Source organism: Oceanobacillus sp. FSL W8-0428, assembly GCF_038004405.1.
GTDB lineage: Bacteria > Bacillota > Bacilli > Bacillales > Amphibacillaceae > Oceanobacillus > Oceanobacillus sojae.
In genome coordinates, this window is sequence record NZ_JBBORB010000001.1 from 3,862,359 (window position 1) to 4,093,044 (window position 230,686).

At 36.4% G+C, this 230,686-nt stretch carries 235 protein-coding genes, 1 other RNA gene, 9 pseudogenes, 3 riboswitches and 1 other annotated feature (1 of these 249 running past the window's edge); of the genes and pseudogenes, 73 read left to right on the forward strand and 172 right to left on the reverse strand.

The features are described from left to right. Positions 1–549 carry the 3' portion of a DnaD domain-containing protein gene (locus tag MKY30_RS18410; RefSeq protein ID WP_147207758.1) on the forward strand. The gene continues 138 nt to the left of window position 1, outside the view, so 549 of the gene's 687 nt are visible here — the last part of the coding sequence; the start codon falls outside the window, past its left edge; it ends in the stop codon at positions 547–549. Between the two features lie 4 nt (positions 550–553). Continuing rightward, positions 554–1,204, forward strand: coding sequence for an endonuclease III (gene nth / locus MKY30_RS18415; protein WP_147207757.1), 651 nt, complete (start codon positions 554–556; stop codon positions 1,202–1,204). Positions 1,205–1,276: 72 nt separating this feature from the next. On the opposite strand, the gene MKY30_RS18420 is transcribed toward nth, so the two are convergent. Together MKY30_RS18420 and recU are read right to left on the reverse strand one after the other, a co-directional pair. Then, complete coding sequence (locus MKY30_RS18420; RefSeq protein ID WP_341085029.1) at positions 1,277–4,180, reverse strand: transglycosylase domain-containing protein; 2,904 nt, start codon at positions 4,178–4,180, stop codon at positions 1,277–1,279. A gap of 17 nt (positions 4,181–4,197) precedes the next feature. Continuing rightward, on the reverse strand, positions 4,198–4,776 hold the full coding sequence (gene recU / locus MKY30_RS18425) for a Holliday junction resolvase RecU (RefSeq protein WP_147207755.1): 579 nt from the start codon (positions 4,774–4,776) through the stop codon (positions 4,198–4,200). An 818-nt stretch (positions 4,777–5,594) separates the two neighbouring features. Between recU and MKY30_RS18430 the strand changes: the two genes are divergently transcribed. The 6 genes from MKY30_RS18430 to MKY30_RS18455 all read left to right on the forward strand — a co-directional run bounded on the left by MKY30_RS18430 (position 5,595) and on the right by MKY30_RS18455 (position 8,920). Further along, positions 5,595–5,810 carry a hypothetical protein gene (locus tag MKY30_RS18430; RefSeq protein WP_077603002.1) on the forward strand — a complete coding sequence of 72 codons (216 nt, stop codon included), beginning with the start codon at positions 5,595–5,597 and terminating at the stop codon, positions 5,808–5,810. 129 nt (positions 5,811–5,939) lie between these two features. Continuing rightward, positions 5,940–6,296, forward strand: a complete 357-nt coding sequence (locus MKY30_RS18435) for a YppE family protein (protein WP_147207754.1) — start codon at positions 5,940–5,942, stop codon at positions 6,294–6,296. Positions 6,297–6,335: 39 nt separating this feature from the next. Next, on the forward strand, positions 6,336–6,728 hold the full coding sequence (locus MKY30_RS18440; protein ID WP_147207753.1) for a cytidine deaminase: 393 nt from the start codon (positions 6,336–6,338) through the stop codon (positions 6,726–6,728). Positions 6,729–6,900: 172 nt separating this feature from the next. Next, on the forward strand, positions 6,901–7,212 hold the full coding sequence (gene gpsB / locus MKY30_RS18445; RefSeq protein ID WP_077602999.1) for a cell division regulator GpsB: 312 nt from the start codon (positions 6,901–6,903) through the stop codon (positions 7,210–7,212). Between the two features lie 57 nt (positions 7,213–7,269). Continuing rightward, an RNA gene (gene rnpB, locus MKY30_RS18450) (RNase P RNA component class B) lies at positions 7,270–7,654 on the forward strand. Between the two features lie 135 nt (positions 7,655–7,789). Continuing rightward, positions 7,790–8,920 (forward strand): THUMP domain-containing class I SAM-dependent RNA methyltransferase, encoded by a 1,131-nt coding sequence (locus MKY30_RS18455; protein ID WP_341085033.1) that lies wholly within the window; start codon positions 7,790–7,792, stop codon positions 8,918–8,920. Between the two features lie 342 nt (positions 8,921–9,262). Here MKY30_RS18455 and MKY30_RS18460 read toward each other — a convergent pair whose 3' ends face one another. From MKY30_RS18460 to MKY30_RS18475, 4 genes are all read right to left on the reverse strand, one after another. Continuing rightward, on the reverse strand, positions 9,263–10,936 hold the full coding sequence (locus MKY30_RS18460; protein ID WP_371863276.1) for a b(o/a)3-type cytochrome-c oxidase subunit 1: 1,674 nt from the start codon (positions 10,934–10,936) through the stop codon (positions 9,263–9,265). After that, the gene (locus tag MKY30_RS18465; protein WP_147207750.1) at positions 10,917–11,450 is read right to left on the reverse strand and encodes a cytochrome c oxidase subunit II; all 534 of its coding nucleotides are present in this window, start codon (positions 11,448–11,450) and stop codon (positions 10,917–10,919) included. Before MKY30_RS18465 ends, MKY30_RS18460 begins: the two co-directional genes overlap by 20 nt. An 18-nt stretch (positions 11,451–11,468) precedes the next feature. Beyond that, complete coding sequence (locus MKY30_RS18470) at positions 11,469–11,579, reverse strand: cytochrome c oxidase subunit 2A (RefSeq protein WP_147207749.1); 111 nt, start codon at positions 11,577–11,579, stop codon at positions 11,469–11,471. A gap of 317 nt (positions 11,580–11,896) precedes the next feature. After that, positions 11,897–12,097 (reverse strand): cold-shock protein, encoded by a 201-nt coding sequence (locus MKY30_RS18475; protein WP_077602992.1) that lies wholly within the window; start codon positions 12,095–12,097, stop codon positions 11,897–11,899. Positions 12,098–12,741: 644 nt separating this feature from the next. Here MKY30_RS18475 and MKY30_RS18480 point away from each other — a divergent pair. From MKY30_RS18480 to cls, 12 genes are all read left to right on the forward strand, one after another. Further along, complete coding sequence (locus tag MKY30_RS18480) at positions 12,742–13,695, forward strand: thymidylate synthase (RefSeq protein ID WP_147207748.1); 954 nt, start codon at positions 12,742–12,744, stop codon at positions 13,693–13,695. Positions 13,696–13,732: 37 nt separating this feature from the next. Further along, positions 13,733–14,224: a dihydrofolate reductase gene (locus MKY30_RS18485; RefSeq protein ID WP_147207747.1), complete on the forward strand. Its 492-nt coding sequence runs from the start codon at positions 13,733–13,735 to the stop codon at positions 14,222–14,224. A 76-nt stretch (positions 14,225–14,300) separates the two neighbouring features. Next, complete coding sequence (locus tag MKY30_RS18490; RefSeq protein ID WP_147207746.1) at positions 14,301–14,501, forward strand: twin-arginine translocase TatA/TatE family subunit; 201 nt, start codon at positions 14,301–14,303, stop codon at positions 14,499–14,501. 35 nt (positions 14,502–14,536) lie between these two features. Then, positions 14,537–14,707, forward strand: a complete 171-nt coding sequence (locus tag MKY30_RS18495) for a twin-arginine translocase TatA/TatE family subunit (RefSeq protein WP_147208056.1) — start codon at positions 14,537–14,539, stop codon at positions 14,705–14,707. A 71-nt stretch (positions 14,708–14,778) separates the two neighbouring features. Further along, entirely contained in the window at positions 14,779–15,534 is a 756-nt protein-coding gene (tatC, locus tag MKY30_RS18500; RefSeq protein ID WP_147207745.1) for a twin-arginine translocase subunit TatC, read from the forward strand. Positions 15,535–15,546: 12 nt separating this feature from the next. Continuing rightward, positions 15,547–15,771 (forward strand): YozE family protein, encoded by a 225-nt coding sequence (locus MKY30_RS18505; protein ID WP_147207744.1) that lies wholly within the window; start codon positions 15,547–15,549, stop codon positions 15,769–15,771. A gap of 288 nt (positions 15,772–16,059) precedes the next feature. Next, entirely contained in the window at positions 16,060–16,551 is a 492-nt protein-coding gene (locus MKY30_RS18510; RefSeq protein WP_246144993.1) for a YqfQ family protein, read from the forward strand. A 120-nt stretch (positions 16,552–16,671) separates the two neighbouring features. Next, positions 16,672–17,631, forward strand: coding sequence for a peptide-methionine (R)-S-oxide reductase MsrB (msrB, locus tag MKY30_RS18515; RefSeq protein ID WP_147207743.1), 960 nt, complete (start codon positions 16,672–16,674; stop codon positions 17,629–17,631). A gap of 42 nt (positions 17,632–17,673) precedes the next feature. After that, positions 17,674–17,877: a DUF6501 family protein gene (locus tag MKY30_RS18520; protein ID WP_147207742.1), complete on the forward strand. Its 204-nt coding sequence runs from the start codon at positions 17,674–17,676 to the stop codon at positions 17,875–17,877. 191 nt (positions 17,878–18,068) lie between these two features. Further along, complete coding sequence (locus tag MKY30_RS18525; RefSeq protein WP_147207741.1) at positions 18,069–18,308, forward strand: 4Fe-4S dicluster domain-containing protein; 240 nt, start codon at positions 18,069–18,071, stop codon at positions 18,306–18,308. 141 nt (positions 18,309–18,449) lie between these two features. Continuing rightward, positions 18,450–19,967 carry an FAD-dependent oxidoreductase gene (locus tag MKY30_RS18530; protein ID WP_147207740.1) on the forward strand — a complete coding sequence of 506 codons (1,518 nt, stop codon included), beginning with the start codon at positions 18,450–18,452 and terminating at the stop codon, positions 19,965–19,967. Between the two features lie 158 nt (positions 19,968–20,125). Continuing rightward, complete coding sequence (gene cls, locus MKY30_RS18535; protein ID WP_341085039.1) at positions 20,126–21,589, forward strand: cardiolipin synthase; 1,464 nt, start codon at positions 20,126–20,128, stop codon at positions 21,587–21,589. A 48-nt stretch (positions 21,590–21,637) separates the two neighbouring features. Here cls and MKY30_RS18540 read toward each other — a convergent pair whose 3' ends face one another. From MKY30_RS18540 to MKY30_RS24200, 6 genes are all read right to left on the reverse strand, one after another. Then, positions 21,638–21,913 (reverse strand): acylphosphatase, encoded by a 276-nt coding sequence (locus MKY30_RS18540; RefSeq protein WP_147207739.1) that lies wholly within the window; start codon positions 21,911–21,913, stop codon positions 21,638–21,640. 874 nt (positions 21,914–22,787) lie between these two features. Continuing rightward, the gene (gene xerS, locus MKY30_RS18545; protein WP_156985343.1) at positions 22,788–23,873 is read right to left on the reverse strand and encodes a tyrosine recombinase XerS; all 1,086 of its coding nucleotides are present in this window, start codon (positions 23,871–23,873) and stop codon (positions 22,788–22,790) included. Positions 23,874–24,106: 233 nt separating this feature from the next. After that, entirely contained in the window at positions 24,107–24,865 is a 759-nt protein-coding gene (locus MKY30_RS18550; protein ID WP_341085041.1) for a methyltransferase domain-containing protein, read from the reverse strand. 272 nt (positions 24,866–25,137) lie between these two features. After that, positions 25,138–25,530 (reverse strand): hypothetical protein, encoded by a 393-nt coding sequence (locus MKY30_RS18555; protein WP_147207737.1) that lies wholly within the window; start codon positions 25,528–25,530, stop codon positions 25,138–25,140. Positions 25,531–25,710: 180 nt separating this feature from the next. After that, positions 25,711–26,529, reverse strand: a complete 819-nt coding sequence (locus MKY30_RS18560; RefSeq protein ID WP_341085045.1) for a hypothetical protein — start codon at positions 26,527–26,529, stop codon at positions 25,711–25,713. A 45-nt stretch (positions 26,530–26,574) separates the two neighbouring features. Further along, positions 26,575–26,766 (reverse strand): PH domain-containing protein, encoded by a 192-nt coding sequence (locus tag MKY30_RS24200; RefSeq protein ID WP_147207735.1) that lies wholly within the window; start codon positions 26,764–26,766, stop codon positions 26,575–26,577. 54 nt (positions 26,767–26,820) lie between these two features. Here MKY30_RS24200 and MKY30_RS18565 point away from each other — a divergent pair, with 54 nt between their 5' ends. Then, complete coding sequence (locus tag MKY30_RS18565) at positions 26,821–27,099, forward strand: hypothetical protein (protein ID WP_186813507.1); 279 nt, start codon at positions 26,821–26,823, stop codon at positions 27,097–27,099. Between the two features lie 97 nt (positions 27,100–27,196). Here MKY30_RS18565 and MKY30_RS18570 read toward each other — a convergent pair whose 3' ends face one another. Beyond that, a complete protein-coding gene (locus MKY30_RS18570) occupies positions 27,197–28,015 on the reverse strand; it encodes a pyruvate, water dikinase regulatory protein (RefSeq protein ID WP_147207733.1) in 819 nt (272 codons plus the stop codon). An 18-nt stretch (positions 28,016–28,033) separates the two neighbouring features. Beyond that, on the reverse strand, positions 28,034–28,663 hold the full coding sequence (locus MKY30_RS18575) for a CBS domain-containing protein (RefSeq protein WP_147207732.1): 630 nt from the start codon (positions 28,661–28,663) through the stop codon (positions 28,034–28,036). Between the two features lie 184 nt (positions 28,664–28,847). Between MKY30_RS18575 and ppdK the strand changes: the two genes are divergently transcribed. Continuing rightward, complete coding sequence (ppdK, locus tag MKY30_RS18580; protein WP_147207731.1) at positions 28,848–31,454, forward strand: pyruvate, phosphate dikinase; 2,607 nt, start codon at positions 28,848–28,850, stop codon at positions 31,452–31,454. Between the two features lie 128 nt (positions 31,455–31,582). On the opposite strand, the gene MKY30_RS18585 is transcribed toward ppdK, so the two are convergent. The 14 genes and pseudogenes from MKY30_RS18585 to MKY30_RS18650 all read right to left on the reverse strand — a co-directional run bounded on the left by MKY30_RS18585 (position 31,583) and on the right by MKY30_RS18650 (position 43,259). Then, entirely contained in the window at positions 31,583–31,744 is a 162-nt protein-coding gene (locus MKY30_RS18585; RefSeq protein ID WP_175297063.1) for a hypothetical protein, read from the reverse strand. 166 nt (positions 31,745–31,910) lie between these two features. Next, the gene (locus tag MKY30_RS18590) at positions 31,911–32,405 is read right to left on the reverse strand and encodes a hypothetical protein (protein ID WP_147207730.1); all 495 of its coding nucleotides are present in this window, start codon (positions 32,403–32,405) and stop codon (positions 31,911–31,913) included. Positions 32,406–32,460: 55 nt separating this feature from the next. Beyond that, complete coding sequence (locus tag MKY30_RS18595; protein ID WP_156985336.1) at positions 32,461–33,180, reverse strand: histidine kinase dimerization/phospho-acceptor domain-containing protein; 720 nt, start codon at positions 33,178–33,180, stop codon at positions 32,461–32,463. Between the two features lie 512 nt (positions 33,181–33,692). Further along, entirely contained in the window at positions 33,693–35,708 is a 2,016-nt protein-coding gene (locus MKY30_RS18600; RefSeq protein WP_341085051.1) for an ABC transporter permease, read from the reverse strand. Further along, positions 35,701–36,468 (reverse strand): ABC transporter ATP-binding protein, encoded by a 768-nt coding sequence (locus MKY30_RS18605; protein WP_341085052.1) that lies wholly within the window; start codon positions 36,466–36,468, stop codon positions 35,701–35,703. Before MKY30_RS18605 ends, MKY30_RS18600 begins: the two co-directional genes overlap by 8 nt. Positions 36,469–36,591: 123 nt before the next feature. Next, on the reverse strand, positions 36,592–37,581 hold the full coding sequence (locus tag MKY30_RS18610; RefSeq protein ID WP_341085054.1) for a sensor histidine kinase: 990 nt from the start codon (positions 37,579–37,581) through the stop codon (positions 36,592–36,594). A gap of 1 nt (position 37,582) precedes the next feature. Continuing rightward, the gene (locus MKY30_RS18615; protein WP_341085056.1) at positions 37,583–38,254 is read right to left on the reverse strand and encodes a response regulator transcription factor; all 672 of its coding nucleotides are present in this window, start codon (positions 38,252–38,254) and stop codon (positions 37,583–37,585) included. Positions 38,255–38,492: 238 nt separating this feature from the next. Further along, entirely contained in the window at positions 38,493–38,987 is a 495-nt protein-coding gene (locus MKY30_RS18620) for a GNAT family N-acetyltransferase (protein WP_341085057.1), read from the reverse strand. 397 nt (positions 38,988–39,384) lie between these two features. Further along, the gene (locus MKY30_RS18625) at positions 39,385–39,684 is read right to left on the reverse strand and encodes an SDR family NAD(P)-dependent oxidoreductase (protein WP_341085058.1); all 300 of its coding nucleotides are present in this window, start codon (positions 39,682–39,684) and stop codon (positions 39,385–39,387) included. A 371-nt stretch (positions 39,685–40,055) separates the two neighbouring features. After that, positions 40,056–40,922, reverse strand: coding sequence for an intracellular short-chain-length polyhydroxyalkanoate depolymerase (gene phaZ, locus MKY30_RS18630; protein ID WP_341085060.1), 867 nt, complete (start codon positions 40,920–40,922; stop codon positions 40,056–40,058). A gap of 717 nt (positions 40,923–41,639) precedes the next feature. Next, complete coding sequence (locus tag MKY30_RS18635; RefSeq protein WP_341085062.1) at positions 41,640–41,903, reverse strand: hypothetical protein; 264 nt, start codon at positions 41,901–41,903, stop codon at positions 41,640–41,642. 50 nt (positions 41,904–41,953) lie between these two features. Continuing rightward, positions 41,954–42,211 (reverse strand): hypothetical protein, encoded by a 258-nt coding sequence (locus MKY30_RS18640; protein ID WP_341085065.1) that lies wholly within the window; start codon positions 42,209–42,211, stop codon positions 41,954–41,956. A gap of 419 nt (positions 42,212–42,630) precedes the next feature. After that, positions 42,631–43,012, reverse strand: a pseudogene (locus MKY30_RS18645) (MFS transporter); the annotation flags it as partial. A 13-nt stretch (positions 43,013–43,025) separates the two neighbouring features. Next, positions 43,026–43,259, reverse strand: coding sequence for a hypothetical protein (locus MKY30_RS18650; RefSeq protein WP_339282191.1), 234 nt, complete (start codon positions 43,257–43,259; stop codon positions 43,026–43,028). Between MKY30_RS18650 and MKY30_RS18655 the strand changes: the two genes are divergently transcribed. Further along, positions 43,258–43,668, forward strand: coding sequence for a LysR substrate-binding domain-containing protein (locus MKY30_RS18655; RefSeq protein ID WP_341085066.1), 411 nt, complete (start codon positions 43,258–43,260; stop codon positions 43,666–43,668). The genes MKY30_RS18650 and MKY30_RS18655 overlap by 2 nt on opposite strands. Next, positions 43,658–44,014, forward strand: coding sequence for a winged helix-turn-helix transcriptional regulator (locus tag MKY30_RS18660; protein WP_339282193.1), 357 nt, complete (start codon positions 43,658–43,660; stop codon positions 44,012–44,014). Before MKY30_RS18655 ends, MKY30_RS18660 begins: the two co-directional genes overlap by 11 nt. 84 nt (positions 44,015–44,098) lie before the next feature. Here the strand turns inward: MKY30_RS18660 and MKY30_RS18665 are convergent, their stop codons facing one another. Beyond that, positions 44,099–44,515 carry an Lrp/AsnC family transcriptional regulator gene (locus MKY30_RS18665; protein ID WP_147207710.1) on the reverse strand — a complete coding sequence of 139 codons (417 nt, stop codon included), beginning with the start codon at positions 44,513–44,515 and terminating at the stop codon, positions 44,099–44,101. 110 nt (positions 44,516–44,625) lie between these two features. On the opposite strand from MKY30_RS18665, the gene MKY30_RS18670 reads away from it, so the two are divergent. Beyond that, positions 44,626–45,678, forward strand: a complete 1,053-nt coding sequence (locus MKY30_RS18670) for an alkene reductase (protein ID WP_147207709.1) — start codon at positions 44,626–44,628, stop codon at positions 45,676–45,678. A 132-nt stretch (positions 45,679–45,810) separates the two neighbouring features. Here MKY30_RS18670 and MKY30_RS18675 read toward each other — a convergent pair whose 3' ends face one another. The 5 genes and pseudogenes from MKY30_RS18675 to MKY30_RS18695 all read right to left on the reverse strand — a co-directional run bounded on the left by MKY30_RS18675 (position 45,811) and on the right by MKY30_RS18695 (position 48,732). Further along, positions 45,811–46,206, reverse strand: a complete 396-nt coding sequence (locus tag MKY30_RS18675) for a RidA family protein (RefSeq protein ID WP_341085067.1) — start codon at positions 46,204–46,206, stop codon at positions 45,811–45,813. Positions 46,207–46,423: 217 nt separating this feature from the next. Further along, positions 46,424–47,236 (reverse strand): alpha/beta fold hydrolase, encoded by an 813-nt coding sequence (locus MKY30_RS18680; protein ID WP_147207707.1) that lies wholly within the window; start codon positions 47,234–47,236, stop codon positions 46,424–46,426. Between the two features lie 105 nt (positions 47,237–47,341). Next, complete coding sequence (locus MKY30_RS18685) at positions 47,342–47,968, reverse strand: nitroreductase family protein (RefSeq protein ID WP_147207706.1); 627 nt, start codon at positions 47,966–47,968, stop codon at positions 47,342–47,344. Positions 47,969–48,027: 59 nt separating this feature from the next. Next, a pseudogene (locus MKY30_RS18690) lies at positions 48,028–48,579 on the reverse strand (SDR family NAD(P)-dependent oxidoreductase); the annotation flags it as partial. An 18-nt stretch (positions 48,580–48,597) separates the two neighbouring features. Next, the gene (locus MKY30_RS18695) at positions 48,598–48,732 is read right to left on the reverse strand and encodes a hypothetical protein (RefSeq protein ID WP_341085069.1); all 135 of its coding nucleotides are present in this window, start codon (positions 48,730–48,732) and stop codon (positions 48,598–48,600) included. Positions 48,733–48,991: 259 nt separating this feature from the next. Here MKY30_RS18695 and MKY30_RS18700 point away from each other — a divergent pair, with 259 nt between their 5' ends. Continuing rightward, entirely contained in the window at positions 48,992–49,357 is a 366-nt protein-coding gene (locus MKY30_RS18700) for a winged helix-turn-helix transcriptional regulator (protein WP_147207705.1), read from the forward strand. A 32-nt stretch (positions 49,358–49,389) separates the two neighbouring features. Here MKY30_RS18700 and MKY30_RS18705 read toward each other — a convergent pair whose 3' ends face one another. Then, entirely contained in the window at positions 49,390–49,950 is a 561-nt protein-coding gene (locus tag MKY30_RS18705; protein ID WP_147207704.1) for an NAD(P)H-dependent oxidoreductase, read from the reverse strand. A 371-nt stretch (positions 49,951–50,321) separates the two neighbouring features. Between MKY30_RS18705 and MKY30_RS18710 the strand changes: the two genes are divergently transcribed. Together MKY30_RS18710 and MKY30_RS18715 are read left to right on the forward strand one after the other, a co-directional pair. Further along, positions 50,322–50,699 carry a hypothetical protein gene (locus MKY30_RS18710; RefSeq protein WP_156985325.1) on the forward strand — a complete coding sequence of 126 codons (378 nt, stop codon included), beginning with the start codon at positions 50,322–50,324 and terminating at the stop codon, positions 50,697–50,699. A 19-nt stretch (positions 50,700–50,718) separates the two neighbouring features. Then, positions 50,719–51,303 carry a PadR family transcriptional regulator gene (locus MKY30_RS18715; RefSeq protein WP_339282197.1) on the forward strand — a complete coding sequence of 195 codons (585 nt, stop codon included), beginning with the start codon at positions 50,719–50,721 and terminating at the stop codon, positions 51,301–51,303. A 449-nt stretch (positions 51,304–51,752) separates the two neighbouring features. On the opposite strand, the gene MKY30_RS18720 is transcribed toward MKY30_RS18715, so the two are convergent. Next, positions 51,753–51,914: a hypothetical protein gene (locus tag MKY30_RS18720; RefSeq protein WP_341085071.1), complete on the reverse strand. Its 162-nt coding sequence runs from the start codon at positions 51,912–51,914 to the stop codon at positions 51,753–51,755. 187 nt (positions 51,915–52,101) lie between these two features. On the opposite strand from MKY30_RS18720, the pseudogene MKY30_RS18725 reads away from it, so the two are divergent. Further along, positions 52,102–52,412, forward strand: a pseudogene (locus MKY30_RS18725) (winged helix-turn-helix transcriptional regulator). Positions 52,413–52,447: 35 nt separating this feature from the next. Next, positions 52,448–53,116, forward strand: a pseudogene (locus tag MKY30_RS18730) (DNA alkylation repair protein). 414 nt (positions 53,117–53,530) lie between these two features. Here the strand turns inward: MKY30_RS18730 and MKY30_RS18735 are convergent. After that, entirely contained in the window at positions 53,531–53,746 is a 216-nt protein-coding gene (locus MKY30_RS18735; protein WP_339282198.1) for a hypothetical protein, read from the reverse strand. A 789-nt stretch (positions 53,747–54,535) separates the two neighbouring features. Beyond that, entirely contained in the window at positions 54,536–55,087 is a 552-nt protein-coding gene (locus MKY30_RS18740) for a cupin domain-containing protein (protein WP_341085072.1), read from the reverse strand. 198 nt (positions 55,088–55,285) lie between these two features. Here MKY30_RS18740 and MKY30_RS18745 point away from each other — a divergent pair, with 198 nt between their 5' ends. Genes MKY30_RS18745 through MKY30_RS18755 form a run of 3 tightly spaced genes read left to right on the forward strand, consistent with a single transcriptional unit; the run spans position 55,286 to position 56,977 of the window. After that, positions 55,286–55,765, forward strand: a complete 480-nt coding sequence (locus MKY30_RS18745) for a MarR family transcriptional regulator (protein ID WP_339282200.1) — start codon at positions 55,286–55,288, stop codon at positions 55,763–55,765. Positions 55,766–55,775: 10 nt separating this feature from the next. Continuing rightward, complete coding sequence (locus MKY30_RS18750) at positions 55,776–56,600, forward strand: alpha/beta hydrolase (RefSeq protein ID WP_339282201.1); 825 nt, start codon at positions 55,776–55,778, stop codon at positions 56,598–56,600. A gap of 17 nt (positions 56,601–56,617) precedes the next feature. Beyond that, positions 56,618–56,977 carry a DUF6220 domain-containing protein gene (locus MKY30_RS18755; RefSeq protein ID WP_339282202.1) on the forward strand — a complete coding sequence of 120 codons (360 nt, stop codon included), beginning with the start codon at positions 56,618–56,620 and terminating at the stop codon, positions 56,975–56,977. 249 nt (positions 56,978–57,226) lie between these two features. Here the strand turns inward: MKY30_RS18755 and MKY30_RS18760 are convergent, their stop codons facing one another. Beyond that, positions 57,227–57,781 (reverse strand): cysteine hydrolase family protein, encoded by a 555-nt coding sequence (locus MKY30_RS18760; protein WP_341085073.1) that lies wholly within the window; start codon positions 57,779–57,781, stop codon positions 57,227–57,229. Positions 57,782–57,981: 200 nt separating this feature from the next. On the opposite strand from MKY30_RS18760, the gene MKY30_RS18765 reads away from it, so the two are divergent. Then, positions 57,982–58,419: an Lrp/AsnC family transcriptional regulator gene (locus tag MKY30_RS18765; RefSeq protein ID WP_341085074.1), complete on the forward strand. Its 438-nt coding sequence runs from the start codon at positions 57,982–57,984 to the stop codon at positions 58,417–58,419. Positions 58,420–58,504: 85 nt separating this feature from the next. On the opposite strand, the gene MKY30_RS18770 is transcribed toward MKY30_RS18765, so the two are convergent. The 11 genes and pseudogenes from MKY30_RS18770 to MKY30_RS18820 form a co-directional block, all read right to left on the reverse strand. Next, positions 58,505–59,704, reverse strand: coding sequence for an alpha/beta hydrolase (locus MKY30_RS18770; RefSeq protein ID WP_341085075.1), 1,200 nt, complete (start codon positions 59,702–59,704; stop codon positions 58,505–58,507). Between the two features lie 265 nt (positions 59,705–59,969). Continuing rightward, the gene (locus MKY30_RS18775; RefSeq protein WP_186813503.1) at positions 59,970–60,413 is read right to left on the reverse strand and encodes a GNAT family N-acetyltransferase; all 444 of its coding nucleotides are present in this window, start codon (positions 60,411–60,413) and stop codon (positions 59,970–59,972) included. 29 nt (positions 60,414–60,442) lie between these two features. Next, entirely contained in the window at positions 60,443–60,838 is a 396-nt protein-coding gene (locus tag MKY30_RS18780) for a MerR family transcriptional regulator (protein WP_341085076.1), read from the reverse strand. Positions 60,839–60,950: 112 nt separating this feature from the next. Beyond that, positions 60,951–61,697, reverse strand: coding sequence for an SDR family oxidoreductase (locus tag MKY30_RS18785; RefSeq protein WP_341085077.1), 747 nt, complete (start codon positions 61,695–61,697; stop codon positions 60,951–60,953). Between the two features lie 470 nt (positions 61,698–62,167). Continuing rightward, positions 62,168–62,530, reverse strand: a pseudogene (locus tag MKY30_RS18790) (PTS system mannose/fructose/sorbose family transporter subunit IID); the annotation flags it as partial. Further along, a pseudogene (locus MKY30_RS18795) lies at positions 62,524–62,850 on the reverse strand (PTS sugar transporter subunit IIA); the annotation flags it as partial. The pseudogenes MKY30_RS18795 and MKY30_RS18790, both read right to left, overlap by 7 nt. A gap of 393 nt (positions 62,851–63,243) precedes the next feature. Then, complete coding sequence (locus tag MKY30_RS18800; protein ID WP_147212125.1) at positions 63,244–64,599, reverse strand: hypothetical protein; 1,356 nt, start codon at positions 64,597–64,599, stop codon at positions 63,244–63,246. 94 nt (positions 64,600–64,693) lie between these two features. After that, entirely contained in the window at positions 64,694–65,404 is a 711-nt protein-coding gene (locus MKY30_RS18805; protein WP_147212124.1) for a GntR family transcriptional regulator, read from the reverse strand. 73 nt (positions 65,405–65,477) lie between these two features. Further along, complete coding sequence (locus MKY30_RS18810) at positions 65,478–66,218, reverse strand: SIS domain-containing protein (RefSeq protein WP_147212123.1); 741 nt, start codon at positions 66,216–66,218, stop codon at positions 65,478–65,480. Between the two features lie 35 nt (positions 66,219–66,253). Continuing rightward, positions 66,254–67,552, reverse strand: a complete 1,299-nt coding sequence (locus MKY30_RS18815) for a neutral/alkaline non-lysosomal ceramidase N-terminal domain-containing protein (RefSeq protein WP_147212122.1) — start codon at positions 67,550–67,552, stop codon at positions 66,254–66,256. A gap of 382 nt (positions 67,553–67,934) precedes the next feature. Beyond that, a complete protein-coding gene (locus MKY30_RS18820; protein ID WP_341085078.1) occupies positions 67,935–69,095 on the reverse strand; it encodes an MFS transporter in 1,161 nt (386 codons plus the stop codon). A gap of 100 nt (positions 69,096–69,195) precedes the next feature. On the opposite strand from MKY30_RS18820, the gene MKY30_RS18825 reads away from it, so the two are divergent. Then, a complete protein-coding gene (locus MKY30_RS18825) occupies positions 69,196–70,065 on the forward strand; it encodes a LysR family transcriptional regulator (RefSeq protein WP_341085079.1) in 870 nt (289 codons plus the stop codon). 121 nt (positions 70,066–70,186) lie between these two features. On the opposite strand, the gene MKY30_RS18830 is transcribed toward MKY30_RS18825, so the two are convergent. The 5 genes and pseudogenes from MKY30_RS18830 to MKY30_RS18850 form a co-directional block, all read right to left on the reverse strand. After that, on the reverse strand, positions 70,187–71,620 hold the full coding sequence (locus MKY30_RS18830) for an MDR family MFS transporter (protein ID WP_341085080.1): 1,434 nt from the start codon (positions 71,618–71,620) through the stop codon (positions 70,187–70,189). Between the two features lie 205 nt (positions 71,621–71,825). Further along, on the reverse strand, positions 71,826–71,963 hold the full coding sequence (locus MKY30_RS18835; protein ID WP_281289861.1) for an RAxF-45 family protein: 138 nt from the start codon (positions 71,961–71,963) through the stop codon (positions 71,826–71,828). Positions 71,964–72,215: 252 nt separating this feature from the next. After that, a pseudogene (locus tag MKY30_RS18840) lies at positions 72,216–72,589 on the reverse strand (histidine phosphatase family protein); the annotation flags it as partial. Between the two features lie 519 nt (positions 72,590–73,108). After that, the gene (locus tag MKY30_RS18845; RefSeq protein WP_156985313.1) at positions 73,109–73,666 is read right to left on the reverse strand and encodes an NAD(P)H-dependent oxidoreductase; all 558 of its coding nucleotides are present in this window, start codon (positions 73,664–73,666) and stop codon (positions 73,109–73,111) included. A 116-nt stretch (positions 73,667–73,782) separates the two neighbouring features. After that, the gene (locus tag MKY30_RS18850) at positions 73,783–74,304 is read right to left on the reverse strand and encodes a VOC family protein (protein ID WP_147212118.1); all 522 of its coding nucleotides are present in this window, start codon (positions 74,302–74,304) and stop codon (positions 73,783–73,785) included. Positions 74,305–74,559: 255 nt separating this feature from the next. Here MKY30_RS18850 and MKY30_RS18855 point away from each other — a divergent pair, with 255 nt between their 5' ends. Together MKY30_RS18855 and MKY30_RS18860 are read left to right on the forward strand one after the other, a co-directional pair. Continuing rightward, positions 74,560–74,724 (forward strand): hypothetical protein, encoded by a 165-nt coding sequence (locus MKY30_RS18855; protein ID WP_186813712.1) that lies wholly within the window; start codon positions 74,560–74,562, stop codon positions 74,722–74,724. 726 nt (positions 74,725–75,450) lie between these two features. After that, a complete protein-coding gene (locus tag MKY30_RS18860; RefSeq protein WP_341085081.1) occupies positions 75,451–76,059 on the forward strand; it encodes a class I SAM-dependent methyltransferase in 609 nt (202 codons plus the stop codon). A 151-nt stretch (positions 76,060–76,210) separates the two neighbouring features. Here MKY30_RS18860 and MKY30_RS18865 read toward each other — a convergent pair whose 3' ends face one another. The 6 genes from MKY30_RS18865 to MKY30_RS18890 all read right to left on the reverse strand — a co-directional run bounded on the left by MKY30_RS18865 (position 76,211) and on the right by MKY30_RS18890 (position 81,671). Further along, on the reverse strand, positions 76,211–76,705 hold the full coding sequence (locus tag MKY30_RS18865) for a LysM peptidoglycan-binding domain-containing protein (RefSeq protein WP_147212115.1): 495 nt from the start codon (positions 76,703–76,705) through the stop codon (positions 76,211–76,213). 767 nt (positions 76,706–77,472) lie between these two features. After that, complete coding sequence (locus MKY30_RS18870) at positions 77,473–77,793, reverse strand: antibiotic biosynthesis monooxygenase (RefSeq protein ID WP_341085082.1); 321 nt, start codon at positions 77,791–77,793, stop codon at positions 77,473–77,475. A 184-nt stretch (positions 77,794–77,977) separates the two neighbouring features. Continuing rightward, entirely contained in the window at positions 77,978–78,985 is a 1,008-nt protein-coding gene (locus MKY30_RS18875; protein WP_341085083.1) for an ABC transporter substrate-binding protein, read from the reverse strand. Between the two features lies 1 nt (position 78,986). Next, on the reverse strand, positions 78,987–79,727 hold the full coding sequence (locus tag MKY30_RS18880; RefSeq protein WP_341085084.1) for an ABC transporter permease: 741 nt from the start codon (positions 79,725–79,727) through the stop codon (positions 78,987–78,989). A gap of 3 nt (positions 79,728–79,730) precedes the next feature. Then, positions 79,731–80,504 carry an ABC transporter ATP-binding protein gene (locus tag MKY30_RS18885; protein ID WP_341085085.1) on the reverse strand — a complete coding sequence of 258 codons (774 nt, stop codon included), beginning with the start codon at positions 80,502–80,504 and terminating at the stop codon, positions 79,731–79,733. 141 nt (positions 80,505–80,645) lie between these two features. Further along, a riboswitch (TPP riboswitch) is annotated at positions 80,646–80,755 on the reverse strand. Between the two features lie 104 nt (positions 80,756–80,859). Then, a riboswitch (TPP riboswitch) is annotated at positions 80,860–80,959 on the reverse strand. Positions 80,960–81,272: 313 nt separating this feature from the next. Next, positions 81,273–81,671 carry a glyoxalase gene (locus tag MKY30_RS18890; RefSeq protein ID WP_156985306.1) on the reverse strand — a complete coding sequence of 133 codons (399 nt, stop codon included), beginning with the start codon at positions 81,669–81,671 and terminating at the stop codon, positions 81,273–81,275. Between the two features lie 287 nt (positions 81,672–81,958). Between MKY30_RS18890 and MKY30_RS18895 the strand changes: the two genes are divergently transcribed. The 3 genes from MKY30_RS18895 (at position 81,959) to MKY30_RS24205 (ending at position 83,871) form a co-directional block, all read left to right on the forward strand. After that, a complete protein-coding gene (locus MKY30_RS18895) occupies positions 81,959–82,567 on the forward strand; it encodes a TetR family transcriptional regulator (RefSeq protein ID WP_198048562.1) in 609 nt (202 codons plus the stop codon). 4 nt (positions 82,568–82,571) lie between these two features. Then, entirely contained in the window at positions 82,572–83,366 is a 795-nt protein-coding gene (locus MKY30_RS18900) for an SDR family NAD(P)-dependent oxidoreductase (RefSeq protein ID WP_341085086.1), read from the forward strand. A gap of 337 nt (positions 83,367–83,703) precedes the next feature. Continuing rightward, positions 83,704–83,871 carry a winged helix-turn-helix transcriptional regulator gene (locus MKY30_RS24205; protein WP_445667735.1) on the forward strand — a complete coding sequence of 56 codons (168 nt, stop codon included), beginning with the start codon at positions 83,704–83,706 and terminating at the stop codon, positions 83,869–83,871. On the opposite strand, the gene MKY30_RS24210 is transcribed toward MKY30_RS24205, so the two are convergent. The 15 genes and pseudogenes from MKY30_RS24210 to MKY30_RS18970 form a co-directional block, all read right to left on the reverse strand. Then, the gene (locus tag MKY30_RS24210) at positions 83,868–83,996 is read right to left on the reverse strand and encodes a hypothetical protein (protein ID WP_198048561.1); all 129 of its coding nucleotides are present in this window, start codon (positions 83,994–83,996) and stop codon (positions 83,868–83,870) included. The two genes, MKY30_RS24205 and MKY30_RS24210, sit on opposite strands and share 4 nt — an antisense overlap. 19 nt (positions 83,997–84,015) lie before the next feature. After that, a pseudogene (locus tag MKY30_RS18905) lies at positions 84,016–84,531 on the reverse strand (transposase). 27 nt (positions 84,532–84,558) lie between these two features. Then, positions 84,559–85,692 (reverse strand): zinc-dependent alcohol dehydrogenase, encoded by a 1,134-nt coding sequence (locus MKY30_RS18910; protein WP_341085087.1) that lies wholly within the window; start codon positions 85,690–85,692, stop codon positions 84,559–84,561. A gap of 290 nt (positions 85,693–85,982) precedes the next feature. Beyond that, positions 85,983–87,221, reverse strand: coding sequence for a hemolysin family protein (locus MKY30_RS18915; RefSeq protein WP_341085088.1), 1,239 nt, complete (start codon positions 87,219–87,221; stop codon positions 85,983–85,985). 503 nt (positions 87,222–87,724) lie between these two features. Then, on the reverse strand, positions 87,725–89,494 hold the full coding sequence (locus MKY30_RS18920; protein WP_147212089.1) for an adenine deaminase: 1,770 nt from the start codon (positions 89,492–89,494) through the stop codon (positions 87,725–87,727). Between the two features lie 64 nt (positions 89,495–89,558). After that, positions 89,559–91,100: an AbgT family transporter gene (locus MKY30_RS18925; protein WP_147212088.1), complete on the reverse strand. Its 1,542-nt coding sequence runs from the start codon at positions 91,098–91,100 to the stop codon at positions 89,559–89,561. A gap of 22 nt (positions 91,101–91,122) precedes the next feature. Beyond that, on the reverse strand, positions 91,123–92,559 hold the full coding sequence (locus tag MKY30_RS18930) for an amidohydrolase (protein ID WP_147212087.1): 1,437 nt from the start codon (positions 92,557–92,559) through the stop codon (positions 91,123–91,125). 683 nt (positions 92,560–93,242) lie between these two features. Next, positions 93,243–93,878 (reverse strand): NAD(P)-dependent oxidoreductase, encoded by a 636-nt coding sequence (locus MKY30_RS18935; RefSeq protein ID WP_341085090.1) that lies wholly within the window; start codon positions 93,876–93,878, stop codon positions 93,243–93,245. A gap of 194 nt (positions 93,879–94,072) precedes the next feature. After that, the gene (locus tag MKY30_RS18940; protein WP_147212085.1) at positions 94,073–94,660 is read right to left on the reverse strand and encodes a TetR/AcrR family transcriptional regulator; all 588 of its coding nucleotides are present in this window, start codon (positions 94,658–94,660) and stop codon (positions 94,073–94,075) included. A 244-nt stretch (positions 94,661–94,904) separates the two neighbouring features. Then, positions 94,905–95,846 (reverse strand): phosphotransferase enzyme family protein, encoded by a 942-nt coding sequence (locus MKY30_RS18945; protein ID WP_445667724.1) that lies wholly within the window; start codon positions 95,844–95,846, stop codon positions 94,905–94,907. A gap of 37 nt (positions 95,847–95,883) precedes the next feature. Continuing rightward, positions 95,884–96,363, reverse strand: coding sequence for a hotdog domain-containing protein (locus MKY30_RS18950; protein ID WP_156985296.1), 480 nt, complete (start codon positions 96,361–96,363; stop codon positions 95,884–95,886). A 261-nt stretch (positions 96,364–96,624) separates the two neighbouring features. Beyond that, positions 96,625–98,172 carry a multicopper oxidase family protein gene (locus MKY30_RS18955; RefSeq protein WP_341085091.1) on the reverse strand — a complete coding sequence of 516 codons (1,548 nt, stop codon included), beginning with the start codon at positions 98,170–98,172 and terminating at the stop codon, positions 96,625–96,627. 192 nt (positions 98,173–98,364) lie between these two features. Then, complete coding sequence (locus tag MKY30_RS18960) at positions 98,365–98,769, reverse strand: hypothetical protein (RefSeq protein WP_147212082.1); 405 nt, start codon at positions 98,767–98,769, stop codon at positions 98,365–98,367. 1 nt (position 98,770) lies between these two features. Next, positions 98,771–100,075 (reverse strand): Y-family DNA polymerase, encoded by a 1,305-nt coding sequence (locus tag MKY30_RS18965; RefSeq protein WP_339282224.1) that lies wholly within the window; start codon positions 100,073–100,075, stop codon positions 98,771–98,773. A gap of 223 nt (positions 100,076–100,298) precedes the next feature. Then, positions 100,299–101,267: a quinone oxidoreductase family protein gene (locus MKY30_RS18970; protein WP_341085092.1), complete on the reverse strand. Its 969-nt coding sequence runs from the start codon at positions 101,265–101,267 to the stop codon at positions 100,299–100,301. 118 nt (positions 101,268–101,385) lie between these two features. On the opposite strand from MKY30_RS18970, the gene MKY30_RS18975 reads away from it, so the two are divergent. Continuing rightward, positions 101,386–101,985, forward strand: a complete 600-nt coding sequence (locus tag MKY30_RS18975; protein ID WP_341085093.1) for a TetR/AcrR family transcriptional regulator C-terminal domain-containing protein — start codon at positions 101,386–101,388, stop codon at positions 101,983–101,985. A 169-nt stretch (positions 101,986–102,154) separates the two neighbouring features. Here MKY30_RS18975 and MKY30_RS18980 read toward each other — a convergent pair whose 3' ends face one another. Both MKY30_RS18980 and MKY30_RS18985 read right to left on the reverse strand, forming a co-directional pair. Beyond that, a complete protein-coding gene (locus tag MKY30_RS18980) occupies positions 102,155–102,871 on the reverse strand; it encodes a dihydropteridine reductase (RefSeq protein WP_341085095.1) in 717 nt (238 codons plus the stop codon). A 368-nt stretch (positions 102,872–103,239) separates the two neighbouring features. After that, positions 103,240–103,986 carry a metallophosphoesterase family protein gene (locus MKY30_RS18985; protein WP_147212078.1) on the reverse strand — a complete coding sequence of 249 codons (747 nt, stop codon included), beginning with the start codon at positions 103,984–103,986 and terminating at the stop codon, positions 103,240–103,242. Between the two features lie 434 nt (positions 103,987–104,420). Here MKY30_RS18985 and MKY30_RS18990 point away from each other — a divergent pair, with 434 nt between their 5' ends. The 3 genes from MKY30_RS18990 (at position 104,421) to MKY30_RS19000 (ending at position 108,317) form a co-directional block, all read left to right on the forward strand. Beyond that, on the forward strand, positions 104,421–106,424 hold the full coding sequence (locus MKY30_RS18990) for a S9 family peptidase (RefSeq protein WP_147212077.1): 2,004 nt from the start codon (positions 104,421–104,423) through the stop codon (positions 106,422–106,424). A gap of 244 nt (positions 106,425–106,668) precedes the next feature. After that, on the forward strand, positions 106,669–107,445 hold the full coding sequence (locus MKY30_RS18995) for a hypothetical protein (protein ID WP_156985291.1): 777 nt from the start codon (positions 106,669–106,671) through the stop codon (positions 107,443–107,445). Continuing rightward, a complete protein-coding gene (locus MKY30_RS19000; protein ID WP_156985290.1) occupies positions 107,442–108,317 on the forward strand; it encodes a DUF3307 domain-containing protein in 876 nt (291 codons plus the stop codon). The genes MKY30_RS18995 and MKY30_RS19000 overlap by 4 nt, the downstream gene beginning before the upstream one ends. A 126-nt stretch (positions 108,318–108,443) precedes the next feature. On the opposite strand, the gene MKY30_RS19005 is transcribed toward MKY30_RS19000, so the two are convergent. The 4 genes from MKY30_RS19005 to MKY30_RS19020 form a co-directional block, all read right to left on the reverse strand. Continuing rightward, on the reverse strand, positions 108,444–109,310 hold the full coding sequence (locus MKY30_RS19005) for a GNAT family N-acetyltransferase (protein ID WP_341085098.1): 867 nt from the start codon (positions 109,308–109,310) through the stop codon (positions 108,444–108,446). Positions 109,311–109,466: 156 nt separating this feature from the next. Further along, positions 109,467–109,904: a carboxymuconolactone decarboxylase family protein gene (locus MKY30_RS19010; protein WP_156985288.1), complete on the reverse strand. Its 438-nt coding sequence runs from the start codon at positions 109,902–109,904 to the stop codon at positions 109,467–109,469. A 49-nt stretch (positions 109,905–109,953) separates the two neighbouring features. Beyond that, positions 109,954–110,637, reverse strand: coding sequence for an aspartate/glutamate racemase family protein (locus MKY30_RS19015; protein WP_341085100.1), 684 nt, complete (start codon positions 110,635–110,637; stop codon positions 109,954–109,956). Continuing rightward, the gene (locus tag MKY30_RS19020; RefSeq protein ID WP_341085101.1) at positions 110,634–111,149 is read right to left on the reverse strand and encodes a peptide deformylase; all 516 of its coding nucleotides are present in this window, start codon (positions 111,147–111,149) and stop codon (positions 110,634–110,636) included. The genes MKY30_RS19015 and MKY30_RS19020 overlap by 4 nt, the downstream gene beginning before the upstream one ends. A gap of 101 nt (positions 111,150–111,250) precedes the next feature. Here MKY30_RS19020 and MKY30_RS19025 point away from each other — a divergent pair, with 101 nt between their 5' ends. Further along, a complete protein-coding gene (locus MKY30_RS19025; protein WP_341085102.1) occupies positions 111,251–112,126 on the forward strand; it encodes a LysR family transcriptional regulator in 876 nt (291 codons plus the stop codon). A gap of 133 nt (positions 112,127–112,259) precedes the next feature. Here MKY30_RS19025 and MKY30_RS19030 read toward each other — a convergent pair whose 3' ends face one another. The 9 genes from MKY30_RS19030 to MKY30_RS19070 all read right to left on the reverse strand — a co-directional run bounded on the left by MKY30_RS19030 (position 112,260) and on the right by MKY30_RS19070 (position 121,987). Continuing rightward, positions 112,260–113,081 carry a PHP domain-containing protein gene (locus MKY30_RS19030; protein ID WP_147212069.1) on the reverse strand — a complete coding sequence of 274 codons (822 nt, stop codon included), beginning with the start codon at positions 113,079–113,081 and terminating at the stop codon, positions 112,260–112,262. A gap of 15 nt (positions 113,082–113,096) precedes the next feature. Then, on the reverse strand, positions 113,097–114,950 hold the full coding sequence (locus tag MKY30_RS19035; RefSeq protein ID WP_341085103.1) for a PTS beta-glucoside transporter subunit IIBCA: 1,854 nt from the start codon (positions 114,948–114,950) through the stop codon (positions 113,097–113,099). Between the two features lie 111 nt (positions 114,951–115,061). Beyond that, on the reverse strand, positions 115,062–115,898 hold the full coding sequence (licT, locus tag MKY30_RS19040) for a BglG family transcription antiterminator LicT (protein WP_077602913.1): 837 nt from the start codon (positions 115,896–115,898) through the stop codon (positions 115,062–115,064). Positions 115,899–116,345: 447 nt separating this feature from the next. After that, positions 116,346–118,409: a catalase gene (locus tag MKY30_RS19045; protein ID WP_147212067.1), complete on the reverse strand. Its 2,064-nt coding sequence runs from the start codon at positions 118,407–118,409 to the stop codon at positions 116,346–116,348. A gap of 198 nt (positions 118,410–118,607) precedes the next feature. Beyond that, positions 118,608–119,012 carry a GNAT family N-acetyltransferase gene (locus MKY30_RS19050; protein ID WP_147212127.1) on the reverse strand — a complete coding sequence of 135 codons (405 nt, stop codon included), beginning with the start codon at positions 119,010–119,012 and terminating at the stop codon, positions 118,608–118,610. Positions 119,013–119,060: 48 nt separating this feature from the next. Further along, on the reverse strand, positions 119,061–119,540 hold the full coding sequence (locus MKY30_RS19055) for a metal-dependent hydrolase (RefSeq protein WP_147212066.1): 480 nt from the start codon (positions 119,538–119,540) through the stop codon (positions 119,061–119,063). A 141-nt stretch (positions 119,541–119,681) separates the two neighbouring features. Then, positions 119,682–120,044 carry an MmcQ/YjbR family DNA-binding protein gene (locus MKY30_RS19060; RefSeq protein ID WP_147212065.1) on the reverse strand — a complete coding sequence of 121 codons (363 nt, stop codon included), beginning with the start codon at positions 120,042–120,044 and terminating at the stop codon, positions 119,682–119,684. Positions 120,045–120,124: 80 nt separating this feature from the next. After that, positions 120,125–121,354 (reverse strand): MFS transporter, encoded by a 1,230-nt coding sequence (locus MKY30_RS19065; RefSeq protein ID WP_341085104.1) that lies wholly within the window; start codon positions 121,352–121,354, stop codon positions 120,125–120,127. Between the two features lie 60 nt (positions 121,355–121,414). Continuing rightward, positions 121,415–121,987 carry a DUF2087 domain-containing protein gene (locus MKY30_RS19070; protein ID WP_341085105.1) on the reverse strand — a complete coding sequence of 191 codons (573 nt, stop codon included), beginning with the start codon at positions 121,985–121,987 and terminating at the stop codon, positions 121,415–121,417. Between the two features lie 190 nt (positions 121,988–122,177). Between MKY30_RS19070 and MKY30_RS19075 the strand changes: the two genes are divergently transcribed. Continuing rightward, a complete protein-coding gene (locus tag MKY30_RS19075) occupies positions 122,178–122,342 on the forward strand; it encodes a hypothetical protein (RefSeq protein ID WP_341085106.1) in 165 nt (54 codons plus the stop codon). A gap of 71 nt (positions 122,343–122,413) precedes the next feature. Further along, complete coding sequence (locus tag MKY30_RS19080; protein WP_147212062.1) at positions 122,414–123,079, forward strand: HAD family hydrolase; 666 nt, start codon at positions 122,414–122,416, stop codon at positions 123,077–123,079. 119 nt (positions 123,080–123,198) lie between these two features. Here the strand turns inward: MKY30_RS19080 and MKY30_RS19085 are convergent, their stop codons facing one another. Together MKY30_RS19085 and MKY30_RS19090 are read right to left on the reverse strand one after the other, a co-directional pair. Continuing rightward, positions 123,199–123,807, reverse strand: coding sequence for a nitroreductase family protein (locus MKY30_RS19085; RefSeq protein ID WP_156985281.1), 609 nt, complete (start codon positions 123,805–123,807; stop codon positions 123,199–123,201). A 103-nt stretch (positions 123,808–123,910) separates the two neighbouring features. Next, complete coding sequence (locus MKY30_RS19090) at positions 123,911–125,236, reverse strand: aminotransferase-like domain-containing protein (RefSeq protein ID WP_147212060.1); 1,326 nt, start codon at positions 125,234–125,236, stop codon at positions 123,911–123,913. Positions 125,237–125,384: 148 nt separating this feature from the next. Between MKY30_RS19090 and MKY30_RS19095 the strand changes: the two genes are divergently transcribed. Next, positions 125,385–126,290, forward strand: a complete 906-nt coding sequence (locus tag MKY30_RS19095) for a DMT family transporter (RefSeq protein ID WP_341085107.1) — start codon at positions 125,385–125,387, stop codon at positions 126,288–126,290. Positions 126,291–126,456: 166 nt separating this feature from the next. After that, positions 126,457–127,335, forward strand: a complete 879-nt coding sequence (locus MKY30_RS19100; protein WP_147212058.1) for an NAD(P)-dependent oxidoreductase — start codon at positions 126,457–126,459, stop codon at positions 127,333–127,335. A gap of 155 nt (positions 127,336–127,490) precedes the next feature. On the opposite strand, the gene MKY30_RS19105 is transcribed toward MKY30_RS19100, so the two are convergent. Next, the gene (locus tag MKY30_RS19105) at positions 127,491–128,336 is read right to left on the reverse strand and encodes a LysR family transcriptional regulator (RefSeq protein ID WP_341085108.1); all 846 of its coding nucleotides are present in this window, start codon (positions 128,334–128,336) and stop codon (positions 127,491–127,493) included. A gap of 175 nt (positions 128,337–128,511) precedes the next feature. Between MKY30_RS19105 and MKY30_RS19110 the strand changes: the two genes are divergently transcribed. Further along, the gene (locus MKY30_RS19110; protein WP_147212056.1) at positions 128,512–129,492 is read left to right on the forward strand and encodes a zinc-binding dehydrogenase; all 981 of its coding nucleotides are present in this window, start codon (positions 128,512–128,514) and stop codon (positions 129,490–129,492) included. A gap of 122 nt (positions 129,493–129,614) precedes the next feature. Continuing rightward, the gene (locus MKY30_RS19115) at positions 129,615–130,853 is read left to right on the forward strand and encodes an aminopeptidase (protein WP_147212055.1); all 1,239 of its coding nucleotides are present in this window, start codon (positions 129,615–129,617) and stop codon (positions 130,851–130,853) included. A gap of 113 nt (positions 130,854–130,966) precedes the next feature. Here MKY30_RS19115 and MKY30_RS19120 read toward each other — a convergent pair whose 3' ends face one another. The 6 genes from MKY30_RS19120 to MKY30_RS19145 all read right to left on the reverse strand — a co-directional run bounded on the left by MKY30_RS19120 (position 130,967) and on the right by MKY30_RS19145 (position 140,911). Beyond that, a complete protein-coding gene (locus MKY30_RS19120) occupies positions 130,967–131,497 on the reverse strand; it encodes a GrpB family protein (RefSeq protein WP_147212054.1) in 531 nt (176 codons plus the stop codon). A 728-nt stretch (positions 131,498–132,225) separates the two neighbouring features. Next, a complete protein-coding gene (locus MKY30_RS19125) occupies positions 132,226–133,440 on the reverse strand; it encodes an MFS transporter (protein WP_147212126.1) in 1,215 nt (404 codons plus the stop codon). Positions 133,441–133,521: 81 nt separating this feature from the next. Then, positions 133,522–133,794: a binding site (T-box leader), on the reverse strand. A gap of 732 nt (positions 133,795–134,526) precedes the next feature. Beyond that, positions 134,527–136,221 carry a hypothetical protein gene (locus tag MKY30_RS19130; RefSeq protein ID WP_341085109.1) on the reverse strand — a complete coding sequence of 565 codons (1,695 nt, stop codon included), beginning with the start codon at positions 136,219–136,221 and terminating at the stop codon, positions 134,527–134,529. Between the two features lie 334 nt (positions 136,222–136,555). Beyond that, complete coding sequence (locus tag MKY30_RS19135; RefSeq protein WP_341085110.1) at positions 136,556–137,233, reverse strand: response regulator transcription factor; 678 nt, start codon at positions 137,231–137,233, stop codon at positions 136,556–136,558. A 92-nt stretch (positions 137,234–137,325) separates the two neighbouring features. After that, a complete protein-coding gene (locus tag MKY30_RS19140; protein ID WP_341085111.1) occupies positions 137,326–138,816 on the reverse strand; it encodes a glycosyltransferase in 1,491 nt (496 codons plus the stop codon). A gap of 103 nt (positions 138,817–138,919) precedes the next feature. Beyond that, a complete protein-coding gene (locus tag MKY30_RS19145; protein WP_341085112.1) occupies positions 138,920–140,911 on the reverse strand; it encodes an adhesive domain-containing protein in 1,992 nt (663 codons plus the stop codon). A gap of 933 nt (positions 140,912–141,844) precedes the next feature. Between MKY30_RS19145 and MKY30_RS19150 the strand changes: the two genes are divergently transcribed. Both MKY30_RS19150 and MKY30_RS19155 read left to right on the forward strand, forming a co-directional pair. After that, positions 141,845–142,477 (forward strand): TetR/AcrR family transcriptional regulator, encoded by a 633-nt coding sequence (locus MKY30_RS19150; RefSeq protein ID WP_341085113.1) that lies wholly within the window; start codon positions 141,845–141,847, stop codon positions 142,475–142,477. Next, entirely contained in the window at positions 142,470–142,712 is a 243-nt protein-coding gene (locus MKY30_RS19155; protein ID WP_198048716.1) for a hypothetical protein, read from the forward strand. Before MKY30_RS19150 ends, MKY30_RS19155 begins: the two co-directional genes overlap by 8 nt. Here the strand turns inward: MKY30_RS19155 and MKY30_RS19160 are convergent. Genes MKY30_RS19160 through MKY30_RS19175 form a run of 4 tightly spaced genes read right to left on the reverse strand, consistent with a single transcriptional unit; the run spans position 142,709 to position 146,372 of the window. Continuing rightward, positions 142,709–143,776 (reverse strand): ATP-binding protein, encoded by a 1,068-nt coding sequence (locus MKY30_RS19160; protein ID WP_156987468.1) that lies wholly within the window; start codon positions 143,774–143,776, stop codon positions 142,709–142,711. The genes MKY30_RS19155 and MKY30_RS19160 overlap by 4 nt on opposite strands. Continuing rightward, positions 143,773–144,489, reverse strand: a complete 717-nt coding sequence (locus tag MKY30_RS19165; RefSeq protein WP_341085115.1) for a response regulator transcription factor — start codon at positions 144,487–144,489, stop codon at positions 143,773–143,775. The genes MKY30_RS19160 and MKY30_RS19165 overlap by 4 nt, the downstream gene beginning before the upstream one ends. Before the next feature lie 27 nt (positions 144,490–144,516). After that, complete coding sequence (locus MKY30_RS19170) at positions 144,517–145,449, reverse strand: ABC transporter permease (RefSeq protein ID WP_341085116.1); 933 nt, start codon at positions 145,447–145,449, stop codon at positions 144,517–144,519. After that, entirely contained in the window at positions 145,446–146,372 is a 927-nt protein-coding gene (locus MKY30_RS19175) for an ABC transporter ATP-binding protein (RefSeq protein WP_341085117.1), read from the reverse strand. Before MKY30_RS19175 ends, MKY30_RS19170 begins: the two co-directional genes overlap by 4 nt. Positions 146,373–146,593: 221 nt before the next feature. On the opposite strand from MKY30_RS19175, the gene MKY30_RS19180 reads away from it, so the two are divergent. After that, a complete protein-coding gene (locus MKY30_RS19180; RefSeq protein ID WP_147210529.1) occupies positions 146,594–146,992 on the forward strand; it encodes a MerR family transcriptional regulator in 399 nt (132 codons plus the stop codon). Continuing rightward, positions 146,976–148,151, forward strand: a complete 1,176-nt coding sequence (locus MKY30_RS19185; RefSeq protein WP_341085118.1) for an MFS transporter — start codon at positions 146,976–146,978, stop codon at positions 148,149–148,151. The genes MKY30_RS19180 and MKY30_RS19185 overlap by 17 nt, the downstream gene beginning before the upstream one ends. 155 nt (positions 148,152–148,306) lie before the next feature. On the opposite strand, the gene MKY30_RS19190 is transcribed toward MKY30_RS19185, so the two are convergent. Beyond that, entirely contained in the window at positions 148,307–148,543 is a 237-nt protein-coding gene (locus MKY30_RS19190; protein WP_341085119.1) for a hypothetical protein, read from the reverse strand. Between the two features lie 186 nt (positions 148,544–148,729). Between MKY30_RS19190 and MKY30_RS19195 the strand changes: the two genes are divergently transcribed. Further along, complete coding sequence (locus tag MKY30_RS19195; protein WP_341085120.1) at positions 148,730–150,079, forward strand: MFS transporter; 1,350 nt, start codon at positions 148,730–148,732, stop codon at positions 150,077–150,079. A gap of 27 nt (positions 150,080–150,106) precedes the next feature. Here the strand turns inward: MKY30_RS19195 and MKY30_RS19200 are convergent, their stop codons facing one another. Next, the gene (locus MKY30_RS19200) at positions 150,107–150,766 is read right to left on the reverse strand and encodes an NAD(P)-dependent oxidoreductase (RefSeq protein WP_341085121.1); all 660 of its coding nucleotides are present in this window, start codon (positions 150,764–150,766) and stop codon (positions 150,107–150,109) included. Positions 150,767–150,856: 90 nt separating this feature from the next. Then, positions 150,857–152,038, reverse strand: a complete 1,182-nt coding sequence (locus tag MKY30_RS19205) for an MFS transporter (RefSeq protein ID WP_147210524.1) — start codon at positions 152,036–152,038, stop codon at positions 150,857–150,859. Between the two features lie 282 nt (positions 152,039–152,320). Here MKY30_RS19205 and MKY30_RS19210 point away from each other — a divergent pair, with 282 nt between their 5' ends. Next, positions 152,321–152,662 (forward strand): MerR family transcriptional regulator, encoded by a 342-nt coding sequence (locus tag MKY30_RS19210; RefSeq protein ID WP_147210523.1) that lies wholly within the window; start codon positions 152,321–152,323, stop codon positions 152,660–152,662. Between the two features lie 153 nt (positions 152,663–152,815). On the opposite strand, the gene erm is transcribed toward MKY30_RS19210, so the two are convergent. The 12 genes from erm to MKY30_RS19265 all read right to left on the reverse strand — a co-directional run bounded on the left by erm (position 152,816) and on the right by MKY30_RS19265 (position 162,086). After that, entirely contained in the window at positions 152,816–153,643 is an 828-nt protein-coding gene (erm, locus tag MKY30_RS19215; protein WP_341085122.1) for a 23S ribosomal RNA methyltransferase Erm, read from the reverse strand. Between the two features lie 355 nt (positions 153,644–153,998). Next, on the reverse strand, positions 153,999–154,043 hold the full coding sequence (locus tag MKY30_RS24215; protein WP_147210558.1) for an erythromycin resistance leader peptide: 45 nt from the start codon (positions 154,041–154,043) through the stop codon (positions 153,999–154,001). Positions 154,044–154,178: 135 nt separating this feature from the next. Next, on the reverse strand, positions 154,179–154,547 hold the full coding sequence (locus tag MKY30_RS19220; protein WP_341085123.1) for a hypothetical protein: 369 nt from the start codon (positions 154,545–154,547) through the stop codon (positions 154,179–154,181). Positions 154,548–154,617: 70 nt separating this feature from the next. Continuing rightward, positions 154,618–155,139, reverse strand: a complete 522-nt coding sequence (locus MKY30_RS19225) for a hypothetical protein (RefSeq protein ID WP_147210520.1) — start codon at positions 155,137–155,139, stop codon at positions 154,618–154,620. Positions 155,140–155,212: 73 nt separating this feature from the next. After that, a complete protein-coding gene (locus tag MKY30_RS19230) occupies positions 155,213–155,896 on the reverse strand; it encodes an ABC transporter permease (RefSeq protein ID WP_341085124.1) in 684 nt (227 codons plus the stop codon). A 214-nt stretch (positions 155,897–156,110) separates the two neighbouring features. After that, complete coding sequence (locus tag MKY30_RS19235; protein WP_341085125.1) at positions 156,111–156,674, reverse strand: ABC transporter permease; 564 nt, start codon at positions 156,672–156,674, stop codon at positions 156,111–156,113. Then, positions 156,667–157,587: an ABC transporter ATP-binding protein gene (locus MKY30_RS19240; protein WP_339282248.1), complete on the reverse strand. Its 921-nt coding sequence runs from the start codon at positions 157,585–157,587 to the stop codon at positions 156,667–156,669. The genes MKY30_RS19235 and MKY30_RS19240 overlap by 8 nt, the downstream gene beginning before the upstream one ends. 132 nt (positions 157,588–157,719) lie before the next feature. Continuing rightward, on the reverse strand, positions 157,720–158,652 hold the full coding sequence (locus tag MKY30_RS19245) for a sensor histidine kinase (RefSeq protein ID WP_339282249.1): 933 nt from the start codon (positions 158,650–158,652) through the stop codon (positions 157,720–157,722). A gap of 38 nt (positions 158,653–158,690) precedes the next feature. Continuing rightward, the gene (locus tag MKY30_RS19250) at positions 158,691–159,380 is read right to left on the reverse strand and encodes a response regulator transcription factor (protein WP_341085126.1); all 690 of its coding nucleotides are present in this window, start codon (positions 159,378–159,380) and stop codon (positions 158,691–158,693) included. Between the two features lie 304 nt (positions 159,381–159,684). Further along, positions 159,685–160,032, reverse strand: a complete 348-nt coding sequence (locus tag MKY30_RS19255; protein ID WP_156987488.1) for a metalloregulator ArsR/SmtB family transcription factor — start codon at positions 160,030–160,032, stop codon at positions 159,685–159,687. Between the two features lies 1 nt (position 160,033). Further along, entirely contained in the window at positions 160,034–160,465 is a 432-nt protein-coding gene (locus tag MKY30_RS19260) for an SRPBCC domain-containing protein (protein WP_186813641.1), read from the reverse strand. 394 nt (positions 160,466–160,859) lie between these two features. Beyond that, the gene (locus tag MKY30_RS19265) at positions 160,860–162,086 is read right to left on the reverse strand and encodes a CynX/NimT family MFS transporter (RefSeq protein ID WP_147210513.1); all 1,227 of its coding nucleotides are present in this window, start codon (positions 162,084–162,086) and stop codon (positions 160,860–160,862) included. A 371-nt stretch (positions 162,087–162,457) separates the two neighbouring features. Between MKY30_RS19265 and MKY30_RS19270 the strand changes: the two genes are divergently transcribed. Next, positions 162,458–163,744 (forward strand): N-acetylmuramoyl-L-alanine amidase, encoded by a 1,287-nt coding sequence (locus MKY30_RS19270; RefSeq protein WP_339282251.1) that lies wholly within the window; start codon positions 162,458–162,460, stop codon positions 163,742–163,744. A gap of 59 nt (positions 163,745–163,803) precedes the next feature. On the opposite strand, the gene MKY30_RS19275 is transcribed toward MKY30_RS19270, so the two are convergent. Next, the gene (locus MKY30_RS19275; RefSeq protein ID WP_339282252.1) at positions 163,804–164,643 is read right to left on the reverse strand and encodes a TatD family hydrolase; all 840 of its coding nucleotides are present in this window, start codon (positions 164,641–164,643) and stop codon (positions 163,804–163,806) included. Continuing rightward, positions 164,606–165,550, reverse strand: a complete 945-nt coding sequence (locus MKY30_RS19280) for a threo-3-hydroxy-L-aspartate ammonia-lyase (protein WP_156987494.1) — start codon at positions 165,548–165,550, stop codon at positions 164,606–164,608. The genes MKY30_RS19275 and MKY30_RS19280 overlap by 38 nt, the downstream gene beginning before the upstream one ends. A 310-nt stretch (positions 165,551–165,860) precedes the next feature. Here MKY30_RS19280 and MKY30_RS19285 point away from each other — a divergent pair, with 310 nt between their 5' ends. After that, positions 165,861–166,322 (forward strand): hypothetical protein, encoded by a 462-nt coding sequence (locus MKY30_RS19285; protein ID WP_246145130.1) that lies wholly within the window; start codon positions 165,861–165,863, stop codon positions 166,320–166,322. Positions 166,323–166,417: 95 nt separating this feature from the next. Here MKY30_RS19285 and MKY30_RS19290 read toward each other — a convergent pair whose 3' ends face one another. The 9 genes from MKY30_RS19290 to MKY30_RS19330 all read right to left on the reverse strand — a co-directional run bounded on the left by MKY30_RS19290 (position 166,418) and on the right by MKY30_RS19330 (position 174,047). Next, on the reverse strand, positions 166,418–167,158 hold the full coding sequence (locus MKY30_RS19290) for an alpha/beta hydrolase (RefSeq protein ID WP_147210509.1): 741 nt from the start codon (positions 167,156–167,158) through the stop codon (positions 166,418–166,420). Between the two features lie 84 nt (positions 167,159–167,242). Further along, on the reverse strand, positions 167,243–168,154 hold the full coding sequence (locus MKY30_RS19295; RefSeq protein ID WP_246145135.1) for a DNA-3-methyladenine glycosylase 2: 912 nt from the start codon (positions 168,152–168,154) through the stop codon (positions 167,243–167,245). A 239-nt stretch (positions 168,155–168,393) separates the two neighbouring features. Then, positions 168,394–169,368, reverse strand: a complete 975-nt coding sequence (locus MKY30_RS19300; RefSeq protein ID WP_147210508.1) for a D-cysteine desulfhydrase family protein — start codon at positions 169,366–169,368, stop codon at positions 168,394–168,396. Between the two features lie 203 nt (positions 169,369–169,571). Then, complete coding sequence (locus MKY30_RS19305) at positions 169,572–169,760, reverse strand: BshB3 potential contributor to bacillithiol synthesis (protein ID WP_147210507.1); 189 nt, start codon at positions 169,758–169,760, stop codon at positions 169,572–169,574. Positions 169,761–169,844: 84 nt separating this feature from the next. Next, positions 169,845–170,267 (reverse strand): YfmQ family protein, encoded by a 423-nt coding sequence (locus tag MKY30_RS19310; RefSeq protein WP_147210506.1) that lies wholly within the window; start codon positions 170,265–170,267, stop codon positions 169,845–169,847. A gap of 152 nt (positions 170,268–170,419) precedes the next feature. After that, positions 170,420–171,877, reverse strand: coding sequence for a MocR-like pyridoxine biosynthesis transcription factor PdxR (gene pdxR / locus MKY30_RS19315; protein WP_147210505.1), 1,458 nt, complete (start codon positions 171,875–171,877; stop codon positions 170,420–170,422). A gap of 55 nt (positions 171,878–171,932) precedes the next feature. Beyond that, positions 171,933–172,745: an alpha/beta hydrolase family protein gene (locus MKY30_RS19320; protein ID WP_147210504.1), complete on the reverse strand. Its 813-nt coding sequence runs from the start codon at positions 172,743–172,745 to the stop codon at positions 171,933–171,935. A 115-nt stretch (positions 172,746–172,860) separates the two neighbouring features. Next, on the reverse strand, positions 172,861–173,586 hold the full coding sequence (locus MKY30_RS19325; RefSeq protein WP_339282256.1) for a hypothetical protein: 726 nt from the start codon (positions 173,584–173,586) through the stop codon (positions 172,861–172,863). Between the two features lie 32 nt (positions 173,587–173,618). After that, a complete protein-coding gene (locus MKY30_RS19330) occupies positions 173,619–174,047 on the reverse strand; it encodes a GNAT family N-acetyltransferase (protein ID WP_339286310.1) in 429 nt (142 codons plus the stop codon). 227 nt (positions 174,048–174,274) lie between these two features. Between MKY30_RS19330 and MKY30_RS19335 the strand changes: the two genes are divergently transcribed. Continuing rightward, positions 174,275–174,763, forward strand: coding sequence for an 8-oxo-dGTP diphosphatase (locus tag MKY30_RS19335; RefSeq protein ID WP_339282257.1), 489 nt, complete (start codon positions 174,275–174,277; stop codon positions 174,761–174,763). A gap of 43 nt (positions 174,764–174,806) precedes the next feature. Here the strand turns inward: MKY30_RS19335 and MKY30_RS19340 are convergent, their stop codons facing one another. From MKY30_RS19340 to MKY30_RS19405, 14 genes are all read right to left on the reverse strand, one after another. Then, entirely contained in the window at positions 174,807–175,469 is a 663-nt protein-coding gene (locus tag MKY30_RS19340; protein ID WP_339282258.1) for a tetratricopeptide repeat protein, read from the reverse strand. Positions 175,470–175,481: 12 nt separating this feature from the next. Next, complete coding sequence (locus tag MKY30_RS19345; RefSeq protein WP_339282259.1) at positions 175,482–175,790, reverse strand: tetratricopeptide repeat protein; 309 nt, start codon at positions 175,788–175,790, stop codon at positions 175,482–175,484. A 323-nt stretch (positions 175,791–176,113) separates the two neighbouring features. Continuing rightward, positions 176,114–176,671 carry an isochorismatase family protein gene (locus MKY30_RS19350; RefSeq protein ID WP_339282260.1) on the reverse strand — a complete coding sequence of 186 codons (558 nt, stop codon included), beginning with the start codon at positions 176,669–176,671 and terminating at the stop codon, positions 176,114–176,116. Positions 176,672–176,945: 274 nt separating this feature from the next. Further along, entirely contained in the window at positions 176,946–177,440 is a 495-nt protein-coding gene (locus MKY30_RS19355) for a GNAT family N-acetyltransferase (RefSeq protein WP_147210555.1), read from the reverse strand. A gap of 83 nt (positions 177,441–177,523) precedes the next feature. Then, on the reverse strand, positions 177,524–177,838 hold the full coding sequence (locus tag MKY30_RS19360) for a VOC family protein (RefSeq protein ID WP_341085128.1): 315 nt from the start codon (positions 177,836–177,838) through the stop codon (positions 177,524–177,526). A gap of 16 nt (positions 177,839–177,854) precedes the next feature. Further along, the gene (locus MKY30_RS19365; RefSeq protein ID WP_341085129.1) at positions 177,855–178,991 is read right to left on the reverse strand and encodes an ArsR/SmtB family transcription factor; all 1,137 of its coding nucleotides are present in this window, start codon (positions 178,989–178,991) and stop codon (positions 177,855–177,857) included. A gap of 207 nt (positions 178,992–179,198) precedes the next feature. After that, entirely contained in the window at positions 179,199–180,023 is an 825-nt protein-coding gene (locus tag MKY30_RS19370) for an alpha/beta fold hydrolase (RefSeq protein WP_147210502.1), read from the reverse strand. 17 nt (positions 180,024–180,040) lie between these two features. Next, complete coding sequence (locus MKY30_RS19375; RefSeq protein WP_339282263.1) at positions 180,041–180,934, reverse strand: ABC transporter permease; 894 nt, start codon at positions 180,932–180,934, stop codon at positions 180,041–180,043. Positions 180,935–180,953: 19 nt separating this feature from the next. Continuing rightward, positions 180,954–181,901 carry an ABC transporter permease gene (locus MKY30_RS19380; RefSeq protein ID WP_147210500.1) on the reverse strand — a complete coding sequence of 316 codons (948 nt, stop codon included), beginning with the start codon at positions 181,899–181,901 and terminating at the stop codon, positions 180,954–180,956. Positions 181,902–181,975: 74 nt separating this feature from the next. Next, the gene (locus MKY30_RS19385; protein ID WP_246145128.1) at positions 181,976–183,595 is read right to left on the reverse strand and encodes an ABC transporter substrate-binding protein; all 1,620 of its coding nucleotides are present in this window, start codon (positions 183,593–183,595) and stop codon (positions 181,976–181,978) included. 27 nt (positions 183,596–183,622) lie between these two features. Further along, on the reverse strand, positions 183,623–184,843 hold the full coding sequence (locus MKY30_RS19390) for a dipeptidase (protein ID WP_147210499.1): 1,221 nt from the start codon (positions 184,841–184,843) through the stop codon (positions 183,623–183,625). A 195-nt stretch (positions 184,844–185,038) separates the two neighbouring features. Next, positions 185,039–186,055 carry an oligopeptide/dipeptide ABC transporter ATP-binding protein gene (locus MKY30_RS19395; RefSeq protein WP_156987507.1) on the reverse strand — a complete coding sequence of 339 codons (1,017 nt, stop codon included), beginning with the start codon at positions 186,053–186,055 and terminating at the stop codon, positions 185,039–185,041. Beyond that, positions 186,052–187,068 (reverse strand): ABC transporter ATP-binding protein, encoded by a 1,017-nt coding sequence (locus MKY30_RS19400; RefSeq protein ID WP_147210497.1) that lies wholly within the window; start codon positions 187,066–187,068, stop codon positions 186,052–186,054. The genes MKY30_RS19395 and MKY30_RS19400 overlap by 4 nt, the downstream gene beginning before the upstream one ends. Before the next feature lie 16 nt (positions 187,069–187,084). Then, the gene (locus MKY30_RS19405) at positions 187,085–187,855 is read right to left on the reverse strand and encodes an IclR family transcriptional regulator (RefSeq protein WP_147210496.1); all 771 of its coding nucleotides are present in this window, start codon (positions 187,853–187,855) and stop codon (positions 187,085–187,087) included. A gap of 510 nt (positions 187,856–188,365) precedes the next feature. Here MKY30_RS19405 and MKY30_RS19410 point away from each other — a divergent pair. The 3 genes from MKY30_RS19410 to MKY30_RS19420 all read left to right on the forward strand — a co-directional run bounded on the left by MKY30_RS19410 (position 188,366) and on the right by MKY30_RS19420 (position 191,785). Beyond that, positions 188,366–189,820, forward strand: coding sequence for a DASS family sodium-coupled anion symporter (locus MKY30_RS19410; protein ID WP_341085130.1), 1,455 nt, complete (start codon positions 188,366–188,368; stop codon positions 189,818–189,820). A 134-nt stretch (positions 189,821–189,954) separates the two neighbouring features. Next, positions 189,955–190,812: a manganese catalase family protein gene (locus MKY30_RS19415; RefSeq protein WP_147210494.1), complete on the forward strand. Its 858-nt coding sequence runs from the start codon at positions 189,955–189,957 to the stop codon at positions 190,810–190,812. Positions 190,813–191,044: 232 nt separating this feature from the next. Then, positions 191,045–191,785 (forward strand): sulfite exporter TauE/SafE family protein, encoded by a 741-nt coding sequence (locus MKY30_RS19420; RefSeq protein WP_341085662.1) that lies wholly within the window; start codon positions 191,045–191,047, stop codon positions 191,783–191,785. Positions 191,786–191,879: 94 nt separating this feature from the next. Here the strand turns inward: MKY30_RS19420 and MKY30_RS19425 are convergent, their stop codons facing one another. The 8 genes from MKY30_RS19425 to MKY30_RS19460 form a co-directional block, all read right to left on the reverse strand. After that, positions 191,880–192,704, reverse strand: a complete 825-nt coding sequence (locus MKY30_RS19425; RefSeq protein WP_341085132.1) for a DUF1835 domain-containing protein — start codon at positions 192,702–192,704, stop codon at positions 191,880–191,882. A gap of 951 nt (positions 192,705–193,655) precedes the next feature. Then, positions 193,656–194,384, reverse strand: a complete 729-nt coding sequence (queE, locus tag MKY30_RS19430) for a 7-carboxy-7-deazaguanine synthase QueE (RefSeq protein ID WP_341085133.1) — start codon at positions 194,382–194,384, stop codon at positions 193,656–193,658. Next, positions 194,377–194,844: a 6-carboxytetrahydropterin synthase QueD gene (gene queD / locus MKY30_RS19435; protein ID WP_156987516.1), complete on the reverse strand. Its 468-nt coding sequence runs from the start codon at positions 194,842–194,844 to the stop codon at positions 194,377–194,379. Before queD ends, queE begins: the two co-directional genes overlap by 8 nt. Continuing rightward, complete coding sequence (gene queC / locus MKY30_RS19440; protein WP_147210490.1) at positions 194,844–195,518, reverse strand: 7-cyano-7-deazaguanine synthase QueC; 675 nt, start codon at positions 195,516–195,518, stop codon at positions 194,844–194,846. The genes queD and queC overlap by 1 nt, the downstream gene beginning before the upstream one ends. A gap of 82 nt (positions 195,519–195,600) precedes the next feature. After that, positions 195,601–195,646: riboswitch (PreQ1 riboswitch) on the reverse strand. A gap of 260 nt (positions 195,647–195,906) precedes the next feature. After that, positions 195,907–196,380, reverse strand: a complete 474-nt coding sequence (locus MKY30_RS19445; protein ID WP_339282268.1) for a thioesterase family protein — start codon at positions 196,378–196,380, stop codon at positions 195,907–195,909. Continuing rightward, entirely contained in the window at positions 196,367–197,335 is a 969-nt protein-coding gene (locus tag MKY30_RS19450) for a 3-hydroxyacyl-CoA dehydrogenase NAD-binding domain-containing protein (protein WP_339282269.1), read from the reverse strand. The genes MKY30_RS19445 and MKY30_RS19450 overlap by 14 nt, the downstream gene beginning before the upstream one ends. A 10-nt stretch (positions 197,336–197,345) precedes the next feature. Further along, positions 197,346–198,230: a BKACE family enzyme gene (locus tag MKY30_RS19455; protein WP_147210487.1), complete on the reverse strand. Its 885-nt coding sequence runs from the start codon at positions 198,228–198,230 to the stop codon at positions 197,346–197,348. After that, positions 198,227–198,811, reverse strand: coding sequence for a GbsR/MarR family transcriptional regulator (locus MKY30_RS19460; protein ID WP_341085134.1), 585 nt, complete (start codon positions 198,809–198,811; stop codon positions 198,227–198,229). The genes MKY30_RS19455 and MKY30_RS19460 overlap by 4 nt, the downstream gene beginning before the upstream one ends. 260 nt (positions 198,812–199,071) lie before the next feature. Here MKY30_RS19460 and MKY30_RS19465 point away from each other — a divergent pair, with 260 nt between their 5' ends. The 5 genes from MKY30_RS19465 (at position 199,072) to MKY30_RS19485 (ending at position 204,343) form a co-directional block, all read left to right on the forward strand. Next, on the forward strand, positions 199,072–200,220 hold the full coding sequence (locus MKY30_RS19465) for a betaine/proline/choline family ABC transporter ATP-binding protein (RefSeq protein ID WP_341085135.1): 1,149 nt from the start codon (positions 199,072–199,074) through the stop codon (positions 200,218–200,220). Positions 200,221–200,238: 18 nt separating this feature from the next. Then, entirely contained in the window at positions 200,239–200,880 is a 642-nt protein-coding gene (locus MKY30_RS19470) for an ABC transporter permease (protein ID WP_156987526.1), read from the forward strand. 238 nt (positions 200,881–201,118) lie between these two features. Beyond that, positions 201,119–202,027: an osmoprotectant ABC transporter substrate-binding protein gene (locus tag MKY30_RS19475; protein WP_341085136.1), complete on the forward strand. Its 909-nt coding sequence runs from the start codon at positions 201,119–201,121 to the stop codon at positions 202,025–202,027. Further along, positions 202,027–202,671, forward strand: a complete 645-nt coding sequence (locus MKY30_RS19480) for an ABC transporter permease (protein WP_077601435.1) — start codon at positions 202,027–202,029, stop codon at positions 202,669–202,671. Before MKY30_RS19475 ends, MKY30_RS19480 begins: the two co-directional genes overlap by 1 nt. A 286-nt stretch (positions 202,672–202,957) precedes the next feature. Then, a complete protein-coding gene (locus MKY30_RS19485; RefSeq protein ID WP_341085137.1) occupies positions 202,958–204,343 on the forward strand; it encodes an FAD-binding oxidoreductase in 1,386 nt (461 codons plus the stop codon). 416 nt (positions 204,344–204,759) lie between these two features. On the opposite strand, the pseudogene MKY30_RS19490 reads toward MKY30_RS19485, so the two are convergent. The 4 genes and pseudogenes from MKY30_RS19490 to MKY30_RS19505 form a co-directional block, all read right to left on the reverse strand. Continuing rightward, a pseudogene (locus MKY30_RS19490) lies at positions 204,760–204,990 on the reverse strand (DUF6930 domain-containing protein); the annotation flags it as partial. Positions 204,991–205,035: 45 nt separating this feature from the next. Continuing rightward, positions 205,036–205,380: a DUF7309 domain-containing protein gene (locus tag MKY30_RS19495; RefSeq protein WP_445667725.1), complete on the reverse strand. Its 345-nt coding sequence runs from the start codon at positions 205,378–205,380 to the stop codon at positions 205,036–205,038. Positions 205,381–205,564: 184 nt separating this feature from the next. Beyond that, on the reverse strand, positions 205,565–207,439 hold the full coding sequence (locus MKY30_RS19500) for a serine hydrolase domain-containing protein (protein ID WP_341085139.1): 1,875 nt from the start codon (positions 207,437–207,439) through the stop codon (positions 205,565–205,567). A gap of 322 nt (positions 207,440–207,761) precedes the next feature. Further along, a complete protein-coding gene (locus tag MKY30_RS19505; protein ID WP_341085140.1) occupies positions 207,762–208,151 on the reverse strand; it encodes a c-type cytochrome in 390 nt (129 codons plus the stop codon). Between the two features lie 877 nt (positions 208,152–209,028). Here MKY30_RS19505 and MKY30_RS19510 point away from each other — a divergent pair. Continuing rightward, positions 209,029–209,928 carry an alpha/beta hydrolase fold domain-containing protein gene (locus MKY30_RS19510; protein ID WP_156987536.1) on the forward strand — a complete coding sequence of 300 codons (900 nt, stop codon included), beginning with the start codon at positions 209,029–209,031 and terminating at the stop codon, positions 209,926–209,928. A 102-nt stretch (positions 209,929–210,030) separates the two neighbouring features. Here the strand turns inward: MKY30_RS19510 and MKY30_RS19515 are convergent, their stop codons facing one another. The 8 genes from MKY30_RS19515 to MKY30_RS19555 form a co-directional block, all read right to left on the reverse strand. Next, the gene (locus MKY30_RS19515; protein ID WP_156987538.1) at positions 210,031–210,675 is read right to left on the reverse strand and encodes a hypothetical protein; all 645 of its coding nucleotides are present in this window, start codon (positions 210,673–210,675) and stop codon (positions 210,031–210,033) included. 225 nt (positions 210,676–210,900) lie between these two features. Beyond that, positions 210,901–211,557 (reverse strand): hypothetical protein, encoded by a 657-nt coding sequence (locus MKY30_RS19525; protein WP_156987540.1) that lies wholly within the window; start codon positions 211,555–211,557, stop codon positions 210,901–210,903. 13 nt (positions 211,558–211,570) lie between these two features. Continuing rightward, positions 211,571–211,987: a permease prefix domain 1-containing protein gene (locus MKY30_RS19530; RefSeq protein ID WP_147210477.1), complete on the reverse strand. Its 417-nt coding sequence runs from the start codon at positions 211,985–211,987 to the stop codon at positions 211,571–211,573. Continuing rightward, positions 211,984–212,313: a PadR family transcriptional regulator gene (locus MKY30_RS19535; RefSeq protein WP_147210476.1), complete on the reverse strand. Its 330-nt coding sequence runs from the start codon at positions 212,311–212,313 to the stop codon at positions 211,984–211,986. Before MKY30_RS19535 ends, MKY30_RS19530 begins: the two co-directional genes overlap by 4 nt. Before the next feature lie 413 nt (positions 212,314–212,726). Then, complete coding sequence (locus tag MKY30_RS19540) at positions 212,727–213,482, reverse strand: hypothetical protein (RefSeq protein ID WP_341085141.1); 756 nt, start codon at positions 213,480–213,482, stop codon at positions 212,727–212,729. Then, positions 213,479–214,129 (reverse strand): hypothetical protein, encoded by a 651-nt coding sequence (locus MKY30_RS19545; RefSeq protein WP_341085142.1) that lies wholly within the window; start codon positions 214,127–214,129, stop codon positions 213,479–213,481. The genes MKY30_RS19540 and MKY30_RS19545 overlap by 4 nt, the downstream gene beginning before the upstream one ends. A 159-nt stretch (positions 214,130–214,288) precedes the next feature. Next, positions 214,289–215,035 (reverse strand): ABC transporter ATP-binding protein, encoded by a 747-nt coding sequence (locus tag MKY30_RS19550; RefSeq protein WP_341085143.1) that lies wholly within the window; start codon positions 215,033–215,035, stop codon positions 214,289–214,291. A 986-nt stretch (positions 215,036–216,021) separates the two neighbouring features. Beyond that, positions 216,022–216,891, reverse strand: coding sequence for a DMT family transporter (locus MKY30_RS19555; protein ID WP_341085144.1), 870 nt, complete (start codon positions 216,889–216,891; stop codon positions 216,022–216,024). A 127-nt stretch (positions 216,892–217,018) separates the two neighbouring features. On the opposite strand from MKY30_RS19555, the gene MKY30_RS19560 reads away from it, so the two are divergent. Next, positions 217,019–218,389, forward strand: coding sequence for an aminotransferase-like domain-containing protein (locus MKY30_RS19560; protein ID WP_341085145.1), 1,371 nt, complete (start codon positions 217,019–217,021; stop codon positions 218,387–218,389). Between the two features lie 154 nt (positions 218,390–218,543). Here the strand turns inward: MKY30_RS19560 and MKY30_RS19565 are convergent, their stop codons facing one another. The 5 genes from MKY30_RS19565 to MKY30_RS19585 all read right to left on the reverse strand — a co-directional run bounded on the left by MKY30_RS19565 (position 218,544) and on the right by MKY30_RS19585 (position 223,854). Beyond that, positions 218,544–219,593 (reverse strand): sensor histidine kinase, encoded by a 1,050-nt coding sequence (locus MKY30_RS19565; protein ID WP_341085146.1) that lies wholly within the window; start codon positions 219,591–219,593, stop codon positions 218,544–218,546. Next, the gene (locus MKY30_RS19570) at positions 219,590–220,315 is read right to left on the reverse strand and encodes a response regulator transcription factor (protein ID WP_341085147.1); all 726 of its coding nucleotides are present in this window, start codon (positions 220,313–220,315) and stop codon (positions 219,590–219,592) included. The genes MKY30_RS19565 and MKY30_RS19570 overlap by 4 nt, the downstream gene beginning before the upstream one ends. Before the next feature lie 355 nt (positions 220,316–220,670). Continuing rightward, positions 220,671–221,477, reverse strand: a complete 807-nt coding sequence (locus MKY30_RS19575) for an HAD family hydrolase (protein WP_341085148.1) — start codon at positions 221,475–221,477, stop codon at positions 220,671–220,673. A 69-nt stretch (positions 221,478–221,546) separates the two neighbouring features. Then, positions 221,547–222,761, reverse strand: a complete 1,215-nt coding sequence (locus MKY30_RS19580) for an MFS transporter (RefSeq protein WP_341085149.1) — start codon at positions 222,759–222,761, stop codon at positions 221,547–221,549. Between the two features lie 91 nt (positions 222,762–222,852). Next, positions 222,853–223,854 carry an ROK family protein gene (locus MKY30_RS19585; RefSeq protein ID WP_341085150.1) on the reverse strand — a complete coding sequence of 334 codons (1,002 nt, stop codon included), beginning with the start codon at positions 223,852–223,854 and terminating at the stop codon, positions 222,853–222,855. Between the two features lie 243 nt (positions 223,855–224,097). On the opposite strand from MKY30_RS19585, the gene MKY30_RS19590 reads away from it, so the two are divergent. Together MKY30_RS19590 and MKY30_RS19595 are read left to right on the forward strand one after the other, a co-directional pair. Further along, positions 224,098–224,565, forward strand: coding sequence for a DUF6323 family protein (locus MKY30_RS19590; RefSeq protein ID WP_341085151.1), 468 nt, complete (start codon positions 224,098–224,100; stop codon positions 224,563–224,565). A gap of 3 nt (positions 224,566–224,568) precedes the next feature. Beyond that, positions 224,569–226,005, forward strand: coding sequence for a DUF6179 domain-containing protein (locus MKY30_RS19595; RefSeq protein ID WP_341085152.1), 1,437 nt, complete (start codon positions 224,569–224,571; stop codon positions 226,003–226,005). A gap of 398 nt (positions 226,006–226,403) precedes the next feature. Here the strand turns inward: MKY30_RS19595 and MKY30_RS19600 are convergent, their stop codons facing one another. The 3 genes from MKY30_RS19600 to MKY30_RS19610 form a co-directional block, all read right to left on the reverse strand. Beyond that, on the reverse strand, positions 226,404–227,642 hold the full coding sequence (locus MKY30_RS19600) for an MFS transporter (RefSeq protein ID WP_341085153.1): 1,239 nt from the start codon (positions 227,640–227,642) through the stop codon (positions 226,404–226,406). A 236-nt stretch (positions 227,643–227,878) separates the two neighbouring features. Then, positions 227,879–228,421, reverse strand: coding sequence for a PadR family transcriptional regulator (locus MKY30_RS19605; RefSeq protein WP_341085154.1), 543 nt, complete (start codon positions 228,419–228,421; stop codon positions 227,879–227,881). Positions 228,422–228,687: 266 nt separating this feature from the next. Further along, a complete protein-coding gene (locus MKY30_RS19610) occupies positions 228,688–229,749 on the reverse strand; it encodes an Rpn family recombination-promoting nuclease/putative transposase (RefSeq protein ID WP_341085155.1) in 1,062 nt (353 codons plus the stop codon). A 297-nt stretch (positions 229,750–230,046) separates the two neighbouring features. On the opposite strand from MKY30_RS19610, the gene MKY30_RS19615 reads away from it, so the two are divergent. Continuing rightward, a complete protein-coding gene (locus tag MKY30_RS19615) occupies positions 230,047–230,580 on the forward strand; it encodes an AAA family ATPase (RefSeq protein ID WP_341085156.1) in 534 nt (177 codons plus the stop codon). The last annotated feature ends 106 nt before the right edge of the window (positions 230,581–230,686 follow it).

The window sequence follows — 230,686 nt, forward strand, 5'->3', positions numbered from 1 at the left end:
GGAAATCATTTTCCTACTCCTTTTGAGTTGGCACAGTCAGGAAGCTTTTCCGAAGAACAAGCAGCCAGCATGCTGCGAAAATTAGTGCAAAAAGGGTTCCTGTCTATTGAAAAGAATGATTCTGAAAAAACGCCTATCAGTGAATCATATTCTTTGGAACCTCTGCTTGAAAAACTATATGATGAAGATGTATCTGTGATAACACGTGACGAAGAAAATATAGGAAATATCTTTATCTTATTCGAACAGGAATTCGGCAGACCCTTATCACCATTTGAAATAGAAACTATTAACAGCTGGTTAGACCAGGATAGCTTAGAACCTTCATTGATAAAAGCGGGACTACGGGAATCAGTACTTATGGGCAAATTGAACTTTAAATACATCGACCGTATTTTAAGAGAATGGAAGAAAAAAGGGATTCATACGGTACAGGATGCCAGAAAAGCAAGCCAGCAATTTCATCAGGGCAGAGCAAATGATAATAATACAAACACACGCCCTAAAAGAGACACATCCTTTTATTACAATTGGCTAGAAGGAGATTAAAATTATGCTGAACAATACACAAATCAGACATTGTTTAGATGTCATGGCGGAAATGTTTCCAGATGCAGAGGGAGAGCTTGTCCATTCAAATCCATTTGAATTAGTAATTGCTGTTCTGCTGTCTGCACAATGTACAGATAAACTGGTTAATAAAGTAACAGCAGACTTATTTAAAAAGTACAAGACTCCAGAGGATTATCTTGCTGTTCCTTTAGAAGAGGTGGAAAATGATATTCGTTCTATCGGATTGTACAGATCAAAAGCAAAAAATATTCAAAAGCTTTGCCGTACATTAATCGATGAATACAACGGAGAGGTTCCGCAAACAAAAGAAGAATTAGTTAAACTGGCTGGAGTTGGCAGGAAAACAGCAAATGTTGTGGCTTCTGTTGCATTTAATGAACCTGCAATTGCCGTTGATACTCACGTTGAACGTGTATCCAAGCGGCTAGGAATATGCAGATGGAAGGATAGTGTCATAGAAGTAGAAAATACGCTGATGCGAAAAGTACCGAGAGATGAATGGAGTGTAACGCATCATCGGATGATTTTCTTTGGACGCTATCATTGTAAAGCAAGAAATCCTAATTGCCCAGAATGTCCATTATTGGATATCTGCCGAGAAGGTAAAAAGAGGATGAAGAAAATAGGGTAATATGTTTTTTTCGCAAAATTATCTTTACAAAAAAACAATCCCGCTCATAAAAGAGTCGGGATTGTTTTTTTGTTACTCATTATTTGATTCGTCTTCACCCTGGTCAGAGGAGTCGTCAGGAGTTTCCTCTTCAGAATTTGAACTATCTTCTTCTTCTTGTTCTGTTTCATTTTGTTCTTGAGATTCACTCTCATTATTCTCGGATTCATTATTGTTATTTTCTTCCGTTGAATCATTATTTTGATCGGTGTCCTCAGTTGAGTCCGAATCCGATTCAGAATCTGATTCATCCCCATTTGTTTCTTCATCAGCAGGAGGCTCTTCCTCTTCAGGTTCTTCTTCCTCTGCTTCAGAGACGGTCACACTTGTAGATGCTGAAGAACCCCGAATTTCATTATCTTCCTCACTGATTGGTGTAACAGTAATATTGTAATCTCCCGGTGTAACGCCGCTTACACTGATACCTTCAGAACCGACGTTTTCCGTTTCGCCATTCACGCTTACTTCAAAGCTGGCTGAAGGGCCGTCATAACTCCAGGAAACATTAATCGTTTCATCACCATCAAACTCAGCAGATAAGCCGGAAACGCCTGGTATCTCTTCGGTCTCTTCTTCTTCTTCGTCTTCACCAGGAACCTTGACCGTTGTTGTAGCAGGGTCACTGGTTAATGAGCCTCTCTCAGCAATAACCTGAATGGTATATTCAGCACCTTCTTCAACGTCTGAAATCTCCATGGATGTGTCACTTGTAGAAGAGAGGGACTGCATACTGCCTCCATCAATGCTGGCACTTACATCAAAGCTGACATCTTCATCTGAATCAGTATCATAATCCCAGGATACTTCAATGGAATTATTATCTTCATTATAGCTTGCAGACAGACCGCTTACTGCATCTAATTCTTCATAGCGCTCAGAAACCTTCGTTGGCTCTGTACCTTTAACAAACAGCTCCGTAATTTTATTTTCGCTTGGAGTACTGTCACTTGCCAAAGCAGCCGGATTTGTTCCTTTTTCTACAGTAACATCTACAACAGAATCAGGGCGGGTAAAGTCAGCCGTTTCGATTCCTTCAGATAAATGTCCCATTGTGTTGCGGAACATTTGCTGAGAAAGACTAGTATCCTGCAATGGAACACGCCTTGTTTTATCTTTTCCGGTTTCAGGATCTTCATAAACTTCATAGCCACCAGTCCAGGCTGCTATCGTGTAATTTGTCGTATAGCCGACAAACCAGGAATCCGGGTTTCCTTCCTGTTTATCCATTGTGGTAGTTCCTGTTTTCCCTGCAACATCTAAACCTGGGACAGCTGCGTTGGTACCCGTACCAGAGCTTACAACTGATTTCAGCATGTCAGTTACCATATAAGCAGTATAATCTTCCATGACTTTTTCTGAATCAGGCGTTAAATCAACTACCCGGCCATCTGGAAATTCTACTTTTGTTACTGCATAAGGCTCTGCATATTCGCCATTATTACCGAATGCTCTGTATGCACCAGCCATTTGCAGTGGACTAACCTGTGCACTTGTTCCACCGATTGCATCACGGACATCCAAAGTACCTTCATCAAATTGAATTCCCAGCCGCTCGGCAAATTCCTTCGAGTTTTCCCTGCCGACTTCTTCCATTAATTTGACCGCTGGAACATTCAGGGATTGCTGTAATGCATATCGGGCTGTCACCCAGCCGTTATAGCTTCTGCCGGCATTTCTGATCGGATTGGAGCCTTCGATTTCATAAGGACCATCATCATCGAGCTGGTGGTAGGTGGACATCTGATTATACTCAATAGCCGGACCATAAGACATAAATGGTTTCACCGTAGAACCAGCTTGTGGATTTCCATTTATCGCATAATTAAAACCGACTTCATTATTCAGGTTGCCGCCAATTGCCTTAATTGCTCCTGTCTGTGTATCCAGAACAACCATTGCTGCCTGTGTATTATCTGGATAACTGATTGGTGATTCTTCCTCTGAAAGCATGCTTTCAACATATGGCTGTGCATCCGGATCCAGTGTTGTATATACCTTTAACCCGTCTGAGTCAAGATTAACATCATCTAATTTTTCTTCAATCTCACTGCGAACCTGGTTAACAAAAGCATCATATGGTGTTGGGTCAGGACGGCTTTCATTTAATAGGGAAGCAACGTCAACACTTCTTGCTTCATCAGCCTCCGCTTCGGTAATTTTTCCATGACGTACCATCAGATTTAATACCGTGTTCATCCGTTCTTCCGTTAGTTCCGGATTTTCAAATGGATTATAGGCTGTTGGACGCTGCGGTAACCCAGCTAAGATAGCAGCCTCCGGCAAGGTAAGATCATTTAAATCTTCTTTTCCAAAATATGTTTTCGCTGCTTGAGCAACACCATAAGAATTCGCACCGTAGAAAATACTGTTTAAGTACATTTCCATGATTTCTTCTTTACTGTATTCTCTTTCCAGCTTCATAGCCATCCACATTTCCTGGACTTTAATGCTTATCTTTTTCTCGTTGCTTAAAAATGCACGCTCGACAACCTGCTGCGTGATTGTACTTGCACCTTGGGAGCCAAAACCTCCAGTAAAGTTGCCCTGTATTGCGCCGCCGATACGCTTGAGGTCTATTCCGTTATGATCAAAAAATCGGACGTCCTCTGTAGCTGTAACAGCATCGATAAGTAAATCCGGAAGCTCCTCAAACTTTACTTGTGTCCTTTTTTCATCTGAACTAAAATCGCCAAACTGATCGCCGTTTTCATCATAAAGTGCAGATGAAAAAGGTATGTTCAGCTTGTCTTCTTCAATGTCAGGTGCTGTAGCAATCCAATACGCACCGACAGCAGCACCGCCTAAAAATAAAATCAGAAATAATAAAAGGGCTACCTTTATAATTTTTTTCCAAATAGGCTGTTTCTTTTTCTTCTTTGTTTTTTTACCTTGCTGCTTTCTTCTGGCAGCTCTTGACTGGCTATTTTGATCGGCCATTTTTTATACCTCCATATCTATAGGTAGAGCTTATCAACTACTGATAAAAAATCAACCTTTTTCTGATAGTGAAAAGGGATTTCATATCCCAACTGTTTGATATGTTCATAAGAAATTGATTTCTTACCACCATTAAATTGCTCCTGCCAGCAAACAAATAAATCCTTTGCATCGAATAGATAAGTTTCTTCGTAAGCTCTAAAACGTAAAATAATAAAACTGATTCCTCCATGCTTTATTATTTGCTGCATATGATGAACCTGATGTTCATGAATGTTTGCAAGGGGGAAGGAAGTCTTGTTTTTTGTTTCCTTTGCCTCAAAATCAATATACTTTCCTTTATAGACCCCATTGTAATCAGTGGTTGATGCCTGCTTAAAATATGCTTCTGTGATTACTGCGGCACTCCGCTTTGGGTAATGAACATTTACAATCTGCACAGGTGTCGGTTTTTTATGAATGATTGCCTGACCCTGTATGCGATAATAATCTGTGGTCTCATTTATTTCTTCCTCAAGTGTCATTCCTCTCCTGCTAAAACTAGTTTGCTTTGGTTTTATGGTTAGTGATTTCCGCTGACCATTTGGGTAATTCATGTTTTCTTGCCTCCTAACACGTATATCCTAAATGAAAAACAGCAATATGAAAACATTACTGTTTGAATCAGGATAAATATAAAACCAGTACATCCTATATTATAGTACAAATTCAAGAAGGAAACTAATCAGAGCGTATGAAAATCTTTAAAGTTATGTACAAAATATGGAGAAATAAAACCACCCTCCTTTACTTTAACCATCCATAAAGTTACGGCTGCAAACAGATATTCTTTAGGGTCAATAATAAGAAATGTGGAAATCACATGCTGCCTGGTGTATGAACCTGGTTACACCAAAGAATGAAGTTTGCCTTGAATTTTGTATTTTTGATGATGTTAAGAAACCTAATTATCCCCAGAGCAGCACAGGTCCGGGGAATATAATTAGGTTATCTGATTAAACCATACTTCTAAAAGTTACGTGGAAGGGCGGTTAGGGCCAGCCACTTTTTTATCTCTTGTTTTTTCATTGTTATTTCTTTTGTTTGAAGCATTTGTTTTTTGCTGTGCTTTTGATGGTCTCATGGAAATAACCTCCTTTTCGAATTTTAAACCTCTGAGAAGAATGAAAACCTCAGACGAAATGAAGTTTCACTATATAGCTTGTCTAATTTTGTGTAAATCATTACAGATTTGCACTAGTTTTGTTTTGATTATTCTAGTTTTGTCGAATGGGAAGGAGGTTATCATTTTCTCGTGGAATACATAGCACATCAGGTTTTAAATAGTACGATTTTATTTCAGTTCCAGTCTCATTTCAACGGGCCTGACTGAATGAAGTTTCACTCTATCTAAAAAACAGGAGGAGAATAAAAAATGCTTCTTTCAAAATCAATCATTCCTGAGGAAAACGGTGGATACAGCAAAGCGGATATGGAGAAACAAATAGAACAGATTCAGGAACAGCTCGCTCTCATTCATCTCAAATTAAAAGCGAACGTAGACAGTGAGGTATGGGTGCAATTTCAAACAAAAACGAATAGTTTAAAACAGACAGAGCTGGAATTCCAGAGATTAAAGCAGCTTTTATAGTATGTTGTTCATGACTTTTCTATCTATTATATGATAAAATTCACCTGAAGAGGATGTTCAAAGAGCTTATATAAAAACATGCTATATTCTTAGGTGAACATGCAGTTTGAAATTGAAGGATGACGAATAATGAATCTAAGTGAACAAACAGAGAAATTAAATCAATATTTAGAGGCACTGCGGAAAAGATTCGAAAAAGGTGAAGCTCCAAGTGATCGGAAAGACCGCGAATTTTTTAATATGGTAAAAGAAGAGACAACACCTATTTATAATTTATTGGAAAGCTGGGAAACAGATGCTCTGGCTGTAGTAAAGGAAAGAAAAGCATCTGTTCACCCAAATCAGATTCAATCAACACGGGAAAATATGGAATTACTGTTGATGCATAGTTATTATTTGGATGCCAGAAGAAAGAGATATATGGAATTGTATACATCTATCCGATACGTTTTTGATTTATTATTGGATACACTTGAAGAGGGTTAATAAACAAATAGACAGCTTTGTTTGTAGGGGGATTTTCATATGAAAGAAAAATTACTGGAAGAAGCAATTCAAATCAGATCAAGAGCTTATGTACCATATTCACAATTTCCGGTAGGTGCTGCATTATTAACAAGCTCCGGTAAAATTTATACTGGCTGCAATATAGAAAATGCTGCTTACCCATCTACCTGCTGCGCAGAACGTGTAGCAATTTTTAAAGCAATTTCAGACGGGGAAACAGAATTTGAAGAAATGGCTGTTGCAGCAGATACAAAACGTCCTGTACCGCCTTGTGGAACTTGCAGACAGGTAATGAGTGAATTTTTTGCACCTGACATGAGCATTCACTTAACGAACTTAAACAAAGATGTTCAAACACTTACGACGGATCAATTATTACCTTTTTCATTTCAGAAGGAAGATATGGACTAAAAAAAGGGGATTTAAACTCTAATTGTTTAAGAGATTTTTAAATTTTAGAAGGAGACTGATATTCAGTTTCCTTTTTTATGTTATAATAACTTTAATATTTATTAAATAATGGTAAAATGAAAGCATATGATAAAAAAAGATACGTATAGTATATTGCAGAGGTGATTTTGAAATGAGTATTGACCGTATTCAACTAAATGGAAAGAAAATTTTAGAAAAAGATTTTAAAACAGGAATTAGAGGATATTCTCAAGAAGAAGTAGATGAATTTTTAGATATCATTATTCAGGATTATGATAATTTCAAACAGGAAATTGACCGTTTAAATGAAGAAATTGAGAAATTGAAAAATAACCGTCCGACAGAAACACCGAGAGCGCGTTCAACACAGCCGAACTCACAGGTGAATTATGATGTTTTAAAACGCTTATCTAACCTGGAAAAAGCAGTATTTGGAAAAAGATATGCGGATTCTGAAGAATAAGCAAAAGGATAATTGATTTATCTCTAAAATTCTGCTAAAATATTTTAGGTTACTTAAATGCCTATGTAATCGCTATGTCCATTTTGGATGTAGAGGAAAGTCCATGCTCACACAGGCTGTGATGTCTGTAGTGTTCGTGCTTGATGAAGTCATAAGTCAAGGTAGTTTGTATAAACTAACGGCAGACAAGCTGTACTAAGTCACTTATAGTGATATGTCAGCTGGTCTTGAAGGTGCCACAGTGACGTAGCTGGTTTGGAAACATACCAGGTGGAACGAGGTAAACCCCGCGAGTGAGCAACCCAAATAATGGTAGGGGCATCCTTTAGTAGGGAATAGAACTGAACAAGGGACAGCAATAGCTGTAGATAGATGATTACAACCGGCGTACGAGGTTTGACCACCGCTCGCAGTACAATGGAACAGAACATGGCTTATCGGGCATTTAAAGGTCGTACCAACGAACAGATTCTATTTCCAATTAAATGAAATAGAATCTTTTTCTTTTTAAAGGGTGTTCAAAAAGTCCTTTTATGGAAAAGACTATACTAAAATGATAACCGAGAGGATATTAAAAATGAAACAAGTAACTTTAATTGCTACAGCAGCGATGGGACTTGAATCAATTGTTGCAAAAGAAGTAAGAGACCTGGGGTATGAGGCTACTGTTGAAAACGGAAAAGTTATTTTTGATGCACCAATTTCTGCAATTCCCAGATGTAACCTGTGGTTAAGAACAGCTGACCGCGTGAAAATTCTTGTCGGCAAGTTTCAGGCCAAAACATTTGATGAATTGTTTGAGCAGACAAAAGCACTTCCCTGGGAAAGCTATATCGATGAAACAGGACAAATCCCTGTTTCCGGAAAATCAATTAAATCCACTTTATACAGTGTTCCGGATTGTCAGGCAATTGTAAAAAAAGCGATTGTAGAACGAATGAAATTAAAATATGGTCTCATCAACAAGCTGGAAGAATCAGGAGCGCTCTATAAGACAGAGATTGCGCTGTTAAAGGACGAAGCAACATTGACTATCGATACATCAGGCGCAGGCTTACATAAACGCGGCTATCGTGTCGGGCAGGGGGAGGCCCCTCTAAAGGAAACCCTTGCTGCATCATTAGTTCTATTAACAAACTGGAAGCCTGATCAGCCTTTAATTGACCCATTCTGTGGTTCGGGAACCATCTTAATAGAAGCGGCCTTAATTGGCCAAAATATTGCGCCAGGATTTAATCGGGAATTTGCTTCTGAAGAATGGAGTTTAGTAAAACAGAGACATTGGGATGCTGCTTTTGGAGAAGCTGAAGAGCTCGCTAATTATGATCAGCCATTATCTATCACCGGTTCAGACATCAGTCATCAAATGATTGAAACTGCACAAGCAAATGCCCTGGAAGCAGGACTTGGAGATTTAATCCAGTGGAAGCAGATGCAGGCCAGTGATTTGACCATTAAACAAAAAGATGGCTATCTGATCAGTAATCCGCCGTATGGACAACGGTTAAGTGATAAAGAAGAGGTAGAAAAGATGTATCAGGATCTGGGTGGTATTATGCAAAATCATCCATCCTGGAGCACATACATCATTACAGCCTATGAACAATTTGAAAAAGCATTTGGAAAAGCCGCTACCAAGAAACGCAAGCTGTTTAATGGTTTTATTCAGACGAATTATTACCAATACTTTGGTAAAAAAGAAGATTAAAAACTACATTTTAAATTAAATAAAATCATCCGCTTTGATTAATCTTTTTCAAAACGGATGATTTTTTTGAGGATCTTATAAAATTTGAAATTAAATTTACTCTGCTAAATGAAAAGAGAATCTACATTATTCTTTTTTTCCTTGCTCAGACACATATTTTCGTGCTAACCATTTAAAGAATTCTTTTTCAGCCTGTGTCAATTCCCGATTCAGTTTGTATTTAAAATCACTTGCGAGGTTTTCGTATATATTTTTATTCATGATTATATTGAATTACTTTCCTCCTATTTATGCTCAACAATCCGGTCCAATTGCAGAACGTATGCTTTTAGTTATCATCCCTTATAAAATATTATCAAATGGAGGAGATCCCGGCGGTGCATTTTGAATAATATCTATCATTGGTATCGTATAAGCGAATAAAATTAAAGCAATTGTAATACCAATCCACAGCTTCCAATTTTCCATCCATGATGGGGTAGGCTGTGCATCTTCTTCTTCCTCAGCAATAGGGAATTCTTCTTCTCCTTTAGGAGCAAAAGCTAATAATTCCATAAAGATATATATCATCAGGACAATGCCGATAAACAAAAGGGTTCCTCCAACTGCCTGAGCAGTCTGATAGCCGACCCATTCAGCAGCTTGTTCTGTACCACCGTATTCGGAGAAAGAGGATCTTCGTGGTCCGCCTAAGAGTCCTTGAATATGCATCGCTCCGGACATAATCAGCATACCTACAGCCCATATAATAGTCTGATAAATACCCAGCTTGTGAATCTTCGGAGTAAGCTTTCTGCCAGTTAAATGAGGAATGAGCCAATAGGCAATTCCAAAGAAAGTAAGCAGAACAGTTGTTGCAATGGTTAAATGAAAATGTCCAGTTACCCAAATCGTATTATGGACAAGCGTGTTTAATTGGTGAGATGCGTTAATAATACCGCCTGCTCCACCAGGAATAAACGCAACCATACCGGCAAAAGGAGCTACAAAACGGACATCCTTCCAAGGCAATTTTTTAAACCAGTCGAACAACCCTGTTGCGCCTTGTTTTCTGCCGGTAGTCTCAAACATGGCAAACATCGAAAATGCTGTCATTAAACTTGGTACAATAACCATAAAGGTAAGAACTACCTGAATAAACTTCCACGTTGGATCAATACCCGGCTCTGTAAGCTGATGATGGAATCCAACTGGAATAGAGAAGAACAAGAATAAGATAAAGGAAAGTCTTGCTAAAGAATCACTAAATATTTTTCCGCCAATGATTTTAGGGATAATTGCATACCATGCCATGTAGGCAGGTAATAACCAGAAATATACGAGCGGATGGCCAAAATACCAGAATAGCGTACGGCTTAATAAAACATTAATTGTTTCTGTATAACCTAATGACCATGGAATAAACTGTACAAGAACAGTTACAGCAACTCCGAGAGAACAGATAACCCACATAATCATATTAATTGTAACCATAAAAGCGAGAAGCGGTGTTTTCTGGTTTGGATGTGCTTTTTTCCAAACATAAACCTGATGCCAATTAACAAGAGCAGCAATCCATGTTCCAACTACAACAAGTGCAAGACCGATATAAAAGATAGGATGCGCTTTTAGTGGTGCATAGAACGTATATAGAACGTTTGCTTCCCCAAGTAAAATGGCTGTTCCAGTTAAAGCTGTTCCAATCGTCATCGTCCAAAAAGATAACCAGCCAAGTTTCCGTTGCTTATCAGACATACCGACTGTTTTACCTAATAAAGAATATTGAAATCCAATAATGAAAAAGGTTGTCAGTACTAATGCCAGGATAACGCCGTGTAAAGTAAGTATTTGATAATAGCCGATTCCAAGCGGAAGTTCAAAATCTCCTGAACGTACCAATACCTGTAATAACCCCATTAATCCACCGATAAATAATGAAATAAATGCAACATACATAAAGGAAAGATATAATTTCGCTTCTGGTTTTGCGATACTTAAGGGTGTCAAATTAATTTCTTCATTCTGCTGCTGTTTCATTGCCAGACTCATCGTCAACCACCTCCACTGTTGCATGCATCATGTGATGTCCTACACCACAGTATTCATTACATAATAATGTGAATTCCCCAGCTTTATTAAGCTGAACTTCCATACTGCTGATATATCCAGGCTCTACCATCATATTGACATTAGTGCCCGCTACATTAAATCCATGAATAACATCTGTTGAGACTACCTGAAATAAGACAGTAGACCCTTTAGGAATTTCTATATGAGAAACTGCATTGCCTTCCTCATCACTTCCTAAATCATAGTTGAATGCACTGGCAACAACATTGACAATATATTTATCATCATCTACCTGTGTAATCCCCAGGTTTTCTCTTTGAAATGCTTCATTAGCTTCCACATTTTCAGGGTCAATCGTTACTCCATGGCTTTGAGGATGTGTTCCTAAATAAAATGCTCCAAATCCAAGTATTGCTAGAAACAATACAAGGGATGCCCCGCCGAAGATAAGCCAAATCTTCTCGTATTTGTGTAAATGCATGCTCTTTCTCCTCCTTCTTTATCGCGACAAAAATAATAAAAATACTGCAAACCAGCTGATAAGAATAATAGCTCCTATAGTGATTACTGAAAAAAGTGTACCTTTTAAATTAGGATCAGATTTTTTCATGTGATTCACCCCTTCTGTAACTTCTTTCCTATATGACTATCATATCGAAAAGAAGGCCTGTATACAGTGTCATTACTGACTTTTCACATTTTGTTCAAATATTCACAAGTAGACTGGCTTAATCATTTTACAAACTTTTTGGTTTGAAAAGTTTATGACATTTTAATGAATAAAGTAATAAAATCATTGACAAAATATCATGTTTTAAAATCTGGATTTATGCCTTTATAAAGGAGAGGAAGAGGATAATATGCAAGAGGGATAGTAAAAAAGCAGAACCCCATTTTAGGATTCTGCTTTTAATCTATGATGATATTTTATCTTTTTACAACATTTGCAGCTTGTGGACCACGTTCACCTTCAACGACGTCAAAGGAAACTTCCTGTCCTTCTTCTAAAGTTTTAAAACCTTCTTCTTGAATAGCAGAATAATGTACGAAAATATCATTCCCTTCCTCTAGTTGAATAAACCCGTAACCTTTTTCTGCATTAAACCATTTTACTACTCCGTTTTCCATGTTAAATTTCCTCCTAAATACTTCCACGTAAAACGCGTGTGATTACAAAGCAGAAGAACGAAATATGAAAAAAGGCAGCTTCCGATAGAAGAACGGGATCATAATCATCCACTTCTGTCTATCGAAGCTACCTTTACATTCTAATGATTCCGTACCATCTTCTTTGCTTGTACCCATATTAGCTTAATTTTTTTACACAGTCAAGAAATCCTGACTATTTTTATAAAATAATCAAAAGGTTTTGAATTTATACCTGTTTCTTCTTCATTGAATTTATTTATTTTAAAGTTGAGAAATATACAGGGAACAAATTTCTGTTATAATAATGATTGTTTAAAGGTTGAATTATATGTTCCACTCAAGACGAATAAAGAGAGGTTTATGCAACCGCTACAGAAAAACACTACGCTTTCCGTGGGCTTGAGCTCAGCCTCCTCGAAAAAAAGAAGTTCGCTTTTTTTCTGCGGGGTCTTCCCACTGCGCTTTCCCACAGGAGTCTTCGTGTTTTTCTTTCGCTAGTTATAACGTTAACCTTTCTTGGTTTACTTTTATTATTAAAAAGAGACATGTAATTTAATAATTCAAATTATATCAGCAAAAGAAGTTCCTACATATAGGAGTCAAAATATAGAGGAGGATTATGGATGCAAGGAGAACAAGGTTATATAGAGCTGTGCCGAAAGATATTAGATGAAGGACTTAATCGTGATGACCGGACAAATACGGGGACATATTCGATTTTCGGACATCAGATTCGCTTTGATTTACAAAAAGGATTTCCATTATTAACTACGAAAAAGGTTCCATTCCGCTTAATTGCTACAGAGTTATTATGGTTTATTAAAGGAGACACAAACATCCGCTATTTACTAGAGCATAATAATAATATCTGGAACGAATGGGCATTTGAAAAATGGATTAAAAGCTCGGAGTATACAGGGCCGGATATGACAGATTTCGGTATACGCAGTCAGAAGGATGCAGCTTTTAAAGAGCTGTATGATCAGCAAATGGAGCTGTTTAAAGAGAAGATATTAAATGATGATGCATTTGCCAAAAAATACGGAGATTTAGGATCTGTATATGGAAAGCAGTGGAGAAAATGGGAAACTTCAAAAGGCGAGTCGATTGATCAATTGAAAGAAACTATTGAAGCTATTAAAAATAATCCTAATTCCAGACGTCATATTGTATCTGCATGGAACCCCGGGGATGTTCCATCTATGGCTTTGCCGCCATGCCATACACTATTTCAGTTTTATGTAGCAGACGGAAAATTATCCTGTCAGCTGTATCAGCGCAGTGCTGATGTATTTATAGGTGTGCCCTTTAACATTGCAAGCTACGCACTGTTAACACATTTAATTGCCCACGAATGTGGTTTGGAAGTAGGAGAGTTTGTTCACACCTTTGGAGATGCGCATATCTATTCCAATCATGTAGATCAAGTAAATCTGCAATTAGAAAGAGATATCCGGGAGCTGCCAGTATTAAAAATAAACGCAGAGGGAAAATCTGTTTTTGATATCGAAATTTCCGATTTGAAAATCGAAAATTACAATCCACACCCTACTATTAAAGCACCGATTGCTGTTTAAATGCTGCAACTACAAAGCTTGGAAAGGAGGCCAAAGCATGATTTCATTAATATTTGCCGCAAGCAGAAATAATGTTATCGGTTATCAAAACAAGATGCCCTGGCATTTACCGCAGGATTTGAAGTTTTTTAAAGAAAAGACTACTGGAAATACGATTGTAATGGGAAGAAAAACATTAGAATCTATGAATGGACCGTTGCCAAATCGACGTAATGTCGTACTGACCAGGAATAAAGATCTGGAAATTGAAAATGTAGAAATAATTCATGATTTATCTATAGTGGAGTATTGGAATAATGAACATCCCGAAATCGAATATTTCATCATTGGCGGCGGAGCAATTTATAAACAAGCAGTACCAATTGCTGACCGGATGTATATTACAAAAATTGATGAGGAATTCCCTGGTGACACATTTGCTCCAGCATTTGCTGAAGCAGAGTGGGAGCTTACGAAAAAGGAAAAAGGGATAAAGAACGATAAAAACCCTTATGACTATTATTTTCTGCAATATGACCGTAAAAATTAACTTGTCTAATGTTTTCTAAACATGCTATGATATGGGAAGAAAGAAAATGTTCTATACGTAAAGAAGGTGTCAATAGATGTTAGCAAACATAGGCATTCCGGGACTCGTATTAATCGTGATATTAGCTCTTATTATCTTTGGTCCGAATAAGCTTCCGCAAATAGGGAAAGCTGCAGGGCAGTCATTGAAGGAATTTAAAAATTCTACTCGGTCTTTAACACAGGATGTTAAAGATGAATCAGATGAGGTTAAATCCATTATCAAAGAAGAAAAATGAGTTAAATTCATGTACGGAGTTGATGGAAAATGAATATATTTTCAAATATTGGATTTCCCGGATTAATTTTGATAGTCATTGCCGCCTTGATTGTCTTTGGTCCAAACAAGCTTCCCGAAATCGGAAAAGCACTTGGAGAAACATTAAGAGAATTTAAAAATGCAAGCCAGGACATCATGAATGACAAACCTAAAAAGAAACAGTAATTAATTGCAGAGGTGTAGGGAGTATTCCTTGCATCTCTTTTGTGTCATCAGCTTAAGGGGTGGGTTGAACTATGTCAGAATCAGAAGAACATATAAATGGAGAAAAAGAAATGAACTTTGGGGGGCATTTAACAGAGCTTCGGAATCGTTTAATCGTCACTGCGATTGTATTTGTATTGTTTTTTATAGTCGGCTTTCTAAATGTGAAAAGCATCTATACTTTTTTTGTGAATGATATTGATATGCAGCTGACCGTAATCAGCCCGGCTGAAATTGTCTGGATTTATTTTTCAATGGCTGGATTAATTGCATTGGCCGCAACGATACCGATTATCGCCTACCAGCTCTGGGCATTCGTCAGCCCGGCTTTAACACCAAAAGAAAAACGTGTATCATTAGCTTATATACCGGGTTCGTTGATTTTGTTTGTGTTGGGACTTGTTTTTGGATACATTGTATTTATTAAGCTAATTTTCCCTTTTCTGTTATCATTAAATGATGGTATGTTTAATGTCATGTTTACGGTGGAGCGTTATTTTGGATTTTTATTAAAGATAACAACGCCATTTGCCTTTTTGTTTGAGCTTCCAATCCTTACAATGTTTTTGACGAGCCTGGGTATCCTGACGCCAGCATTTATGGTTAAAAACCGAAAGTATGCGTATTTTGTTTTAATTGTTATTGGAGTACTTATTACACCGCCTGATTTTGTTTTGCAAATTGTTGTGGCAATCCCACTGATTATTATTTATGAAATCAGTATTCAGCTGTGTAAAGTTGTTTACAAAAAGAAACAGGCTCAGCATGAAGCATTTATGAATGAGTAGGGGAGGGGAACAATGCATCAATCTTTTTATCAATTCTTATTAACACATCGCGGAAAGTTACAGAAGGATGATTACTCTAAGTTAGCTGATTGGGCTTTTTATGATCATCATTTCCCGCAGTACGCAAACAGTTATGATGAAATCAGCGATTATCTGGAATGGAATAGTCCTTTCCCGGAAGCACTAAAAGCCTTTGATGAGCTTTGGACAGAATACGAATGGAAATATAGCAGCTGAAACTGGCTGCTTTTTTCATAGTTAAATAATAGGCTGTTATCCATTTTATTTATGAATATATTGAGATAAGGAATTAATCAAACGTTTGATTAATTCCTTATCTGACAAATATAGAAACTTTTCGACAACCTTTATAAATATCATTGTTTATTTGTTGATTCCTGCGGTTTCCCGGGAAATGATTGTGTGAATACGGGGAAATGTCTACACAGTTGAATAGCGTCCGCATACTCTATAAGAGGATGTTCAAAAAGTGAAATAATATAGATAAATAAGGGGTAGATAGCGATGGTTTTCCCATCTAGAAATCAAATGTCTCGTTCGCCGCGCCCCCCTTTTCGTAACAATCATAATAATTTGAGGGGGATTCCAAGAGAAATAAGAAATTCAAGTGGAGCAGCAGGTGCAAAAGGCGGATCAAGAGGTTTATCAAGTTTATTGTCCGGAGGTGCCAGTCAGGGATTAGCACAATCAGGAGGAATTTCTACACTTTCAAAAACACTTGGAGGGGTACAGCAGGTTCTGGGTGTTGTACAATCAACAGCTCCATTAATTCAGGAGTACGGACCAATGATTAAGAATATCCCTTCTATGTATCGGATGGTAAAAGCTTTTAAAACATTCAATCAGGAGGATAATGAAGCAGCTCCAGAGAATACAACTCCAGTTGAAAGTTCAAAATCAAATATTAAAATAAATCATCAGCAGGCGGAGCCAAAAGATGAAGTATCTGAGGAAATAAAAGCAAGAGGTGTTTCCACGCCAAAGCTGTACGTATAAAATCAAGAAGAGGGCTGTCTCTATTATTAATTATAAAAGCCTTCTGCTTGATTTTTTTTTATAAAAAAGGAAGAATAGGGAGAGAATAAATAACAGAAATAGTGATGGGAGGATATAAGTATGTCACAACAGAAAGAACTTGCCACTTTCGCAGGGGGATGTTTTTGGTGTATGGTAGAACCATTTGATGAACGTCCAGGTGTTATCAGCATCCGTTCCGGCTATACTGGTGGTCATGTTGAAAACCCGACATATAAACAGGTTTGTTCAGATACGACAGGTCATGTTGAAGCTGTTCAAATAGAATTTGATCCGAATATTATGCCATACAAAGAGCTAGTGGAGACCTTTTGGCAGCAAATTGACCCGACAGATGCAGGCGGTCAATTTAACGACCGTGGTGAATCCTATCAGACAGCTATTTTCTATCATGATGAAGAGCAAAAAGAAATAGCAGAGCATTCAAAGGAATTATTGCAGCAAAGTGGAAAATTTAAAAAGGATATTGTAACACCGATACTTCCCGCAAAACCTTTTTATCCAGCAGAAGAAGAGCATCAGGACTATTATAAGAAACGTTCTTTTCATTACAAAATGTATAAAAAAGGCTCTGGTCGAGAAGCATTTATTAAAGAAAATTGGCAAAGCAAACCTTCTGAAAAAGAATTAAAAGAGAAGCTGACACCGCTGCAATACCATGTCACACAAGAAAATGGAACAGAGCGGCCATTTGATAATGAGTATTGGAATAATAAAGAAGAAGGTATTTATGTGGATATCATTTCTGGTAAAGTACTTTTTTCGTCAAAGGATCAATACGATGCCGGCTGTGGATGGCCAAGCTTTACTAAACCGGTTGACCCGAAGCAAGTCACTGATGTTACAGATACATCCCATGGAATGATTCGGACAGAGGTCCGCAGCAAACAATCTGATTCTCATCTTGGTCATGTTTTTGAAGACGGGCCGAAAGAAGCAGGAGGATTACGGTATTGTATGAATTCAGCAGCGATGCGTTTTATTCCAAAGGATAAGATGAAAGAAGAAGGATACGGTAACTATTTATATTTATTCAAGTAGTTAATAATATTATTATGTAAACAAGAAGAGGAGAACAAAAGAATGATTCATAAGAATTGGGAAAACAGAGAGACAGAAAAACAAATTAAATGTGTACATGCTGATGCAAAAAAATTTATTGTTGACCGTAAATTGACTCCGGGGAAGGTTTATGATGTAAAAAATGAAACAGAAGAGTTTTATTTTATCATTGATAACAGTGACCGCATTGGCGGCTTCAGAAAAGATTATTTTGAAGAATGTTAATCAGATAAATTGACAGGAGATAAGTGCTGCTTTAAAAGGATGCCTTATCTCCTTCTTACATATTTCTTCTTTTTTGATAAAATTGAGCTGTATAATGGTGTATGAAAACGAAATCAAGTTTTCATTTATTTTAAAATGCGTTATAATTACTTAATACATGAAAAACATTGATAAAGAGGAGGAGAATCTCGTTGGCTTTTATTATTACTTCACCATGTAAAACAGAAAAAGCAGGAGAATGCGTAGAGGTATGCCCTGTTGATTGTATAGAAGAGGGAGAAGATATGTTCTATATCGATCCTGATATTTGCATCGATTGCGGTGCTTGTGAGGCAGTTTGTCCAGTAGAGGCAATATATATGGAAGACGAAGTGCCGGATAAGGAAAATGAATATATTTCATTGAATCGGCTGTTTTTTGAAAACCGTTAATTATACTATACAAAGACTGCTTACTGAATATAGAAGCAGTCTTTTTCTATGCTCTCATTTTAATTGCTTTCAATTCTTTTGAGTAACTGTAACTGAAAAGGAGATACTAAAGGAAACAAGCAAATGTGAGGTGCAATAAATATGAGTTCAAAATCAATTTGGCAGGTGGATACCGCCTTTAAAGAATTTCCTAAGCTTCAGGAAACGAAGCAAACTGAAGTCTGCATTGTTGGAGCTGGGTTAACAGGAATTACCGCTGCCTATTTACTTTCTAAAAAAGGAATGAAGGTTATTTTATTAGAGGCTGATCAAGTACTTAGCGGTGTTACTGGGCACACCACTGCAAAAGTAACCGCCCAGCATGGGATGATTTATGCAGAGCTAATCGAAACAATTGGTAAGGAAAAAGCAAAACAATATTATCAGGCCATGCAGGAGGCCATGCATTTTATTAAAAATGAAATCACAGAGAACCGGATCGATTGTAATTATGAAGAACAGGATGCTTTTCTATATACAAATGACGATGCTTATTTATCACAATTAGAAAAAGAAGCAGAAGCATATAAAGCTCTGGATATTCCAGGAGAACTCATTACAGAGATGCCTCTGCAAATTCCATCTAAACAAGCATTAAAAATGAAGGGACAGGCTCAATTTCACCCTTTAAAATATTTACAGTTTATGCTGGAGGAAGCTGTAAAAAATGGAACTGAGGTTTATGAGCAGACTGTTGCTATGACGCTGGAATATAATAGACGAAGTACTGTCATTACAAAGGATGAACATCGTGTTACCTGTGATTATCTGATTGCAGCTACTCAATTTCCTTATATTGATCATCAGGGTCTCTATTTTGCCAAAATGTACGCAGAGCAATCTTATATTGTATCAGGCAAATGGACAGGAGACTATCCGGGTGGAATGTATATCAACGTGGAAAATCCAACCCGTTCCATCCGGACTGCCAAGTTAAATAATAAAGACACCTATCTCCTTGTCGGCGGTGAAAATCATCGTTCAGGAGTAAGCTTGGACGAAAAATTATGTTATGAGAATTTAAAGGAATTTGCTAAAGAGCAGTTTGATATTGACGATATTTCTTATCAATGGTCTGCGCAGGATTTTACCACCTTGGATAAAATGCCGTATATTGGGCCAATAACCAAAGGGGACCCTTCGATATTTGTTGCGACAGGTTATAGAAAATGGGGAATGACAAATGGAACAATAGCCGCAAAAATCATCGCAGATACCATCACTGAAAATAACGAAAATCCATATAAAGAATTATTTTCTCCGGCACGCTTCTCCTCCAAACCGATGTTAAAGAACTTATTCAGTTTTAACATGGAGGTTGCGACAGAACTTATAAAAGGAAAATTGGATTTTCCTGCCTCCAGGGATATAGATGAATTAGAAGTGGGAGAGGCGGCAATTACAACTGTTAAAGGCGGACGGGTTGGTGTTTATAAAGATAAGGAAGATAAACTGCATGTTCTTGATACAACGTGCACTCATCTTGGCTGTGAAGTAAACTGGAACAGTGCGGACAGAACATGGGACTGCCCTTGTCACGGGTCCCGTTACCATTATGACGGAGAAGTCATGGCAGGACCGGCGAAGGAACCCTTGAGAAAAGTATCCCTTGATGATTGATAAATAAAAGGAGCACTGGTGCTTTTGGGCTAAAGTGTTCCTTTTATTTATTTTATCGGCAGCAATAATTGACTTAACTTTTTATTACATATAGTGTACTATGTATAAATCAAATAAATTATAAAATTTATCGATTTAGAAAAAGAAGGTGTTTTATATTGGAGACAGAGATAGCAAATATTATCACAACAATTGCTTCCATTACAATTTTTATTAATTTACTATTGGCACTTGGCGTATTGTTTTTTGAAAAACGTGATCCAGGATATACTTGGGCATGGCTATTGGTTTTATTTTTCCTGCCTATTGTCGGATTCTTAATTTATATCTTTTTAGGACGAAGTTTAAAACAGAATAATTTCTATGGGTTAACAAAGGAAGAACAAAAACTGCTTAAAGAAGAAGTTGATACACAATTAAAGATAATAGATGAAGAGAAACGAACTGATATACCATGGTTAACACAATATGAGGAGCTCATCACAATGAATTTGCGTTCCTCCCATGCCAGATTATCCGAGGGTAATGAAATGGTCATATTTAGTGATGGCCATAAGAAATTTGATGCACTGTTAGAAGATATTGCCGCTGCAAAACAAGAGATTAATATACAATATTACATTATTCAGCCTGACAATCTTGGAAGAAGACTTAGAGATGCCCTGATAACAAAAGCAAAAGAGGGCGTAAAGGTCCGTGTCTTATATGATGAAGTCGGATCAAAAAAATTGCCATCCAGATTCTTTAATGATTTAAAAGAGGCAGGCGGGCAGGTACGAGTTTTCTTTCCATCTTTTTTAAAGCTGATTAACTTCCGGATTAATAACCGGAATCACAGAAAGCTGGTCATTATTGATGGCGCACTTGCTTATATTGGCGGCTTCAATGTAGGTGATGAATATCTTGGAGAGGATAAAAAATTCGGCTATTGGCGCGATACACATTTTAAAATATACGGAAATGCAGTTAATGATATTCAAGTCAGATTTATTATGGACTGGCATCAGGCTGGAAAAGACAAACAACATGATGATTATAAAGAGTTTTGCTTTCATATGAAAAAACACCATGGAACAAGTCCTGTACAAGTTGTCTCCAGCGGCCCAAACTCAGAAACAGAGCATTTAAAGAATATGTATATTAAAATGATACTCTCCGCCAAGGAAAGCGTCTGTATCCAAACACCATACTTTATACCAGATACGAGCTTTATGGATGCTTGTAAAATGGCACTTTTATCCGGAGTAGATATACGAATTATGATTCCGTGCAAGCCGGATCATCCATTCGTATATTGGGCAACTTGGGCATACGCAGGGGATTTACTGGACTATGGCGCAAAAATATTACTCTATGATAACGGCTTTCTGCATGCCAAAACAATTGTAGTAGATAAAAAAATTGCATGTGTTGGAACTATGAACATTGATTCCCGAAGCTTTCGATTAAATTTTGAAGTAAGTGCAGCAACGTATGATGAAAATGTTTCCGAGGAATTATATCGTATATTTGAAGAGGATTGCAAGCTGTGCTCTGAATTAACACCTGAGCGCTACAGCAAACGCTCTTTATGGATAAAATTTAAAGAGGGTATTTCCCGTTTATTATCACCAATCCTGTAAAAATAGACCTGATACAGTTTATGCTATACTGTATCAGGTCTATTTATTTTAATATTTTACATCAAAAGAGGAATACTCAGGATCTCCGGAAAGCTTATTGACATCCATCTCACTTACTTTTGCAAAGCGGGTGGGCCCTTTTTTTATTTCTTCAAGAAAACGGTTAATATTGTTATCTTCTCCATATGCCTCTAAAGAAACAGCGCCGTCATCTTCATTTTTTACCCATCCGGTAATGTTATGACTCATCGCAGCATGCTGTGTGAAGTAGCGGAAGCCGACACCTTGTACACGTCCCTGGACTCTGACAGATACATATTTCATAGATAATCACCTCTTAATAGATATGATAGCATAATTTATTTATCAAATTACAATAAAGTGATGTAATATTCCGGATGAATATTCCGGATGAATATTCCGAAAACTATAAAATGTTAAATAAAGGAAGCTTTATTTAATGAGATTAATAATAAGGAATATTAAAATAGGGGAGATAGATGATTTTTCATCTGTTTTGATAGAAGCAGTAGAATGGTTGAAGTAAACTGGTAAAGAAATGTGGTATATTAAAGACCTGTTATATTTAAATAAGGTTGCTGTCCGAAGGAAATTTGCTAAATCAGGAGTTATTGCTGATATGATAAATTTGGCCAAGCAGCAAGTTAGATTGCAAATGAAGAAATACTTCAGACGGGCACTGTGCAGCTGTTAGAACAAATTTATGTCATTTTTACGAGAATCAGAGGTTTAAACGAATCGGCAAACATTGGCGGATTTATGGTATTGATAACAGGTGAGCTAAATTAAACATAAAAGGAATTAGAGATTCTAATAACGTAAAAACTTTAGTGTTATCTCAATATCCAGAGTATACTTTAATGTGAGACAGTTTATTTTGCAATTTCCCATAATAAATATTATGTAAAGTAGGAAAATTTTAAAAGAAAAGAGGTTGCTCATTACAACCTTTCAATCAACAAAGTATATGCTTTGCTCTATTACATCACTTTTTGCTAATAAATTTTTCAATTCAATTTCGATTAAATTCATCCGTAATTCCTGGATTTCTAGGCATTATTTTATCTCCTTTCATTTGTATTCCTTGTCTTCAATAATACAAACATTTGTTCGTGTGATCAAGTAGAAATCCAGGTGGATTTAAAACTTTAAAGCGAATTATACAGCACTAGGATACTCATTCATCAGTTTTTGGCATATCCATCTTGTCTACAGCATTTTTTAAATCATCATTATTAATATGTGTGTAAATCATCGTCGTTTGTATCGATGAGTGTCCGAGCTGGCGTCTTAATTTCGGTACATCGTTAATCTCACTATGATATCTGGTTGCAAAGGAGTGTCTTAATTTATGAACGGATAATGACGGTTTTCCGAAAGCTTTTGCATATTTTTCGATTAATTTTTCAATAGAACGTGCGGTTAGTCGTCTCGGCGTTCCTTTCGGCCCCATTGCAGCAGCAATGAATAAAGCTTTATTTGCTTTCTCGACATGATAGCGTTCCGACCTGATTTGCAAATACTCGTCCAAATCATCCATCGCTTGCTTACTGAAATAAACATATTGTTCTTTGTTTCCTTTGCGAATAACACGTGCAGTATATTTGCTGTGATCAATATCATCTAAATCCAGATTCACAACCTCTGAAAGCCGTAATCCGGAACCTAAAATAAGCGAGACAATTGCTGTGTCACGTTCACGGTTTAGAAGGTGGAAGTTTACGAGTTTTTTATTATCTTTATAAAGCTCGCCATAGTCATAGGCAATAAATTGGCGAAATCGTTCATATTCATCACCCATTAAGATTTTTCCTTCCATTTTGTTTGCAGTTGTTTCCATACTTTCTTTTATATCGTTGAATTCAAGCTTTGCCATGACATTACGCCTTAAATACGGTTGTAAATCACGTGTTTCGGCAATATTCTGCAGGTAATTGAAAAGCGATTTTAAAGCTGATAATTTACGGTTAATCGTAAGTTCTTTATTATGTAACTCGTATTTAAGAAAGGCCAAAAATCGCTCAGCTTCCTGAACAGTTAGTGATTCAAGTAACTCAAGCGGTAAATCTTTCAGTTCGCCAGAATAATAATTTTCAGTAACGAGCCAATTGAAAAAGATTTTATAATCATGCGCATAATTCAGCAACGAAGCTGCCGATAATTTTCTTTCTTTGTAATTAATAAATTCCTCAACATACCAAGGAAGTTCTTTAAGTAAAGTTTGGAGTTTGTTATATAGTTGCTGCTTTGAATGATTTGTCATTAGATCACCTCATAGATTAATTTTACAAGACTTTAATTAAAATTACAATTTATTACGTCAAATTTATATTTTACGTAATAATATATTTAGATATTATTTCTTTCATATCACTTCTATCTTCTTTTGCTAAATGACTATAAAGTCTAAACCGCCTGCCCCCTTTTATTGTTTTCAAAATGAGATAAACCCGTCTTGAATATTTTTTCAAAACGGGTTTCTTATTTTATAAAAATTTATTTATTATAAGCAACTATTATAAATCGATGCTCATAGTTTAAAATATAACCATTCAACGTTAATTCTTTATAGGCATCCAACAGCTGTTCAAAGTTATCCTTTACATTAAATGCCGAAAATTCCCACTCAATAACTTTTGCATAGTAAATTAAGCCTTTCATATTAAAAAACTTTTGGTAAGGAAAATATTCATCAGCAAACACTATCTCAAAATCACTGTCATTTAGTTCATGCTGGATATTTCTCAAATTTAAGTTTCTATATTTTGGTTGAAAGTCTGGAATAAGCATATTTGATAAACGGTTTCCATTTTCTCCGCCAACCTGTTGAGTAATAAATACACCGTTTGGTTTTAATACTCTTTTTACTTCGTTAACATTAAATGATTCATGTTTATTCAATATAATATCAAAACTATTATCATCATAATCAATGATGTCATCGTCAGCGATCGGAGCCAGATTTATCCCTAAAGGAACTAATTTTCTTTTTAAAAGCTCAATATTAGGCTGCCAGCCTTCTGTTACGGATGTTTTTTCATAAGGATGATTTAGAGACAGAAGAAATTCCCCGCCTCCTGTACCCATATCGAGTAATTCTAAATCTGGAGATAAATATTTGTTTACTGTTCCAGTATAATTCCATGGGAGAGCTTCATTTTCCCAATCGTCCTTTATATAAGAGAAATCCCACCCTTCAAATTTTACTTCTTCATACTTTATCCATTCGTTTTTTAACGTATTTATATTCATCATAACTAACCCTCCACTTTTTAATTTATTATGTGGACGATACAGTTAACTGATAGATGCTTCGGTTAAGCTCGATACAGGCTCCATCAGATTTATTAACTGTATCGAGTAATTAATTCGTTTCATATTAATGAGTCCCTCCTTCTAGTATTCTCCGTTAAAATAATTGTAATTATAAATTTTTCTGATTAATTTAAATATATCAAACTTTTTATTATATTATCAAGCTTAATTGTTAACTTCTTGAAAAAAGCGTGTTTATTTGAAACATACCGCTATTTTTCCTCAGTAACTGGTAATTCTTTTGTTACTCCATAATGATTTCCTGCTTCCATATCAATAAATTGACCGGTCGTCCCATTGAAGTTTTTTTCTTCAATATAGTAACCAAGCTCTTGGACAACCTTGTCATCATTTGAAAATAACAATCGATAATCAGCACCTGGAATATCTATATTAGCGGTTGATGAGGAATTTGCAGATTCCAGTTCTTCTATTAAATCATTTATCAGAGCTTCATCTGTAACAGTACTAACTAATTCGTCATTATCCCAGTTCTGTATTTCAATGGATGTTATATTTTCATTATTAAAAAGTTCATTTTGCTGGCGGCAAGCAACTAAAGAAATCATGGCTATATAAATAAAAAGAATGATTCTTTTACGCATTATTTCATGCCTCCTATTTTCTTCAAAATATCCCCTCTGAATTATTTATTTGGTTTCAAAACTATTCCCTAGTTAGGTAAAATAAAACAATATCACACCTGCACTTTGCAGCATAACGGATAAGTATTTACAAGATAAAAAGAACCATCCCTTTTTCAAAGATAATGGTTCTTATAACTATTATTTGATTTTTCCTTGATATTCCTGTATTTTTTCCGTTACTTCTTGAAAATCTTCTCTTAATAGAAGTGTTTCTTGTTTTATTAACTTCTTCAATTCTCTTTCTTCCTCGTGTTCAAAATACCATTGTGCTTGATGAAAGCTATTGAATAGAAATTCGGATGCCATTAATAAATCATTAAATTGTTTTTCTATTTCTTCGTCATTTGGAACCAAATTTAATCGTAGATATTGCGTTCTTCCATGGATGCTATCATATAAGGATTCAATAGATTCTTTATCTATTTTATTAGGGTTTCCACTCTGATACAGCTCTATTAGCTCGGAGGACTTTTTAAGCGTATCTTCTATGTGTTCATTGATAAGCTGCCAAAATTGATCTTCTACTGGTTCTCGATCTGCATTGTTCAGGTGTTCTGATTCTGTACTCTCCGTTTTCTCATTAATTTTCATAGCGGGAACAACAAATGCTTTCAGAATAGGGGACTCATTTGAATATATTTTGCACAATCCTTCTTTGCAAGATTTAACCTGAACTTCATTTTCCTGTATCAGATCTAAATCGACATTATTTATAATACCTCTAGCTGTATTTTCCGCTACGATATCATCCAATTTATCTTGATTGTCCTTTAAGTAGTATTTCATCCATTCTTGAGCATCTATTTCTGTTAAGAATAATTCTGTTGTAACTTCCTCCAGGTGGTAATAATATCCTTCTTTCAAAGATGTTTCTTCAGATTCTACCTCTTTATCATCTTGAAAAAATGAACAACCTCCCAATATCAATAAAGAAATTAAAATGATCATTTTTTTCAATAAAAGCAGCTCCTTCGTACATTAGTTCTGTAACAGCTTGAAATATCATACTCCTAACGTCCAAAGACATGCATGCAATAAACCTCTTGCCTTGAAGAGAGTAGGTGATAACCAGCTATAATTTGACTTGTTTTTTTTTATTTTAGTTATATTTTCATATCTAATCCTAACAGAAAATGGTCCACCTCGTATATATAAATATTTAGGGGAAAGGACATAATTTAAATGAAAAAGCACCCAATGAGGCCTTCATACTGATTGGTCCAATGATGGTGATGGATTAATGGCAATATGCCTTCCCGAACAGCTATGAACTTCCAAAGCGGATCTTTGCATATTGTTCAGCTTAGTAACTATCAGATATTAACGATGAATATACAGATTATAAAATCAATTGTTGACTGGACTGCAAGAAAATTTCATATCGCGGGTCCTTTTGCATTGGCAATTACGAATCGATTATTAGAATTGGGATGGATAAGGCATGGAAAAGTGCATCGCTCTATTAAAGTAACAGAACTTGGGCATACGGAAGTAACTAAAGAATTTGGCTTTGATCTATTGTCATGATAATATTTTTAAAATCATCTTGCTACGTTTAATTTTTTCAGTCTCCCATAAAAAATCTCTCCATTGTATAAATACATATACAACAGAGAGTATGCTATTATCCCATTATTCTATTTTTATAATGCTCTTCAATCAAATAAGCTGTTTCTTCAATCGATTTATCAGTTACATCAATTGTATACACACCAAATCGTTTAAAAACCTGTTGCGAGTATTCGAGTTCATTATAGATTTTTTCTAAATCAGTATAGCTGGTTGAATGGCTTAAGCCCAAGGAATCTAAACGGTTACTTCTAATTCTTGATAAACTGTCCGGCTGGCAAACTAACCCCACCAACTTCTGCGGCTCTACATTTTCCAAAACTTGCGGTAATGGAACCTCGGGAATCAGCGGTAAATTAGAAACTTTGTATCCTTTATTTGCTAAATACATACTTAAAGGCGTCTTTGAAGTTCGTGATACGCCTAACAAGACGAGATCCGAGTCTACAAACCCCTGCGGATTCTTACCATCATCATATTTCACTGCAAATTCAATAGCTGCTATACGGTTAAAGTATTCCGTATCTAATTTATGAACAGTTCCAGGTTCTTCGATTGGCTCCGAGCCGGTTCTTGCTTGAATCATTTCAAAAAATGGATGCATCAGATCTAAATACAACAGACCGGTGCGCTTGCTGAAATTTCGGGCGGTTTCTGCCAGCTGACGATTAACTAAGGTACTTATTACGATCGCTTTATCCTTTAAAGCATCACCCAAAATTTCCAGTAACTCCTCTTCCCTGTTTACTAAAGGAAAGCGGTAGCTTTTATTAAAATTCAAATCTGGATATTGTGCACTGACGGCTGTTAGCAGTTTTTGTGATGTTTCTCCTAATGAATCAGAAATGGAGTAGACGATGATTTCATTTTTCATAATAAATTGATATCCCCTTTATTTGTTTAATTCTGCATTTCTGGCTTGCTGCGTAATATAATTGAGCAATCGTGACTTCGTAATTTTACCAATCACTTTTTTGTGATTTTCCTCTTCAACGACTGGAAGTGAATCGACTTCAAAATCTTGTAAAATCGTGGCAGCTTCCAATATATTGATGTTTTTTTCACAGACTTTAATATGTGGTATTCGTGTCATACACACCACAACCGGCGTATTATCAATATCGGAATTTAATGATGCCCTCAATAGATCCTTCCTGGATAAAACACCTAACAGCAGTTTTTCTTCATCCACCACATATAAAGAACCTACATCATAAATAAACAAATTGGTGATCGCATCCCGAATGGATGTGTTTTGATTAACTAACAAAGGCGGAATCATAATTTCATCGATTTTTGTATCAAAGGTCTTAAAAAAGAAAAAGGTTTCTAGATCCGAACCTGCATACGTGTAGCCGATTTTTGGTGTGGCTTGTAAAATACCTGCTAATGTCAAAAAAGATAAATCTGAACGTAAAGTGGCTCTGGAAACATCTAATAACTCAGATATTTTTTCACCACTAACTGGTTGGTAGTCTTTTACTAATTGAATGATTTGTTCCTGTCTTTCACTTAATTTCATTACCTGGACCTCCAAAAAAAGAAAGCATTAAAACCATTTTCTTGCTTATTATGAGTTTATTATACATATATTAACGAATTATTCAAATGAATAATCACATAATTCTATATTGACAAACATATTTACGACATATATGATGATTATTAAATAAATGTGACACATATTGATTTATAGGAGGTATATTATGAGAAAGTTAATCTATACGTTTAATGAAGGACGAAGTGAGAACAAGGATCTGTTAGGCGGCAAGGGCGCCAATCTCGCTGAAATGACTCACTTAGGATTACCTGTCCCCCAAGGGTTTACGATTACCACGGAATGTTGTATGAACTATTTAGATGATGCAGCTTTTTTCGAAGAACAGTTAAAAGTAGAAGTTTTGAAAGCGATTCAAAATTTAGAGTCAGAAACGGGTAAATCTTTTACATCCGAGGAAAATATTTTGTTAGTTTCTGTTAGAAGTGGCGCTGCCTTTTCAATGCCTGGCATGATGGACACCATTTTAAATCTTGGCTTAAACGATCTTAGGGTTCAAGCTTTTGCAAAATTGACCAATGTGAACTTTGCCTTCGACTGCTACCGTCGTCTCTTACAAATGTTCGGTGACGTCGTTTACGGAATCCATAAAGAACAATTCAATGTGCTGCTGCATCAAACAGAAAGCCGTTTAAATAAAAAAGTAACTGATTTTAACGAAGCAGAGCATTTGGATGTCATCGAGCTTTACAAGAATTTATTTCTTAAAAATAAAGTAGCCTTTCCACAAGATCCAATGGAGCAATTATTCGAGGCAACGAAGGCTGTTTTCAAATCCTGGAATAATCAACGGGCGAAAGTATACCGTGATCTGCATCATATTCCCCACCATTTAGGGACGGCAGTTAATGTCCAGTCGATGGTCTTTGGTAACAGCGGTGAAGAAAGCGGAACAGGAGTGGTCTTCACTCGTAATCCATCCGTTGGTGAAAATAAATTATTTGGTGAATTCCTAATTAATGCACAAGGAGAAGATGTTGTTGCTGGAATTCGCACACCCGAGCCAATCGAAACCTTACAAGCAATTCTGCCAGAAGCTTATAATGATTTTATTAAATATTCTCATAAGCTGGAACAGCACTATAAAGACATGCAGGATATCGAATTTACAATCGAAAATGGCAAGCTGTATATTTTGCAGACCAGAAACGGAAAGCGCACTGCTAAAGCTACCTTGAAAATCGCTTTGGATTTAGCAGCTGAAGGTTTGATTTCAAAGAAAGAAGCGATTATGCGCGTCTCCCCTGAGGTAATCGATCAACTGATTCATCCGGTCTTCGATACAAAAAAACTAACAACAGCAGAAGCTTTCGCAGCAGGTTTGCCTGCCAGTCCGGGTGCAGCAACAGGATCAATCGTCTTTACAGCTGAGAAAGCAAAAGAATACACTGCTTTAGGAAAAAAAGTGATTCTGGTCCGTCAGGAAACCTCACCAGAAGATATTGAAGGTATGGTAGTCAGTGAAGCAATTGTTACCAGCCGCGGTGGAATGACATCGCATGCAGCAGTTGTTGCCAGAGGGATGGGAACTTGCTGTGTAACTGGCTGTGAAGCATTGACAGTAAATGAAGCCGCTAAAACCGTATTATGTGGTAATCATACATTAACGGAAGGCGATACGATTTCTGTGGATGGCAGTACAGGAAGCTTATATTTAGGGGAAATCCCTACAATTGTTCCTGAAAACGATCAGAGCTTGCAGCAATTACTTACCTGGGCTGACGAATGCGCTGAATTGAAGGTTCGTGCGAACGCTGAGACATTACAAGACTTACAAACGGCGATTGATTTTGGCGCAACAGGAATTGGTTTGGCTCGGACAGAGCATATGTTTTTTGGTGAAGAACGTGTGCTGGAAATGCGTCGTTTGATTCTGGCTAAAGATGAACAGGAAGTTCAGTTTGCTTTAAATAAATTACTAAGCTTCCAGCAGGAAGATTTCTATCAAATGTTAAAAACCGTTCAAGATAAACCAATGGTGATTCGTTTACTTGACCCGCCAATGCATGAATTTTTACCGCATGATACGAATGAAATCAAATCATTAGCTGAACAGCTGAACAGATACCCATCTGCTGTTGAAAAGCAAATCGAAAAATTACAAGAAACCAATCCGATGCTGGGTCATCGCGGCTGCCGCTTAGGAATTACTGAACCGCGCATTTATCAAATGCAGGTCAAAGCAATCTTCAATAGCGCCATTCAATTAGCAAAGGAAGGCTTGACCGTTTGTCCAGAGATTATGGTTCCTTTGATTTCAGAAAAAGAAGAGTTGGACTACATTAAAAACTTTTTAACCGAAACCATCGCGGCTACGTTTAAAGAGCATCAAATAGAGCCTTTCCCTTACGAAATTGGGACTATGATTGAATTACCGCGTGCGTGTATTATTGCTGATCAATTAGCAGAAAATGCCGACTTCTTCAGTTTTGGCACCAACGATTTAACCCAAATGACTTTTGGGTTTTCACGGGATGATATCGGTAAGTTTATCAATATCTATAAAGAAAAACAGATTATGCAGCAAGATCCTTTCCAAGTTCTGGACCAAAGTGGTGTAGGCGAATTGATCAAGCTTGCTGTCAGCAAAGCCAGACAAACGAAAGAAAATATGATGATTGGTATTTGTGGCGAAGTTGGCGGTAATCCTGATTCAATCGCTTTCTTCCAACAAATTGGTATCGATTATGTATCTTGTTCTCCATATCGTATTCCAGCTGCCCGTTTAGCTGTAGCACAAGCAGTATTAGGATAGAAATAAGCCGCCTGTTCTCAAATTTTGAATAGGTAGCTATAATATTTTCTTCAATTTATATAAAGCCATTACTACCTGATTAGCTGATTTTGATCAAGTAGTAATGGCTTTACCATCAGAACTTAGTGTTATCTGCTCTTGTTATTAAAATGGTGGATTCCTCTATTGTTTTCTAATTGATCTTCCACTACTCCACTTTGATAACTTTCATTCAATTGATTTTGTACTGCTTGGACACCTTTGTTATCTTCAAACAATTGATTTTTCTTGTTTTTATTTTTTTTGCTCATTTCTGACACCTCCTTATTTTTTAGTATGCACAAAACAATGTAACAGCCTTGTGATAATTACTACCAAATAATGGTGGTATCGCTTTGGTTTGAGTATACATTTTTTATATGATATAGAAAAGTAAATATCTTCGTAAAAGAATTTACTGTAATTTATTAACTTCCTTTATTCAATCTTTATCTGAATACCTCCTTCCAGTTCGTCCCCTTCCAAACTGAGATATTCCCAGCCTCCTTGTAAATCAATGTTTTCTGTATGCTCTCCCTGGCCTTCAAACAATAATTGCTTCTCTGAATCAGCGGTGTTCCAATATACTTTTGCCTCTCCACTTTCGATGTTAGCGTTATAGGTGATCTGAATCGTCTTTCCTTCCCTTCCATCAAGCGATGCGCCGCCAAACAGATTTTCTCTGCCTGAAAAATGTTGATATACCGCCTCATACGTTCCTGTATAATCATCTTCTCCAAATGCTCTTTCTCCTTCTAATGATTTGTCTTTTGTTAATGAGGGTTCACCAAAAAAGCTGGTAATTTTATCTCCTGCTTTTCGTATAGTTTCACTAAAAAAATTTTCATTATCATTTGAGCTGGAAGAACTGCAGCCAACAAGTAAAATAAAGGTGGCTGTTAAAGCTATCAAGGTTAGTAAATGTTTTTTCATTTGTACTGCTCCTTATTTCTTTGACTTCATTTTAATCTAAAAGAAATCCGCTTATTCAAGTACTACTGTGTTGAAAGCTCTCTTCCTTCATTTCTTTTTCACTTTTACATATTTCAACGATAGTTCCTTTATCTGAAGAAAAAAAATGAGCTTGCAGTTTCATTTTTTGCAACATGTAATTGGATATCAAAAAGCCGATATCTGCTGCGCTATCATAAGAAGAACCTTTCATATCAAGCTCTTTATCCATCACAATTATTCGTTCTTGTTTTACATCCACCTTAATACCAACGTATGTCCCTTTTACCGCATGACGTAATATATTTTGAAATAGATAATTGAACATACGAGTTATCCATTTAGGGTCTACCTTCCAATAAAATGTTTTTTCATCTGGTAAATCTACATCAATATGAAAGCTTTCTTTTTCAAATTGGGGATACCAATTGGCTGCAAAGTTTCTGATTAAACGAACCATATCTGTAGTTGTCGGATGGTATGGATATTTTCCGGATGTAATCATAGTATACGTGAGCAAATCCTCCATCAAGTCAGTAATCTCCAGGATTTGATGGTCGATTTTTTTTAAAGATGCGATACCTTTAACACTCAAGCATTCATTACCCAATTGGAAAACATGCCTGCGCATAATGGTAAGCGGTGTCCGTACATCGTGTGAAAGATTGGCAATAACCTGTCGATTTATGGATTCTTCTGAGTCTTGTTTCCAATTCTTGTGAAAATGATGAGGTTGATGATGTTTTTTTTCGGTCAATATATTCTCCCCCTCCTTCAGCTCTTCCTGCGTCTATTCATGCTCCAACGGCAAATAAAGTAAATCACCAGTAAAACTATTGTTGGGATATTTTGAGCAATGAGCATATAGGCCTTCATGTTTAAGGCAATATCGGAAAAGAAATCTGACTTTAAAAACATATATATGGTATAACTCAGAGACACGATTGGAAAAAGAAGTCCCATTAATCGATTCTTCCTGGTCGATAGAAAAAACTGTATTCCTAAAATTAAAATCCCGCCAACAAAGACAAGTAATAACTCAAATAGACTTAAATGCATAAACAATGACCTCTTTCATATAACTAATTTATCGCAGTGTAACTGGCTATAAGACTCCCGCTTCAAGAAATGAAGGAAACTTTTTATTTCTAAATGGGAAGTCCAACAGCCAGTAACGGCTCGATTCGTTTAAGGGCCTTTAGGTCATGCCCTTGTGGTACTAACCTTCAGTGAGGACTGAAAGAAAACCCCACTGAAGGAAGTTTCACTTTATTGGACAATCTTGTAATAAACACGTGCCGTTATCCGGTAGATAATCACATAAACAATCAGGAAAACTAAAAGAGCAATAAGTATGCTTATTGGGAATAGATTTACCTGATTGATCATGACCAGAATCATTAATTTTCTCATCAGAAGGAAAATGGCCAAAATATGAATTACCGTTACGATGACGGGTAGAAAAAAGACAGTTAAAATCTGAGATTTAATCGCTCTTTTAATTTCCGATTGATTCAATCCGATTTTTTGCAGGATAGAAAAACGCTCTTTATCGTCATAAGCCTCAGAAGTTTGTTTATAATAAATAATCAGTACCGTCATTAATAATAGTAAGACAGCTAAATTCAAAACAATGAACAAAACACCGCTCCTTAGGGCTTGCAAGTCATTTGCTGCTTCTGTTCGGCTATCTACCACAACAATGTCCATATCTTCCTTTTCCATATTCGATCGCAGCTGCTCTCCAAACGCTATTTCCTGCTCCTCACTTACTCCCTGCTCCAATCCAATTTGCGCAGACACGCTCGTGCTTGCAGCATAGTCATCTAATATTTCTTTTTGCTGCTGCTCTATTTGACGAAGGGTTTCTATATCTTCAACGATCATGTAATAGGTATCACTAATTAAACTTGTCGTTTCGCTGTCCAGCGAGAATTCTTTCATATCCTCCATGACATTGGCGGAAAATTGAAAATCCATCAGCGAAAGCGTTTCATTTGTATATTCCTCACCTGTTCCATGGACATATACTTCATTTTCATCAAGCGACAGGTTATCTCCAGTTAACTGATTATAGCTTTCCTGATCAGTCATATATAAATTGATCGGACTCTCATTCGCTAACATGGAATAGGCATCTTTTGTAACTTCGAAGCCATCGCCCGCAGCAAGTGTTACAAAATTTAGATAGGTATAAGAAGATGAACCGGTAACGGTATTGTTGGTTTCAGAAGCTGTTTGATCAATCAGCTTACTTAATTTTGCTTTGATTTCTTCTCCTGTTTCATCTGCATCCTCTGATAACCTTACCTCTGAAATCACATTACCTGAATAGGTTGCATCATCACTTTCAGATACGATATATAAGGAAACCGCGATAGAAAGTAAAAGAATGACACCGACAGATAAGATGGTAATATTCCCAAGACCTACAGCATTCTTTTTCATCCGGTAAAGCATGCCGGAAACAGGGATAAAATGGCTGGTCTGATAATAATAGTTTTTATTATTTTTTAAGATTTTAAGAACAGCAATACTTCCGGTGGTAAATAAGAGATACGTACCGGCAATAATCAATATTGCTGCAAGAAAAGCATAAGGCATACCACTAATGGGAGATTGCAGGGTTAACACAATATAATAACCCCACCCAGTTAATAAAACACCAAGAATCGAAAAGAAGATTTTGGTTTTCGGCTCTTTTTCTCCGACATTTCCGCTTTTTAAAAGCTCTATCGGGTTTGCTAATCGAATTTGAGAGATGTTCCCTAATAAAATCAATAGAAAAATGATGCTAAAGAAGCTTAGTGTCCATATCACCGCTTCGGAAGAAAACTCAGACCCAAGAGCTACATCCGCACCCATCATTTGGCGAATCAATAATACACAAACTTTATTAAGGATGGTGCCTGCAACAAATCCTGCGACCATGCTGCATACAGCAATATATAAGGTTTCGTAAGCAAGCATTTTCATGATATGCTTTTTATCCATGCCTAAGATATTGTATACACCAAATTCCCTTTTTCTATTTTTCATTAAAAAGCTGTTCATATAAAATAGAAAAATCGTTGAAAATATAATTAATACAAAATACCCCATAGAAAGAATTGTTTTTAAGTTCTCTCCGCCCGGAATTTCCGAAAGGCCCGGATTGGTCGATAATGCCTGAATGATATACGTCATCATAATCGTACTGATACAGGAAATGATAAATGGAAAATACATCTTGCCATTTTTACGTATACTGTCTGCCGCCATTTTTAAATAAAAGCCATTATCCATTTCCATCCTCCCCTGCAGCTAAAACAGCAAGTGTATGAGAGACTTTTTGAAACATTTCTTCATTGGATGTATCTCCTTTATACAATTCATGAAATACATTTCCATCTTTAATAAACAATACGCGTTTAGCGTGACTTGCTGCCTTAATACTATGCGTTACCATCAAAATCGTTTGTCCCTCTTTATTAATTTGTCCGAAATGCTCCAGCAATTCATCTGTAGATTTGGAATCCAAAGCGCCAGTCGGCTCATCTGCCAATATTAATTCCGGATCGGCAATCAAAGCTCTGGCAACTGCCGCTCTTTGCTTTTGACCGCCTGATACTTCATACGGGAATTTAGTCAAGATATGCTCGATGCTAAGTTTCTTTGCTATCGGCATTAGTTTCTGCTCCATTTCCTTATGCTTTTTTCCGGATAAAACCAGCGGAACAAAGATATTATCCTGAATCGAGAACGTATCTAAAAGGTTGAAATCCTGAAATACAAATCCGAGGTTATTGCGCCGGAATGCAGAAATTTCTTTTTCAGGTATCTGCACAATGTTTTTCCGGTTCAGCAATACATTTCCGCGTGTCGGTTTATCCAATGCCGCCAGAATATTTAATAACGTCGTCTTACCGGAGCCGGATTCCCCCATAATAGCTATATAATCTCCTGCGTCCACGCTGAAAGAGACATCAGAAAGTGCTTCCACTTGATTTCCTCCAAACCTCGTTGTATAGACCTTTCTTAAATGTTGAACTTGTAAAAGTGTCATGGTACATCTCCTTTCTTCCAACAACTTTCTTGTTGATAGGTAAAGAATAGCAAAAAAGAGAAATGTCAATCTACAGTTCTATCTGACATTTCTCTTTTGTTTCTAACATTTTTGTTAGATTGGCTATTCTGTTGTCATTTGTTTATCATCAAACACGATAGAAACCTTTGTTCCTTTTTTAGGCTCCGATTCAATTTTTATTTGATGCCCCAATTTCGCCAGAATCTGCTTGGAAAGATGAAGCCCAATTCCGCTGGCACTCTTATGCTGCCGACCTGTAAATCCTGTGAAATTTCTTTCTCCTACGCGAGGAATATCCTCCGGGTGAATGCCGATACCTGTATCCTCTACCACAACAGCGTTTTTTTCCAAGTAAATAGAGATAGAACCATCATTCGTATATTTCAAGGCATTGGATAGAATTTGTTCCAACACAAAACTCAGCCATTTTGAATCAGTGATTATTTGCTGATCTATCCCCTCATAATGAACAGGCAGTTTTTTTCGAATAAAGATGGGAGCATATTTCTTTATTGTTTCACGGACAATCGCATCCAGGTCCACCTTTTGAAAATGATAATCTGTCGAAGCACTTCCTAAACGCACATACTGTAATATCAATTCTACATACTGTTCAATTTTGAATAGCTGTTCCTTCATTTCTTCGGACACTTTATCATTGTCCTCATCTTGAAGTATTAAATGAAGAGCAGAAATGGGTATCTTTATTTGGTGTACCCACATGGTGAAATAATCTAAGATTTCCTGCTCGTTTTGTGTTTTTATATTTTCCAGATGAGAAAATGCTGCATTCAATTTTTCCAATAGAGCTTGATAGTCACTTTCTATTAAATTGGCCGACGACGGTAACTGCTCTATCTCAACATGCGTTTGTGCTTGATGAAATGTTAGCTCTTTGTGACTGCTGTAGTAGTTATAAAAATGAAAACCAGCAGCTGCAATTCCAATAAATCCGCATAATGCCAGCCAAAGAATAGAACGCTCTAATGGCACCTGATACAAATAACCAATAATGATGTTTATCAAGCCAAACAAAATCCATAATGCAATCGGTATTTTACAATTGTTCAAATACGTTAAAAAGATTTTCATGTTATCCCTCTATAATATATCCTTCGCCTTTTTTGGTTGTAATAAAATTAACCAATCCCATCTGATCCAATTTCTTTCGTAAGCGGTTCACATTTGTATATAACGCACTATCATCTACAAAGCTGTCTGATTCCCACAAAGTTATCATCAATTCATCACGTTTGATGATTTTCCCTCTATTTTCAAGGAGCTTTTGAAAAATTTTAGCTTCATTCTTCGTTAATTCCGCTGTTTCATTCTCATAAGAAATCGTAAAATTATTCACATTAAAAATTAGCCCTTGATGCTCGATTAGATTGCTGGAGCCACTAAAATCATAAGCCCGACGTAGAATAGCATGAACTTTTGCCATCAATACTTCTAAATCAAAAGGTTTGGTTATATAATCATCCGCCCCCATTTCAACTGCGCGAACAATATTTAAATTGTCTGAAGCAGAAGAAATAAAAATAATAGGGATTTTCGATACCTTTCGTATTTCTCCACACCAATAATACCCATTAAAAAATGGAAGTGAAATATCCATCAGTACCAATTGAGGATCAAATGCAATAATTTCAGAAAGAACATTCTGAAAGTCTTGTACTACCGCTCCTTCATATCCCCACTTCTCCATATGCTCTTTTATTTTTTTAGATATGACTGAATCATCTTCCACGATAAATATTTTCAACTTATCAGTCCCTTCTAATTAATCTTCATGAAATTTTACTTTTATAATGTATCTCTTCATAATCAATTATCTCAAGAATATTTGGACCATAATTTTAGCGGTCAGGAAACCAGATTTATCTTACTATGAAGCATAGCTTTCTGAAAACCTGGACAAAGCCAGGGGTTTTAAACTAGAATAAATCCAACTGAAAATAATGTCCAGTTGGATTGAATAAAATAAATTACTGGTCTGAAGATTAATTATCATTTAAACTTTTCTCCATCGATAATAAAGGGCATTCTTTTTTTCCAATCATGATAATTTGCTCCGAGGACAAAAGAAACCCTTTTTTCTTATAAATACTTATCGCCTTTTTATTATCAGATAAGACTTCCAAACACAAAAAATCTTTTTTCATTTCTTTAGCAGCATCCTCGACATACTGCATAAATTTTGAACCGGCACCCAGACCTTTATATTGGTTTAAAATATATACTCGTTCCATTTTTAAATAGTTTGGTTGGATCGTGTACATTCTGTAGCCGATTATTTCATCATTATTTTGTATAAAAAGAAAATGATAATTTGACTGATTTAATTCTCTCATCAGATTATCTTTGCTGTATGTGATATTTACATATTCATTGACGTTGACTTCACCTAATATGTAATTAAAAGCTTGTCTGTATGTTAATTTACTAATCTCTTGTAATTTATCGACATCATATGTTTGACATGTTATAAATTCCATAGAAACACCCTCTATGATTAAATACCCCTGTTAATTATCATTATTTTAACTAATTTTACGTATCTTCATGTAATAGAATAATCCCAATTATATCTTACTGAATGATTTTAAGCATCTCTTTATTTGGAAAACACGTTGAAAATCGTAAGTGTCCTCTAAAGTAAATTAGATTCATCTTTTTGAAGTTGTGACAGCTCTACACTTACATTCCATAGATTTTTTTGATTCTCTTTGTTATAGGAAAGAGCAGAAGTTTTCATTTCTTTTTTGCCCTCAAAGTACCTTCCAGTGACATACTTTAATTGATTATCCATTACTAATGAAGCTAAAGCCTTACCCGATTTAGCAACGCTATTTATATTTGTAGGAAAAATTACAAATAAGCCAAGAAAATATTTTAATACAAATCTTGAAATAGGGTGATAGGTTCTGGCATGCCGGTTTTCTTCTCCGGGTCATGCGTACCGCTGCTGACAAAAACAATTCTTCCGTCTTTATCCATTCTATCAAGTAATAAGTTCACTAGAAGAAAATGGCTCAAACGATTTACTGCAAAGGTTTCTTCAAAACCTTCCTTGGAATAATGCGTCTGATCCACAAATTGCACTCCCGCGTTACAAACTACTGCATATAGTGGTGGCAGGTTTGATAAACTATTAGCAAAATCTCTGACTGATTTCAAAGAAGAAAGGTCCATTTCTGCATAGGAAATAAAGATTTTACTGCCTCACTTGCTTTTAACTGATTTCTGCAAGCTTATCATCATATCCTGGGAAAATATGAAAATATAGAGAAATACTTAATGGCAAAAGGAGTTGACAAACGAATTTTAGATAGTGTGAAGGAAAAACTTAAGTCATAGTTCACTAGTGACATTAATTATCGGACAGTTAAACCAGATGCGAATGTAAAATGAATAGGCAGGAAATGCAAGCAGCGGCTCCTAAAAACCCGCTGCTTTTTCTTTTTTCAATCAAACACAAACTGGTTCATACAACTTGAAATTCCAATTCATGTTTCTTTGCCGAAGAAAAAAATAAATAGTTGAAGAAGAATTTCCAGAAGTAATCAAACTTTTAAATTTAAAAATGTATAGGTTTCTTTCAAAACTACTTCTAAATTATCTATCAACAAAGCGTGTCCGGCATTTACCGACGCATAACGAAAATCAATTCCAGCTTCTTGTAAGTCCTCTATTATTTCTAACGTCATTATCTCCGATACGATCAAATCATTTTTTCCCCAAATTACTAAAATAGGAGCCGCGAGATTACGTATTTCCCCAGTCCCATCAGCTACACCATTGGATACTGTACTTATATTGAAAACATTCGCTGCATATGCTGCATCGAGTATATTCCTTTGCTGTGTTGCACTTTTTAAATACTTTTGATACTGTTCTTCATTTGGCTGGTTAACGGAATAAAGCACCTGATCCATAGCTGCTCTAAAAAAAGCTTGATTATTCATTTTCTGAGCATCTAACATCATATTTAATCCTGGATCTTTTACTAATTGCTCTCGGGAATGAATTCTTTTACCCTCTGTATTAAAAGCTGGATACCCTCGTGTAGACATGGAAGAAAGCAATACGATTTTTTGAACATAGTCTGGATAATCAATTGCAAACTGCATGGCTACACCGCCTCCATTGGACCAGCCCATTAAAGAAAACATTTTCAAATCTAATTTATCAACAAGCTGTTTAATATCATCAGAGAAATCCTTGATTGAATTTACCGGCTGATGATAGGTTGATTGTCCATACCCGCGTAAATCAATCGCATAAACTGTAAAGACAGGATCTATTTCTTTAAGCAGCAAATCCCATTGAGCGGAAGATGCCATATTTCCATGAATTAATAATAGAACACGCTCCCCGCCGTCTCTTTTTACATAAAATAGATTTTCACCAGTATCCAATGTGATATTCATAAGTACCCTCCTTTTTCTAATTCCAAATCCTTTAATGACTTCATCTTCACCGTGAAAGTATATAGTTATGTTAAATGATTGCCATATTGAATCCCCTTTCATTATACATTAAAATATTATTTATAGATTATCAGCTCAAAAATCAACTCATGAATCTAATCATGGGTTATTGGTATACCCTCTATCTCATAGTCGAACAATTGCCGCAATGTATGAATGGTCCAACAAATACCGCCAATTGTTATTTACCGTTCTATATAGTTGGGTACGTTATCAGCTAATTAGTCACAATATCTATGGAACAAATCAGCAGGATTAATATATCCTCAATTAGTGGATAACAACCTTCTCCTTGCAGCGATGGCAGCGTAATCCAAGAAAGGGTTATTATTCCGTATATTTCCAATAGATTCTCAGCGATTGATTTATATATTTTTCCAAAATCAAGCTCATCTAATCTCTTGCGGTAAAAATGGCCCTAATGTTGGTAGGAAACTTCAAATACATCAAACCTCGCCCTAACTTTAGGTCGAGTTTAAAATTAGGTTGTTTAATTTTTTATAAAAAACGCTTCACCTGAACTATAAACAGTGTTTAAAAAACTAGGTTTTAATCTATTATATAGCCCATTTCTTGAACAATAAGGTTGGATTTTCAAAACTAAATCAAAAAATGCAATCCATCACAAAGCACCAAGCAAGATGCAGGGAGCAATACTTATAAATAACACAATACGAGATGCTGAATATGAGGTAAGGCTTCATTCGTTTGATTGTTATAGCCACATGGATTGGATTCAACCGTTTCAAATTCAAAACCAGCCCAAATATATAATTGTATGGCCCTGATACTCCAGATTTGTGTTGGGATGTACATCATACAATCACCTTCTATCTCAACCATTCGTTTGACGCCTTCCGCGATAAGCGCCTTTCTTAATCCGAGACCTTGATATTCAGATTTAACAGGGACCCAACGCATAACCGGATAGTGCCGCTTTCCGGTATAACCCCACCAAGAAGTGAAATTTGCTATTTTTTCTCCAACTTCATTCTATATAAAAAAGTTCTCCATTCTGCTTTATATGGAACAAACTCTTCTTCAAAGTATCCAGCATCTTTTACACGCTCAAAAGTATCTGCAGATTTTTCAATTTCACCCCAAGCAAGTGCATCTCCATCTTGGTAATTCACAAAAGAGAATTCCTTTGGTAACGCACTGTTAAGAATAGGTGAACCTGAATTTCTCTTTAAAATAACTGTAAACAGTTTTAAGCTTTTATTAAACATGCTCTTCCCTCTGTGTATTTGTTTTGAGCACGGAAGAAAATTAGAAAGTAAACTTAATTCATCACACGTGCTCCATTACTATAAAGTCTTTGATTGATTTTAGTTTCCGTCATCATACTTTCTACAAAGATTACTTTTAGGCTAGCATGTAGATAAGTAACAGTAAGTAGAAAGAATATCTATAATTAAACTATCCTGTGTTCCATTAACTGGCTCGTTTGTTGCATACAGATTTTTTTATATTCTCATATTAAATATATACCATATAATTTACTCAATAACCATCCAGCCAGAATATTTTTCTAAAAGGAGTTCAGGCTGTGAAAATGGTGTATCTTTAGCAGTTGGCCGCTGCTTTGCTATTAAATAATTTAATCTTCAACAAATCAAAATACTGAAACTTAACTAACCATCATTCGTTATAGGGTTTTACCCTCCCTGCTTTCCTTCGTCTCCAAAGAACGTCCCCATGCAGATAAAATAACAAACACCACAAAGAATCATAACGGCACCAATCCAAGTTGTATGAATAAGTCCAATCGAGTCTGTAACTACACCACCTAAGTATGAACCTAATGCTATTCCTGCTTGAAAAGCTGCAATATTAATTGCTGAAGCAACATTTACAGCAGACGGAACAAAGCGTTCAGCTAATATCATGACATAAGATTGTAACACTGAAATACTCATAAAAGCCAATAACCCCATATATAATACGGTTATTAACCCAGCCGCTTTAAATGGAATGGTAAAATACATGACGAGTAGAATCACTGATTGCACCAGGAATATATAAATTATTTAAACAAGACTATCAAGGTATAATCTTACGTCTTTTGAAATCATCAAAAATATCCGTAAACATCTTCTGGGTATCAATATATTCATGAAAACCAAACCGCCGTGCTTTAGAACCATCCGCGAACATATCATAATCCCATGAAAAGACAAAATCTCCAAAGCCCCAGGAAGAAACATCTTTGTAAGGCGTCTCTGCAAGTCCATACTTAGCAATCATTTCTTCCCAAAGCGGTTCTTTATCTGCCATGATAACATCCAAGGACATTGGAAGCGGAAGGAATGTTTTCTCTGATTTTAAAAATACAGCCTGGGTTATTTTCCCGGAAGGCTGCCCCTTACGAAAAGCGAATAAAAGCTGGCTTCAAGATGATGGAATTTCGTTTGATAATACCATTGAAGTAAGTTCACTGGATACGATGCTGAGCTGTGTACGGGCAGGAATCGGCAATACACTTCTAACCGAATCGGTAGTAGATCAAAAGGATAAACAAATACAATTCTATCCAGTACCAGAGCAATTCAGATTCGTCACTTCCCGATTAGTTACTCGGAAAAGTCCATTTTTAAGCAAGGCATTTACAGCTTTTGCTGATTGCTTTGCAGAAGCTGATAAGAATGAAATGTATAAACAAGGAGAGAAGCTGCATGCAAACTGAATTTGACAAAACCTGTGTTCCAAACGGCATCGCTTTAAAAGACACCGGCTTTGGATATACATTATCCGTGATTGGCGGAAAATATAAAATGATTATTCTTTATTGGCTGTCTGAAAATGATGTCATGCGCTTTAATGCATTACAGCGAAATATAGCCTCTATCTCGTATAAAACACTAAGTGTTATGCTAAAAGAAATGGAAGAGGGTGGAATTGTCATGCGGAAAGAATACCCGCAAATTCCTCCAAAAGTGGAATATTCACTGACTGAGCTGGGCAGATCGCTTCTTCCAATATTAAATATGATGTGTGACTGGGGAGAAATGAATCAGAAAGTTACGCCTTGAACGAGAAAGCCTGCATTGCTTAAAATGATAAAAACCTGATGATTTTATTTCTGATCGTCAGGTTTTTATGATGAACTCTTATTCTTAATCGTTATTAACAGGATGATCACCCAGAACGGATAATATATTGGAAAAAGCAAACTGCGTTGTATCTTTGGAGATTTGCTCCAGCTCTTCCATACCTTCACAAACCACTTCGGCCATGTAATTATACTCTCCGCCAATCCTCCACAAATCTATGATATTGTTGTTTTCTTTACAGTAATTCGTTAACTTTTCACAGCTCTTGGTTTGAAATAGAACGAAACCATGTATTCCTTTATTAAGCTCTTTATGATTTACCTCGACCGTATAACGCTTTATTACATTATCTTCTAATCTCTCTATCCTCGTTTTCACAGCAGGAGATGACATGTTTATCTGTTTGCCGATTTCTGTGTATGTAAGTCTTGCATTTCTTTTTAATAAATCTAATATTTGGTGATCGATATGATCTAACATTCTTTTCTCCCCGCTTTCTTTAAAATTTAAAGTTTTTCATAGCATATACTTTAATCATCCCATTGTAAACAATACGGCATCAGATTAAACTTCAATATGAGGTGATCAATATGACACGTTCCATCTTCTCTAATTATAAAATCGGGAACTTAACATTAGATAACAGAATTGTAATGGCGCCAATGACAAGAGGATTTGCTGATGACGAAACAGGTGAAGTCAATTACCTGGTTGCAGACTACTATGGTAAACGGGCAAGATACGGTGCCGGCTTAATTATTACTGAAGGAATTGCTATAAATGAAACGGCCAAAGGAACCTACGGGATACCCGGCATATTCACGCATTGCCAGATGTTAAGCTGGCAAAAGGTTACAAGAGAAGTACATCAATATAAAACAAAAATCTTCGCTCAGCTCTGGCATGTAGGCAGAGTAAGCCATCAGGAAATTTTAAATGGGCACGCACCTGTCGCCCCCTCACCTATCAGCGCTAGCGGAAAGGTACATCGATTGAAGAAACCCTTCCAAACTCCCAGAGCTTTAACTAATACGGAAGTCTATCAAATAATAGACGATTACAGAGATGCAGCAAGAAATGCAATGGAAGCCGGATTTGACGGTGTTGAAATACATGCCGCACATGGTTATCTGATTGATCAGTTTATCAGCGAGAAAACGAATCAGCGTCAGGATGAGTTTGGCGGTTCTTTGCAAAACAGACTGCGGTTTTTAGATTTAATTATTAAAGAAGTAAAGAAGGTTGTTCCTAAAAATAGAATCAGCATTCGAATTTCCGAGAAGAAAGATGATGATACAGATTATGTATGGGAATATCCTGAAGAAATGGTATGTGCCATAACAGGGGTTCTTGCTAAACACCAGCTGAAAATCCTCCATCCGTCTGTAGAAAACTATGAGGATACGCTTCAAAATGATCTAAGATCGCTGCATACATTATTCAGGCAATACTGGGATGAAACACTTATCGCTGTCGGAAATATAGATCCTGAAAGAGGAGTAGACATTATTGAAGCTGATCAGGCAGACTTCGTAGCATTTGGGCAATTATTTATATCCAATCCAGATCTGGTTATTCGTCTGAAAGCAACTCGGGAGATTTTTCCGAATCAGACAAAGGATCAGCTTCCATGTTTAGTTTAGGAGTTTAAAGCTGGCGGTTTGCAAAAACCTATATACAATGCTTGTCTGTTCATTCTTTAAAAACAACAAAGCCATGAACTGCAAATTTGTAGTTCATGGCTTTGTCCAATAGGTAAAGTGTGCTGGTACTATTTAAATTTCAGCGGCCCATATCTCCATTTCAATCTTAATATCAGGCAAGCCAAGCTCTGAAATATATCCGATTGTCATTGCAGGATATGCTGTCTGAAACAGTTCATCCCATTCAGAATACAGGAAATCCCAATCAATGGATTCAGTTGCCCAGATATTCACCTTGATAATATTATCGCTGCTTATTTTTTCCGTTTCGAGGACGCTTTTTATATTGTTAAATGTATGCTTCACCTGTTCATTGAAGTCTTCCGGAATATTTCCTTGTTTATCAACACCAATTTGTCCGGAAGTCACGATGAGTTCGGCATTTTTTGGAACTCTCGTAATTTGAGTGTAGTTACCGACAGGACTCGGCATTTTTTCAGGGTTTTTTCTTACTATTTTTTCGTTCATTTTATTACCTCACCATCAAAAATTTATACTGCTTTATTCATTAAAAATAGACACACTTCACCAATTTGACTATTTTTAATGAAAATCAGCAGTAGAGTATCCATATCCGAATGATAAAAATGCAATTATTTTTTTCTTCATGAATTGGACACCCCTTTCTTTCAGATGGTAATGTACGTTTTTTTTAATATAACATAGTAAATGAAAAATATCTTATTTAAAGAAGCTGTAAAAATCTATTTAAATAGAAATCCATATCTTCCTGGACATCAATGAATAAATTGTGGCCTGCATCGTTTAAGACGGCAACTTCTAAATCATTTGAGCCATCCAGTAAACTTAATTGATCGTGATAACCAACGACTTGATCATTCTTCCCTAACAACGTAATTCCTTTGTATTTCGTACTACTTGAGACTAACTCCTCTTCAAATGAAAAAGAATAGTTTTTGAAATAATTTGATTGTAAATTATCCCAAAAATCACTGTTAAATTTAGTTAACCCTGGAATAATTGCTTTTTGATAGTTTTCCCATGCTTTGTTATTTATCAAAACATTCATGGAGAGAAAATCTTCATAGTAGCTTTCATTCGATTCAACAGATACTTTCTCCTGGAAAATATTTTTATGTTTTGCTGTTTTCCGATTATTTATATTCGCAATCAAGACAGGACAAGTAATAAACAAACTATTTACTTTTCCCTTCAGTTTATGGGCTAAACCGAAACACAGATACCCCCCATAGGAATGCCCGAACAATGATACAGCTTCATCTCCAGAATCAGCTACAATAAATTGTTGAATTGTATGTAAAATATCATCCGAGTTTTTTAAGTTTTCATTAACCCCAGATTCCCCCATCCCTGGTAAATCAATATAAACGCGTCTAATATTTTTATCAGCTAGAAATCTGTCATAAGTTTGCATCATGCTGGCAATATCAAGCCCTAATCCATGTAAAAAATAAATGGTTTTACCAGCTCCATACTCTTGATAATGAATTTTTACATTGTTTATAATCCTCTCCATCCATATTCCCCCCTGTATGTTCCGTTGATATTATACCATATGGGTATGAACAGGAGAATTTAACCCTCTACGGAGAAACCTTTCCCTGTGTGATTCCTGATTTCCCTATTCTATTGCATTAACAAATGTTATTTCTTCAACAGGATGTCTGACAGTAGCATGACCATCCTCTGCTCCCTTCCCAACACTTAATAACATAATATCTTCATAGTGTTCAGGAATATCCAAAGCTTCAAAAAGAGCAGTTTTATCATAGCCTGACATGGTAATCGTCTGATACCCTTTTTCATTTAAAAGAAGAACTAAGCTCATCGCCGCCAGACTGCCATCACGTACTAATTCTTTTACATAGCCCTGGTGAGACATACCTTGATAATATACAATGGCTGCATCCGTCAAAAGTGATTTGATTTCTTGATTAAAATAGCCTTTCTCAAATGCTTCATCCTGTATAGCACGGATATTTGCTGTTTCAAAAGCACGGTAATCACCCAATACAAAAATCAGATAACTGGATGTTTCCACCTGTTCTTGATTATTGGCAGCAGCTCTGACTTTAGTGCGCAATGCTTTATCTTCAATAAGTAAATATCGCGTGCTTTGAATGTTATTTCCATTTGGTGATTTGGATGCTAACTCAATCGCATCAAGTATTTCCTTTCTGGCAATTATAACGTTTGGGTTATAATGCCGTACCGATTTCCTGCTTAAAATAATATTTTTTAAAGTCACCTTTTATTCCTCCATACTCCATTTGTTTATACTGCCTCACTTTAACTGAATTTTTTCTTTTAAGCTCCAAATCCACCATCTACAGCTACGCATGTACCAGTAATAAATCGGCCACTTTCCCCAGCTAAATGAGCTACCGTTGCTGCAATATCTTCTCCCTCTCCAAAATGATCTAATGCCAGCAAACTTTTTATTTTTTCTGCATTTGGACCGTCAGATGAACTCATGTCCGTATTTATCGGACCTGGATCAACAACATTGACTGTTATCTTACGAGATCCTATATCTCGTGCAAGACCCTTCGTAAAACCAATCAAAGCTGATTTAGTCATGGAATATAAACTGAAATCTGGCTTAGGAACATGATAAGCAAAGCTGGAGCCAATGGAAATGATTCGTCCACCTTCTTTTAAGTATTTTAGTGCAGTTTGGGTAGTTATAAAAACGCCTCTTACATTCACATCGAGCGTATGATTCAATTCTTCTAATGTAACAGCTTCAGGTGGCCCAGCCGGAAAAATTCCTGCATTGTTGACTAGAATATCAAGCTGACCAAAGTAAGCTATTGTTTGTTCAACTGCTTCTGTAATTTCTCCGGGGTTGCCGCTATCTGCCCTAACCGCAACACCCTATTGACCTAGAGCCTTCATTTCCGACACTACCTTTTGCGCTTTTTCCTCAGCATGAACATAAGTAAATGCAACTTTCGCTTCCTCTTGAGCAATTTTTTTCACAATAGCTGCACCAATACCTCCTGCTCCCACCAGTGACGAATGCAACTTTATTTTTTAAATTCATTCTTTCCCCTCCTTTGTTATTAAGTACCTTTATTAAGTTCCGTATAGAGCAAAATCAATCTTTAAAGTAGATATGTGTTTAATAAATAGTATCTACTTTATGCCAAGCTTCTTTTAACATCACCACCTTATATTTTTGTTATAATCATAGTAACTTGAGTTTGTATAATTGAAAATACTGCACTTTGTTGTTACTAGGTTACTTTCAAGTAAGGGGTGAATTGTTTTGAATAAAGTTCATACAGGATTTGATGTGGTTCAAAATATCATAAGCGGAAAATGGAAAAGCATTATCCTTTATCAGCTCGGTTATGGAAATAAGCGGACTAAAGATTTACTTAAAATTTGTGAAGGCGTTTCTCATAAAGTATTGAATGAACAGTTAAAGCAATTACAAGCAGACGGTCTAATTAAGCGTGCTGTTTATGCAGACGAAGTTCCAATCAGAGTTGAATACAGTCTTACGGAGTATGGACGTTCCTTTTTGTCATTATTAAAAGAAATGTGTGATACCGGTGATGAACATCTTAAAAAACAAGGGATAACAACATATAACAATAAGGTTTGTGAGTACTATAATGAACATACATAAAACCCGTAGCAACTTGCCTCCGGGTTTTATGACTATAGATTATTCAAAAATGTTATATATTTCATTGTGTTACGCTCCAACCCATTTTCCCCAGGCTTTAACTCCTCCTCTTCTGTTCCACCCGGTTTTTTCTCTTCGCCGTAAAACGCATGAATAGAACGATAATCTGCCTTACAATAGAAAAAAGTGGTTTCAAATGGAATAAGTATTTGTTCTAACGTATGGCCATATCTCCCCTCTTTCCTATAATCGCTGGATCGGATACCTGCTGAAACCGCCAGCGCCACTTTCCGGTTTTTTAATTTGTCTCCGCCATTGGAACCGTAGGCCCAGCCGTAATCGAAAACTTCATCCATCCACTTCTTTAAAAGTGATGGACTATTAAACCATTGAATCGGGAATTGCAACACCAAGTTTTCATGCGATTCAATCAGCCCCCTTTCCTTTTCTACATCTATTTTTTCTGCTGGATAAGCTCTATATAATTCATGTACTGTATATTTTTCAGGATATTTTTTTAACTCCTCTACCCAACGTTTATTTACAGTAGATGTCTCGATACTCGGGTGAGCTGCTACAATAAGTGTTTTCATGTGTTTGCATCCTCCTTCAAATTTGTTTCTATTTGATTATAGAATGCAAACAAATCTTATGTAAGTACGCACTTTTAGGTGAGATACTGGTGTAAAGGTAAGTGTCTCTAAAAAATGTACTTAGTATTTTTAGACAAGGATTTATTTAATTGAATGTATTTTAAATTAGTTCATGTAATTTTTTAATTCTTTTAAAATCAGAAGTTACCTTATCAACATAGAAATTATACTCTCTTCTGCCTCCTTCTCAAATTTTTATATTTATAGAAATCAAAAAAATACTGACATTTCTCATTAATAATGTTACTATTAGATATATTACTAATAGTAATGTTATTTTATTCATCTAATTTTATCAAGGAGGTTTTGTAATGCTTTCTTTTTCAATAATAGGCGCCATCATTTTTGGATGTATTGCACTGTTGACGCTGCTCGTAACTTTGGGATACCCGTTAGGAGAATTTACTCTGGGTGGAAAATATAAAATATTACCTTCCAAAATGAGAATAATGAGCGGAATCTCGCTAATTATCCAAGCAGTTGCAATTATAGCTATACTTGATGCAGGCGAGGTAATTACTACGGTTTTTCCTTTTAATGTACAAAAGGGATTATGCATTTTCTTTGGATTTTATCTTTTATTAAATGTAGGGATGAATAGCTTATCTTCCAGTAAAAAGGAAAGATATTTAATGACGCCTTTATCTTTATTGGCATCTATTTGTTTTTTTGTCACAGGATTCTTTTAAATAAAGGAGATATATGATTATGGATAATATCATTTTAGGATTTCTGATGATTCAGGGATCGACGATTTATGAATTAAGGCAATTTATCAAAAAAAATCTCTCCACTGTCAGCAGTGATAGTACTGGAAGTATTCAAGCAGGCATAAATAAATTATTAAAAAAAGAATGGATTACCTACGAAGAACGAGTGGAAGGCGGCATAAATAAAAAAACATACTTTATCACCGAAGCAGGAAAAAATCACTTTAGAGAAAATATATCAACTCCTATGTTATATAAAGAAAAAAACATGGAATTAAGCAAGCTGTTCTTTCAAGGATTTGCAGATAGCTCCGAGCACGAGAAGTTTGTTAGTCGCTACATTGATGAATTAGAAAAGAATTTACATCACCTGGAAGCCATTAAAGCATCGATTGGTCAAAGAAATGATTTCGGTCCAGCGTTTATTAACAAGTTAAAAGAAGCTGGTGGCGCTACAGAATTTTTGACTGAAGACGGTTTGAAATCAATTGCCTTCTTCCAATATGCAACACTGGATTTAGGAATAGCGAAGATTAAATTTGAAATAGAATGGTTTAGAGAATTCCAGGCAACATTAAAATAGAAATGATAGAAATTGAACAAAATAATTAACTTTATTCACTCAGGCTGCTTACAAGCAACTAATTGCTTAGATAACTTTTTTCTGTTTGAATTTACTGCTTTTGCGAACATGTCATTATTTCAGACTAAAATTGTTCCATCTACCAAAGAGACACCTACTCTGGCAGATGCTCTCAACATCTCTGCATTTAACTTAGCTAATGCTGGAGGTTATTTTTTCTATTATTTTATTGATTTATGTAAGGAAGCAGCATGTAGATGGAATTAAAAAATAGGATAAATTAAAAATTCTTCATCACAATTACAATATTAATTCTGGCTAAAAAACAGCGTATTACTATGAAAAGGAGTGCTTCTTTAACTAAAAAGCAAGTACTCCTTTTTATATAATAAATATTCCATCTAAGAAAATTGACTTTCACAATCAAAAATTAGTTTCTTATTCTTTAATCAAAATTCTCTAAAACAACCTTTCCAACTGCTTGTCCTGTTTCCAGCCAAGTGTGGGCCTTCCGCATTAATCGGTGATAATTGTTTATTGACTGTTGCACAAATTACTTTGTTATCCACCAGTTCAGCAATATGATTTAATAGATTGTGCTGACTAATCATGTCCTCCGTCTAGTACATCGATTTCGTAAACATTGTTTGATTCATTCCATTCCCTCCTTCTGTATCTCTCTAGACCGATTCTAACATTATGAAATTGCTTTTCAATCGTGTAATATATGTGACATAGCAACCGTTTTGTATCCAGCAGAAAGAGGATGTTGAAATGGAACGAAAAATCCATGATTGCATGGATGGCTGCCCGGTAGAAAGCACATTGCAGATTATATCTGAAAAATGGAAATGTGTGATTTTATATCATTTAATCAAGCATAAAGTCTGTCGTTTTAGTGAATTGCAACGCTATATGCCAAGCTGTTCACAAAGAATGCTGGATCTTCAGCTGAATGAACTGGAAGCAGACAATATATCTCCAAAAAAGTTTATCCCGTGATTCCACCGAAAACAGAGTATGGCTTGACCTCATTCGGAAAAACATTAGCACCGGTAATTAATGAAATGAATAAATGGGGAGAAATGTATAATCAAATTCATAGATAAATTCACGAAAATAAACAATCAGGGAGTTGTATAAAATGAATGAAAAAATAACTGCAGAAATAAAACGCTCTATAAAAGCAGAAGACATTCTAGCTCAAATTAATAGTAAAACGAAACTGGGAGACTTACGAAAAATAGCAAAGGAGATAGAAAAGATCATGAACTAGCTCTGGAGCTTTGGTCGACCCAAGTGTTTTTACCCAGACTATTAGCAATCTTAATTATGGACAAAAAGCTTCTTTCACAGGATGTGCTTAATAAGCTTGATAAGGATATGCAGATTCACACTTTTGATGAGCGAAATAACTTAATGGACTAGTTAATGGCTAATCAGCTTACCAAGGATGATAAGAGAATTGCATTGATGCAGTCATGGGAAACACCCCCCGTACTCCCTAAAAGCGAGCTTTTTGGTATTATCAAGCGCGCTTGAGATGGCCCGACAAACACCGCCTGATAATACTGCAGAGCTGCTATATGCATTAGAAGCTAATATTACGCAGGAAGAACCGGAAGTTCAATGGGCTATGAATTTCACAGCAGGCTGGATAGGCATTTATGACGCAAGGAATCGCACACGCTGTATGAAAATTGGTGAGAAAACGGGCCTTTACAAGGATGAAATAGTAGCAAAAGGATGTACTAGCCCCAGCTATTTGCCAGAGTTTATTACGATTGAAGTTAACAAACGGAATAATAAATAACTGCCTCTGAAAAATTTATTTGGGTTGGACTGGAAAATAAAGAAAACAACTTTTTATAGCAGCTGGTTAGTGAAATATGCAAGAAAGGTGTAAGGGATTATTCCACTATCACTTATTGATCTGAAGGGTGCTTATTTTTATATAAGTACAACTTCCAGCTGTCGCAGTACGGAAAATTAATTTTGTTTTCCCGCTATCAGAGAGTTCCATAGCTCATACAAATTCATTATTCTCTATGGTTAAATCCAAATCTGACAATACCCTGTAGATTACTTTTACACCGTATATTTTAGTTACTTTTTTATGTTTAGCAACTCAACACCTCTTATCCCTTCATTTGATAATGCTTCATATAACTAACTATTCCCTTTTAGCAAATAAGTTGTTCATGCAGTTCATTAGAAATGATGCTGGTTAAGAAGCCATTCGCTGTTGTCCCCATATTGAATGATATTTAATCATGTAAAAAATCATTACTATTGATAAAATAAATGCGCCTCCATCCGTTATCGCACTTGGCAGGATTCCCCATAAACCGTAAGAATCTAAGACGACGCGCCACATAGATGTTGGAATCATTGCAAATCCTAACCCTTGTGTGAAATTAACTATTAAAATAATCCACCACAATACTATTGATTTACTTCTAATAGCAAAAATGCCCAAAATGTTTCCAAGTATATAAATGCATCCTATGATACGAAACCACTTTACAAATCCACCGGATTCCGCTGTTGGATTTGTAACTCCCGCTATTTCCATCATGGTTTCTATAATAGATGTATTTACAATAACAAAGTTATGTAAAGTGGTTCCAATTGTGAATATTATGGAACATAAAGCGATGGTTATTTGAAGCCTTCGAGTAGCCGCTGTTGAAATTAATTACTGTTTTTTTGTAATCATGATATCTTTCTCCTTCATACATTAAAAGTAATTTTACAATTTCACCGATGAAATATTGAGGGTATTTATTACAACCAAATAATTAAGTCGTTATTTATAATAGCATTCACTGATTATTGTATCCATACAGCTCAAGATCATAATTTTATTGGGCTAAAGTCTTAATATTACAAGGTATGACAAGTTATTAAAATGTTGGCTACGGAAAGTTGAACAGTTTATTAGGTTTGAAGGCTACGGCTACAAAGTATCTCGGCATTTATCAATAGGACACTCGAATTCTTCCTTGAAGCGAGCTTTACCACCAATTGTTCGCCCATGATAGTCACACAATAAATCCCCGCTACAGTATTATGTATAGCAGGGAGCTATTTAAAGTTTTATCCATATTTTGTTTATAAATAGATTAGCGGATTGAAATCCTTGATTCAAAAAAGCATTATATGCTTCCGATAAAATTCTTTTCCTGGTTAATTTTGAATTATAATCCTACTTATTATTAATAATATTTCTTCATATTTTATAACCTAGTCTTCCAGCGGTTTTAGCCAATCCTCCAAGTATATATTTCTGGATAAATCGTGGCGGACCCTCAAGATAACCGTCAATACATTCCCAAGCCACTCCAAGCCAAAGTGGATTACGCGGTATCCCTTTTTTAGTTAATTTACCTTCACTCTCCAGTTTGTGCATCAGAACGAACATTTTCCAATGCAGCCCTGGGGGGCGGATTTCGTGAATTACCTCCAGCTTTCCTTGGCTTACATTCCAAAATTGGTGAACTTGATTGGGATAAACCGTAATTTTTTCGCCAGCTACAAGCATTAATTCTTGACCGTCTACTACAAAACGCATACTTCCTTCCGTAATTTTAAACGTTTCTTTCAGCTTCGGATGAGAATGCGGTCCATTAACTGTTCCTTGCTGTATCATTTGGTGCTTCAATGTAATATATTCTCCATCCTCATCTTGTCCTTCTTCCAAAAAAGTAACCGTTCTTCCATCCTGATGAACTAATTCCTTACCAATTTCAACAAAGTCTTTGACTTTAAATTGTTGTTCCATTTTCCTTTCCCTCCTATTTTTGATTGGTTGATCACAAGAAAAGCAATGGGTGTCTGCTAACGTATTAAATGTCAAAATAAATCTCATTTTACCATAAAAAATGATATTTATTACTATAACATTTTTTGTTGAATCAGGAAACAATTTATAGTATTATTATTTACCAAGGAAACAATATGATTAAAAGGAGAGATACTATTGCATTCTGATAAAGATTTAAGCTTTATTTTTGATCGTGTTATAGAACGTCATACTATCATAAATAAAACGATAGAGATGAATTACCCGTTCATGCAAGAAAATACGTATTCAGAAGTTCGTGTAATAGAATTAATTGAGCTTTCTAAAGAGCCAATGAATGTATCAAAATTAGCCGAAAAGATGAATTTGACACGAGGAGCAATCAGTAAAATCACAAAAAAACTAATACAAAATGATTGTATAGAGAAATATCAAATGAAGTCTAATAAGAAAGAGATTTATTACAGGCTTGCTGCCAATGGATATGAAATTCACAAACAGCATATGAATATGCATGAAAAGAGACTAGAAAGAGATATACACTATTTTGCTGATCTATCACCAGAAGAGAAAGAAATGTTAAAACCTATTTTGGAGAAAATCTACAAAAAAATCACAAAAAAATTAAAGGAATTAGATTTGGAAGATTATATTTAGGAGTGAAAATATGCCAGAATCTGAAGTAATTCAAGGTTTTGCTGAAAATAATGGAGTACAGTTATATTACGAAACAAGAGGTCATGGTGAACCATTAATATGTATCTCTGGTGGCGGAGGTGACGCTGGCTTCTTTACTAAATTAGCAAATTATTTAAAGGATTCATTCACTGTAATCACTTATGATCGGCGTGGTTATTCAAGAAGCACAAGACCGCAAGCAAATAATTTTAACATTCAAGACCACGTTGCTGACGTTAAAGCCATACTACATGCAAACGGCTATGAACGTGCTTATATTCTAGGTAATAGTGCTGGAGCAATTATTGCTTTAGAAACAGCTGTACGTATGCCGGAGATTATTAAAAAAGTAATTATTCATGAACCTCCCGTCGTAAATGTTTTACAAAATAATAAAAAGTATCTTCACTTTATGACAAAAACTTACAATATAGGCTTACGGTATGGCAGCAATCTAGCTAGTAACTGGTTTAATTTCTCGTTATCGCTACCCTTTAGTGTATTTAAACATATACCTAAAGATTTTCAGGAAAGAATGACTCAATATAAAAATAACGAGCAGTTGATTTTCGTAGAGTTATTAGGACTTTCCCGATACGTGCCTGATTACAAAAAAATTATTGACCATAATGTCGATATCTATTTGGCATCAGGAAATAGAACAATGAAAAAAAAGAAATACTACGGTGTTACTTCACCGATCATAGCAAAAAATCTAAAATGTCCTTTTATTATATTCCCAGGTCATCATCTGTCTTTTTTAGACCAAACCGAAATTTGGGGCAACAAATTAAAGCAAATTTTACTCGATTAGGAGGAAGGGTTGTTATTATGAAAAGTATCTACCAAAACCTGTACTTAGGATTATCCTGCTTAGCATTTCTTTGTATCCTGATTCAGGTGTATCTTGCAGGGATTGCTTTATTTCAGGATTATACGTATTGGAATATTCACAAAGCCTTTTCATTATTTAAATATATTTATCTTGTTATGTTTATTATAGGGTTATTAGGAAAAATACCCAAAAGTCTTACTTGGTACGCACTCATTTTATTTACTGTTGCTAATGTACAATATTACACTGCTCATGGATTCCTTGCTTTTTTACATGTTATTCTGCCCTTTATCATTTTCAGCTTGAATTTCATCGTAATTAGAAATACTTTAAAACTTGCAAAGATTAATTCTTAATATACTTTTATTTCAAGGAAAAAATTTATTCATTAAGAAGTATTTATCATATCAAGGAGATGATTTATTTAATGATTATGTCCCGGCTTAGTCGGATGGTGCTTTTAAAAATAAAGAACAGACGTAGAGTATATAATGAAGAGCAGGAAAATTGAAATTGGCCAATAAATATTCAGATAATATAAAAACCGGTTGTAATACGTTTATTTATTAGGCAGCATCATTTGAAAATAATACAATTAGTTCCGTTCACCGTACAGATTGAACAAACTGCTGCGTACTTAATACAGTGGCGAATTCATCATGAACCGTTGCCAGTGACAAATGATGGATTGTCTCCGCTTCTATGAACTTGCCATAATGATCCTTCATTCCAAACGCAGCAGTTGCATCTGAAAGCAGATACGTTTTATATCCTAAATTCCCGCTCATTCTTGTCGTTGTAGACACACAATGCGGTGTGGTTAAGCCAACAATTGCTGTTGTTTCAATCTGACATGCCTGCAAATATTCATCTAAATCCGTTCCGATAAAAGCGCTGTTTACTCTTTTGGTTATTACTTTTTCTTGCTGCAAAGGAGTAACGATTTGTTTAATAGGAAAGCCCTCTCCGTTTTCATAAAATACAGATTCAGGGTCATCAGAAATATGCTGAATATGAATAATTCCCCATTGATATTCCCGGCATTTATCTAATACTATTTTCATATTTTTTTCAGCATCAGGATTATTCCGTTCTCCCCATTTCTTATCTTCAAATGCCTTTTGAACATCTATCATGATTAAAGCTTTTTTCCCTTTCATATCTTCACCCTCCATACTTAAATTTTAATCTATAATTTTATATATTTTCTGCCGATAAACAGTTTCACCTCTTCTGCTATCTTATTTTATATAAAAATCAAAGGCATTTAAATAAGACCAAAAAGGATTTTTGAGTGTTTGGCTTTTCATAATTAGGAATATAAGGTATTCTGTTTAATAAAAAAAGGTTGATGTATTTTATGGATGCAATTGATAGAAACATTTTGAGAATATTACAGGAAAATGCGAAAATCTCTATGAAGGATTTAGCAAAAGCCGTTCATTTAACCTCTCCATCCGTCATTGAAAGAGTACGAAGATTAGAAGAACAGCAAATTATTGAGGGCTATCATGCGCATATCTCTTTAAAAAAGGTAAATCGTCCCATTACTGCACTTGTATTGTTTAAATCAATAGATTGTAAAGCATTATCTAATTTTTGTAATAACCATCCGGATGTGCTGGAGTGTTATAGAGTTGCCGGAGAGGTAAGCTATATTGCCAAATTAGCCACACATTCTGTGGAAAGCTTAGAACAATTTATTGATGATACGATGCAATATGGAACACCATCAACGAATATTGTACTATCTTCTCATGACAAGAAAGTAATTGACCCATTTGATATGAAAAAATAAAAAGTAACTAAGTGAAGAAGTTATACAAATTCTTCACTTAGTTACTTTTTTCACTAGTTTGTAGCTTTCCCTTACCCAATAAATCCTAGTTATATTCATTTAAAAACTCTTCTATTTTTTGTCTGGTTGCTTGATTAGCTATACTGTCCCAGTTAGTGTCATAACTATGGTCAGAAAAAGGAAAATAGTAAGCTCGGTTATCTATATTATTTTCATCAAGTTTTTCATGCAATATCTCTATTTGCTCTTCAGGTACCACTTTATCTTTTAGACCTACAAATGAAACAGTGGGGGCAGATGATTCATTTACATACTGAATAGGAGACATTTGCTGATAACTTTGTTTGATTTCTTCTGTTTTTGGCTGGTCATCCATGAGTTGTTCTAGCAGTGGCTGAACAAATTCTTTACTATTATTTTTACCATAGAGCTGTAATAAATCCGATGGTCCATATAGATTAATAATAGAATTTATTTTCACTGTGGAGTCGGAATCCGTTTCTTTGGGAACAAGGCTGTTTTCCTTTAGTTCCGTGTACCCCGTTAATAAGGCTAGATGGCCTCCGGCAGAAGCTCCTATTAAATTAATTCTGTTTATATCTAAATGATATTCATTCGCATGTTCAACAATCCAGTTTAACGCTGCATGTGTATCTGAAATTTGTTTTTGCCACATATCGGGGCCGTTTTGACTGTATTCCACATTAAATACAACATACCCCTTCGAATTAAACCATTTGCTCCAAGAGGAAACCTCACTTTTATCTCCACTGCTCCATCCGCCGCCATGAATATTTACAATAACAGGACGATTTTCATCATTAACTTTCGTATCCCATACATCCAGTAATAAATCTTCATCTTCGGCAGTTTTATAAACAACATCTTCTTCTAGATCGGAATACGTATCTGTACCAGAAAAAGAGAATGTATAGTTATCCATCAATGCTGTTTTTGTGCCAATACGATCTGCATAGTGTTTGTTTTGAATCCCGGAAAGAAGCGCTAATCCTAAAAAAGAAATACATACGACCGCCCAAACAATTTTTAAAAATAGTGCAGATTTTTTCCAAATAAGAAAGAGTAAAATAATGAAAGCCGCCACACCTAAAATTAATAATGCTAAAGGGAATGTAAGCAAGTAAAATGCAATCTGCCCTGAATACGTACCATATCCACTAGCAGAAAAGGAACGCCAAAGTAAAATAAACGTGCCTGTTAGTACTAATAAACTAGCAATAATACCAATTTTGTTGGAAATAGATTTAGATTTTGTAAATGTCATTTAGCTTCTCTCTTTCATTCGTTTATCTGAATAGCGATACCCCGAAAAGAGTTCTTTGAAACTAAAATCTGTTCATCATACTACTTTAAATAATTTAATGTTTACTTCTTAGTTGTGCTAAGCTGTGATTTTTGTCTGATAAGGTTCTTTACCTTTTTGCATTAACATGACAGGAAAGCATGTTTTGCAGATAAAGCACAAAAAATGCAGTCAACTTGTTAAGTTTAAACTGCATAGAACTGTTTTCGTGAACACAAATTGTAAATTAATGATGATAGTTACTTTTCCGCAGAATAACAGGAATAACTGTCCCAACATAAAATGGCTGAGGCTCACCGACTATCTCCCCGCCCATTTTACATACTATATTTGCTGTTACCTCTCTTGCCTCCATGTAGATTTCATAAACTCCATCCGCAAATAAATCATCAAAGGATAATTGTACTATTTTACTGCCAATACGATTCCCTTTGTGATCAGGATCTGTAACAAATCGCCCCCAATGTACAACATTATCCTCTTTCCATGCAGCAACAGCCCCTATAATCATATCATTGAATACAGCACACCAACATTGTGGTTTCTTTGATAAAAATGCTGATATAGCTTCCGAGGGTATCTTTTGTTCACCGTTAAATATTTTTGTCTGCAAGTCTATAATTTGAGGAAAATCTTTTTTCTTTGCTTTACGAAAAACTATATTTCCCAAATAATATACCACCTTCCACTTGAAAATAACTAACAAAGTTTTTGTTTATTTAGACTTGAAAGATCCATATTCTCAAGCTGTTTTAAATGGTTAATTTTAATGGTTACCATTTCCTCTGTTTTCTTTAATTCTTCCTGTTGCTTCTGAAGCTTTTTCTGATGTCCTTCTAGAATATCAATCCGTTCGGATAATACCTCTTTATCCCCTTTTGATAAATTCATCATTTCTTTCAAGTCAGTGATTGAAACATTTGCATCGCGCAAACAGGAAATCACTTCAATCCATGATAAATCATCCTCTGTATAGATTCGATAACCATTTTTATCCCGCTTCACGTTAGGTAAAAGCCTTTCTTCTTCGTAATAGCGTAAAGTATGTGGGGCAAGCTTTGCCTTTGCGGCTGCCTCTTTTATTTTATAAATCATGGCTCTTCTCCTTTTATTAATCTTTTAGCGTCGTATTCTTTGATTGTATCTTAGATCATTCATTTCTAAGATACAATCAATTGACACTTTCATTTAATAATAATTGAAGAATTTAAAAAGCTTTTTGAATAGTAGGTCTGACGATGATTTCATTTGTAGAAACTTCATCCGGCTCATTCACAGAATAAACAATGGCTTTTGCAATACTTTCTGGCTGCAGCCACACTTTACTCACCATTCCTTTTACAGCATCCTTTGTTTCTTCATGGGTTATCCCATTTGTAATTTCTGATTGAACAGCACCAGGAGAAATAATCGTGGTACGAATATTATTTTCACATTCCTCCTGTCGAAGCCCTTCTGTAATAGCTTTCACCGCAAATTTTGTTCCTGCATATACTGCGGCATTTTCTACGACAACATGAGCTAAGGCAGAAGCAACATTAATAATCTGCCCTTTTTTATTCTCTCTCATGGTAGGGAGAACAGCAGATATGCCATACAATACACCTTTGATATTAATATCTATCATTTCATCCCATTCATCCACTTTCTGTGCATGTAATGGAGAAACTGGCATAATACCTGCATTGTTAATAAGAACATCAATCGTTCCAAATTCGTCTAAAGCTAATTGAGCTAGTTCCTGTACTTGTTTGCTTGAAGTAACATCCGTTATTTTATAAACAGCTGTGCCTCCTGCTTCTTCAATGGCCTGTTTTATACTACTTAACCTTTCTTCACGTCTGGCTCCTAAAACTACCTTCGCACCGTGCTTTGCCAATAATTTTGCTGTATTTTCCCCGATTCCGCTGCTGGTGCCGGTTATGATAACTACTTTGTTTTGTATATTTTCCATGAAAATTCCTCCTCCTTTGTATTAGCTTGTATATCTAAGCTATAAATTGGAGTATAAACCTTCAAGTGAACCTGAAGGCAAGGGGAATTTCTTTAATAAGATTTTTGCAATAAAATAAACCCGACTAAATCAATGTCAGTCGGGTTGAAGTTTGATACTTGTTAACTAAATGGAGCAGTGCTTTATGACAATTTCTCCATCTTTCACATTCGCTGTATTAAAGGACATCCCTCATTTTTCATACTCTCTTTTGCCGCTTCCACAACCTGCTGTAAATAATCAATTGTTGTTCCTTCTTGATTTATTTTAAGATACTGATAGTTTATCTTAATAGATTCATCAATAGTTTGTATTTTTTATCATTTTACAAACCTAAAACGTAGAACGAAGCAAGGGTACGCTTGAAGCTTTATCATGCTTGGATTTATCAGTTTTTATGTCTAATTATCAAAAAGTTGTTAAAAAATGTATTACATCAGATTAATCACATGGAATACAACACCAACTACGAACAATCCAAGAATCATTACAATTGGTGAAACCTTCTTCCTGAGCAGCCACATACAAAGTAGTGTTAAGAGTAATCCGGCCAGACCAGGAATCAAACTGTCTAAGTTGTCTTGTAAGGTTGTGACATCCGTTTGACTTAATGCCCTGCCTTCCGCCTGTTGTTGCAACGCGGTCTGGATTCCTTCAGACCCCTCAGGCAAGTTATCCCAATCAATATAAGCACCTTCGCCGAGCTCAACTTCTGAAACGGTCGGGGTAAAGGCCACATTCACCCAACGGTTCACCAGTGCTCCAAGGATGAACATACCGAGTATGGATGCGCCGTGTTCATGGACATGCGTGAAGCATAGGATTCAATCACCATTGCTAAGTTTAACCCGGCAAAGATAGCCCATTTATCTTCATGGCCTTCCACCAAGCCGCTCGCCTGATTGAAAGGAGTTCCGCCCCAAAGATCGACTAAGAATAATACTTCATCTTGATTGTCAAAAGAAGCAATGGCTTCTTCCATTTTTGCCCTGATATCCTCAGGTCCTTCACTCGGCATCAATGTAACAGCTTTAACATTCTCCTGTTCTCCGAAGATCATTGCTCCAGATTGCAAGATGCCGGTAGCAAATTCACCGTGGCTGGCAATGATAATTCCTCCCTCACATTCAGTATAGGGCCTAAAGCTTCAACAAATGTTTAAAGCGCTTTTAAAATTAATAAAAAATATGAGTGAAAACGAGGCTTAAATAAAGATAGGGATATGAAAATATCCTTACTCTTCACTTTAATCACTACACTTCACTCATATCTAATGGACTCAGTAATATCTCAATATAAAGTGATTGTTCTAATAGCTCAGAATGAGTAATAGTTCTAATAGAAATAAAGTTATTAATAATTTACAAACTAGCATTAAATACAGTAATGCTCTGATTATTATCCACTTTTTCCTGTGTTCTCATCAGCCGTAAAATAACCGCTTTAAAAAATAGAGAAATTTCATATTTTTTATTGGGTTGAAAACTAGTCTATATCCATACCAATCCTACCAACCGTATTTTTTATATCCCCATTCTTTTTCAATATGTTCTTCTTTTTTTATAACAAGTGTTTCGTGAGGTATATCTTTTTCCACATTCAACCCAGGGTATAATGCACATTCACTTCCTACTTTCACTCCTGGGAAGAATATATTATTAATACCTGTTCTAGTATAGTCACCAATAAAAATTGCGTTTGAATAAATATCTGAATAAATTCTTCCATTTATTTTGTGTGTCTGTGGAGTATCATTAAATCTTACAATTCCGCATACACAGGCTGCAGCAATATCCACATATTGACCAATCACACCGTACATTTCGCTATAATGAATAGCTGAAATACCTTTCATGGTGACACCTTCTATTTCAGCATTATGCCCAATTCTGTTCTCACTGCCGATTACAGTATTTGGTTCAAGTTTTGCGTAATCTTTAACATATGAATTATTCCCTATCAAAACAGGTCCATTTATGATAGCTCCAGTATCAACGTTTACATTATCCCCGATAATTACATTGCCATTAATGGTCACATTTTTACCTATAGTTGAATTATCCCCTAATATAATATTACCGTTTATAGTTGATTCTTCAGAGATAAATGAATTATTTCCAATAGAATGACTATTTATCTCCTGAGTTAATGAGTTAAGATAATATGCATTCACGTTTAATATATCCCACGGGAATTGTAAATGATGCACTTCATCCTTAGCAAACACAGATTGAATCTTTTTTCCCTCTTTCAAATAATCATTCAAACCATTTTCGATAAATAACTGATTAGGAATTACGGATCCTGTCACACGTTGACTGAATCCATAATTCGTGCAAGAAATTGTTTCCAGAGCATGCTTATCCAACTTAAATAATCCCGCCACTTCAGAGTTAACATAGTGTTCACGAGCATGAGCCAAAAATTGATTTACTTGATTATTCTCTACATGAGCACCAATCATATCAATACTTTTTTGTCTTTTTTCTATTAGCAGAACACTGGTATCTTCCTCTGATTTCTCAAGAGATACTATATCCTGTACACTAATAAGAGAATTACCTTTTTGAATAATTGCTCCTTCCTTAAATATTTCAAGATTCTTCCGCAAAAAATCATCTAAATTTTGATTAGGTTCTATACAATTAATTTCTTGATATTTTTTTATAAGATTTCTTGTTTGATCTGGTTTATAATTAAGAAATACATAAATATCCGATTCCAATATACCAGCTTTTAATAATCTCTCTATTTGCCAAAGAATCATTTCCTTATTCAATATCGGGAGGCTATTAATTTGATAATGTTTATCAAAGGGAAACATCCTTGGCTCTATTTCAGTACATAATATAAAAGCTTTCATTGTTTTCCTCCTAATCTTATCTTTCTGTTTTTTATTAAATATAAAATAAAAATCCAAGATAAGCGGGTCCAGAGAATATAGAATTTGGTCAGATTTATTTATATACAGTATGCATCAAATAGTAATTTTTTGTTTGATACAGTGCAAACCCAACATTAAATGGTTTTCCATTCTCCATACAAGCAATTATTTTTGTATCGATCAATGGCGCTCCTTCTTCAACATTCAAAAACTCAGCTACTTTTGAATTAGCTAAGGTAGCACTAATACGCTGATCTACAAATTCGTAAGATATTCCTTGCTCATCTAGATATTCATAAATAGAATTTTCACAAATCTCGGCATTTAAATCTTTCACAATGGAAGCATCAAAATATTCTACCTCATAAATAACTGCTACTTTATCAGCGTATCTAATTCGTTCAACCAGCCACAGTTCATCGCCGACAGCAATTTTCATATCTTCCGCTTGTACAGCATCCGCTTTTATTTTTTTCAATTCAAGTAATTTTGTAGAAGGTTCTATCCCCCTATTTTTCGCTTCGGAAGAAAAACCAATACCAGCCTTGAATCCAAAAAATTTAGGTATTGGATTAACAAATGTTCCTATCCCCTTTTTTTTGGATAATATTTTCTCATTGACAAGTTCTTCGATTCCCCGTCTAACAGTTATTCTTGACACCGAAAGATTATTAGATAATTCTGATTCTGATTCAATAATTTGATGTGGTTGATAAATACCTGCTTTAATTTTGCTTAGTATATAATTTTTTACAATCTCATATTTTGGTGCGTTATTAGCCATGTTAAATATCCTCTCAATCTGTTATAATCTGTTGTTATTATATCATCAGAAAGAATATTAATCATTTGGTGTGTTATTTCCAATATCCGTAATATTGATTGAAAAGCCTATCATTGTATTCGTCAGCTCCGTCTAAATTCGAGCTTTTAAACACAGGTATTTCTAACTCGGCTTCTTTTAAGCGTGAAATAACGCCAATAATAATTGCTTGTGAAATTCCAATTCCAGTAAAATCAGATGTAGGTCCTAACCCCGTATCTACCCCTTCCATGCGATAGGCAGCATCTCCTTTTGGTGCATGGTTATCAATAGTGACATCGGCAATTTCATAAATATTTTTTCCAGACTTATGCCGAGAAGAAACCGATTGAGAGTGCTCCATAGATGTCAATGCAATCACATTAGCCCCCAGCTTTTTAGCTTCCATACACATTTCTATCGATATGTTATTTCGGCCCGACTGAGAAACGACCATAATTGAATCTCCTGCTTCAACTTTATAAAGCGTTAACATATTCTTAGCATATCCATCTAATCGTTCCATATATGTGCTTTTATTCGGCATTTGATGCAGCATTAATTCAGGCGGAAGAATACCCTTCACATAAGCCAGTCCTCCAGCTCTAATATAAATTTCCTCTGCCACCATATGAGAATGACCTGATCCAAAAACATAAAAACGACCGCCGTCTTTACAGCTGTTAAAAATTAACTCTGCAGCCTTATTAATTGCTTCATCTTCATTTTCTATGACTTGTTGCCACGTATTACTCAAATAATTCAAGAATTTTGTAACTTCGTTTTTAACAGTCATTTTATCCCTCCTTTTATTATTATACATTCATATTATCATAACCTGTTATAACATGTAAAGAGTTCGACGTATTCTTCTATTTTGTTAATTAATTTCTCTGCCTCGCCTGCCTTAAAAAAGCTGCTTTGCGCCTCATACATATTCGCTTTATATAACTCCTTTTCTGCAAAATAAAATAAATAATCATTTGTCAGACTGAAAATGAAAGCATGATAGTTGTTTCTCAATTTCTCTGTTAAATTAGAAGTTATTTCTCCAGGGATAAAGATAATTAATTGATCATCGAATGCACCTATCCAAAAAGGTACTTTAAGTGAAGAAATATCACTTAGGGATTCCTTCATTTTGATAGCAGCACGCTTTCCTTCAATTTTTACTTGAATTAATTTTCTTTCTTTTTCACTGTATGTCTTATTTAACTTCTGTTTTAATTTTTCTTTAGAAATCTGTTCTTCTTTTTTAGAAATAGTACTGACATCTTTTGTTTCTAATCTTATTGATTTTTCTTCAAAAGAAAATCGTCCTAATATTTCTTTTTCTTTTATATATGCTTTCTCTCTTATAAACTGACTATATAATGCATTGCTAAAAAAACTAGATTGCCTGAAACTTTGTTCCTCTCTCGTAAATCGTGTACTGATATTTGCACTGCTCCCATTAATAAAACTTACTAAATCAAAAGCTTCATTCATCTTTTCATAAAAACCTGAAAGAAAGTCTGCTGAAATTAAGTAATTACTAGATGGCAAAACAGTAGGATGACAAGCATAATTAACGATAGCTGTTTTACTTGTATCCGTAGTAATTTCAAATACGGTCATTATCTGGTCTATTTTTTTTGAAGGCTGATGTCTATCTGTTGCAATTTCTTGAATATTTGTTTTACTTATACTGTAGCGAAACGACTTCATTTTATTTTTACTCCATACTATTGATTTAGTTATTAACAAAATAAGATGCTCCTCCAGGAAATTATCGTATTCTCCAAAAATCCCCGTTAAGCCTCTCTTAAATTGCTTATTTGTATCAATCATTCCACTGGGCCCCGAATGAGTATGAGTTGCAAAAAGAAATAAATCAAATGTATAAGAATCAGTTAAGAAATTTTCTTTAATTATTTTTTTAATTTTACAGTGTAATGTGCTATCAATGCCCACTACATCGAGTGAAATAAAAAATAAGTAATGGTGATTAGATTCATCCAAAAAAGTATGCGTTTTAACAAACAGTGGGTCATGTTCTCCTTGGCATTCTCTAACAGGATAATATCCACTTAATTTCTTCACTTTTAGAAAATCTATTTTCTTTTCTGAAAAACCATATAGAATTGCCATTAATATTCCTCCTCAAAACAAATTGTTACTTATTATAATATGTTATAAATACATGCAATTCAATGATTAAAAGGATATAAAAATAATGGCAGTCCAGTATAAGATATAAAATATCACGTCATTTCAGTAAAAAAGGTGCTCTCTTATTTTTCATTAACAGATTCGTTCTAATTGATCTCTCGGCATATATTCTGTAAATTCATCCAAGCAACTAGATACATCATCAGCAAAAAATGATTCTAATCAATGATGACCAGAATCATTTTTAAATTGATTTTAATCAGTTATGCCTGTAACTGCAGCTGTTCCAGTGTCATCTTCATCTGCTCTTATTATTAAAATAATGGATGCGCTGCTTCTATTTTGTGTCCGCCTCTTTTTATCACAACATTTTATTCAAATAAAAAGACCGCCTGATAAAAATAAGCGCAACTGCCACAAACAACCCGGCAATCCAGCTTAAGTTAACAATATCCATATTCTGAATAATAATTCCTCCTAGAGCAGAACCAAACATCATTCCCACATTCATTAATGCGGTATTAAAACTGAGTACTGTTTCAGATGATTCGGGTCTCAGTGAAACTAAATATAATTGCTTTGCCGGCGTTGTTGTCCAGGTTGCTACACCCCAAACCGCTAAGGTGATAAATACACCTATCGTCGAGTATTGGGTAAATGCCAGTACAAATAAGGCAGCAATATGAATACATAAACTGAGAGATATGGTTCGATTTGGCCCCCATTTGTCTACCGCATATCCTCCGAAACGTGATCCAATAAAAGCAAAGGTGCCTAAAACAAATAAGGCAATACTTGTCATCTTTATAGAAAATCCGGCTGTACTGCTTAACAATGGAGCGATGTAGGCGAACACCATAGTATATCCTAAAATCCAAAAAATTGTGGTCATCAACCCGGAAAGAACCCGCTTGTCTTTAATAATTTGCAGCTGTTGTTTAAACGGCGGTGATGGGTTTCCTTCGATAGCCGGCAGTAATTTGTAAAGTCCGGCTAACAAAAGAACTGTACCAAGCGCAATGATAAGAAAAACGTAACGCCAATCAATATATCCAGCTAAAAATGTTCCTATTGGCACCCCAAGTACCAAGGAAATCGTAAAACCAGTAAGAACCGTCGCCATGGCACTTCCCTTTCTTTCAGGAGCTGCAATTTGAGCCGCATAATTAGTAGCTATGACAATAAACAGTCCCCCACTCATTGCCTGAACAACTCTGGCTGCCATAAGAACGGCAAAATGATAGCTGAAAAATGCTATCAGATTTCCTGCAACAACCGTAGAGATGGCAAATAAAAGCACTTTTTTACGGTCAAATTTAGAAGTTAACATGACCAGTACCAATGCCCCGATGGCATAAGATAGCGCATAAATCGTGATCAACTGACCGGTCGTTGCTATAGACACGCCCAAATCAAAAGAAATCAGTTCTAATATTCCAGAAACAACAAATTCCCCTGTTCCTGTTACAAATGCTCCCAAAGCTAAAAGTATAATTGTAAATTGATTCTTCCTGTTTTTCATTTTCTATGTTTCTCCCTTCTTTGAACATTGTTTTTATTGTAAGTCCCGTGTTAATATAAGTAAAACTCGATTTTTTAATAAGGGAGATGAGTAAAAACTCATGAGCGTTGTTCGCTTTGAAATCATTGCAAAAGTAGTTGAGTCGGGGAGCTTTACAGCCACTGCTAAAAAACTAAATATGACACAATCAGCAGTAAGCCACGCTGTAGCCAGTCTGGAGACTGAATTGGGCGCTTCTCTGTTAATTCGCGACCGTAAAAAAGGAATTACTCTTACAGATGTAGGCCAAAAAGTTCTTCCTCATATTAGAGAAATACTGAGAAGAATGGAAAGTATCCATCAGGAAGTTGCATTAGCAACCAATTTAGAAACTGGTATGATTCGTGTCGGGACATTTGCAAGTGCTTCTTCCTGTTTGTTACCGAAATTGCTCGCAAAGTTTCAGAAAAAACATCCTAAAATAGAATTTAAGTTTTATGAAGGAACCTATGAAGAAATTATCGATTGGCTGAGTTCAGGTATTATCGACATCGGTTTTGTTGTAAAAGGAAAGTCAAATTCAGGTTTTGACTTGGTTCCTTTGATAAAAGACAACATGGTGGTAGCTTATCATCCAGAACACCCCTTCCATTCAAAAGGAACGGTGGATATGAATGATTTAAAAGACCAGCCTTTTATTATGCCAACAGGAATGTATCAATCTCATGTAGAAGAGTTGTTTGAAGAAGCACAAATAAAACCTCCTATCCGTTTCGAAGTGCATGATTGTACAACGATTGCTAATATGGTACAGGAAGGTCTCGGCATTACGATTGGTCCAGAATTATTCTTAAAGACACAGCAGAATATAAAAATCAGTAACTTGAATATTAAAAACACACGTGAAGTGACACTTGCCTGTCAGTCCATTGAAAATGCTTCACCTGCAGTAAAGGAATTCTTACGTATAGCGAAAGATGTTTTTGAATGAAGACAAAATGTTTATGGTATTTATTGAATGGTATAAATACAAAAAGAAGCTATCTTAAAATGAAAATGAAGATAGCTTCTTTCATCTCGCTAGAAAAGGTTCATTGTCGCGAATTAATTACTTACTCCTCATTAGGCGGTATAGCTCGCCTTATAAAAAGTGAAAATATCAAACCCACTAAAGCAAAACAACTACCCACTTTAAAAGCAAACTGTATCCCGGCAACGACTGTATCTTCCTGCTCCCCGATAATGCCCGATGTACTTGGGTAAAGGTTTTTCCCTACACTCATCATCGTGACATAAAAGGCGATACCAGTTGCACCTGCAATTTGCTGTAATGTATTGAAAATAGCAGTACCATGTGAATAATACTTAGCAGGAAGCTGGTTTAATCCATTTGTCTGTGCCGGCATAATAATCATGGCAATGGCAATCATCACTAACGTGTAGAGCAATATAAACATGAGTATCGAAGTTGCAGTGTTTACTTTGGTGAATAACTGTAAACCAATTACTAACAAAATCATTCCTGGTATCACTAAAATTTTTGGACCGAATTTATCGAATATCCGGCCTATAAATGGAGAGATAGCCCCATTTATAATTGCACCCGGCAATAAAATAAGACCAGCAGCAACGGTACTGACACCAAGTGCATTCTCGAAAAGGAATGGAAGTAAAATAATCGTTGAAAATTGTGTCATCATGCCGATAAATAGGAGAAGAGCAGCCAATGAAAACATAGGATGTCTAAAGATCCGCATTTCAAGCATGGGCGTTGCTGATTTTAATTGCCTCCATACAAAACCTGAAAGACATACAAGACCAACACAAAGTGAAATATATACACTTGGATGCAGCCAGCTTACAGATTCATCACCAGCAAAACTAAGTCCAAAAACAATGCCGCCGAATCCAAAAATGGAAAAAAGAATAGAACGAATATCTATTTTTGGCCTTGTAACAGTTGTCACATTATCTAATACGAATATGGAGCTAATCAATACAAGAAAGATAAGTGGCAGCATCATGAAAAAGAGCCATCTCCAGTTCAAAAAATCTAATATGACTCCTGAAAGTGGCGGTCCTATAGCTGGGGCGACCATGATGACTAAACCAATAAATCCCATAACAGTACCTCTTTTTTTCGCAGGATAGAGCATGAGCAAGGTGTGCATCATTAATGGAAGTAACAAAGCAGTACCCATAGCCTGAAAGAATCTCCCGATAAATAAATATGGCAAAGCAGCAGCTAAACCAGAAACAAGACTTCCTACAGAAAATAAAACAAGGGATCCAATAAATAATTGTCTTGTTGTAAACCACTGAATCATCAGAGAAGATACAGGAATAAACACTCCCATGATCAACATATATCCTGTAACTACCCATTGAACAGTCGAAGGAGCAGCATCCATCTCATTTACGAGCACAGGAATCGCTAAATTTAAAAGTGTTTCATTTAAAAGGGTGAAGAACACTCCGGTTAATAGAATAACCATGATTAAAAATCTTTTTTCTTTTGGTATCTCTTTAGAAATATTTTTTGTCATATAAACCAACCTTTTTGTCACAATATATTTTCAAATCGTGTTGTCAACTCTAAAATTGTATTTTATGACGTATGACCTTTTAATCAACAAAAAGCCATGAGGAAATATACTCCCCATAGCTTCATTTCAAATTTAGCAAGCAAAAAGAAGAGCATGAAAAGCTCTCCTTAAACCAAATTTATATCACGATGGATAAGAGGTGGTTTCACTGTTTTTGTTCCCCTATCAAGTTGTTAAAAAAGGACATACGTATCCTGTTAACAACTGAAGCAGCAAACTTTGCACGATTCAAAAACAGATATTCTGTCCAAAATTCATGCGTAAATACAGTGAGATTTAACATCTCTTTCCACCTCCTTTTCCGTATACTCTGTCTTAAAGTGTAAAAGTTTCAAAATAATTTTTCAAGACATAAATACTATTTTATTAATAATAAATGCTTAAATACAGCATTATTGAATATAAGAGTATTACTTTATCAAATTGAAGAATAGTGCTTGGTCTTATATTTATACCGCTCCTTCTCTTAGGGGTTGATATTGTCTTTTGTCTAAAAGTGTTTTATGAATTATCCAGATTAAGTATTTCTCCCTTCCTCTTGCTGCATAATATCTAATAAGCAATCAGAAATACGTTTCTGTACTTCATCCTCACCTTCCCCACCAAATTGAACAAAAAAATCTCTATATGGAAGTGCTGGATTCAAATATTCATGCTCCCCTTCAAAACGGCCAAAATTCCATTCTTTCAATCCTTTTATTCGTTTATAAGGCAGATCTGTCACTAGTTCCAGAGAGTATCGCAGGCCCGCTCAGATGTGGAACTATAAGCAGCATCTAGTTCAATATTTTGTTTCTTAAAATACCCTTCGGCAATCCGCGCCTGCTCTACACTGTTTTCGGTTAATGGAGAGTCACACCATCCTTGAATCTTTTTCATTTGATTAAAAAATGTTTTTCCATGTCTCATTAAGTATAAATATTGTTTTGACACAATTGTTCTTCAATAATCTTTTACGGAATACAGTTTACCACAAAGCCAATGAATTTTTTGATGCAGGTTTACCAAATATTGTATCTATTTCACTAATTCAATTTGGCTGTTTGAATCTTTTTAATATATGCTCAGGATTACTGGATTTAAGGATTAATATTTGCTCTGAAACAAATGTATGATGTAACTTTCTCTTAAGATAGCTTATGTGGAGCAGTATAGATTAAATGTTGTTGCTACCTTTAATCTAATAGCAACATTTGTCATGATGGTAAAAGAAAGTGTTGGCTATGTTTGTTTTACCTTTTGATAAGCTGATTAATACGAAAGAGGTCGTAATATTTGTACTCGCCCCTTAGATCAAAAACATTATTAATGTTCAAGCCAATTCCTGTAGTTCTAAGGAATACATTGGTATAGGCGCTAACCACCGAGCACAAAAATAGTTCCGGCCATTCTTTTTAATGGACTGGAACTATTTTTAATTTAGATCAGTTAATTTGCTTCAAATGTCTCAATTAAATCTACAAAAGCATCTACAAAAGACTGGAGAAATTGAATAGTGCTGTCATTATTAATTTTTCCAGTCTCATCTAACAGTGTCGCAACATTTGCTAAATATGCTTCTGGCTGCTGTACGACAGGCATGTTAAAAAACACGAGCGACTGCCGTAAATGATGGTTGGCACCAAATCCACTCAAGTTACTTGGTGAGTTACTGATAATTGCTGCTGGTTTATCATTCCAAACGCTATCTTCTTTAGGGCGGGAACCAATATCAATGGCATTTTTTAATACACCAGGCACGGAACGGTTATACTCCGGTGTTACAAATAAAACAGCATCAAATTCTTTCATTTTTTCTCGGAAGGTTGTCCAATGATGAGGAGGGTTACCCTCATCATCAAAGTCTTGGTTGTATAATGGCAAATCTCCAATCGGAATAATTTCTGTTTCAAATTTATCCGGAAATAACCCCATTACATTTTTTGCAACCTTCCTGGAAAATGACTCTTTCCGTAATGATCCTATTAATACTGCAATTTTTGTCATTTTTAACACACTCCTATTTTGTTATTAAACTGAAGTATATCCTGCTTGTATATTTTCAAGTGAATAATTATGCTCCATACAAACCATGAAATGAAAAATGGACCTAAATATATATTTTAAGGTGTAAATCTTTTTGCTTCACTATATTCAGGGTAATCTAATTTATTTGGATTGTAGCTTATTAACTCAATCAGCATACCCCATGGAGCACGTCCATAAACAAATTCCCCTGCTCCATTTTCCACATCTCCTAATAGCTCGCCTGGTTCCGTTAATAGTTCCCCGCCTGCTTCAACAAAATAATCAGCTGATTGCTGGATATCATCAACATAAAATGCAAAGTGCTGTACTCCCAGGTCAGAAGCAATAACTGGCTCTCTTTGCTCTGTATTTTTAAAATTAAAAAGCTCTAAGCTGGAGCCATTACCAAAAGAAAGAATACGGATATGAATAACCTTTGCCCCTTTTTTAAGACCTAATGTTTTTTCCACATCCTCTCCCTGCTGTGGTTCATCACCTAATTTCTTATTATCGTAGGAAATTTTTGCGTGAAAAGCTTTTTTGAAAAATGTAGTAGCTTCTTCAATATCTGGGACTGTAACTCCGATATGATCAATGCCGCTTGTTAAATTTGCCATGATAAAATCACTCCTTTTATTAAATGAACTAATATCTTTATATTAACTTATAGTATTTGCGAGTGCATACATATTAAAGGGGGGCTGGTTCTTAGTCAAGTGATAAAGTGCATTCTCTTTAATAGATACTTTTAAAATTTCAACTTGAACCTATTAATTTTTTCAGAAAACATATATGCTAGATATGTATTTTCGGCGAAGATAACTTAAATATTGATAAATTAATGGAATATGATTTCAGGAGGAGAAAGAAACATGTCTACCCTGCCAAATAAATCGAGACGTGCTGTAATCACTGCTCTTGCCAATGAAATTGTCTCATTAAATCTAGACCATCCGACAAGGGTTGCTATAGATGGCCGATCTGCTGCGGGGAAAACTACATTATCCGATGAGCTGGCTGAAGCTATCCGCGAATAAACACGTGTAGTTTTCCAGTCTTCCATCAATCATTTCCATTACCCTGAACATAAAAATCGCTCGCAGCAAGGTGATTGGACGGTGCAAGCTTATTATGATTATGGATTCGATTATACTTCGTTTGCCAACTTCGTATTGGAGCCTCTTGGATCTGAAAGAAATCGAAAATGCCGAACGTCTCTTTGGGATTCATTCCATGACAAGGAGATCACAGATCAATGGCATACTGCAGGAAATAAGATATTGTTATTATATTTCTTCTGCGTCCAGAGCTTATTAATTACTGGGACTATGTAATTTGGCTGGATATTGATAACGAAACCATGGTGAATCGAGCTGTGCAAAGAGATATAGCTTGGGTTAACTCGGCTCAGGTTGTTGAAGAGAAATACCGGCAATTTTGGATTCCCATGCACAAACATTATGAGCAGCAGACATCAGCACCTGATCATACTCATGCCTTTATCGATAATAAAATTTTCACTGAGCCTAAGCTTTTACGTCTATCAAAATAATTACCTGCAGACTGCTGATTTTCTATTTCAAGCCTTTCCATCAGCAGGTACATCCAAAAGCAGAGTACGCTTTATCTGATTAAGGAATTAACTTTCTACCAATCTTAGAGAGTCTATGCTCTTGGAAGCATAAATAAACAGATAATAAAATAAAAATGAAAGTTTAGGCTAATAACATTATGATTATGTTATGGAAGAAAGGAGATTATAAATGACAAACAATAAATGGGATGAACTATATAATAATCAGGAATACCGATACGGAAAAGACCCTAATGTCTTTGTTCAATCAATGTTACCCGATCAACCTCCTTCTGATCTATTAACTCTGGCAGAGGGAGAAGGACGTAATGCAGTCTATGCAGCTGAATTGGGGCATCAGGTTACTGCCTGGGATTATTCTTCCGTTGCCTTGAACAAATTACAGCGGCTTGCTGATGAAAGAAGTGTAGAGGTAAAAACAGAGTTAGTAGATCTAACACAAAATAGCCCTTTTAGAGAAAATCAATGGGATGTAGTATTGAATGTTTTTGGTCATATTGGAGATGCTTCTGTCCGTCAGCGTTTAATGAAAGGAATCAAAAAAACACTTCGACCGGGTGGAATCTATATCATGGAGGTTCGCTCTGATCGTCAGCTTCCTTACCGGACTGATGGTGGAAAAGACTCCAGTCTCTTATACTCGCCATATGAAGTACTTGATATTTTTACAGACTGGAAAATCAAGCATTTTTATTACGGTGAAGTGGAACGTTTTGAAGGTAAATCACACAATGGACTGGGGCACGTTATTCAACTCGCAGCTTATAAAACTCTATAATTTAATTGATCACATTTATTTTACTTTCTATTTCTTCTATTATAGGATGTTAGAAATGAAGCAGCCTGATACCAATGTTTTGAGGTAACAGGCTGCTTTTTTGTGGTAAAGTTATGAATAACATTATAAATCTGTAATCTAGTTTTCAGAGTTAATATGTCCACACTTTAGCTTGAAGTTCTTGTACTCCAAATTCAAGTGCATCATCTAAATCTTCCATGTAAATATCCAAATGGCCATTTGTAATTGCGCTTCCCCGATCTTCACACACGTAAGTTTCATTCAGATCTGAGATATGTATTTTTGTTCCAAAAGGAAGAGATTGCGGACATGCAATTGTTTTTCCTTCTTCTACCTCTTCACCAGACGCCGTTATACCATAGGCAGGGTCGCCAGGTTCTTTTCCGGTAGATTCAGGTCCAGCTGTATAGGCTGTAACAGTAAAAGAAGCTCCAGTTTCATCTGGTATTTTTATTGTTTGTCCAGCTTCAATATAGGCAGGATCCGATATGGATGGATTTGCTGCAATGACAGCATTTACATCTACTTGATAGTTTTGGGCAATACGGTATACATTATCTCCTGATTTTACTTCATAATTCTTCTCAGCAGCTGCTGTCCCTGCAAAGAGTACGAATCCAACCAAAGAAAAAATGATTAAAGAAATATACTTGATAATAACAACTCCCTTTCTATGTAATAACTACTATCTACCCTTCTTTTTAACTTGTAAACGCAAATTCTATCTATCTGAACATTTTTAATTTAATTGTAAAGAAAATGAAAAAATTGAAATATTTCTTCATTGCGTTAATTATTTTCCGTAATAGTAAGTTTGATAACTACTTGTCATCCCCCTTTTATATCTCTGATTAACGATTTTTTTATAAAATTCTTCGTAGATTTTACTGCTTCAAAGGTTTGTATCACAGCCTAAATCTACTGTATTTTTTATCAAATCAAAAAAGAAAGGAAAGAAAAATCTTCCCGTTAACCCGGACAAATAAGATTTTTCTTTCCTCTATTCTTTATTTTTCGTATATATAATAAGAAATCAGTTTTGTATAATTACAGGATTTCTTATGACCTATAACAAAAGAGAAGGAATCTCTATCAAGTCTCTATATGTTGGTTGGGGGGTAACACAATGAGTGATCTGATTAATCCACAGAATAATTTGATAGAGAAACCCCTTTCTGTAATGATAATGATAATCATTATCACATTAGTTGTCAATACCTAATTGCAATATTATTTATTTTAATAAGCAGTTTGATTCGTTCACTGATTGATTATTGTATGAATTATTGGGGAAATATGCATAAATCTATTCATAAAAATGCCGTCTTCTTAACAGTTGAAGACGGCATTTTGTGAATAATCATAGTGTAACAAAACTTAGATAAAAGGATACTATGCTGGATGGTGCTGTACAAAGACTTCAAATATTGATAATTCCGTTCCAAGGATTGGACTATCTTCTTTTTCTTCTTTATTCTGTGATTCATGAGCTTTTCTTGTTTCTCTGCTTTCTCTCCAAACCTCAAAAGAAGCGTGATCATCCCACGTTGTGCAAACCTGCAGCTCATCATACTCTGCTGTATTTTCTTTTATCAAAACTTCCATGAATACAAATCCATCAAATATGTGTACTGCCTTAGCTTTTTGGAATAATGCTGCGACCTCATTTACCTTTCCTTTTTTTACTCGTAATGTGTTAACGACTTTAATCATTATGCACAGCCTCCTATGATTTAGATAAAAATCTATGTTTATATTCTAATACCACTTCTGCCTGTTTTCCACCTATTCGGGTGTGCCAAAAATACGGTATACCATGAGAAACCCTTGCTTGAAACGCACTTGGCTGATTTCCAACAATACTTTGAACAATAAATAAGCAGCTTTATAGAAATTATTATTCAATATTGACAAATATATCATCGATATTTGGAATTTCTTTAATCACGCCGTATTCTTTTAACCAATTCGCTGTTTTTTCCCATGAAGCTCTTTCCTGTGTACCAAAACCCTGCTCTGAATCCATTTTTGGTAATAAAATAGTTAAGCTCTCTGTTTCAATTTCTTTTTCCAGGGGAAAGTTTACTTCATCCTGATAATCCAGCAGGATTTGCAGTGCTTCTTCCTCATTTTCAACCATGAAATCGTATCCCTTACGCGCAGCGCGCCAAAACGCTTCAATATATTCTCGCTCGGCATCCCATGTTTCATCACTTGTCACAGCGACAATTTCGTAAAAATCAGGCACCCCGTAATCTACTGGATCAATAAAATCAATTGCATGCCCTTCACTGCGTAAGACTGGCACTTCATGATTCACATACATGCCACTCACTGCATCGACCTGCTCAGAAATAAGTGAAGAACCTAATTCAAATTCTACATTTATCATATCTACTTTTTCATAATCTCCGCCGTCATGCTCGACCATTGTTTTAACAATTGTCTCATTTACCGGAATTCCAGGGTAACCTACCTGCCTCCCTTCTAATTCTTTCGGCGATTCTATCGGATCATTGGAACGGGAAACAATCCGGTTTAACGGCTCACGAACGACAGCAGCCACAGACTTAACAGGAATATCTTCATTTGCTCTTGCTGCAATCACATCGGGCTGGTAATATAACCCCATTGTCACCTTGCCTGAAGCCGCAAGTGTCAGAGGGTCTGTTGGATTTGCCGGGAATTGAATATCAACTTCAATCCCTTCTTCCTCAAAATAACCCTTCTCTTCTGCTACGTATAGATAACTATGTACGGCATTCGGATACCAATCAAGCATAATAGAAACGGTATTTGTCCCGTTTACTTTTTTATTATCCTCTGCATTTGATTCTTCATTTCCACAAGCGCTTAGAATTGTAAAGCCTATTAGAATACTAACTATTGCTGTTAATTTATTCATACTAAGATCTTCTCCATTTCAATATATATTTTTCCAGCAAAACAACTGTAATAAATAATATAATTCCAATTAAAGAGAGAACGACTATAGGTGCGAAGACTCCTGCTCCATTAAATTGTGTCATCATCCGCCGGCTAAAATAACCTAGGCCAGCCTGTGCACCGAGCCACTCTCCAATTGCAGCGCCAATCACACTCATGGGGACGGCTACTTTTAACCCTGAAAAGAAAGAAGGCAGTGCAGATGGAACCTCCAGCTTGAAAAAAAGCTGTCTTTTAGATGCGCCAAGTGTTTGAAATAACTCTTTCAGTTCTTTACTTGTTGATCGAAAACCATCGAATGTACTGACGGTAATAGGAAAAAAGGTAATGATAATTGTAACGATGACTTTGCTCCAGATGGAATATCCGAACCAAAGTACAAAAATAGGTGCCAGTGCAATAATAGGAATGGTTTGTGATGTAATTAAAATAGGATAAATGGCTTGCTCTAATGCTTTTGATATATTCATACTGATTGCTAGGATAATTCCAAGTACTAATGAAATACCGAGGCCAATTGCAATAACAGCCAGTGTAACAGGAAGATGATGCAGCAGAAGCTCCGCTTTCAATTCCCATAGCTTTATCGCAATTTCAGTCGGCGCCGGTAAAATAAATGGTGTATTAACAAACCTCGCTCCTGCTTCCCATATAAATAAAAATATTGTGATTAAAATAATAGAATAAAGATAATTTTTCATTGATTACACCCTCATCCGAAATTGATCCAGCAGATTATTTTTTAGCTCCGTCACTTCTTTATTTCCTAAATCCTGTTGCCGTCTTGGACGTTCCAAAGGCACTTCAATCTCTTTAAATGTTGTAAAAGGTGTATCAGTAATGACAAAAATGCGGTCAGACAAAAATAATGCTTCTGTAATATCATGTGTTATAAATAAAATAGTAGATTGCTGCTCTTTCCATTGTTCTAATAGCCATTCCTGCATAAATAACCTGGTCATCGCATCCAAAGCTGAAAAAGGTTCGTCCAGCAATAGCACATTAGAACCGGATAAAGTAGCTCTTAAAAAGGAAACACGCTGGCGCATCCCACCGGATAGTTCATGCGGATATTTATTCTCGTATCCTTTTAAACCAAACGCCTCCAGCAAGCTATCGACAGCTCTTCTATCGAGACGACTTTCTTTGTGCAGTTCTAACGGAAGAACTGCATTTTGCTGAACTGTACGCCAAGGCATTAATAAATCCTGTTGAGGCATATACCCAACTTTTCCTGAACGGTCGGTTACTTGTTTTTCATTTAAATAGATAGATCCACCGGTCAGTTCTTCCAGCCCGACAATAAGACGAAAGATGGTTGATTTTCCTGAGCCGCTTGCACCGATAATACTTACAAATTCACCATCTGCAACAGAAAGATTCATGTTTTTTAAAATGGGAATCTCCCCTGCATCATTTTTATATTGGAAATCGACATTTTTAAACTGAAGTGCTAATTTATTATTTTGTTCTCTCATCCTTCGTTTTCACCCTCTTTCTGATAAAAAGTATAAGTTTATTTCTTAATAACACTTGTTAATAGATTGAATATGCACGCCTCCCTTCAAACAAAAATACCCCGGACACGAAGCCCAGGGTACACACATTTCCATATGATAGAAATTACTTTGCATGTTCCCTACGCTGGTCTCAACCAGATCAGGTTCTAAGGGTCTTTATCTTATGGATACTATCTCAACCAGCAACACTGGTCCCCCTACATTCTTATTAAATTGTATCTCTTACTATTTGAATCTACTGTAAGAGCATTAAAAAACCCACTCAACAAATATTGATGAATGGGAAATGAGTACATAACTAGATTATTACCTACTTAAGTAAACCTCACTTCCCTACGTTAGTGTTAACTAAATCAGGTTCCAAGGGTCAAGTTTCCTTTCTCAGCAATAAAATTGCTCCCCTAGCGATTATAGAAATATGAAATTTAGAATTAATAGTTTACCTGTAAGTGCTGATTAAATAGCATGATGCATTCATAGCGTTATTTTCAGCGGTGTCCTTTATAATCAGGGTGTATTATGGTTTTTATTCTTGAAACGAATACACTACAGCATGCTATAAGAAAGAAGTAAAATACTTAAGGCTTATTTAAGCATATATCATTTAAAAATGCAAACCATGCCTGACACCACAATATTAGCGTCAGGCTGGTTCCTGTCATTATTGGTAATTATTAATAGGACGAGATCATTAGCTCTCCACATTTCTTCCATTCATTTATTACCCTATTGTTTCATCCACATCGGTTCTAACATATTCCCATCAATATCAGATACCTCCAAGCCATACATTTGCTCTTCCGGCACCCCCATATCAACACGATAAGCATCGCCGCCATTTTCTTTTGCTAATTGTCCAAATTCTTTGACTGCTTCAGCGCTTTCCATGCCGAAACAAATTAAGGCAGCATTTTCTTTTTGTGTATCGGCAATCTTCTTATTTTTGAGGAACTGTTGATAAAAAGAATGTTCTAACAACATAATATAAAAATTTTCGTCCCAGACCATACAGCTTGCATGAACATCAGAAAAGTCATCGTTCTTTGTAAATCCAATTTTTTCGTAAAAATTAGTGGCATCTGCTACATTCTTGACTGGAAAGTTAACAAAAATCATTGTACTCATTAAAACGCCTCCTTTTTATTAGTTTACTATAAATGAATAAGAAAAGCTTCTTCTCGATTGCTCAATAGTTTTTCTTTTATTTAATAAATTCTCGGTATAAGCCATTACCTATTTTCTTTTTCAGAATAAATAAGGCTTCTTGATTTCTCCTAGTGTGTTTTCCCCTGCATCTTATATTAGACATTTTTTCATACATAATATTGATATTTCTTGCCTAATAGGTAAAAATATATTAAAATGACCACAGGTCAAAATTGACTACTGGTCAAATGAAGGAGGTTTTATTCATGTCACAAAGAATGGATAAAATATTTCATGATAGAAATACTACCATTCTAAATAATGCAGAGAAACTATTTAGACTAAAAGGTTTTGATAACGTAACGATGAATGACATAGCGAAAGAATCTAATATTGCAAAGGGTACGTTATATTTGCATTTTAAATCAAAGGAGGAATTACTTTTTAATATTTTGATACCTAAATTAGAAGAATTTAATGCAAAAGTGGAACTTATCGATAAAAAAGAAGAACTTACAAGTGATAAAATCAAAAAAATAATCACGTATGGATTTGATAGTGACTTTTTTGATTTTACTAAGAATCATTTTCTTTATATGCATCAATTATTTAATGTACAATACTATGATGAATTAAATGCAGTTATTGATAAGATCATAAAGAATTTTTCTCTAATCATACAAAATGGAAAAGAAATAAACGAGGTAAACTCTTCTTTGCCTAATAACTATTTATCCCATCAATTGATGCACGTTTTTGACCCTCAAATTTATTTTAGTTTAGTTGAAATTGAAAAAAATACAAAAGAAAGTTTTGTACGCAACACGATTACTTTTTACTTAAATGTATTACATGTGGCTAATAAAGGAGACTAATAATATGGATTTAAAATTAAAAAATAAAAAAGCACTTATTACCGGATCAACGAAAGGAATAGGAAAGGCAATAGCTTATGAACTTGCAAAAGAAGGTGCGGATGTTTTGGTTAACGGCAGAAGCAATAAGGAAGCAGAATTGGTTGTTCATGACATAAAGCAAAAACATCCAGAAACTAATCCTCAAAATGCCTTTGGTAATCTATTGAACAAGGATGATAGAGAAAATATCTGCAATAATCATCCTGATGTAGATATTCTTGTGAATAATTTAGGCGTATACGAAATGATGAACTATGAAGAAATCACTGATGAAGTCTGGAAAAAATATTTCGATACCAATTTCCTCGTTGCTGATAATATGTCCAGATTTTATTTAAAAAAAATGCAGAGTAAAAATTTTGGCAGAATTATTTTTATTGCCAGCGAAGAAGCTGTTATGCCTTCTGGAAATATGCCGCAGTATGCTGTGACCAAATCAATGATTTTATCTTTATCTAAATCATTATCCTTTTTAACCAAAGGCAAAAAAGTAACAATTAATACTATTATGCCCGGGCCCACATTATCAGAGAATGTTGAAAATATACTCAAAGATATGAATGATACCTCCAGTAAATCTTTCGAACAAATTGAAAAAGACTTTGTATTGTCTAATTTACCTGATTCATATATTGAAAGATTTATCCGTCCTTTTGAGATAGGAAGAATGGTTGCATTTTTAAGCAGCCCATACTCTGGTGCCATGAAAGGTACCGCGGTTCGAATGGATGGTGGTTTAATACCTTCTATTTATTAATTCAACAGTAAAAAGGGCAGCGAAATGCTGCTCCTTTTACTATTTATTAATATTTTTCAGTCAGTTACATTGCTATAAATTATAGAAAATACTTGCGAATATTTTATTTAAATTCAACTAGATTATGTGGTATATAAGGCTCTTTCAAACAAGCGATTTCTTCCTCTTGAAATGCGATAGCTAAAGCTTATGCCAGCAAGATTAATTTTTGAGCGCGAAGTTTGTACATCGAACTTTCTTGTAAGCTTTCTTATTGCAAAAGGACTACAAGGCGTTACTGCAATGCTTTCTGATTTACAATTAGATAGCATTTCTCTTTCGTCTTCACAATAAATTAATTCAACGGTTTGGTGAACTAAGAAAGTTAATTCCCGATATCAACCAAATGATTTTAATCAATCATTTATATGAGCTGAAAAACTGTCGTACTGTCAAATGCACCGTCTGTCCAATTATGCCTCCTCATGGTTCTTTTCAGGCAACACAACACAGTCAATTGAATTAAGACAGATTTCCTGCCTGGTGATACACCTGCTGTGTCGTTTGAACTGTCTTTACAGCCGTGGCAGGGTCTTCTCCTGTATTTGTATTAAGAAAAATAAAATTCTGGGCACTGGAAGTAATTGACAAACGGATTCGATGTCCCTTTTTAAGTATCTAACAGTTTGTTTTCTCCATTTGCTTTCACTATTTTAAACCACATATTATACGCTTCTTTTAACTCATGCGCTTTTTTTAAACCCTCCGATAACCGTTGATAACGCTCCAAATACCAGCACTGATTTTCTGTCAGATCTTTTTTATAAAATACATGTCTTATTCGTTTGCACTTCTTCCGGTCATAGTCGTGAAATTCTCTTTGCACACAAATTCGAACACACTCCAGCGCCTAATAAATATACCTGGTAAAGTGAAACCGGTCGGCTAAGATAATCGGAAAATTCAATGCCTTGCTTACCGCAGCTTTAAGTGAATGACTCATAATCATGACAATAACTTCCACGCTATCTCCATGTTCTTTTAAGTACGCTACTAATGTATCCTTTTCCCGGTCCGGAAGAATTTCTAATGGTTTATGACGGATTGGATCAGCGATAATTGTTTGATACTTCTTATTGCCTGCAACTCTTTTATACTCATCAATCGCAATCGCTTTTGGCTTCAATCAAAATACAGAATTTAAATGGTGCTGCTAGGGCTTTAACACAACTTTAATGCAATTATCTTCCTTTTTATTAAAAATATGGTACCCATGAGAAGCCTCTTCTAAAGGCATCGTATGAGTAATAATTTTTGTCGGATCAATATTCCCGTTCTTTATCATATTGTACAGAGCTGGCATATAGTGACGTGCAGGTGCCTGCCCCATTTTTATTGTAATGTTACGAGTGAAGAAAGGGCCTAATGGAAACATATTGTATAGTCCGCCATAAACACCTGTGATTTGTAAGACGCCACCCTTACGCACTGCTTTTGTAGCAATTTGAATCGGCCCTAAAGTTCCCCCTTGCAGCTTTAATTTCTGTTCTGCCCACTCTAGTGGAGACTTTTTACCGTCCATTCCTACACAATCAATAACAACATCTGCCCCGCCTTTAGTAAGCTCTTTTAGAGTCTCCCCCATATCATCATATTGAGTGAAGTCAAATGTTTCTGTTCTGTTTATCTTTTTGGAATGATGGAGCCGGTTGGTAATATAATCAACTGCAATGACACGTTCTGCCCCTTTATCCCATGCAAACTGTTGAGTCATTAATCCAACAGGCCCAGAGCCCAGGACAATAACTGTGTCTCCTTTTTTTACTCCTGCATGCTCCACACTCCAATAAGCAGTTGGAAGGACATCTGATAAAAATAATAAGGATTCATCTTCTAATTCACACTCTTTTGGAATTACAAAAGGAGTATAGTTGCCAAAAGGCACGCGCAGGTACTCTGCTTGTCCGCCCGGATAGTTGCCGAATTTTTCGGAATAACCGAAGTAACCTCCAGAATCATAATGGGGATTAGCGTTATCACACTGACTTTCTAAATCGTGTTCACAGTATTGGCAGGTCCCGCAGGCTACGGTAAATGGAATGACAACACGGTCCCCTTTTTTTACTTTTGTAACATCGGGACCTACTTCTTCAACTATTCCCATTGGCTCATGTCCGATAATGTAGCCCTTTGGTAAAGGGAAGTTCCCTTGATATAAATGAAGATCGGAACCGCATATGGCTGTTGAAGTGACTTTTATAATCACATCTTCACGATCTTGTATTTTGGGAGCTTCTACTTTTTTGACGGCAACATCATATTTCCCCTGGTATGTGACTGCTTTCATAATATCCTCCTAACATGTATAAAAGAATGATTAGGGATCTCTTTTACTGCAGTATTCAAGTACTGCCTGAAATCATAATACCCTCCGCTTTAACCGTAACAAGGATTTGTATGCTTATTATTACAGATTTAAACGTTGTAGAGATCCAGCTTCTTTTATTATTCAATGTTAGCTTTCGTTATGTTTACATAGTTTATTCAAACAAACTATTCTGATCGTTGTATTGCTTTATTTTAACTGTTATATCCTTTAAAAATTGCCTGCAGATTTTATTATCTCTGCCAATCACCTTACTCCGGTTTTTTAATTCCTTTTAATATTTTAACTTTACTAATTTTATTCTTGTCGGCATCAAGAATCTCAAATGTTAAATTATCATGCTCAAAAACCTCTCCAATTTGTGGGATATACCCTAGTTGGCTCAGGCAAAAACCAGCTAAATTATCTTCTTCCTCTGGAATATTCGTTTGAAATATAGTGTTAAGGCGGCGTAATGAGATTTTACTGTCACAAATAATCTCATTCTCTGTTTGCTTTTCAATTATTATATCATCAACATCCGTTTCATCTTCAATATCTTGTCCGATCATTGCTTCAATCATTTCTTCCATTGTGATAATGCCTTCTGTACCGCCATATTCGTCATGGACAATTGCGAAGTGTTTTTTCTTTTGCAGCATCTGCTTGTACACATCGCTTACCTGCTGAAATTCATATACATGCAGAGGATTTAAATCAGCAAACGCTGTTACTTGCTTTTCCGGTTCTCGAAACCAGGAAACAAAAAATTTCGAATGAAAGACACCAATAATATTATCAAGATCGCCTTCGTAGACAGGATAACGGCTAAACTGATTTTGTAATAAAATTTCACCCGCTTCCTCAAAATTTGTATCTGCAATAATTCCCTGCACATCAATTCTGGGAGTCTGCAGTATGTCCGCAACATTTAAGTTGGAGAAGTCCAGCACTCCTTTTAAACCATAAACTTCTTCCCTTCCAAACGTTCCTTCTGTATGTCCGATATCCACCATCGCTCTCATATCTGCCTTAGAAATCGTTGTTTGATCATTATTATCTTGTCCAAGGAGTTTAATGGTTGTTTTGGTCAATAGATTTAATAAGAGGATGAATGGCTTTAATATCACGAGAATAATCATAGTTGGATAATAGACTATATGAGCAATTTTTTCAGGAAACGCTGCTGCAATTGATTTTGGCATTACTTCCGCCAGAATAATAATGAGTATTGTTAAAACGGCTGTGGTTATGCCTACATTCCAATTGTATTCGAGTGCCACAATTGTAACCAATGAAGGAAGTACAATGTTTGGTACATTATTTGCAATTAATATACCTGGAATAAATAAATCTGGGTTGTTAACCAGCTTCAATAAGCGTGCGGCTTTTTTATCTCCATTTGTTGCTTTTAGCTTCAGCTTCATTTCATTTGTTGCCGTCAACGCTGTTTCACTGCCAGAAAAATAACTGGAAGCGATAAATAGTAAAATAATTGCAATAATTAACATGGTCAAACTCTTTCACCTACTCTAATTCGATTGTTGTTTACATTTCAATAACTACTTTCTTTATCAAATTATATCAAAACAGGATAGGGATTCCAAAAATGATGATATGACTGTTCATATGTATAGAATGGCAAATCCAAAATGAAAGTTGACCTTTTCTCCATTAAGCGTGTTGTTTATCAAGAAATTTCATCTACGAAAGTCTTAATATGGACTCTTTATTTCAATAAACAAAGCAACGGTCTGGTTAAGCCGTTGCTCATTTACTTTTATTTAATTGTTTTCAACATTGTAGTAGTTTCTACAGACTTCTAGATCTTAATAACTTGTAGATATTTATTGCTTTACCCCAACAACAGATATCGAATCTATCTGAGTGTTTTCTGGAAGAAAAACTCGTATACAATACGAAAGCCAATTTGAATCAGATAGCATTCTGCTTCTATCGTTTTACTGATTGCCAGGATAATGCATATAGCAAGCTCCCGGTTTCACGTCTGATTTTATCCTTCTACAAACAATGGGAGCAATTGTTGTTTATTCACATCAACAAGGCCTAGATTGCTGATACGTATTTCCGGAATAACTGTGAGTGCTAGAGAAGACATTGCCATTGAAGGAGCCCGTCTGCCAACCTTAACGCCCATATCTATAGCTATATTATTAAAATTTATAATAGCAGGTGCGAGTGTTTCAACTGGGAGATCTGACATCAGTCCAGCCACGGGTAAATCTATCGCTGCTTTCACATCCCCATCATCGAATAGAACGAGTCCTCCGCCTGAGGATTCAAGATATTTAGCTGCATGATACATATCTTCTGCGTTTGTACCGACGACTACCAGATTATGGCTGTCATGAGATAATGTTGTCGCATATGCCCCTGTTTTCAGACCTGCATTCTTTAATATACCTACAAAAGGCTTTAGACCTTGACCATGCCGTCCGACTACTGAGGCAAAAACATATCCTTCTGGCAATTTATCGATTATTCCATTTTTCGCGGAAATTTCCAGTACTCCTTTTACTGTAGTGCCGATTGGGGTCATTTCTATCGTATTGATACGAACACTATCCATTCCATTTGGCATGCTGATATTAAAGTCATTCACTTCAATGTCGGGAATCTTTACAGTATCCTCTTTAAGAATTTCAGTTGTTGTCTTGATTCTATTGATTAGCTTGCCGCCTTTCACCTGATGAATACCTTTCGTAAATACATCTGTAACATCCATGTCTTCCAGTGTGTTTACCAGACAAAAATCAGCAATATATCCCGGACCTATACCGCCGCGATGTCTCAAATTAAAACGTTTCGCACCATTTAATGTTGCAAAACGCACGGCAAGCGGTGCGGGGATCCCTTCTTCAATGCATCTTCTGACAACACGATTCATCTGACCGCCCTGGTACATATCACTAGCTTCTATATCATCTGTGCACATAGCAAGGTTTGTTGTATATGGAACTTCACGCCATGCTTCAGCAGCGATATCCGCAAACTGGCTGACACTTGACTCGCGGATGTACACACACATGCCTTGGCGCAGCTTCTCAACAATTTCCTCCGTAGATCGGCTCTCATGATCAGAGTCGATACCTGCGGACATGTAAGCATCCAGATTCTGACCGGTTGTTCTTGGCAAATGCCCTTCATTATAGACACCCTTTTTCAACCCTTCTTCAACAATCCCCGTCATCCGTTCACTCTGGTTGATTACACCGATGTAATCCATAATTTCTGCTATACCGATGACACGCTCTTCCTCTAGCAGCATGCCAATTTCATCCGATCCAAACACAGCGCCGCTTGTTTCAAGACCTGGAACTGCCGGAACAGCAGAAGGTATTGTTACCAGAATATCAATTGGCAAGTTCTTCGTTGCTTCAATCATATATTTGACGCCATCCACACCGAGTACATTTGCAATTTCATGGGGATCAATAACTGCGGTGGTCGTGCCTCTTTCGATCAGCGCTTTGGCGAAGTTAGCCGGAGTCACCATAGTGCTTTCAATATGTACATGACAATCGATAAAACCGGGAACTGCAAATTTCCCACTGCCATCGATTTCCTTCTCTCCTGCAATTTCAAATATAGGGGCATTATCTGTATACCGTGCCACTGCAGCAAAGACATCTTCCTTAATGCCTATATCCGCTGTGTATATTTCAGCGGTAAACACATTCACAAGCTGAACACCGCGGATTACTGTGTCCATTGGAATATCTCCACGTGCAGCAGCAACTACCTGTTCTCTTGAATACATCATTATCTCTCCTCTTCTGCTTACCTATCGTGAAAAAAGATGGAGAGAATATCCCCACCTTTTAAAATTATCCATCTAATCTAATATTAATCCCCGGACCAATCGGCAGATCAAGCAGGAACCATACTATCATCAAGAGTATCCATCCTACCATCAGGGCAATCGTGTAAGGAATCATTGTTGAAATGATAGACCCAAGTCCAGACCTTTTATCATAACGCTTCATGAACCCAAGCACCATGATCAGGTACGGGTTTAAAGGTGTAAGTAGCGCTGTCGATGAATCACCGATTCGATATGCCAGCTGTGTAAACGCCGGATGGAAATCAAGCAGCATGAACATCGGTACAAAAACCGGAGCCATTAGCGCCCACTGGGCTGAACCGCTTGTGATGAACTGGTTCAACATCCCCATCACCAGAATGAATATAATAATCAGCGGTAAACCGACAAAATTGACTGATTGGAGGTAATCAGCACTATTTACCGCGATAATTGTACTCAGATTCGTCCAGTTGAAGTATGCAATAAACTGCGCAATTGCAAAGACAAGTACAATATATGGCGCCATATCTTTAACTGCACTGGCCATGAAAACCGGGATATCTCCTGACTTCTTAATTGTTTTGGCTGATATTCCATATGTGACCGATACAACGATGAAAAATACAAATATAATCGGCACGATATTTGACAGAAATGGCGATGGAACCAGAACTCCGCCTTCCCCGCGCAAGACGGATGTTTCAGGCCAGATCAAGGCTAGGATAACGCCTATATAAACAAGTGCTGCAATCATGCTGTTCCTGAGCGCTTTTATTTCAATTCTGCCAACTTTCTCCTGCTTCTGTGCCAAAATACCTTCTTCAGCATACTTTGGATCATATTTTCCGAGCCTTGGCTCGATGACTTTCTCAGTTACGAGTCCAACCAGCAGGACAATCAGGAAGACGGATGTTGCCATAAAGAAATAGTTATCAATTGGTGTGATCAGCATATCCTGGTCAATTGCCCGTGCTGCTTCAGTGGTAATTCCGGCCAGCAGGGCATCTGTACCTGCGATAAGCAAATTCGCAGTAAAGCCGCCTACTGCACCGGCGAAACCGGCTGCAATACCGGCAACTGGATGCCTGCCCAAAGAGTAGAATACCATTGCTGCGAGCGGCGGAACAATGACAGCAGCAGCATCGGAAGCTATGTTACCCATAACCGCTACAAAAGCAATAGCATATGTAATCACTGCCCGGGGCGCTTTTTCAATGGTCAGCTTGATTGCTGTATCGAACAATCCAACCCCCTGGGCAACACCTATACCTAACATCATTGTAAGTACAAGCCCGAGCGGTGCAAATCCTGTAAAGTTCTCAAGCATTGTTTCCAAGGCAAACAATAGCCCTTCACCTGACAAAAGGCTCTTAGCCACAACTTCTTCCCCTGTACCCGGATGTGTAACTGAAATATCAAAGGAGGCAACGATTGCCGATATAATAATGATAATCGCTGCAAGATAAACGAATATTAAAAAGGGATGAGGTAACTTGTTACCGAAGCGCTCAATGAAATCCAGTACACGTTGGAACTTGCTTTGTTTATGGTTTGTATCTTCCATGGTACACCTCACTTGTTTAGTATCAATTTAATTTTGAAGGCACCACGCCTTGCGGGATAGGACATACATATTTCTTTCCACCCTTACGCCGGTCAAATTCCGCTTGAGCTTCTTTGATTTTCTCGGGATTATTTAAAACCGCCCCAGCAGTCTGTGCCATAACCTGCGCTGCATGCAACATTCCTTTCGCAGCATAGGTCGTCTTCCCCTGTGTAACTGTTTGCCACGTATGCATCTGTGTGCCGAATGCATAGCATGTTGCCAGGCACTGTACTGTTGGTGCTATCTGACTGACATCTCCGACATCCGTCGAACCGGGAAGAAGATTGTATGCCTTGGAATAAGGTATTGTATTCCCATATAATGCTCCCTCGGATTCAGGGGGTTCCTGTCCAGCTTTATGATATGCATCACTGATTTGTGATTCCGAATACTGGATTTCATCCGGAGTAAGTGATTCCTGAATCTTCTTAGCAAACTCAAGTTCATCAGCCGTGTATGACAGGCCGCCGATTTCTTGAAGCTGTTCCTCCATGACTTCTTCCAGCACATTATTGCGCAAAAAATTGGAGCATGCCTTTTCAAAGTGAATGCTGAGTTCGGTTTCTGTCATGAGTGCTGCGCCTTCAGCGATCTTCTTCACACGCTCATAGATGGCGCCAGCCTTCTCCACACTGACATCGCGCATCAAATATAGAACTTCGGCTTCTCCCTGAACCACATTAGGTGAAATGCCGCCTGTATTTGTAATGGCATAATGCAGCCGTGCAGTATCTTCTACGTGCTCTCTTAAATAATTTGCACCGACATTCATAAGTTCAACAGCATCAAGTGCGCTGCGTCCTAGATGTGGGCTCGATGCAGCATGTGTAGATACACCTTTGAACTTGAATGACACCTGATAGTTTGCTAGTGATTCATTCACCCATACTTGGGTGTATATCCACGGGTGCCAGCATATCGCAAGGTCAATATCATCAAAGACACCCTCACGTGCCATGAATGTTTTACCTGATCCGCCTTCTTCACCGGGACATCCATAAAAACGGATAGTACCTTCAAGATTATGCTCCACCATATAATCTCGTGCAGCAATAGCCGAAGCCATCGCACTTGTGCCAAGCATATGGTGACCGCAGCCATGTCCATTGCCGCCTTCTTCCATTGCTCGCTGTTCAGCAATTCCTGGTTCCTGACTGAGGTTGGACAGGGCATCAAATTCACCTAAAAACGCAATAACAGGACCACCGGACCCATATGAAGCTGCAAATGCAGTATCAATATCTGCAATGCCGCGCTCAACAGCAAAGCCTTTCTGTTCCAAATATGTTGCCAGCACTTCACTGGACTTTGTTTCTTCAAAGCGCAACTCCGGATTATCCCAAATTTCTCTGGAAATTCTTATGTAATCTTCCTCACTATTTTTTATACTCTTCTGTACTGAATCATATAAAGACATACTTCATCTCCTTTTATTAATGTCATATCATTAAAATTTTTATGATTTCTCCGTCAAACTATTGGTATGGAGGATTTTTTCCACTCAAAGTCAAGCATACCCTCCTTTCTAAAATTTCCTATTGAGACAGGAATTTACTTGGAATGACAAGCATGAAAAGTTATAAATTTTTATGAAGCAAGAGACAGCTGCATCTTTGCACTATGATTTATGCTTGTAAAGATTCCAAGTTAAAGTCTCTAAAATCAGATAGCGTTTTCATATTTTCTTTGACGCTATCGATAATAACAATATATTCTCACAAAACATATGTACGAATAATGAGACATTTTATCATAGTCAGAATTCATAATCAACCATAGTAAAAATTGGTAACCGACTCGATTCGACATAAAAATTCAATTAGGTGAACAGTTATGATAAAGCAAATTGTGATGCCTCCGAACTCAATCTAGAGAAGAAGTTAGCTAGATTTTAAAATTTATTTTGATCCCAAAAACAAATGCATCGTGTTTCATAAAAACATTAAAAACCTCCATTGTTTCTTGAAAAAACGATGGAGGGAAAAATTTGAGAGGAATTTGAAAGGGTGAATATTCCCTCTAAAAGCAATATCGAACTATTTGTACTTGCAAACTTCGTGAAAAGCGTGGTCCGTTTGTTATTTTTTCATAAAATATATTCTACTTAACACAAACATAAGCAACTCTATGAATAGAATCTGGATTTTTCAATTGATCTACTATAGATGCAGCCAAATCCGCCCGGGTTATACGCCCCTTTCCTTTCTTAACAGGTTTATCAAAGCTTATTTGATAACGCCCTTTTGGAACGCCGTTAGTCAGATAAGGCGGCCGGATAATGGTCCAATCAACTGTACTTTGATAGATTTCTTCTTCCATTCGCTGCATGTCACTATATAAATTATGAAATATTCTCCATAAAACTTTAACAAGGATACGCTCTGTAAACGAAGATTCTTCCTTCGATTTAAGTGTTTCAGCAGATAAGCAAATCAGTCGATTAACTCCTGATTTCTTCATTTCTTTTATTATATTTGCCATACATTCCGAGTAAACCGTTGTCGGCTGGCGGTGATTTCCGCCAAGAACTGATAATACGGCCTCTTTTCCAGTCAGCTTTCCTTCTATGGCAGCTGGATTTAAAACATCCCCTCTTATAACTTCCAGACGTGTTCCGGATAATTCTAACTTTTCCGGGTTTCGTACGATTGCTGTTACTTCATGACCTTCTAGAAGTAATTGCTTTACTAATGGAATTCCTGTATCACCAGTGGCTCCAAATACAACAATTTTCATATAAAACACCTTCCAATAATAAATGTTAGTTAGTAACAACTAACATTTATTATAAATTTTTTTATTATGACTGCCATACCGGCAATAAGCGTTTGAGCAATAATACAAACAGCATAGATCCATGCTAAAATAAGAAACACTTGTCTGGAATAATAAACACGATTAGTGGAGTCCGCCAATTTTAAACACCTCCTTTACGGTTGAAGTCCATAACAAAATGTTTGTACACTATTTTTAATAAACTCCTCCTTTGCTACAGTGATAAATTTTTCTTTCCATAATGCAGTAGAAATAAAATAGCTGAACAAGGTCGCTAAAAATATAGATGCCTGCGTATAAGAATCTGTTTGCTTCATCTTCCCTTCCTCCTGCATGGTATTAAAATATGCCGTGATATATCCTTTTAACTGCTCTGTGTTGTCAGACACCAGATCGACTAATTCAGGCATTGATGCTCTTTCTTGAACAGCAATTAAACAAATAGATTCATAACGCTTCATAAGGTCAAGGTATAAATTGGCTATCTGCAGCAAATCTTTTTCCAAATTCCAAACAATGTCTTTATCAAGTATCTGCTTAAACCCGGGAACAACCGTATTTCTTTCAATCGCTGCCTCCAGAACTCCTTTTTTTGTTTCAAAGTGGCGAAAAATCGTCATTTCGCTCACATTAGCTGCATCTGCAATTTCCTTAATGGTCACTGGCTGGAATCCTTTTTCCTTCATTAATTGAAGTGCAGATTGTAATATCCTGTCTGATGTACTTAATTTATTCTTCGACATAACGCCACCTCCACTTTCAGAAATGTATGTTATTGATAACTAACATTTTATTGATTATTACTTTATCTTTTCATACAAATAAAGTCAATGCTTTAATTTGAAGTTAGTTATAAACCAGTTGTTTTCGGTAATGCTTTAATCAGCAGGAACCTGAAGTGCCTCTTCCCTTCTGCTTTTTCATTACCGTTCAACTAACTGGCTCTATTAACCAATCTCCCGCTTCCATAGTAGCGTTTCATAAATATCAGCTTTCAAAAAAAGAAGACTCTAGTTCTATCCTTATTCTAAAATGATTCATTATTCTTATCTGTTCTTCAGTCAGCTTTTCTTTATCCCAGTACATATGCATTATATTGTATTCAAACAATTCTTTTAATTTAATAAATAAGGGCAGTTTATCTAACGTTTCCAAAGGCAGATCATTTTCCTCCTGATATCCCTCAATGATTGCTTTTGTAATCCCCCGTCCGTATTCCGCTATGTTGCCTCCGCCTGCAAATGAATACTCCACTGCACTGTATATAGGAACTGCTAGATCGTAAATATAATAATGCTTTTCACAATCTTGAAAATCAACCATTGTTACATTCGAATTTTCATCCACCAATATGTTTTCCAGCCATAAATCACCATGTAACAATCCATAATTCGAATTATTTTGAGGAATTTGTTTTATAGTTGATAAAACCTCTTCTGCAACATCTCTGATAGTGGATTCTTCTTCAGGAATATATTTTAGAAAGTTGTATTCCTCATTATCATACCAATCATTAATATGTTTAATTGGATACAGTTCTTCAAACTTTCGGGACAAACGATGCAATTTACCAATTTGTCTGCCTAATTCTTTTAGTATATCTACATTCCATTGATTTCTTGGTAAATGTACACCAGGCGCTGCTTTATAAAGCACTGTTAAGAGTTCACGGTTATTATAAATCAGTTTTTCTACTGTATTCCCATTGAAAGAAGATATTGTTGGTGATACTCCCAATCCTTTCTTATACAGGAAATCTGTATAATTAACTTCCTCCAGCTGTTCATCAAAGCTTTTATAGTTTGTAATTCTTGCAAAGTAATTGCCTTCTTCTGAAATGCATCGAAATATCTCATCTGTTACCGCTTCTGTCTTAATGAAATGAATTGGATATAGTTTATTAAGTTCTGTAAGTATCTCCTGACTCAAAATTATCCTTCTCCTCTTATAACAATCTTCCAATATATTATTTTAAAAATGTACTGGGCATAACAACAAGTTCTACCACTCCACGGGCACAAAGAACATCATTAGCAGACACCTCTGTATGCACCTTCCATCTTTTAGGATGGATTTCTTCAACTGTCCCAATTGCTTTTAAGGGAACATCCTGTGGAGTCGGCTTAAGGAATTCAATATTTAGGGAAGCGGTAACAAACCTGGGCGGTACAGTCCCATCGCCGATTTCATTTCCATTCTTGCGGTGTAATGCAAGTGCAGCAGATCCAGAACCATGACAATCCATTAAGGAAGCTATCAGTCCACCATAAATAAAACCCGGGATTCCCATATACTTTGATTCAGGTGTAAAGATAGTAACTGTTTTATCTCCCTGCCATCCGGTTCGAAGGTGATGGCCGTCTTTATTCAATCGGCCGCATCCATAACACCAGGCGAAATCATCAGGGTAAATATCCTGTATCGCTTTTTCAATTTTTTCTTCCATTATTCATCCTCCTCGCATAATCAGCTTAAGTAAATCTATTGCATTATAAGTAAGCGCTTTATTCCATTGTACTATAACTACTATATAAGTTCTTCCTGATACACAATAATTTCTCGATAAATGGAAACTTCAATCAACAAAAATCCCTCCCTCTCATTTGGATATGCTTCCTATGAAAACAGTACGCCAGTATTCACTTTATTTAATACCTCAAAAAAAGAGCTGAATCAATTCCAGCTCTTATTCTGTATAAATTCAGCATTACTTTTCGTCATATTCATCTTCATCTACAACCATATAAGGCCGCATCATATCATAGTCTTCATGCTCTAAAATATGACAGTGCCACACAAACTCTCCGCTATATGGTGCAAATTTAGCAATTACTCTGGTAATGTTAGCTGCTGGCGCCTCAATAGTATCTTTCCAGCCGCGATTATTTGCTGCCGGCGATTGAGGCGGTCCTGTAAATATAATTTTTCCATCTATATTATATTGGTCCAGATCGAATGGTTGATGCTCCAACACTTGGAATTGAACCAGATGAATATGAATTGGATGAGAAAAATTTGTTGTATTTGTAAAACCCCATATCTCTGTTGATCCAAGCCGCGGATTTTCTGTAACTGGGTCATGCCAGTGTTTATTGCTTAGAAGTAATAAGGGACGATCAAATTCGTCAGAAGAACCGACTAATTTTAAATAGCGAATGCCCGAAACGTCATTCTGTTTTAATGAAGGAATAACAGATAAAGCGGAAGGCAAATAACTGCTATCCTTATTTTTTAATGGCTTCGTAACTCGAAATTGCATAATCTCCCCAGTTTCGTCATCTGGATTAGCATTTGCTCCTAAATCATTTTTTAATATGATGGATTGACCGGCTGCTTTCGAAAAATCAATAATGACATCAATTCGTTCTGCCGGCTGAAAATTGATTTCCTCCATTTCGACTGTACTTCTAAGCAGTCCGCCATCAGAACCGATTTGTTGGAATAATGTATTGGAATCAAGCCGTAATCGATAAGACCGTGTATTTGAAGCATTCAAAATCCGGAAGCGGTATTTTCTCGGTTCAACCTCCAAGTAAGGCCATATCTTTCCGTTAACTAATATTTTATCTCCATTGAAGGCAGGCAAAATAGAAGGGTTTGGCAGATTAGCAGCTGCATCATCAGGCTGTGATGGATAAAATAATGAACCATCGTCGTTAAAGCTCCGGTCTGTAATCATAAGCGGAATCTCATAGTCCCCCATCGGCAGGTTTAAAGCTTCCTCCTGTTTATCACGCAAAATGTACATTCCTGCAAGTCCTGCATATACATTTAATCGTGTAATTCCCATCGCATGATCATGATACCAAAGCAGACTTCCGCGCTGATGATTTGGATACGTGAATGTTTTTCTCGAAAAAGCAGGCCCGGTTTCCCGAAAGTTATTTGTATACCACGCTTCCGGATGCCCATCGCTTTCTGGTTTTGTCTCAATACCATGCAGATGCACCACAGTGCGTACAGCAGGCAGCTGATCAAGTCCATGAATTGATACATCAACAGGAAGCAGATGTTTACTTGGCAATTGATTCAGCCATGTTACGTGAACGGGTTCATCCCGATTTGCTTCAATCATCGGTCCAGGAAATTGACCGTTATAACCCCATAAGGTTGTTGGTGGTAAATCCCGATGTACTTTCTTCCTGAATTGCTTCATCGTCATTTCATAATGAGCTCCATCCTTCGTTTTTTTATAAGGCTTTAGAAGCCGTATTTCTGGAAGTAGATCAACAAATTTTTCTAGTTTGCGACGCAATTGTATTCACCTCATTTCTTTCCTATGAATAGTAAATGTAACTATATACAAAAAAGGAAAGGCTGATGTACCTAATAAACTAAATTAATTAGGATGAATATAACAAAATGATTATCATCTTTCATTGTCAATATGGAGCTTCTGCAATGATTTCAAGCTAAACAAAAAATATTGGGATATTCTTTTTGTTTATTATCTTCTTTTTCGATACCAATCAAGCATGTTCATCATCTCCACATTTCTTATTTCCTCCAGTGTACAGCTGGTCGCCCGCCCATCTTTTAAAAATAAATAAATCCGATTATCAACATATCCGGATATCTTACATTCTAAATCTTTATAGTAGTTACCATTTCTGATAACATTTGCTTGAATACAAACAGGAGAATCCGTTACAAAGGCCTGATACAACACACCGGCTATTTCTTCTTCGTCCATCTTTTCTTTTGCTTTCACTTCTATCAGCTGATCATCTATTTCTTCTTTTTTCAGTGCTTCGGAATGGTCTGATAGCATCATTCCTAACCATTTCATAATACCTCTGTCTCTATATCCAATTTTTTCAGGTGTGAAGCGCGTTATCGATATTTGCTCCATATCACTCTTCCTTTCCAGATCGGTGACCGCCAAGCAATTTCGCACGGTATCTCGCCATTCCGCCGTCAAGTAAGCTGGAGGCATGCAGCAACGAAGTATAACCATACTTTTCTCTGACAAAATCAATCGTCCTGTCCAGCTCTTCATTTTCTACCGCTTCTTCTGGCGGCTCAAATAAATCCAGCTGCAATAATTGCTTTGGCTGAACTTTTCCAAAGGTGACGTTAACAGTCCTTACAGGTGTGTTTTTTTTATAATACTTATTAAAGATAAGCAGCATATACTCTTTCAATTTTTTTGAGGAATCGGTAGGCTCAATCTTCATCTGATGATTGAATCCACCTTGTGCTACATCTCTGGAATATCCAATATACAGCTTTACTACACCGGTCATTAGATTGTATTTTCTTAATCTTGCTGCATTCTCGTCTGTCATTTCCCGGATAACGGTTTCCACATCATGTTTAACTGTATAGTCTCTGTTTAATATCTGATTTCTGCTGAATGATGTGCTTTTAGGTTTATAACTATCCGATAACCGTGTCCGGTCGATCCCATGTGCATGGCAAAAAAGCTGTTCTCCAATGACTCCGAACCTTTCCTTTAATTTATCAATACTGTATTGAGACAAATCATAAATATTCCTGATACCTAACCGATTTAAATTTGCTTCTGTTTTCTGGGCGATTCCCCAGAAATCCGCCAACGGTTCAATTTTCCATACTTTAAGAGGCACATCCTCGTAACGCCATTCACCAACAAAGCCACGCTTTTCGTCGTGTTTCGCCTGATGATCAAGCGCTAATTTTGCTAAAAGAGGATTATCTCCTATCCCCACTGTCAGCACTAAGCCTAATTCTCTCCATACATCACGCTGGATTTTTTTTGCTATCTCATGCGCACTTCCAAAAAGCTTTCTTGATTTAGTCACATCAAGAAACGACTCATCGATTGAATAAACAAGCAAATCCTCTTTCGCTACATACCGTTTAAAAATACGTAATATTTCTAGGTTCTTCTCCAAATACAATGCCATACGAGGCTCAACTATTTCTATATTTGCGTGAAGCGGGATCTCGTAAATCCTTGTTCCGGTCTTAACCCCGTATTCTTTTTTTACCAGAGGAGACGAGGCTAAAACTAAACCGCCCTGATTATCCGGTTTCGATACAACCGCAATCCGCGCTTTTAAAGGATGCTGCTTGCGTGCAGCAGCTTCTGCGCTTGCAAAAAATGATTTGACATCGATGCACATAATATCCCGGCGCGGTTCATTAGAGTAATCCGCCATCATAATATTTTTCATCATACTCTCTCCTGACACGAATGTATGTTTGTATTTAAAGTATACGAACTTACATTCGTGTAGTCAAGATGAATACGATGAAATAGGCGTGTTAATATATGGAAAAGAAAAATTGGAGGAAGAGTGAATGCTTTTAATTTTTAAAGTAAATATGCCTGTTCGACATAATTAAATGAATACATACGTATCTTTGTTCCTTGTTTCTCCCTTGTTAATATAATCCTTAAGGATGAATTACAATCCTTTTCCCTTGAAAATCGGAACAGTTCCAGACATTTTCAATATCTTGAAGCAAAACATTTTCCATGTCCATATGAAGTTTACCTTCTTTTAGCCACTTCCATATCAGATTTGTTCCTTCCTCCATGAATGCAGGAGTTATACCTGCAGCGCCTCCGGAAATTTCAAGACCAGAGGTCCGTAGAGCACTTGCGGGAAGCTTGAGATCTGATCCTGCCTTTTCCCCTATTTGAATAAGGTGCGTTCGATGTCCATTTAAGCTTATTTCTTTTGGTACGATCGATTTTAGGAGTGTTTCTGTTGGAGGCCCCCATAAAAAATCCAAAATAATATCTATCCCTTCATCTACCTCCTTTTTAAAGGATGCAGATAAATTATCTTCAGACTGTTTAAGGTTCAACACTGTATCTGCACCCAATTCCTTGATCCGCTGCAAAGATTCTTCGTTCCGGCCGGTGCCGATGACGCGCCCTGCGCCAAGGAGTTTTGCGATTTGAACAGCAAGCTTACCTGCAATCCCGGTAGCGCCGTTTATAAGCACGGTCTCGCCAGGCTTCATCTTCGCTCCCCATTTAAGCGGAAAAAGTGAAGTCAATGCGGCAGGTGGAAGAGCAACTGCTTCTTCGGCGCTGACTCCATCAGGAACCAGGACAATGGATTCTTTAGAAACAACTGCTTTTTCTGCCATGGCGCCATATGGAGATTTTGCACCCGAAAATCCAACCAGTTTTCCATCGGAACGCTCGCCCACACCTCTAAGTCCGACGATAGCCGGTAATTCAGAAAGAAATTGACGGCTCGCAAAATGCTCCCCTCTCGCTATCATCTGATCAACATTTTCAAGAGCTACAGCTTTCACATGGATTAAAACTTCATTTTTACCTGGAGACGGATCTGCGAAATCTTCATAACGTGGCGTTTCTCCAAATTTGTGCAGTACGGCTGCTTTCATGATAAAACCTCCTGTATAAGTTTACTTAACATCGTTAAATTTAACGGTGTTAAGTAAACTTATACTCCTTTTATGATATACTGTCAAGAGCACATACAGCTAAAGAAAGGAGTACACTATGGCACTAAAAAAACAACAAATTATAACAGAAGCTTTAGAGCTGCTTAATAAAAGCGGACTTGAAGGAGTCACGCTAAGAAAGCTGGCAAGCAGATTAAATGTCCAAGCTCCTGCATTATACTGGCATTTTAAAAATAAACATGCTTTGGTGAATGAAATGGCTGAAGCTATTCTGCAGATGGAGTTTCATGATCTGAAAGAGCCGGAAAGTGAAGAGCCCTGGCAAGATTGGCTGCTTAATATATTTAATCATTTACGTAAAGCAATGCTCGCATATACTGATGGAGGACGTGTCGTTGCAGGAGCACACCTTTCGTTAACGATGGCTAATTTATCTGAGACTGCAATGAAATCCCTGGTGAATGCGGGAGTAGAGTTGCACCAATCACGTTTGATTGTTTTAACTGCAACCCGCTTTACTTTCGGCCATGTTATTGAAGAACAAACGAGGATCACTGAACAGGAGATGCAAGAGCTTCATATGGAATCATTTAATCAGGAATATCCTACACTGACAGCAGGCATTGAAGAATATTTTTCAGCAGGAAAGACAGTTAATGACCTTTTTAATGATGGTTTGCAAATGATTATTGGTTAGTTGATTTGATTTAGATGCTTACGTTATTTGGAAAAGAGAGTTTTTCTTTTCACACGTCTATCTTCTGTCTAATTACAGAAAAAAGCTGCATTCAGTATTATACTAAACGCAGCTTTTCTATCATTTATGGGTTATCATTTAATGTTGATTAAGAAGAGAATTGTCTTGCTTAAATAGAAACATCAGATGGTAAAAATTCAGCCCGCTGACCTTCATGCTTATCGAGCATAATCTGTTCCGGCTTGATGCTCTGCTCACGCAATACTTCAATGTTCTCCGCCAGGAATTCATCACTGCCGACAACATAAAAGAGCCCATCCTTGTCTTCAGCAAGATTTTTCACTTCTTCATAATAATCTTTACGATTATCTACGAACTGTGATGTGAATTTCTTGTCAGGTGCGGGTTCAAAAATATTAGTGAATAGGAAATCTCTTGATGAATCAATGTTCAGGGAATGAATTTGATTGACATTGTCCGCACGCTCAAAATAATCAAGCACAAGCGGTCTGAAGGTTGCCAGGCCAACCCCTGCTGACAACAGATACACATTTCTGTCTTCTCTTTTAAGCGGAACATTCGTATGCGTTTTAAATACAGCAACTTCCTGGCCAACTTCCATCTCTCTTAAAATCGTTTTAAATTCAGAGCACTGCTCTTTGATACGTGTTGTGATACCGATTAAATTTTCATGCGGTAAAGTGGAAATCGACATATGGCGAATCAGACTGCGGTTTGGTTTATCTCCAGCATTAAAACCCTCCAGTGCAAGATGAATATGGGAACCCTCTTCCCATGTATAGTCCTCCGGGCACTCAAGCATATATGTTTTAACCTCAGGGGTTTCATCAATAATCTCATTTATTTTAGTCCAGTATATTTTCATTATATATTCTCCTTCTCCATTATATTTATCGTTACTATCTACTATACAATAAATGATAATAATTCTCAATTAAATGAATTGATTATTTTAGTAAATTTATGCAATTTAAATTTACTAATGATGCGGAGAGTAATTTCAGGTTAGTAAATATCCTGGCATCCGGTCTTTTGGAAATGTTGACCATATCAATTAATGAAGAAGACAGTATACTATCAGATAAATCCTGCTGATATTAAGAAAATAGCTAATCCATGCGTCTGGGTTTGTGTCAATTTAGTTTTAGTTTTTTTAAAGAATTCTAAGCAGTTATAGGATTCATGCAGGATTGATTAAAAGAAAATAAGTATATTACATTTGTATAAATGTTATTAACTCTTTTCAAGTAATTCAGCCGCCTCCAAAGCTGTCGGGATTTCAATTACATTCTTTTCAGCAAATTCATAACCTTGTGGATCACCACTTGCTATAATTTCTTGAGCAGCCATTTCAACATCGTAGGATGTAAAGCGGAATTCAATTCCTTTTGGGCTAATTAAAATCCAATATGCTCCTGGTTTATCTGCAAACGGCATTCCTACACTGCCTGCATTAAAAATTTGTATGTCACGCAACTTTCTTTCAAATTGCATGTGAGTGTGCCCACAAATGACAATCTTTTGCTGAATGTCAGAAAAAATATTATCGAGCTTTTCCTGCGGGGTAAGCGATGTAAATATTTCTTCATCACTTCTTGGTGTAGCATGACAAAAAAGAATATCGCCCAATCCATCAATAGGAATGGTTACTGTCATTGGTAATTCGGACAGGAAATCCCTTTGAAATTGGGTTAACTGTTCAGCAACCCATTGTGTCCTCTTACGACCCTGTTCTGACATGGCAGAAGGAAGTTTTTTACCGTCAAAAGCCATTACCACCTCTCTATCTCCATTCCCACGTACAAAGTTCAGTTTTTCACCTAAAGGCAAAAGTCGTTCCAAGGTCTGCCCTGGCATTGGTCCAGAAACAATATCTCCTCCAATCACAATAGAATCCGGGTCGAGTTCTTCAATATCATTCAACACAGCATTTAACGCTGGTAAGTTACCATGGATATCATAAATTGCTGCAATAACCATTTTTTAATCCTCCATTCTAGTATATTTATCTCCATAATATATACGAAAAACTCAAGGGAAAGGATATGCGTTATCGAAAATTCTTAGAAAAAGGATTTTATTTTATCTATTTTTTAAATAACTTGAAGTTGTAAAATAATAGGATTATTATAAATATATTGAAACCCTTTTCAAAACGAGGTGATTAATGATACAAAAACTATTTTAGTACAACCGGATTTTTGATTTGCAAAAAACAAATTCCGATAAGCTATAGTTCAAAAATTATATCAGCTTAATAAAAGTCAGAATGGTCCCCAAAATATATCATCTTGAGAAGTTTTAAGCATGGTCACAGGAAATCTACCGAAAATCTTTTACAGCAAACTGAAACCGCAGAGAATTATCAAATCAAAAGTAAAACTATTAAACGATAATCTGAAAGGAGTATACTTATGCCCAATAACCATGCAAATTATTTAACAATAGAAGAAATAATAGCTTTACCAACATTCCAGGATGTTGCCATCAGCGAGGATGGACGGCGTGTAGCTTATGTAAAAAGCACAACGGACTGGGACAATAATACATACCCTCAGCATGTCTGGATTTATGACAAACATACCGATAAAAATTATCCCTTAACAATAGGTGAAAATGAAAGTACGCAGCCTTGCTGGTCACCGGATGGGCAAACCCTTGCTTTTCTCAGCACAGCTGGTGAAGGCGACAAAAAAACAAAGCAGATTTTTATCCAAACTGACGAGGAAACAGCAGCAATACAGATTTCTCATGCCGAACATAATATTGATTATTTTAAATGGGCTCCAGACGGTAAAGGCCTTTTCTTCACCGCAAAGCGCCCTGAACCGGATAAACTGAAAAGCCGCAGTGACATGTACGGAGAATTTTCCTATGTGGATCAAGATTTTCATTATAATGCATTGTACTTTCTGGATCTTGATAAAGGGAAACAACATGCCAAAGTGCTGGACATGCTGCCAAAGGACTTAAGGGAAGCGGCAGATGAAAACGGTGAAGATAACAAAGATAAGGCAATTACACCATTGACGGAATCGCTGGATAGGTATATTTATTATTTTGATATTTCACCAGACAGCCGGAAAATTGTCTTTAGCTCTGCCCCTACTCCCAGATTCACTGACCTGTTAAGCCAGGAAACTTATTTGTTGGACCTGGAAACCAATGAATTTGTAAAATTAGATATCAGCCCTTTACAAGCGGGACCTGTTCTATTTTCCTATGATGGGTCAAAAATTTGCTATAGCCGCCTTACACAGAAAAAAATATACGCAAACGTTATGCTGGAAATCTATGATTTAAAAGTCAAACAAGTCAAACAGCTTCCATTGAACATCGATGAAAATATTTCTCCTGTTCGCTGGACTAAAAATGGTATCCACATTACCTGGCTGGAACGGACCAATTACATGACCGGGCTTATCGCAGAAGATGGCACATTGACACCGCTTTTTGATTCATCTGACATAGTGGTGACTTACCCGGCTATTACGACGGATGGCAAGCATGCTGCATATGTTAAGGCAACTTCACAAGCAGCTGCTGAAGTATATCTTGATAATAAACAGCTGACCAAGCAATATAAGCTTTACGAAGGAAAAACGAAAAGTAAAAAAGAAATTATTTCCTGGAAAACAGAAGATGGATTGGAAATTGAAGGCATATTATCAAAACCGGCTGATTACGATGATTCGAAGACCTATCCGCTTGTACTTGCCGTTCATGGCGGCCCAACAGGCATATCATTAGCAACCCCGACCACAAATAGATATCAGCCAATCGAACAATTTATAGAGAAAGGGTTTGTTGTTCTGGAGCCTAACTACAGGGGCAGCGCCGGCTACGGAGAAGCCTTTCGCTCGGCAAATTTCCGGAAGCTGGGGCTGGGAGACTATCAAGATATTATTTCCGGAGTCGATTTTTTGGTTGACAGCAAGGTAGCAGATCCGGAAAAAGTCGGCATCCTGGGCTGGAGCCAGGGCGGCTATATATCTGCTTTTTGTGCAACATACAGCGACCGGTTTAAAGCCGTTTCGGTCGGAGCCGGTATTTCCAACTGGATGACCTACTATGTCAATACGGATATTACTCATTTTACACGCTACTATTTAGGAGATACGCCATGGAATGACGAAGAAATCTATCGAAAGACCTCGCCTATGACTTATATTAATAATGCTTCAACACCAACCTTGATTCAGCACGGTGAAAAGGATCCCCGGGTTCCTGTTCCAAATGCCTATGAACTATATCGCGGCTTGAAGGATGTCGGTGTAGAAACAGAGCTGGTCATCTTCAAAGACATGCTGCATGGTTCAGACAAGCCGGGCATCCACCGCGCTATTCTTAAACAAAATCTGGATTGGTTTGCGCATCATATTTTAGATGAAGAGCCGGATGGAGATCGGGTATATTAGTTTTTTCATTCAGTATAAAAAAAGCACTTTGAAATAGAATTAAATAAAAGCGGGTGATGATGCAAAATATAATGTATTATCACCCGCTTTTTTCAACTGTAAATAAAAAAATCTCTTTATTTCTACTATATTAGTCTAAATCATCTAATCTCAATAAAGTTTGACTATTTCATCTAATTTTTGTTATATTCGATTATATAATCAAACTTATTACTACATTCGATAAGGAAGGAGCTGTTTCTTCATGGCAAATGAAGTCTCTATCTTCATTATGGATATAAGTAATTCATCAAAAGAAAATATCGGAAATGAATTAAGCGAATACCTGGAGCAATTAAAAAACTACATTACCGAATGGACAGAGAATACAGCTGTCACAAAGGTCAGCCACCGCGCTGGTGATGAATTGGTGGTTGTAAGCAGCGGTTATGCTTCGGCTTATACACTTGCTTTCTATCTAAGCCGTATTTGGCGGTTTCCCGATCATAAGCCCTATTTCGGGTTATCATTTGGTGATATTCAAGAGGATATCAGCGAAATAAACATAGAAACCTGGATTCACCCCTTAATGAAACAAGCTAGAAATGCCAATAATCATTTAAAAAAACAGACGAACAGATTACTGTTTCACTTTGAATTACCTCCTTTATCAGATGGACAGAGCTTTACTGTTTTCAGTCAGCAGTTCGAAGCCTTAATAAATACCAGTTTAACTTTAAAGCAGGAGCAAATAAATGAACAAACCGAAATACAGTCTCTCGTCTGTTCTTTATATGCCATACTCGGTCAACAGAATAAAGTAAGTGAATATCTTGGAAGAACAACAGCTACGATATCCCATCATATGAAACAAGGAAAAACGCATCTTATTTTGAATGCTTTTTATAACATTGTAAAGGTGCTGGATTCATTAGGTGTACAAGATTGGCAGGCTCAGACGGATAAACTGCAGGAAAATATCAGACAAAATATAAGGACGCATCTAAATGATTATTTTCCTGAAGAAAGGAGTTTGTCATGACTATATTATTGCTGTTACTTGCGCATCTGATTGCTGATTTTTGGCTGCAAACGGATCAGATGGTGCAAAATAAAATAAAACATTTGAAAAAGCATATCCTTCACCATCTGATGACAACAGGCATTGTGCTCGCAATCATATGGGGATACCAATATGAATTTCAACATATAATCTACTATTTTATCCTGCCCTTTGCCTTTATTATCCTCACGCATCTTGTGATTGATTTGTTAAAAATAAAATTAGTAGATTCCATTCCGAAAAGCCCAACGGATAATATAAAAAGACTTGGATACTTTCTATCAGATCAAGCCTTGCATGTCATCATGATACTCATAGCCTGTATCCTTTTCTTCCATATGACAGCTGCAGCAATGACAGCAGAGCTTTTTGACTTGTTGCATGGGACAAGCAGTTTAAATCCATTCCATACTTTATTATTTATAATTATCATTTATATTTTAGCAACAAGTGTCTGCGGTCATATCGTAAAATTCATTATCGGTTCCCTGCCATCTGAATTTGCTAATTTTGAAGCCGAGCTGACATTAAAAAATCAAATCGCTGCCGGAAAGGAAAAAATCCGGGCAGAAGCAGATAATCGTTTCACAGAGGAATACCATTATTTCACCTACTCCACCCCGCTTCGTTCGCATGGAAAACTTATCGGTTATCTGGAAAGGCTGCTTGTGGTTATATTAACAGCGGTTGGTGCATATCCGTCAATTGCTTTTATTATTGCGGCCAAATCGATTGCACGGTTCAAACAGTTAGATGACCGGAACTGGGCAGAGTATTTCCTGCTAGGTACGTTGTCTTCTATTTTCTTAGGGTTGGTGCTTGGGTTTGTTGTACAGGGGATTCTTATGTAAAACCCAAAATCTTTGGAAATGAACAAAGCCCTTACGTTTAAGTTATACCTTGATTGAACATAGGGGCTTTTTATTATGATATATACCATATCATAATTGCAGGTATAAAGGGTGTCCAATCTGGCTCTATTTTAAACGATGAAATGATTTTGTTTGAGCGAATTGTTCAAAACCGATGGACTTGTAAAGCTCACATGCATCTGGGGAGGTACAAACAACAACCGCTGTTTTTGCCCCCTTTTCACTCAACGCATTGAGGGCAAGCTTGCTGACTGAACTCGCCAACCCCATTCTCCTAAATTCCGGATTCGTTCCAACAGGTTCCAGTAACCCCACCTTGTTAACTTCATCATACCAAATTAAACAAGATGCGACGAACTCACCATTTGGAGATTCTATTACCCAATCAAGCGAAGGATCATAAGGATAGGTATTCATAACGTTCAAGTAACTTTCTTCTATGACTCTGGTTTTATCAAATGCAGCCCTATGCACTGCTACACGATTTGTTAAATCCTCAGAACCCTTGATATGGCGACCCTTAAATTTATCTGGTAATTGAACAGGAAAGGAACAACTATCCAATGAAATTTTTGTAAGGACTTCTGGATTTTCTGCTAATGGGGTGAATAAAGAACCTTCTAAGGCAGAAATAAGATGCGATTCCGTTTCCAGGACAATCACTTTTTGCTCATTGGTTTTAGTTATTTTATTAAACCAGTCAATAACATCCCTGGCCACTTCAGGAAAATCAGGATGAACTTGACATATTAACTCACCAGGTTTTTGAATCCATCCCCAAGCAACGGGATTCCCATCCAATTCCCAAATTGCAGTATCCCAATCATCCTCGCGCCCAGCATGTCGGTAGCGTTGCCAAGCCAGATCGCCTATATGGTAATTAGGTTCCAGTGGCCATATAGCTTGTGTGAGTTTCTGCATCCGTTTTAAATCATTTGAATCCTTGTAAGTTCGAATGACAGGTTTACTCATTTATCTAACCTCCTCGAGAATTATTTTTCTACCCTAGCATTTATTATGAAATCTATATCAGCATTTATAAATTGAAATAATAACTAGGAAACAAAGTTACCATGCAAAGAAATATTAACAATTTACTACTCACCAAATTATCCAACGCTATCTTAATCACTCTGCCATCGCCCCTGTTGCAATAGAAAGCCGGTTCCAGCTATTAATTTGATTAATCAACACAATTAAGTCCAGATATTCCTTCTCCGTATAATGTATTCGAACACGATCAAATAAATCATCCGATACATCATTTTTTGAAATAAGCGTAATTTGTTCCGCTAACTCTAAAGCAACCTTTTCTTTTTCAGAATAAAAAGTACAATCCCTCCAGGCACTGACACAATATAATCGCTGTTCTGTTTCCCCTATCTTCCGGGCTTCTATTGTATGCATATTCAAACAAAATGCACAGCCATTTATTTGTGATACCCGGATTTTAATTAGCTCCTGGAGTTTACGGTCAATGTTATTTTTTCTCGTGTACTTTTCAATCTCCCTCATCATCCCCACTGCCTCAGGTGCAAGCTCAAAAAAGTTCATCCGCTGTGTCATATATAGTCCCTCCAAGTTATTTTTTATTTCCTGCAATCAACAATTTTCTTCACTCTACACTATAATCTAGTATTTTTTGAACATGTAAAGAAACTGTATCCAAAAGCGGTAGATCACAATCATCACTCGACAAAAGTAATGGTAATTCTGTACAACCAAGTATAACAGCATCCACATCATAATTATTAATTATTTCAATAAAACGGCTTTTCGTCTGGTTGGAAAAATGCTGTATAACCAACTCATCAAAAATAAAGGAATTGATTTCGTTTTGATGCTGTTCATTCGGCGTAATGACTTCCAGCCCATATTGTTTAAATATGTCCTGATAAAAGGTAGATTGCATGGTGTATTTAATGCCCGTTAAAAGCAATTTGGCATATTTTTTCTCCATTGCTTTTAAAGCTGTTGATTCAACAATGCTGATCATAGGCACATTAACAAGTTGTTCTATTTCTTTAAATACAGAGTGAGGAGAATTGGCAGCCATTATCACTACCTCAGCCCCGGCTCGTTCCAACCCATTTATTTTCCGGAAGATATAATCTATGTACTCTTCTTTTCGATGCTCGTTCTCTAAGTCTGTGAAATACTGAAAATCCAGACTATGAATCAGAATTTCGGGATAATAATAATCCTGATACTTTTCATAATATAAATCTGTCAGCCTCTTATAGTAATGAATTGTTGATGCAGCACTTATACCGCCGATTATCCCAATCTTCTTTTTCATCGGCCCTCCTCCTTATCTATATTGCTTCTTTGGGAACTCAGAGCAAAGGATTGATTATCAACAGCTCTTGAAGTTGCCAGGATACCGTCTAAGTGGTCATATTCATGCTGAAGCAGCTCTGATAAATCATCCGTCAGCTCCATACTCTGTTTCTTCCAATCGATATCCCGATAATGAATCGTACACGCCTTATATTTTTGTACTTTGACAAGCAGGTCCGGAAAGCTCATGCAATCATCCCACACCTCCATTTTTTCATGATTGGTAATCACTAATTCCGGATTGATAAATACAAACGGTTTGTCAATATACATGTAAATCATTCTTTTAAAAACTCCGATTTGAGGTGCCGCAATGGCACGCCCTGCATCATATTTTGATTTAAAATCCAACAATGTATCGTGAAGACCCTGGACAGCAGGCAACAATTCATCCATTTCCTCTTCTGCCACCAAAGAGCTGATTTCATGTAATTTCGGAGTTCCCAATAATAGAATTTCTTTCACTGCCATGCTTCTCCCTCCTTTGTTTATATTATAAAAGCAAGATAGTATAATAGACAAAACGAATAATTAAATAGTTACTATTGACTTTTTCGATAGGAGGAAGAAAAATGCATTATGAGCAAATAAGGACCTTCTTAACAGTCGTTGAATTAAAAAACTTCACCAAAACAGCAGAAGTCCTTCATGTGACGCAATCCACAGTGACAGCACGTATTCAGCAGACAGAAGCATTCTATGGACAAAAGTTATTAGTGAGACATAAAGGTAATATCGAACTGACTGCCATTGGTTATAAACTGCTGCCTCTGCTGCAGCGTCAAATGGATTTATGGGAACAGACGAAAAAGATTGCTGAAGAGGAGTTAGAGGAAAGCTTTCAAATCACAATTTCTGCTGCTTATTCACTTTGGAGAAAAATGAATACGAAAATCATCAAAGAATTACATCAAGTGCATCAGCCGGCACACATCCATTTGCGAACAGATCATTCCTCTTTTGTCATTCAGCATGTTTTAGATGGATCAACAGACTTTGGTATTGTTTATAATAAGCCGATGCGCAAGGAAATCTCTTCCATACTGATTCAACAAGATACCTTTCATTTGCATAAGCATAAGGATTTGAACATAAGTAAGCCCGCAGGATTCCAAGAATTAGCTAATCAGACTTGGATTTATCTGAACTGGGGGCGTTCGTTTCAATCATGGATGGAAAATGAGAACGAGCAAAGAGCCAAACCTAGGATGGAAGTGGGACATAGTGATTTAGCCATTCAATTTATTATTGATTTAAAAGGGATTGGATTTTTGTCTGATACGGAAGTGAATCAATCTGATTATGCAGATTGTCTGGAGCAAATAGAATTCAAAAGTAAAGTTTCTATTCCTTCTCAATCCATATTCCTCCTATTTAAAGAAAGCAGAAGGAATGAGTCAGCTATGAAGGCAACCATTGATATATTTCAACATCATAAACAAGCTTGAGATTTGTTTTGGTCAAAAGCTTAAATAAAACAACTCAAATGTCTATGTGAAGATACATCCCGAACGTTTAAAAAAGGACAGCACGCACCCAATTAAATCAGAGTACATGCTGCCTTTTTTTCACTTAAATCTTCTATTTACCAGCATTACGCTTCAATTCTATGAACTGCTCTTCCGTCAAGCCATTATTACCAAACTGAAGCAATTCTGGATCGTGAAAATCACTTCCACCGCTTCGATACAAATTGAATTTGGAAGCAAATTCTTCTGTCAATTTATAATCAATTGCTTTCATTTTTGAATGATTAATTTCTATTCCCTGCAACCCAAAATTCACATACTTTTCAATTTCGTCATAATTATCGTATACACAAGGATGAGCCAGCACTGCAATACCACCATCTTTTTGAATAGCTTCAATGCCTTTTTTAACATCTATATATTCCATTTTCATATCTGTTTCAATAGAGGTTTTGGAAGCAAATAACTGTTTATATTTTTCAGGATTCATATCATCCGAATATTTTTCCTTTAAAGCCTGGTAAAGATGCATTTTAAAAACAATATTATATTTAGAATACTTTTTGGCATCTGCATAGGTGATATAGTAATTTTTCTGCTTCAACTCTTCGATGAGTTCTTTATGATAATTATCGCGTGCCTGTAAGGTTTTTGTACACAATTTTTCAATATGATCTGTTTTTTCAATCCATAAGCCGAGCACATGTACTTTTTTATATACATCAAAATCATAGCAGCTCATTTCCACACCGCGAATCGCCTCTATGCCTAATTCCTCAGAATATTGCTTAACCTCTGCCCAATGATCGACTGTATCATGGTCAGTGATAGCAAGTGCTTTTATATTTTTTTCTTTCGCTCTATCTAAAACATCCTTTATTTCACATACTCCATCACTATGGTTGGTATGAACATGTAAATCTGCATAAATCATTTAACTCTTCCCCTTTCAAATTATTGCTAATAAATCATCTGCTGCTTTGACATTCTTTTTATTTACAGGAACAACATCTAAATAATCATCGCTATTTGTAATAATGACAATCGTTGTTGTTTCATATCCAGCCTTCACTATTTGGTCTATATCGAATTCTATAAGTAAGTCCCCTTTTTTAATAACCTGTCCTTTTTCAACAGATGAATGGAAATACTTTCCTTCCAATGAAACGGTGTCGATTCCTATATGAACCAGTATCTCTACGCCATCATCCGTGGTTAAGCCAACGGCATGGCCGCTGCTGAATGCTGCACTTACTACACCATCACAAGGGGCATATAATTTCCCGTTTTCCGGTTTAATTGCAATGCCTTTTCCCATAATGCCACTGGAAAAAGTCTCATCATTAACATTTTCCAATGGAATCAATTCACCATCTAAAGGACTTTTTAATTTGGTATGTTTTTTAGCAGCTTCATCATTTTTAACCATATTTGATTCTTGGGACTTTTCTTCAACCGGATCATTAAATCCGATAACAAATGTTGCTATAAAGGTTACAACTGCTGATATAATCAGTGTAAAAATAGCCAGCAGAATATTGTTTTCCTCTTCTGAAATCCACATAGGTAAACTTAAAAGACCTGGAGTAACATAAATAAAAGCTTTGAGTTTCATGATACCTGCAAACAACCCTGCTGCTGCACCACCGATCATACATGCATACATAGGCTTTTTCAATTTTAGGTTAACCCCATATAAAGCAGGCTCTGTAATTCCACCTAAGAAAGCCGCCATACTTGAAGAAAACGCCAAAGATTTCAATTGAGTATTTTTACTTTTAATGGATACGGCAAGGGAAGCAGAAGCCTGAGCCATATTGGAACAAAGGGCAACAACACGAATAATTGGGTCGAATCCTCTGGTCGCTACAAGATCAATACTAATTGGACTTAATGCCTTATGAATACCGATAGACACTAACCAAGGATATACCATTGCCAATAATGGAATAGCAATAATGCCGCCATGATTATAAACAAACATGCTTCCTTGGGCAATTAAAGAAGAAATGAAATCGCCGACCGGACCGACAATAATTAGTGCTAAAGGTACGCTGATTAAAGCTACCAGCAACGGTTCTGCGAATACTTTAATCATCTCAGGCACTATTTTTTTAACAAATCGTTCTACATAAGACATAATCCATACAGCAAGCAGGGCCGGAACCAATGTTGCTGAATATTTAACTAAGGAAACACCAATACCTAAAAATGTAACAGGATCTCCTTCTGACACTAAAGCCATCCAATCAGGATGCACCATCACCAGACCAAGAAACGCACCTAAGTACTGGTTGGCCCCAAAAATTTTAGCCGCAGAAAAACCGATAAATGCGGGCATGAAGTAGAACCCTGTATCAAACATTAAGTTTAAGACAATATACGTATCCGATTCTGTTGTTAACCAGCCAAGCATCGTTAGTACAAGCAATAATACTTTTCCCATACCGCAGCCGGCAAGTAACGGAATTATCGGCGCTATCGATCCAGTAATTGTGCCGATAACTTTATCAAAAACGGACCTATCATCATTTTTCTTGCCATTGTCGCCCGAACCGATACCGATTACTTTTGCTAAATCATTATAGACACGATCCACATTATTTCCAATGACTAATTGGTATTGTCCTCCTTTTTTAACCAGGGACAATACTTCTTTTATGGATTTAATTTCTTCATCATCCGCTTTGGAATCGTCCTTCAAAGTAAACCGTAAACGGGTAGCACAATGAACGACATTATTTATATTGTTCTTTCCCCCTACTGCCTTTATAATTTGATTTACTAATTTTTCATTTTTCATGCTTTCTCCTCCATTTTTAAATGTATTAATGAAGGTTTAGCCAACTTAATGTCACCATCCTCTGCCAGAGCTATCGTTCATCAATCACCGCCTTAAAGGTTATTATTGAAGCTATTGCTTTATTATTTTTGCTATATGAATGGTTAGATACAATAGTTCGTCATTATCCAGAATATAATCATATTTTTGTTCCACATATTCTTTTATCTTCAAGGAACATAGATAAGGCTGCACATATTTTTCTTTAATAATTTCTAATAAATCATTATCCAGCGGATTTTCTTTTTTATTATTTTGTAAAAAAATACGGTGACCAAAAAACTTTAAATGTGTAACAAAACGATGATATGCAAGCGATTCCACGTCAAATTCGATGGAAAAATAATATTTAACGATATGGGTAATCTGTTGAATAAAGTTTGTTATTTGATAGGAATTATGCACCTCTCCATCTAATTCAGCACTGACAATATGGACAGCAATAAAACCCGCTTCATCCTCCAGCATCGAAATGCCCGTTTCGTTTTTTATCAGCATCACAGCCTCTTGTCCAATTTCAAACTCCTTTTGATAAAAATGTTTGATCTCCCATTGTAATTTATTTTTCAAGGGGATCCCTTCATGATATCTTTGAATACTCGTATAAATATGATCCGTTAAAGATATATAAATACTGTCATTTAAAGGAGTTTCAAGCTTTTCCTTCGCGATATTAATAATCTGTTCGGATAAATCAATGTATTTTACCGGAATCTCATCTATCATCTCAATTATTCGGCTGTGAATTGTCTGAGAGTCAGCGGAAAACGTTTTATAAACTTTATCCTGATCGATGGAATCACCATTCTTTTTGTTATAAGCAATCCCTTTTCCCATTACAATAATCTCTTTATTATTACTATCTCTTGTAATAACAGCACTATTGTTAAGGATTTTTCTTATTTTCATTTCATTGGCCTCCTTACCTGCACTATATTGTATTAATTTACATTTTTGTATCTTTATTGATGTCAGAATATAAAAAAACCTATTTACAAATAAAGATATTTGTAAATAGGTTTTGTGTAGCTCAGAAGCATGCTATAACAATCCTAATCGTTACTATCATATAGAAATTATATTTAAATTATTTCGTTTTTTTGTATAAAGATTTGATTATAAAAAGCGCTCTCTATGTCACCTAGTATACCATGGGCAGCTTTGATGTCAAGCGCTTACGAGAATCAACTGAACCTTTTGAAAACGAATCACCGATTACTTGGTAGAGTAAATAAAAAAAGAAGACCCCTAAACAAGTAAACTTCGCTTTAATTAACAGGCCCCCTTATTCAGACAGAAGATATTGATTTTTTATCTCATCTTCAACATTTATAAAGATAGAAAGGAAAGATGTACTTATTTCCCTTTAATCCCATTCACATTATAAAGAAAACTTGGTCGCTCCCAAAAGCGCTGCTTCGCCATTGCATCAATAAATTTCTGGCCAAACTGAGAATCTGTATCCATCACAACGCCCGGCATCCCTTCAATTCCCATTTCCTTCAATAAGTGAGCACTCTCTTCCCTCGCACCTATTGGCTTGAAGTGATTGTACATATTCATAATAAAGGTACGGGCCTGATGATGGAAATAGTCATCCACTCCAGTTCCACCAACCAGGTAGGCACCCTCATAGCTTAAAGGTGACCCTGTCAGGAAGTTTTGGTCGACATCATACGTCATTCCTTCACTGCTCTTTACTTCACCCAGGTTGTTGCTTACAGTCACTACATGTATTCCTTCTTTTCTCCACTGCTTCAAAAGTGCGTCCACTTCCTTTCCAGGAAAGCCTTCCGCCAGAAACACAGCTACTTTTAGCGTTTTCGCCACGAATTTCGTATTCATCAAGCTTACAGCTGGTGATGATTTCGTAACCTTGGATTCTTCTACATCCGGTACAGTAACCCCGACTTTTATCGCAACCTTTTCGGCGAGTTCTTTACTGACCCTCGCCAAGCGGTCAACCATCTGCTGACGTACAGGTACATGAAGACATCTTCCAAGTTCAAAGCTGTAAGCACCGATAATATGCTCCCGCTCCACCGGCGTCATGCTGTTCCAGAAAAGCCTCGCCTGTGAGTAGTGATCCTTGAAGAAATCTGCTGTTTTACGCAGCTTCAATCCTTCTACCGTCGAAGGATAGGTTACAAAACCTCCCTTTTCCGGCGGTACTTCAGCTGGTGTATTATCTGCCAATATGTTTTTGTGATAAGAAACTTTCCCGCGGTCAATCACATAACGTGAAGCACCATCCCGCTGATTGTTAAAAACAGGACACACCGGCTTATTGATCGGAAGCTGCTGGTAATTCGCTCCAACCCGTGCCTGTTGCGTATCCGTGTACGAGAATAAACGTCCTTGCAGTAGCGGATCATTAGAGTAATCAATTCCCCGGACAATATTCCCTGGATGAAATGCACTCTGCTCTGTTTCCGAAAAGGCATTATCAACCGTTTTATTTAACGTTATTTTCCCTATCTTCTGAAGCGGAACTTCCTCTTCTGGCCAGAACTTCGTCGGGTCTAAAATATCAAAATCAAACATAAATTCCTGATCTTCCGGAATAATCTGTATCGCAAGCTCGTATTCTGGATGATTTCCCATTTTGATATTTGTCCAAAGATCTCTGCGGTGAAAATCAGCATCCTCACCCAGCTTTTGTGCCTCGTCCCAAATTAATGGATGAACCCCCAGCATTGGCTTGATATGAAACTTCACAAAATGAGCGACCCCTTCTTTGTTAACTAGACGAAATGTATGGACACCGAATCCTTCCATAGTACGGAAATTCTTAGGAATTGCACGATCAGACATAATCCACATAGCCATATGGGTTGTCTCCGGGTTGCTTCCCATAAAATCCCAAAACGTGTCATGCGCCGTTTGGCCTTGCGGATATTCGTTATCTGGCTCCGGTTTAACAGAATGAATCAAATCAGGGAATTTAATTGCATCTTGAATGAAAAAGATAGGAAAATTGATAGCAACTATATCAAAATTTCCGTCATCTGTATAGAATTTAATAGAAAATCCGCGCACATCCCGAACGGTTTCATTACAGCCCCGTGAACCAATTACTTGTGAAAACCGCACAAATAACGGTGTTTTTTTAGAAGGATCCTGCAGGAAATCAGCCATCGATACATCACTCATAGATTCATACAGTTCAAATTCACCATAAGCGCCCGTCCCCCGTGCATGAACAACCCTTTCTGGAATCCTTTCCCTATCAAAATGTGCTATCTTTTCTCTGGCAAGAAAATCTTCAAGCAAAGTCGGTCCGCGGTCGCCGGCGGTCAATGAATTTTCATCATCCGCTATCTTTTTTCCTTCATTGGAAATCATCTCTTGATTACGTGTCTCTCTTATATGGGATTCCAGCTGTTTTTCCTTTTTGTTTAGATCTTTCTTTTCTTTCATACAGATTCATCTCCTAACAATGGTAATAGTCTCTATTTTTAACCAAGAAATGAAAAGTATGCACTAGGAATAGTTTTCTGTATAAAGATAGAATGCCTTTATTGTATGTATCGTTAACTTCTATTTTATTTTGATTATTGTATTCAGTTAAAGAAGCCACCTGTTCAGTACAGACGGCTTCTTTAACTGATTTGGGAACTATACATATTTCTCCATAATAACGTAGGACTCGCCATTTTTCACAAAGCTTGAGCATGTCCGGACAAGACCAAACCTTTGATAAAAACTCTCCTTGTTTTTTCTGGCATTACACCAAATTCTCTTTATATCGTATGTTTTTGCTTCCTCCAATACTGCCTCTAGCAATCTACTTCCATATCCTTTTCCTTGTTCTGATTTCAGCGTCGCAAATTTTCTAAATTGAGCTTCGTCTTTATCTACAAACAGTGAAACAACAGAAATCAGCATATTTTCTTTAAAAAGGCCAAAATGAATACCTGCATCATCATCTTTTAATTTTATGTAATCAAAATCCTCATTTGGCCACATCACCTCATGTCTTAGCATCCAAGCTTTCTCTTTCTTTATTTTAGTAATTTGAATTTCCATGTTCCCCTCCTCTTTGCCATGGTTCTTAGCAAGAATCTACTTCTAAAAAATCCCGATCATACGGTTCGCATAGTAGAGCGTAACCACAGTCAGCAGCAATAAGATAATATTTTCTGCCTTTCCGCCGGTTCTCGCAGTAATTGGAAAACGAACCGTTATCCTAGCAGGATATAATAGCTTAATTCCCTGTTTGGTACTGGCATCTAATAATAAATGTGTGGCCATACCAATCAAGAGGCCCACGGTAATGGAGGTGTTACTGACTACTTCCGATAAAATAAGTGCCACTAAAGCTAGAAATAATAAACTGTGTGTAAACGTCCGATGTCCAAAGATTGTATTGATAATTTTCGAAATCGCCGGAAACCTCCGCCCGATTTTGCTGCCGCTATGGCAAATATCCGGAAGTAATCCACCGGCAGCTCCTGCTGCAATGAACCATTCGGGCTGGTAGGCATCCGTTATTGCCACAATAGCTGTCGTTACAGTGATGCCGGCCATGATATGTGTTTTCCCTGTCATGCTCTTTTTCTCCTTTATTTGTAAATTACATTCTATTATCATAACACCTCTACAAGAAAAAGAACATACGTTTCTTTCATTTCATTTCTGTTATTTAAAAATGCAGCAAACATTGATTGTCTGCTGCATCAAAATATTTTACTATTTTGTTAAATGATAGCTCGTATCCAAAAGCTGAAAGATTTCATCCTTTGAAAGAGTACCGTCTAATACAATACTTATCCAATGCTCTTTATTCATATGATAAGCTGGTAAGATTCCGCTATCTTCTCTTAGTATAGATGCTAATCCAGGGTCGCATTTGACATTTAAAACTTCAACAGCCTCTTCTCCTTCTATATTCAACTTCTCTTTATCAACATCCATCAGCAATCCAAACCATTTATTATTTTTCTTGTGCCGAAGCACAGCGTATTTTGGGAATTTAGCCCATGGATAATCTGGATCTATATCGTATTTTCTTTTCGCATAATTTAAAACCGCTTCTCTGCTCAACGAAATCACCTTAATCTAATTTAGAATAAATGAAAAGATTACTTTTACCTATTTTACCAGCAAAGACAGGCTTGTTAAAAGTGATTCCATTATTTGATATCTAATCTTTTTAATTTTCGTATGGAAGTACGAAAGTTTACACTTCTAAACACCAGCATGAAGGCTAACGCAAATGCAATATACGTCACGCCAACGAGAAAAGAAGTTTGCAGGGGAGGCAGCCACTCCGTTAAAAACCCTGCGCCGATCATGGCGATGCCCATGGAACTATTCTGAAACATGGATAAAGTACCGAATAAAAATCCCCGTTTAGAAGCAGGCAATATCTTCATCAAAACAGTATCAAAGCAAATATTGCTTATCCCGCCTACAAAAGTTATTAAAATGGCAAGCGCTAAAGCTTGTATAAAAAAGAATGATTGACTAAGTAATATGTGACCTGCCCCTTCCAGTAAAATCATCGCAACACCTATCGCAATATATTTTCTGCGTATCCATTTAACTATGGTTGAACTTAAGACAAAACCTATACCCAGAGCTGAATAGATTAAACCAACGCCTAAATCTCCTTTATCAAAAACCTCCAATGCAATTAAATTAAATATGACATTATCCACACCATTTGCAAGCGGCATAAGCAGCATAACCATTAAAAATACCCGTAATAAAGCAACTCTTACAATAAGAAACCTGCTTTTTTTTAACGAAGATTCTGCCACTTCCATTTTTGAGCTCTTAGCCGTATTACTTTTTGTCAAACGCCATATTAAAATTGCTGCTAACATAAGAAATGCCGCATGGAAGATAAATAAAACATGCATATTGGATATAAAAGCGATTATACCTCCAAGCAGTGAGCCAAAAACAAGTGTTATCCCTACAATATTTTGTTCCAAACCATTCACAGAAACTAAATTTCTTTTTTCGACGATATCGGGAATAATCGAAAATCGAACCGGATTATATATTGCCTGCCCGCTTGCAATAATAAATGTACTAAGATACAACAAGCCCAGTTCTTCTGTCATCGTTGCCCAGATTGGAAGTAATGCGAACGGAGCTCTTAAAAGGTCTGTCCAAAACAACAGCTTCGCCTTATAAAAACGGTCGGCCAGGTATCCACTAATGGGGGCGAATATAATTGTTGGCAAAACAAGCAAAGCCATCAGTAACCCTAAAGCAGCTCCGGACTCCGTTAATAGATAAAGCAGCGCAAAGGAACCAACTTGAGCGAACCGTCCCCCAATACCATTTAATACGGAACTCCAAAATATAATTTGATATTTTGGTTCCTTTTTCAATATTTGAAAATTATACAAACTATCCCCCCTAACAAAATAGACACTCATCTAATTAGATATTCGAAAAATATGACCTGATTATACAGGCCACATTTCAACCGGATTAAGTTCATAAATACCATCTTGGCGATACATAAAATGAGCCATTACAAATTCACGTCTAATTGTAGCGAAATCCTGATGATATTGCTGTATATGCTCATTTATTTCTTTTTCTTTATACGTTTTTCCATGTTCCAGGCCACGTAACATATATTCTAAGAGAATCAGCTTCTTCTTTCTTTGTGCAGGCAACGCCTTTAATTTTCCATTACCATCAATGAAGTTTCGAATGACCTTCGCTTTTTCTCCCTCTGTTATATCAAATTTTTCGAACATTTCATTATCTCCTATCCGAGTAATCTCTAGTGCCATTCGTTCAAGCTTATCTTTGTTTAAATAAAAATAAATTGTGTTCTTATCCCGCCGTTGATAAACAATATCAATCTGTTTTAATTTTGTTAAATGATGCGAAATTGTTGGCGGCTTTAATCCTAGCTTTCCCGCAATTGCTTGACCATGAAGAGGCCCTTCTTTTAATAAGCAAATAATGCGGATTCGAGTTTTGTCTCCAATTGTTTTGTGAAAGTTTACGATTCGATCTAATTGCATTATAATCCCTCCCAAGCTAATTAGATTATAATCTAATTAGATATATATGAAAACCCCTTTTTTAAAATAATGTTTTGAAAACTGCTTTAGAGGCTAGGAAAAATGGTGAATAAACTGGATAAATCAAACGAGTAAGGAGCTTTAGCTGACTAATCTGTCAGTCTTTTGGTGATGATGAAGGCAATCCATTATGTGTTTAAATATACCTGTAGTGCAGCAGCCGGAAGCTTTTTTGACAAATGTTGCAGCACTATTAGATGACGACGGGAAAATCAATAACAATGAAACGGTACAATTTCTCCAACTCTTTGTGGATACCTTTGTCCAACTAATAACGACATGTAAAGCAAATTAGACTGGACATAGCCTTGCTAACTATGAAATGATATTTGTAATAACTGATATTATCTAGAGGGAGAGGGGTATATGGACTCGGTTATTTTTGATTTTAACGGCACTTTATACAGAGATACAGCGCTTCATGAACAAGCTTGGCAGAAATTTATCCAGGAACTATTAGGCTATGCACTTTCTGATGAGGAATTTTCCAAAATTCACGGACGCTCCAATCATCTGACGATGGAGCGGTTATTAGAACGTTCCTTAACCAAAAAAGAAGGAGAAGATTTATCCAATCGTAAAGAAGCAATCTATCGAGAGATTGTAATAGAAAAGAAGCATAACGAATTAATCCCAGGCACGGTTGATTTTTTCAACTTGCTGAAGGAAAATGGCACACCTATAAATATTGCAACTGCTTCGACAAAAGTCAACGTGGACTTTTATTTTGAGTTTTTCCAATTGAATCGTTGGTTCGACTTAGACAAAGTTGTATATGATAATGGGAAGCTACCCAGTAAACCAGCACCAGACCAATATATTCAGGCAGCATTAAATATTAATACTGTTCCCAAAAAGATGACCATTTTCGAAGATTCACCCATCGGGCTGCAGGGTGCGGCTAATGCCAAAGCAAAACGGATTATTGCGATGTCTACCAATAATAATCATGCAGAGCTGGAACAAACCGGTGTTGTGGACTTTATTATTGATGATTTTACCGATGAACGGTTAAGAGAATTGTTTAATTGAGCTAAATTGTGCTTTAAACTGAAAAAATGTAATACGAATTAGAACCTCTAGATAATTGGAGGTTCTAATTCGTATTATATTAATAATCATATTAAACCTTAACAGAGCCCCCGTTAATACTACAATAAGCTCCTCTCTTCCCTTTCATACAAACGAGCAATCTCATCTAAAGCAAGCCGGTGATGAGCATGCCCCTCATCAACTCCATACCCTGCCGCCACCACGGATAAAATACTCCCCTTTATCTTCAGCATTGCTTTTACCTTTTCCAAATCAAAACCAAGCATTGGCACGCTGGATATACCATAAGCGGTGAGTGCCAGCAGCAGATAGCCAAGCGCAATATATCCTTGTGATTGCAGTACATCAGGAGCCACCTCCAGTGTTTCTAAGAGAGCTTTCTTGTCGCTTCTCTTCTTATCCGGGCTCATTTCCGGATGGAGGACATCCTCCACTTTCCCGTGCACATCCAGCAAATCACTATATAATACAATTACGCAGGAAGCTGTATTTAATTGCTTTTGATAACCGGAATATTGGTAGAGCTTTTGAATCATATTTTTATCTTTCACTATTACAAATCTCCATGGCTGCGCATTGAATCCGCTTGGCGCCAGTCTTACATGATCGATAATTTTGAATATCAGCCTGGTGTCCACCTCCTGTTCTGTAAAGCTGCGGACACTCTTTCTCTCCTGCATCCATTTTAAAATCATTTCTGAATCCATAAAAAATCACTCCTATCTCATTAGCTACGCTTCATTATGATAGAAGTGATTCTTGTCTGGGCGGGAATATTAAGATCTTGTATCGATACAGACGGCTCTTCCTTTACAGATATTTGCTGCTCTCTATCGCTTCGTAAATTAATTGAACACCCGCATCAATCTTTCCCTCCTGAATGCTGGTGGTATTCAGCTTTAAAAATTTATGGTTCTGCTTATAGCCTGCTATATAATTTGTTTTATAGTCATCCACTAAAACATGACGTTTAGTCAACTCTTCATGGAGCTTGTTCATATTAATCTGTTTCGGCAGCCTGATTACTGTATGCATCTGATGGTTATCATTAAATTCATATCCGGAAAAATAAGTTCTCAAAGCACGCCGCAGCATTTCTGCTTTATGCTGATGCTTAGAAACTATTTTATCTTTATGATGGGCATATAACCCGCTCTCCATGAATGTCTGCATAATAACCTGACTTAAAGAACTCGTATGAATATCAATAATTTCTTTAAAGCTTTGAAAGGACTCAATGAATTCCTCAGGCACGACAGCAATACCCAGCCGTTGTCCCGGGAACATAATTTTAGAAAAGCTTTTTAAATAAATAACACGCTGATCATTATCTATTTCATAAAGTGTTTTATAGCTGCTGTTCCCTTCAAAGTCACCTAAATAATCATCCTCTATGATATAAAAATCATATTTTACCGCGAATTCCAAGAGCTTCTTTTTTTCCTGCTCACTCATTGTTGTCCCTAGCGGATTATGAAGCCTTGGCATTAAGTAAACATAGCCTGGGCGCTTCATTCTAATCGTTTTCTCTAATTCTTTTAAATCAATCTTATCCAAATCCCGATAGCATGTGACGTAATCCAGGTGAAGGCGTTCCACCAGATTGATTATCTGATGATAGGTCGGCTGCTCAATCAGAATGGCTTGTTTTCGGGTCATCATTATTAAAGCGAAAATATGCAAAGCTTGCTGGGTACCACTTGTAATCATAATCTGGTCTTTTTTTGTGAAAATCTGATCCTCCATCAGCAGCTTTTGAAATAAATGCTTCAGCTCTTCATTACCAGTCGTTCTACCATAAGTAAATAATTCTGTTTTTTCATTTTGAACGGCAGCTTCCAGACATTGCGAATAGCTGTCCAATGGAAAATCTGTCCAGGAGGTAGAGGCAGTGGAAAAATCATATTTTCCTTTACATGCTACTGAATCTGTTTTTCTGGAAATAATAAAATAACCTACATTTGGTTTTGCATAAATTCGGTTCATATCGGTTAAATATTGTAATGCCTGAGTTACTGTAACTTGGCTTACTTCAAAGGTATCCATTAATTTCCGTACAGACGGCAAGCGCTCTTTATATTCTCCCTGCTCGATGTGGTCTAGAATTCTATTGGCTATGAATTGATATTTCTTCATAAGCGTCCTCCTTTCCCTATAACTAGATTACCATGAATGTATTTTCGCTGTGTTTTCCTTTGCCTTATTTGTATCGATACACTTGTAAAAAGAAATTCCGTCTATCAAACACGCCTCCTTTATTCTGAAAAAGAAGGAGGAGAAAGCCATGAGAAAAAATAGAGCATTACTGGCAGCAGCTGCCTTTTCCATTATTATTGGGTTGTCCTTTATGTTTGTTAAAATTTCTTTGACATATGAAGGGCAACTACTTATATTGGCTCAGCGTTTTACATTTGCCTTTTTAGGTGTCCTTTTATTTCTGGCAATAAAACCAATCCATTTACGTTTGGGTCGCAGGGAAGTTTTAATCGTGGCAGTGATTTCATTATTTTACCCGATTATATTTTTCAGCAGTCAGATACTTGGACTTGATCAGACAACAGTGACGGAAGCTGGAATTATCCAGGCGATCGCCCCGGCTATAACGGTTCTTTTGGCGAGTATATTTCTTAAGGAACAAGTCCGGAAAGTACAGGGAATAGGAATTGTGTTTAGTATAGCAGGAGTTGTTTTCCTGCAGCTGATGAACAGCTCGGGAGGCTATGATTTTCATCTGATTGGCAATCTGCTGATTATCGTATCTATTCTGGCAACGGCGATTTGGCAGGTAATGTCCAGAAGCGCAACAAAATCTATCGCACCAATTCAAATCACGATATATATCATGTTTATTGGTTTTCTGTTCTTTAATGCCGTCTACTTTATAAATGGCGGTTCTGCCGGGGAATATATCGGTTCCCTGACAGAGATTCCATATTTATTATCTATCTTATTTTTGGGTGTCCTGTCTACATTTGGAACTTCTTTATTGTCTATTTATGCTGTTTCCAAATTACCGGTAATCCAGGTCGGTGTATTTAATAATGTTGCTACGCTGATCACTATCCTTTCTGGAGTACTGATTCTAAGCGAGCCGTTTCATTATTATCACATTATTGGTGCTGCTGTGATTATTTTTGGGGTTATTTTGGTAAATGTGAAAAAGAAAATAAAGTATAAAAAAGCAGCATAGCAAATAAAAATCAGTTCTATCCTAAAAAATGCTGATTTTATATAAAAACATTTTAGCCTTCTTTACAGCAATCTGTTTTGTATCGATACAATGGGTATTTTTTTAGCACAAAAAAATGAAATTCTTATCATAATAAAGTTTCATACACCAATTAGGAGGAATATAGATGAGTAATTTGAAATCAGAAGTAAAAACAATAACCGTACTTGGTACAGGAATTATTGGAACAGCTGTAGCTAAAAATCTGCAGAAAAGCGGTTTTGAGGTATGCGTTTGGAACCGTACACGTTCAAAAGCCAAAATGCTTCAAACGGTTGGAGTTACTGTATGTGATTCTCCGCTGGAAGCCGTTCAGGATACAGATGTCATTATAAGTCTTTTAAAAGATGGTCCGGTGATATTGGAAGTCATGCAATCTTTAAAAGAATGCTTATCAGAAGGAACCATTTGGATTCAGATGAGTACGGTCGGGCTGGATATTGATGCATTAACAGCCTTCGCTAAACAATACGAGCTAATCTTTTTTGATGCTCCTGTACAAGGGACAAAACAGCCGGCAGAACAAGGTCAGCTTATTATTCTTGCTTCTGGATCAATATCCCATAGACAGGCAGTTGAACCAATCTTTGAAGCAATTGGAAAACATACCGTGTGGGTTTCCGAACAACCGGGAGCAAGCAGCCGGTTAAAATTAGCACTAAACAGCTGGGTCTTCGCTTTGACACATGGTGTTGCCGAGAGCCTTAGCCTTGCAAAGGAACTGGGCATTGACCCGAATTTGGTTGTGGATGTTGTAACCGGCGGACCGATGGATAATGCTTATTTCCAGCAAAAAGCACAATCCATATTGACGGATGATTATACAACAAGCTTTTCAATTGCAAATGCCGTAAAGGATGCCGGATTAGTAGTATCCGCTGCGGAAAAGCAAGCATTGCAGGTGGATATTACACGTGCCGGCCAACAAAGATTTCAACGTGCACTTGATCAAGGACATGGTGATAAGGATATGGCGGCTTCCGGTTTGGTTGGCATAAATAGGTGAGTAAATCGGATAGATCAGATGGGCAAGAAGCATTCTATACTGCAAAACTGCCAATATGGAATCTCATTGCACTATCAGTTGCGAGTTTTCTCGCAATTACGACAGAAACTTTCTGATAATATCGATATGAGAAATCACACTATCAAATGCTTCTATCATTGCTTGATAAAAACGCTCTTATCAAGCAATGATAGAAGTCTATTTCTTTTTGCTTCGGTCTTGGTACAAACAGCAATCGTACGCTCCAAATCTTTAACCGGGATAAGCTGGACATTCAGGTACTCGATACTTTTAATCAGTAATGCCGGTACAATGGTAATCCCCTCCCCTGCTAATACATACCCATACAGAAAGTCACCAAACGGAACCTCTCTTGCAATCTGAGGAGTATCACCATATTGCTTTGCAAAATCTATTATTCGACTCCGGGAATCACAGGGACTGGCATGCAGAATAAGTGGAAACTTCTTGATATCCTTCCATTCAAGCATCTGTGATTTAACTGGCATATCCTGCTCAGGTATAACAGCATAATAATTCTCCGTAAATAATTCCGTTATAAACAGATCCTTTGTCCAAAAAGAAGCATCGATAAAAGCCGCATCAATCTGTTCGTTGATTACTGACTGGACAAGCGCTTCTGAATGATTCTGAATAAAAACAGAATGATCCGTATTAATAACATCCGGGAGAAAAGAGGTTGAAATACTTGGCAAACAGCCAATCGTAAGTTTATCAGTTTGCTGCATTTTCATTAGCTTCTCTCTCGTCCTGTTCATTTCCTGCAGCAAGGATTGTGCCTGCTGGTAAAAATACTGCCCTGCTTTGGTCAGTTCAATTCCCTTCGAGCTTCTTGTAAGCAATTTTGTATTTACATCTGCTTCTAAGCTTCTTACTTGTTTGCTTAATGCAGGCTGAGAAATATTTAAACGATTGGCCGCTCTGGTAATACTTTTTTCCTTAACAATCGCGATATATGCTTCTAGCCAAATTTGATTCATTCCATCACCTCATAACAATTGATTATGACTTTTATAACCAATCTGTATTTCCGCCGTCTCTATGTTCACTATACAATAAACAAAGTATACAGGCAGTTTATTTGTTTTTGATTTAATATAAAAATGGTTTTATTCCTTTAGTTATCATAACGTATTGGAATAGAAAGGAGAAATTATGAAAGCAGTCGTTTATCAAAGTCAAAAAGGATTATCTTATCAGGAAGCGGAGAATAAAAGACCTGAACCAGGAGAAGTAAAAATCAAATTAAAATCTGCAGGGTTAAACCGTCGTGATTTATTTGTGATGAACCAGAAACGTTCCCAAGAAACATCTTATATCCCGGGATCAGATGGTGCGGGAATCATTACAGAACTCGGAAAAGATGTTACAGGTTTTAATCTATATGATGAGGCCCTTATTAACCCAAGCCTTGATTGGCATGCATTGAAAGATGTACCTGAAACACCGCATATCTTGGGTAGCCCATCCAATGGCACTTTTGCCGAATATATTGTGATCTCTTCAAAAAATATCGTAAAAAAACCGGCTTATCTTTCATGGGCCGAAGCAGGCGTATTATCTTTATCAGCTCTTACTGCTTATCGGGCACTGTTTACCAAAGGACAGCTGAAAACTGGGCAGCATCTTTTTATTCCTGGCATTGGAAGCGGCGTAGCAACCTATGCTTTACTGTTCGCCAAAGCAATTGGTACAAAGGTAAGTGTTACTTCACGCGATAAAGCTAAGCTTCATAAAGCCAAAGCTCTCGGAGCAGACCAGCTTCTCCCGACAGAGAGTGATTGGAAGACTGAGCTGAGAGAAGATAAATTTGATGTCATATTAGATAGTATAGGGGCAGCACTCTTTCCCAAATATTTTGATGTATTAAAACCGGATGGGAATTTGGTTCATTTTGGGGCAAGTTCCGGTGACAATATTACACTTTCTCTACGCTCACTCTTTTATCCACAATTTAATATCCTCGGAACCTCAATGGGAAGTGCAGTAGAATTCGAACAAATGATACAATTTATATCGCATTACAGCATAAAACCGGTAGTGGATAGTGTTTATCCGCTTATTGAAATCGAACGGGCAATGGAGAGAATGCAATCCGGAAATCAATTTGGAAATATAAGTTTAGCGATGGAATAAAAAGAAGGGCTTTCTTTTGGCATCTATCACACAACCAATATTTCCCTCCCCTTCTTTGTTATTCATAATTGATTATGCTACTATGAAAAAGGATATCAAATCTAGAAGGAGGCTCAATACGTATGGCTTTAGAAAATTTTGATCAATTACTGGAAAAATACGCTGAATTAATCGTAACTGCCGGAGTGAATGTACAGGAAGGACACACTGTTGTTGTATCCATCGATGTCGACCAGGCTCCATTAGCACGTAAAATAACGAAAGCGGCTTATGAAAAAGGCGCCAAACGCGTTATTCTTAAATGGGGAGACGATAAAGTTTCGAGACTTGGTTTTGAACATCAATCAACGGAAACGTTAACAGATATTCCTGATTACCGAATCGAGGAAATGAATTACATCGTTGAACAAGGTGCTACCCGTATCAATGTTGTTTCCAATGATCCTGATGCCTTAAAAGGCTTAGATGGTGAAAAAATTGCTGCAACTCAAAAAGCAGCCGGTGAAGCCTTTAAGCCAATGGCTCAAGCAACACAGGCAAATAAACTCTCCTGGATTGTAGCAGCAGCTGCCAGTCCGGCATGGGCAGCAAAAGTCTTTCCTGAATTAAATTCAGCTGATGAACAGACAGATGCATTATGGGATGCTATTTTCAAAGCCGTTCATTTATATGATGACGATGCCATCCAGACATGGGAAGAAAAAGATAAAACCCTGGAAACAAAAGCAGAAACGTTGAATAAAGAACAATTTGTAGCGTTACATTACACTGCTCCAGGTACGGATTTAACTGTCGGCCTGCCGAAAAATCATCGCTGGGAAGGAGCTGGAAGCTTTAACTCTCGCGGCGAGCGTTTTATCGCCAATATGCCGACCGAAGAAGTATTTACTGCTCCGGATGCTAACCGGGTAGATGGTGTTGTTGTTTCAACCAAGCCATTAAGCTATGCCGGTTCTGTCATTGAAGGGATGGAATTCCATTTTAAAAATGGGAAAGTAACCAAGGTTACCGCTGAAAAAGGCGAAGAGGTTATTCAAAAATTAATCCAGCAGGATGAAGGTGCTTCCCGTTTAGGAGAGGTTGCGTTAGTTCCTGATGCCTCCCCTATTTCTCAATCTGGATTAACTTTCTTTAATACATTATTTGATGAAAATGCTTCGAATCATTTAGCACTGGGTTCTGCATATGCGTTCAGCTTAATCGGCGGAACAGATATGACAGAAGAAGAGCTAAAAGAAGCAGGTCTTAACCGTTCGACTACTCATGTTGACTTTATGATCGGTTCGAATCAAATGGATATTGACGGTATTAAAGAAGATGGCAGCCGTGTTCCTGTTTTTAGAAAAGGCGCATGGGTTTAATTCGTTTGTCGATTTGACTATTAAAAAAATCCAACTACGAATATAGTTGGATTTTTTTCTTTATTTACATTTAAGGTGATAATAGGATAACTGCCAAGCATCTTTATTAAGATTTAATCTGTTCTCTTTTTAAAAATATCTTTAACAAATTCCTCTTTGAAATCAGTATATTCATTGACTCCTATAGAAGAATTCTTAAGATACTCCAACTTTATCTCTAAATACTGTTTTCTTGCAGCCTCATTTGAATTTAAATAATCCCTAAAGAAAATTAGATTATTCCATAGCTCCTTTTGATACTCAACCAAGTGAATAAAATGCGTTTTTACTTCATAGGTGTCATCCGTAAACTTTGCTAATACAATTTCTCCCGGTCTCTCCGCTTTCAGTCTTAAGAAGCCCGCTCTACTAAAACCTTTAAATAAGGATTTATCTACCTTACTTAGATCGTTAACGCCCACCAATATATCAATGATTGGTTTTGCGGCCATTCCTTTAATCGCTGTACTGCCAATATGCTGAATCCGATTTTCATCAAGGGCTGTTTTTTCTGCCAGTTCTTCTTTCACTCTCATAAATTCTTCGTTCCATGCAGGTGTATAGTCCATTAATTTCACTTCATCACTGTTCAGACCTAATTTCACGGCTTTCACCTCTCGTATTTTGTTATGAATATCTTTCTTAGCCCTTTACTATTTAAAACGGGAAATCATTAAGTTTTATCAGCGTTATTTCTTTATTCTCCCAATCACTTCTAATAAATGCATAGCAAATGGAGTCTGAAACAGTACCATTCTGCAACTATGCTTATTGCGATTATTTCATTTATTCCTGTTTTTGGACATACCTTATATTTTAATATATTTATATGCCTAATGGCTTTTATTGTTATTTTTAAACACAGGAAAAATATACAAAGATTGCTTTCAGGAACAGAAAATAAACTTACTTTTTGATTTTTTAAAAGATTGAGTACTCCTTTATTCCTCAAACGTTGGCTCTTTTCTTCGTAATAACTGGCTCAAAACTCCGTACAGGTGACTCAATCCAACCGCAATAATTAATATTACTTTCTTTATAGTATTAAGAAAATTTTTTATTTTCCCTCCTGGCTATAAAGGGAGCATCATAATCCCTGACACCTTGTCAGGGTCAACCACTTTTTACTTTGCAATTTTTTATGTAATGAAAAAGCCTTACTGTTTTTAACAGCAGGCCTATCGTTTGATATTATAAAATTATACCCTCTATATAAGCAAATTCTCTTACTACAGCCCTACTATCCCCTGGAGAATTGTAGTAAGAGATTTGGTTAAATAAAAAGGAGTTTGTATCATCTTCCAGGTTCATCTTAGAATATTCTCTTCCGGCATTAACCCGCTTCTTCTTGTTGATAGTAATTCCTTTTCGTTTTATTCAGTACAATGATGTTAATGATTACTCCCAGGAATAAAAACGCAATCGATCCTACAATATACGTTGACCGAATCTCGAATAGTTCAGCTGACAACCCAATTGTAGCTGTAACCAGGATAATGAAGAAAGCCTCTATCAAACCAAAAACGCTTGAGAATCTCCCCATCATCTCTACCGGCACGTTATTTTGATAGAAGGTTAAAAATCCTGTATTTGCGAATGACAAGGAAAATGTTAATAGAAAAAATCCAATAGCAGCCAACAAAAAATCACTCGAAAAGGCAAATATTAAATAACCAACTGAAGAAGAAATAGCTCCAAATCCGATGAGAATATTTAGTTTCAAATACTTCGTAAATAACGCATTTATCAAAGAACCGGCGATAATCCCCATTCCTGCTATACTCACAAGAAAGCCATAAGTACTTTCAGTTAACGAAAGAACCTCGGTAGCAAATGCAGCTTCTAAAGAATCCAGCGCACTCATAAATACAATAACCCCACTAAAAAGAACATATACCAAAGCGATATGCGTATTTAGTTTACTGAAGCTGACAACTCTTTTCCAATCATTAAAAATGATTGTCATACTGACTTTTTCTGAAATAACTTTTTCATTTAGTAATTCCAAGTTAGGAAGAAACAGGATAATGACCGCTGATATAAATAAAGCAATTGCATTTAATTGAATTGCTAAATATGGAGAGCCAAACATAAACAAAACACCCGCAATGGAGGGTCCCAATATAAATCCGCATGAATTAATAAAATTTCGAAGTGCATTAAATCTTTGCCGGTCTCCTTTAGGAACTAACTTCGTCATATAAACCATCGAAGTTGGCGTAAAAATGGAGCCAGCAATATTAATTATAAAAACGAATACGTAAATCAGAGTGATTGAATCCATAAATGGCAGCACAAGTATGAGTATAGCTCTTATTACATCTAATGAAATCATTAAATTTCTTTTATTTAACCGATCAATAAAACTGCCAGACCAAAAATTTGTGCATAATGTTGCTACAGGTATTAATATATAAATTACGGATACCGCTAATGGAGAAGCCTTCATATCCAATACAATTAAGTTAAGCGCAATTAAATAAACCCATGCCCCTAAATTTGAAATCCCAATGCCTGATAAAAGTAATAATGGATCTTTCCATCTCATAAACTTCACTTTAAGCCCTCCAAATTCAAGATTTTTTATTATTTCCTAATAAAAAAGAATCTCACCCCCAAAGTTATTAACTTTGAGGACGAGACTCCTTGAATTTAGAAGTTCGTGGTGCCACCCCACTTTGTTTCCATGTCGCCATAGAAACCTTTTCAAGTACAACATAATCCTAAATGATGTTTATACTCTATCTCTATAACGGGAGAACCCGGCACACTATCCATCATCTAAAACTTCCAATGTGCGGCTCCGAGACTTGATTCAATGTATGATTACATCCTCCATTTCCAGCTGCTGGAGTTCTCTGTTATGCTTGAATACATTTACTCTTCTCTTCTTTGCCTTTTGCATGCATTTAATGGATCAAATAAAATTTATTAGTATGAATAATAGCCTAGACGTTTGTCTTTGTCAAACTTTTCCTTAAAAATAAAAGTAATGAGAATACCGATGTGAATGCGCATTCTAACTCTCATAGAAGTATTATACTTATACTATATCACTTATGAAAGAAAATGCTTTAGAGCTCAAACATACCATTTTCGATAAAAAAAGAGGCCTAATTTATCTCTTAAATTTCAGGAGAACAATAGGTCGCTTCAACAACTTTCTAAAACTGAATAAAAGGATTTATATTTGTCGTTTATACCTCAAGGAAATGTAATCATCCTTTTCCGTATTGTGGTACCCTTTTTGTTCATATTGGAATTGGAAATCCTTTGCTTCATAGAAAGGAATACCCTTGTTTAAAATTCTTTGGCTACTATAAAAGTCCCTTATTACTGTCTCAATATACTCTTTGAGTAAATATCACTGTATGTTGCCCAATAGCCTTCTGTACAAACTTTCGCTATCCCCTCTACGTGTGCAGAGCTTCCTTTACAAATTTCCATCCTGAAAAATTCTCCCTGTACTTGTTAAGTTATACTAAGCCGTTAATTAGGTCAGCACCTTCAAATTTTTCAAGCATTGATTTTACTGTTTTAATTTGCTCTTCCGCCTATTGTTGGTTGGCCGAATTCATCTTGCCAGCTAACTCCTTGCTCTATTATCTTCTTTTGCCTGAACTAAAGACTGTTATTATGATTTGTCCCCTTTCAAAAATAAATTATAGTATGCACAATATCCGGATAAATAATGTTCCACATCATCAATTCGTGTCCGGAAGGAATGGTGTCGTATGAAGAAACTGCCGACGATTCTTTTCGGATTTTTAAAATACATTGCTAATTCCGGATAGAAAAAACCATTACGTTGATATTCTGCCCTTCGATGGATCGTTGCTTCTAATTTTGATTCATCAAAATCCAATTCATCAATTAAGTCATTATAACCGTCTGTTTTCATACGACTAACCATTTGATAAGCTGCCATCATCAGCTCCAGGAAGGTTGGATAAGTTGTAATTCTTTTATAAATATAATCCAGTCTATTTTGTACATTCTGCAAACCAAATTTGTAATATTTACGTTCTGGTTTATAAAGTGTTATTTCATTGGTACAATAGCTTAACCAGTGATCATGATGTTTCCAATGATTGCTTTCAATAAAATATTCAAATGCTTTTTCAACAGTATGTAACCACTGTTCATCACGATCGATTTTATAAAGGCGCATCAACGCAAAACAAGCTTCACCATCATAATAAACAATACGAAACTCTTCTTTTAACGCAAGGGATGGATAATCTAGTATATGAACAAATTTACCATTTTCCTGTTGCATTTGTATAATACCACGTGCCAATTTTTGTGTAAGCGGAATATACTGTGTATCGTTAAAGACCTCTGTATACTTTGTCATAGCCAGTACAGCTGCCGCAATTGCACCGAGTTTGATTTCCTTATTATCAGGCTTTTCGCCATCAATAACATAAGCTATATTTTTTTCTTCATCAATATATACTTTTTCCCTGATAAGATACTGTATCCCTTTTACAATCGCTTCCGCAGCTTCTTCTGTGGGCTGGAACTCATAAGCCTCAATCATTGAATAAATGGTGCTGCAATGACGGAGACTATTATAATGCTTTATCTCCTTATCAAAATAAGAAAAAAAGCCATAGACAAATTTACCATTTGGTTTACTCAAACTAGCTAAATACTTCTGCCCCTCATTGACTAACATGTTAACTTCTTCTGCATTTAAAGGGGTATTTCTTCGTCCATTATCATGAATACCATGATGTAATTTATAATATTTTCCATTTTCATAAAAATAACCTTGCGTCTCAAAAATATATACTTTTTCAACCACTTTAAAATTTACTGGTTTTAACTTTGGTCTATGCTTACTAATATAGCTTTGCAAATTTCTTTCATGAATAAAACCACGTTTTGTCTCCGGATCAATTTGAATCACTGCATTTCCATTTAGCTCTTGCTCTAAAAAGGCATGTTTAAAGTCTCTATTAAAGCTTATACCTTGGCGAAAATAATTCTTTTTAGTGTTTGTAATACGATTGATAAATTCTGTGATAGTTAAAGGAGTCACTTTAGTAACAATGTCAATTTTTAAGGAAATAAACATCTCTTTTAAATTTTTTAAATAAGAATATCCCAGATTTTCTATATTTGTCCAAACTTGAGAAAAACTTTTTCCACTTGCATTTAATACCGTAGCGCGTTTATCGTCGAATCCAATTGATAAAAAGATATTTAAAGCAGGCTGACTATTGATATGTTGGAAAAATTCACTATCCTCTATGATATTTTTCTTCAGGTGTTCAAGATGTTCTTTGAAATATGGATATGATACTTTATCTATGGTAATCATTATGCCCTCCTATGCTTTTATAACCTATATTGCTGAGTTTAAACTATACCCTGTGAAGCATAGATCTTTAGCCTTGTTACGAGATTATAAGTAGTTTACTTATTTGCTCTTGTAACACGGTAATTATATCTCCAATAATGGTTTACTCATTAAATTGATTAAAGAATATTTTGAGGAGAAGTAAAATAGTGGTAAAGATAATGATACGGGAAATAGATATTCATTAATATTCCTAGTTTACCTAGATTTATTTTAAGCTAATAACTTCTATTTGAAATTCATATGACTAAAACTATTAGTCAATAATTATTGTAAAAAACCTATTCCAATAGATTTAATGAATAACCACCCATCCTGATTTTATTGCAACAAGTACTGCTTGTGTTCGATCAGAGACGCCCATTTTACTCAGGATACTGCTTACGTGGTTTTTAACTGTCTTATCACTAATACCTAAAGTATTTGCCATTTTACGATTATTCGCCCCTTCCGCCAATAATTGTAAAACTTCACATTCCCTTACAGTAAAAAGATGTAGTGGTTTTCGATATTCCATGTTTCTTTCTACAGATAAAATTCTATTATCATTATCTAACTTACGATAATCTCTTAAAATATCGTAAGCTATTTTGGGATCAAAATAAGTGTTGCCTCTACTTACTGTTTTTACGGAATCAATAAGAGATTTTTTACTTACCTCTCCTAATAAATAACCCTGTACTCCATGTTTAAGTGCATAATCAACTTGGTATTTATCAAATTCGGCAGCAAGAACAATAACTTTTGCAATCGAAAATCTATTGGTTATTTCCTTTATCTTATTTAGATTATTTAATTCTGGTTTGATTAATTCCATTAACACAATGTTATTTTTTAAATATAAATATTGTTTTATCTCTTCTATTTGATCGCTTGCAGAAATAACTCGAAATTCTGATTCACATTCTAAAATACGTTTTATCCCATCCCTAAATAGTTTATTTTTAAAAGATAATATAATGCTTGAATCCATGTAGTAACGTTTCCTCTCTTAATAACAATTCCCTGTCATATACTTCGATTTATCATTTAAACATTGATACTTTTTAGATTAGAATTATCAAACTAAATAAGGTTATTCAGCAATTCTTTCCACTTATTGGCTACTTTATCTTCTGTATAATCAGTTGCGGAATGTATTGCTTTTTGACGGTAAGTATTTTTCTCATCATTAGATTTATTTAAATAAGCAACAATCTTTTCAGCAAATTTCTCTTTGTCACCAAATGTAACGAGAAAGCCATTTTCATCTTCTTGAATCATTTCATCAACACCGTAGCGAACATTGTAACTGCCGACTGGACAGCCACATGCTAAACTCTCTAAAACACTCATTGTAAAACCCTCTGCCTGGCCGGCAAATAGAAACAGCTCGCTAGAAGCATAGACATCCTCCACTTTGTCTACATAGCCATTAAATTTCACATTATCCTTCAATTCGAGTCTTTGAGCTAATTTCTTTAATTGCTGCTGTTCTTTCCCGCCTCCATATATTTCTAATAACACATCTGGAATATGCTTCTTTACTATCGCAATAATTTCTAACAAATGATCAATATTTTTTTCAGGTGCTAACCGACTGACAGAAACTAATTTATTAACCGTAGGCTTTTTTTCGGATAATGTGTCGACTAACAGGCATGGATGTGGAATAGCAGTTAAATTTTGAATGCCATATTGTTTCTCAATGTCTCTTTTTTGATTGTTCGTTAATACAACGATATTATCGAAACTATATGGACTGTTAAGAACTTCTTTATAGTTCTTATTTACTTTAGAACGAAACGTAGTATTTGAGAAAAATGTAGAATGGAAAACAGAGATTGTCTTCACATTTAGCTGCTTATTTTCAATAAAAAGGGAACTATATCTTTTGTTTCGATCGATAATAACAACATGCTCTTCTTGATCGATTATTTTTTTCAAAAAATAAAGGATAAGAGCCTGTTCATCAGGAAGAACTGCTTTAAATACAGAATTTTCATCACTGATAAGATATGGACCATCCTCATATTTTGTTATAACTCGTTTACCATATACATCAAAATATTCCGTCATGTAAACAGTGTTATCCTGACGTAAATATTCTGTATGGGATAATTGACCAAATCGATTAAATCGATCACGGACGATTTTCTTCCCGCTATCGAAATAGTTAATATAATCTAACTGGTTGTTTGATCTATAAATAATATACTTCACGAGGTTATTATTAGTATCAAACATACGAACATGAAATTTTCCATTCGATGTTTCATTTTCATAACCATAAGCCTGCTCTCTTTTTATCTGAAAAGGAGGGAGTTCTTTTCCTTCTTCACTTCGCTGAAAATATTCGAATAAATTTATCATGGAAATGTTCTTATCAACAATACCATTTGCAATATAACGTTCCCAATTTGTATGTATATTGGTATTTTTATTTACGGTGACAAATACTGGTTCCACTTCTAAGTATTTCACAAACATATTTCCACGTTTCATTGCTGATTTTTCAACGCCAGTAAGTTGTTGTCCGATATTGGAATGTAAGAAATAAACCTTTTTTCTACTCAATGATATTTTCCTTTCCTTATCAAAACTTATCAAGATATGAGATAAAATATATAGGCAAAAGCAAATATCGGCCGATATTTGCTTTTGCATGAATGTTGTTTATTTATTCACTTGTTTTCTTTCTTCTTGAAAACATTGTTGTTCCAATTCCAGCTGCTACAGCCACTAATCCAATTAGTCCAATTGTCCACATGGATGTTGCTGTGCTTGGCAGCTTCTGGCCTTCTCGTTGACCTTTACTACTTTCTGTCTCGTAGCCTTGACCTGATTGACCTTGTGATGTGTTAGATCCAGAACCCGAACCATTTCCTGGCGTAGCGGCACCTGAATCTTTTCCACCATTTCCATCTTCACCGGAACTGCTATCTTTAGGAACCGTTACTTGATGCTCATCATTTACATTGCCTGCTTCATCTGCAGCAACTAATGTTAGAACATCACCCGCTTCTACTGCATTGCCTGCAACTATCAGCGTATATTTGCCTGTTTCCTTATCAAAAATGACTTCTTCGATATCAACTTCATTTCCATCTTCATCAATTAATTTAATATCATCTAATTCTTCATCGGATGTAAAGGAAATCTCATATCCATCATTACTGTTTCCGTCGATTGTTACATCGCTAAGTTCCGGTGCATCCGTGTCGGCATCGCTATCCGAATCGGAATCACTGTCTGAGTCAGAGTCGCTGTCTGAGTCAGAATCACTGTCCGAATCGGAGTCGCTATCTGAGTCGCTATCTGAGTCAGAATCACTGTCTGAGTCAGAGTCGCTATCTGAATCGGAATCACTGTCCGAATCGGAGTCGCTATCTGAGTCGGAATCACTGTCCGAATCGGAGTCGCTATCTGAGTCAGAATCACTGTCTGAGTCAGAGTCGCTATCTGAATCGGAATCACTGTCTGAGTCGGAATCGCTGTCTGAATCGGAATCACTGTCTGAGTCAGAATCACTTTCATCATCTTCATCAAACGTAACAGTAGTAGAATCTTCCAGGCTTTCTAATAAAGCTGCATCAATGACTGAATCCTGTACACCTGCACCTTCAATAACAACTTCTCCATTCACACCTGCTGGTTTATTTACCAGTACATCTAAGTTTACAGAAGTATTGCCTATTACCTGAGCGCTTGCTAAATCATTTGAAAGATCAATAGTTCCATCAGTAAGTTCCGTTGCTAGATTTGTTACTTCTTCTGTTACATTTCCTACTAGAGGTAAAAGAAGGTCATTCGTAAGTGAGTTAAGTAAATCACCAACTATAGGCAGATCACTTAAAATATTTATTTCCAGATTATTTACTGCGTTGGATACATCATCTAAAGCGGATTGAACAACATCGACTACCGCAGTTTCTAAGTGGTTACCTAGACCATCAGAGAATGTGACAGCAATTGTGCCATTTTCATTATCTACTGTATATTCAACATCATCACTATATGCAAGTACATCTGCTAAAGCATCATTTAAATTATTTAGGTTATCAATTGCTGCATTTAATTCTTCTAAACCGTTGATTTCTACCAAGGATGGTGGAATTAACGCAGGTAATGCATCATTAATTCCGCTGATTAGACCCGTAACTAAACCGGTAAGAGTACCTTGCAGCCCCTCAAGCGCTCCATCCAAAGCTGGTAGATCTCCCATAGTAATTGGCAGAATATCAACGCTTACAGATGCTGTCCCGCCACTATGTTCCAGTTGGCCAGCTAAATCTGGAGCATAAAATACTACTGTTCTATCAGGACTGATTAATTCAACATCAGCTAATCCAGTACCTGTTAAACCTAGGTTAAGATTATAATAATTAGGATCTTCTGAATCAGTTAAATTTGCATCAATATTAATATCAGTTAATAATCGCACTTCTGCCAGACTCGCATATGGAGCAATATTTAAAATAGCAGATGAACTGGCAATTTTAGGATTAGTCAAAGCTTCCCCAGCTGTTGAAGCACCTGCAACAGCTGGCAATGTATTAAAAGCTAATAGAGAAGCCGCTGCTGAAGAAGCAAATACCTTCCTCATTTTACTCGATCGGCTTACTTTTTTTGCTTGCATCTTACGTTTATAATCAAAATTCTTTTTACTCACAATTCCATCCTCCCTTTGCTTAGCACTTCTCCAAAATATTCACTCGTCAACAACTTAAATTAGAATATGTATTAGTTATTCTTATCAAATGCCCCCTTGTCGTTTAGCTAATTTCTAAAGATGACTGAACCAAATTAATATGTATGTAAATTAGCTAAAAAATAAAGTTTTGGATGATTATCATTGGCAGAATTAAAAGATTCTCTTAAAAACTAAATCTCTCAAAAATTGTGATAATTAGTTAAATACCAAATCTACCAACATAATATTCTTCCTGCAATACCTGCCAAAATGTGACTTTTTTGGCTACACCGCCTAATTTTAGAGTGCTTTATTTAATCTTGTAAATCCTAGACTTTTCACCCTGATTTTATTAAATTATTGTTACCAAATAGAAATTTCTATTCAAAAACTATACATCATGCGATTCAAAAGGTTTTATTGGATTATTATTATTATTATTAAGAGACTTATAACCTACCCGTATAACCTCTATATATGGAAATTTTTAGCATATAACTAACAATAAGACTCAATGGTTATTTTGTTTTCTTTTTTATTAGTTCTATCACCTCTTATAAAATGTAAATTTTCCGTATTTTCTAACTATATTATATATATTAATAAAATATGTATTAAACCAATGGTTACCTAATTATCTATTAAAAGATTATCGTATCTTTCAATTTTTTTAATTTAATAAAATTTTTAAGCCAAATAGTTAAAACAGTTAAAATGACCTGTTATGTATTTATATAAATTAGCCACTCAGGTTAAAAAATTGGTATTATTTTCCATTAACTAAATACTCTTAATTATGGAAGTTTATCAAATGATTCATTCGTTAACCTACCTGGTAAATACAGCTATAATAATTTTATTAACCTATTAGGTCAAAATAATTATAATTTAAATCAGAATGGAACAATTGAGATGAATATATCTAAACTTGACGAAGAACGAAAAATCGCAATACTAAATTCAGCACTAAAGGAGTTTTGTATTAGAGGTTATGATAATGCTTCAACAAATGTAATTGCTAAAGAAGCTGGTATTTCAAAAGCGTTAATGTTTCATTATGTAAATAATAAACAAGACCTCTTTCTCTATGTATATGATTACTTCACACAATTACTTGAGAAAGAATATTATTCAAAACTTGACTTTTCTGATAAAGATATTTTCAATCGTTTACGTCAATCATATTTGCTTCAAATCGATTTACTTAAGCAATATCCCTGGATTATTAATGTAGATAAATTGACGAATGAAGTAAGTTCAGATGAAATCAATAAAGCCCTTTCCAAAAGAAATGATAATAATCGCTCATCATATGAGCATAAAATTTTCAATAAGATAGATAACTCTATGTTTCGACCAAAATTGAATATTGAAATATGCAAACAGTTTATTCTCTGGTCTAACATTGGATTTACCAGTCAAATATTAGATAATATTGGAAATTCTGAAATCATAGATTATGAAGAAATTATTGCAACACTTGATGGGTACTTTGATGAACTGCGAAAAGTTTTTTACCAATCTGAGGAGATAAGAAATGGATAATAAACCGAAACCAGTAGTTATTGAATTTCCATTAAGAGGCGAATGGAACGCTCCTACTACTCCTGCAAAGAAGGTTCCCAGCCACGGAACAAATAGAATGGGATTGCAATATGCCTTTGATTTCTTACAGCTGAATTGGAAACATTCTCTTAAGCTTTATTCATGTGGTTACCAAGAATCAATTGAAACAGAGGAACTTCAATCCCTAAGTGATCCGCTTTTGGATGCATTTTAATCACAAGATAATCTTACAGTAATTGCAGTCCCACACCCCAGCTCACTACTCACTTCAATCGATCCTCCATAAGCTGCAATTATTTGCTGGACAATTGCCATCCCCAGTCCAGTTCCTCCAGTCGGAGTATCTGTAGGAGTCCCTCGATAATAACGGTCAAATAAATGATTGACTGCGTCCTCGTCCATCCCTTTGCCGTTATCTTCTATCACGACTTCCACCTGATCTTTTTTCTTAATCGTAACTTTAACGACAGTTCCTGCCGGGTTATGCTCCACTGCATTCACTATTAAATTGGTAAATGCCCTTTTGAGCAGCTTGATGTCCCCTTTTATATAAACAGGATAATTACTGTCGGTGAATTCAAACGAAATCTCTTTATCGACAGGCATATTAGCTGATTCAGCTACCACCCTTCGCAGCAGCTCTGTTAATTCTATTTTTTCGGAATTCCTTTTGATATCCAGCGATTGATCCATCCGAAAAGCGATACCAAGATCGGAAATCAATTCTTCCATATGCTTGGATTTCTCTTTAATCAGCTGTAAAAATTCTATTCTTTCTGCTTCACTCCATGTATGCTCCTCTGATAAAAGCATATCTGTGTAACCGGAGATATATGACAATGGCGTTTTCAAATCATGTGTCACTCCGGCTGCCCATTCCTGTCTCAGTTTGTTAAATTTTTTCCGTTTTTTCTCATTCTCCTGAAGTATAGTGGAAAGAGATTCCAGGTTGGTATCGACTTCCCTGTATATACGGCTAGAGAGAAATTGTTTTTTCTGTTTTGGAACCAAATATTCCCCATTGGATAAAACTTCTATCCGATTCAGCACACCATACATAGGTCTCGCGAAATAGTAACCATAAAACAGACAATATAAAAAATAAAATGCAACGGCAACCCAGGACAGGACCTTTATCATTGTCAGGTTATCGGGCTCCTGCAGGATATAAATATATAATACTCCAGGAATCGCTAAGACGAGCATCAGTAAAAATTGATGTAAAATAAAACTTAAAGTAAAACGGACAACCAGACTTCCAGTCAGCCATCGTCTCATGGCGAATCCTCTGTATCTGGCGGCACTAATTTATAGCCGATCCCTCTTAATGTAACAATCAGTGAAGGATTTTTCGGGTCCTTCTCGATTTTTTTACGAAGCCGCATAATATGGATGGAGACGGTTTTCTCATCTCCAAGACTATCGTAACCCCACACAATTTCATATAACTGTCCTGCCGTAAATACTTGTTTTGGATGCTCTGCTAAGAAAAGCAATAGTTCAAACTCTTTGGCAGGACAGGCTACAGCTTTGCCGTCAATCAGTAATTGAGCTGCTTTTTTATCAAGGCAAACTGTTCCGAAATGATATACTTCTTCGGGTTCCGTGATTTGCTTATACTGCTCCTGCCGCCGGAATTGTGCATGAATGCGTGCGGCAACCTCCAGCGGATTAAAAGGCTTTGTAATATAATCATCTCCCCCAATTCCAAATCCAGTCAGCATATCTAAATCACTTGAACGGGCAGTAAGAAATAAGATGGGGGCATTCGTCTTTTGACGGATTTCCTGACACAGCTGAAATCCATCTGTGTCAGGCAGCATTACATCCAACACAATTAAATCATACGCTGACTGTGCTATTTTTTCCCTGACTTCTTTTCCTGAGTATGCACTGTGGATAAACGTATAGCCTTCCTTACGCAAAAGTTTTTCAAGCATTTGAATAATACCCGGTTCATCATCAACCAGCAATATTTTTTGTGAACGCATTTTTTTACCCCTTTTTACATTTCATTATCAAGCTGTATCCCGTTTTTTGAATACCATCCAGCTTAATCCTGCAAAAACTGCTATATAAACAGCTAATACAGTGAGAGAAAAGCTTAAAGTCATTTCCGGTCTTGCCGGCAAATGGAATATATACAGGCTTATATCGCTATTGGCAAAAGGCAGATATTTTAACCAGGATATACGGGAAGTTGCTTCTATGATGGAATTACCTACAATCATGATAAACAAAGAAATCCCGACTGCCAATGCACTATTACGTAAAATCGTTGAAATGGCGAAAGATAATGTAACATAACTAAGTATCGGAAGAAAACTCAAGCCATACATTTTAACGGTCTGCAGAAATACATTCATCTCTGTAACCTCTCCTCCCGCATTTAAGAACAAGTCCTTTGTGCCAAGATTTCCAAATCCATAGAACATAGCACTCACCCCGTATCCGGTAACAAATACTATGGCCAGCATACATAAAGCAAATACGGCTACAGAAATGTACTTGGAAAATAAGATTTTCGCACGGCTATGAGGGCGGATCAGCAACAGTTTGATTGTCCCGCTTGTATATTCCCTTGATACTACATCAGCAGCAATGACAATGGCAAATATAATCACCATTTCAATTAATCCGGAAAAACGCAGTAAAGCAGACCATGGATTTTCACTGAATGGTGCAACATCCTTTTCCAGACGGTAGTTGGCAATTTGAAGTTTATTCTCTGTATCTGCATACATTTGAGGAGAAAGCTCATCAATTTCTAATTGTCCCTGGTACCGCTCTATCAGCTCCGATTGTTCAGCACGCCAATCTGACACAGGCTCTTCAGTTAGCTTGTTCATCACAAAGCTGCCTGCTGTGATCGCAATCAACAGGAATAAAATAATCCATGTCAGCTTCCGATTAACAATCTTCATCATTTCATTTGAGATCAATCCAATCATTTTTCTTCCCCCATCATTTCCAAAAATTTATCCTCCAGGGTCCGTTCCTGCACATGAATACTCAAGACACGAATTCCATTATCTAACAACAGCTTATTTAATTCCGGAACCTCATCTTTATTCATCTGGATCCACAACTCGTTTGGTCCGTTACCGGCTATCGCAGTCTTGTTCAAATCCGCAATAAGCATTTTGGTCAATTCTGTTTGCGATGCTTCTACCTCCAGATAAACTCGTGAAATACTATCTTTAGATATAAATGCTTGTACATTTTCGATACTGACCAGCTTTCCCTTCTGCAAAACAGCAATTTTATCGCACATCAATTGCATTTCTGAAAGCAAATGACTGGAAACAAATACGGCTACTCCCTCCTGGTGAGCAAGTTCTTTTAAATTATTGCGGAGCTCCCGTATTCCGGCAGGATCCAGTCCGTTTGTAGGTTCATCCAGTATTAACAGAGACGGTCGATGCAGCAGTGCCTGGGCAATTCCCAGACGCTGGCGCATCCCCAGCGAATAAGAGCTTACTTTGTTATGAATACTCTCCTTCAATCCAACATGCTCAACGATCTCATTGATCCGTTTCTTAGAAATACCCGAAACCATCCGCGCATAATGCTTTAAATTCTGATAGCCCGTTAAATATTTATATAAATCCGGGTTTTCTACAATTCCTCCTACATGCCGGATTGCTTGTTCAAACTGGCTGGCAATACTGTGCCCATTAATCAGGATATCTCCCCGGCTTATTTTTATCAGTCCGACCATCATCCGGATTGTTGTCGTTTTACCCGCGCCATTTGGCCCCAGAAATCCAAATACCTCTCCTGCTAAGACATCAAAATTTAAATCATTAACGATTGTCTTTCTTCCAATTATTTTAGTAGTGTGCTTAAATTGAACAATTGGCTGTTGATTCATATACCTGTTCTCCTTCTGTTTCATAATATGGAGCGCTTATCCGACGCTTCCACTAAATTATAGAAAGCGAAAGTAAACAGAGGGTAAACGGAAATTAAATACTGTGCAAATTCACGGATTTTATTTACTTTATTTTTCATGTAAAACAAAGAAGAATTTTATTCATTGACCTTCACATAATGTCAAGGTTTATACTGCTATTATCGAAAGGAGGTTATCCAATGAAAATCAGTGAGCTGTCTCAGGAGACCGGAGTTAGCATGCGCTCTCTCCGTTATTACGAGGAAAAGGGCTTGATTCATCCAAAGCGGCTGGAGAATGGCTACCGTGATTACGATGAATCTATGTTAGAACAGATAAAAACAATTCAGTTATATTTTAATTTGGGTCTAAGTACGGTTGAAATTAAAGAAATTGTGGACTGTGATCCATTTGTTTTTCCTTACGAACAATTAATATGTGATGAGGTAATGGAGCTCTATCAAAATAAATTACTGGATGTAGAGCGTCAAATCAACACATTAAAAGAAGTAAAATCACGCTTGCAAAACAGAATTGAAAAAGTAGAGGAATTAAGAGTTTCAACGAATGGGAGTAAAGCACATGACAAAACCGAATAATATATGGATATTAACAGCGCTGTTTATCAGCGTATTTACAATTGGCACATCAGAATATGTAATTATGGGGATTCTGCCAGTTATTGCAACAGATTTAAGTATTACCATTCCAACAGCAGGACTGCTGGTAACTGGCTATGCCCTCGGAGTAGCTCTTGGCAGTCCATTAATAACAGCAATGACCAGCCAAAGCTCCAGAAAAAAGCTGCTGGTCGGCTTAATGATATTTTTTATTCTAAGTAATGTACTGGCTGCAGTATCCTTCAATTTTGAATTGTTGATGATTGCCAGAATTTTATCCTCTCTGATTCACGGAACCTTTTTTGCAGTTGCAACTGTTGTGGCCAGCAAGACAGCACCACAGGACAAACAGGGTTCTGCGATTGCAGCTGTTGCTGCCGGCTTAACCCTTTCCACTGTTCTAGGTGTGCCATTTGGTACGTTTGTGGGTCATACATGGGGATGGCAGACAACTTTTTGGATAGTGACTTTCCTTGGTATTGCGGCAGTAATAATGCTGATTCTACATATTCCAAGCCGAATTAAATTTCAGTATCAATCTTTGAAATATGAATTAGGAGCTTTTAAAAATCCGCAAATTATTCTTGTTCTATTAATTACTGTCTTTGGATATGGCGGTATCTTCGCTTCCTACACGTATATTGCGCCACAGTTGGAAACATTTGCAGGTTTTTCCGCAGAAGCCATTACAATACTTCTGTCTCTATTCGGTATAGGGTCATTTCTGGGAACGGTTGTAGCAGGAAAATTTGCTAATCGATTGTTAATGCCGACACTAAGTATCACCTTAGTACTGTTAACTGTCATTCTAGCGCTTTTCACTTGGACAGTTCATGATAAAATACTTTCTTCAATTACTGTTTTTCTATTTGGATTTACAGCTTTTGCGACCGTGCCATTACTGCAGACAAAAATTGTCCAAACTGCTAAAGAAGCCCCTACCCTGGCAGCAGCGGCCAATATTTCTGCTTTTAATCTAGCTAATGCTGTCGGTGCTTATCTGGGCGGAGAAACAATCCGTACAGGCTTTGGAATGGCTATTGTTAATCTGACAGGTGCAGTCATTACAGCTGCAGGGGTTATCTTTTCTATTATTTTAATAGTGTACGGAAGAAAGCACAGAGTGAAACAGAAATAATCTAAAGGTTTCATGTAAAGAATACAACGTCAATTCCGATTAAAATTAGTGGATTAGATGGATAAGGAGTGCTGCTTTTTCACGGAAGCACTCCTTTCTTTTTCATATAAAACTAATATTTTATTACTGCCTTATGGTAATTATTCTAAATAAGCTTAATTCTGCTGGATAGAACGGACCCAATCTACCATATCATTTAACGTATCATGGTTAACAGAATAAAAATAACGTTTCCCCTCTCTCTCCAAATTTAGTATATTTGCATTTCGCATTTCTTTTAAATGATAAGAAAGCTTTGTGTTTGAAATAGCTGCTTCTTCATTATTTAATATTCTTAATATATCCTGTGGACAGAAGCTGTTTTCCGCCAAATTTGTAGCGGGCAGATACATTCTTTCCTCCTTTCTCTTCTGTATGATTTCAATTATTTTAATCCTTGTCTCATCCTGTAATACTTTAAAAATGTCATTGATTCGATATGTTTTCATATTTTTATTATAACAGTTTAACTTGACATTTCAAATATTTTTGAATTAAAATCAATATTGTTTCAAAAATATTTGAAATGAGGGATTGTAATGAAATATTATTCGTTTACCAAAAGAGAAGCAGTGAGTTTAATCAGCATATGTTTGGGAAGTTTTCTAATCATTTTAGATACAAACATTTTGAACGTTGTTATGCCCGTAATCAAAAATAAACTACATATCGATTACACAGCTATGGCTTGGGTTTCTAACAGCTATATCCTTACATTTGCAGGATTGCTACTCTTGTTATCAACATTCGCAAAAAGGATAGGCAGTAAAAATGCCTTTTTATTAGGAATTTCTGTCTTTTTAGCTGGCTCTATTTTTGCCGGGTTTGCTAACAACTATTTCTGGCTAATTGCTGGAAGGATTGTACAAGGGGTTGGGGCTGCACTCTTTTCCCCTGTTGCTACTTTATTATTAAATCAGCTCTTTCCGGACGTGAAGAAAAAGGCAGCTGCTTTTGCTATATGGTCAGGAACATCCGGCATCGCCTTTGCTTTTTCTCCGATTATCGGGGGATTATTGAGTTATACTTTCGGTTACCGCAGTGTCTTTTTTATTAATATTCCTTTTGTTATCATCATTATTTTATTTGGAATCTACACTTTACCGAATAATGCTAAAGAACAGACTCAATTTCATTTCAAGGAACAAATCTATTTTATAATTGGTCTTCTGGCTTTTGTTCTGTTTTTAAGTTTTATAGATATTTTTTCAGTTGCCTACACAATTTTGATTAGTCTATTATTTATTGCTATTGTTTTTAGGTTTATTCATCAAATCAGAAAAGATAAACTGCATATTCTGCCTGCTGATTTATTTAATATCCAATCGATTTCGTCTCTTTTAAGTGTTTTCAGCTACAATCTGTGCTGTTATGGATTTATGCTGGCATTATCTATTTTATATCAAAATCAATTAGGCTATAACTCAACACTTACAGGAGTTTTATTCTTGCCTTTTACATTGTCAGCCATGTTACTGACCACTTTTTTATCACCTAAAATCAGTGAGAAGTTCGGATTGTATAAGGGGCAAAGATATTCTTTAATTTCAATGATTATTGGCCTGATTTTAGTTTGTATATCCATGCTGTATCGTGACTATTATTATTTATTAAGTATCGGCTATGTCTTTTTAGGCTTCAGCGGAATGGTAGCTCCTTTGGTTACCAATGCTATCTATCAGGATACAAATCCTGAATATCATAATGAAATATCTTCTTTTCTTAACATCTTCAGGCAATTTGGCAGTATGATCGGGATTATTTTAGCAACAATTTCTATTAATTATTTTGGGATTATAAACGGCATCTATGTTGTCAGTTTCTTGATGGTTATTCTTTTAGTAATTGCCATTACTCTTTCGAAAACAAAGCACCGGGCTCAATATTGAACCTGGTGTTTTGCAGATTTTTAATTTTTACTCGTCATCGGCAATAAGGTATATCCCTTCCCACCTCTCTTTTACCGCATCACATACAGCAGTTGCAAAATCCTCATAGCTGATACTTTTCTTTAAAAAATCCATCTTATTGTTCTGAACTTCCCACCTTTTATAAGCTCCAGTACGCAATCCATCAGGAAGATAAGCAGGCAGCGGAATTAAGTAAGCCCATGATTCAAATGAAGGCAGTTCCGTTAAATAATCATATAACTTTGCATGAGCTCTTCCTCTGGGTAAGGTGCGTCCCGGAAAAGCAATATCCTGCCAAAATCGTTTTCCATTCCCCATTTTCAGACTCCCTGCCCCTCCTACCGTAACAATCATTGGATTCTTTCTGCCGGCAGCTGCTTTTCTAATTCGTTTGTCAAGGTCAACCAATGCAGTTGCCTGAATATCTCCACGCATACGAATCGCATTAATAATTACATCTGCTTCATTTGCAGCGCGGCTTAAACTGGAGATAACATTTATATCCACAACCTTAGTTTGAAAAGGATATGTTGTTTTCGGAAGCCTTGAAATATCCTCAGCCTGTCGTAATGCTGCAATAACCTGAATATGCTCATATTCTGATAATTGCTGTAAGACAGAGACACCTGTACGTCCGGTGGCACCTAAAATAAGTACATTTGTCATCAACGCTTCACTCCTCAATAGAATTTTTATGGTTTAAAACACTTTAAATTACATGATAAATAGAATTAACTCACCCTTTTCAAATTAAGATTAATCATTTTTTATACAAAACGATATGATCAAGCTGATTCCAAGCAGTATCGCCAGGCATACAAAAGCCATCCCGTAATTTGCAACCTGTAATAATAGCACTGCAATCATCGGACCGAGACTTGCGCCGACAAATAAAATAAACGTGTAAAGTGAAACCGCTGCTCCATGATTTTTCCCGCCAAGCTGGCCGATTAAAGAGATAAGCGTTGGAACAGTCAATGCAATTCCAGCCACAAAGATAATACTCATGAATACTAAAAATACTGAGTTGGAGTTAATTCCAATGATTAATGAGCCTAGAACTGCAATAATAAGTGCTGCCCGTAAAACGGCCATTAATCCAAATTGGCTGGTCAGCTTTCCTGCAAATGGAGCAAATAACATGCCAATGATGCCGATTATCCTGATATAAAGAATACCGTCAGCACTCATTCCAAATTCATTCGTCAAGTACTCGCCGAGAATAGTATAGAATGCCACGAAAGTAAGTAACAAAGTCACAGCGATACTATATACCTGAACCAAACGCTTATCCGTTAATAATCGAAAAAACTGGGTAAACATGAACTTCAGGTTAGTATTTTCTTGCCTGGCAGCTGTCTTTGGAAGCAAAATCAGAACCAATACAGCCGTTAGGAAATAAATCCCTCCAAAGTAATAAAAAACACTTTGCCATTTAAATTGCTCGCTAATATAACTGCTGAATATTTGACCGACAATGGCAGAGATTAAAAAGCTGGAGCTGATAAAACCAATGGCAGTCACTCTTTTTTCCAGAGGAAATTTATCTACTACATAAGCAATAGCCACCGGCGCAAAACTCGCTGCAGCAAACCCTTGAAAAGAACGCCAGGCAATGACCCATGCTAAAGAACTGAAAATCGGCAGTATAAAAGTCACCATCGTCAGTATAACTAAGCCTGTTAACATAACCTGCTTTCTGCCATAACGATCAGATAAGGGGCCGGTAAATAAACACCCTATCGCATAGCATAGAGAAAAGGCGCTGCCCGTCCAGGCTGTATTTGCCATACTAGTGTGAAAATCCTCACTGAATATCGACATTAACGGAATGGTTAAATAATTACTTGCTACTATCACTAACCCGCACCAGAACAAAATAGCTGTTAATAAGGAATACTTCGGCTGTGAGTTACTATTTTCATTACTAAAATCCATGACTAATCCCCTTCACGAAACTTATTTTCTTTATTTGTAACTTATTTATACAAATTGTAATTTAGTTACAATGGTAAGTCAAGAGATAATTTGTAGACTACCTACTTTTATTGTAAAATAGTTACAAGCATGAAATTATATAAAATGAAACCTTAAATAGTATATTTACCCCCTGCAAAGATAGCTGCATAGTAATATATCTTTTAATTAAAAAAGCCTGTTGTTTTATTAGCGGGATATGCAGCGCTAGCAAAAATCTAAGTGGAGTTAGGAGAATAAGAAATGAATGAGGACGCACAAAAGTTGAATGCCCTATTGGACTTTGATTTATTAAAAAAATTAGTAGTTGGAATTGGCGAAGTATCCGAAATCACAGGTATTCCAACTCGTAAAATTCGCTATTGGGAAGAAAAAGGAGCCATACAATCTGAAACCAATACAGAGGGGTCAACACGAAGGTACAATTATTTAAATGTGAAAAAAATGCTGCTTATTCAGGAAATGATTGAAGAGGGATTTACATTAGATGCAGCGATTAAAAAGGTAGAAAAACGTATGGTTACCTTAAATGAAGCATTTCGTAAATTGGCGGATACAGTGCCGGATACAGAAGATAATGAATAAGAGCTTTTTCAGTAGCTATATCAGAAGTTATTTCTTAAATTATCGAAGCTGCAATATAAAAATAAGAAAGGACGCAAGATTTATCCATACTTGCGTCCTTCCTTAAGATAAAAAAATATTGGTTAGATATATTTTTTATACTTTTGGACTTTACTATTTCTTTACTCTGGGCCATAACGGTCGCTGCACATATTTAATCATCGTATTGAAAACTATCCCCCATTGAACCTCTGTCAATAATCCAATTGGAGTGTCATTCGTAACTCTCAGATTTCTTCTTACATATTTTAATTGTGCAGGTGTAAAAATCCTTTTAAACGCCTTACCAATAGCTGCTTCAGGTTGTTTTAGACTATACTGTACCAATCCAAGAAAAATGAAATAATCCTTCTTCGGTATAATAGGCTCTTTTTTTCTGGTTATTGTAATCATTGCGGAATCAACTTTTGGAGGCGGTGAAAAGTTATTTCTGGATATTTTCCTGATGTAACATATATCAAACCACATTCTCCACGCCAGCACATAATCATCTTTGACAAACTGTGAAGTAAAACGTTTAGCTGCTCCCATCTCCATAATAATAACTCCTTTTTGAAAACCGTTTGCAGGCTTATTTAAAAGCATTTTCATAATGGGTGTTGTAATAGCATAAGGAATATTTGAAACGACAACAAATTTTTCTTTTGGTAAATGTATTTTCATAATATCCTGATGAATAATTTTAGTAACTGGATTTTCTGCTGTTTTTCGTTTTAAAATATCTATAAAATTGGTATCATATTCTACTGCTAGGACTTTGCCCGCCTGTTGATTTAATACAGTTGTTAAAGCCCCCTTTCCAGCTCCTAATTCTAAAACAGTGTCCTTCTTACTTATATTTGCTCTGTCAACAATTTCATGAAGCAGTTTTTTATTATGAATTAAATGCTGCCCGGAAAAATTGGGAGATTTCGTATTATATTTATGAAATTTTTTAGCCATATCTTCTCTTCCTTTCTAAAATAAAAAATCACGGACAATCTGCCTGTGATTTAAAGTAAAGGGAGAAGACCCATCCTCATGTAATTATGAGCTATTAGAAATAACCCTTCATTTTTATAACATTAGAAGGTAATTTAGACATAAATAAAGAAAGGCAGAACAATCCGCCTTTCCAGACATTACATATTATTTACTACCCTGTCCATTGTCCAAAGATAGTACGGAAGAAACCACATATAATTTGCCATTCAAAGCAAATTATATGTGATTCTAATATGAAATGAAGATTATTAAAAAAGAACAGACTTATCCCGTTTACTCTGCATATACAGGCAGAGCCTTTGAATGTATTTAATTACTGATTCAAAGTTGGGAAACGAAGTCTGATCGAATGTGGCATTTTTTAATAATCCTCCTTTAATTAATTTATCAATACACTCACATTGTATTCAGTATTTCATTAAAAGTCAAACGGCTTTCCAATCTCTTATTCCCCTAACTTATGGAAGCTTCTTATCACTTACATCTAATCCAGCTAACTTTCCTCAAAAAAACTTTCCGGCAAAGTAATAAAAATACTCCAAATACTGATTACTGCACCGACTAATGAAACGATACTTATAAACACAGCATTGAAACTAAATACGCCTGTCGGTACAAGAATGATAAACCCTAAGAAAAACATGGATTGATATATGGCTGACAGAAATCTCCAGAATTTATGATTAAAAAAAGATAATAAAACTGGAGGAATAAACAAAATAACCATAACGATGATACTTGCCTGAATGACTTGTGGATCATTTAATGAAAGTGTATTCATGTCTCTTTGATAATAAGCAGTGACAAATAATGTTACGATAGAGACAATCAGCATTAAAAATAATAAACCTAATCTTTTCAAACATATTCCTCCTTGCACATAAAACATCTGTAATTGAGATTTTTATTGTATAATATGTTTAGTAATCCAGTTAAACAGCATCTTGTATTTTTCCTCGGTAAACAGAAATTAATCCGGGTATCTGCTGAATATCCTGGGGTGTTATTAGCTCTGGCGGTTTATTAAAAGAAGTAATCTCAGCTTCCATTAAAAGAGAAGCCACAAATTGAGAGCAGAAGTAGGCATTTGATCTTTGAATAGGCTTGTTCAGAATCACTCCAAACAGCCCTAAGAAGTTATAGTGATAGGAGTTTTGTCTGCTCTTAAAAAATGCTAGTGCTCTCTTCAATTTCTTACTTTGTTTTGGATCAATAGCATAAGCATAAATCAAGCAGTCCGCATTCTGAAAAAGTCCCTCTTCTGTTCTTTCCTTCACAAATCCGCCCCAAAATGGATTACGAAAATGCTTCCTGCCAAAGCTGTATACTTCATTTAATTCCAAATCCAGAGCTAATGAAACATGATTGTATTCTGCTTTTGTGTATAATCTAATAGCTTTTGTAAGCAATGTACCCGTATTTGTGAATAAAAGATAAATATGTTCTTGTCTCATCACTACAAACTCCTATTTTTTGATTTTTCTGTTTTTTTCAGCGAGTATCTTCTTTCAAATTTTCATCTTATCTTTAAAATACATCCTTGTGTTCGATATTTCTTATCGAGAAGTACGAAGCAACCACACCAATGATGGTAAGTGTCAATGGTATTACGATAAAGGAACCTATCGACAGGTCTTCATTGCTTGCACCGAAAAAAGCAGCAATTATAATCGATGTAATAATCGTCGTTCTAACCGACTTTTTAAGCATCCCCAAAAATAGAGGGACTAAGCTGATACCACTGGCAGAAAAGTCATAGAGAATTGTATTTCTAAAATGTTCTATAATCATTTGAAATTTTATGTCTCCCTCGATGAAATTCAAGCTGTTATCTAGCATCGTTAAAACAACTGTTGCAAAAATTCGTGACAGGAGAATCGAGAAAAAGGTAAAGCATATAATAATCAATAGCTTTGAGCTAATTAATTTTTTTCTGCTGATTGGATACGTAAACTTCAAAGTGATTGTTTTATCATTGTATTCTTCAATAACTAATCTTGAAATTAACACACCTGAAAATACAATAAAAACCATTCTTGTAATACTATCAACCAGGAAGAAGAAATCTGTACTGCTGGCAGTATACAAATCTCTGTCGACATATAACATGAAAAATAGAAATCCGGTGACTGCAAAGCAAGCTGCCATAGAGCTATTTATATATCGGCCAAAATTAACTTTTCTCATCTCCAAACTCATTAACTTAAGCATTTCTCTCACCTCTCTTTATATTGATTGGTATTAAAAATGATATTGCTTCATTCTTATGGATTTTGGTTTACCCATTTTTTTAATTAGAATTAAAGGACATCTTTCTGCACAATATTTCTTATCGAAAAATACGAAGCAGCTACGCCAATAACAGCAAATATCAACGATCTGACGATGAAAGAACTCATTGATACGTCCGACAGTTCCTCATTACTTATTCCGAAAAAACTGCAATAATAATAGACGTGATGATAGTCGTTCTAACAGATTTTTTGATCATCCCAAAAAATAAAGGAACTAAGCTGATACCGCTGAATGACAAATCATAGATAATTGTATTTCTAAAATACTCCATTATCATATGAATTGTTACGCCTCCATCAGTAAAATGCAAGCTGTTATTTAACATGTATAGGACAGCTGCTACAATGATTCTTGATACATGTATGAAGAAAAAGGTAGAGCATATAATAATCAATAATTTAGAGATAATAATCTTTTTTCTGCTGATTGGATACGTAAACATCAAAGAGATTGTTTTATCATTGTATTCTTCAATAACCAGCCTCGAAATTAATACTCCTGCAAATACAATAAAAATCATTCTTGGGCTGTCAACCACGAAGAAAAAATCTGAAATGGTGTTGGCAATCTCATTTCTATCCGCATAGACCGCATAGAATAACATTCCGGCAAGGACGAAACAGGCTGCTAAAGCGCCAAGGACATAACGCCAGAAATTAACTTTTCTAATTTCTAAATGGATTAATTTAAGCATTTTTCCCGCCTCCGATTAAGGACAAGAAATAGTCCTCCAATGAAGCCGATTTTGTATTGATCGATGTAATAGAAATATCATTTTCCATTAACTTTTTATATATTTGGTTTTGCGACATTCCTGTTTCGTATATTCTTATTTTGTTCGCATCAAGCACTTTGAAATTTTTTATATTTAACTCTGAGTCAATAATATATACTACTTTCTGAGCATCAGCGGTTTCTATTTCAATATACTCCGCATTATTTTCTCTAATCGAATCCATGGAAACCTCTTCTACTAAGTGTCCATTATTCATGACGCCTATTGTGTCAGCGATTTGCTCTATTTCCGCTAAAATATGACTTGAAATCAGGATGGTTATCCCATATTCTTTGTTCAGCATTTCAAGTAGATTTCTAATTTCTATTATTCCGACTGGATCCAGTCCATTAACGGGCTCATCCAATATCAGCAGCTCTGGCTTCGTAATAATTGCTCTGGCAATCCCGAGCCGCTGCTTCATCCCCAGCGAGAAATTTTTAACTGCTTTGTTCGTAATGTTCTTCAGATTTACAAGTTCTAACGCTGCTTTGATATCCTGCTTATTGTGATAACCCATATACTCACAATGCATATCCAGATTATCCTCTGCAGTAAGCTTCTCATAAAAAATAGGATATTCGATAATCGCATTCATTCTTTTAAATAATTCATAAGGAGTATCTGTCATCGTTTCATTAAAAATTTCGATGGCGCCCTGGCTTGGTTTTAATAGATTCAAAATCATCTTCATGACTGTGCTTTTTCCGGCACCATTCGGGCCCAATAACCCATAGATTTCTCCCTTCTCGACGTTCATATTGATACCGGAAACAACATTGTCTCCATTGAAAGATTTTCCTAAATCATGTGTTCTTAAAATATATTCCACAATATGTCCTCCTCTGCTTTGCAAAATTTCTATACTACTAATGGTAAACGTTAAAATTATCTTTTTTCTTAACGAAGTCTTACGAATTTCTTAAGTTTGCAAAGCGTAGGGCAGGAGCGGCTTTTAGCCCGTTTAGGAAGCCAATTTCTTTAATTTCACGGTAAAGACTGTTTTCTCATAGGGTTTGCTGGATAATGATATATCGCCTTCCATACTTTCTACTAATCTTTTCGTGATAGTAAGACCCAGTCCACTTCCCTGATACAGTTTATTTCGCGAGTCCTCAAGCGTATAGAGCCTTTGAAAAACGCTTTCTTTATTCATCTCGTCAATGCCCTTCCCTTTATCCCAGACCTCGATATAAACGAATGAGTCGTCCTGCTTTAAGGTTAAGCCGACAACACCACCGTCATTTCCATATGTGATGGCATTAGATATCAGGTTCCTGAGTACCCTGTCTAGAGCCTCTTGATTTCCTGCTGCATAGATATTTTCATCTGGAATTTCAATGGAAACATCTAAGCCTTGATTAGTTAATATTTCATAGAATTCTAAAATACTCTTCCTGCATGCCTCGTTAATATTTGTCTTTTCAAGCGGCATCTCCTTATCACCGGATTCCAATTTTGCCAGATCAAAAAAAGTATTGATTAATGTTAGCAACTCTACTGACTTTTCATGCGCCTTATTAACTTCTTTTTCCAGCTCATTTTGAATGGATTTATTCGATTGAATGATTTCTAAATAGCCTACAATAACCGTCAGCGGGGTTTTCAAATCATGTGATATATTTGAAATCATTTTCCGGATAGATTCTTCTTTTTTCGTATAATCAGCCAATATTTTCTGGTTATGGTTTAATAGATTATTAATACCCATCAATAGATGAATAAGCTCCTTATCATCGGTAAAAACGAGAAGGTTCTCACTTGTTCTTTCAGTAATAATCCTATCTAATTTTTCATACATATATTTTATTTGTTTATCTCTTGCTGCCTTTAATCTATATTGAAAAATGATTATGCCTGTTAAAATCAATATGATCACAATGAAGGAATAAATCATACTTATCTGTCCCCTTTAATTATTTTCAACTGGGGCAATTATTCACCCAGCTTATAGCCAATCCCCCAAATAGTTCTAATATAATCAGGCTCTGCCGGGTTGTCCTCTATTTTCTCTCTCAACCTTCTAATATGAACATTGATCACATTCTCATCACCAAAGTAATCGTTATTCCAGACTGTTGTATATATTTGGGCCTTTGTAAAAACGTTATTGGGATGCTTGAGAAATAATTTTAAGATATCAAATTCCTTTGATGTCAGTTTAATTTCCTTCCCATTTTTTTGTACAGAATAATTATTAATATCAACTGTTAAAGCTTTATAATGAATCACATTCACTTCTTTTTTCGCTTCCGAATAACTGGTTGCACGCCGCAGCGCTGATTTCACCCTGGCGGAAAGTTCTATCATGGCAAATGGCTTTGCTATGTAATCATCTGCACCAAGCTCAAGGCCTAAAACCTTCTCTACATCAGTGTCCTTAGCAGAAACAATAAGTATTGGCACAGAGCTGTCTCTTCTAATTTGCTTCATTACTTCGATACCATTTAATTTAGGCATCATAATATCGAGAATGATTAAATCAAATGCATCGTTTTGAAATTTTTGCATTCCCTCTTCCCCTTCAAAGGCAGCTGTTACCTCATAGCCCTCTTTTTCTAAGTAATCTTTAATCATTTCGCTTACGGATAGATCATCTTCTACGATTAAGATTTTATTGTTCATAACGTGTATCCTCCTATGCAATTTCTCTGATTACCAGCTATGCATGACTGTTTGCTATTTAATTTTATTACAGAAATTTTTTACAAGTATTTCATAAAGTTTAACACATTATTTTGATGTTAAAATAATGTGTTGTTGAATCAGCTATATTCCTGAGATGAATAATAAAAATAAAAAAGGGATATTGCTGTTACACATTATCCCTTAACCTATTAAAATCTGCATCTTTATTATCAAATTTTCTGCAAACCATTCAACTAGAGACCATTCATTGTCTTCCATATCCTTAAATTACAATACTGAATTAAGTTAAACCAGATTTATCAGTGGATTCCGCTGACTCCTTAATCCATTGTAATCGTTTATTCCAATCAGCTGCCAGATCTGCTATCCACTCTGCCGCTGATGAAAGTTGATCGGGACATACGGTATATCGTACCTCTCTCCCGACACGATTGGATGTAACAAGCTCAGCTTCACTAAGAATACTAAGATGTTTCACTACCGCCTGACGAGATACAATCACCATCTTTGATAATGCAGTCGCACTTGCTTGTCCTTTTTCAGCAATGAGATGAAGCAATCGACGCCGAGTAGGGTCTGCTAATGCAATCAAAATATTTTCGTAATTGTCCTGAGATGTTGACTCCATATTAATTCTCTGCACGCTTTCGTAATACTTCCATCTGTTGCTCCCATCCATTTACGTTTCCATCCAAGAACTTCGACTGTTCTTCCTCCGATACTTCAAGGCTGGAGAAACCACTTTCCACTACACGGAGCAAAGTTCCCTCTTCCTTTTCAGTCAATGTAAATGCAACTAGCGTAGAATTTCCTTCTTGCGGTTCCTCACCTGGAAAAGAACTTGCCCATTGACATGTAAGGTAGTTTGGTGGATCTATTTCTTTAATTAATACAGGGAATGTACCAAATCTTGTCTCCGCTACTATTCTTGTACCTTCGACCTTTACGCTGTCAGGACCAGGTTTATCACCTACCCACCATGCTGGGCGGCTAACCAATTCCCAAACGGTATGAACTGAAGCTTTAATAAAAATTTCCCGTTCGATTCGATCGTTATTCATACTGTCCCTCCTTATAAACTTATATGTGCAACCAAATGGTAGCACGTTATTGTTTGACATACAACATTTCGGTTGCACTACATCATCTCACTGAACGAATTACAACTAAAAGCAAAAAAATCTGTTTTAAAATTTCAAGGTCTACTCTTTCTTTCTCATCTGTAAATTCAATGTTTTTTAATTAGATACTTCAAATCCAGTCTTCATATTCCATTTTTCAGGGATTTAATATATAAGCTATAAAGTAAAAACACCTCCATTTGTTTTGAAATAAAACAAATGGAGGTGTTATATAAGTTAAGTATTTTTCATCATTTTTGATTCATTATAGTAATAACAAACTCATTCTATATTTGAAAATAGCTTTCGGCATATCCCGAGAAGTAACAGTCAATCACACATACTTATTCCTTCCAGCACCCAGCCCTGCTATCGTCATCAATAAACAAACTGCAATAATAGCCATAATCGGCGCGCTCCAGGCATGCGTAATATCAAATAACAAACCGATAAATAACGGTCCGATGGCAGCAAAAATATATCCGACAGATTGTGCCATTCCAGACAGAGCACCTGCCTGCTGTCCATTACGTGCACGCATACCAAGCATAGCCAGAGACAGACTGATGGCACCACCAAAAGTAACCCCAATCAGTGTTACCCAGACGAAAATTAACGGCAGCGGCCCGCCGATTAAAAGACCGATAAATCCAATTGTTGCTCCACCGCCAATTGCAAGCACGATTCCCTGCTGATTGGAGAATTTTTCTGCCAACACCGGTGCCAAGAAGGTTGATGGCAATCCGACAAACTGTACATAAGCGATTATCCATCCGGCAGCTGAAACAGAAAATCCAAAGCTTTGCATTATTTCCGGCAGCCACGACACCATTACATAGAATATAAATGATTGCAGACCCATAAATAAGGTGACCTGCCAGGCTAATGGAGATTTCCATAGGCTGCTGTCATCAAAGGGTTTACTGCTTAACTGTACTTGTTCCTCTTTAGGCACAGGATTTTGTCTGACAACAAAAACCCAGATAACTATTCCTACTACAGCCAGCAGTGCCCAAGATAGTAAGGCTAATTCCCAGCCCAGGCCTGCATCTTTTGCAAGCGGGACAGAAAGCCCTGAAGCAGTAGCTGCAAATATTGCCATAGATGTAGAATACACACTGGTCATCCGGCCGACTTTATTCGGGAATTTTTCCTTAATAACTGCCGGCAGCAGGACGTTCATCACTGCGATGCCAACTCCAATAATGGCTGTGCCAATAAATAACGTTGGCGTATACGGGATCGACCTGACCCCGATTCCGGCAAACAGGAGTATAAGACCCAGCAAGACAGCTTTTTCATTTTCCAGCCGTCTGCCAAGTTTCGGAGCAAGCGGTGATACAATGGCAAATGCTATCAGCGGTAAACTGGTAATCGTTCCTGCGCTCCAATTTTCCAGACCAATCTGATCCCGGATCGTTCCTAATAGCGGTCCAACGGAAGTAATTGCCGGTCTCAAATTAAATCCGATAACAATAATAGCAATTAAATATAGCATTCTCTTATTGGAGACTACTTCCTTGCCCCCGATGTTTTTTACTTTACCTCTATTTTCCTCCATCCAATACCTTCTTTTCCACTAACCGTATCCCTTATCATAGAAAAGGGTACGGAAAATTTTTAAACAATACAATATATGTTATGGTATTGTATATTCCATTGTCAAGATGCGAATTTTATATCATTAATAGAGTCTATTCTCTTCATTAGTATATTTATTTAACCCTCCTTCATATATTCTTCTCTTTTCGTATCCCCCTGCTGTTCTTCATTATGAACAATATACTATTTTCTTGAAATCTCCTCGCCAGTACAATTAAAGTTCCCAACTCTAAAACTAAAATTCTAACAAATTTGCATGAAATGTATATTAATAGAATTTATTGGCAAGCCTGTCAATATAACAAACTATTAATTGGAGGTATATCCAATATGAAGTACAACATAACGATAGGCATTGCTTTTCTTATCTGCCTATTTGTTCTTTTACCAACAGTTCATGCAGACAATGGAAAAACGTATAAGGTAGATTCTGAGAAAATAGAGTTAATGAATGAGCCTGGTAAAGACGCAGCTGTTCTTGGCGAATTAGAAAAAGACTATAAGGTCACTATTTTTGAAGATTCATATGGCTGGGGTAAAACATTTTATAACGGAGAACCAGCTTGGGTTGCTCTAAATCAGCTTACAGAAGTAAATAATGACATAAATAATATGGAAGAAAATCAAGAAGTAGAACAGCAGGATACAGACGAACAAAATAATGAAGCTGTATCCGCTTCAGAAACAAGCACTGAAACAAATAAAGCTATAGAAAATGGAAAATTGTACCGCATTAACGCATCTGCTGTAAATTTACGCAGTGCTCCTGATAAAAATGCAACGATTATTACTGCATTAAGTAATGGCAGCCAGATTACTATCTTTCAAGAATCTTACGGCTGGGGTCAGACTTATTATAATGATGAAGAAGTATGGATTGCATTATATTTACTTGATGAAGTGAACGACTCAACAGATGTTGAGGTATCAGAGGAAACGGAAAAGACTGATTCACAGCAAATACCAGAAGAAAGCGAAATAGAAGAGGCAGAATCAGAATCTGACCAAAAAGATGAGGAAACAGCTACTGATGCTGCCGAATCTCAGGAAGAAAAACAAGTGGTTCAAGCAGAGCAAAGCAGTGAAGCTCCTTTAGCCGGTTACCATTTTGTTATTGACCCGGGACACGGTGGAAAAGACCCAGGTGCGATTGGATCAGAAATATATGAAAAAACGTTAACACTAATCTCAGCGAAAAGATTAGAACAAAAATTGCATAATAAAGGGGCTTCTGTAACGTTTACCCGGACAGATGATACGTATATTTCCTTAGGACAACGAGCTGTGATTAGTAATTCTACAGATGCAGACGCGTTTATCAGCCTGCACTATAATTCATCAAAAGATCAGTCTGCACGTGGAATCGAAACCTTTTACAACGAAGCTAGCAGTCTTGCCAATTTCGTTCAATCATCGCTAATGAATCATGTTAATCTCATTGACCGCGGGGCAAAACAGGCAGGTTTTCAAGTGTTGAAAGAAAATAAACACCCTGCTATATTAATTGAGCTTGGCTTCATCAGCAATCCAGACGAACAGAAGCTTGTTCAAACGGATAGTTATCAGGAAAATGCGACCAATGGTATTGTGGAAGGATTGGAAGCGTATTTCAATTAAATATGAAAGCATGCTGAAGAAAAGTGCAGGAAAAGCGCACTTTTCTTCAGCATGCAATTTTACCCTTGCATATTTAGATTATTAAATCGTTTTAAGCGATAGAAATTAGTCGTATTAGCGCTAATCTGTTGTCGAACTTTATCAAAAGACAGCTGCTTTATTTCAGCTATTTTCTTTATAACTTCCATAATCATATTTGGATGTGTCATCTGATTTTGAAAAGGTCCTTCAAATCGCCAAGGTCCGTCTGTTTCTGCCATGACAAGCTCTAACGGATATTGTTTAATGATTGACTGGGTCTCTTCTTCATACCAGCAATCAGGTGTTATAGAAATCATATACTGATTGTTTATCATACGTTCAATGGTAGCTTTATCACCTTTAAACCAATGGAAATGAGCTTTTTTAACCTCATATTTTTCAAGGAGATCACAGACAACAGCTGCATCTTCATACACAGCATGTAATACGATTGGCAAATCATATTTTTTGGCAGCTTGTACGAATCGTTCCAGTATCGCGTGATAAGGAGTAACATCCAGTGATGCTTCTTTACGCTTTTTATAATATGGAAGTCCCACTTCCCCAATAGCAGCAATATCTTGAAATCTTTGATCAATCGTTTGTATAATATTGTCGATTTCCCGCACAGATGGCAGATTCTGTTCTGGATGCCATCCAAAAGCTGGATAAACAAACGGATATATTTGTACTAATTGCCACACCCTTTGACAGCTCTCAAAATCACTGGAAACAGCTATCATTCCATCTACTTTAAGCGTATCCATTAACAGCTGCTGCTCATCCGTCTGATACCAATCCAAATGAATATGTGCATCAATCATCCAGCACACCTCGCAATCAAATATCTTTGAATAAATCTCCGGCCTTCCTGACATCAACATTTCCTCCGCTTAAAACAACACCCACTCTTTTCCCTTTAACAGGAAGCTTCTTATATGCTGCTAAAGCGACAGCTCCAGATGGTTCAACAACAATTTTTAACCGGGTCCAAAGAAAGTACATGGCAGCTTTTATCTCCTCTTCGGAAACGGTTATAAAATCATCAACATTTTCCTTAATGAAAGGAAAGGTTATTTTTCCTAATGAAGGTGAGTTTAATCCGTCAGCTATGGAGTTTGGATTCGCAATGGATCGTAATTCTCCTGCCCTGAATGACCTTGTGGCATCATCTGATACCACAGGTTCAACCCCGATCACCTTACTTTCAGGTAACAGATATTTTGTGGTAATTGCGCAACCGCTTAACAGTCCACCGCCACCGCAAGGGACCAGCAGATAATCCAGTTCGCCCACCTCTTCTATGAGCTCTTTAGCAACTGTCCCCTGTCCAGCTATAATGGATTCTGCATCAAATGGCCGGATTAACGTATAGCCAAATTCATCTATCATTCCTTGAGCTATTTCCTCTCGTGATTCTGTCCGGCGATTATAAGTTACGATAGTCGCACCGTAGTCTCTGACAGCTGCAGTTTTTACCTGTGGAGCATCCTCTGGCATGACGACAGTAGCAGGTATATCAAGTATTTTACAGGTCAAAGCAGTGGCCATTGCATGATTCCCTGAAGAATAGGCAATGACACCCTTACTCTTCTCTTCTTCAGAAAGGGAGCTGATCGTATTATAAGCACCACGGAATTTAAATGCACCCATCCGCTGGAAATTTTCACATTTAAGAAAAATTTGATTTTCGGTTAATTCATTCAGGAGTGCGGAAGTTAGAACCGGCGTTTTATGCGCAATACCTTCTATCCGTTTGGCTGCTTCTACTATTTTTTCATACATTATTGATTTCTCTCCTTTTTAACTTATATTTATCAAAAGCTCTAAATCATTTCCCCAGCTTTCCACATGCTTTATTTTATCTCTCTTTCAAAAAATAATTTCTCTAGATGAAATCTATTCTATCACTTGTTTCTTGTATTAAAAAATTATAATTCATATATAATCAAAATTTTAAAACAAATTTGCATCATTTACTTCCTTTGAATATAATTATATAAAATAATGTACTTCTGTAATCGAAAGGCCAGCTTAAAATATCTGAGGATTTCTTATTTAAAATTTATGCAAAATAAGAAGGAGGTTACCTATTATGGTAAGTCCACGGGATGATAAGCTTACCACTAAGATTGAGGATTTAAGAAACAGCCTAGGAGAGAAGACTTCCAGAAAACTTGAATTGGATAAATGTAACCGGCTGGTAAAAAGACTAAATATACTTTCGTCCGAATGTGAAAAATGTTACCAGGATTTTATCGATTTAGAAAAACATATAACAGAACTGGCAGATAAAACTGATCAACTTACCAAAACGGATTTTAAGCAGCACAGTCAGAAGCTTGAATCTATTAGTTCTCATCTTCTGAAAGAGCATAAGTTAGTCTCAAAGGATTATTATTTGAGCATTTATATGTCTTTGGGGTTAAGCATAGGTCTTATTTTTGGACTATTATTCGATAATCTTTCATTAGGATTGCCGATTGGCTTAGGTATTGGAGTAGCGATTGGAGCAGGTCTGGATGCAGATGTTAAGAAAAAAGGAAAAATAATATAATCTTTACCAGGAAAATTAGCTCGTCTGTTCTTGATAGATTTATTTCCACTTTCTATTTAGAAAGGAGAATTCCACTAATAGTTTTCTATCATAAATCACCATTGTAAATTATTCAAAAACGATAAAATATCAGCTTGAATTTGTTCCTGATCCTTATCCGCCAGCATTATATGTCTGGAATTGGAATATCTTTTCAAAATTTTATTTTTAGAAGACACATTTCGATAGATATAATCTGCACTTTCTTTATACAAAGGCTCATCCAGTTCCCCATAATAAATACTTATTGGTTTATCAATTTTTGATAGCTCTTCCATGGTTAAATCAATATGTTTCTCAAATTTTATTAAACTGTTTAATGAATTCTCTTCTAAGTTATTTAATTCATAAGAAATCTGCTGTTCTGATTTTCCTTCCAGTTGTTTATACGTTCGCGCATACCTTTGGACACGGCGTTTTAATGCATTTACCTCTCTTTGATATGGAGCTGACATTGTAACAATACCGTTAACGTTCCATTTTTGTCCTGTATTTAAAGCTAAAATTCCGCCTAACGATATTCCAATGACAGCGATATTCTGATAGCCTTCATTCTTTAAAAAATGATACCCTGCTTCGACGCTTCCACACCAATCATCAGGACCCGTAAGAATTAATTGTTCTGCAGATAATCCGTGGCCTTTATATAATGGTGCAAAGCAAGTGTAATTTTCCTGATTCAGAAATCTGCCCAGTTTCTTCATATCGACTGTACTGCTGGTAAATGAATGTAATAACAAAACAGCTCTTTCGCCGCCTTTTAAGAAGAAAGGTTTAGGTCGAACTATTTTCCCCATCTAAATTTGCCCCTTCATGATTTAATTTACGCATCTAAATTATTCCTGCTCTACGGATCGATGAACTTATACTGTTTAATACAATTAATACAACATTCTCCATAAATAAAATGTAGCATAGGACTCCCAGTTCTTCCATTCTGATGTCAATTCTCTAATCTCTTCTTTTGTTGGTTTCCGCTCCATTTCCGTGACCAGTTTAATAGCATTGATCAACCCTGCATCATCAATAGGAAAAGCATCCGGATAGCGCAGACAGCGCATTAACACATAATTAGCAGTCCATGGACCGATCCCCCTAATTTGGGTCAACTCTCTTTCGGCTTGCTTCAACTCATCTAAATACAGCAATTTTTCTTTTGTCAAATCTCCCTTTGCCATCAGCTCAGCGATACCGATAATATATTCCCTTTTCTTTTTTGTCATTTTAATGTCAGACATATCTTCAGGACTTAATCCAGAAATTTTATCAAATGAAGGGAAAATCCAATAAATTTTCCCTTCATATTCCAAGGTCTCACCAAATTTTTCAACAAATTGACGTTTTAACGTATACGCAAATGTCAGATTAATCTGTTGCCCCAAAATTCCCCAGCACAGGGCTTCAAATAAATCGTGTAATCCTATAATTCTGAGGCCATAAAATCTTTCAATAGCCTGCTCAAGCAATGGATCCTTGCTTCCCATTTTATAAAAGGGTATAAGATCGGTTTCAAAATCAAACCACTCTTCAACATAGCGTACTATTGCTTTCTTGTCTTCCATTGATTCCAGCTTCCCCCCGGCTAAAAACTCCACAGCCAAATATTCACTGTCTGCTTCACTTATACGTACCAACGTACGCAGATGATTTATTTCAATCACACGTGTAATTCTATCTTCTTCTATCTCATACATGCATTCATTGGGGTCTCTCCGTAAATAATTTAAATTTGTCTTAAAATCAAATAGTTCAGGTGTTTTGATTAAAATGCAATGTTTATTTTCTTTCCAAATTCTCAATTTATTTCCCCCCATCTTTAAGACCTGCAAAATATTCTGTCTGTTCGTTTCAACATCCTTTTCTCTATTGTACACCAAGTGATATAACCTCTGTAATTCACCGAATCTTCCAGGTAACAATGTCTTCATCACATTTATGTAAAAAGACAAAGAAATACTGTTTTCACAATATCCCCTTGTCTTTTTAAGTGGAGGCTTATACGTGCACTATCATAGCTTTCTGCAAATAAAAATTACGCCCTGTCATTCTTTCTTAAAACATCCTTCATTCTCTCTCTCATCTCTTTTGTATATCCTTGCTGTCCTCCGGTATGAATGAATAGAATATTTTCTTGATCATCATAATTCCCATTTTTTATTTCGGTTACTAATCCTTTAAAAGCTTTTCCTGTATAAACTGGGTCAAGAATAATTCCCTCGCTTTTAGCAACGTCCATATAAAATGCCAGTTCTTCATCTGTTGCTTGACCGTAGCCAAGTCCAATATAGCTGTCATTAATGGAAATAGAATCAAAATGATGGTCAGTGTCTTCCAGATCAATTACAATTTTCATCACATCTTCTTTGAACACTTCTGCTATCTGGTCAACAGAATAGCCAATGATTTTCTTTCTGGTATCGGCTTCTTCATTTGCATACCAGAGTCCTGCATATGTTCCGCCAGATCCGATTGCAAGGTTGATAGAATCAAAATGAATACCCATCTCTACTTCCTGCTTTATAATTTCGTTGTAGCAATTAATATAACCGTAAGACCCGATTGCATTTGATGCACCAACCGGAATAATCAATACTTTTTTCTTTTGAGATTCCAGCTTTTGCTTCAGCTCCTCCATCGCATCTTCCCTTGATGCGCTGGGAGGAATAATATTTACATTTGCTCCAAGCATATCATCCTGGAATAAATTTCCTTCATATTCTTTTACTTCACCTCTAAGTACCAGGTGGCACTCTAAATTCATCATCGCACAGACAGCAGCAGTCGCCCGGGCATGATTTGATTGAATAGCACCTGTTGTAATAATGGTATCGTAGCCATTATCCAGCGCATAGGCAATAATATACTCCAGCTTTCTTACTTTGTTGCCTGAGACTTCAATACCCGTAAAATCATCGCGCTTCATAAAGATATTTTTCCCCAGCTTATCGCTCAGTTTTTCCAGTTTTTTAATTGGTGTATCCAGGTTAGCAATATTTAGTTTACGCATTTTTTATTCCTCTCACTTTCATTCTGTTTATTCCTTTATGATAGCGAATAATCACTTACATAAGCAACTGTTAGATAGATTGATTTTATTATTTCAGCACCGGGATAATTTTATTTAAAAATCAAAAAACAGCAATAGAACTTCCTATATAATAGAAGTTCTATTGCTGCGTATACATCCAATCTAAAACTTTAAGTAAGATACTAGATAAAAACCCATATAAGAACCGAAGCTAAAATAATCGCAGGCAAACCAAGAAAATAAATATAAGAGAGACTTGAGAAGCTTTTCTTACGTTCGTAATTGTCATCAAGCATTCTTGTGATAAGAAGCGTTCCAATCAATGCAAGAATACATACAACAATAACCACTATGATAAGGATGTTCATCATGCTTCCTTCCCCACCTTTCAAAAAATTAAATGGTTCATACAGCTTCATTCACACAGCCTCAGGCATTGCGCGGCTTGCTGTCTGTCAAAGCTTCCTTTGCAGATACTCAGAATCAAGGGTGTAGGAAGCCATTTTTTTCTTCCATTGTTTCACTACATCAACATGATTTTCATAGTTGAAAACATGGAATGTCATTTCTTTATTCTTCTTTTTAAAATGAACAATATATGGTGTAATATTTGTTTCAGGATGGAGAAATAACTCTTCCTTGCCAGGAAAGATATGATTCTTGTTTAAAAATTGAGCTTTATTAAAAGAATCTATAAATCTGCTTTTTTCGTCTTCATCCAAGTATTCTCCATCGAATAGTACAGTACTGTTTGATACATCAATTTTTGGATGTAACTCAAATTTATTTAAGAACCATCCGACCAAAGCACTCGGTGGGCTGGTTAAAAATTTCACTATAATTCCTGCTATCGTGATTAATACAAAGGTCCATGTCATTTCTAAATTCCAACTCCCTAATAAGCTGCATTTCCTGCTTTAATAGAAGACAGCGTTACTTGCTAATAAATTTCAATTTTATCCTAACTTTCATTGTAGCGTATATTTGAATAATGATACCATCCAATTCGCATAAAAATAACCCATCCACTTTAGTTATTAATAGATGGGTTACTTTTATGCAAATGCTGAAGAGCTTCAGAAAGTCTAGATATCCCCTTCCAAATATCTGAAGGATTACTTCTGCCATAAGTGAAACGAACGAACCCTTTGCTCTCACCAAAAATAGATCCGGGAACAAAAGCAAGTCCTCTTTTCATAGATTCATTCAGCAATTGAAATTCATCGACAGGTTCTTTCAGTTTACACCATAAATGAATCCCGCCATTTGGTTCGATAAACTCCACCTTATCTCCCAAAAAATGAATAAGCGCTTTTGATAATTGTTTTCTGCGTACTTCCAGCTGCTGTCTAACCTTATGAATATGCTCATCAAATTGCGGAGAACCAATAAATTCATTTGCCACCCACTGCGGAAAAATACTGTGTCCGAAATCAATCTGCTGTTTGGCATCAGCTAAACGCTGGATTACTTTTTCCGGACCAACAATCCAGCCGATCCGTAATCCAGAGGCGACAATTTTGGATAAGGAACTGATATATAATACATTTCCGTTATTATCCATCCGCTTTAAAGAAGATGCTACATTCCCATTAAACGCCGTAATACTGTACGGGTCATCCTCTACAATAGGAATACCATAATCAGATGAAATCTCTAATATTCTTTTTCTTCTGCTTAACGGCATCTGCACACCAGTCGGATTTTGAAAATCAGGATTGATAAATACCATCCGTATACGGTGCTTTTTATGTAATTCAATTATATCCTCCGGGTTGATTCCGTGTTCATCGCTTTTTAATAAATAGGTACGTAAACCTGCTGATTTAAATAAAGGCAATGAATAAGCATAAGACGGGTCCTCTATCGCTACTGCATCTCCCGGCTTCAGTAAACATTGTACGATTAAGTGAAGCGCCTGCTGCGCACCGGATGTGATCAGAATAGATTCTGCATCGTTAGAGATTCTTTTATATGCATAGAGATGATTGGAAATGGTTTCCCTCAAATTAATATTTCCTTGAGGGTGATCATAGCCCAGATGCTCTGTAAATGGCTTCTCTTTAAAAATAGAATGGAACTGCTCTGCAGGGAACAAGTCAGCTGCTAATTCCCCGCTTGCCATATTTATCATGTCATTATTTTGGGTTTCTGTCCGTATTTTTTGAACTAATGGCAAATTAGGAAGAAACGAACCATCCTCCACATACCTTCCCCAGTTAGGGATTCTTTTATCGGAAATCCCCCAAATATCTGTACTGATATGTGTTCCGCTGCCTTTTCTTCTTTCAACAATTCCTATCGATTGCAGCTCATCATAAGCGGCAACTACTGTGCTACGATTAACCTGTAGTTCTTTCGCCAGCTGACGTTCTGAAGGCAACGCAGTGTCCGGAGAAAACTCACCTGTAGAAATTCCGTTTTCGATATATGCTGCTATTTGTTGATATAATGGAGATTTTGCTGAACGGTCCAATTTAAAGTTCATATGAATTCCTCGATTGTGTTGTAGATTTAAATTTGCTTGTATCCTCAATCAAATACTAACCAAGATATTTTTTAAACCAATTGCTTGCTTTTAGTTTCATATTATAATCAAATTGGTGGTTAATAAAAGGCATACTAAGCTGGAGTTTATCTGGATGTTCAGAGTAAAGTGGCAATAGCTTCTTATAAAGCTCCAACGAGTAGATAAAAATAGAATCCATGTCTTGATCACCATTAATAATTAATAAGGGCTTGGGGGAAAAATTACTGAATTTTTCAAATGGATCTATCTTCCGGAAAAATTCCGTACGTTCTTTTATTTCGCTTTTTACGTCTTGAAGCGGTATCTTCCATTGTTCATAAGTAGCAGTTGATGCAATGCTATCTTCCCATGCCTTCTCAAAAGCGGGTTTACCGGCCACTGGCACTGCAGCCTTAATAGCGGGATTATTTGCAGCTACATAAAATGAAGCGTATCCTCCCATGGAGAACCCTGATACTCCGATTCTATCAGCATCAATTTGTTCCTTATTTTTAAAATAATCAATTAAATATTGTATATCAATACCTGCCTGCTCAATAATTTCATGCATATGGACATATGTATCCAACCCAGTATCCAGAGGGAACACGGAAGAAAACTTACTGTTTTTATTGGCTTTTTTTCTCTTACCATGGTCTTTACAATCTATACTCACATAATAAAAACTTTTTTTAGCAAGCATATATCCATAGTCTAATGCTTGTTCTCTATCAGCACCATAACCATGAATATAAAAAACTAATGGGGCTTTGACTATTTTTTCTGGATATATACTTAATACAGGTATTTCATTTATTATACTATCGTCTATAATTATTTTTGTCATAATTTAAGCCTCCTATTAACTAAAACTACTTTTTTTATTCAATTCTTATAATAAAGTATTCACCCATTCAAGTTTATCACAGCCACATTGCATCATAACTACATCTCACTTTATTCTACTTCCAATATTCAATCATTTCGCTCAGGTTATCTTTTTGTTTATTAAATTCCTTCATTCTATGTCCATTCGCTCCTGATGGATGAGGAAAACCTTTCAGGCAAACCTGATTAATTTTTTCCTCCTGCTTTAATTCATCTATAATGGAATCTACTGTTTTACCTAAAGGAATTAATAGTGAGGATGAAGGTAACGAATTAATTTCATCAACAAACCTATCATATGCATATTTAGAAAGAAGCGGGCTGTTATTAATTTTAGGTTGGTGACCAGTATAATTTTTATCTTTGTAAAAAACCGGATGCTTAATCATTGATGTTGTATGTAATAATGATCGGCTATCTTCAAATATGCATGATGTACCAGGCAATCCAAGGGCATCATGAAGTTTGATTTCATCTAACATATGTATTAAATTCAACCTCATTGTACCCGAAAAACTTGCTTCCTTTTTCGCTTCTTCAAGAATTCGATCTACATTCAGGTTTCCTGCTGCTTTCAAAGCAACAAAAGTCTCAAATGCCCTCTTCATCTGTGTCCACCCAGGAGCAATTCCAACAATCACAATCTTTGCTTGATAATTTATATATTCATTATGAGGTGAATAATACATTTGCAAATTATTTTCTTTTTCTATAAGAAAATCAGGATTAATCAGATCATCACGTCTTAATTCTCTGGAATCAGGTAATTGTTCTATATATTGTAAGTATTGATCTAACATAAGCCGCTCCTTTAAAACAGTGATTCATATTGTTAATTGCTATTATTATACCAATCAAGAAAAATATTCTTTTCAATTACATTCAAAACACATGCCTCTTGCACTTGAGATTCCAATTTCCGCTGTTCTTCAGGGAACTCCCTTTTAACATCAATTGTTATATACGGAATCCTTTCTTGTGCTTTTTGAGAACGGATATTTGATATCTTTGCTCCCGCAAATACATATTCTAAATCTAATTCTGTAAATGCCTTGTATAACATTTTTTCTTTCGCCAATTGATTATAACCTTTACCCCGGTACGGATACCCTATCCATGTTCCAATATGGCTTGTTCTCTTTTTCAAATCGATTTCTTTTAGTGTTATAACTCCTATTATTATTTTATTTTCATTTAGTATTACTCTCGAAAGTTGTTTTTTCTTTTTTTCTTCTTGGACAATAAAATGAATAAAATCGATTGTCCCTTTTCATGTAACATGCTCACATAGAAGACAGAGTGCATTTTTGACTTGAGGATGAGAGGATAAAGTGGAAATTTGTTTTGCATACTTTAAATGATGAGGAACCAACAATATATCTATCATCATTTCTTCCTCCTTCAAAATTCATTTTTCTAATTGATAATCATTTTATGCAATGCTACTATTGCTTATTATACATAAAAACATTCTATTGGAGGTGTATCATGCAACAAGATATTACATATAAATTCTGGACTGTTGTAATGGTTCAACATAAAGATAAAGTACTACTGCTGAATAGACAGCATGATAACTTCAAAGGGTTTATCCCGCCAGGAGGAAAAGTAGATTTCCCAGAGAGTTTTGTTGACGGAGCCATCCGGGAAGTAAAAGAAGAAACTGGATTAGAAGTAACAAACCTGGTCTTTAAAGGGATTTCCGAATTTGTTAATACAGCTGCAAAAGACCGTTATATTATGATGAACTACTGGACAAAGGATTTTAAAGGAGAATTATTGGAAAATCCTCCAGAAGGCACACTGCATTGGATTGATATTAACGAAGCCAAAAATCTGCCGATGCAAAAAGATATCAAACTTCGATTTGATTTATTTTTTAAACCTGGCACATTTGAAATTCACACTGTCTGGGATGCAGAAAAAACGCTCCAGGAGAAGTATTTATTAAAGAAACCTGAACTGGGAAAAGGGTAAAATGATATTTTAATAGATAGCAATCATTTTACCCTTTTCTTACTTATAGGCCATTAAAAGAATCCTCATCAGCTCCAACCAGTTCAATAAATCTTTCATTATCATAAACTTCTTCAAACATTGGGTCAGAAGCTGCATAATCAATTAAGTTCGGGTCTTCTGCTGCTGCGTCTTCCAGCTGATCTAAACCTTCATCAATCTCTCCACGATAGATATGTATGAAACTTAATCCATAGTATGCTATACCTTTCTCTAAAGGATGCTCCTCAAGCATTTTCTCGTAAAGCTGTTCAGCCTCATCCAATTGCCCGTTTTCTGTTAAAAGGATCCCCTTATAATCGATATTGTAAATAAGATTTTCATCCTCATCAATTTCTATTACAATGTCGTTATATTTTATAGTTTCCTCATAATCGCCTGTCATCTCATAAGCATAAACAAGTGCATCCAGCACATCAACATCTGTTGGCTCCAATTCCAGATACGTTTCAAGATAAGTAATACTTTCCTCATATTCTTCCAGGTAGAATAAGGCTCCTCCCTTACCATATAAAGCGTAGTCTAATTTCGGATCAATTTCTAACGCCTTGTCAAAGTATTCCAGAGCTTCTTCATCTCTATCCAGCATAACAAGTGCATTCCCCAAGGCTACATATTGTTCGGGTGCATCTGGTTTAAGTTCTATAGCTTTTGTTACGGCTTCCATTTCCTCCTCATATTATTCCAAATCAATTAAAGCAAAAGCCAGATTACTATATTCTTCTTCCAACTGATCATCAAGACCGACTGCTTTTTCTAAATTTTCTCTGGCTCCTTCAAAATCTCCAAGTTCATTAAGTATATAACCCTTTTCATTATAAAGCACCGCCTCTTCAGGATACTCCTGCAAGCCTTCTTCAACTAGTTCTAAAGCTTGTTCAAAATCTCCAGCTGAATAAAGAGCCCGCAGCTTAATTGTTAACAGATATGGGTTGCTGCCTTCCGATGATTGATTTTCTTCTTCTTCACCTAAGTCTTTTTCTTTCACATCTTCTTTCGTATCCGACTTTTCATCGGAAGCTTTAGAGGATGATGGTTCAGTTGTATCCGATTCTTTTGAGGACTACATCCTGCAATTAATAAAAATAATACCAAAAAAATAATAATTCTTCTTTTATCCATACTTTCCTCCACATCTACCAAATTTTTCTTTTAACCAATAAATTTATTATAGTACAAATGGAATATAACAGGAAGTCAGATTTAAGACCGTATGCTTAAGAAATAATTTTTGTTAAATACATAATCACCCTTAGAAAGCAATCTCTACAATAGTAAAAGCAGCACAAACTGTACTGCTTTTACTATTATCTACCTATAGGTATCATGGGCTGGACAAAACAAATCTTCCGTTGCATTTCTCACAATTGAAAAATGATCTACATTATAATGCCCATGAAGTGTATGGTTATGATGCTTTATAATCTGCTGCTGGCTTAAGACATCATTACCCAGCGTCGAGTGGCCGTCCCCGACTAATGTGACGTCAAATCCGTTAATAGTCGCTGTTCGGACAGCACTGTCTACGCAATGCTGTGTTTCACAGCCCATCATGACAATATGTTTTATTTGATGAAGCTTTAAATATTCTGCAAGACCTGTTCCGTAAAAAGCATTTGTAGCAGATTTATCAAAAATTTCTGCTGCTGTCGGAACATTAATTTCCTGATGAATTTCAAACCCGCTTCCTTTACCTTCATTAACATCTAAATCTCTGACAAATACAACTGGAACAGATGCTTTTCCCGCTTTTTCAATTACCAGATTAATATTAGAAATAAGCTGTGTTTTTTGAAACACTGCGCTCCTCTCAGGATTTCCATCCATTAAATCCTGTTGTGCATCAATAATTAATAGAACTTGATTCAAATTTATTCCCCTTCCAATTTAGGGAAACACGATATAACTGGTTAGTTAAGCGTTCTCCCTTTTCTGTGTTTTACTGTCATTCTATTTTTATTTATCATATAAAACGCCTCCTCCAATTATATTCCTTATTGAATTGCTTTCTTTAAGGTAGCTTTATTTTACCATAAAAAAATAGATTTTCTTTTCTATATTACAAAAGATTCAATTTTTACATATTAAATTCGAAGCATAAAGGAAGAAAAATACTACTTGGATCGGAAAGTTAAGAATAAAACTAAATGCTCCTTGAATACTGCAAATTCACAAAAGCTTCGCCAGTATCCGTCATCCCGTTTCTTTTTTCACGCAACATAAATCCTCTTGCCTCATAGAATGGAATCCCCCTTTGATTATCGTCCTGCACAGACACCCACTGCTCTGTTGCGCCTTGCTCTTTGTGTTCCTTTGTAAATATTTCTAATAATTGTTTCCCTATTCCCTGATACCGATATTTTTCATCAACATATAATACGAAAAGCCTGCTTACACCAGAGTCCATGACCTTACCGCCAATGACGCCTGCCACCTTTGAATCAATAATGGCAGTATGAGTATAGGAGCCTATTTCTATATCCTGCTTAATGCGTTCCGGAGTATACCATTTTGTGACATTCTTATCCTGATAATCCTGACTGAACTTCCCTGCTACTGTCTGTCTCCATCCAGAGGAACAAATCGCAGCAATTTCCTTTGCATGCTCTGTAGCTGCTTTTTCAATTTTCACTTCCATCATCACTCCTCCCTATTTTACATGGGTTAAATTTTCTACAATCCAAATTCTGTATCCATCAGGATCAGAAATGACTGCTTCTTTCACACCCCAAGGTGTTTATTAACAGGTTCTTGAATGACTTCTGTATGTTTCCTTTTCATCGATGAAATAGCTGAAGTAACATCATTGACCAGAAATTCAATAACAACTCCTTTTTCCACCGGTTCAGGCTCATCAATTAAATGTAATAGTATAGTCGTTTTTTCTTCAGACGCTCTAACCAAAAAGAAAGCCATACTTTCGTCGGTAAATGTCTGCTCTAAATGTAATACATTCTTATAAAAGTCGATCGATCTATTTAAATGCTTTACTGGTACAACAATTGTATTTAACTTTTCGATTTGAAATGCTGTCATCCTTCTCCCTCTCTTTCTAAACCTTTAAAAATGAATTTAAGGTCGCTGCTACTTTTTTCAGTTCATCTTCATTTATAGAAAAATACTTTGTATTTCCTTCCTGATGTACCGTCACTAGATTTGCTTGCTGCAGCTGGTTTAAATGGCGTGAAACGGTGCTTTGCTTCAAATTCAGTTGTTGGATAATCTGTTGAGCGAACATTTCTTTATTCTCAGCTAATAAATCAATGATTTGCAGCCTTGTTATATCCCCTAACCCTTCAAAAGCAGAAGAATAACCTGACAGCTTTTCTTTATTTCTACCAGCTTCTACTTTTGGATCAAACATAAGATAAATATGCTTATCGAACCGGGTAAAAGTCAGTAATCTCTCCAGATTGGAGGAAGGTATAAAGGTTAGGTATTCCGCTCTGTTTATTTTCTCTAATTCACTGGTGTCTGGATATAGGCCGGTTATTTCAAAAATTGCTGCTCCGTTTGTAGGGTAGGATTTTTTCAACAAAGTTTCGTGCTGCCTAACCCATGTTACCAGAGCTCTTTGGTTACTTTGCCACTGTTGGTTTACTCCTGAATTCCAAAATGTTCTGAGCAATCTGATAATACTTTCTTTAATAAAAGATAGATTATCGTAATGCTCTGCTATTTTATTTATTTTTTCGATAGGAACAGACCAGCTAAGTAATACTGCTTTCACAGCTTGTCTGCGCATATCAGAGTCTTGAAATAATGACTCTTCTTCCAGACGAACCTCCTGCATCACTTCTTCTACAGCCAGCATACGGGGTATGTATTTATGGTAATAGTCCATTGTTTCTCTAATTCCATAGATAACAAGCGCCAGTATATCGGCCTCATCAAGCTGCTCCCACCACTGGATAAATAAATCCCAATTCCCGGTTAAATCAGAATTCTTTTTAATATAAAAATCTCTTAAAATCACGCTATGGGCAAACACCGTTCTTAGTAATTTCAAGTCTTTTTTAGAAGTTTCCGATAAATCAGCTGAAAAATTTCTTATCCAATCATTTTGCTTAGAAGAGCCATTTAAATAGTAATCAACCAGCTGAATATTTGTAAAAAGATTTATTGCTAAGGAATTGACTGCATTTAGCTCTGTCTTAGGAAAAGCTGGTATAAGTAAATGTCTTTCCAAATCATTACCTCCCTCACCTTATATTCGTATATTGAATATATTAATATAAGGTTTTCATATCGTCAACAGATATACGGTTAGATACTATTCTCTATAGCATTCTTATACACGCTGCTTTAATGTTTTGTGTTTTCCAAACATGTAAAAAGTACATACTAATAGCGCATGTACTTTTGGGAGTCTCTATATAATCTAACATTTATATATCTAAACAAGGAAATCTCTTATAAGCTGAATGAATTTTTTATTCTCTTCCTGTTGTGGAGAATGACCGCTGTTTTCAAAAATAACCAGCTGCGCATTCGGGATATTCTTCGCAATTAATTCTGAGCTTTCAACAGGAGTAATCCAATCGTGCCTGCCAACAGTTACTAATGTAGGTACTTTAATATTTTGAAGACTGGGAACAAGATTAAATTTTGGTTTATTATATTTAAAAGCAAAATTATGTGTCTCATAACGATAGTAAATAGAATTTAGCCTTTGTTGAACTGCTTGTTCATCATATTTTACTGTATATAACGGCTGGATAGCAGCAAACATCTCCTTTAATTCTTCGTTTGATCCTACTTCACCCTTAAATAACCTGTTTATACCGTCTTCTGTAATTCCCGGTAAATTGCTCTCTAAGGCTTTATCAATTGATAAATGATCAAATTCATTATTTGCTGAGGTGTCTCTAAGTAATACATGTGTAACATTTTCTGGGTATCTTAATACATACTCAAGAGTGAGAAAACCGCCATAGGAACCACCTAATATAATTATTGGTCCACCAACTAAATGCTTTCTTAATTCTTCTATATCAGCAGTCCATTGTTCATGCGTAAAAGGCGGATTATTTTCAGAACGTCCAGACCCTCTCATATCCAGAAAAACTAAACGATACTTGTCACCCAAAGCAGAAAAAGATTTTATATCGCCCCGGCAGTCACTCAGCCCTGGTGCCCCATGTATAAAAAATATTGTTTCCCCTTCTTCATTTCCATGAACCTCATAATATAATTGATTATCATTAATGGTTATATACATATCTATTCACTCCGTTTTTATTTTTTCACAAATCTTGGATCTAGTGCATCCCTAAGCCCATCACCTAAAAAGTTATATGCTAACACTACTATTGTTATAGCTGCTCCGGGTAAAACACCTAAAATAGGTGCAGTCCAAATATATTGTTGTGAATCCTGAAGCATATTTCCCCAGGTTGGTGTAGGTGGCTGTATTCCCATTCCCAGATAACTTATTGCACTTTCAGTTAAAATGGCCGCTGCAATGGTTAAAGTTCCTGAAACGATAATAGAAGGTATAATTTGTGGAATAATGTACTTCGTAAGAATCCTGATAGAAGTAGCTCCTGAAGCATTTGCAGCTTCTACAAATTCATATTCCTTCCATTTTAATGTCTCTCCATAAACTACCCGCGCTATCTCCATCCAGCCTGATAATGCAATAACAATAACTACCATAACAGGGCTGGTTCCTAGTACTGTTAATGCTACCAGTACAAAAAAGAAATTCGGAATAGCCATCATTGCCTCTGCAAATCTCATCAGGACTGTTTCAACGTATCCTCTGAAAAAGCCCGCGCAGGCTCCTATTATAGTACCAATCAGTAAAGCAAATAGCATAGCAGCTAATCCTACTATTAAAGTAATTCTGCCACCATATAGCATCCTTGAGAACACATCTCGTCCTAAATCATCGGTTCCCATTGGGTGCTGTAGTGACCAATTTGCCAAAGCACCTGCATCCTGTAATCCTGTTGGACTTACTTTCCATACAAGAGGACCAATAAAAACAATAATATGAACTAAAATCAAAAAACAAAGAGATACATAAGCTATTTTATTTCTACTTAATCTTTGAAGCAGAATATTTTTCCTGCTTCTTTTTTTAAGAATATCTTTTTTCTTAACATTTATATTAGTAGATGCATTCATCTTGCTGCCTCCTGCCTGTTTATACATTTTTCACCCTTGGATCAACACGTGAATAAACAATATCTACTATTAGATTACATAAGATAACAACAATAGTAATTACAATTGTAATGCCCATGACCAGCGGATAATCTCTTCCTCTGGCAGCTTCTAGAATCAGTGTACCAATACCCGTCCAGCCAAATATAGCTTCTGTAATTACAGCACCACTTAAAAGTCTTGGAATTAACACACCGATAATCGTAATAATTGGAATTAAAGCATTTCTTAGAGCGTGAATATAGATTACAATCGATTCCTTGGCTCCCTTAGCACGAATTGTCCGGATATAGTTTTGGGAAATAACCTCCAGCATAGAGGAGCGGGTAAATCTGACTATATTCGGTAAAATGGTAGTTGTCAGGATGAGAACCGGCATAATTAAATGTGAAATCCATCCCCATAAATCAAAGTCTGTTCCTCTTGCACCTACTCCTGAAGAGGGCAGCCAGCCCAAATTGATTGAAAATAATAGAATCAACATTAACCCTAACCAGAAAGCTGGAACAGAGAGACCGACTACGCTAAAAAAGTTAATAATATGGTCTGGTACACTTCCTCTTTTTATTGCAGATAGTATACCAACTGGAATACCAATAATAATAGATATAATAATAGTAAAAAATGTCAGCTCAATAGTATATGGCAGTCTTTCTGCGATTCTTTGAACAACAGGTTCATTAGAAGTGAATGAAGTGCCTAAATCGCCAGAAAATGCTCCTTTCAACCAACTTGCATACCTGACAATAACAGGCTGGTCCAATCCTAACTTCTCTACCATAGCCTGTCTTTCCTCTGGAGAAGCATCCATTCTCATCGTACTTGATGGGCCACCAGGAGCTAGATTAATAAGAAAAAATGTAATAACAGTAACAATTAATAATAAAATAATACTTTGTCCGAATCTATTTATTAGAAATTTCAGCAATAAAACTCCCTCCTGACATTGGGACGTTATGAATATATAGAAGTGCGCCCTACAGCGCACTTCTATATATAATTTTATTCTTCTAAATACCATTCATTAATATAATGAAGAGCATCTCCAAAAGATAAGTCTGGAACTCCTTTTAATTTGTCAATGCGTACCTGAGCCTCTTGTGGATACCATAAAAATAAATACGGTAACTCTTCAGCCATTAATTGCTGTGCTTCAATATATATATCTTGCCGTTCTTCTATATCACTGGTTTGTGCGCCTGCATCCAGCAGTTTATCTAACTCCTCATTTTTATATCCAGGTATATTATTCCCGTTTACATTTTTGGAGTGCATATAAGCAGATAAATCAGGATCAGCAGGGTATCTCCACCAGTTTAAAGTCATCTCATAATCTCTCTCAACTACAACCTGCTGAATCATTGTATTCCATTCCATTGCATTTAAATTCACTTTTATTCCTATTTCCTCCAAATATTGCTGTACCATTTGAGAGACTGCTTCCAAATCGCCCTGAATTCCTATTTCGAAATCAATTGTAAATGGTTCTCCATCTTTATCTAAGATTCCATCTCCATCAGAATCCTCCCATCCGGCTTCCTTTAATAGTTCTTTAGCTAGATCTGGATCATACTCGATTCTGGTAACATCTTCTGTATAATATTGCTGCAATGCTGGCGCAATGCCGGAATCAGCTATTGTTGCATAGCCTTTTAAAACGGTATCAATAATAGTTTGCCGGTCAATCGCATGGAGTATTGCTTGTCTAACTTCCTTATTCTGATATTTCTCTATTTCCTGATTTAAAATTAGCCAAAAAAATCTTGTCGTATCCCGGGCATAAACATCTACTCCATCGGCATTTTCTATTTTTTCAATAGCCGCTAAATCATCTAAAGCAAAAATCGATAATTCTCCAGTCAAAATCTGGGCAACATGCGTATTAGCATCTCCAAGTACTTTATATTCCACTTCATCCAGCAGTGCAGTTTCTCCGTAGTAATCCTCATTTCTTTCCAAAACGACACTTTGCCCGGAATTATAATTTTTTAATTTGAAAGCACCCGTTCCTATAGGATTTTCTTTATTAAAAGAGGTCAAATCCCAAGGGTCTTCTCCTTCAAATATATGTTTTGGAAGGATTTCCGTATTAAAACCTAAATATGCAGGAAGAGCAGCGACAGGACTTTCTAATACAAATTTCACAGTATACTCATCTACGATCTCTACCTCATTCAGTTGTCCGAAATAAGAAGAGTTATTCGCTCCTAACTCTTCATTCAGAACAATTTCATTAAAAGTATATGCTACATCATCTGCTGTAAACTTCTCTCCATCGTGCCACAATACATCATCCCGTAAGAAAAAAGTCCACTCTAATTCATCATCTGAGACTTCCCACTCTTCAGCTAAATCTGGAGAAGGAGCAAGATCTTTACCAGGCTTAGTCAAGCTTGAAAATAATACTCTATTTACTACATTTGACTCAGCGTATGCATTAGGATGCCAAGGATTAAAAGTTGGATCCGCAACTATAGGTATCGATACTTTTCCGCCCTTTTGTACATCTTCTTCCTTATCGTTGTTAGCAGTTGAAGTATTATCAGCTCCGTAAGAACAGGCATTCATAAATAACATTCCGATTATTCCAATAATTGTAATAACAATAATCTTTTTATTCACTTTGTTATTCTCCCCTTGACTATAAAATTATTTAGCCCATGTTGCCTCTAATACTCTCAGTACATTTCCACCTGCTACTTTACGGATGTCTTCACGACTATAACCTTTTTTAACTAACCACCTTATAATATTTGGCATACATTCGGCAGGGTTTTCTAATCCTTTTACATATTCTACTTTCTTCAAACCAGGCATTTGCGCACTTTTGATTGATAATTGTCCAGCTAAAAGGTCATGTGTACCTACATGGTCACCGAATAATGTATCTGGACCAAAAGCTACGTGATCAATACCAACTAAATTAGCAACATACTCAAAGTGTTCCATGAATGATTCTATATTGTGTTCAGGGTGGGCTTTAGTGATTGTAGAATGGGGTGCTGCTTCAATACCAATCACGCCTCCTTTTTCGGCACATGCTTTAATAACACTGTCTGGCTTCAAACGCTTCGTATCCCACAATGCTCTTGCTCCAGCATGGTTAATGGTAACTGGCTTTTCACTTTCCTCAATGGTGTCCAGAGAGGTTTGATCTCCCGCATGTGATACATCAATGGTAATACCTAACTTATTCATTCTTCGGACCGCTTGTTTACCAAAAACAGTCAAGCCAGCATCATTTGGTTCTCTCAGTCCGGCTCCTAATTGGTTGGCTTCAGAATACACTATCCCCATTGTCCGAATTCCAAATCCATAAAGTATGTCTAGCCTATCCAACTCATTTTCTATCATTGTCGAAGACTCTAAAGCACCGACAAATGCAATTTTACCTTCTTTTTTCGCCCGATATAAGTCAGAAATTCTCTCTGCTTTAATCAGCAAATCTTGATGAGCTATATCACTATATCGAATTCCAATATCATGAATAACATCTGACCACTTCCATCCTGCCATAGATGTTACCATTGCTGTTCCATCCATAAAATTTTCAAACACGACATCCAGCCCTGATTCACTTAAAGCTTTATAACCTGTCCAATCTCTTCCTTGTCGTCTGAATTCAAAAAAATCTAATAAGTTTTCCGGCATAATAAATGTATGCTCATGCATAGAAACAATATAATCTTCTTCTAATATTTGTTGTACTTGTTCCTCTTCATCTTCTGACAAAGAATATACATATGGAGTAACACGATCATTTTGTTTAGAAAGCTTGTACTCTTTATAATCGACTCCGGCTTCTAAATACTGAAAAGATGTATAACCATCATATACCTTCTTTTTTCCTTGCCCTAACTTTGTTGACATTTTAACCTCTCCTTATTGAAATATTTTTATAGAAGTGTTCAAATCCTGATGGAACTTATTGTCATTAAGATGGGAATTTTCTGATAAATAAAGCTATTTTTAGCCTATATATTTTTACCTTGTAATGCTTTTTCCCCTGCTTAACATTTGACAGTACTGTCTATCACTTTTTGAACACATAACTATCCTTTTTATTTATAAGTTTGACACAACATCTTTTAATGACTGGTCAGCCCCAAGCGGAAAATGGCATGAAACATAATGTCCATTTCGAACTTCTTGCATTTTTGGAACTTCTAATTGACATTTTTCTGTAGCTAAGGGACATCTTGTCCGAAAATGACAGCCTGATGGTGGATTTGCAGGAGATGGAACCTCTCCTTTAAGAACAATTCTCTCTTTCCGTAAGCTAACATCAACATCAGGTACTGTTGATAATAAAGCAGCTGTATAGGGATGTGCAGGTGTATCAAATATATTATCTGTTTCCGAAATTTCTACAATTCTTCCTAAATACATTACACCTACACGATCAGAGATATGCCGCACAACATTTAATCCATGCGCAATAAATAGCATAGTCAGACCGAGATCTTTTTTTAAATCCATTAGTAAATTGATGATTTGTGATTGAACGGATACATCCAAAGCAGATACTGGTTCATCTGCAACAACAAAATCCGGATTTAAAGCTAGGGCTCTTGCAATACCTACACGCTGCCTTTGCCCGCCTGACAATTCATGTGGATAGCTGTTATATTTTTCTGAGTCAAGACCTACCAGCTCCAACATTTTTTTTATTTCACTCAATTTGTCTATTTCCCTATCCGTTTTGTGTATTTCATACATCTCCCCAATAATCTCTCCGATAGTAAATCTGGGGTTCAAGGAACCAAAAGGGTCTTGGTATATAATCTGCATTTCCTTACGAAGTCTTCTTAATTCACGATTGTTATATTTCAATATATCCTTATCTTTGAAAAACACTTGTCCTTCAGTTGGCTCTTGTAAACGCAGAATATTTTTTCCCAGTGTTGATTTCCCACAGCCTGATTCTCCAACTAAACCTAATGTTTCCCCTTGAAAGATTTCCAGTGAAACATCATCAATTGCTTTCACAACTTTTTTATTATTAGCAGCAACGAAGCTGTTGCCATTTTTAATGACAAAGTATTTTTTTAAATTTTCGATTTTTAGCAGAGGGGGATTCATTGAAACACCTCCGTATCTTTTTGATTCTTTACGTGATCGTGAAGTACATTATCTATATTCCAGCAAGCAACCTGGCGATCTTTAAAATTCTCTAATACTGGCTCCTGGTTCATGCACTGCTCCGTAGCGAATGGGCATCTTGGTGAAAAACGACATCCAGATGGAACATTTGATAAACTAGGTATTGATCCTGAAATGGAATTAAGTTTCACTCCCCTTTCACCTGTCATTTTAGGGACAGATTCTAACAAACCTCTTGAGTAAGGATGAATCGGATTTTCAAAAAAATCTTCAGCACTTGAAACTTCCATTATTTTACCTGCATACATAATAATTACTTTGTCAGCCATTTCAGCAGCTACTCCAATATCATGTGTAATAAGCATGATAGACATTTTTTTCTCTTTTTTTAACTTACGCAGTAAGTCTAAAATTTGGGCTTCTATTGTAACATCGAGTGCTGTAGTAGGCTCATCAGCAATTAATAGTTGGGGATTTGAAGCTAAAGCTATAGCAATCATTACCCTCTGTCTCATACCACCCGATAATTCGTAAGGATATTGCTTTAATCTTGTCCTTGGATCTGAAATTCCTACTAATTGAATCAATTCTTCTGCCTGCTTATATGCATCTTTTTTCTTTACAGATTGATGAAAACGTATAGCTTCAACAATTTGTCTGCCTATTGTAAATACTGGATTTAAAGCTGTTAAAGGTTCTTGAAATATCATTGATATTTTTGAACCCCTTATTTTTCTCATTTCATAATTATTTTTTTCTACAATATTCTCACCATTAAATAAAATATCTCCATCAATAATCTTGCCGTTTTCATATTCTATTAATCTCATAATGCTCATCGATGTAACACTCTTCCCACTGCCTGATTCTCCAACAATACAGACTGTTTCTCCTCTGTCAATATCAAAAGAAACTCCATCAACCGCTTTCACAAATGTATTTTTTCCTTGGTAACCTGTTACTAAATTCTTAACCTCCAATATTTTGTCCAAATTACCCCTCCTCACTTTATTCGTTTCGTTTTGAAGGTAAATAGATTTTATCTAATATTAAGTTTATTTCCTGTTGATACTTTTTTGGAATCTCTACAATCTCTTCAGATTTAATTTTTGTTAATCTATAGCTTGGTCCAGCAACAGAAAGTGAACCGATAACATTCTTCTTCATATCAAATAATGGAATCGCCACAGCCGATACTTCATCAAATGTTTCATTAGCAGTAAATAACCAGCCTTGTAATTTGATTTTGTCTATATTATTAATAAATTTCTCTATAGCACCATTTTGTTTCTTCTTGGTTGTTTTCCATTGATTAAATATCTTCTTTTGTACAGATACAGGTAAATAAGCTAAAATAATTTTATGTGATGCGCCTATATATAAAGGGCTTCTTCTTCCGACTGTTTCAGAAAACCTTACATTCTGATTCGACTCAATAATTTTGGTATACACCCCCTCTTCATTATCGAGAATGGTTAAAACAACACTTTCCCCGGTTTCTTCAGAAATCTTTTTCATAATTGGCTCTAATACATTAGAAATGTTTAAATTTTCTTCTACCACTTGGCTTAGCTCTATAAATTTAATTCCTAATTGATATTTTTTTGTTTCCTCATCGTAAATTAAATATCCATTTTGTTCGAATGTAACTAAGAGTCGATAAATAATTGTATGACTTATTCCCAAATGTCTCGCAAGCTCTCTAAGCCCCCATGTCGGTTTTTCAATTGTAAATGCGTTAAGTACTGATAAAGCTTTATTTAACGTTTTTGAAGTCATTTTATCCCGCCTTCACTACGGTTCTATTTTAGAACCGCTGTATCTATATTTGTTTAAATGAAATAGTATCACTTAAATAAAGTAAAGTAAATATATTTTTTAAAAAATTCTAATTTTATCAATTAATTATGGCTTAACAAAAAAAGTTATTAAACCATTGTTGAATACAATGATCTAATAACCTTGAAATAAATTGCTTCTTATACTATTTCTTTATGAATTTCATCTTATTGGTAAGACAAAATTAAAACATATTCTTTTCTAATATGTCTTTTAAATAAATTATGGAAACGCTTATAAAAGTTCTTATAACCAGCCGGATCGTGATGAAGTAATATTGATAATATTAATTATAATGTAAAGCAAAATTTAACTGAAGGAATTCTTTCCCTTCTATTTATTGAATATTTTGTGAACCATTTCACAAGTTCATTATTCTGTAACATGTGAAACAAATCACAAACAAGGTATTATATATTATAATAAAGGTAAATAAAGGGAGGGGTTTTCATGAAAAAGAAAGATGCTATTGCACTCATTGCAGCTTTTTTAGTTCTTATTATTATTTTAATCTTACCTAATCCTGATTCATTGCCTTTGGTGGGACACAGAGCGCTTGCTGTCTTAGCTTTTGCTGTTGTTTTATGGGTTACAGAAGCGGTTTCTTATCCTGTCAGTGCGGTAATGATAGTCAGTTTATTGGCTGTCCTGATCGGAATATCCCCCACTCTCGAAGACCCGGGAATAATTTATGGAACGAGTCAGGGGCTTGGGATGGCAGTAGAAGGATTTAGTTCTTCTGCCGTATTGCTTGTCGGGGGAGCACTTGTTTTGGCAACGGCTATGGAAATTACCGGGCTTCATAAAAGAATAGCGCTGTATATTATGTCGAAGGTCGGAACAAAGCCTGATGCGCTCGTTTTAGGAACGATTATTGTCAGTTTTGTACTTGCATTGTTCGTGCCAAGTGCCACCGCCCGTGCAGGTACACTTGTACCTATCTTGTTAGGAATTGTTGCTGCATTTGGATTAGCAAAGCAAAGTAAACTGGCAGCATTATTAATGATTACTGCTGTACAATCTATTTCCATTTGGAATATTGGTATAAAAACAGCAGCCGCACAAAATATGGTTGCTCTGGGATTTATGGAATCTGCATTTGGAATTAATGTGACATGGGGAGAATGGTTTCTCTATGCTGCTCCCTGGGCTTTTATTATGTCTATTGTGCTTTATGTTGTTATGGTCAACCTGATAAAGCCGAATATGTCGGAAATGCCAAAAGGAATAAGTATCGGCAAGCAGCTGAATGAGCTTGGAAAAATGAGCAGTAAAGAATGGCGTTTGGTTATTATTGCCGGATTATTATTATTATTCTGGTCTACTGAAGGCATTTTGCATCCTTTAGATTCTACTACGGTTACCATTGTTGCGGTTGCAATTATGCTGACACTAGTTATTGGCATCTTTGCCTGGAAAGAAGTACAGACCAAGGTTCCTTGGGGTACATTGATTGTATTTGCAACGGGAATTTCATTAGGGATTGTTCTGTTAGCAACGGAGGGAGCTACCTGGCTTTCTTCTAATTCATTTGAAATACTTGGTGTGTCTTCCCTGCCTCTGGTTGGTATGATCGCAGTACTTGCTTTATTTAATATTCTGATTCACTTGGGCTTTGCCAGTGCCACCAGCTTAGCATCAGCCTTTATCCCGATTGTTATTGCTTTAGTCGGATCTATGGAGCCGGCAGCCTTTAATGGTCCGGGGCTTGTCCTGATTATGCAGTTTGTTATCAGCTTCGGCTTCTTGTTACCGGTCAGCGCTCCGCAAAATATGCTGGCATATGGTACCGGAACATTTACTTTAAAACAATTTATTAAATCCGGCTTGCCACTTACTGTGATCGGCTACCTGCTTGTTATCCTGTTTAGTGAAACCTATTGGCAGTGGGTTGAATTGTTATAATTAGTGTAAAAGCGATATAAAAGAGATTAAAACTGCTCTTTTACATCTTTTTTCATTTTTTATTTGAATAATTTAAATTTGCATAGGAAAGATAAGTAAGAATATATCAACAGATAAAAGGAGACCAACCATTTATGTATTTCTATAAAGAAGATTTAATCAACATGATTGTTCCAGATAAACCCGACCCGCATGCAGCAAGAGTACTTCAAGAAGCGTTAGGCGGACAATTTGGAGAAATGAGAACTCTGATGCAATTCTCTTTTCAAAGTGCTAACTTCAGAGGGAAAGCCAAGCCTTATCGTGATCTTATCAGAGGGATATTTATAGAAGAATTAAGTCATGTGGAGCTTGTCCAATCCACCATTAACCAGTTATTAAATGATTCTGGAGAGAATATGCCAGGTAATCAGGCATCTGATGGTGCTCCACTGGATGATGTCATTCAGACCGGGGTGAATCCGCATCACTATATTATGGGAGCAAAGGCATCCCTGCCTGTAGATGCTGCTGGTAATCCGTGGAACGGAAGCTGGGTTTACGATCACGGGAACCTGGTTGCGAATTTATTAAATAATGTTGTATTAGAATCAACTGGCGTCCTGCAAAAATCAAGAATTTACGAAATGAGCAGCAACAAGGCTTTAAGAGAGACCATTGCTTTTCTGATTGTTCGTGATAACGCCCATCAAAATGCGTTTGCAAAAGCATTGGAAACATTAGGAGTAGATTGGGGCAAGATATTCCCAGTTCCAAATTATGATTTAAATAAGTACCCGGAATGCCGTAAATATGTTGAAATGGGCTTCCATAATGCTCAATTTAATTTTAGACTGGATGATACACAAATAGGAGAAATATTCCAGGGAACGACCCCAAGCAGAAATGGCGGCGAATTACATGTTACAGAGCCGCCTAAGGGATATCCAGTACCTACTATGCCAGATATGCCAAATGAACATGCGCCGGGCATACATGATTTAAATAATTAATGGTCAGTTACTTATTACATTCACAAAAAGAAAAATGCCTTTATCGGTGTTTTTCTTTTTTTATATTCTTCACAAGTTATATTAACTGCATAAACTCATCACTCAATCAATATGCTGTCTGATACGAACTCTTCACAAGACCTGCCGCCCAATATTTTTCCGCTAATATGCTATAATACTTCATGTAGTTTTAGAAAAGAAAGGGATTTTAATTTTGATTGTTTTATTAACGATGCTTGTTATCGGAATGCTACTTGGGTTTATCGGGGCTGGGGGCGCCGGTTTTATTATTGCCATGCTGAGTGAAGTCTTTGATGTTCCGATACATACAGCACTCGGGACATCCCTGGCAGCAATGGTTTTCACATCGTTATCCGGCACAATCAGCCATCTGAGAGAAAGAAATACGATGTTAAAAATAGGACTGGCAACGGGATTGTTTGGCGGAATTGGTGCCTTTTTTGGATCAAGGCTGGCAGTTTTCATTCCTGAAAGTGATTTAAAATGGTTTACAGCCGGAATGCTTTTTTTATCCGCAATTTTGCTTTGGATTCGTGTCACAGTCGGCTTCGGCAGTTTTGCTACGCAAGCATTTGCAGAGAAAAATCGCTCTTCAAGAAGCAGATTTTGGATGACGGCTGGCGGTATTGGGATTGTGACTGGTTTATTATCTGGTGTCTTCGGTATCGGGTCTACCCCATTTATTCAAATCGGTTTGCTTGTTTTCTTCGGTTTATCGCTTCAACTATCCGCAGGTACAACGATGCTCGTTATTATACCAATCGCATTAGTTGGCGGTATCGGTTATTATACTGTAGGATTTCTCGATCTAAAATTATTTGCAGAGGTCGTTGCAGGAACGATTGTTGGTTCTTATATCGGCGCTAAATTTACAACTCGGTTACATCCGATGGTATTAAAAATCGCCATGGTTGCTGTACCAATGCTCGGCGGGATTATTTTATTGCTTTAGTCTGCCAATACAGAAAAATAAAAAGGATATACCATTCCCCTATCAAAAGGCAGTGGTATACGTCGTCTTTTGACAGGGGCATAGCTATGTAATTCTAAACTGATTTCAAGCCGTTTGTTTTTACCCTGTACATCCACATGGCTTGCAGACTTCCTTCATATATCAGATAACCAGCCTGGATAAGCGAACGGATCCGGTACTCAATCCATAAATCTGAAAAGAATTGATCAGACTTCGTTAATACGCCTCCAACTACTCTTGCTGCATTGATAAAGGTCGCTTCCTCTCCTTCTTGTTCCACACTTTTTATATATTCTATAATCAAGGTATCATCTCTTGTTTCTAATTCATCTATGATTTCCCCTTGCTTCCAGGAACGTACCAAACTGCCACGCTGAAGCAATTCTTCTCCCTCCTGCTCGAAAGTTTGCCGCATTTCTTTTGTTATGTATGAATATGAATGATTATAAAAATGGATTAGCTGTTTCGCATTACAATCACCCGTGGAAAGAATAGCAACTTCTATTTCTTTACCCCTCATATATTCCTGCATTGCGTCAGCGGTATTTACTACCCTCAGCTCCACATCTTTACCATTTAATAAATAGCAGCTGATTCGAAGGCCAATTTGCTCCGAGGTATTTTCACAGGTCCAAATGGTCAGTTTATCGCCATCTTTTATTTCTCCTAATTGCTCCAGCGCTTCTTGATAATCAGATTGATCTGCATGAAAGTTCTGCACCTCCTGAAAACAAGAAGCTTTCCAGGCAAAATGATCCTTGATGCCACAAGGCTGATGAATATTAGTAATTGGCCCTACTGAAAAATCAATTGGAAAGCTGATAATTTGATGATTTTTCTTACGGAATGCGTGCTTTAAAATGCCGGCTGCTGCACTTCCAAATATAAAGTGTTTCATATAATCAATCCTCCGCTAAGATCATTTTATCACAATGCACCATGCTTGATGGATAAGCAACTACATCTTCCCTATTGAATAAAAATTCATAGTATAAGCAACCTTAATAACACATTTTACATAATAACAGCTTTTCTTTCTTTATTTCTATCATTTCAGCCAAGCGGACTCCTTCCTCAAAAATTTCATCGGATTTTAGGTGGGAGGTTTTAATACTTCATCCATGCAGATGTAAATGGCGCTGCAAATATTATGCGAAAAGTTTTCAAAGATGCGTCTCATCACAGCTTTTCCAATATCGGGGCTTTACGAAACCCGGTAACTTTGGTTGTAAGATAAAAGTAGTCTTAGGAGGCAAAGACCAATGGGATAGCGGGGTTGGGTGTTTTCAGCACACCGATGTGTCCACTCCACTGGAGGTTAATCGTCATCTTGAAAGTCGACACCCCAGAAACCCCCACTTCCAATTTCAATAGAAATGAAGTGGCGGGAGTATTCATGAGGACGATTATTTTATTACTGAAGCATCTTTAGTTTTATCAGAAGCCAATATGCAAGACATCATTGAAATTGACGCAGCCGTTTCTTAGGTAGACGATTTAAAAACGGAAAATTATATTAAACACTTAGAGGGACTTGGACTGGAAATGGAATAGTTATGTTACTCATGTAGAAGTTTCTAATTTCTCTCTGCCTATAGGAGTTTTTAAAAATGAATACTTGAGAAGTCAGACTGACTTCTCAAGTATTATCAGAGTCTTACCATTGACCTGGATCAACTTTCTATTTTGTTAAAAGTAAAAATAACAGATTCTCTACAGAAATTTAACTTATGATAATGAACATGATTTTATAAATATGCCCGTAAAGATTTTTATACTTTCTCTCATAACAATAAAGGTGCTTTACCGTAACAAATTATATTATTATCCGTGAAATTCCCTTTTTTTACTACACCCCACGTTTATTTCCCCAAACTAACGCATGCACCTGCGGCAGAACACGAACCCGATTCAACACTGTAGATGCCACTACTTCATTAATTAGCCATTCATACTTATTTAATAAATGCCGGGATAATTGCTGCGGCTCTGCTTCCTCTAAATCATCATTTCCTACCTGCATGAAAAAAGCAAGCTCCGGATAGCGCTGATGTACTTTTTCAGCATAATGAAGATCTTCTTTATCAAAAATTACAACCTTTAAGCTGGTATGTTTTAATCGTTCATTTGCTTTAAGTTGATGGATGATATCATCAAGCTTCTCCCAGTTTGTTTTCATATTAGAGCTTGGCGGTTTTGGAGAAATGGTCAGATCATCAATTTTTATAAACCAATCCTGATAACTACTCCCCTGTGTTTCCAGGGCGACCTCGATATTATTTTTCTGTAGCAAATCGATCAGGTTATCAATAGCAGATAACAAAGCTGGATTCCCGCCTGAAATCGTCACATGATCAAATTGATTGCCGCCTATTTCTTTCAGCCGCTGCCAAATCTCTTCACTCGTCATCTGAACAATATCTTCTTTGGCGCTTCCATCCCATGTAAATGAGGAATCGCACCATGCACATCGATAATCACATCCAGCTGTCCTTACAAACATCGTTTTACGTCCCACTACCATTCCTTCCCCTTGGATCGTAGGTCCGAATATCTCTAAAACAGGTATTTTACGCATGATAAATCCACTCCCGTCTGGCCTCAGCATAACTCGTCGGCGTTTCAAACAGCCGGACAAGTTCTACTTTACAATCGTTAGGCAGGTCACGGATTGCTTCTTCCATTTGTTCAAAAATCCAGACGACCATATTTTCTGCAGTTGTATTCATTTTTGGTAATGTTTCATTTAAATAACGATGATCTAAAAATACTTCAATCTTGTCCTTCCAAATCTTTTTTATATCGGAGAAATCAATAACTAAGCCGATTTCATCAACAAAACCGCTGATACCGAATATAACTTTATAGGTATGCCCGTGAAGATTTTTACACTTTCCCTCATAACAATGAAGATGGTGTGCCGCATCGAATGTAAATTCTTTACTTACCATTACTCGTTTTTGATGGTAGGCTAAATGCTCTCTTTGAATATCTTCATCCAGTTTTTGCAGTTCTTCAACAATACGAAACCCGAACATTATTGATTCACCTCCTGCCTTCTTGCCAGATATTGATCTAACCCTCGCTGGCGCAATTGGCATGCCGGACACTCTCCGCACCCGGCCCCTCTTATTCCGTTATAGCAGGTTAGTGTTCTCTCTCTGATATAATCGAAGACTTGCAGCCCGTCCGCCATTTCCCATGTTTCTGCTTTGTCCAGCCACATTAATGGAGTGTGAATAACAAAATCTTCGTCCATTGACAAATTTAATGTGACATTTAAAGACTTAGTAAAGATATCACGGCAATCCGGATATCCGCTAAAATCTGTCTCACATACACCGGTAATAATATGCTTTGCATTGATTTGCTTAGCTAAAATTGCTGCAAATGAAAGAAACAGTAAATTTCTTCCCGGGACAAATGTATTTGGTAATTTTCCTTCCTCTTCGGCATTTTCCACTTCTATATCCGCCCTTGTCAGAGCATTAGGAGCTAATTGATTCAGTAATGACATATCCAGGATATGATGTCTCAACCCTTGCTCTTCAGCAATTTCCCTGGCGACTTCAATCTCCAGGCTATGACGTTGATTGTAATCAAAGGTCACTAATTCCACATGCTCGAACTTTTCTAATGCCCAAAATAAGCAGGTAGTGCTATCCTGGCCACCGCTAAATACAACTACTGCGCGCTTATTATTTTTTCCCATAAAAAAATCCCCTTTCCAATCTGAAAAAGAGAATCCTATACACCCAGAAAATATAAAAAACCATACCTAAGGCTCGGTATGGTTATCCTTAGTTTTTTATAGAGGGTGTTAGCTAGAACCTCTTCTACTTCGTTTCGTAGATTTTATTAATGTTGATTACAAATGGCAGTATAACATATTTTTCCTGATGATGTTACCATTTTTACAAATGTTGAATTATTTTTCAACAGCTAATACAGTCTTACAGCGAATGATATCTGTTCTTTCGGGCATAGCAAATGCTCCCTTTATCATCTGAGAGAATTTTAATTATTTCTCTGTTCACAATAAAGGGAGTATATATTACCTATGACAATACAAATATTTTTGTTTCAATCAAAAGTATATGTTATTTTTTCTCACGAATACCCATAAGTGTATTCGCTCCAGTAGGCCAATTCTCTTTTGGCAATCTAGGAAATTGATTAATCCGCACATCAACTGTATCTGGAAACGGCGCAGGGCGCCCTGATATCTGGTCCATTCCCATTACCATCTGTTCACTGGTTGCCACAGTCGTATTTTCTTCATTTTTCATTTCAAACCAAAGATGCATACGCTTTTCATCCTTGTTCAAAACAGTAACATTTGTATGCAGTTCTTCATTTTCATGTGCTTCTTTTAAATATTTAATATGCGCTTCCAGGGTAAATATAGTATAAGCGTTTGCTTTTCTTCCTTCTTCATCGAGTCCAATTTCATCCATCAAGGCATCCAGGCTGCGGCTGAAAATCAAAGCATAATATGCATCATTCAAATGGCCATTATAATCTACCCATTCGGGCAATACACGGCCCTTCCATATTTGCTTACTTTCTATCATAGGAAAGCAGCCTTTCTGCCGGCCAGAAACCTTCTTCCTCTAAAAGCCCCATCAGTTTAATCAAGAAGCGGTCACGACGATGCTCCAGATCTTCAATTGGTACATCTCCGCTTTGCTCTGCAGTTCCTGAAATAACTTTTTCACTTAATTCTTCGGTCAATTCTGGGGCTACCAAGCGAGTCCACGGAAGCTTCAAAGCAGGACCAAACTGTTCAAGCATGTGCTTCATACCGTCTTTACCACCAGCTAAATGAAGTGTCAAAAATGGTCCCATCAAAGCCCAGCGCAGACCAGGTCCATACACAATCGCCTTATCCACTTCTTCAGTTGTGGCAACGCCATCGTTGACAATATGAAGACCTTCACGCCAAATTGCTTCCATAAGCCGGTCACCAATATGACCATCAATTTCGCCTTTCATCACAAGCGGCTTCATATTCATGCTTTCATACATTTTTTCTGCTTTTTCCATGTAACTTCTTTCTGTTTGTTTGCCTCCAGCTATTTCTACCAGCGGTATTAAGTAAACTGGATTAAATGGATGTGCAACAATAACGCGTTCTGGATGGTGAGCACAGTCCTCCTGCAGTACTGAAGGCATATAACCGGAGGTACTGGATGCAATAATCGCTGTTGGTTTAGCTGCGGCATCGACTTGTACCAATACCTTTTTCTTCAACGCTTCCTGTTCTGGGACGTTTTCTTGTATCAAATCAGCTTCTTTTACAGCTTCTTCTAAGGTGTCATAAAAGCTGAGATTTTCCTTCGCTGCTTCATCACTTATTCCAAATTCTTCTAATGTTGTCCAAATTTCATCTATCATTTTTTCTGTTTTTTCTTTCGCGCCAGGAGCCGGATCAAAAGCATTGACTTTATGACCGCTTGCTAAAAAGCGGGCAATCCAGCCATTGCCGATAACTCCAGTTCCTAAAACTGCCATTGTTTTTTGTGCCATAGTTCACCTCTTAAGAATTAAATGTTTTCAGATTCAAATGCTCTCTCGCTTCTGCCGCTGTCATCGGCTCAAGTTTCACACTGTTTAAAATATTGACAGCTTGATCTACCAGCTGTTCATTTGTACCAAGTACACCTTTTTCTAAATATAGATTGTCTTCTAATCCAACACGGACATTCCCGCCAAGCAAAGCAGCCTGTGCAACAATCGGCAGCTGCATGCGGCCAATACCGAACGCCGACCAGTGGGATCCCCCGACAATACGTCTTTTCATATATTCGATTGTTTCTGAATCAGCATCAGCGCCCCATGGAATCCCAAGACAAAACTGATACATCGGTGTTCCTTCCACCAGCCCTTCAGAAATTAGTTGGTTGGCAAGGCGGATATGACCTGTATCAAATACTTCCATTTCGGCTTTTACACCACTTTCTTTAATCAGCTCGGCATGCTCGCGAAGCCAGTCTTCCGGTCCTAAATAAACCTGGTTACCAAAGTTCAGGCTGCCGCAATCCAATGTTGTGAGCTCCGGAAGCAATTTACCGACAGGCTCATGCCGCTCCTTCGGGGTCTGGATATCTGTCCCTGGCCCTCCTTGTGTCGGATTTTGAAGGTCAGGAACAAAATCTCCGCCCCCGCCAGCAGTAATATTAATAATCACATCTGTATCGGATTCACGAATTCGTTCTACAGTCTCTTTAAAAAGCTCTACATCGTGACTGAGCTTACCAGTCTTTGGGTCACGAACATGAATATGTGCAATTGCAGCACCTGCTTTTGCTGATTCAATAGCAGATTCCGCAATTTCTTTTGGTGTAACCGGGACATGTCTGCTTTTTTTTGTTGTATCTCCTGCACCAGTCAGTGCCGCAGTGATGATTCGTTTATTTTTCATTTTGCGCTTCCTCCTTCTTGTTCTGAGGAGACGATGGGTACATGGTTAAAAATCTCGCCACTTTCAAAAAATGCAACAAGATTATCAATCCAATTATAATAAGCATTCCATTCATCCAATTCCTGCTGTAATCTCTCCATTCGAACCTTTACATCTTTAGAAGAATCCTCCGTCAAGAAAGTTTCTAAATGACGAATTTGTTCTCTGAGACGGCGTTCTAAACTAGTATTACGTTTTACAACCTCTGACCAGTTACTTGTAAATAAGGAAATAAACGTCTGGGCATAGTCCCGTTCCACATTGTAATGATCCTTACGGCTGCTTTTAACGTATTCTTTCTCAGCGATATTAAGTGAAATCATCTGTCTCATGACTTGGCTCATTCTTGTTTTACTCATACCTGTTTCATCAGCCAATGAATCTAATGTCATCGCCTCTCGGTTCATATAAATAATGCCAAGCAAACGGCCGACTGTTGAAGATACGCCGAAAGTTTCCATATTATCCGCAATTCGATCTGTGAGAAGATCCTCGCAGGATTTAATTTCTTGAAGCAATTGATCGTTTGAAAATGATGCCATCGTCAAGCCCCCTTTTTCCTGTATATGTGCCACTTTAACATGAATCAAACAAAAATGAAAAAAGCAGATACTGTAGAAAACAGTCGTAAAATAAAGAAATTCTAAGATAAACCCTTCTGTATACTTTGTAAAGTTTAAATTGCACAGATTTTACGGTTTAAATCGCTATTTTCGGATTTTCATTTTTACCTGACTGTTTATTATACTGAGTAAGTCGGAAAGTTAGTTTTTTAACGGAATAAGCAATGGAGGTGCTTTGGATGCTAGAGTTTAAAGAAGTAACAAAACAGTTCGAAGGGAACGACTATCCTTCTGTTCATAAACTGAACCTAAAAATAGAACGTGGAGAGTTTGTCGTTTTTATTGGACCAAGCGGCTGTGGAAAAACAACAACAATGAAAATGATTAATAGGTTAATTGAGCCTTCCAGCGGAGAAATTCTTGTGGACGGAGTAAATGTTCTCAAGCAGAATGCTGTCCAGCTGCGACGATCCATTGGATATGTTATTCAGCAAATCGGATTAATGCCCCATATGACTGTAGGAGAAAATATATCTCTTGTAGGATCCCTTTTAAAATGGAATAAGGAAAAACAACAGAAACGGGCAAAAGAACTTATTTCTTTAGTTGACCTTCCAGAGGAATATTTAAATCGTTATCCTCATGAACTAAGCGGTGGACAGCAGCAGCGAATTGGTGTGCTGAGAGCTTTGGCTGTGAATCCTCCATTAATTTTAATGGACGAACCTTTTGGGGCACTAGACCCAATTACCCGTGACAGTTTACAGGAAGAGTTTAAAAAGCTTCAAAGGGAAATGGATAAAACAATCGTTTTTGTAACGCATGATATGGATGAAGCAATAAAACTCGCTGATAAGATCGTTATTATGAATAAGGGGGAAATCGTTCAAGCCGGTACCCCAGATGATATTCTGCGTCATCCAGCTAACGAATTTGTAGAAGACTTTATTGGAAAAGACCGGTTATTAGAAAGTCGCCCGGAGATAACACGGGTCGAACAGATTATGAATCCGAATCCAATTACGATAGAAGAAGAAAGCAGTCTGAAAGAAGCGATTCAGAAAATGCATGCAAAGCGTGTGGACTCTCTGCTTGTAGTTGATGAGTCAGGAATTTTAAAAGGCTACGTCGATATCGAAATGATCGATTCAAATTATAAAAAGAAAAACCAGGTCTATGAAGTAATGGATACTGCAAAATATGCCGTTGATAAAAACAGCCTGCTCCGGGATACGATGTATCGTATGCTTCGCCGTGGCAGCAGTTACGTACCAGTTGTGACAGATAATAATAAGCTGGCGGGAATTGTAACAAGAGCAACACTTGCAGATATGGTATACAACACCATCTGGGGTGATGAAACAGCAGAAGGCAGTGCAATTGAATAATAAAGGAGGCAGCAGAGCATGCAGACAATGATGGATACACTCTCATCATATGGATGGGATTTGTTAGATAAAACGGGAGAGCATTTATACATCTCTATCGCCGCTATTGTTTTAGGCGTACTGGTTGCTGTACCGCTGGGGATTTTACTGACACGGATACCAAGTAAAGCAGCAGACCGGTTTATATCTTTCGTAGGAATTTTGCAAACCGTCCCGAGTTTAGCTATTTTAGCTTTTTTAATGCCTTTTCTGGGCGTAGGCGTTGTACCTGCGATTATTGCTTTGTTTATTTATTCTGTACTCCCCATACTTAGAAATACGTACACCGGTGTTATGGAAGTAAATACAAGTTTAAAAGAAGCAGGAAAAGGCATGGGAATGAGTACCTTTGAGATTATTCGAAAAGTTGAACTGCCGCTGGCTTTACCTGTCATTATGTCCGGCATACGATTTGCAACAGTTTACCTGATTGGCTGGGCCACACTGGCAGCATTTATCGGCGGCGGCGGTTTAGGTGATCTCATTTTCGATGGTCTGAATCTGTATAAACCTGAACTTATTGTTCTCGGTACGGTTCCGGCAACGATTTTAGCTTTAATTGCTAATGGGTTATTATCACTCCTTGAAAAAGGATTAACGCCTAAAGCCTTGATAAAGTGAAACTTTATTCAGTGAGGTTTTTCTTAGCATTTCCCACTGACGTAAGGAACAAAGGCTAAGTTCGCGACATCGTGTCGCAACGCCTTTGTGACCTACATCCTGTAGCCCCGAACCAATCGGGCCGTTACTGGCTGTTTGATCTCCCACCTAGAAATTTCGAGTTTTCTCTATGTTAGGAGTGGGAGTCTTACAGCCAGTTACACTGTGAGAAAAACTGTATAAAAAGGAAGGATAATATATGAAGAAATTATTGCTGGTTCCCCTTCTTTCGGCACTTCTCCTTTCAGGATGCGCACTGCCTGGTCTCAGCGGTCCTTCAGAAAGTACCGTTCGAATTGCAACCTTAGATACGGTAGAATCCGAAATATGGGGCAATATTCTATCTCAGATGATCGAGCACTATACTGATTTAGATACGGAGTTAGTAACAAATTTAGGATCAACTATGGTCCTGCACCAAGCAATGATGCAGGATGAAGTAGATATTACCGCTACCAGATATACCGGCACAGATATTGCAGGTGTCTTAAATTATGAAGATATTACAGACCCTGAGGAAGCAATGGAAATTGTACAGCGGGAATTTGACGAAAAATTTAACCAGACATGGGGCGACTCCTACGGTTTTGAAAACAGTTATACCATTTCCGTTACACAGGAATTTGCAGATGAAAATGGAATTACACACGTAGATGATCTAAAGCCCTTCGCTGATGATATGAATTTTGGAGTGGATAACGCATGGGTAAATCGTTCAGGTGACGGCTATGAAGCTTTTACAGAGACACACTTTGCTTTTGGTAATGTTTATCCAATGGCAATTGGTCTCGTGTATGAAGCTGCTGCATCTGGGAATATGGATGCGGTACTTGGCTATTCCTCAGACGGAAGAATTGCCGCTTACGATTTAAAAGTACTGGACGATGACTTCTTCCCTCCTTATGATGCTTCTCCTGTAGCAAGAAATGAAATCCTGGAGAAAAATCCAGAGATTAAAGAAGTAATGGACAAGCTGAGCGACACAGTAACAACAGAAGATATGCAGGAAATGAACTACCAAGGTGACGTGGAATTAGTCAGCCCGGCAGCCATTGCCCGCGACTTCCTGGAAGAAAACAACTACTTCGAAGATAAGGAGGGCAAATAATGAGCATCTGGGAACAATTTACAACATACGTATCTCAAAATGGTTTTTACATTTGGACAGAATTTTACCGTCACTTTTTAATGGCTGCCTACGGTGTTCTTTTCGCTTCCATTGTTTCCATCCCAATTGGTGTTTTGATTGCCAGATATGGTAAGCTGAGCGGATGGGTGCTGACACTTGGAAGCATCATTCAAACCATTCCTGTATTAGGATTTATGGCTATTACCATGGTTGCGATGGGACTTGGAACAACAACCGTCATTACAACCGTTTTTTTCTATTCCCTATTGCCCATCATTCAAAATACCTATGTTGGAATAACCGGGGTCGACCAAACAGTGAAGGAAGCTGCTTATGCTTCTGGAATGACACGATTCCAACTGTTGTTCAAAGTAGAATTACCTCTAGCAGTCAGCGTTATGATGGCAGGAATCCGTACAGCACTTGTTGTCGGCATCGGTGTTGTAGCAATCGGAACGTTTGTTGGCGCAGGAGGTCTCGGCTCCATCATTGTACGAGGTACAAATGCAACGGATGGAACAGCTATTATTTTAGCAGGTGCTGTCCCTACAGCCTTGATGGCAATTGCAGCAGATTTAATTATGGGCAAAATCGAAAGAATGTTAAATCCGGTAAAGAATTAAGATAAGTAAAATGATAGGACCCTTTTAGTTAATATATAATTAGTTTTATTAATTATTAGACAGATACGAAAAATACCACCTGCTTAGTAAAATAAGCAAGTGGTATTTTGTTGTTTTAAATTATTCACTCCCCCTCTACGAGAAATTATCTTGTCAAAACTTAAAATTCTTTTACAATTATTGAATTAATTTGGAAAGCAATTATAATGAATATAATATATTAAAGTGTATATTTACTTTATATTCAAAATAATTTTCCATTCTAACGAAGGAAAGGAGCAAAAATATGGAACAAGTTATACAAGCATTAAGCACAAAATTATCAAGTGATCAAATATCCTCAAATGACACAGTGAAAGAACTACATAGTAAAGATGAAACCTATCATCAGACAAGCCTGCCTGATGTCGTCGTGTTTCCAAAATCAACAGAGGAAGTTTCGTTTATCATGGAGGTCGCCCAGAAATTTCAAACTCCGGTAACCCCTTTTGGAGTTGGTACCAGTTTAGAAGGACATGTTATCCCTTACCAAAACGGGATTACGATTGATTTTTCATTAATGAATCAGATTCTGGAAATAAAAGAAAGTGATTTGCTTGTAAAAGTTCAGCCGGGAGTGACAAGAGAACAGCTGAATAAAGAGTTAAAAAAGTACGGTCTTTTTTTCACTGTAGACCCTGGTGCAAATGCAACTCTTGGTGGAATGGCAGCAACAAATGCAAGCGGTACCACAACTGTGAAATATGGGGTTATGCGTGATCAGGTTCGTGATATGGAAGTTGTGCTTGCAGATGGAAGTGTTATTCATACAGGAAACCTGGCAGCAAAATCCTCTTCTGGCTATCATTTAAACGGGCTTTTTATTGGTTCTGAAGGTACACTTGGCTGTTTTACCGAACTTACACTTCAGGTTTATGGAATACCGGAGCATATTGTTGCTGCCCGTGCTACTTTTCCAAGTCTTACTAACGCAATTGAAGCCGTAACCTCTATTTTACATGCAGGAATTCCAATCGCGAGAGTTGAGTTTGTTGATGAAGCTTCTGTAACACAAATTAATAAATTCAATGAGACAAATTATCCTATAAAGCCCACACTTTTCTTAGAATTTCACGGAAATGCATCTGGGTTGCAAGAAGATCTCGCATTTTCACAGGAGATTATGCAGGATCACGGCTGTGATAATTTCAGCTCGGAAACAGATAACGCTGCCCGCAACCATTTATGGGATGCCCGGCACAATCTAGCATATGCTTATATTCATGGTCATGTTGGTAAAAAAATGATGCTGACAGATGTTGCTGTTCCAATTTCTGAACTGGCAAATTCCGTGATTTATGCGGGTGAAGAATTAGAAAAGCTGAATATTCCTGGAGGCATTTTAGGACATGTCGGGGACGGAAATTTCCATTCATTAATTATGATCGATATGGAAAATGAAGAAGAAGTAAAAAAAGCAAAGCAATTTAATGAAAAAATTGTACGCTACGCATTAGAGCGCGGCGGAACCTGTACTGGTGAACACGGTGTAGGTATCGGAAAAAAACCTTATCAACGCCTGGAGCACGGTGCAGCACTTGATGTTATGGTAAATATTAAAAAAGCTTTAGATCCAAATAACATCCTAAATCCTGCTAAAATCGTAGATGTTGATAATAGAGTTAATCAATAAAAACATTTAAATCCGTTGAACTAGCACTCATAAAAACAGCTGAACGATCGTTCCAGCTGTTTTTTTATAGATACCCGGCGCACGCTTTAAAGTATTCATCCGGTTGGAGGTTTACGTACAAGCCCCAATATACCTGCGGTGATACAAAAGAAAGCTCCGATAATCGTTAAAGATATTTCTATGGATCTTTTTTATATGAGCTAAAAATTAAAAGCTGTAGAAAAACATCCCTTCATTATTTTCATGTTACACGTCAATGAAAAGGAGGCTTCTTTATTTCTATAATTAACAGCTGTTATTCTTTATCTAAAATGGACCTTCCTCAGACACCATCATCTCAACAAACTGTTCCACATCTTCCAGCTCCTCTATTTTTATTAAAGGAATAGATAGTCTGTCAAAGAGTGGTTCTCCATTTACCGCAAAAAATCATCGAACATATAAACAGCTTTCGGTAAAACTTTTATTTTATCAAGAAGTTGGTAGATTGCCTGCTGAACACCTTCTGTATCGTAAACAGATTCTATTAAATCATAATGTAATACTTCCTCCGTTCCCCTATCAATAAGAACAAGAATATACGGGATAAAAGGTCTTGATTCAGGAGTTTTCTGAACTGGTTCGTTCATTTGAATAAAGGCCAGCTCTACTTCATTCCCATTTGCAGGCTATATTTTTTTCTTTGTCCGCCGTCACTCCAGTTCAGATATATCCAGCTTCAAAACAGGGTTCTGCAGAGCTTTTTCAATCAGCTCATCCATTGATAAAAGAGTTAATTCCCCATTTTCCTGAATAACAAGCAGGTTCTCTCCAAAGCTCGGAACCTTTTCAGACAGGTTTTCCGTATCAGAAAGAAAAGTATTCAACTTTAATAGAATATCCTTTAAAAGAAGGCTTTCTTCCTGGTTAATCATCCACGGCAATTGATCCGGTATCATGCTGACAAAAGGAGGCCATTGATATTTTCCGCGGTATTTTCTTCCGAGACATTTTATTAATTCATATTCTTCTCTATCCAAATCCTCCTGATTATTCAAAACTCAATTCTAACATTATTTTTCTTTGGACAAGATGCAAATATTTGATAGTATCTATCTCTTTCATAACGGGCATCAATTTTATTTTTGCAGATTGGAATTTATTACCAGACAAATAAAAATAAGAGAATAAGCATGAACATAAATGCCTCTTCTCTTATTTACAGAAAACCGTTTAATGGGTTTATGAATACATCTGCCAAATAAACAGCCAGGCAATAAACAGTATGCTGCTGATACAGGTCAACAGATATCCGCCCTTCTGCCATTTCGATAACGGAGCTTTTTTCCAATATATAATTACCATAACAAGAGAAATCAAACTGGTTATAGTGAAACAATAAGTCCCTATAAAATGAAGAAACAACTCTGAATATGCCCGCATTGGATTAGCCAGCATCCGTACTATCAATAGTGCTATATTAACTGCCAAGGCTGTCCCTGAAAGCATCACCGCCCAGTTCCATTTCGCAGCAGCTGTTGTTTTATTCTTTCTTCTCCTTCGAAAAAATGCCAGCACTATTAAAACAAAAGGAGAAATCAGGAAGTACACTACAGACCAAATAAATAATACTAAGCTTACAAGCAGAAACGATTTACTTTTGTCCATAGACACATAATCAGCATACACCGTTGAAATTTGCTCTGCTTCTCCATCATTCACATGAAAATACATAACATTGTTTTGTATAAAGATATCATTTCCGCTTTTCAACTTATATACATAAGGACTCGTTTGCATATAAGTTGCTTTAAAACCCGCCAGATCCAATTCAATCTCATTATCATTTATTGGCTCAACATGTAATGGAGCAAGATATGCATAAAGATTCATGAAACCATCATAAGTTCGGCGTGCAGTAAGGTAAGACCCTTCTACGTCAGAAGCTGGAGGAAGGTTTTCCTGTACTGCCTGATCTCCCCTCCCTACTAATTCATCTATCAGCCCAATTGAAAGATCTGTTTCATCAGCCTGATTAGTTAAAACAATAATAGCAAACTGATCCTCCGGAACTATCTGCATATTGCTGGAATAAGCAACTGTATTTCCACCATGCATCAGTCCTCTATACTCCCCGTCATATTCCCAAAAACCGTGAGCAAGTCCCGGGACGCCCTCCTTTGGAGAATAGCTTGTTGAAAATAGTTCAAAAAGTGTCCCCTTTTCCTGAAATAAAGAAGTATTTTCCGATTCAGGCGGCATCAAAGCCTGTACAAATTCCGCTAAATCTATCGCCGTTCCATTAATCCCTCCGCTTGGATACATGGAAATATAAAAAGGCTGTGATTCTGTAAAATTAGCACTATCCCCAGTTAAGTAACCCTTTCCTTTATGAAGCGCAATGTCTTGATTATCCTCAACAGGCAAATGCATAGTGGAATGATTCATTCCCAATTCTTCAAAAATATGCTCATCTACATATTCATAAAAAGGCTGTCCGGTAATTCCTTCGATAATATAAGCTGCTAAAGAAGTAGAATAATTAGAATAAGCAACAACCTTCCCAGGCTTATAGACCTGCTTCGGCTCTGCTAATTTCAAAGATTCCTCCAAAGACACCAGATGTTCTGGAGAGTCAAATAATAAATCAAAAATATACTCTTCAAAGCCCGCATTATGATGCATTAAGTTTAACATGGTAATGGGCTGCTCATCAAAATTTAATTTAGTCAGAAAATCTTCCGGCAAATAGCTGCGGATGTCCTCCTCCAAATCCAATTCTCCTTGTTCAGCAAGCTGCATGGCTGAGACCCAGACAAATAATTTGGCAATAGATCCCCACTCCAAAACTGTTATCTCTGGATCCATCGGGATTTGATTTTCTATATCTGAAAAACCATAACCTTTGGACAGGACAATCTGATTATCTTTAATAGCTATAATTACTGCACCTGCCACAGTATTTCCTATGTATTCCTCTGCATAATCGTCTACAAACTCTTCCAGTTCTTCAATCGGGATACCAGATGGTGTTGTATTTTCTGCTGCTGAAAAAGTATTCGGAAAACATAAGCTTAATAAAAGTATATGGAGAAAAAAACAGCTTCTTTTTATCATTCTGTTACCCTTCTCTCTTCTTTTCATATACAATTTCTGTATTCATCATACCATTAAAGAGATATTTTTACAGATATTATTTAAAAATTCTAATAACTTTTAAATATTTTGATATTCTCACTCTCTGTTTTTAGGGAGGAGTTTTTAATGGTTCTCCATTTAACATCCATCAAAAGGCAGATGCTTCATTATTCAATTTCATTCTTTTATGTAATTATTAATCAGCAAACAAAGTGCTCCCTTTACGCCACTAGAGAGTTTTTATTATTTCTCCGTCTGCTTAAAGGGAGCATCATAATGTATACTTATTTTTTATTACCTATTACTTATGTTCACTCAGCCACTTAGTAAGTTCATCCAGGTCATCACCCTCTAAATTCCCGAAGGCTGGCATTCCTCCATCTGTTCCATTTTCAACAATATCAGCAATTTCATTCTGAGAATATTTGCTGCCGATTTCTGTTAAATCCGGACCTCCTCCAGTCAGATCTTGGCCATGGCAGCCGGCACAATTGTTTTGAAATACTTCTTCTCCAGCTTCAACGCTGGCAAACTCAGAATCTTCATCTTCCTCATTTTCTTCCACACCTGCAGACTCTGTCTCTCCCTCATCACCTGCGTTATCAGCGCTTTCATTATTGTCATCTCCTCCACAAGCTGCTAATACACACGCTAAACATAAGACCAATAATATGAGATAGAACTTTTTCATTATAAGTTTTCCCTTTTTAAATAATTTTATTTTCAATTTTCATACTACTCCTTTTATCTTTAAAAAACTATATATTTGCTTATATAGAATGATTCAAAAGACCTGAAAAAATATCTTTTAATAACAGCTTCTATGTGTTGTATTCTCGTAAGATTAATATATACTATTCCCTCCCTATCAGGAAAAGAATATATTTTTATTTATTTCACAAATAACAACAAGGTAAAATTAACTGTATATCTGCCAATTGAATAGAGCTTTCACTGTAAAAATTTTTAATCCCGATGATTTTAAGCCGATAAATTGATTATAATTACTGTAAACATAATTCTATTTAAAGATGATAAATAATGAAGAAGCGTATATACTTGTAAGGTATTTAGATTTTACATCTTAACTAATACAATAAACACAAATATTTATATATTTATGTAAAGATTGCAGAATAAAAATTGGTATTACAGAAGTTTTGGAATGCAGTCATCTTCTTTTGTTTTATACTGAAAGGATGGCTTTTTAGTTTGTTTAAATAAAATTACATCAGATATTATTTGATCCATGCTAAGTCATCTGCTGGATATATAGGAATAATCAATACGTATGCGACGGCTTCCGTATGCTCAAAACATACTTTAACAATAAGATTGTCACAAGTAATGTTCAAAATGGGTTAAACATTATACATAAAATGAAACTTCAATCAAAACTTGACTAAAAAGCAGTCTTCATAAAGAATCTTGAACCAATCAGAGCATCCTGGACTGCCCTGCTCCCACTTAGAATTTTCAATTTTCCTTTCTTATTGAAGCGGAAGCCTTACACACAAGTTAAACTGCGATAAAATCGAACGATTAATGATATACAGGGGGAAGCAAATATGAGAAGTATTCAGAGCTGGTTCGCAGAACGTTTACTCACACGGTTGAGTAACAAAAATAATTTTACCAATCATAATTTATACGCTAAATTTTTAAAAGAAAAACAAATCAAAAATGAGAAGCCTTATGTCTTGCCAAAATTTATTCAAAGAAAGTTTGACATAAAAAAACAAAAGTTTGATGGAATGGACTATTATATCTTTAATCAAGAAAAAAATACTTCTGAAAAAGCTATACTCTATTTGCATGGAGGAGGATATATCGAACAGCCATCTGTATTCCACTGGCTTTTTCTTGGAAAAATAGCAAAAGAAACGAAAGCTACAATTTTCGTTCCAATCTACCCTAAAGCTCCCAACCATCAATATAATGAATCTTTTGATAAAGTTCTTCCGATATACGAATGGATTTTAAGAACATTTGGTAAGGATAATATTACCTTGATGGGCGACTCAGCCGGCGGAGGATTTGCATTAGCGTTAGCACAATTGCTCCTGAAAAAAAAGTTATCACAGCCCCGGCATATCATCTTAATTTCACCTTGGCTTGATATTACGATGAAAAATCCAGATGCTTCTGCGCTGGAACGCAAAGATCCAATGCTGGGTATTTATGGTTTAATTGAAATGGGGAAAGCATATGCAGGAGACACAAACCCAAATGATTATTTACTCAGCCCAATAAATGGAGAGATAAATGGATTGGGAGAAATTACTTTATTTGTCGGAACACATGAAGTTTTTTTACCTGACGCCAGAAAGTTCAGAGACAGACTGAAAGCGGGAGAAGTGAAAATAAATTATTTTGAATATCCAAAGATGAATCACATCTTTGTACTTTATCCTATACCCGAAGCAAAAAAAGCGACCAGAGAAATAGTGGAAATTATCAATAATTAACCATAACAATATATACATTCTTGCAGTTAAAACCAGCTGAAGCAGCGCCTCCGCTTGAAACAGACGTAGATTTACGGTATTTTGATTCGAGACAAACACGTACTAAAAAACAAAAATAAAGTAAAACGATAAGTGCAGAACTAAAATAATATGAAGTGTTTTCAGTTTCGCACGTAAAAATGCCACTACGATGCCGAGACCTAGGATACTAAATGCAGATGAAACATGCGCGGGTGCAAAACTATCGGGAATAAATACCGCATGACCAATATAGAAAATGATTGCAACTGCCAGAATAACTGTCCACATTGGCAGGTGTTCCTCTAAGTAACTCTGCAATAATCCAAATGTAAGGTAATCCTGCCAGAATACAGAAACAGTCATCCAAAAAATATAAAGATGTGCTGGAAGCGGAAGATTGTAATAAAAAGGAAGCACCAAAGCCAGAACAACGGGAGAAATATAGAGATAAATCCATTTGGATTGATGAAATAATAATTGATTACAGCGTTTATGCGTTACAATCAGTATGATTACAATAATTAATGCAATGATTGTTTCTAGAAAAATAGAGGATTCGTCATTATTCGTAAATAGGTTCCCAATACCATTGCCATGCAGCCCTGGCGTCAAATACCAGAGTATAAGCCACCCTCCACAAATAACAAGAAAGGAACTCCAAGGCAATATTCTATTATTGGATGCAGAGGTATCATCTGGCGGTATAAAAAATAGAAAGTCTAACATGTTTTGGTCCTTCTTTTTCACATTCACCAAATCCTTTTAAGAAAAATTCACTGATAATGGTTTCATTATTTTTACACTTATCAAACTTCTATTCACGCAAAGCGAGATTTTTATCGTCTTTGTTTTGATGTCCACAATTCGAACATAGCTAACTGGAGGGGGAGTTTTTAACAACGATAACAATTTGCTTTCTGTACCAGGCTGCTTTGTATTCCAGCATTGTTCCTATATTTGCCGGATTATTTTATTGCGACTATTTCTTTTATTAGAACCATAAAAATACATACTCAAAGGCCACCACAGAATTAGAAAAATCGGATACACTTCCCAAATAACATTTGGTGTGGAAACCGCGCTGACAACAATCAAAAAAACGACTGTTAAGAAGGTTCCGAAAATAGATAGTCCAAAATATCTTTTTGAACTGATAAAATATAAAAGTGTTGGCCACCATAACACTGCATATGCCGGATAAACCGCCCACGGGTACCCTGGCGAAAGATAATAATTCAAGAAAGAATAATACAGTATGGCAGCCAGGCTTCCGATTATTGCAACAGACAGTTTTATACTTGATTTACCTAAGAAAGTTAAGACTACCAATAAAATAATTGGATAAACAGCGTATAAAACCCATGGATGCCCAGGTGAATTGAAATAATTATTTAACGATAAGAAAAGGATGATTACTAATCCTACAAAAAGAACACCAAATTTATATTGCTTTTCACTTAAAAAATAAAGGCTGACAGGCCACAGAACAAGTATATGAGAAGGATATAAAAACCAAAGATGCTCAGGACTGGTGAGAAGGTTAACTATCATCAAAAATACAATCGTCATAATACTTCCAATCGTTGCAAAAACAATTTCCTGCTTCATATTGACACCTCTTTTATTTTAATTTTCTCCATCGATAAAACATACTGAGCGGCCACCATAAAATAGCAAAGGTCGGATAGACAAACCAAATTGTTGATGGCGAGTAGTATAGATTAATAAAAACCATCAAGGCAATAATTAAAATACTTCCCCAGATAGAGAAATTCAAATCGATTTTTGCTCTTTCAATTCTTTTTCCATCTCCATCTCTGTTTACGTTATAAACACCTAGTTCACTTTTTATTTCATCAATATTCCCAAATTCCACGATGGCTTTGTTAACAGCATCCTCTTCTTCTTTCCCTTGAGCCACCAAATCATACACTTTTTCTTCCAGATTCTGAAAAATCTCTTGTTTAATAATTTCCTTTTCTTCACTCTTTGGAATATCTTTAAATAATTCATTTACATGATTTTTTATCTTATTCAATCTAATCCCTCCATAAACAAATCAATAATTTCCTTTGTAACTTTCCATTCTCTGGCTGTCTCTTTTAAATATGCTTTTCCTAACATCGTGATCCTATAATATTTTCGCTTTCCGCCATGAGATACTTTGCCATAATATGACTCAATTAATTCTTTCTTTTCAAGGCGTTGGAAAACGGCATATAATGTTGCTTCTTTAATCTGAAAACGATTTTCTGTCCGCAAGCTGATTTGTTTTGATATTTCATAACCATATTGATCATTTTCATAAATCAACCGCAGTATAATCGATTCCAGATGTCCCCGGATAATATCACTTCTAATCATAATAATCCTTCCTTATCATATAACTCTATCTGATAGAGTTATATTAACACTTATTACTCTATGTGTCAAAGTAATTATAAATATGATAAATTTATAATTTAAATGTTCATAAGTACTACTATATCATAGTGTAATAATTAATCTGATTTAAAAATTCAATTCAGTTCTCAAATGAAAGAGTAATTATTTAAATAATTACTCTTTCTATTATAGTAAATTTAAAATTGAACTTGTATTTTGGGTGTTTAATGAGATTTTATAAACAGGTGAGGACAGAATGTACAATACGGACGATGTCATAACTTAAATAATTCGCATCCTGCTTTTAATCAACAAGATGCGAATAGTTTATATTTATAGAAATTACTGTAAGGTTATCTGCTGCTTCTAACTAATCCCCTCTTCTCTAATTCTCAACTGTCCCTCCGCAGAAATGATAACCAATAAGCTATTGTACATACCAATGCCCATGCTAAAAGCGTAAAAAAAGCAACCCATGGCGGAAGCTCAGTAACTTCATAAGCAGGTGTTCCGAGCAGACTCATACTCGCTTGATCCGGTAGAAATCGTAATCCATCCGGCCATTGTAAAATACCAGTTGCAACAAATATAGGAATCATAATTAAAATGGAAAGCGGTACGATGGCGCTGCGTGTTATACCTGCAATGCTAAAAGCAATGATAGACATGAGCAAGTAGACCGCTGCCCAGCATGTGAGATCAATCAATTTGTGACTCATACCTGTATCCGAAAAGATATTAATCATCAATCGTGCCGGGATGACAGTTACCAATATGCCGCATAATACCGCCAGTACAACTGCAGTTACTTTTCCATTTATTAATCGTTGTCGATTTGGGACAGCTATTAATGTCATACGATTCTGGCCGCCCTGATATTCACTGCTTGCTGCATACACAGGCAGAATAAGAAATGCGTATATAGGAGCAAACATAACAATACCAAAGTCTGCCACCGTAGAAGGAGGCATACCATTTGCTGTATAAAAAACGAGACCACTTGTATCCAATATAGCGAGTCCAATATTCAAAATCGCAGTGATAATAATAAATAGTACGATTGTTGGATGAGAGATAATTTTCATAAATTCAGAGCGGACTACATTCAAAAACGGAATGGCAGGTTGCTCAGAAACTGATTTCTTCATCGAGCATCCCTCCGCTTCAATAGAATGAGTGAAAGGATTAATATGCCGATAAGCCACAGCATTAACACCATACCTCCCATTAGATTACTTGAACTAAACGGTGGACCTAAATCAGGCAATTGTGGTTCTTGCAATATAAAATTACGAGCTGCACTTATTGGTGTCCATGCGTCCACAGCCGGTGAAATTAAGGCAAGAGCTTGAGACATGGTCAAACCAATAAATCCTCCCATGATCAAAATACCCAAAAGAGTTCGCCGAGTAATAAGCGTGAAGCCTAAAGTAATCAAGGTAATCGCAACAAGAAAAAAGATACCTCCTGAAATTTGAAGAAATACTCCAGGTGACCATAAAAGATCAGGCTGCCAATCTTTAACCATAAGATATGCTGTAACCAGTGACATGATGGCATAAACAATTCCAATACCTACTGTATAAAGAGTCGTCGCAATGATCTTACTAATGACCATTTCAGTTCGGGAAGGCACCGCAAGTAAACTCACCCCTAATTGACCTGTTCGGAATTCTGCTCCTGCAATAGTTGCACCAAGTAATGGAAACAGGATTCCAGGATTAAATATGGCTGCACCTATTGTGGAATAAAAGTCCAATTCTGCATTGACAGGTGTTTCAAAATAATAGTGCATGCCGTTCTCATCTATGGATGTTAGTTTTTCTAAAAAACCGCCCACACTTAAGTAATGAAAAAAAAAGACCGACAGCCAATAAGATGAACGTGATAATCCAAACACTGCGCAATGAAATTATTTTTGTGAATTCAGATCGTATCGTTGCTCCCATGCTCATCACCAGCTTTCCCCGCTTTTGATACCTGTTAAGGCAAAAAAAGCTTCCTCTAGGGATTCATAATCTGCAACCACATCTTCAAGCGTACCTGAATCAATAATTTTTCCTTTATTGATGATAACAATGTCATCGACTATTTTTGACGTTTCGTCCATTAAGTGACTGGAGAGTAAAACCGTATTTCCATTTCGTGCATAGTCTTGCAGAAGTCTTCGCACACTCCGAATTCCTTCAGGATCTAATCCATTTACAGGCTCATCGAGTATAAGGATTCGAGGCTTTCCTAGTAGCGCAGCAGCTAAACCAAGACGCTGTTTCATCCCAAGAGAATACTTTTTTACTCTTGTTTTTGCCGCATGAGACAGTCCCACCATTTCCAGCACTTCGACTATTCTTTCTTTTGGAATACGATTTGATTCAGCAATCCATTTAAGGTGATCGATTCCACGGCGCTCCGGTACTGCCGCAGCACCATCTAACATTGCCCCAACCGTTCGTAAAGGCTGACGGTGTTCAATAAATGCTTTTCCTTCAATAAGCGCTGTTCCACTGGTAGCATTATCAAGACCAAGTAAAATGCGAAGTGTACTTGATTTCCCCGCTCCGTTGGGTCCCAAAAACCCAGTAATCCGTCCTGGCTGTGCTGTGAAAGAGACATTTTCAACGGCTGTTTTCCCGCCGTATCGTTTCGTTACATTATTGATTGTAATTGCTTTTGTTTTTGTACTGTTATTTTTTCTCTGCAAGTACATCCCTTCCTTTCTTTATGTCCCTATTTATTTTCATGTACTTCATCAGTATAGTAGTGAAAAATAAACTGCTACATTTGAATTGATAAATATTGATTAACAAATAGATTAACTTTTGATAAATTAATTGATATGTTTAAATGCAGAAGAAGTTAGATAATAGATTGGAAAAATATTTGCCGTTTGGATTATAAGTAACTGCTGATCGGTTAACAGATTTTTTAGCAACGCCCCCTATCTTCATCTGCTTGATTAGGGTTTAATATCTATTCATAAAAAGGAACTTTCTATTCCAGAAAATAAGCAGAAGGGAACTTTTTAACATACGGGAAAACATTAACAATATTTTTCAACTTGCAATTCTAGGACTCATAGCCTGTTTCCTCTTGAAAAATGCAAGAATTATATTTGTATCACAGAAAAAATATGTATATAAACGTTTTGGAAATAAGCTGGACATTACCTATAAAATTTCATGGAGTTGAATATTATCACTTTCGCGTTAAAAAATGAAATAATAACTGTTTATTATGATGTTTCTGCAGAAGAAGGATCTCTCACATTAGAGTGGAGAGACAGCAAAAATCTCCTTTATGATCATACTTTCTTTGAAAACGAACAAGTTGAATTTTCATATACTGCAAAAAGAAGGATTCACTTATTGAAATTAGAAGCTGACCAAATCCGAGGAGGAGTCTCGGTGGAAATGATTAGAAAAAACCCTGATAATAATACCATCATTCGATAGGTTTTCTTGATACGTATTGCTTTTTAGCTTATTAATATTAGAAGAACGTATTTGATACATAAATCTCTCTTCCGTATGTTTTTTGCTCTTTGTTTATAGATAGCAGTATAACAAAGTCTCTCCGTAAATAATAAATTAAAAAAGCGGCTGGAAATACAAACTCCAACCGCTGATTAATATAAATATATTAAACTTTAACATTACTTTCCTTTATAATCATTCACCCCTCTTTGCATCATGCTGTATTTTTACCAATAATCACACAAGTAACGGTTACTGCAGCGATGAAGATGGTATATAAATTAAATGCTTCATGAAGAAATAAAACAGAGAATGTGATCATTAAAAAAGGTTGTAAATATTGCAATTGACTTACTTTGGAAATCCCCCCGACAGACAAACCTTTATACCAAAATACATACGCTAAAAATTGACTGATTACTGCTAAATAAATAAAGCTTACCCAGCCTGTTATAGGTGCAGTAAAGATTTCTTCTGCATTAACAGAATGAATGACAGGCATTAAAAATAAGGGAGCTCCAATAATGACAGACCAAGCTATCGTTTGCCAGCTGCCAATTTCTTTAGATAATTTAGCTCCCATTGCATAACTCAGCCCCAATATAATGACAGATACAATCAACACCATATCCGCCAAATGAATAGTACCTAATCCTAAAGTGAAAGCATATATAATCACAGATAAAGAGGCAATTGAACTAACAACCCAAAATTTAATAGCTGGCCTTTCATTCGCTATGATCATCGCAAAAAATGCCGTAGCCAGTGGCAGCAATGCCAGTTCAACCGCTCCGTGGGATACCGGTAAATCTACCATGGCATAGGTTGTTAACAACGGAAAAATAAAAACTGCCCCAAACGCGATAATAAAAAGATCTCTAAATTGTTTCTTAGTCGGTACAGGTTGTTTATTGATTATCAAAAACAAGACAGCCAATAAAGAGGCAGGTATTGTTCTGCCAAGTCCAACAAATGTAGAATTAAAATATTGAACTGCTACATTCGTTGCGGGTAATGTCAGGCTAAAACATAACACACCAAGCATCCCCCAAACAAAACCCGATAAATGATTACACTTATCCATAAATACTGCTCCTTTTCATTGATTTATTGTACCGGTACATATAACATATTAATATAATTACAATCCTCACAAAAGAAGAATTCTCGCAATGTGTACCGGTACAAATTGAAGCTTGGGAGGTATTTTAATGAATAAATTTGAAAAAGTGGTTCGTTATGTCATAAGTTTGATTAAAGAGGAGAAATTAAAACCAAGTGATAAACTACCTTCTATTAGAGCAATGGCAAAAGACTTTTCCTGCAATAAAAGCACCATTATTAGAGCTTATCAAGAATTGGAGGATAAACATTACATATACTCTGTTAACAAAAGCGGATACTATGTAGTCGAAAGCATGGAACGCGAGGAAGATAACCTTGAAGTTTTTGATTTTTTATCGGCAAGCCCTGATTTAAACGCCATGCCGTATAAAGACTTTCAACATTGTATCAATCAGGCAATAGACATATATAAAAATGAAATATTCTCATACTCCCCTTTCGAAGGTATTTATAGTCTAAGATGTGAAATACAAAAATATCTGCAAGACTTCCAAGTTTTCGCAGATGCGGATAATCTATTCATAACTACCGGAGCTCAACAAGCAATTAATTTAGCTGTAAACATGCCCTTCCCTAATAAAAGAAATAATATTCTTATTGAACAGCCGACATATTATGGCGCGTTAGAATCAATCAAAAATACCAATTACAATATCTACGGGATAGATGTTTCGAAAAATAGTATTGACTTAGAAAAACTGGAACATATTTTAAAAAATCATGATATCAAATTATTTTATGTCATGACCAGATTTCAAAATCCCTCCGGCTTCAGTTACTCGAATGAAGATAAAAAAAGAATTCTCGCTTTGATTCAAAAATATGATGTTTACTTAGTTGAAGATGATTTTTTAAGTGAATTAGATTTAGACACGAAAGCGGATCCTTTTTATAGCTTCGATGACACAAATAGAGTTATTTATATAAAAAGCTTTTCAAAGGTTTTTCTGCCAGGGATGAGGATAGCTTCAATCGTAGTACCTGATAGAATGAAAAGTGAGTTTATTAAATATAAATTCACATCTGACTTTAATAGTCCGGCTATCTCACAAGGAGCTTTTGAAATATACCTTAAGAGCGGTATGTTCCATACTCATATTGAAAAAATAAAGAAGTTATATAAAAACAAATTAGATATTCTGCTTGAAGCATGCAAAACATATTTTGATGATTCTATTAAATACAGCAAACCCAATAATGGTTTTTTTATTTGTATTTACTTACCGGACAATATCAAGGCGACATATATAACAAATATACTGAAAGAAAAAAGTGTGCACGTTAAAGATTGCTCAAATATGTACTTAGATGATTTTAATAGGGACAATGCAATAAGAATATGCATTTCAAAAATTGAGGAAAATAAAATAGAAAAAGGAATCGAAATCATCTCGAAAGTAATAAAACAGAACCGAAAAAGATTGAACCGTATTACTGATAATATAATGATTCCTTAATTGTTATTCAAAAAATCACATTTTTTATTTTGGCAAGAATTGAAAACCCAACTGAAAAAACAGCTGGGTTTTCGAAGTACATGAATGATGTTCGAATATTTATTACAAGCATTATCTTTCCGTGCATTGCATTACAGTTCACACATATATCCATCTAAAGTGAAATCGGAATCGTAAAATAAAAAGAAGTACCCATACTCAATTCGCTCTCTACCCAAATCTCACCGCCATGTTTATCAATAATCTTCTTACAGATAGCTAATCCAAGTCCTGCGCCCCCAAAATTTCTTGAACGGGATTTTTCTGTACGATAAAACTGATCAAACACAAACGGCAAATCTTCTTGTGCGATACCAGCTCCGTTGTCTGCTACAGAGATTTTTAGTTCCTGTTCCACCATGTTCACTCTAATTGTAATAACCCCTTCTTCACCAGCGTACCTTTTAGCATTGCTTACTAAATTATCAAAAACTTGCGCAAGCTCATTTGCATTAACAAACAGTTCAACCTCCGGAAAAGGATTTATAACTTCTAACTGTATCGCTTCATTGATAAACTCCATCCTTATTGGACGAATGATTGTTTCCAGCAGCTCTTTTGAATTCCAAACAGAAAAGCTTTCTTCTGTATTTCTTATATCTAACTGCGAATATTGGAAAAGCGTTTCAATTAAGTGATCCAGATTTTCCGTTTTATTTTTAATTACTGAAATATAGCGTTGAAATCGGTTTTCGTCATGTATAACTCCATCCTGCAAACCTTCTACATAACCTTTAATCGATGACATCGGCGTGCGTAAATCATGTGAAATACTGGCAATCAACTCTTTCTGTGCTTTTTCGTGAGCAGCTTGTTTTTCTCGTAATTCTTTTAACTGGTCCTTCATCTCATCAAAAGCACGTGATAAATCACCTATCTCATCATTTTCCCGATAGGAAACAGCAAAATCTAGATTTCCTTCCCGGATATTTCTCGTTGCATCTCCTAATTCACCTAGAGGCTTTAAAATATTCCGGGAAATAACCCACCCAGTAATCAGAGCTCCGATAATGAAAGGGATAAGCAAAGCCAGCAAAATTGGAAGAAGCACTCTAAAGGAAATACTATTGCTTGAATTAACTCCAGAAAGCAGCGCGACCACTATCGGCAGCACCAGCATCGATGAAAATGACAGAATCAGCTTCCCTCTTACCCCCAGTCTCATTGTTCAGCTCCAACAAATTTATAGCCCACACCCCAGACAGTCTGGATCCATTTAGGTGCGGCTGCATCTTCTTCTATCTTTTGACGAATTTTTTTAATATGGATGGTTACGGTGTTTAAATCACCATACTCATTGATTCCCCACACGTGGTCATAAATTTGCTGGCGGGTCAGAACCCTGTTGGCCTTCACAGCTAAAAACCGCAGTACTTCAAATTCCTTTGTTGTCAGTTCTATGTGTTTTGCATTCACTTTGACTGTATAGGCATTTATATTAATCTCTATATTTTTAAAGGTTAAGATTTCTTCTTTATATTTTGATGATGTGATTTCCTTTTTTTCAGACGCTGAAAATTGATCGTATCTTCTTAATTGTGCCTTTACACGAGCAACAACCTCTCTTGGGCTGAATGGTTTTACCACATAATCATCTGCACCTAATCCCAATCCTAAAACTTTATCTATCTCTGATTTTTTTGCACTAAGCATAATTATGGGGACAGCTGATTCCGACCTTATCTTCCGGCACACTTCCATTCCATCTAATCCGGGAAGCATAATATCCAATACAATCAGATGCGGCTGATATTCACGAAAGGTCAAAAGACATTCTGCCCCGTCTGTACTAATCTCCACATCGTATTGTTCCTCCTCCAAATAATCTTTGATCAATTCAGCGATCTCCAGCTCATCATCAACGACCAAAACCTTCTTATTCCTCATATTGCAGTCCCTCCTAATCCCGTCCTAAATATTAATTATTATAACAACACATCCTTCTTTTTTGATAAACATAAGACTGCCTATGTAAAAAATGACGATAAATGATTGTATTTCCTTGAAATGATTTCGTCAGTTTATGTGTTTCTAATCATGTTTCAGCAGCCATTTTATTATTTCCTTTCTGTTGTTTTATCGATATATTGCTAAGTGTAGCTGTTAAAAATAAACTGCTGCATTTGAAATAATAAACAAGAGATAACAAATAGATTACATTGTTAAGATTCGCAAAAAGAAACCCAACTGGAGTATTCGAGTGAATCCAGCTGGGATGATAGTAAAGATCAATCGTATTTTATTAATTGTTCTTCTGCAGAGATAACATTTGAATAATGGTCTTCATTACAGCATCTTCTTCGTTGGAACGAGTGATGTAATTTGCAGCATCTTTTAATTCCTGCACTGCATTACGGACCGCAAAGCTATATTTAGCACGGGCCATCAGCTCTAAATCATTATAGCCATCACCAAACGCCATCGTTTCTTCTGGGGTCGTATTTAATAAATGCTGTAAATGTTCAACGGTAGTACCCTTATGAACATTAGCATTTGCAATATCAATCCAAGCTGCTTCCGAAGCAACAATGTAAGCTGACTCAAAAAACGGTGATAGTTTTTCTTTCGTCTCAAAACAATTTAAGAATGGATCATGAACTGTTATCTTAATAAAATCATCCTTTATTTCATTAAAATCGGCAACTTGCTTAATCTGCGTATATGACCCTTTGACAATATTCATTTCATCCGGTGAAAGGTTTTGTTTAACAATCGCCACTTCTTTTGTACAAGCGATAATCGTATGTTCTAAGCTGATTTCCTCAAGTAAGTGAATAATTTTCAGTCCTAATTTATTGCTTAGCAATGATTCATAAACAAATTTACCTTGATGCTTGATTCGTGTTGCGCTGTCACCCAGAATCCATAAATCATTTGAATCGTCTCCAAATAATGCCTCAACACGTTCGCATTGCTTTCCGGTAACAGGTGCAAATATAACTCCTTTTTCCTTCATTATCTTTTTAACCTCTATGTACAATCCCCGATTAAAATCACCACTATTATTCAAGAATGTACCATCCATATCCGTTAATATTAATTTAATCATATGATTTCCTCCTGCCGCTTCAAATAAATATATTTATATCCAGAATTTGATTAATCATTTTTTAAATTTTTATTTCTGTGTTTCCAATAATGGTTTCTTTTTCAACAAGCTGTTCAATTTCTCCGAACTCAGAAACATTGCTGTAATAAAAATAAGAAGACAAATTGAGAAGACTCCCAGTGTTGTATGTGATGCAACAAAACCAATAACAGGCGGTATAAATGTAGTGCCTGTATAAGCCACAGCCATCTGATAACCCATTATTGTCTGAGAATGCTTTTTCCCAAAACGTGCTGGCGTTTCATGCAGCATACACGGAAATATTGGAGCTAAGCCAAGCCCAATAATAATAAATCCAGCCAGTGAGAAAAGGTCCGGCAATGGAAGTATCAGGATAATAGCTCCTATTAGTGCTGTCATCTGACCTGCTCTAATCAAGGTGCGATTAGTTATTTTAAAGGTAATAAAACCCGTTATTAATCTGCCAATTGTTATTCCCGCAAAATACATGGAAACCCACCCAGCTGCAGTTGCTGCATCTAATCCTTTAACACCTACCAGGAAACTGCTCCCCCAGAGATTCACTGTTGCTTCAACACCACAATAAAATAAGAAAGAGATAAGCGCCAGTTTAACCCCTTTAATTTGGGTTGGTTTCAACTTTTTAACAGCGTCATCTTCCGGTTGATAGATTTCATCTTCATTTTGCTCTTGTACACTGTTATTACTGTTTTGGTTTACTTTACTCCATAAAGGTAAGGAAAAGAATAGAATCAGAACCAGCGCAAACTGAATACCTGCAATGACGAGATACCCAATTCTCCAGGAATTGTCTGCGGAAATAAATAGAGCCATTATCATAGGGCCAAGTGATGCACCTACTCCCCAAAAGCAATGCAGCCAGCTCATATGATGTGCCTTATAATGCATTGCTACATAGTCATTTAATCCTGCATCCACAGCTCCGGCTCCCAAACCGAGAGGAATGGTACAGATAATTAACCAAATAACTGAAGGGGCAAAATAAAACCCTAATAAAGCCACGGCAGTCATAAGAACACTAACAAAGGTTACTTTACCGGTACCGAACAATTTAAGAAGCTTACCACTAACTAAACTGGAGATAATCGTACCAGATGCAATCAGCATAAACAGAATTCCGCCTGTTTCAATCGGCGCACCAAGATCTGATTGAATCACTGGCCATGCTGCCCCCAATAACGAATCAGGTAAACCTAAACTGATAAAAGCTAAATAGATGATTAGTAAAAGATATATTGCCATATTCCTTCTCCCTTTATTTTTATTGTTTGAAAAAGATTAGAAACGACTATTTATTCGTCATCTCTTTCAAGTATTTGAAATGCACCACAGCCTAACAAATTTTATAAATCGTATCTTTAGTAACCAGCCGCCTTAAACCTACCGTCATACTTTGTTGGAAATTCCGGTCAAAATATATAACAGGACTGTTCGGCTGCCTGGATAGATAAGTATTCATTTCAATTTGCTTCCTTATGATTTTTTCGTCTATATTTTCAGAGGAAATCACGAAAATGCTTGGTGCTATAACAGCATTATAGATAGCAACTATTTCTGAAAGGTTGTTTGCCAATTCTATATCCGTATCTGGGGCAGCCTTATCCATCAGCATCGGAAGATATTTTGTTTCACCCGCTAACCCTTTTTGCCCCTCTATAAGTACACCATTTGAAAGTATAGTTACACCTGGCATGCTTTTTTCCGGATAAAATATTCCTACAACACTTTCACCTATAAGATGATGTTCCACACAAAATCCCATCGTCATGATATGAGCATCATTTTGAATTTTTATAGGAATATCTGTAATTCTTTTCAGCTCTTCCTCAATATTCCAGCAGTCAAATACACTTTCCCAGCTTGATGTAATAACACCTTCAAATATTTTCCCTGGCAGTGCCAGCCCTATGCTTTCAATTTCGTATTCTCTAAGAATATATTTTTCAATAACGCCCAAGAGATCTTCCATGTTATCCGAGAATTCAACAACTTCAGAAACTATTTCAACGCCGTCCAAATTTACTATTTTAACTATTATTTCTAATCTTCTTTTCCTCTCATGACTCTTTTTTTCTTGGATAGAGATGAGAAGGTAATATGATTTGTCATAATTAAAAATATACTCAGCAGCCGGTCTTCCTGTTTTTTGTTGTACAGAAGCGTTCTCTAATAAAATATTTTCCTTCACTAATTCTTTAACCAACGAGTTAATAGTAACCACACTAAGACCTGTCTCTTTAACCATTTCTGCTTTAATAGCTTTTCTTTTCCTAAACAACAGCGCTCTCAATAATTCAGAGTTTTTGCGTCTGATAAGGTTACTTTCTTCACCCAACTGAACCCCTCCTTATTAATTAACCTACTTTATTAAGATCCTTTAATAAGTGTATACGATGAGGTAATAGTTGTAAATACTCGATAAACTAATCTACACTTATACCAAACTAAACATTTGACAAAAAAGTTTAGTTATGCTATAATTTACTTTTATTATTTTTAATTATATAATAGGGTTTCCTTGGCCAAGGGAACCCTATTTTTTGTGTTCTAAATATCTTTTTAAGAAAGGTGATACCTCATGAATTTATCCGATATGTTACATTCCATCCAATTATCACAGAACTCCAATACAGTAATGGAGCTGGTTGGTTTAAATGAAAAAACAAAAGAGCATGGGTTGCTTTTAACACCGGATGAGGCAAAATCGCTGGTGATCTCCAGAAATAAAGTACTGTGTGACCATGCGAGAGTTGAAATGAGTATTGGTGTGCTAAAGGAGTTAATTAAGGTATTTTCTGCTTCCGCTTATATGACTCAAGAGCATTATATAGATACATTCAATGAACTTCAGGAGATTTTTTATTATCTTAGAAACGAAACGGAGGATAAGATTGGGGATATAAAGCTTATTCAACTGATGAACGATTATTATAACGGACTTTGTGCAGGCTCTATCGAACTGTTAAGAAGTAAAATGGAAGAATTCGCAGAGGATTACAGACGGAATATTTCACTTCCTTGTTCTATATATAAGGGGGATAAATAACATATGGAATTCAATCATAAATCAGAGTATTCCCGGCAGATTTCTAATAAGTTAATTGATCAATCACGGTTAAAACAATACCAATATACCCTGTCTCTTCTCCAAGAAGGTCAACGATCGGGATTTATCTCAAATCAAAAAGCTTATCAGATACAGGTAGAAATGCTGCAGGTTCTCCAGCAGTTACTCCTGCAGCATACTCAAGGAGAAAGTTCGTCGGTGACAACGGAAACAGCAGAAGGAATCATGACGTCCCTGATTTATGCTATTGATGCCTACGCTCTACATTTCAAGAACCCGGAAGAAGCCTTGATTCATTTCAATAATAAGAGCGTAAAAGAAATCCATTCTAAAGGCGTTGAGTTATTGCGTCATTATGCTGAGGGTACGAAACAACGGTATCAAGAAGTTAAAAAAATGAAATTAAATGTGCCTGTCGATGCGTATCAAATGACCATTGATGATTCGTTGCCAGTATTTATGAAACACTATGATATTATTTTTGAAGCCCAAAATACAATGGCTAGCATTGATTATCCTTTAGCCATTGATGATATGCGGCTCCAAGGTGTTTTTTATATAAAGCAGTATTTAGAAAGGTTACAAATGGAGACAAGATTCTGCCATTTTTTTAGTCACCAGGATATCATGTATATTTTAATTAATTTCGGAAAAATAAATCGCTTTAATTATCAAATCGAGTTATTTAATATATTTGAATTAATGATAAATAATGCAGTTTTTTCCCTCCTGTCTGGCGGGAAAGCGACGCATGTCCGAATTTCGGAAATACAGTTTGAACGGCTTAATCAGATATTAAAAGAATTTCCTGCTGATCAAAGGACAAAGTTGGTCCATGAATCCATCTATCAATTACAGGAAGTTCTGCAAATGGACCAGGCACTTATCGATTATATTGATTTGTACCGGGATAGTTTGATCCAAAGAGTGAATAGCGCTGCAGAAATCGGCAGCTTCGAAAAACTTATCATCCGGGAGATAAAAGACCAAGAAAAAACAATAGCATTCAAGGTAAATGAGAATGACCGGATGAGTGATATGAAGATGCGTAACTTAGTGGATTGTGTACTGGAAAGCAACAATACTAAAGAAAAAGTACAACTCATTCGAGAGCATGTTGTTTCACTCCATGATTATCTGGATTTACTTCATGCAAAATGTCTGTTTAATAAAGAATATGATGCACTTTTTGCCTCTTTCGGCAATGTCGAGCTGGCTATTTTAGCCAAAATCGTATTTTATGAAGAATTAAGGGATGGTATAAATGATTTTTCAGATATTATTGCTGCAGGTACTGAAACAGAAACAGAGTGGAAAATACATTATATTGCTTTCATGAAGCAGTTGAATAATATGCGTATTAAAGCTGTCGGGCGCCTTATCTATGAAATTAATTTTGAAGATATATCATTTTACTGAGTGTTATTTGCTTAACTATTATAAATCAAAGTCCTTTTAGGGCAGTAAATTTATTTTAATTACTGCCCTTTATTTAATCATTGCTTGATACTTTTTCAATTCAAATAAGAACAATGGATCAAGTGACTTACTTCTTTAAAGCCCAATTACGTTTAATAATCCATTTACATTTCTAATGAAGATGCAGGCTTTTCCAACAACAACGAATATGCCGCCTAATTTCCATTAAAACCAATCTCATGAAATCCTGTTTTATGAGCTAGCTTTATACCCTCTTCTCTTCTTTCGTTAATTCAATAGTTCCACTCTTGAGAAATATTCACTTTACCATGCTGTATTTCTTTTCGAAAATATCATACGGCCAGCAGCCGAGAAAATATTATGTTCCTCCATAGTTTTCAGCCTGCCTTCTTTTTCAAAGGTGTCATTATTGCAAATATTAGCATATATACCAAAACAATAAGCCCAATTGCTAAATAACTTAGCTGTAAACCAAAAATATCTGTGGCTGCTCCGCTAATCATTGGCCCAATCATCATTCCTGCAGAATAAGCCGTGTTATAAATTGCAAAAGTAACTCCGTATGCTTGGGTTTGGCTTTCCTGTGCAATATCAGCAAGTTCAGGAAGTGTCGGTGCGAGCACGGTTCCCATACTTACACCGATACAAGCTAATGCAGCAATTTGCAACCACAAATTGGTTGGTAAAACAACGAGCACCAGGGAAACAGCAGTAATTGCTAAACCAATGGTGATTGTTTTAGGATGACCGATCTTAGTAGAAAGACCTCCGATAATAGGAGCTGTAAACGCATAAGCAAGTGAAGGTACACCAAATAATAAACCGATAGCTCCAGGTGATGCATTAAATACATTTCTTAAATGTGTTGGAAATGTCGGTTCCAACACACTTGGAATAGCAGCACCGATAACAACTGCCCCGCCAATCATGAGTAAAGTACGATTTTTCAATAAACGCAACGCACCTGATGGCTCTTCTTCCTTTCTGTTAGGCTCTTCTTTCAATAGAAACACTCGCAATAATCCATCGACTAAGGCAATGCCCGCCGCGATAAAAAATGGAAGCATATAGCCCCCTAATTGATAGAGCCAGCCGCCGAAAGCCGGACCTAACAACGTCCCCACAGCTTGCCCGGATAAAGCAATCCCCATGACTTTTCCCCGTTCTTTAGATGGATAAAAGTCTGCAAGCAGTGCAAGGCCGGATGTCCAGGTGGCAGCTGCAGCGATTCCTTGTAAAACGCGGCAAATGAGCAAAAGCCAAAAAGTATTTGCAAAAGCAAATAACAATGTAGCGACTCCGAGTCCTAAAATTCCCCACAGCATCGGACCACGTCTTCCGAATTTGTCTGAAACGACACCAAATATAGGTGTGGCAATTAATAAAGCAGCTGCATAACTGCCGAATAAAATTCCGATTGCAGTTTGTGATATACCTAAGTTTTCAGCATAGTCCGGCAAAATAGGAACAATCATTCCATAAAGCAGCATATCCGTGAAGATTGCTAAAGTTACAACTAACAAGACGCTTTTTTGAGCTTTTTTAATATTTCGTTCCTGATTCATTTTCTTTCCTACTTTCTTCAGGTATTTTGTTGTTAATATCAACAGGTACAATTCCTCTTTATCAAAAGCTGAATGTCTCCTTTCTTCTTTTACTCCTTAAGAGGATAAGGAATAATCATTTTTACCGCCTCGTTAATACGCCGCCTCCACCGATAAATGCAGTAATTTTTTATTTTGCTTTTGTCACTGCTATTATCCATCTCAAATAAAATATAATTTAATCTTCATTGATTACTCAACATTGAGTATAGATATATTTTTTTCTCCCTCTCAATAAAGAGGGAGAATTACTGATCATTTTTTTCTAAGTACATCAATGCTTTCTCGACGAAATCCTGTTGCTGTCTGATAGCGGCAAACATATTATCAAATACCAACTGTACCATAGGCGGAATATCGCCTTCTATTGCTTCCTTTTTTTCCTTCCAGCCCGCCAGGACACTTCGATATTCATTTTCCAACGTAACCTGCTGCTCTCTCAAAGCGTGACGTGTTTCTTCTGCAGACAGCTTATCAAAAAATGAGATACCTGTATATAAAGAGGAAGGATATTGAACGGATGAACTGGTTAATGCTTCACGAATCAAATCTTTCAAGTGCTCTTTTCCTTCTTCTGTGATTCGATAGGTGAACTTTTGCCGGTGACCGGTTTGTTCTACTTTGTCAATGGTAATATACCCATCTTTTTCTAATTTTTTGAGCGCATGATAAATCGAACCTATTAATACGCCGCCCCATCTTTCTGCATCTGTCATTCGCAGCGCCTGCTGAATATCATAGCCGGACATCGGTTTTGTATCTAACATACCAAGTACAAGTAATCTTGTCATCAAAGTCACACCCTTTACTTAACGTTGAGTATTGTATAATGAATATATACGAATGTCAATTATTCAGAATATAAATGCACAAAACGTTTATCCAGCTTTGTTGCAGATTATTTACTTTACCGTTTTCGATATCCCCCATTTGAAAGATAAAAATATGCCTCAATATCATTTATAATTAAAGATCTTGTACTCAATAGCAGTAAAGAACCTATTATTGCTAGTGTGAAATAATTAACAGAAATAGGTTCCCTCGCAGTTGTATTATATTAATTTTCAAATGATTTTCGAAGTATAATTATTTCCTCAAGCTCTAGGCTGGTTAATTCAGATATTTCTTCATCCGTATAATCCCTGTCTAAAAGCTTTTTCACAAAATTTCGTTCTGCTTCTTTCATTCCTTGTTCTATTCCTTGTTCTATTCCTTGTTCGATACCTTTTTCTATACCTTCAGCCACACCTCTTGCCATTCCCTTTTCCATGCCTCTTCTTGTCGCTTCTTCCTCAATTTCTCTAAACAATCTTCCAAACGTCGGGGTGTCTCTTAACTTTTCCATTCCCATTATTTTTCCTTCCTCCTTTTCGTTTTGTGCGATTGGTAATGATTCATACAGTTTTTCCTGAAATTCCGGTGGTATCTGCAGAATATAATCGATAAAGTACAACAAGGCTGCAAGATAGGCTTCGCGATGTGAATATTTTTCGAATGCCAAGCTGATGAGCTTCTGCTTAAAATGGAACTTTTTTCCATTGTCTTTATCTGTCCTGCCAGTGTTTTTACTGATATAGATTCCCGCGAGAACAGCTAAAGCGAATGGATTACCAGATTTTTTCAGCTCCCCCTCATCTTTCCCATAAAATCGATAGGTGTTATAGGCATAGGTCAGTTCTGTTCCATAAAAAGAATAATGGAACCTGTCTTCATGGTGCTGATCGCTGGCATCAGTCAAAAGGGCAATAGAATAAATCGGGTAATTGTATTTATCGTATATCCGGTAAAAATATTTAAACATGCGTTCTGCAAAGTCCTGTTTCCCAATGGCCTGCACTTCGATATGGATAAGAACATATTTTTCTTCCCCGTTTTTCAGCAGCACTTTGACTAATTTATCCGTATAATTTTTTCCTTTTCTTGAATCGATAACAAACTGAAAAAGTTCCAGATTCAAGAAGTCTGCTCCTTTTTCAAAATCAATTTCCGGATATAAATCCTGTGCAAAATATTCCATAAATTCTTGAAATAATTCTTCAATCAAATTTTTCCAGAGCCCATCGTAATCCGTGTTCTTTTCACGGTAAGTCTTTTTATTTTCTTTTACGGTTGTCAGCATTATTTTACCACATCCCCAAGTAATAATAAATTTGTTTTAATCGTAAAGGCTTTGTGCAAGGAAAGCAAAAGCGCAAAACAGGATTTCTTCTGTACATACTGACTATATATGGGTTTTTAGTACAGCATTTTACGTTTTCGACCATGAAATGACATTCATATTGAGTTTTTAGTAATATTTTTTTCAGTAGAAAAATTGCTTGTCCTTTTTTAAGCCAATTGTGATACCATGGTATAAGCTATTGTGTATTTTAATAGAGAGGTTTACATGCTTTTTAAAAGATTTGGAGGGATTTTGATGGAAGTAACCAGATCAACCGCCAATCGAATAGTAATCATTGGATGTCCCGGTTCAGGTAAGTCAACATTAGCTACACAAATTGCTCAAATTGGAAACATTCCTTTGGTACACTTAGACAGCATTCAATGGATCGATAATGAAACGAATACTTCTCAGGCAGTTTTTGATGCAAAATTGAAAGAAGAAATACAGAAAGACCAATGGGTTATTGATGGTAATTATGGCAGAACGATGGAATTGCGTATGAAGCGCGCAGAAATGGTTATTTGGTTAGATTTTCCCCGCAGTGTCTGTCTATATCGTATACTCAAGCGCTATGTAAAAAATAAAGGAAAGAAAAATCCGCACGGTAATCCGGATAGATTATACTTTTCTTTTCTTCGTTTTGTTTGGAATTATAAGAAAGAGAATGATTCCCGTATAAAGGTACTGAGAGACAGATATCAAGACCGGCTTCTATTCATTCATATTCATTCTGGAAAAGAGCTCAGGAAATTTATAAATAATTTTGAAATCCAATGTCAGCTGTAATATATATACAAATTCATATGTTTGATAATGAAACAATGCTGTATTGGAGAATTCACCCCTTATTGACTCATTCGTAGAATACTCTTTTTTAACCAGCTGATATACA

Bases quoted from the DNA above. Each gene is read 5' to 3' on its own strand.
- MKY30_RS19340 (WP_339282258.1), bottom strand. From the start codon at position 175,469: ATGGAAGCCGTAACAAAAGCTATAGAACTTAAACCAGATGCACCCGAA.
- MKY30_RS18540 (WP_147207739.1), bottom strand. From the start codon at position 21,913: ATGAAATATGTATCTGTCAGAGTCCAGGGACGTGTACAAGGTGTCGGC.
- MKY30_RS18465 (WP_147207750.1), bottom strand. From the start codon at position 11,450: ATGCATTTACACAAATACGAGAAGATTTGGCTTATCTTCGGCGGGGCA.
- MKY30_RS19395 (WP_156987507.1), bottom strand. From the start codon at position 186,055: ATGAATCCCCCTCTGCTAAAAATCGAAAATTTAAAAAAATACTTTGTC.
- MKY30_RS19450 (WP_339282269.1), bottom strand. From the start codon at position 197,335: ATGGCACAAAAAACAATGGCAGTTTTAGGAACTGGAGTTATCGGCAAT.
- MKY30_RS18755 (WP_339282202.1), top strand. From the start codon at position 56,618: ATGAAAAGTATCTACCAAAACCTGTACTTAGGATTATCCTGCTTAGCA.
- MKY30_RS19000 (WP_156985290.1), top strand. From the start codon at position 107,442: ATGACTATATTATTGCTGTTACTTGCGCATCTGATTGCTGATTTTTGG.
- MKY30_RS19300 (WP_147210508.1), bottom strand. From the start codon at position 169,368: ATGCGTAAACTAAATATTGCTAACCTGGATACACCAATTAAAAAACTG.
- MKY30_RS19115 (WP_147212055.1), top strand. From the start codon at position 129,615: ATGGCTTTAGAAAATTTTGATCAATTACTGGAAAAATACGCTGAATTA.
- MKY30_RS18640 (WP_341085065.1), bottom strand. From the start codon at position 42,211: ATGTTTAATAAAAGCTTAAAACTGTTTACAGTTATTTTAAAGAGAAAT.
- MKY30_RS19045 (WP_147212067.1), bottom strand. From the start codon at position 118,409: ATGAAAGAAAAGAAAGATCTAAACAAAAAGGAAAAACAGCTGGAATCC.
- MKY30_RS19280 (WP_156987494.1), bottom strand. From the start codon at position 165,550: ATGTATGAAAAAATAGTAGAAGCAGCCAAACGGATAGAAGGTATTGCG.
- MKY30_RS19250 (WP_341085126.1), bottom strand. From the start codon at position 159,380: ATGAACAATAAAATCTTAATCGTAGAAGATGATCTATCCGTAAGCGAA.
- MKY30_RS19565 (WP_341085146.1), bottom strand. From the start codon at position 219,593: ATGAGACTGGGGGTAAGAGGGAAGCTGATTCTGTCATTTTCATCGATG.
- MKY30_RS19205 (WP_147210524.1), bottom strand. From the start codon at position 152,038: ATGGATTTTAGTAATGAAAATAGTAACTCACAGCCGAAGTATTCCTTA.
- MKY30_RS19275 (WP_339282252.1), bottom strand. From the start codon at position 164,643: ATGTCAGGAAGGCCGGAGATTTATTCAAAGATATTTGATTGCGAGGTG.
- MKY30_RS19105 (WP_341085108.1), bottom strand. From the start codon at position 128,336: ATGAATCAAATTTGGCTAGAAGCATATATCGCGATTGTTAAGGAAAAA.
- MKY30_RS19165 (WP_341085115.1), bottom strand. From the start codon at position 144,489: ATGCGTTCACAAAAAATATTGCTGGTTGATGATGAACCGGGTATTATT.
- MKY30_RS18855 (WP_186813712.1), top strand. From the start codon at position 74,560: ATGTCTACCCTGCCAAATAAATCGAGACGTGCTGTAATCACTGCTCTT.
- MKY30_RS19465 (WP_341085135.1), top strand. From the start codon at position 199,072: ATGCTAGAGTTTAAAGAAGTAACAAAACAGTTCGAAGGGAACGACTAT.
- MKY30_RS19100 (WP_147212058.1), top strand. From the start codon at position 126,457: ATGAGTAATTTGAAATCAGAAGTAAAAACAATAACCGTACTTGGTACA.
- MKY30_RS18460 (WP_371863276.1), bottom strand. From the start codon at position 10,936: ATGAAACAGCAGCAGAATGAAGAAATTAATTTGACACCCTTAAGTATC.
- MKY30_RS19235 (WP_341085125.1), bottom strand. From the start codon at position 156,674: ATGCTTAAATTAATCCATTTAGAAATTAGAAAAGTTAATTTCTGGCGT.
- MKY30_RS18780 (WP_341085076.1), bottom strand. From the start codon at position 60,838: ATGATTTATAAAATAAAAGAGGCAGCCGCAAAGGCAAAGCTTGCCCCA.
- MKY30_RS18485 (WP_147207747.1), top strand. From the start codon at position 13,733: ATGATTTCATTAATATTTGCCGCAAGCAGAAATAATGTTATCGGTTAT.
- MKY30_RS19030 (WP_147212069.1), bottom strand. From the start codon at position 113,081: ATGATTTATGCAGATTTACATGTTCATACCAACCATAGTGATGGAGTA.
- MKY30_RS19170 (WP_341085116.1), bottom strand. From the start codon at position 145,449: ATGATTGGATTGATCTCAAATGAAATGATGAAGATTGTTAATCGGAAG.
- MKY30_RS18715 (WP_339282197.1), top strand. From the start codon at position 50,719: ATGGATAATATCATTTTAGGATTTCTGATGATTCAGGGATCGACGATT.
- MKY30_RS18550 (WP_341085041.1), bottom strand. From the start codon at position 24,865: ATGATGAATATAAATACGTTAAAAAACGAATGGATAAAGTATGAAGAA.
- MKY30_RS18910 (WP_341085087.1), bottom strand. From the start codon at position 85,692: ATGAAAGCAGTCACATACCAGGGGAAATATGATGTTGCCGTCAAAAAA.
- MKY30_RS18890 (WP_156985306.1), bottom strand. From the start codon at position 81,671: ATGAGTACAATGATTTTTGTTAACTTTCCAGTCAAGAATGTAGCAGAT.
- MKY30_RS19320 (WP_147210504.1), bottom strand. From the start codon at position 172,745: ATGACAAAAATAATTATAGACGATAGTATAATAAATGAAATACCTGTA.
- MKY30_RS18850 (WP_147212118.1), bottom strand. From the start codon at position 74,304: ATGGCAAATTTAACAAGCGGCATTGATCATATCGGAGTTACAGTCCCA.
- MKY30_RS19610 (WP_341085155.1), bottom strand. From the start codon at position 229,749: ATGCTGACAACCGTAAAAGAAAATAAAAAGACTTACCGTGAAAAGAAC.
- MKY30_RS18635 (WP_341085062.1), bottom strand. From the start codon at position 41,903: ATGCGTTGGGTCCCTGTTAAATCTGAATATCAAGGTCTCGGATTAAGA.
- nth (WP_147207757.1), top strand. From the start codon at position 554: ATGCTGAACAATACACAAATCAGACATTGTTTAGATGTCATGGCGGAA.
- MKY30_RS19305 (WP_147210507.1), bottom strand. From the start codon at position 169,760: ATGATGAACATCCTTATCATAGTGGTTATTGTTGTATGTATTCTTGCA.
- MKY30_RS18480 (WP_147207748.1), top strand. From the start codon at position 12,742: ATGCAAGGAGAACAAGGTTATATAGAGCTGTGCCGAAAGATATTAGAT.
- MKY30_RS19260 (WP_186813641.1), bottom strand. From the start codon at position 160,465: ATGAATAACGATCGAATCGAACGGGAAATTTTTATTAAAGCTTCAGTT.
- MKY30_RS19160 (WP_156987468.1), bottom strand. From the start codon at position 143,776: ATGAGACGATGGCTGACTGGAAGTCTGGTTGTCCGTTTTACTTTAAGT.
- ppdK (WP_147207731.1), top strand. From the start codon at position 28,848: ATGAGAAAGTTAATCTATACGTTTAATGAAGGACGAAGTGAGAACAAG.
- MKY30_RS18825 (WP_341085079.1), top strand. From the start codon at position 69,196: ATGAGCGTTGTTCGCTTTGAAATCATTGCAAAAGTAGTTGAGTCGGGG.
- MKY30_RS19225 (WP_147210520.1), bottom strand. From the start codon at position 155,139: ATGAGACAAGAACATATTTATCTTTTATTCACAAATACGGGTACATTG.
- MKY30_RS19075 (WP_341085106.1), top strand. From the start codon at position 122,178: ATGTGTTTAAATATACCTGTAGTGCAGCAGCCGGAAGCTTTTTTGACA.
- MKY30_RS19370 (WP_147210502.1), bottom strand. From the start codon at position 180,023: ATGTATATAACCATTAATGATAATCAATTATATTATGAGGTTCATGGA.
- MKY30_RS18705 (WP_147207704.1), bottom strand. From the start codon at position 49,950: ATGAAAACACTTATTGTAGCAGCTCACCCGAGTATCGAGACATCTACT.
- MKY30_RS18900 (WP_341085086.1), top strand. From the start codon at position 82,572: ATGGATTTAAAATTAAAAAATAAAAAAGCACTTATTACCGGATCAACG.
- queE (WP_341085133.1), bottom strand. From the start codon at position 194,384: ATGCGTAAAATACCTGTTTTAGAGATATTCGGACCTACGATCCAAGGG.
- gpsB (WP_077602999.1), top strand. From the start codon at position 6,901: ATGAGTATTGACCGTATTCAACTAAATGGAAAGAAAATTTTAGAAAAA.
- MKY30_RS18720 (WP_341085071.1), bottom strand. From the start codon at position 51,914: ATGATTAGTCAGCACAATCTATTAAATCATATTGCTGAACTGGTGGAT.
- MKY30_RS19570 (WP_341085147.1), bottom strand. From the start codon at position 220,315: ATGAGGAATAAGAAGGTTTTGGTCGTTGATGATGAGCTGGAGATCGCT.
- MKY30_RS19190 (WP_341085119.1), bottom strand. From the start codon at position 148,543: ATGTATCTGCCCGCTACAAATTTGGCGGAAAACAGCTTCTGTCCACAG.
- MKY30_RS19415 (WP_147210494.1), top strand. From the start codon at position 189,955: ATGTATTTCTATAAAGAAGATTTAATCAACATGATTGTTCCAGATAAA.
- MKY30_RS18510 (WP_246144993.1), top strand. From the start codon at position 16,060: ATGGTTTTCCCATCTAGAAATCAAATGTCTCGTTCGCCGCGCCCCCCT.
- MKY30_RS18835 (WP_281289861.1), bottom strand. From the start codon at position 71,963: ATGTTAAATCTCACTGTATTTACGCATGAATTTTGGACAGAATATCTG.
- MKY30_RS19605 (WP_341085154.1), bottom strand. From the start codon at position 228,421: ATGACAAGATTACTTGTACTTGGTATGTTAGATACAAAACCGATGTCC.
- MKY30_RS19255 (WP_156987488.1), bottom strand. From the start codon at position 160,032: ATGGAGTCAACATCTCAGGACAATTACGAAAATATTTTGATTGCATTA.
- MKY30_RS19090 (WP_147212060.1), bottom strand. From the start codon at position 125,236: ATGAAGAAATATCAATTCATAGCCAATAGAATTCTAGACCACATCGAG.
- MKY30_RS19455 (WP_147210487.1), bottom strand. From the start codon at position 198,230: ATGAAAAATAAACGAATCATCACTGCGGCACTGACTGGTGCAGGAGAT.
- pdxR (WP_147210505.1), bottom strand. From the start codon at position 171,877: ATGAACTTTAAATTGGACCGTTCAGCAAAATCTCCATTATATCAACAA.
- MKY30_RS19185 (WP_341085118.1), top strand. From the start codon at position 146,976: ATGACAAAACCGAATAATATATGGATATTAACAGCGCTGTTTATCAGC.
- MKY30_RS18990 (WP_147212077.1), top strand. From the start codon at position 104,421: ATGCCCAATAACCATGCAAATTATTTAACAATAGAAGAAATAATAGCT.
- MKY30_RS19245 (WP_339282249.1), bottom strand. From the start codon at position 158,652: ATGATTTATTCCTTCATTGTGATCATATTGATTTTAACAGGCATAATC.
- MKY30_RS18600 (WP_341085051.1), bottom strand. From the start codon at position 35,708: ATGGATAATGGCTTTTATTTAAAAATGGCGGCAGACAGTATACGTAAA.
- MKY30_RS18760 (WP_341085073.1), bottom strand. From the start codon at position 57,781: ATGAAAGGGAAAAAAGCTTTAATCATGATAGATGTTCAAAAGGCATTT.
- MKY30_RS18805 (WP_147212124.1), bottom strand. From the start codon at position 65,404: ATGGCTAATAACGCACCAAAATATGAGATTGTAAAAAATTATATACTA.
- MKY30_RS18935 (WP_341085090.1), bottom strand. From the start codon at position 93,878: ATGAAAATTGTTGTATTTGGAGCCACTGGTGATACAGGAATTCCATTA.
- MKY30_RS18785 (WP_341085077.1), bottom strand. From the start codon at position 61,697: ATGGAAAATATACAAAACAAAGTAGTTATCATAACCGGCACCAGCAGC.
- MKY30_RS19095 (WP_341085107.1), top strand. From the start codon at position 125,385: ATGAGAAAAAATAGAGCATTACTGGCAGCAGCTGCCTTTTCCATTATT.
- MKY30_RS19265 (WP_147210513.1), bottom strand. From the start codon at position 162,086: ATGGAGGAAAATAGAGGTAAAGTAAAAAACATCGGGGGCAAGGAAGTA.
- MKY30_RS19180 (WP_147210529.1), top strand. From the start codon at position 146,594: ATGAAAATCAGTGAGCTGTCTCAGGAGACCGGAGTTAGCATGCGCTCT.
- MKY30_RS19480 (WP_077601435.1), top strand. From the start codon at position 202,027: ATGAGCATCTGGGAACAATTTACAACATACGTATCTCAAAATGGTTTT.
- MKY30_RS18885 (WP_341085085.1), bottom strand. From the start codon at position 80,504: ATGAGAGAACAAAATAATAAATTAGCACTTCAGTTTAAAAATGTCGAT.
- MKY30_RS18605 (WP_341085052.1), bottom strand. From the start codon at position 36,468: ATGACACTTTTACAAGTTCAACATTTAAGAAAGGTCTATACAACGAGG.
- MKY30_RS18625 (WP_341085058.1), bottom strand. From the start codon at position 39,684: ATGGACCTTTCTTCTTTGAAATCAGTCAGAGATTTTGCTAATAGTTTA.
- MKY30_RS19080 (WP_147212062.1), top strand. From the start codon at position 122,414: ATGGACTCGGTTATTTTTGATTTTAACGGCACTTTATACAGAGATACA.
- MKY30_RS18980 (WP_341085095.1), bottom strand. From the start codon at position 102,871: ATGAAAATATACTGGACTAAAATAAATGAGATTATTGATGAAACCCCT.
- MKY30_RS18490 (WP_147207746.1), top strand. From the start codon at position 14,301: ATGTTAGCAAACATAGGCATTCCGGGACTCGTATTAATCGTGATATTA.
- MKY30_RS19575 (WP_341085148.1), bottom strand. From the start codon at position 221,477: ATGATTAAATTAATATTAACGGATATGGATGGTACATTCTTGAATAAT.
- MKY30_RS19310 (WP_147210506.1), bottom strand. From the start codon at position 170,267: ATGACATGGACCTTTGTATTAATCACGATAGCAGGAATTATAGTGAAA.
- MKY30_RS18820 (WP_341085078.1), bottom strand. From the start codon at position 69,095: ATGAAAAACAGGAAGAATCAATTTACAATTATACTTTTAGCTTTGGGA.
- MKY30_RS18875 (WP_341085083.1), bottom strand. From the start codon at position 78,985: ATGAATAAATTAACAGCAATAGTTAGTATTCTAATAGGCTTTACAATT.
- MKY30_RS19505 (WP_341085140.1), bottom strand. From the start codon at position 208,151: ATGAAAAAGTTCTATCTCATATTATTGGTCTTATGTTTAGCGTGTGTA.
- MKY30_RS19020 (WP_341085101.1), bottom strand. From the start codon at position 111,149: ATGGCAGTGAAAGAAATTCTATTATTGGGAACTCCGAAATTACATGAA.
- MKY30_RS18950 (WP_156985296.1), bottom strand. From the start codon at position 96,363: ATGGAAGAAAAAATTGAAAAAGCGATACAGGATATTTACCCTGATGAT.
- MKY30_RS18800 (WP_147212125.1), bottom strand. From the start codon at position 64,599: ATGAAAGCTTTTATATTATGTACTGAAATAGAGCCAAGGATGTTTCCC.
- MKY30_RS19200 (WP_341085121.1), bottom strand. From the start codon at position 150,766: ATGACAAATGTACTTATTTTAGGTGCCACCGGACGTACAGGTGTCTCT.
- MKY30_RS18925 (WP_147212088.1), bottom strand. From the start codon at position 91,100: ATGGAAGATACAAACCATAAACAAAGCAAGTTCCAACGTGTACTGGAT.
- MKY30_RS19335 (WP_339282257.1), top strand. From the start codon at position 174,275: ATGCAACAAGATATTACATATAAATTCTGGACTGTTGTAATGGTTCAA.
- MKY30_RS19445 (WP_339282268.1), bottom strand. From the start codon at position 196,380: ATGATAGAAAGTAAGCAAATATGGAAGGGCCGTGTATTGCCCGAATGG.
- recU (WP_147207755.1), bottom strand. From the start codon at position 4,776: ATGAATTACCCAAATGGTCAGCGGAAATCACTAACCATAAAACCAAAG.
- MKY30_RS19460 (WP_341085134.1), bottom strand. From the start codon at position 198,811: ATGGCATCATTTTCAAACGATCAATTGCTTCAAGAAATTAAATCCTGC.
- MKY30_RS19580 (WP_341085149.1), bottom strand. From the start codon at position 222,761: ATGGCAATATATCTTTTACTAATCATCTATTTAGCTTTTATCAGTTTA.
- MKY30_RS19125 (WP_147212126.1), bottom strand. From the start codon at position 133,440: ATGAGATGGAAAGATCCATTATTACTTTTATCAGGCATTGGGATTTCA.
- erm (WP_341085122.1), bottom strand. From the start codon at position 153,643: ATGGCTAAAAAATTTCATAAATATAATACGAAATCTCCCAATTTTTCC.
- MKY30_RS19085 (WP_156985281.1), bottom strand. From the start codon at position 123,807: ATGGATTCAGAAATGATTTTAAAATGGATGCAGGAGAGAAAGAGTGTC.
- MKY30_RS19425 (WP_341085132.1), bottom strand. From the start codon at position 192,704: ATGAAACACTTTATATTTGGAAGTGCAGCAGCCGGCATTTTAAAGCAC.
- MKY30_RS18960 (WP_147212082.1), bottom strand. From the start codon at position 98,769: ATGGAGCAAATATCGATAACGCGCTTCACACCTGAAAAAATTGGATAT.
- MKY30_RS19195 (WP_341085120.1), top strand. From the start codon at position 148,730: ATGAAATATTATTCGTTTACCAAAAGAGAAGCAGTGAGTTTAATCAGC.
- MKY30_RS19135 (WP_341085110.1), bottom strand. From the start codon at position 137,233: ATGGATTCAAGCATTATATTATCTTTTAAAAATAAACTATTTAGGGAT.
- MKY30_RS18470 (WP_147207749.1), bottom strand. From the start codon at position 11,579: ATGAAAAAATCTGATCCTAATTTAAAAGGTACACTTTTTTCAGTAATC.
- MKY30_RS19375 (WP_339282263.1), bottom strand. From the start codon at position 180,934: ATGAATGCATCTACTAATATAAATGTTAAGAAAAAAGATATTCTTAAA.
- licT (WP_077602913.1), bottom strand. From the start codon at position 115,898: ATGAAAATAAGAAAAATCCTTAACAATAGTGCTGTTATTACAAGAGAT.
- MKY30_RS19035 (WP_341085103.1), bottom strand. From the start codon at position 114,950: ATGAAAAATGAAAAATTAGTAAATCAAATTATAAAGGCAGTAGGGGGA.
- MKY30_RS19355 (WP_147210555.1), bottom strand. From the start codon at position 177,440: ATGGAAGTGAAAATTGAAAAAGCAGCTACAGAGCATGCAAAGGAAATT.
- MKY30_RS18475 (WP_077602992.1), bottom strand. From the start codon at position 12,097: ATGGAAAACGGAGTAGTAAAATGGTTTAATGCAGAAAAAGGTTACGGG.
- MKY30_RS18895 (WP_198048562.1), top strand. From the start codon at position 81,959: ATGTCACAAAGAATGGATAAAATATTTCATGATAGAAATACTACCATT.
- MKY30_RS18440 (WP_147207753.1), top strand. From the start codon at position 6,336: ATGAAAGAAAAATTACTGGAAGAAGCAATTCAAATCAGATCAAGAGCT.
- MKY30_RS18870 (WP_341085082.1), bottom strand. From the start codon at position 77,793: ATGATTAAAGTCGTTAACACATTACGAGTAAAAAAAGGAAAGGTAAAT.
- MKY30_RS18765 (WP_341085074.1), top strand. From the start codon at position 57,982: ATGGATGCAATTGATAGAAACATTTTGAGAATATTACAGGAAAATGCG.
- MKY30_RS18430 (WP_077603002.1), top strand. From the start codon at position 5,595: ATGCTTCTTTCAAAATCAATCATTCCTGAGGAAAACGGTGGATACAGC.
- MKY30_RS19390 (WP_147210499.1), bottom strand. From the start codon at position 184,843: ATGTCAACAAAGTTAGGGCAAGGAAAAAAGAAGGTATATGATGGTTAT.
- tatC (WP_147207745.1), top strand. From the start codon at position 14,779: ATGTCAGAATCAGAAGAACATATAAATGGAGAAAAAGAAATGAACTTT.
- MKY30_RS18610 (WP_341085054.1), bottom strand. From the start codon at position 37,581: ATGAAAATCTTTTTAACGTATTTGAACAATTGTAAAATACCGATTGCA.
- MKY30_RS18565 (WP_186813507.1), top strand. From the start codon at position 26,821: ATGCCTTCCCGAACAGCTATGAACTTCCAAAGCGGATCTTTGCATATT.
- MKY30_RS18750 (WP_339282201.1), top strand. From the start codon at position 55,776: ATGCCAGAATCTGAAGTAATTCAAGGTTTTGCTGAAAATAATGGAGTA.
- MKY30_RS19515 (WP_156987538.1), bottom strand. From the start codon at position 210,675: ATGTTAGACTTTCTATTTTTTATACCGCCAGATGATACCTCTGCATCC.
- MKY30_RS19500 (WP_341085139.1), bottom strand. From the start codon at position 207,439: ATGATAAAAAGAAGCTGTTTTTTTCTCCATATACTTTTATTAAGCTTA.
- MKY30_RS19155 (WP_198048716.1), top strand. From the start codon at position 142,470: ATGGATAATAAACCGAAACCAGTAGTTATTGAATTTCCATTAAGAGGC.
- MKY30_RS19015 (WP_341085100.1), bottom strand. From the start codon at position 110,637: ATGAAAAAGAAGATTGGGATAATCGGCGGTATAAGTGCTGCATCAACA.
- MKY30_RS19525 (WP_156987540.1), bottom strand. From the start codon at position 211,557: ATGAAGCAGGAAATTGTTTTTGCAACGATTGGAAGTATTATGACGATT.
- MKY30_RS19055 (WP_147212066.1), bottom strand. From the start codon at position 119,540: ATGACAGGGAAAACACATATCATGGCCGGCATCACTGTAACGACAGCT.
- MKY30_RS18655 (WP_341085066.1), top strand. From the start codon at position 43,258: ATGATAACATCCAAGGACATTGGAAGCGGAAGGAATGTTTTCTCTGAT.
- MKY30_RS18970 (WP_341085092.1), bottom strand. From the start codon at position 101,267: ATGAAAGCAGCCGTACTGCACAAATTTGGAGAAACGCCACGTTATGAA.
- MKY30_RS19130 (WP_341085109.1), bottom strand. From the start codon at position 136,221: ATGATTACCATAGATAAAGTATCATATCCATATTTCAAAGAACATCTT.
- MKY30_RS18940 (WP_147212085.1), bottom strand. From the start codon at position 94,660: ATGTCGAAGAATAAATTAAGTACATCAGACAGGATATTACAATCTGCA.
- xerS (WP_156985343.1), bottom strand. From the start codon at position 23,873: ATGACAAATCATTCAAAGCAGCAACTATATAACAAACTCCAAACTTTA.
- MKY30_RS19470 (WP_156987526.1), top strand. From the start codon at position 200,239: ATGCAGACAATGATGGATACACTCTCATCATATGGATGGGATTTGTTA.
- MKY30_RS19510 (WP_156987536.1), top strand. From the start codon at position 209,029: ATGAGAAGTATTCAGAGCTGGTTCGCAGAACGTTTACTCACACGGTTG.
- MKY30_RS18810 (WP_147212123.1), bottom strand. From the start codon at position 66,218: ATGACTGTTAAAAACGAAGTTACAAAATTCTTGAATTATTTGAGTAAT.
- MKY30_RS19010 (WP_156985288.1), bottom strand. From the start codon at position 109,904: ATGACACAGCGGATGAACTTTTTTGAGCTTGCACCTGAGGCAGTGGGG.
- MKY30_RS18985 (WP_147212078.1), bottom strand. From the start codon at position 103,986: ATGGTTATTGCAGCAATTTATGATATCCATGGTAACTTACCAGCGTTA.
- MKY30_RS19150 (WP_341085113.1), top strand. From the start codon at position 141,845: ATGAATATATCTAAACTTGACGAAGAACGAAAAATCGCAATACTAAAT.
- MKY30_RS18650 (WP_339282191.1), bottom strand. From the start codon at position 43,259: ATGGCAGATAAAGAACCGCTTTGGGAAGAAATGATTGCTAAGTATGGA.
- MKY30_RS19560 (WP_341085145.1), top strand. From the start codon at position 217,019: ATGAATAAATTTGAAAAAGTGGTTCGTTATGTCATAAGTTTGATTAAA.
- MKY30_RS18675 (WP_341085067.1), bottom strand. From the start codon at position 46,206: ATGAACGAAAAAATAGTAAGAAAAAACCCTGAAAAAATGCCGAGTCCT.
- phaZ (WP_341085060.1), bottom strand. From the start codon at position 40,922: ATGAATATCACATTGGATACTGGTGAAAATCTATTTTATGTAAAAAGA.
- MKY30_RS18585 (WP_175297063.1), bottom strand. From the start codon at position 31,744: ATGAGCAAAAAAAATAAAAACAAGAAAAATCAATTGTTTGAAGATAAC.
- MKY30_RS19545 (WP_341085142.1), bottom strand. From the start codon at position 214,129: ATGCACTATTATTTTGAAACACCTGTCAATGCAGAATTGGACTTTTAT.
- MKY30_RS19475 (WP_341085136.1), top strand. From the start codon at position 201,119: ATGAAGAAATTATTGCTGGTTCCCCTTCTTTCGGCACTTCTCCTTTCA.
- MKY30_RS18830 (WP_341085080.1), bottom strand. From the start codon at position 71,620: ATGACAAAAAATATTTCTAAAGAGATACCAAAAGAAAAAAGATTTTTA.
- MKY30_RS18845 (WP_156985313.1), bottom strand. From the start codon at position 73,666: ATGACAAAAATTGCAGTATTAATAGGATCATTACGGAAAGAGTCATTT.
- MKY30_RS18505 (WP_147207744.1), top strand. From the start codon at position 15,547: ATGCATCAATCTTTTTATCAATTCTTATTAACACATCGCGGAAAGTTA.
- MKY30_RS18815 (WP_147212122.1), bottom strand. From the start codon at position 67,552: ATGGCAATTCTATATGGTTTTTCAGAAAAGAAAATAGATTTTCTAAAA.
- MKY30_RS19535 (WP_147210476.1), bottom strand. From the start codon at position 212,313: ATGATTAGAAGTGATATTATCCGGGGACATCTGGAATCGATTATACTG.
- MKY30_RS19005 (WP_341085098.1), bottom strand. From the start codon at position 109,310: ATGAGTAAACCTGTCATTCGAACTTACAAGGATTCAAATGATTTAAAA.
- MKY30_RS19230 (WP_341085124.1), bottom strand. From the start codon at position 155,896: ATGCTTAAGTTAATGAGTTTGGAGATGAGAAAAGTTAATTTTGGCCGA.
- MKY30_RS19285 (WP_246145130.1), top strand. From the start codon at position 165,861: ATGGTAAGTCCACGGGATGATAAGCTTACCACTAAGATTGAGGATTTA.
- MKY30_RS19485 (WP_341085137.1), top strand. From the start codon at position 202,958: ATGGAACAAGTTATACAAGCATTAAGCACAAAATTATCAAGTGATCAA.
- MKY30_RS18575 (WP_147207732.1), bottom strand. From the start codon at position 28,663: ATGAAATTAAGTGAAAGACAGGAACAAATCATTCAATTAGTAAAAGAC.
- MKY30_RS18420 (WP_341085029.1), bottom strand. From the start codon at position 4,180: ATGGCCGATCAAAATAGCCAGTCAAGAGCTGCCAGAAGAAAGCAGCAA.
- MKY30_RS18660 (WP_339282193.1), top strand. From the start codon at position 43,658: ATGCAAACTGAATTTGACAAAACCTGTGTTCCAAACGGCATCGCTTTA.
- MKY30_RS18930 (WP_147212087.1), bottom strand. From the start codon at position 92,559: ATGTCTTTATATGATTCAGTACAGAAGAGTATAAAAAATAGTGAGGAA.
- MKY30_RS19540 (WP_341085141.1), bottom strand. From the start codon at position 213,482: ATGAAGAAATCAGTTTCTGAGCAACCTGCCATTCCGTTTTTGAATGTA.
- MKY30_RS18590 (WP_147207730.1), bottom strand. From the start codon at position 32,405: ATGAAAAAACATTTACTAACCTTGATAGCTTTAACAGCCACCTTTATT.
- MKY30_RS19270 (WP_339282251.1), top strand. From the start codon at position 162,458: ATGAAGTACAACATAACGATAGGCATTGCTTTTCTTATCTGCCTATTT.
- MKY30_RS18920 (WP_147212089.1), bottom strand. From the start codon at position 89,494: ATGATGTATTCAAGAGAACAGGTAGTTGCTGCTGCACGTGGAGATATT.
- MKY30_RS19555 (WP_341085144.1), bottom strand. From the start codon at position 216,891: ATGGATAAGTGTAATCATTTATCGGGTTTTGTTTGGGGGATGCTTGGT.
- MKY30_RS18620 (WP_341085057.1), bottom strand. From the start codon at position 38,987: ATGGAATTTATAACATGTCAAACATATGATGTCGATAAATTACAAGAG.
- MKY30_RS18665 (WP_147207710.1), bottom strand. From the start codon at position 44,515: ATGTTAGATCATATCGATCACCAAATATTAGATTTATTAAAAAGAAAT.
- MKY30_RS19360 (WP_341085128.1), bottom strand. From the start codon at position 177,838: ATGACAGCATTTCAAATCGAAAAGTTAAATACAATTGTTGTACCAGTA.
- MKY30_RS18915 (WP_341085088.1), bottom strand. From the start codon at position 87,221: ATGTTAATTATTGCAATTATTTTACTATTTATCGCTTCCAGTTATTTT.
- MKY30_RS18860 (WP_341085081.1), top strand. From the start codon at position 75,451: ATGACAAACAATAAATGGGATGAACTATATAATAATCAGGAATACCGA.
- MKY30_RS18995 (WP_156985291.1), top strand. From the start codon at position 106,669: ATGGCAAATGAAGTCTCTATCTTCATTATGGATATAAGTAATTCATCA.
- MKY30_RS19420 (WP_341085662.1), top strand. From the start codon at position 191,045: ATGCTTGTTATCGGAATGCTACTTGGGTTTATCGGGGCTGGGGGCGCC.
- msrB (WP_147207743.1), top strand. From the start codon at position 16,672: ATGTCACAACAGAAAGAACTTGCCACTTTCGCAGGGGGATGTTTTTGG.
- MKY30_RS18530 (WP_147207740.1), top strand. From the start codon at position 18,450: ATGAGTTCAAAATCAATTTGGCAGGTGGATACCGCCTTTAAAGAATTT.
- MKY30_RS19410 (WP_341085130.1), top strand. From the start codon at position 188,366: ATGAAAAAGAAAGATGCTATTGCACTCATTGCAGCTTTTTTAGTTCTT.
- MKY30_RS18880 (WP_341085084.1), bottom strand. From the start codon at position 79,727: ATGAAAAATTATCTTTATTCTATTATTTTAATCACAATATTTTTATTT.
- MKY30_RS19325 (WP_339282256.1), bottom strand. From the start codon at position 173,586: ATGTTAGATCAATACTTACAATATATAGAACAATTACCTGATTCCAGA.
- MKY30_RS19595 (WP_341085152.1), top strand. From the start codon at position 224,569: ATGGAATTCAATCATAAATCAGAGTATTCCCGGCAGATTTCTAATAAG.
- MKY30_RS19210 (WP_147210523.1), top strand. From the start codon at position 152,321: ATGAATGAGGACGCACAAAAGTTGAATGCCCTATTGGACTTTGATTTA.
- MKY30_RS19290 (WP_147210509.1), bottom strand. From the start codon at position 167,158: ATGGGGAAAATAGTTCGACCTAAACCTTTCTTCTTAAAAGGCGGCGAA.
- MKY30_RS18670 (WP_147207709.1), top strand. From the start codon at position 44,626: ATGACACGTTCCATCTTCTCTAATTATAAAATCGGGAACTTAACATTA.
- MKY30_RS19405 (WP_147210496.1), bottom strand. From the start codon at position 187,855: ATGACTTCAAAAACGTTAAATAAAGCTTTATCAGTACTTAACGCATTT.
- MKY30_RS18520 (WP_147207742.1), top strand. From the start codon at position 17,674: ATGATTCATAAGAATTGGGAAAACAGAGAGACAGAAAAACAAATTAAA.
- queD (WP_156987516.1), bottom strand. From the start codon at position 194,844: ATGTTCGGGTTTCGTATTGTTGAAGAACTGCAAAAACTGGATGAAGAT.
- MKY30_RS19110 (WP_147212056.1), top strand. From the start codon at position 128,512: ATGAAAGCAGTCGTTTATCAAAGTCAAAAAGGATTATCTTATCAGGAA.
- MKY30_RS18680 (WP_147207707.1), bottom strand. From the start codon at position 47,236: ATGGAGAGGATTATAAACAATGTAAAAATTCATTATCAAGAGTATGGA.
- MKY30_RS18740 (WP_341085072.1), bottom strand. From the start codon at position 55,087: ATGGAACAACAATTTAAAGTCAAAGACTTTGTTGAAATTGGTAAGGAA.
- MKY30_RS19175 (WP_341085117.1), bottom strand. From the start codon at position 146,372: ATGAATCAACAGCCAATTGTTCAATTTAAGCACACTACTAAAATAATT.
- MKY30_RS19025 (WP_341085102.1), top strand. From the start codon at position 111,251: ATGCATTATGAGCAAATAAGGACCTTCTTAACAGTCGTTGAATTAAAA.
- MKY30_RS18435 (WP_147207754.1), top strand. From the start codon at position 5,940: ATGAATCTAAGTGAACAAACAGAGAAATTAAATCAATATTTAGAGGCA.
- MKY30_RS18555 (WP_147207737.1), bottom strand. From the start codon at position 25,530: ATGCGTAAAAGAATCATTCTTTTTATTTATATAGCCATGATTTCTTTA.
- MKY30_RS19615 (WP_341085156.1), top strand. From the start codon at position 230,047: ATGGAAGTAACCAGATCAACCGCCAATCGAATAGTAATCATTGGATGT.
- MKY30_RS18710 (WP_156985325.1), top strand. From the start codon at position 50,322: ATGCTTTCTTTTTCAATAATAGGCGCCATCATTTTTGGATGTATTGCA.
- MKY30_RS19070 (WP_341085105.1), bottom strand. From the start codon at position 121,987: ATGCAATTAGATCGAATCGTAAACTTTCACAAAACAATTGGAGACAAA.
- MKY30_RS18975 (WP_341085093.1), top strand. From the start codon at position 101,386: ATGGCACTAAAAAAACAACAAATTATAACAGAAGCTTTAGAGCTGCTT.
- MKY30_RS18770 (WP_341085075.1), bottom strand. From the start codon at position 59,704: ATGACATTTACAAAATCTAAATCTATTTCCAACAAAATTGGTATTATT.
- MKY30_RS19590 (WP_341085151.1), top strand. From the start codon at position 224,098: ATGAATTTATCCGATATGTTACATTCCATCCAATTATCACAGAACTCC.
- MKY30_RS18455 (WP_341085033.1), top strand. From the start codon at position 7,790: ATGAAACAAGTAACTTTAATTGCTACAGCAGCGATGGGACTTGAATCA.
- MKY30_RS18965 (WP_339282224.1), bottom strand. From the start codon at position 100,075: ATGAAAAATATTATGATGGCGGATTACTCTAATGAACCGCGCCGGGAT.
- queC (WP_147210490.1), bottom strand. From the start codon at position 195,518: ATGGGAAAAAATAATAAGCGCGCAGTAGTTGTATTTAGCGGTGGCCAG.
- MKY30_RS18570 (WP_147207733.1), bottom strand. From the start codon at position 28,015: ATGAAAAATGAAATCATCGTCTACTCCATTTCTGATTCATTAGGAGAA.